Source organism: Candidatus Mesenet endosymbiont of Phosphuga atrata, from assembly GCF_964020175.1.
Lineage (GTDB): Bacteria > Pseudomonadota > Alphaproteobacteria > Rickettsiales > Anaplasmataceae > Mesenet.
This window is the reverse complement of record NZ_OZ026541.1, coordinates 576715-807400: the sequence shown is the minus strand read 5'-3', so window position 1 is coordinate 807400 and position 230686 is coordinate 576715. Positions and strand designations below refer to the sequence as shown.

Below are 230686 nucleotides of genomic sequence, written 5' to 3'. Positions count from 1 at the left end.
TGTTGATTATGTGAACTATCTTTTAAGCCAGATTGAGTAATTGACTTATTTTGACACTCTATATATTTTAGTGGTGGTGTTGTAGTAGTTTGTGAAAAAGACATTATATCTTCTTGTGAGACAAAGTTGCAAAGCTCCTGCCCATATTTATTTTGCAAATCTTGTTTAGCACGATGAATTACTAATAGTACTATTATGTCTCTTAGGTTATAGCGAGCTGCAAGTATCAGTGGAGTATCTCCTGTGGTACTGTGCTGTATGTTGATATTAACATCATTATGTTTTATCAATAGTTCTACTATGTTTATTTGATTAGACAATACTGCTAAATGTAGTGATGCGTACCCAAAAATGTCTTTTTTATTGATGGTATCTTCTGCAAGTAGTGCTTTTACTATATCTAAACCACACCTTACTTGAATTGCTATGTGGATAGGGAGAGCACCACGAATGCTAGTTGTAAGTTTTGCACCCCAGTTTATTAAAACCTTAATTATAGCTAATTGTTCTTCCTTTGGTATTTTCTTATACGGATTATCCTTTGACACCATCTTACTTAAAACTGTATCTCCAAGGTCACTTTTTATTTCAAGATCAGCTCCAAGCTCAGCTAGTTTTTCTACCATTAGTAAGTTATTATATAAGGCAGCTAAAAAAATAGGTGTTCGTCCAAAGTAATCCTGCACATTAACATCAAAGCCTAAACCTAATATTTCAATCATTCCTTCTATGTTGTTGTTACGTATTGCTTCAAAGACTTGTCTTTCTAATGCTACTAACATTTTTTTTGAACCAATCACTTCTCCCCCTACCTGATCTCTAAAATGTTAAGCAGTATTAATACACTAAATATAGTATGTTAATCAATACATAAATTACTACTGTAATAGAACTACAATGAAGTTAAACTATTTTCTTAGATTGCTTTAAGTATGAACAGTTTATTGTTTTTCTTGAGATTATTGCATTCTTATAGTCTGGTAAAATTTAGTTATGGCTATCAAGAATGAGATATGTAATCAGATTTTCTCCTTTTAGTATCTACTGTGTATGATCCAGATGGACTGAATGAACTCACACTTGACCCTGAATATTCAGAAAAGCTAGATCTAGCTGAACTTGTATCTAACGTTGTGGATTGAGACGTTTCAGAAATGCTGGACCTAGTAACCTCTATATTCTCAATAGCTTCAGATAAGCTTACACTCAATTCTTCCGATGTAAATAGTTCTTCAGGAGTACTAGGTCTAGGAGAGCTTGTAGAAACAGAAATTATAGAACATGGTCTAGGTGGTTCAGAAATGACAGATCTAGGTGTAGCTGTATCTAACATTCTACGATGAAGCTCTTTATATATTTCAGGTCCAGGAGAACTTGCAGACGATGTTCTATATAATCTAGAAATGACAGATCTATTTGTGGTTGCGTTTAATATTCTACGCTGATCCTCTTTAGGAGTTTCACGTTCAGATGAACGTAATTTAGAGACTGAGTTAACAAAAAGAGTAGGTTTAAAAGCAATTTTACCCCAATTACCTTCCTTATATAGTGCAAATAAATATTTATGGTAAGGGTTAATAGGATATAAACTTTGGGATAACATAATCTTAATACTTTGTATCAGTAATTGCATTGGCCCTTTAATTCTAAGTTCAAAAAACTCTGTACTTGGGATAGCACCACAAAATAATAACAGTACTACTATCTCTACACACTGTTTTTTAGCTGCTAATATCAATGGAGAATCTTCTCCATGACCTGCCTCTATGCTAGAGTTAACATCGATTTGTTCATGTTGTAACAAAAATTTTACTACGTCAACTCGTCCTGATAACAGTGCTAAGTATAATGGTGTACGTCTACAAATGTCTTTTTCATTAATATTATCACTTGTTAGCAGTGTTCCTATTATATTTAAACTACACCTTTCTTTGATTGCTATATGAATAGGCAGAGAACCACAGACATGGGTTGTAAGCTTTGCACCCGATGCTATTAGAAACTTAACTATAGATAATTGCTTTTCTTTTGATATATTTCGTACATCTTTTGGGTATCGTCTTGATAACACCTTACTTAGAACCGTATCTCCTAGCTTATCCCTTACCTCAAGGTCAGCTCCAAGTTCTGCTAACCTTTCAACCATTGGTAAATTATTACGTAAAGCAGCTAAAAAAATAGGTGTTTGTCCCAAGTAATCCTGTACATTAATATCAAGGCCTAGACCTAATATTTCAATCATTCCTTCTATGTTGTTGTTACGTATTGCTTCAAAGATTTGTCTTTCTAATACTGCTAATGCTTCTTTTGAACCAATCACTTCTCTCCCTACTTGATCTCTAAAATGTTAAGCAGTATTATTATACTAAATATAGTATATATATCAATATATAAAATTGAAATACTGATTGACACTACAGCTAAAATTTTAAAAATGGTGGAGTACTACATATGTTTTATTGAGTGTGTAAAATAGGCTATTTAAATTAAAGAGTTTCTTAAATACAAAACTTTAGCTGGGCTTATGGGATGCGTCTTACTTAACTTATGGCGTATTAAAAGACCTATGTGGCTAGCATCGATTTTTTGCATCTGTATGTCTTGATAAGTTATACAATTACTTAAATCTAAGTTATTTTTGTGGATAATTTCAGGCTCTGATATGGGAATGAGCTCACAGTTAAAAAGTTGTGTGTATACAAAATCACGATTGGCGTCAATTACGGCTCTGATATTTTTCTGGCCATGATAAGCACAAAATATTCCATACGCTTGAGCCTCCAGTGAGCTTACTCCATAAAGAGGCTTTCGTATAACAAGGTTAATACCTTGTGCTGCAGATAAGCCAGCCCTTACTCCAGTGAAACTTCCTGGTCCAATAGCTACAGCTATGCAGTCTATTTTGCTGTAGTTATAATTGTGCTTACTAAAAAGCAGTTCTATTAATTTAAATAAAGATTCAGAATGGGAATTATCACAATCACTACTTTCAGTGTATTTATTGTCATTATCATCAATTATTGCCACTGAAGATCTTGTGCTTGCCGTATCAATTGCCATTATGGTCATTTCTTTAATTTTTTATAAAATTTGGTAAATAACATAGCAAATGCACCGTTACCCATAACATTAGCTGAGGTAATGATTGGATCAAGTAACATATAAAGTGCAGTAATAAGCGATAACATCGCCGGAGAAAACTTTAGATATTGTTCTAAAACAGGAAGCATAACTATTATTCCTCCCCCTGGAACTGCAGCGATAGCAAATTTTGATAATAAAAAGAAAAATAGAAAAACAGCATGATCTATTATGTTTAAAGAATGCTCATTAAAGGATGAAGTTATCGCTAAAGTTAAAATAATAATAAAAAAACAATCACCAATAAGATGAATACTCACTGTTGCTGGAATAACAGAAAATGTAACATTACGCTCCTTTGTATTTTTTTCACTTCCCATTAAAGTCATAGGCATTGCCATGCTGCTTGACATAGTAGTGATTGCAGTAATAAATGCCGGCAGCATATTGTTTATGCTCATAAGCCAACCTTTTATTTTAAAAGAGCTTGCTGCTCCATATAATAAAAAGATATAAAAATAAGTGATAAAGATAGTGGTAATAAGAATAATAAAATAGCTATTAAACATAGTTGACAGTACCTGATCATGCAATAACTTAAGTACAAATCCTAATATGAAAATTGGTATTATTGGTGAGAGGAATTTTTTCAGGAAAAACAAAGCTCCTTTAAGTAACTTATCACCAATAATTTTACCTTTCTCAGGAGAAGTATAAGATGAGATAATACCGCATGCAAACCCTAAAAATAAAGCTTGAAAATTTGAAATCATTGTTGGTAATTTAAAATGCCACAAAGGAGAAAGATCATCTTTTACGTGTTCAATATTTGGTATAACACGAATATTATTGAACATCATGCAGCCAGCAAAATAGGCAAGAAGGCTAGATAGTAAGTTAGATAAACAAACTGCAAATAACAACAATATAATAAACTTAAAAGTATCAGTTTTTAAACTACTGGCACTACTGAAAGTCAGAGCAAAAACGATAAAGGGAACAACAAATATTAATATTGATTTTATGCTTAGGCTTATTGAGTATAGTAGTGCTTGAATTTGAATAGGAATAAGACTGCTAAAAATTGCTGGTAGGACAATAAGTAAAAGAATTAATAACTTTAGCATATGTGTTAGATTAAACATTACTGCACCCTGAGCGATTCGAACGCCCGACCTTTTGATCCGTAGTCAAATGCTCTATCCAGCTGAGCTAAGGGTGCTAAACTTAGTTTAACATGCTAATTAACTGATGCAATTTTTATTTGGAAAAAGTAAATAATTGACTGTATAAACTTAGAATAGTAAATTATATAAGAAATCGAAGGAATTTTTATGGCAAAAGGTGGAAAAGTCGCAAAAACCGCGAGCAAGAATAATCCTGCACAACGTAAAAAGGGTATTGTACAAAAGCTATATGATGGTAAGTCAGTAAGGCCTGTAAAATATATAGACAGGACTGTTGGTGCAGAGTATATGGCAGCTCAATATAACAATGGTAGTATAGTTGAAGATAAAAGTGGTAACCCACTGAAGTGGTCTAATATTTGAAGTGGCTAAAGTGGTAGAAGTTACTATAAATTCTATAAAAACTAAAGTAGATCCTGGAGTAACTATACTGCAAGCATGTGAACTTGTGGGAATTGAAATTCCTCGTTTTTGTTATCATAAACGCTTAAAAATAGCTGGCAACTGTCGTATGTGTTTAGTTGAGGTGGTAGGTGGTCCTCCAAAACCAGTAGCTTCTTGTGCTACACCAGTTGCAGAGGGTATGACCATTTATACAGATACACCTAAAGTTAAGAAAGCACGAGAAGGAGTACTGGAATTCTTACTCATTAATCATCCCCTAGATTGTCCTATATGTGACCAAGGTGGTGAGTGTGATCTTCAAGATATAACAATGGCATACGGTAGGGGGCTAAGCAGATTGGATGAAATGAAAAGATCTGTTCCTAAAAAAGACTTTGGACCACTGATTGAAACTGCAATGAATAGGTGTATTCATTGTACTAGATGTACTAGATTCTTATCGGATGTTGCCGGTACCTGTGAGCTTGGTGGCATTGGTAGGGGCGAAGATATGGAGATTAGCACCTATATCAAAAAGCACATTAGTTCCGAACTTTCTGGCAACATAATTGATCTCTGTCCAGTTGGTGCTTTAACTTCCAAACCTTACTCCTTTAAGGCACGTTCTTGGGAACTCTCTCACTGCAATACAATAGATATCTTAGATGCAACTTGCAGCGCCATTAGATTAGATTATCGAGGTTTTGAAATTATGCGTGTTCTTCCAAGAACGAATGATGAGATAAATGAAGATTGGATTTCAAATAAAACACGTTTTTCATACGACGGTTTAAGAGTGCAACGTCTTGATCATCCTTACCTTAGGAAAGAAGGTAAATTAAAACCTGTGGCATGGGATGAGGCTTTAACTGTAGCAGCAGAGAAATTAAAAGAAAATAGGATAGCTGCAATCAGTGGTGATTTGGCGGATTGTGAATCTATGTTGCTGTTAAAAGAATTAATGCAAAGTTTAGGTTCTAGTAATTTAGATTGCCGTCAAGATAAAGCTAAACTAATACCAAAAAACAGAGGAGCATACGTTTTTAACACTACCATAGCTGGGATAGAAAATGCAGATTTGTGTCTGCTCATCAATACAAATCCACGTATAGAAGCACCAATAATTAACGCACGTTTACGTAAAAATTATCTAAGTGGAAATTTTGTAGTAGCAAGTGTTGGTCCTGACATAGATTACTTATATGATGTTAAAAAGCTAGGTGATGATCCTAGTATTTTGGAGTCAATAGCAGCAGGCACACATGCATTTTGTTGTGCACTAAATAATGCAAAAAACCCTATGTTAATTATTGGTCAAGATGCATTGATTCGAGATGATGCTAGTTCAATCTTGGCTCTAGCAGGCAAGATTGCAGAAAAGTTTAACATGATACGTGAAGATTGGAACGGATTTAATGTGCTACATAAGGCAGCAGGTCGTATTGGTGGTATGGACGTTGGCTTTACTCCAAAAAGGGGAGGAAAGGATACTGAACAAATATTAAACGCTGCAAACAGTGGAAATATTGATGTTATATACCTGCTTGGTGCAGATGAGATTGATATGTCTTCTTTAGGAAATGCGTTTATTATCTACCAAGGACATCATGGTGATAATGGAGCACAGAAAGCAGATTTAATTTTGCCTGGTGCTACTTACGTTGAAAAATCTGCAACTTATATTAATACTGAAGGACGAGTGCAGAGAACTAGTGTTGCTGTTCCTCCACCAGGAGAGGCAAAAGAAGATTGGTTGATTATTCAAAATCTTTCTAAATATATAGGTCATGCTTTACCATATGATGATTTAAATGATGTGAGAAAAAAATTAGAGTCAATCGGCCCACAATTTCGTAATGTTAACAAAGTCATAAAAAATAAATGGATTTCCATTAACCATAATATTAATTTAAGCAAGGTTCCTTTTTCGCTCAAAGAGTTTAATTTCTATATGACGGACCCCATTAGTCGCTCATCACAAATAATGGCAGATTGTACTAAATCTTTTGATACTGCAGTCAATCAGAATTAATAATACTTTCAAACTTTTATATTAACTTAACAGCGATGTTTATTCTTATACTGTACTGATGTTGCTATCCTAAAAGTTTTATAGAACTTTCCAAATATTCAGGAACTGGTGCTGTAATTGTAACAATTTTATTATTTGGAAGCTTAAAAGAAATAGAATGAGCATGAAGATGCACTTTATTTGCAATACCGGCAATAAAGGCATATTTCCCACCATACTTACCATCACCAACAATGGGACACTTTATATAAGACATATGAACACGTAACTGATGCGTTCTACCTGTGAGTGGCTTGAGCTTTAAATATGCAACTTTAGATTGCCATTTTTTTATTACTGAAAACTGTGTAATAGCACTTTGTCCTAGATTTTCATCAACAACTACTTTCTCTTGCCCAAAGACATACTTTTTTACTAAGGGAAGGTCTATAAAACCACTATTTTGGGTCGGTATTCCAGAAGTTAATGCCAGATATATCTTTTCTACTCTTCGGTTTTTAAACTCTTGCATTAAATAACTTGCCGCTTCTGCATTACGTGCAAGTAACAAAACACCACTAGTATCTCTATCTAACCTGTGCACAAGTTTGAATTTTTCTCCTACTTTTATTTGATCTAACAAATCATCAATGCTAATTTGAACTTTAGTTCCACCCTGTACAGTTATTCCCTGAGGCTTATTGACAGATATAATATATTCATCTTCATATAAAACATTGCTTTGCAACATTTTAGTTATCTTTTCATTACGTTTTTTATCAGAGTTTAGGTAAGAAACGTAGTCTAAATTTTCTATAGTTAAAGACTGGCCAATTTTAGTTCTGTAGTTTGATTTAACTTTACAGCCATCAATCTTAATTAACTCTTTTCTTAATAACTTTTCTATAATGGATTGTTTAAGGTTAGGAATAATTCTACGAAGATATCTATCTATCCTTACATCATTACTATCTATTAGTACATTCATTTTAAAATTATGTAACAACAGTAGTGTGCTTCAGTTTATCCTCTAGAGAATCACATAAATTTGGATTGCCTGCAATAAGTAAGTTGTCATTCATGCTTACTTTACCTTTACTTTCTTGCAAAAAAAGTTTACCAATTGCAGTTTTATGTTCATTGATATTACCACAAATTAATGCATCAAAACGTTCTGCTGCTACATAAACAAAGCTTAAAAGTGCTGATCCCATAAGGCGCACATTGACTCCATTTAATAACAATTTATTTAGTAAGCTCCCCTTAATATTATAACAATCAGCAAATGCTCCCTTTAAACCCTGTTTGCTTTTAATTCGTATTGGAATAATGTGAGATTGTGGATCTTCCATAAATACACCATTTTCTTTCTCAACCCAGAAGGTTTCTTGAAGTACAGGAGCATCAATCACAGCAGCTATAGCTTTCTTTTTGTCTAGAAAAAGGATAGATAATGAAAAATAATTGATAGCATTAATAAAATTAGCTTGGCCATCCATTACAATAATAAATCCTGTGTAATCGTCTTTTATTGCAACATCTTTATTACCTACAAATAAGAAATCACAATTCTTCCTATAATTCATTAAACCGTCATATATTATCTCTTCTGAACGCAACTGTGCTCTTTGCAAAAAACTACTTATTCCACGTGAGGATCTTAATTTATTAATCTCATGAAAGTCACGAGCCAATGGTTTTGATGCTTTGCGTATTGACTCAATCATTACTTTTATAAGTGGTGATGTAATAGTCATTATTTTGCCCTTTCATAATAGCTATCATCAGGTGTGTGTATCACTATTTTATCTTTAACCTTGATAAAGGGTGGCACTAAAACTCGCAGGCCATTCTCTAAAATAGCAGGTTTATAAGAAGCACTAACAGTTTGCCCTTTTATCGTCTCTTCAGTTTCTTCAACTACTAATGTAACATAATTTGGCACATGAGCAGAAATTATACTTCCTTCATACATTACTACTTTAATATTCATATCACTTTGCAAATAAACTTTTTTATCGCCAAGAAGATCTTCATTAATAACTATCTGTTCATAGTTTTTAGGGTTCATCAAAGTAAGCGTATTACTACTAGAAAAAAGATAAGTGTACTCTTCCTCATCCAATATTGCCCTTTTTATATTGGCATCAGAACGAAAACGCTCATAATGCTTTGCACCTGTCTTAATATCCTTCATTTCAACTTGCATATAAGCCCCACCTTTCCCTGGTTGAGTATGCATTATGCTAGCTACCAAATATAATTTATTGTTATGTTCTAAAACTTGACCAGGTCTAATATCGTTTGCTTTTTCTGCCACAGAAATTACTATTCAAAATAGCATTCTAAACCTAAACAATTTTAATTGCAAATCAGGATTAATTAAAACCAGCCTTGTGCTTTTTTGCCAAGAGTATTAGAGCCTACATGCTGTATATTTAGATTGTCAAATTTGCTGCTTATTATATATTGCGCTGCTACTAATGTTCTCAATGAATATGGATGTACTAATGTGCTGTCATTGTGATCAATAACGTCAATAGAATTAACTAACATTAAACCACTTTCTCTTAACTTTTTCATTAAATCATCTTTATTATCTATTAAAAACGTTGCTAGATCACTATAAGATATATTTTGCAAGCTATACTAACTATAATTATGTGATAATGTACCAATCAGTGGTTTGTTGTTTTCTGTAAAAATTTCTTTTTCTACCTGATCAATTTTATAGATCATAATATCACTGTATTCTAGTATAATTCTTTCACTTCTTCTTTAAACATTTTCATATCGAGCTTTACTTTTTGCTTTTTGCCATTTTGTAGTACCTTTTCACTCTTACATCTAACCCATATGTTGATCTGTTTATTGTCATTATCTTTCTTCAAAAGATAATACAGAATTCTTCTTTCAATTTCTTAACTTCTTCTTTGCATTTTTTAAAGTGTTTTTTGTACTGATTTTCCCCTCCTATAAATAGGCAAGAAATAAAAATGAGCAATTTCCTTACGGAACACTTGGGTTATAAGTGTATAGTTCATGGAGAAAAAGTAGGAAGAAAAAGAAATTATATGAATGTAGTTGGTAGTGGTATAGTGATTTCTTTTCCTACTAAAATGGGAGATATTAGAATCCACTTGTATCCTGATACAGCAGATGATAATAAGATTAAGGTAGAACTTGATAAGAAAAATCAAAACAAAATTGATAAACTGCAAGACAAAAGTATCATTAATCAATAACAACCAGCTAGAGCTGATGGTAACGCTTATAAAGCAGATAAAGAGTTTTAAAACTCAGAGACGTTAAAGTTATTATGCTTATTATGAGCTTCTTGCTCTTCAATATATTTCTGTACATCTGTAGAATTTACATTACCAACAGTAACAGCAAATTGTTCAAACTCTTGGTTTGATATATTGTTGGATAGTGGGCGGCGTAGAATATGTAGATGATCAGATTACCACTGACAATATCTACGTAATTTATGTTTCTCTTCTCTACAGCTATTTCACCTGTAAATATCTGTATTTAGTACAATTTAAATCAAACGTACTGTGAGAGCTGTGTTTATAAATAAACTAAAGTAGATCTAATACTGAAATACTAAGGCTGAAGGCGAGCACCTAACTATAGTACTTTCAAAAATAAGTGATAAAGGTATAATGAAATTTTTAATATATAAAGAGATAGCTTAGATTTACGGGAGAAAGCGGTATCTATGGTTGAGAAAGGGAAGTCGAAAGCTGAGGTTGCGGAGCTGTTGGAATAGCAATACTATACAGATGGCTGAAAAAGCAATCTGCCGGATAAAACCAGCAAAAGCTAGTGGTTTCATACGAAAAATAGACCCCTAGAAGAATATGTAAAAAAGCATCCAGCTGGCAGAGATGAAATTGGTTCGGAATAAGCGCAATTTGGTACAACAGCTAAAAATCACATTAAAAAAAATTTATCAAGAGATGAAAAAGATTTATCGAAAAAATTGCCAAAATAGACCAATCGTATATATAGATGAAAGATTATATAGAGAATATGGACAAGAGGAGAGAAAATACATGCACTGGCAAAAGACGAGAACATAATAGGATGGAAGAAGATTTGTTGCACCTCTGACCTTTACTGGAGGGTGTGATAAAGAAGTATTTAATACATGGTTAGAACACTACCGGAGCTGCCTGTTAATACAACTGTAGTTATCGATAATGCAATAAAACCGCTAAAACAAGAGAATTAATTGAAAAGGCAATTTACTCTATCTTCCTCCATATTCTCCTGATTTGAACCCCATTGAGCATTTTTTTTAAAGTCTAGAATTAGAAAACTGATGCAAAAACATAAATTTAGCTATCTATCGCGCTTTCCAATAGTCCTGATTTAAAGTGAATTTACTATAAAATTTAGAGAAAATACATCCCTCTCCAACACCAACCAAAATCCAGATATTTACTTTACTCTCTCAATAGTCTTGCAATATATAAGATTTGGCATACCTTAGAATAGTTGACATGCGGGGGTAATTAATGAGTTTAGAAGATGAGCTGTGTGATGCAGTGGAAGCTGGAGATGAATCAAAGGTAGAGTCTTTGCTGTTTTTTGGAGTATACATTAATGCAATAAATAAAGAAGGCCTCTACATCTTGCTATTATACATGAAAATTATAATATTATAGAAAAGCTATTGAAGGCAGGTGCTCAAACTAATATTGAAAATCACAATAATGGATATACCCTTCTACATACAGCAGTTTTAATAAATAATATTTCCATAGTTGATACCTTATTGAGGTTATGTCCAAAGCTGGACATGGGAGATATTGATGGTAATTTCCCCATTCATTTGGCAGATGAAGCTGGTTGTATTGGTATAGTTAATCATTTGCTTGATAATAAGCATATTATTAATGCAAAAAATCAACGTGGATTTACATCCTTACATCTTGCAGCACAGAACGGGCATGAAAAAGTTGTTAAAATATTAATATGTGGTGGTGTTGATCTTGATATACAAGATGAAGAAGGAAATACTGCTTTAATTATGGCAACTGAAGCAAATCATATAGAAATAGTAAAATTATTATCACATAGGAGAGCTGATTATAAAATACCAAATAACGCTGGGATGGCTTTTGGTGCATTTGCAACTTCAGAGAAGATGATCAGCATAGTTAATCAGTTCAATAATATGCCAGATATATCTTTATTTGACATGCCTAAAACGCACAAGGTGCTTTCGAACATATCAAACGTAAGTTCATCTGAATCTAGCAATAAATCACATATACTTAAGTATAGGATTGATCAAACTTCACACATATCTTCGTATATAGATTCGTCTATGCTTTATGCTACTACTTCCTTAACACAAAAACGTAAAAGGCTATCAGGATCAGGTATAAGATCATCATCTGAGTCTAGTGGCGAAGCTTGTACATCTAAACGTAGTAAGGCTACTGATAGATCAATTTTAGTATACAGATGTAAATTAGATAACTCAACTAGCACTTCAATATCTAACTTCTGTAGATACACCAGATATAAATTCTCTTGGATCTGATATTTCTGAATCCTTGACATCTAGACTTCGAGATGCTTTATAAAAATAAACTCACATTACTCTACCCTTTTCCTTCTTTAAAAGGAAGTTGTTATTTTGTAAATCTCATAAGTTTTTGTTTATAAATGCAGCTATTTTATCATTTTTTATCTTGACCGTTCTAAGTTCTCACCATTATCAGAAAACGTACAATCTAATTTTCTTCTTTTTGCATTTTGCATCGTATCTGATTCAGATGAGCTTGTACTTGATATTCGAGCGAAAGATTCAAATTGAGTTATAAAGGGATAAGAAAGGCCAGAACCAGGTGAATTTACATTAGATGAACCTTTAGTTGCTAATGAACTATTATAAGATGAGTTGGAAGTAGTAGACCTAGATAAAACTGTATCTGGTCTGGGCAGTTCTAACGATTCATTACACATATTTGTTAATTGATTAAGGGGAGTTCTAGAAGGATCTGTATTCAACTCATTATTGAACTCTTCATGTTGTACCACTTGAAGCATAGGAGAATCGCAATTAGGCAAATATACTCTAAATTCGTTCTCACACCTTGAACGTTGATACCTTATAGATTTATAACGCTGACATCTTATAGACTTATCTGGAATTATATATGGTCGATTCTCTTTGTGTGTTCTAAATATTTTAGTACGATATGGGCCGGGTTTGGATGGATCTATATTTAATTTATTTTTAGACTCGATACCACTTTCTCCTAAAGCTTCCAAAGAAACTCTAAACTCATTGATGCCATGTATTATGTTACATACTTTACCTTTTGGTATTATACATGCTAAAAAGTCTTCCCCATCGGTATTTTTTAAGTATGGATTAACTCCATGACCCAGCAAAAGATATGCTATTTCTTGATTATCTATTTTAGCTGCTAAAATCAAAGGAGTATTTCTAACTCTATCAGACATATTAATGTTAGTGTACTCATATTCTATTAACATCTTAACTATGTTAATATGACTATATAGTACTGCTAGGTGAAGAGGAAAATATCCGTAATAATCTGCTGCGTTGACTGTATCTTCTGTGAGCAATTCTTTTATTATATCTGTATGACATCCTGTTACTATTGCTATATGAAGAGGAAGAGCTCCGTTACAACGGGTAGTTAATTTTGCACCTGATTTTAGCAAAGTTCTAATTATTTTTAAGACTTCATCTGCATGTTTATGTTCTCCTAATAGGATTCTGGATAGAGGCGTATGTCCTAGATCACTCTTATGTTCAAAGTCTGGGTTAAAGCTAGCTAATGTTTTGACCATAAGTAAATTTTTATATATAGCAGCAGCTACGTAGATAGGGGTTTGTCCAAGATTGTTTGTTATGTTGATATCAAATCCTGAATCCAATATACTTAATACTTTCAGCCTATTATTATAAAATATTGCGTTAAAAAGCTCCTCTTCTAAAGAAGGTTGCCATTCACATCCGATCATTTTGCCCCCACTAGTTCAATTCATATTAGATATGGTATATTATATTTACAATAGCAAATTTTTTAAAAAATTTTAATTAAATCTATTACTTATACCCATGGCATGGCTAATGAAAAATTTTTTAAATGGAGTGAAGTTTTCAATTGCTAATAGTCCAATATTCCTAAATACTTTAGTACAAAGGTTTCTATTTGAAAACAGTCTATTAAGACCATCAGTAATTGCGGCCATAGTGCAGTTATAAAAATACCTATCAGATGAGTATTTTTCTAAAACATACTTACTACCTACATCAATTCCTTGCTCTCTTGCTGTAGAGATATTCGCTACTATGCTTTCCACATCTTTTATACCTAAGTTTAAACCCTGACCTGCAATTGGATGTATAGAGTGTGCTGCATCTCCAATTAGCACTATCCTTTTTTTATATAAATCCTTTGAGAAGAGAAAAAATAAGGGATAAGAAACTCTATCATTCTTAAGTTTGATGTCACCTAAATAAGAGCCAAATCTCTTTTTAAGTTCAACAGTAAATTCATCATTTGATAGGTTCATGAGCATAGAGATAATGTCAGATTTTTCTGTCCAAACTATAGAAGATTTATACCCTCCTTTCATTGGTAGAATTGCAAAAGGGCCACCAGGAAAAAAGCACTCTACTGCTAGACATTGATGGTGTTTTTCATGTTCTACATTGCAAACTATACTGCTTTGCTCATATTGAAATTTTATTGCTGGTAGAAAAAATAATTCTCTTAATTTTGAATGCCTACCCTCTGCGCAAATCAGTAACTGAGATGTTAATTCTTGATCATTATCTAAGACAACTTCTGCGCACCCAAAATCACATGAGATAGATTTGTAAGAAGTAGGTGAGTATACATGAACTTCACTTGTTAAATTGTTACTGACAGCTCTTTGTAAAACAGACTTTTCCACTACGTAACCCATAGGTTCTTTGCTTACAATCTTATGATCGTAATGTACAGAAATTGGACTATTTTCATCAAGAATACAAATATCTAATATAGGCTCTGCTTCGCTTTCAATAAAATGCCAAATACCAAAATCCTCAAGCAGCCTCTTTGTATTATATGATATAGCAAATACCCTATTGTCACATTTGGGAGGATGGAAAATATCATTTTTTTCTAGTAGTGCAACAGAGAGGGATTTACGTTTAAGGCCAATAGCTGTAATTGAGCCTAGTAGACCACCTCCTGAAATGATAACATCATAATACATTTCACAATTGATTAAAAATCATTTTTATAATATTATATTATCTAAATTAAATTATGTTTAGTACTTTTTTTCAGCAAATCAGACAACTCTTTAAAAAGAGAAAAGTAGAAGAAAAAAAATATGAAGCTTGGCAGGAAGACTGTTTAGAGTATCAAAGCATTGCAATTAACTTTACTAAGATCATCAAGGTAATTAAAGATCAACATCATATAATCTCTTTAGAAGCTGATCCTGGTTTGGGCAAAACATTTTTCTTACAAAATTGGGCTTTAGACCTGAAGGAACAAAATGAGATTGCAGTATACTATGATGCATGGAATATTAATGCTTTAGAGCAACCTCTTGCTCCACTGCTTAGCTTTATGTTCGATAATTTATTTATATCAAAAAAAATAAAGAAAAGCATAGTACGTAAGTTTAAAAATATAAATGACCAATTATTTTCGCTAGATACACTCGGTAAGCTCATTAACAAGTCTCCACTAGGCATATTCTCTGTTTTTGTTGATGTAACTAAAGAAGCAGAGAAGAAAGAAAGATCAGAAATCTCTTTAAATGAGCTAACAGCTTATAATACAAGAAGAAAAAATATGGAAGATTTTAAAACTCAGTTCACTGAAATAGTAAATAAAATTCGTAATAGCCAAAACATCTATGTATTAGTTGATAACCTTGAATTATGTCGAACAAAATACATTATAGATTTTTTTGAATATATAAAATATAGTTTAAACATAGATGGGCTGGTATTTATTTTAGCTACCCATAAATCTCAAAGCAATGTTAAAAAGACAGTAAATACTTCTTTTGGTATGCAGGAGCGTTTTGTTGATTTATCTCTTTTTTTACCTAGAGTTCCAGTAGAAAAATTTATTAATAAACAGTTTCAAGATATAGTATTAAGTAGACCAATAGAAGAAATAAAGTCTAGCTTTACTGTTTTATGCAAAATATTTTTACTGTCACTAAAGGACGTAAAACGTTGTGTTTATGCAATAAATTTACTTTTCTTAGTTTACCCACAAAAAAAACTATTTTTACCAAATTTATTTTCATTTCTAATAATACTACAATTGGTAAATCATGAACTTTACGAGTCATTAGGCACAGATATATTATCTATTACAGACTTTTTTATTGCCCTTGATAAACCAGTAATTAATAACTATCAACAAGAGTGGCAAGATTTAAAAGCTGCTTTAGAAACTTCATTTTCTAATATAAATAACTTTAGTCCCTTAAAAGACACTCTAGCTCAATTAGATGGCAATGAATATGTTATCAACTATATGAAGAGGATGATTGCCTATGTTGTATAAAACCCATCAATATTACGGTGGTGCAAAATTTCTGGATCACCTTTTATCATAAACAGTAACAATATTATCAAGGGCTTGATCATGATCTTCTATTGGCAATTGCTTGCAAAACTGTAGGTCATACGCAACACCTATAAATTTGCAGCCAAGTGGGCGCAATTTCTCTATAGTTCTATCATACCAACCACCACCAAAGCCTAATCTGTTTTGATTTTGATCAAAAGCAATAAGTGGCGTAATAACTACATTTGGTATTACGTAATTTTCAATTTGATTAGCAACTTTCCATTCCTGAAATAACAAACAATCACTATTTCGATCTACAATTGGCACAACTATTTTATGACCTAAACTCTGTAGTTTCTGCATGAGTGGTATAACATTTATCTCATCATCTCTTGGAATATATCCAGCTACTATTTTATTTTCACTTATAATGATGTTTTCAATAAATGCTTCTGCTATTAAACTTGCCGCACGAATTGCAAAATCTTCGCTTACTTCTTTCCTTACCTTTCTATATTTTTTTCTTAGTTCCTTTTTTTTCGCTATAATATTAAGCTTATACATAAACCTAATTGGCTCTTTGTAAACAATAACTCACCCACTTTGCCGTAAGCTTTTCTTGCAAACTGTTTTGTTTTAACCTTTCACTTAAAAATTTAAAATCAACATAATCTAGGTTTTGATCCTGATTACTGCAGCTATAAACAAAACTCTCCTCACCAGTCATTGGGTCTACATGTCTTTGCAAACACTGGGCACATATCTCCTTCATCATGCACTGCATAGGTGAGTTCACAGATGCTATAACTTTTACCCCACGTTTTGAATATGGTCTTAAAAGAGTATTTTTAGCACTGGCTACTGCCTCCATCATTTTATCTGAACCAATGACTATAATCCTATCTATAGAATCTAAGTTGATTGTTATCTTACTAAGTTTACCTGTTTGGTAAGCAACAATTCCATCGATAATATTGCCATGGAATGACAGATCCCCCTTTCTTCCTTTTTTTATTATTCCTTCATCACATGTCCAAACTAAAGTAGTTGCTGAGGACTCTAGTGACTCTCGTTTAAAAACATCACTTAACTTTTTGTAACCAGCAAAATATAAAACCTGGCAGTTATTTTCCAAACATGCTTTTCCTATAGAAAAAAGTACAGCGTTACCAACGCCGCCACCGATAAGCATGATATTTTCGTTTTTAGGAATTTTTGTTGGCATGCCAGTTGGCCCCATCAGCACTACAGGTTCATTCTTTTTAAGATAGAAGCACAAATCTGTTGACCCACCAGTTTCTAAAATAATTGTAGAAATAAGGCCTTTTTCCTTATCCACCGAAGCACCAGTAGCTGCTATACCCTCCATTGCCAATTTTGTATCTTTAATCTTAGGGGAATTGGCTTCAAAATTTTGCAACCTATAAAACTGACCAGGTTTAAAATTTGCAGCAGCCATAGGTGCTTTAATTATTACTTCAACTACTTTAGGAGTAAGGCGCTTTACATCCACAACTACTGCAGTAAATGCACTTTTTATCTTATCAAAAAAAGCGTTAGCATGCTCTATTTTAACGTCATTATTTTCCTTCAGAAGTTGCGTAATTACAGGGTAGCCATTTTTAGCGCTGGCCATAGCCTTAACTACACTCCCACTATATGAGGGATGCAAATCACCAAAAAAACTAATCGCTTTGCCTGAGTCTCTGTACAAAAAGATATAATCTTGCTTTTTTGCTTTAGGTGAAAATGTATGCAATCCTACCTTGCCCTTTAAATCAAAATAAGAAAAATATTTACCACTCAATTTAAAGTGCTTTGTATCTTCATTAGCAACTGTTGTATTTGGCTCAGTACCTGCGGCAATTAATATAGTACGTGCATTTATATGCCTTGCTTTTCTATCTTTATCTAGTACTGCAACTGACTGTGTATGGTTGTACTCATCAGTTACAATTTCTGTTGGCTCCAAATTTTCAAGGAAATCAACCCCTTCTGCTAAAGCATTTTTGACCTCTTTGCTATTTAACCTGTAACTTGGAGAGTCAGTTAGGTTTTTTCTATAGACAATTTTAACGCCACCCCAGCTATGCATTAATTCTAGTACTTTAGCCTCTCTATTCTCATTTTTTGCCAATTCCTTTTCAGCACGTATTGCACGCGCATGTAAGATATACTCATTGGCAATTTCGTGCTCTTCTGTGCTCCAGCCTGCTTCAACATATTCTTTGCCATCTTCATCTACTAATATTTCATAACGAGAGAGGAATTTTTCAACTTGAACCTGGTAATATGCTAGACTTTCTGTTGCTGTGTCAATTGCTGTGAGCCCACCACCAATTACAACTATTGGCATGCGGATTTGCAGATTGGCTATGGAGTCAGATTTAAGCGCTCCAGTAAGCTGCAGTGACATTAAAAAATCTGATGCCATGCGTACTCCGCGTGCTAACATATTTTTTATATTAATCATTTTAGGCTTGCCAGAGCCAAGCGAAAGAGCTATATGATCAAATCCGAGTTTGAAGGCATCATCAACTGTTACTGTCCCACCAAAACGCACTCCCCCATAAATTGCAAAGTTTTTTCTTCTTTCTAAAAGTAATCTGATAATTTTAAGGTTGTTTTTATCCCAACGAGCAGTAATGCCATACTCTGCAACTCCACCAAAACCAGCAGGGGTGCGCTCGCTTAATTTCTCATATTTAAAATCTTTTATGGGTAATAATTTTTCCTCTAAAGGTTCAATTTTAAGTCCGTCTATGGCAACAACATTATGCCCGTCATTAAGCAGGTGATGAGCAAGCGTAAAGCCTGCAGGACCGAGACCTACAACTAAAATGTTTTTTCCTGTGTTTTCTTTAGGAAGTGGGCGCTCAAAATTAAGTGGGTTCCAACGAGTAAGAAGAGAATAAATTTCAAATCCATATGGTAAGCTCAACACATCTTCAAGGATCTTAGTTTCAATCATTGGGATATCAACAGGATCCTGCTTTTGATATATGCAAGATTTAGAGCAATCATTGCATATACGATAGCCAGTTGCTGCACATAGAGGATTATCAATAACAATGATAGCTAAGCTTGATATACTAAAACCTTGGCTTTTGACTAAATTCATCTCAGAAATTTTTTGCTCTAGTGGACAGCCATGAAGCTCAACATCTAAAGGAGATTTTTTGAAATCTTGATTCTCAGCAAGAAGTCCCTTAGAACAACTATCCTTATTTTGCTTATGGCAGTATATGCAGTAGTGAGCATTATCCAATGCCTTATTTAAAGTAGGCTTATTATGTGTTAAGTTAAATCCAGAACGTCTTTTTACCTCTTCTACACGCAATACCTCATTGTCATCAACCTGTTTACTTATAACTGGCACCAATTTGTCATAGTCAATTTTTTCGGGAGATGAAAATAAGACATTCTCCTCATTTTTATTATTATCCGCCATCCATGCAGCATACTGAGCTGCAAGTTCTACTTCTTCTTGATATTTTTCCTTATGCTCAAACCAAAATATAGCTTTTTGAGCAAAATCCTGCTCTTGCAGAGGAAATTTCAGGAATACACTTAGTTTCTTAGATACTAAATTAATCTCTATATCATCAGTTTTTACATATTTTTTTAATGCATAGCGTTGAATAAATAATCTTTTACATTTATACAGCATCACAAAGTCTTCATGCTTTTTTCTTAATGCCTCTGCCTCCTCTTCAATAAAAAATAGCTTAGAAATGAATTCTTCAACCACAGGAGAAAGCTCTATTACTAACTGACTGTCATAACTTTTGTTTTCTCTTGCTTTGCATAGTGCATGATATAAATCTTTATTATAACTTTTGATATAGTCTAAAAATGCACTATCTAGCTTTGTCAAATCATCTGTATTATATAAGTCAGAAAATGATATCGAGAAATTAAACATCTCTAAATCTTAATATTTAATATATTTTATAAAATATTAGTAAAAAGATAAAGAGATGTGCTACCTTAAAACTCAAATTTTGCTTCCTCAGTTAAACTATAAGTTTCGAGTATTGTCTACAGCAACGTTGGGAGTAATATTTGATACATCTGCTTCACCTAAGGAAGTAGAGCCTTGTTGTTGTGCCTTGCTAGATTGATATTGTTGAAAAATCTTTTCAATTTCTTCTTTATTAGTAAGGTCTATCTCTGTTTTATCGCCTTTACTCGTTAAATTTACATTAGCATCATTGTCTATGAGTTCTTTTACAATCTCTATGTAACCATATCTGGCAGCATACATCAATGCTGTACTACCATCTCCATCTTCTATATCTATGTTAGCTTTAGCCTCTACTAACATCTTTACAATCTCCGTATTACCATTAATGGTGTTCCGCCATCTCTATCTTTTATATCTATCTCAGCACCAGCTTTTATGAGTTCGATTGTAATCTCTGTATCGTTCTGATTAACAGAAATGATCAATGCTGTTTCGTCATACTTATTTTGCAAATTCATGTTAGCACCAGCTTTTATGAGCCCCCTTACAACATCTATGTGACATTCCATGACAGCAAGCATCAGAGCTGTTCTACCAATTTCGTCCTGAAAATTTATTTTAGGTCTTACAAAAAGGAACCACCTTACCCCTCTTATTAACCTACCAATAAACGGTATACGCATCAGTGCTTTAATAAACTTATCACCTTCTAATATTTTCTTAACCTTATCTGGGTTGCCTGCCTGAAGAGCATTAATTAATGCTTCTTTTGATAACATTTTCTTTGAATATAAAACAATTACCATTATAGTTTATTTTTTAACTAAAATTAACTTTTCAATATTGAAGAAGGACGTAAAAAACGCTAACTATATCGTTGCAGTAGAGCCTTAAGGCGTTTATGGGCAGTAAAACTTTATTATTCTATTATCTATTGTACGTGTAATGGCAATTTTTATAGAAATTTAGACAAAGCTTTCATAAGTTTGTTTTTCTATGTTATGGGCTTCATTACCATACACTTCATTAAACTCTGAGCTTGGGTCATTGAAATCTTTAAAACTATCACGTATATTATAATTTTCTATATAAAAAAAACTTTTAAGCATTAGCGAAGCAAGATACAAAACAAGAGAAGGTATAAATGCTATTGCAAGCGCTTCTCCTCTAGAATGCTTTCTGCTTAGCTTAGCATTACCTAGAAGGAGAAAAAGTGATGTAAATGTATATGCAGAACATATCAAAACAGTATAATTAATAATTTGCTTACCTCGTTTATCACAGTCAAAATCCTCTATTTTGTAACTTACACTTCTGCATATCCTTCGGGCTTCTTCAGGCGTTAATTCAGAAATGTGATGTTTTATTCTATTTTTTATTATAATAGATACTGCTACTTTATACGTTACTAAACAATCAGAGTATACTTTATATAAAAAGTCATTTTGAGCTTGAATGTTATGATTGCTCTGTAGATAATCTTCAATATTTGAGTTAAGTTGTAAATTTGTATATCTTCTACTAATCAAATCATTTATTAACTCCTCCTTTATTAAACCTAATATATCTTGATTATAAAAACAACTCAGAAGAAAGGGAAAGACCAATGTATTTTCATCACAAATCTGTTTAATAGTAGTATATATGGTATTACACAAATTATTGCTATTGATCCTTTTATGTTCACCATAATCACACCTTCTATGTTGATAATCTCTATACAATTTTTCAGAATGCACAAAAAGAGATTCCACGATTCTCATCTTATATGAACCATAATGATCTAGATTAACTTTGCCTAACTTTTCCAATATAATGCCATCCAATTCTTCATCCATATTTCCCTCGCTTACAACATCAGATGATATATTGATATGCTAAAAATAGCATATAGTAAAATAAATAATTAAAATACTAGCAGGTAAGATTTTTAGATTATGTCTCAATTATTCTATTTTTAGTTTTTTTGCACTTTCTCTTCAAAACAATCCCAAATAGTTTTTTCAAGAGATAAGCCATATAGTTCATTAACTTCAACGACTCCTGTAGGAGAAGTAACGTTAATTTCCAATAAATAATCACCTATTATATCTATTGCAGCAAATAGCAACCCCCTTTTTCTTAGTTCTAATCCAACAACAGTACATATATTGTGGTCTCTATCATTTAATGATACCTTCTCAACAGATGCACCAAGACGAATATTTGTTCTTATTTCTTCATTAGAATTTGGAACTCGCCTTATTGCTCCAATTGGCTCACCATCAAGCAACAGAACTCTTTTATCACTATTTATATCATTACAAAACAGCTGCACAATAATGGGACAATCATATTTTTCAACCATAATTTGCGATATAACCTCAATATTTATATCATTATGATTTATCCTTAGCACATCATTTCCACCATAGCTGTATAGAGGTTTTAAAATTACATCTTTATGCTCTAAATAGAAACTCTTTATAGCTGCTAAATCCTCTGTTATGAGAGTTGGTAAAGTAAATTGAGGAAAATGTGACACTAAAAGTTTTTCCGGGCAATTTCTTATCTCTGTAGGATTATTTATTATTAGTGCATTTACTTTCTCTAAAATATAAGTTGTAGTGATGTAGCGCATATCAAAAGGTGGGTTTTGTCTTACGAAAATAATATGCATTTTATTCAAAGGAATAACCTCATCTTCAGAAAAATTAAAATCAGAATCACAAGCAATGACTCTTTTAGCTGATGCAATTGGCTCATTGTTTTTTAAAGATAGATCATTTGGTGTATAAAAGAATATTTCATACCCTCTTTTTTGGGCTTCTTGCATGAGAGTAACAGTAGTATCATTGCGAAAATTTACATTTTTATCCATCTGAAAAGCAATACTTAGCGACATCTTATTTATCTATAAACCTTACGTAACTAACAACATCTTTAACTTCCTTGATTTCTCTAATAATCTTTATAACTTCATTTAACTCTTTGCTACTTTGAGCTATTCCCATCAAGTAAACTATACCGTCCGCTGTATTAACACTATAATTAACTGATTTTACATTTTTTCTTCTTAAAATTCTTGCCTTAACTTTCGCTGTGATTAAGCTATCTTTGGCTATATCAGTAATAGAACTGTTGTTATCTAACGTTTTTATCTTTATTTTATTGATAACTTCTTTTACCCCTCTTTGTTCCCACGCAACTCTTTCTGCTATAACTTGCTTTTCAACTGAATCCACACTTCCTATGAGTAAAACTCTACCCTCATCCACTTTTACTTTAATGGATGAAAAAAGATTATTATTTAAAAGTTCTTTATTTATTCTAATCATAATAGTAGTATCATCTATAGTAGCACCTAAAGACTTATCTTGCATGCTAACTACAGTTGCTGTTGTTATAGCGGTTCCAACTAGTACAGAAATACAACCACTTTGGGTTATTATTAAAACAGCTAGCAATAGACTTGTAATTACTTTCATTGCTTTTAACTAAATATTTTATAATATAATAATAAACTCAGAAGCTAAATTATTAAACTAAATAAAAGAACACTTGAAGTTATTGTAAGTTAAAATATAATTTGTTGCAAAATGCGGATATGGCGGAATTGGTAGACGCGCTAGGTTTAGGTCCTAGTAAGGAAACTTGTGGGGGTTCAAGTCCCTCTATCCGTACTTTATATTGTACATTTATAATCTTATAGTTACCCATACAAATACTATTATACATTATTGTTATCTAGTACTTCTCTCTTATAACCAGATCATAAAAGATATTATAATTTTTAATCAACCCTTAAACTTCCACCACCAAGAATATGAACATGAAAATGTGGTATTTCTTGCTCTCTACCTTCACCATGATTGGTAATTAACCTATATCCTGTTTTGTCTAATTTATAATCATGTGCTATCTTTCTTATTACTTTAAAAAAATGTAATATATTATCATCTGATGAAGAATAAATAAAATCATCAAAGGAGATATACTTACCTTTTGGTATTACTAATATATGAACAGGAGCTTTGGGATACTTATCTTCAAAAGCAAGGACATGTTCATCCTCATATACTTTCTTGCATGGTAACTCTCCCCGTAATATTTTAGCAAAGACATTATTATTATCATAAACTGCAGGACTCATCTCTTTACTAATTATCCTTGACTCCTTCCTCTACTTAATTCTTCACCCCTTCTACTTCCTGGGATACAAGATGACTTAATACTCGTTGTACTTAAAGACATATCCCCTAAATCTTCACCTGCAACTTCTATAATTTTATTCTTGATACTATTCATATCAGACCTCCCTATCTCAGAACGCGATACCAAATCACTCTGTAGTTCATTAGGCCCTTTTTTTGATTGCAAACTAACGATGTTAGTAGGGAATGCTTCTGGATTAGTTAAAGAAAATTGACTCATACTGCTACTCATTTGTTCCTCCTTTCTAATATCTGGCATTTGTTTTATAGGTTCCATATTTTTTGTATCATTTTTATCTTGGGATTGTGATGTAGAAAGAGGGTTTCCTGGTATCTGTTGCCCTACATCTTGTGCAGTGGCTTCTTCAATTATTTCTCCATCAATATTTTCTTCCTTATCTTGGGATATAGAATGAGATGGCGATGTAGAAGCAGATTTTAATTGTTGCTTTGCAAACGGCTCATCATTACTAATCTCTCGATCCTGAGTTTTTTCATATAACCTATCTGCAATAGTTTTTATCATCTTTGTATCACGTGGCATACCTAAAGCATTATAACAATGTTCTACCTGTTCTTTAATTTCTTCAAGCGTTTTATTAGCAATATCTATTCTAATTACCAATGTACCTCCCTCAACCTTAACTGTTCCATTATTCTCTTTAAGAAATTTGTACAATTCAATAAGCTTATTATAAGCTTCCTGCTCACCAGCAGAAAGCTTCTTGTTGTCACTACTTTTAGGTGTAAAATTTTTACTTTCCTTATCTTCTTCGCTACTTTCAAGCCATGCTTCAAACTGCTGCATACTCTTTTGAGGTAACTTATATTTTGGCACTTTTACCCTTATATCTTCATCATGACCCTTCTTTTTCATTATAGGATCAAATCTTATGCCATAGTCTTTACTTGTAGTTTTGTTTTCTTTAACATCAAAATATACATCAGGATTACCAAAAGGAATTTTAGGACGTATATTTTGTTTCCATGTTTGCTCCAAATTAACAACATATGGAAAACCTTTAATAGTAAGGCGAGTAGGATGATAGATTAGATATTTTAAAGCTCCATACACTGCCTTAGGTATAAACCACGAACCAGGCAAATACCCTGAGCTACTCCAAGGACGCTGTGATACATTATGATCTAATTTTTCAGCACCAGCTTTTATCTTGTTTACTATTCCGCTTATCATTTTAATCACCCCTATTTCTAGTTCTAGAACCAAAACTAATATATATTATAGTAAAATAAACTTAAATTACCATAAAAAATCAATTATACATAAAAATTAAATACTATCAAAGTAGTAAAAAAATTATAAATTTTTTTTATTAAGAATAAGTTAACTATATGACTCTAATCACAGAGAAGAAAGTAACTCCAGTAATGCAAAATTATCTTTCTCTTAAGAAAGATTATAATGATTATCTACTGTTTTACAGATTGGGAGACTTTTATGAACTGTTTTTTGATGATGCAATAAAAGCCGCAAAAGTTTTAAATATAGTACTAACTAAACGTGGTTACTATGATGGTAAAGAGATACCAATGTGTGGAGTGCCAGCTCATAGCAGTGAATCATATTTGCATAAATTAATAAGCTTAGGATTTAAAGTCGCAATTTGCGACCAATTAGAAACAGCAGAAGAAGCAAAAAAGCGAGGTCATAAATCTGTAATCAGGCGTGATGTAGTACGCATCGTTACTCCTGGCACTATAATTGAAGATACGCTTTTAGAAGATAAAAGCTCTAACTATTTAGCATGTATAGTGTATGATAAAAAAAAATACTCCATTGCTTGGGTTGACATCTCAACTGGCGAATTTTTTTACTCGTCTACAAACTCAGATAATTTAAGTAGTGATTTGCTCCGCATTTCACCAAAAGAGCTACTAATATCTGATAGAATGCTAGATTATAATGAAGAAATAAAATCAATCTTAAAAAACTATAAACTATCTTTAACTGAACATGCAGAAAGTTTTTTTGAATATAGTAAAGCAAATAAAACATTACTAGAATTTTATAACTTGCAGTCACTGGAAGCTTTAGGAAATTTTACAGAGTTAGAAATAGCAGCATGTGGATCGGTGCTGGAATATGTTAAAATCACACAAAAAGGAAAGTTACCAAGACTTGAGTGCCCAAAAGCATTTAAGCAACAAAGGTTCATGCTAATTGATATTTCCGCAAGAAAGAATCTTGAGCTCTTTACAACTCAATTTGGTGAAAAAGAAGGATCTTTGCTCAAAGCCATTGATCATACAGTTACTGCGTCTGGGGGACGACTGCTTAAACAAACTTTATCATCTCCGTTTATTTCACCTGAGGTCATTAATACAAAATTAAAAGTTGTAGAATTCTTCGTAAAAAATAGCACCACATGCAAGCAAATACGGGAAATATTAAAAAATATTCCCGATATAGAACGAATTTTATCGCGTTTGCTGCTAGGGCGTGGCTCACCAAAAGATATGTATTTACTTGGTCTTAGTTTTGATAAAATTCAAAAATTATTTAAGATTTTATCTTCCATAAATGAATATGAAATTAAGCTTATTTGTAAAAATTTAGGAAAGCATGATGATTTATTAGACATTCTAGATGAAGCGCTAATTGCAAATAATATTAGCAATATACGAGATGGTGGATTTATTAAACCAAAATATAATCCAGAGTTAGATAAGCTACTCTACATACAAAATAATACCAATCAGCTTCTTGATAAGTTGCGTGATTCTTACCGTAGTTTGACTAAAATTGGCACTTTAAAAATATCATATAATAATATTATAGGCTACTATGTTGAAGTTTCAGCAAATCATAAAATAGACCAAGACATATTTATTCATAGGCAAAGCTTAGCAAATTGTCTGCGTTATACCACAACAGAACTTAAGGAACTAGAGAGTAAAATAATTACGGCACGAGACAGCGCTATAAACTTAGAAGTTAAAATTTTTGGTCAATTGTGCGCAAGAATTGCTGAAGAATCTCAGCAGATAGCACTTACTGCACATGCCATAGCAGAGCTTGACCTAACAACAGCTTTTGCAGAACTTGCTATGCAAAATAACTACATTAAACCAATAATTGATGATAGTTATGCATTCGATATTGTAAAAGGCCGTCACCCAGTAATAGGGATAAATAACAAGTTTGTGGCCAATAACATTAATTTAGCTGGACAGCAACGTATTTATTTAGTTACTGGTCCAAATATGGCTGGAAAAAGTACTTTTTTAAGGCAAAATGCTTTAATTGCGATTTTAGCGCAGATGGGTTCTTTTGTGCCAGCAGAATACGCGCACATTGGAATTATTGATAAAATATTTAGCAGAGTAGGAGCATCCGATAACATCACAGTTGGCTATTCTACTTTTATGGTAGAGATGATTGAAACTGCTGCAATAATAAATCAAGCTACCGACCGGTCTTTAGTAATACTGGATGAGATCGGTAGAGGCACAGGAATCCACGATGGACTATCAATAGCACAGGCAGTAATAGAGCATCTGCATAATATTAATAAATGTCGTGCAATTTTTGCAACTCATTATCATGAATTATCGAAAGTAAGTGAATATTTAAATAACTTAAAGTGCTTCTACGTAAAAGTAAAAGAATGGGATGGAAAGATCATTTTCTTGCATGAAATATCAGAAGGAGTAGCAGATGAATCATATGGAATACACGTTGCAAAACTTGCTGGTTTTCCTGACTCTATCTTAAAAAGAGCTAATGAAATCATGAAAGAGCTAATTAGCTAAAAATATACACCGTTCACATAATTCGCTACATACTCAACTAAGCTACATGCCATAGCATCATTTGTAAAATCAACATTATCTGTTCCTGCTTTCATTTGATGTAAAGAACACTGATTATCCCCTTTTGTGATAGTAAATGAAAGAGGATCGTAAATTTGAGTTCCTAAATGATTATTAAAATAATGGAACTTGTTTTGGCTATCGTAGTGACCAAACTCATCTATGAGTGATCCTACCTTTTTTTCTCCATTGCCTATCTCATATACATCTACCCCATACTGCTGAGAATTAGGGTAATTGTTATCACTTGCTTTAAGGGTAAATGATGGATGAGAATGATTTTTGTTATAATACTTTGCAAAATCAATATTTTTTGTGCTCTTTATATCCACTGGGTTTATATGTTTATAATCATCTAAAATACCATAAAATCCATTACCACCCTTGTTACAAAAGGCTAACTTATACCCGTCTTCTTCGGTTTTTACTACCATTAAAAAGTGATACTGCGGTGGCAGATCAATACTAATTTCAGGTTTAAAGCGATCGTAAATATAGATTTTATTGTCGTAAAAATAATATCCAATTGGTGAAAAAATACTATCTTCACTCTTGCCATTCAGCTCTAGCCTTGCTTCATGTCTACCATTTGCTATTTCATTGCCTTTTATTAAACCCACTTCTATTTCTTTTGTAGAAGCAGGGTCTAATCCTTTTGTCAATTGATCAACTAATGCCTTAAGGTCATTATGACTTTTTGCTAGATTATTAAGTTGCTTACCTAAAGCTGCTAATGTAGGTTTCGGCATTTTATCTCCTATAATTAGTTTATTAATTCATTTATTACTTAAAAAATATTAACCTTTAAGGTTCCCCTATAAGATCATTAAAACCTTTATATATCGCTCCATATATTCCTGTGTCATTTTTCGAATCATCTTGATCATGCGTGCCTACAAGTCTTTCTAACGCTTGGATTTTAGCTTCCATTGTGCCAACCTTATTTTCTATATTTGCTATTTTATCGGTTGCAGTTTTTATATTAGTTATTTCATCGGTTGCATCTTTGATACTTACTATTTTATCGGTTGCAGTCTTAATATTAGCTATTTCATCGGTTGCAGTTTTGATAGTTGCTGTTTCAGCTTTAATACTACCTACTTTATCAACCTCAGTTTTGATGCTTTTTAAATTAATCTTACCATCAGCCATATCGCCTCCATTGTTATAAATATCTAAAAATTAATGGCCTTCTTGATATAGAAGGCCAAAATCTATGAGCCTATAAGCTCAGTGAAATGATTATCTATTTCTTTGAACAACCCTGTATTTTTATTTGAGCTACCTATTAATTCTTCAAGATGCGTTATTTTCTCTTGCAATTTATAGATCGTTCCATCGCCTTTGGTGAGCTCTTCCACTTTATTTGACAAGTCTTTATTGCTTTTAACCAGATTTTCTAATTTTCCAACGTCTTGAGAAAGGCCTGTTATTTTACCAGCTAATTCTTGATTCTTTTGAGAAAGCCCTTCAACACTATCGTTCAATATTTTTATATTCTTAGATACTGCCGTATCTGCTTGTGCTATACTCTTTGTTACAGTTTGACTTGCTGTGTCAACACTCTTTATTGTATCACCTAGGCCTTGAGCTAGTTTAACTACTTTTTCAAATTCTTTCATTGCCGCTGTAATTTGCTCTGCTACGCTTGCCATTTTTTACTCCATGAATTTTTTACGTTAATTAAAGCAATTCCTTAATTAAAATTTCAATTATATAATGTCATTATGGGTATATTCTAAAGAGTTGCTTTCTAAACTGAGCTCATCAAACTTACACAACAGCCCTAAATTCATTTTACCTGACGTATCAAGCTCATTATTTTGTCCAGTGAATTTTCCATTGAGAATTAACTGATTAAATTCACACGATAATCCCAAATCTACTTTGGATGTAGTATCAGGTTTACTGCATTGTCCTGTTGATTCCTCAATTTGAATCTTCTGAGCTTCTACAATTTTGTTCAATTTTTCAATTTGAACTTGATAATTTTTATTATCTGTCTTCAATTGTGAAATTTGTTCTGGTAAATTTAGTGTTTTTTCCATTTTTTACTCCTTAATTAATATTGATAAAATTTTTTTACTGAATAATCTTAATTATATAAGATTTATACAATCATGATGTGTCTCATCCATTGCAAGTTGAGTTTCGTCAAGTTCATTGCATAATGTTTTGCTTTGTTCAGTTAATTTGCTGATTTGGCTCTCTAAATTAGATTTTTCTTGAGTTAATTCCTGTTGCTGCGTTTCACATTGACTTTTTTCTTTTGTTAAACTAGAGACTTTGGTGGTTAACTCAGTATTATTTTTAGATAGATTTTCTTTCTCTTCATATAACGTCCAATAGCTTTCTACAGTACTCCCTAGTCTAGCTTGATCTTCAACTAAGCTTGATATATTTCTACCAAGTGCATTCAGAGTAGCAACATTTTCACACCATACGTTATCAGGAGGAGAATCATTGTCCCATTGTAATGTATGCAATACTTTACTAAAATTGTTAATAATATGATCAACCTCTTTCGTATCACTAACCCTTTCTATATCTTTGTTGTCTCGATATTCTAATAATTTGTTAACAATTCTACTACGCTCATTCTCTACATCAGAACCACATATTGATATATGTCTTGCTACTTCTACTGGTTTATAAGGCATATTACTCTCTTTACTAATTAATATTACCAATTCTACAATAAAAAGATAAAATATTTACTAATTTTGTAATTAAATTAGTATTTTACTATTTAAAATAATTGATTTTTACCCCTGTTGCCTGTATCTAAACTATTAAAGATCTTGATATATGAACATGCTGATAATTAAAATTATTTCTCTTATTGTACCGCTGCTTCTTTCAGTTGCTTATCTTGTGTATTTTGAACGCAAGGTGATTGCAGCGATGCAGCTGCGGCACGGACCGAATGTTGTTGGTCCCTTCGGGCTGCTGCAACCATTTGCTGATGCGATAAAACTGCTACTTAAAGAACCAATTGTACCTTTTAAAGCTAATAAACTAATTTTTAGAATCGCTCCTATGCTGACTTTTGTTTTAGCACTGGTTGCATGGGCTGTGATTCCTTTTGGTGCTGATGTTATCATGGAAAATGGCAGACAAATCATAATGCCACACGCCATTGCTAACATTAACGTTGGTGTTCTATACCTTTTAGCCATATCCTCCTTAAACGTATATGGCATAATTATGGCGGGTTGGTCAAGTAACTCTAATTACGCCTTTTTAGGGGCAATAAGATCAGCTTCGCAAATGATCTCATATGAAGTTTCAATTGGCCTTATTGTTGCCACTGTGGTGCTAACATCAGGAACACTAAAACTTGGAGAGATGGTTGTAATCCGCCACAATATGCCTTTTTGGATTGATCTTTTACTTCTGCCAATGGCTGTAATATTTTTTATTTCACTACTTGCAGAAACCAATCGCCATCCATTTGATCTACCAGAAGCAGAAGCAGAGCTTGTTTCTGGATACAACGTTGAATATTCATCTATGCCATTTGCTCTGTTCTTCCTTGGTGAATATGCAAATATGATTTTAGTCAGTGCGATAATGACTATCTTTTTCCTTGGAGGTTGGTACCCACCTTTAAACATTAGCCTACTTTATAAAATCCCAGGTTTAGTGTGGTTTATTTTAAAGATAGTCTTTCTCCTATTCTGTTTCATCTGGATTAGAGCTACCATACCGCGCTACCGTTATGATCAACTTATGCGTTTAGGTTGGAAAGTGTTTTTACCTATTTCTTTAGCTTGGGTCGTGCTAGTTGCTGCCATTCTACTTTATACAGGCCATATGCCAAATTTAGCTTAAAAATTAACTACTTTTATATTTATTTTAATATTATTCCTTTTTTGGAATAACAAATATTTTTATTTATCTGATAAAAAACTTATTTGCTATCTTATGCAGATTACTCTATATTTACTTGATATTGCTTAGTGCTATATGGAGTTTGTCTTTTATTGTGCTGCTTTTATATTAACTCTTTGTATGGGTGTGATGCTTTATTGCACAATATCAAAGAAAAATGATATCTACAGTAAGCTGCTTGCAGTGAATAATTTTTCAACACAAGCTATCTTATTTGTGGTGGTAATGTCAGTAATAGCCAATAGCTCATTCTTGCTCGATGTTGCTTTAGTGTATGCTAGTATTAGTTTTACATCTACTGTAGCGTTTATGAAATTCTTTTTAGATAAAAGTTTTGGTGATACATGATATATCTGCAATATTTAGGAACGTTCTTAGTAGTAGTGGGTATATTTTTTGTTGTTACTGCAACTGTTGGCATAGTTAGATTTCCTAGATTTTTTACCAAGGTACATGCAGCTGGTATGGTTGATTCATTAGGTTCAGCATTAATATTGATAGGAGTCCTAATACAAAATGAGCTATCAATGAATATGATAAAAATAGTATTAATAATTTTCCTCATATGGCTCACTTCTACAACTAGTAGCCATGTTCTTGCACGCACCTGTTATAATGATCAAAATAATAAACATGATTGAAGCTATAAGTTGTATATTACTTTCAATATTAATTGTTACCGCTTTAGCAGTTAGCTTTGTGCAAAACTTGGTCATAAATACATTGCTTATGTCAATATTTAGCATTGCCATGGCACTTATTTATTTACTGCTTAACGCACCAGATGTAGCGATAACTGAAAGTTGTGTTGGTGCAGGAATAAGTACAATTTTTACCTTAGCAGCGCTATCTTTTATCAAAAACCATAATGCCAAAAGTTCAGATAAAAAATTACTTTCATTATGCGCAGTGTTGCCTTTTTTTGTTTGTTTTATGTATGTAATGCTAAACATTCCAAGTTTTGGCAACACAGATGCACCTATACACAAACATGTAACTCCTTATTATATAGAGAGTACCAATAGTCTAATTGGCATTCCCAATATTGTTACTGCTATTTTGGCTAGTTTTCGTGGCTACGATACGCTTTGTGAAACTGTTGTTGTACTCATCGCAGCTATCGGTATTTCCCTCATATTAAAAAATGAAAAGCACAATGATTAAAAGTCCTATATTGCAGGCAATAGCAGCGCTTATTATTCCTTTTATAGTTTTATTTGGCCTATATGTGCAATTTCATGGTGATTTTAGCCCAGGTGGTGGGTTTCAAGCTGGAATAATTATTGCCTCAGGGGTTATATTCCATGCAATGCTCTTTGGCCCTGCTGCTACTTTAAAAGCAATACCCTACTCTTTTATAAGAATCTTAAGTGGCATGGGAGTATTAATCTATATGGGTACAGGAATTATTACAATGTTGCTAGGCGCAGAATTTTTATCATATAATGTGCTCTTTACTGATAATTTAACCGCACAAAAAATAGGCATATTTACAGTAGAACTTGGTGTAGGTCTGACAGTATGTTCGGCTATGCTTATTATATATTTTAGTTTTGCAGTAAGGAGTAGAAAATGACATTTGTAGGCATGTATCATTACGCTGCAGTTGCAATTTTAATGACGCTAGGGCTATATACTATTATTAGCAATAAAAATTTAGTTAAGAAATTGTTTGGTATCAGTATCTTTCAAACTTCCGCTTTATTGTTATATATATCTTTAGGTTATGTTAAAAACTCATACCCTCCAATACTTCAGCAAAATGTAACTAACTATAGTAACCCACTCCCTCATGTTTTGATGCTGACAGCAATTGTTGTTGGTATTGCAACTTTTGCGGTTGGTCTATCGATTGCAGTTAAGATAAAAGAATGTAAATGATTTTAAATTTACTCAAAAACTAGGATCGAATCTTTAAATTTATCTATCTTCCCTTATATCTAGACTTACCTTGCATCATCCCCTGCATACTAACAAAGATTTGCCAAAACCCACCCTTTCTTTCATGTTTTAGATTCATGAGCTTCATAAAATGTTCATTCATCACCAGTTTAGTCCACTTTCCTATTGGTTCTATTACTGAGACAATTTTTGTATCGTTTATAGCAGCTTCATTTAAGCTATCCTTACTATAACTTTTCAACAGCAATTGACGTTTTAATATCTCTTTTTCTTTCTTTTCTTTGTATAGCTTTAAATCTTCTTCACATAACTCCTGATCATTATCAGCTGTATATTTGTTGGCATAAGATTTTGAATGAATTTTTCTTGATACGTAAAATAGCAAAATAGCAGCTATAATAATTAAATATATTATTATCTGATATGTCATAAAGTACCTTTAAGATATCAAGCTTTCTTAAGCTAAGTCTGTTTAATTATAGCACAATTACGGAAATTTTCAACTTGAAGATTCAGATAGCTTATGTATCCGCTAGTTAGCAAGTTTAAAACTTGCAACTAATTTATCATAGCTCGGCATTTTATCTAATTTACCTATTGCTGCTACAGTTAGCTTCTCATGTTGAGATAATAAAAATTCTAAGTTCTCTTTTACTGCTTTGGTGCCAATGGAAAATATCTTATCTAATATCTCTTCTGCACTTAAGTAACGATTATGATAAGAATAACAATGCCCCAGCAGATCAGCTCTGGTATAGTTACTTTCCCTCGACATCATTATACCAGACTTAATTTTAGCATGAGCTCTAGTTATTTCTTCTTCTTTTAAGTCGTTTAATAGTTTTTTCAGCTCCTCAGCAATAGTGCTTAAAAGCTTCGGTAGATTATTGCTATCTGTTCCTGCATAGATGGAAAAAATACCAGTGTCACGATAAGTTGAATGATAAGAACCAACATCGTAAGCTAAGCCTTGCTTTTCCCTTACTTCTTGAAAGAGGCGCGAAGACATTCCGCTACCTAAAATAGAATCTAAAACTAGCATAGTGTAATATTTATCATCATAATAAGAAATACTAGGAAATCCAATGAGGATATTAACTTGCTCTAAATCCCTAGTCTCTAAATATTCACCACCTGTATAATTTGACTTTTGCAGCTCACAACGTTCTTTACCTTTAATTTTTGCAAGTATTGGCCCAGCTAGAGAGACAACTTCATCATGGCTTATGTTGCCTGAAACAGCAAAAATCATATTGTCGTTGTAATAATATTTTTGTGTATAGTTAAATAAATCCTCACGCGAGAAAGCCTTAACTGTTTCTGGAGAGCCCAGTATTGAGTGCCCAAAAGATTGCCTACTGTAAGCTGTCTCCATATATTTATCAGATATAATATCACTTGGAGAGTCATTGGTTCTGTAAATCTCTTGTAAAACCACACCTTTCTCACGTTCTATTTCATCCTCAGGAAAAGTCGAGTTCATTATTATGTCTGTTAAGATGTCAATTGCAATTTTTACATCGTTTTTTAACACTTTAGCGTAATAAACGGTATTTTCCCTACCTGTGTGAGCATTACAATTGCCACCTATATCATCAAAAGCCTTAGCTATTTCCAAAGCAGTTCTGGCCTTTGTTCCTTTAAATGCCATATGCTCAAGAAAATGTGATATCCCTTTATTTTTTTCACTCTCAAACCTGCTGCCTACATTTACCCAAAGGCTTAAGACTACAGACTCCACACTAGGCAAAAAGTCAGTTACAATACGAAGATTATTTTCTAATGTGGTAATTTTTGGCAGCATTTTAAATTATACTTAAATATCTAATATATATAGAGCCATAGTAGAATGAATACAATTTAAATTTTCCTCCAGAGCCAAATTTTGCAAATTTCTCAATCTATATTAATATAATTGATTTTAATTAAAAAATTAATATAATTTAATTATAAATTATAAGAGAGGAATAATAATGTTAAGCACTGATAAATTAACCAATTATAATAATATACAAGCCTCTGTTGAGAAGTTAACAGACAAGAAAATAAAAGCATACATAATAGAAGTTCTAAGTGACTTATCAGATGAGCAATTACAAACAGTTAACAGTCATTCAGATATATTAGATAAAATCTTAAGAGGTATTGAGTACTTTAATAAGAAGCAGCGTAGTAATAAAGATCTTGTTTATGGTAAATATGCAAAGATATCATAATTAACCTTTTTTCTAAAGGTAGATATGATAGATTAATAAACGTTAATTCTAATATATTAGAATTATTCATTAGCCATGGGAGTCATTGCACTAGTGGTTCTTTTAATTATGACAAATATTGTAGTAACTGGAATAATTTCCCGCGCTTAAATGATGATAAGTTTCACTGTTTAATAGCAAATAATGAGGATTTCTTTCAAGTTTTATTCAAAACTGGTTACTCGAGTGATTTTTTAGAGATATCATCTTGTGATGATTTAATGAGTAATGAAGATTTTAAGAGATACATTAACAATCAAGATTTAATTTTAGTATATTGCTTTACTAGTCTGAATTATTTTCAGAAGAATAATTTAACTCACTCATTAAAGGACCTCATGGTTAACCCTAATAGAAATAGTATGATAGATAAGCTATACTCTCTAGAGCAGCAAGGCGGATTATATTGTAACAAAAAAACCTTAGATTTGATTCTTCTTAACTTACCAATTATTAAGCAGTTAGTTTATAATGATGCTAGTGACAATGTTATTGAAACATTACAAGGTAATAATTATGAAAAAATAAAACTTTTACTTAAATCGGTGCAAGAGAATATCCAACAAAAAACCGGTATGGAAGTATCTTTCATAAAATATCCTAACCCAGAAGAGAAATATTATCCTCCAAGAGTAGATTCAGATACACTTAAAATTTCATGTATTACAACATTAATTAAAAATGAACATGAGCTTTCTGATGAAAAGATACAGTCCTTTCACAATGCAGTAAGAAATAGAAGTATAGAAGCACAAGAAGAAGGAAAATTAAATCAAACTCAAGTCACTCAAGCCATACCTAATGTACAATCTTTAACTTAAAGTTTTGCAATATTGCATATTTATTATCTAGAAGGTTACTCCTTCTAGATATTAATATTTGAATATAAATTCTCTAAATTTAAAAAATCTAAATATCAATATTTTCAGCATTTAAGGCGTTATTGTTAATGAAATCACGTCGTGGTTCAACTACATCTCCCATAAGAGTTGAAAAAATAGCATTTGCTGCTTCGCAATCTGAAATCTTTACCTGCAATAAGGTTCTAGTTTCAGGATTTAACGTGGTATCCCATAACTGATCTGCATTCATCTCACCTAAACCCTTAAACCTTTGTAGTGTTAATCCCTTTTGACCATATTCCATAATTGACTTTATAAGTGAACTAGGAGAAGTGATTTTAGTTGAAGAGTCTTGCGACTCTAACATTGAGACAGTGTCAAATACATCAGCAATACCTATGGAATGATTCATAAATTCCTGTATATCACTAGCTTCAAACATAGAATTATCTAATTTATATTTATCAACCAGTCCCTGATGCAGTCTTGAAATATTAACTGAACCATTAATTTTTACACTCCATTCGTATTCACTAAAGATATTATTTAAGTACTCTGATATCTTTTCAGATGAAGATAAACCACCTTTCCTATAGAGAAATAAAAGCGATTCCAGTACATCTTGTGGCACTACTCTCGAGTAATTCTTACTTATGTTAGAGATGTAAAAACATTTATCTAAAATAGAACGTAGGTCATTACCGGAATATGTGGTATTACTATTTAGCGTTAATTTTTTTACGGCAGAATCAATAAGGTAATCATTCATTAATCCATTATCTTTGATATACATTTCCTTACCACTCTTCGTTATTTTATAGAGCGGTGGTTGCGCAATATATAAATACCCTCTTTCAATTATCTCACGCATGTAACGAAAAAAGAAAGTTAAAAGCAGAGTTCTAATATGTGAACCATCAACGTCTGCATCCGTCATGATGATAACCTTGTGATACCTAACCTTATCAACATCAAAACCATCATTTCCGATGCCAGCTCCAATTGCTGTAATAAGAGAGCCTATTTCTGCTGATGAGAAAACACGATCTAAAGCTACGCGTTCAACATTTAATATTTTTCCTCTAAGTGCAAGCACAGCCTGCGTTCTACGATTTCTTCCTTGTTTAGCAGAACCACCAGCTGAATTTCCTTCCACTATGAACAATTCTGATAATTCAGGTGCTTTTTCTTGGCAATCAGCGAGTTTTCCTGGTAAGGTTGCAATCTCAAGACCGCTTTTGCTTCTCACTAAATCACGGGCTCTACGCGCTGCTTCTCTGCCTTTTGCCGATTTAATTACCCTCTCAATTACACTAACTGCCAGTTTTGGACCCATTTCAAAGATTGTACTAAGTTTATCGGATACTATATTTTCCACTACCGTACGTGCTTCAGAGCTAACGAGTTTATCTTTAGTTTGTGAAGAAAATTTAGGATCAGGCATCTTAAGAGATAAAACACAAGTCAGCCCCTCTCTTACATCTTCACCTGTTAAAGTAACTTTTGCTTTTTTTAAATGCCCCTCATTGGTTGCGTAATTATTGATGCACCGAGTTAATGCAGAGCGAAAGCCGGCTAAATGCGTTCCTCCATCCCTTTGCCTGATGTTATTTGTAAAACACAACATGTTTTCATAATATGAGTCATTCCACTCCATTGAAATTTCAAGTGCAATACCAGTTTCTGATGAAGTATCGGTAAAACTAATTACTTTCGTAACAGGAGTTTTGCTCCTATCCAAATACTGCACAAATCCTACAGTACCAGAATCTTCTGTTTTTCCGTCCTTTTTATTAAAATCTGATTTAAGTGATGGGTCTTTGCGCAAATCTTGTAGGGTAATACCGATATTTGCGTTTAAAAAGGCCAGCTCCCGTATACGATTTTCAAGCGTTGAAAAACTGAAATCTACATTACTGAATGTTTCAATTGATGGCATGAAAGTGACTTTAGTTCCTGTTTTATTTACACTTTCATTTACAACTTTAAGAGGAGCAATTGCGTCACCATTTTCAAAACGCATGTGGTATTCTTTTTTATTGCGCCAGATAACCAGTTCAAGCCAGGTAGATAATGCGTTTACTACAGATACACCAACACCGTGAAGCCCTCCAGATACCTTATAGCTATTGTTATCGAATTTACCTCCAGCATGCAGCTGCGTCATTATTACCTCTGCTGCTGATATATTTTCCTCTTCATGAATATCTGTTGGTATACCACGACCATTGTCAACTACAGTTACAGAACCATCGGTATTGATTGTAATTTCAATTTTATTGCAATAACCGGCAAGCGCCTCATCTATCGCGTTATCTATAACTTCATACACCATATGGTGTAGGCCAGAACCATCATCAGTATCTCCAATGTACATACCTGGTCTTTTTCTTACGGCATCAAGGCCTCTTAGGATTTTTATGGAATCAGCATTATAATTATCTTCTGTCATCATCTTATTTGATTAGTTTTTTAAGTATTGCACTAAATATAAAAATTATCAATCTACTTCTTAGTTAGAACTAGAAAGAACAGATTTATAGCATATGCATCTAAATCTTTATTTTCAATATTCACAAATTGCATTACGCTAAAAATCATTTTCATGAAGGAATTTATAAGTTGACAAATACAGTATTTTATATTAATATATTAACTTTAGTATTAAAATTTTAGAGGAATTTATGTCACTTGAGGAACGATTAATTGAGGCAGCAGATAGAGGTGATAGAGAGGAAGTACATTCTTTACTAGATCAAGGAGCGGATGTTAATGCTAAAGATCGTTATCATAATACACCTGCTGCTAGAAATGGATATCTAGACATAGTTAATATTCTTATTGCAAGAGGAGCACTTGTTAATGCTACAAACGATCATCGATATACACCTCTACTCTACACTACTCAAGCAGAAAATTGTGGTATCGAAATAATAAGGTCTTTAATCAATCATGGAGCAGAAGTTACCCCTGAGTATGGTTCTAATTATACGATCTTACATAGAGTTTGTGAAACATCTGTCAATCAGATTGACATAATAAAACTCCTTGTTAATCACAAAACTAATCTTAATGTTAAAACTGATACAGATTATACACCTCTACATTTTATTGCTATATATGGTCACACAGAAGCGGCAAGATTATTTTTACAATATGGAGCAGACCCTAATATTAAAAACAAACATGGCGATACACCTCTATACCGGGCTGCTTTTCATAATCATATAAAAACCTTCTTTCTACTCTTACTTTACGGAGCTGGTATCAATGAAAAAGAGAGAGAAGAAATAAACAACAAATCTGACCTTAAAAACTGCCTTGAAGCATTTAATAAAATCAAAGAATTACCGCACTTGGGCGGACTGATAGAAGCACATAAAAATAAAGATACAAAGGCTATTTCAAAATATATAAATAATGTAAAAAATCAAGAAGCATTGATTGAAGAATTTAAAGAAATAAAAGAACGTTGCACTAATGAGCAATTATCTTTTGTACCTGAGTACTTAAGCGATTTTGTAGAACATATGATACTAAATCATATAATAAATCATCAAGAAACCAATGCAATTAGAGCTATGGCTCACTTAGCAAAGAATCCAACAAAAAACAAAATCGATGTTCCTGAGGAAATGTTCGAAAATATAGCTTCATATTTAAACAATCAAAGCTTAAAAAATCTTCATTTAGCATATCATATGAGCACAGATGAAGACTATGGCAGAGCTATGAATTTGTTAAAGAGAATGAAAGCAACAGAATCAGTTTTAGATCAGCCAGGTGCTGTTGGATTAGAGAATTTATTTCTTGAACGTTAACATATATTAAAATTTGTGATTGAAATCTTTTCTTTCATTTAATAGAAAAATGCATTTTCCTGCAATTTTCTGCTTCCATGGTTGTGAATGTATATGATATAAAGAGAATGCCAATCTGGAGAGATTGAGGCTGTAGAGGTGGCCTTTAAAGTGGCAGATGTATAGGAAAAAAAGATCTGAATATATTGAATAGGATCTTTGGCGACCTACTGAATAGTTTTAGCTATTTTAAGATTTTTTCTTAAAACAAGATTGATACCCTTGTGGTCATATGCTTTAAAACATACGACTATAGCGCTTCCAATTATCAATTGGTAGTCCTTTCATGGTGGGAATCCGTGAAAAGGGCTAAAAACGCTCCTCTCTCTGATGTTGTACACGTGCTTTTTCTCCAGATTGGCACTAAATCAACACAATATATCCAAAATAAACAATAACTCAGTAAAAATTCTACTTAATATTTTAATTTTTCTTTTCAATTGAATGATTTACGTTTTTATATGATGTTTGAGCATATCATCTATTTGCAATAAATAGGGGCTATCTTGAGGTAGGTTTTTAACTGCTAGCTCAGAATATTTTTTAAATTTGCTTGTATCCTCTTCAAGAAATGCTTTCTTTGTTAAAGCAAAATATGACATACCAATATTACCACTACGTCCGTATGCTATAGCAAGTTGCTTCCAGATGAATGGGCTATTTTTTTCTTCAGCACTTGCTTGTTCTAAATAAAAAACTGCTTCTTGGGGATCCTTAAGTAATAAAGCTTGTGATAATTGCAGCTTTATTAGTGTACTTTGGTTTTTAACTAGGGATAACGCTTGCTTATAACTCGCCACAGACTCATCTATTTTGCCAATTTTATAAAGAATTTCACCTTTTAATTCGTGATAATAAGGATCCTGAGGGGAATCTTCAATCAATGATTTAAGTTGTTCTATAGACTTATTTATTTTAGATTGCCTGTAATAAATAATAGCACGGGCGTATTTAGATAAATCTGATTCGTCTGAATATTTATCCAGTAAAGTATTAATAGGGCTAGAAAACGCATCTAGCTTTGTTACCAGACGCTCAAACCTATACAGTTTATCAGCAGGTATGGGTTGTATGTTGTTTATCGCTTGATAATTTTGCACGTAAAATAAACGCTTACTGCTTAGCGGATGCGTAAGAGAGTATTGATCAATTTGTGGATGCTCAGATTTGTCCAAATATCTTAAAATATCCTGTATTCCAGAGTTACTATAGCCAGCACTATCTAGGTATTTTAAAGCATACTGATCTGCTATTTCTTCTTGAACACGATTACTATTTAAAAATGCTCTTTCTCCTAAGTGGCTACCACCATGTATTAGTGCTGTACCAACAGCTGGATCAACTGTTATGGCTGAAATTATCCCAAGTAGGTAACTTGCATACACTCCTATTTTAGCATTATTGATATCATTATCTCTTTGCAGCACGTGCCCTGCAGCTATGTGGCCAAGCTCATGTGCTATAACCCCAAGCATAGGATAGGGGCTCTTTGAATATTGTATTAGCCCAAGATTTACGAAAATGTTGTTATTATCAATAACATAAGCATTTAGTGCTTTGTCATCAACAATGAAAACCTTCACCAAATTAGGATCTACATTTGCAGCTTTAAATAGAGGTGCTGTCAATTCTCGTATTATAGATTCTGCTTCGCTATCTCTTATAAGCTGGATGGCATAGGAGTTTGTGTGACAGAAAAATAAAATTAATAAAAAACTATAGAATTTTGCATTCATTATGTCACTGCTGTTTGGCAGCATGGTAACATATGAAAGATTAAAAAACAAATAACTAAATATTTTCCACTCCTGCAACTTCTGGAATATGATAAGTTAGCATATTTTGTACTCCCTGCTTTAGAGTGAGTGATGCACTTGGGCAGCCAGAACATGCACCGTGTAGTTTAACAAAAACTATACCATCTTTAAATCCTCTAAATCTAATATCACCTCCATCTTGAGCGACTGCAGGTCTTACATAATTCTCAATTAACTCTTTTATTCTGCCTACTATTTCTTCATTGTGCTCATCATAAAATTCATCATCTTCATCCGCAGGTTTTATATCACCATTATCAAGTGCAGTGCCACCAGCTGTAAAGTGATCCATAATGGAGGTAAGTATTTCTACCTTTATTAAATCCCAACTGATCTCATCTGATTTTGTAACTGTAATAAAATCATAACCAAAAAAGACATTATTGACATATTCCACTTGCAAAAGGCTCTTTGCTAATTTTGAATTACTTGTATCATTCTCCTGAGAAAATTCAGCTGTTTCACCTTCTTTTAAGATAGGAAACCCTGGAAGAAACTTTAGTGTATTAGGATTGGGTGTATCTTCAATTTGAATAAACATATTATTAACCCGTTGCAACAACAATATTAACCATGTTAATATACTATTTTAAAACATAAGTCATGTCATACATATTTTTAATTCTATTATTGTTAATATTTATAATATTTGTTTTGCCAACAGTTATTTTGGTTTGTTTTTTCTTTTTTAAGAAAAATAGTATAATGAATATTAGTGAAACTGTTAATTCCATCTTATATAGATTTGTAAATGAGAGCACTGCCAAGACAGATAATGAAAATATAGGTAATATGTCAAAAGGTGAAGCATTAAAAATCTTAGGCTTAACTGAGGATGCAAAAAGCAGTGATGTAAATCAGGCTTATCACAATTTAATGAAATCGATACACCCAGATAAAGGAGGATCTGCTTACCTGGCACAAAAAATAAACGAAGCACGGGATGTGTTACTTAAGTAAACTTGTTGATTATTCAATACAGTTGCGATATGAACTGATATTATACACAAAAAATTTTATCTACTTATTTGTACCATTTTATTTGCACATTTTTTTGCATCTGATCTATCTAGTATTTTAAGCTCCTTTCTGTGAGCTTCCTCGTGAATACCTAAGGCTAAATATGCTTCCATTGATCCACACAAGGCTTCAGTAGTATAATTTGAGTCACTATAATTATTCTCTATCTCTTCAAAACGTTTGATTGCAGATATGTAATGACCACGTTTTAAATAAAACTTGCCAACAGAAAGTTCATAAGCTGCTACATGATCTATCACTGAATCCATTTTTTTCTCTAAGATACTACTGTACTGACTAGTTGGAAAAATTTGCATGTATTCTTTTAATAATTCTAAAGTTGTGTACGCCACTTTTTGCTCACGTTTAATGTTGTCAATCTGTGCGTAATAAGAGAGTATTCTTAAGTAATACACATAGGCAATATCCTGATCGTTTGGATACATGTATACGTATTCATCCAAAAGAGCTGCAGCTTTGCTATAATTACCACTATCATAATTTGCAGTGGCAGATTGTAGCTGAGCTTTTATTGCCCAATCCGAAAATGGGTATAGATCTTCAACTTCTTGAAAAACTTTAATTGCTTGTTTGTACTTTTTATTTTTGGCTAGATCTGTAGCTTCTTTATACAGTTGAGCCTCTGTTTTCTCATCTATCTTTTGGATATTATGCTTATGTGGGCAGCCAGCTAGCATAATAATAAAGCAGAATAATAATAGCTTATACATTGCTTAAAACATTAAGTATAAAAACCAATCACTCACTGAACAAGTAAAATTTCTTATTATTTAAAGTTAAGATATACTTTTTCTATATTAACTCAAGTTGTTAGAAACTCTGGTTACATAATTAGAAATTTTGTTGTCTCAAACTTAGAAGCTATTTCAAGAATATATAGTATTTTCTGAGGCAAAAGATGCTATGCTGCCATAGCAAATTTCTCTTAAATTACTTAAACTTGAAGTGTAAACTTTTCATCTCATTAAGACATACATTAGAACGATTACAGGCGTCACCATTTTGAATCGTACTCTTATTAACTTTTAAATTATGATCAGAACATTGAAAATGTGCTGTGACAGATGAGTCAGATCTATCTATTCCATTTAAGTTACAGGCTATTGGATAAAAGAAATCTTGAGATTTTGGATTAGTCCCCTCATAAAACATTGCACCATCATCTCCAGGATTAATACGCAAACCTACATCATCATTCTTTATATGATGATAATTGTTTTTGCCATCAAAAGCACTATATTCATAAGTACCATATTCATAAGCATTATCAAGCGTAATATCAAGATTAGACATAATTTTCTCCTTTTAGCATAATATATAAAGTACTTATTAACAAACTTCTAACTAAAGGTATTTTTATGATATTATCAATATAAAAAGTTTACATTAGTACCTTTTTTATATCCAGTTCTGCCATGATTTCTTCTTCTAGACTCTGCATCTTAGTTTCTTCGTCCTCTTGTTCATGATCATAACCTAAAAGATGAAGCAGCCCATGTAATACCAAATAAGCAGTATGTGATAGTATGGAAGTTTCATATTCAACTGATTCGGCAATTACTCTATCTACTGATATTGCTATATCCCCTAAAAAGCACCCTTGTGATAATTTTTCATAAGAAAAGGAAAGTACGTTTGTTGGTTTATCTTGGCTGCGATGCTCTAAATTAAGCTTATGCAATACACCATCATCTGCCATGAGTATTGAAATTATTGGCTGATAGTTAGCTATTTTTAGCCTTTCTAGGAAAACATTAATAATATTTTTTATAAATTTTTCAGGATCATCTATAACATCATACCATCTGTCACTGTGAATGCTTATTTCTGTCATTTTGTGCTCATTTGCAAGATAGTATCCCACTCTCTTTGCAGTATGCTAGATACCGACAAACGAGGTTGTTTTAATATAAGCATATTTTGTAGATCGGAATTTTGCTTTATCTGCCCTAAAGTAACTCTTTTCTCCAAAGGTTTAAAATATTCAACATCTACAACACCAAATCTTGCATTATCATTGCAATAATATTCATTGTGTATCTTCACTATGCCAACAATAGCTTTTTCTTTTTCCGTATGATAAAAGAAAGCTAAATCATCAACCTTCATGGATTTCATATATTTTTGTGCCTGATGATTGCGTATACCATCCCAACTTGTAATTTTATCCTTGATCATGTTTTTCCATGGATAAACACTCGGCTCTACCTTCAAAAGCCAAAATTGCATTTATTTATTATCTCTTCTCAAAAAAGCCGGTACATCAACAAAATTAAAGTTCCAATTTGGGTTTTCTCCTGCAAGTTCGGCTATTCTTTTATGATTCTTTATTACTTCTGATATTCCATTAAATGCATCTGTAGGCGTCTTTTTTGTTTCATCTTGCTTATTTAAATTATCATAGGATTTCAATGCTTTTTGTTCATCGCTAGTAGATTTGTAAAATGAATTATTAGTGATTTTACTATTAAATGAATTTTCATCTTCAAATGAAGTAGTGCTATCTATCCCAGTAGCAAGCACTGAAACCCTGATTTTATTCTCAATTTCATTGTTAAACGTCGCTCCAAATATAATATTGGCGTTACTATCCACTTCTTCACGCACTCTATTTGCTGCCGCATCAACCTCAAAAAGGGTCATATCCGCTCCGCCAGTTATATTAATCAATATGCCTTTTGCTCCTTTCATTGAGATATTATCTAGCAGTGGGTTAAGCATTGCAGCTTCTGCTGCACTTATTGCTCGATTTTCTCCCTCTGCTTCTCCTGTGCCCATCATGGCTTCACCCATCTCACTCATTATTGTTTTTATATCAGCAAAATCGAGATTAATAAGCCCCGGCATAACCATAAGATCTGTTATACCCCTAACCCCAATATGAAGAATATTATCAGCAAGTTTAAATGCATCGGAAAAAGTAGTTTTTTCATTTGCAATTTTAAATAAGTTTTGATTGGGAATAATAATCAAAGTATCAACATATTCTTGCAACTCCCTAAGTCCATCTTCTGCTATTTTTGCCCGGCGGCTACCTTCAAAAGCAAAAGGTTTTGTAACAACTCCTACAGTTAATATTTTATGTTCTTTGGCAAATTTAGCTATCACTGGCGCCGAACCAGTTCCTGTGCCTCCTCCCATGCCTGCAGTAATGAAAAGCATATTACTATCAGAGATATATTCTTTAATCTCACTAATTGATTCTTCTGCTGCACCTTTGCCAACTTCTGGTGATGCACCAGCACCTAAACCCTTGGTTAAATTAATCCCCAATTGAATTTTTTTCTCTGCTAAAGAATAATCTAGTGCTTGAGAGTCTGTATTTGCCGTAATAAATTCTACTCCCTGCAGATTAGATTGGATCATATTATTTACAGCATTGCCGCCTGCTCCACCTAAGCCAATTACAGTAATCTTTGGACGCAATAAAGACATATAAACAAACTCATATAATTTTGTAACATCATTGGGTTATTAAGTTACTATTTTATTAAGATACATGCAAGAAATTGTTTTTTCCTTGTTCAATTGTTGCGCACAATTTTAAGTTATATATTATTAAATATTTTAAATTGACTATTAATTAATAAATTACTTTAATTTATTTAAATTAATTAAGAGATAAAATGAATAGTTGTATTTTAAGTTCAGTTTTAAAGAGAAATAAAGGAAGACTAGTTTTGAATGGTATCATGATCACTAGTGTTGCATTCATTGGAATAGGCTTATTTAGTAAGTTAGGAAAAACAGGTTTTGCTTTGGGTATTATAGGATTTATTCCGCTTGCCGCTTTTTCTTTATTTGTTACGGCAGTCACAGTCTACAGTGCTAGCGATGATATAAAAAAGCATCATAAAATATCGGGGAAAACAATAGGGATTATCGCTGCAATTACAATTCCATTTATACTTAACACTGTGTTGACTGGCATAGGTTTATTTGGAAATGAACTAGATAGTAATGTAAAATCTGCTCTAGGTTTTGCGAGTTTTGTGATGCTATTACTTTTTGAGTTACCCATTATTCTTAACATAATAAATAATGTTAAACATCACGATAAATGTATGCCAGAAGCATTGGAATCCATGGAAAGAGTAGTTTCAATGATCACTCGCAAAAGCACAACTTAAAGATTCAACTAAGCTATAATTATAGTGCTTTTACAAATAACTATTGATAAATTTCAATCTATTGCTTACTTGTTGTATTGGAATGTTTTTTATGGTGTCTTTACCTTGCAGGTTTACTAGTTTCTGGTAGAAGGAAGCAGCGTTTTTAAAATCTGACAATTTATCAAATATAATAGCTAGATTATAAATATAAAAAACATTTTCTGGCTCAAGAGAAAGTGCAGAAATCATATAATCTTTAGCATTATTTAGCTCATCTGTCCTTAAATAGAGTAAACCTATATTAGCATAGAGTGGTGCAAAATTTATATCACCTGATAGATTTAACATTTCCTTCAAAGCAAAGTCAGGATCATAATCTGAAACTACTGTAAAATAGTTAAGTATCACAGTGGTATCTTGAGGGTATTCTTTTAGTAAAACCAGATACGTCTCATGTGCCTTTTTATAATCTTTTTGCGCATAATAAAGATTGCCAAGCCCAATTAATGCACTTTTATTTTTAGGAAACTTATCCAGTATCTGCCTGTAAAAAGATTCTGCAATTTCAATACTTCCCATATCAAAAGCAATTTTAGCTTTTTTGAGAAAGTGGCTTACATTAGTTAAATTTTCGCTAACTTTTATTTCAAATTTATCGCTTCTTTTTTCGAGAAAATCACTATCATTTACTACGCTTGAATGTCCACCTTTTATCGCTTTAGCGATTTGAGAAAATACTTCTTCATCTGCATAAATGCTAAAAGACTGTAGCAAGATAAGAATAAAAATTAGTGTTTTGATCATAAAAATTCAAAATTATGATTAAAATGCTAAAATACAGTTAAACATCAAAGCTCCTTTACTACTTAACTTCATGGGTAAACTATATTTTAATACTTACAGCTATTAAATAGGTTTATAAACTAAAAAACTGTGGGCTAAAATGAATATGGAATTTAATTCAAAAAATCAAGATTTATCAGCTTTTAAGCAAGAACCTGTTATAACTAATATAGCTGCATCACTTTGGGATATAGGAGATGGTGTGGTGTGTTTTGAATTTAATTCAAAAGATAATACAATTAACTATCAAACATTTAAATTACTATACGATGCAATCAACATAGTATCTAAGTATTTTAAATGCATGTTAATAGGGAACGATTCTGCAAATTTTTCATCAGGAATAAATCATAGCAGTTTGCGTGATAACTTTAAAATAAAAGAAGAAATTGAGTATAGTCAATCTGTACTGCAGATGCTTAAATTTGCAAACTTTCCTACTGTTGCTGCGGTTAGCGGCTTTACCTTGGGGGCAGGTTGTGAGATAGCTCTGCATTGCAGCTCTATTCAAGCATATATGGAAACACATGCGAGATTAACGGAAGAGGGTCATGTATTATCGGGACTTGGCTGCTATACAGAGATGATATTGCGCTATTTAGAATTAAAAGAGTTTAGTCAAGATATTGTTTCAACAAACACAACTGAATCTGCAAAGCAGATGTACAATTTACATATGCTAAAAAGTAGTGATCAAATTACCGAGGATAGGAAGAAACTGCTTGCCGACGCTAAAGAAAAAGTGCTAAAACTTCTGCATAACTATTGCCCTCCAAAGGAAGAACAAATAAAGTTATCAGAAGTTAAATTATATCTTCAAAATGTAGGCATTGTAAAAAAGTTAGAAGCTGGTTTTGGTAATCAAGATTTTATTAATAGAAAAGATATTTTAAATTTTGAGAAGGAAATCGCTCTGGAAGCTGAAAAAACATGATTTTTTAAATAAAAAATCTCTCAATCCTGTGGACTTTATTTTATGAAGCATTTATAAAATAAATATAAATCTTAAACAAGAAAGAAAAGCAATGAGTACGATAGATATTAGGGTAACTAATTTAGGTGGTGAATCAATTACAGAAGGTACAATAGGTGAAATATATAAAAAAGAAGGTGACCAAGTACAAAAAGATGATGTGGTACTTGTAATTGATACTGATAAAACAACACTTGAAATCACTTCTCCTGCTGTAGGATATATAAAAAAAATGCATGTAGGTAAAGGTGATGATGTTAGGAGAGATACGTTACTTACGGAGCTTTGTACTGAAATGGTAGATCAAAATATTAAACAAGAAGAAAAAGCTACTGATAACACTACAGCATCTAAAAAGGATGCACCATCAGCACAGAAAATGATGCGTGAGAATGAAATAAAGCCAAATGAAATTGAGGGAACTGGTATGGGCTCTCGCATTACTAAATCTGATGTTATTGATCATATAAATAGAAAGGAGATTCCTACTGCAATTAATATACAAGATGACGTGCCATCAAGAGATATCAACGTAACAAGGGAAAAGAGAGTTAAGATGAGCAAAATAAGGCAAGTGATAGCTGCTCGCCTTAAGGAGTCACAAAATACTGCTGCAATTTTAACTACTTTCAATGAAATAGACATGAAAAACGTTATGGATCTAAGAATCAAATATAAAGATCCATTTGAAAAAAAACATGGTGTTAAACTTGGGTTTATGTCTTTTTTTATTAAAGCAGTGACTTTAGCCTTAAAAGAAGTACCAGAAATTAATGCTGAGATCTCTAAGGATGAGATAATATATAAAAATTATTATGACATTGGTGTTGCAGTTGGCACTGATAAGGGGCTAGTTGTTCCTGTTATTAGGAATGCAGATCAAATGTCATTTGCAGAAATTGAAAATACATTAATTCAGCTCAGTAAAAACGCACGTGAGAACAAGCTTCAAGTTGCTGATCTGATAGGTGCTACATTTACTATTTCTAATGGTGGAATCTATGGTTCTTTACTTTCAACTCCCATTATAAATCCACCACAGTCTGGAATTTTAGGCATGCACACAATACAAAATAGACCTGTAGCAATTGGTAATTCTATTGAAATTAGACCTATGATGTATATTGCACTTTCATATGATCATAGAATAGTAGATGGAAAAGGCGCAGTAACCTTCTTAGCTATTGTAAAACAGTACATAGAAGACCCAAATAGATTAGCTTTAGGGGTGTAGTTATTTATATTTATCATTAATTTCTTGATACAAGAAGAAATATATGTCATACTAGTAGTAGGTTTACTTATCTAGTGGGGGGATGATGAGTAATGTAAATCTAAGGAAAGTTTTTAATAAAACAACTATATTACATAGTGCTCTTGCAATTTACGTTGCAACTACAATTACTGTAATCATAGCTGGTGCTATATGTTGTCAAAATAATATGGAAAAAGGTTCAATTTTAATAAATACGGGCTTTATTATGTCTACACTTCTCAGTCTAAATTATGTATTTTGGGGGTCAATACAAAAGATTATAAAGAAAGAATCTGAGTCACAAAAAATAGATGTAATGGGTGAAAAGTTGGATTCCATAATAAAAAGTATAGGTATTTCATAAAAATAGAAATAAAAAAGCAATTTCATAAAAAATAGCTTGTTGCAATAACCAGATAAAGTATTCCATTAAAGAGACAACTAATAAAATAGTATCAAAAAGAGATCTTAAATTTTAAAAGAAATTACTAAAAATAAACTACTTATAGTTTTTAATTTTGTATTATACTAAACTAAAAATAGCATATAACTTTTGGGGGATAATGTGCAGCAAACACAGCAATTAGAAAAATTAATGAAAATATTTGGCAAAGGAAATTTGCTAGAAGCCATATTTATTTTTCTCGGTGGATTTCAAAATATGATATCACATGACTACTCTGAGGTTGAACGTATAGATCACAGAAATTTTTTTCATCTTTATGAATTCATAGATAAAACTAAAACACAACCTTTAGATCGATACTTTAAACTGAAGTTAAGTTTACAAGGATTATGTTTAATATATGAAAAGGCCTATAAAATTTTAAATCATCACAATCACTTAGATGCGCAAGAGGTGATGGATCAAATCTATACTCTTGCTATTGTAGATCAAGAGCTTACAAAGATAGCAAGGATAATAGAGGAAGAAAAGGACGCATCAATTAGATTTCTCAATATGATAATCAATCCAAAAGGTGAACCACCTTTTAGTAGCATAGATGATTTTGAAGAAAAAGTTTTAAAGAATATAAGAAATCTGATCAACGAAATTGAACCAGTAAATTATCCAAATGGAATTGTTAATTCTAAAATTTTAAGATGTGTAGCTGAGGAAGAGAAAAAACAATATTATAAAACTGCTATTCCTCTCTACGAAGTATTAATAGAACTTTATTGTCAAATTAATAGCATTAATATAAATAAAAATATAATTTTAGCATTACTCATACAAACAAACGGAGAAATACAGTACTTACAAGAGTATCATTCAAATCATGCTTTAATAATAAATGATAGCCTCTATTTATATGAAGAGGTCAGAAGTCTTGCTGACTTTATACATACAATAAAAATTATAGGCGAGAATTATACATTTAATAATGAAGAAGTAGATAGAAAATTTATTAGCATGAAATATCTGTCTATTGAATATGGTTTGATTCAAGTTGGAGTTAGTAAAGACACCCTTACTTATTTAATAAATAGTAATGACGAAGATATAGCTGAAGAATTTGAAGCTAAAATTCTAGCAGATATAGAACATGAGTTTGAATCTACTAATGGAGGAAGATTTGAAGATGTACCAGATGCAAAACCTGAAACCTTTAAACAGAAAACATATAGCTTATTACCAATTGAGTTTGATAAAAGAAAGATTTCTCTTTATGCCGCAGGTACCGCTTTTACTATACTGCTATTTTCTTCAATATTGGGTAAATTCCTTCACAATAAGTATAATATCGCAGCACTTGCAATTTTGGGTGCTGCTACACTTGCTTTAAGCGCTTTTACTTTTTCCTATCTCAAGATCCAGCAGCAAAAACCACCTGGTGAGTTAGATCAAGCTAAAGTAAACGGTAATGAAAACAGAGAAATGAGTAATTATCTTTCTACTAACTAAAGATTTGCAATAATATATTGATCTATAATATTTGATAAATTTTAAGGTTTTATTACAATTTATAAAATGACTGCTTTTCCAAATATAAGATTAAGGCGTAAACGTTTAAGCAATTGGCTTTTAAACCTAACGCGAGAAAATGAATTGTCAATTAATGATCTAATTTTGCCGCTATTTGTGCACAACGGCACAGAGATCTATGAGCCTATTACTGGCTTACCCAATATAAAATGCTATCCAATTGCAAATTTGCTTTCGGTTATTGAAAAAGCTAAGAATTTAGGTATCAATGCTATTGCTATTTTTCCTGTTGTTGAAAATAATTTTAAGACTGAGAATGCCAGTGAAGCGTATAATCCAGACAACTTAATTTGCTCCGCTATTCGTCAGGTAAAATCGGAATTTGAAAGCAATATAGGAATTATTGCAGATGTTGCGCTTGATCCATATAGCATTCATGGTCATGACGGAGTTGTAATTGATGGTAAGATTGCAAATGATGAAACTATACCTATCTTATGCAAACAAGCATTAGTGTTAGCTGCTGCTGGATGTGATGTAGTTGCACCTTCTGATATGATGGATGGTAGAATTCAAGCGATAAGAACAGCATTAGACAATAGCAATTTTCAAGATGTACTGATACTATCCTATGCAGTAAAATATTGCTCAGGTTTCTATGCACCATTCCGGCAAGCAGTAGGCTCGTGTTCATTTTCAAGTTCAATTGATAAAAGTAGTTATCAGCTAGATTTTGGCAATACAAAAGAAGCAATGTGCGAAATTCAGATGGATATAGATGAAGCTGCAGATATTATCATGATAAAACCTGGGATGCCATATTTAGATGTGATTAGAGCTGCAGCCGATAAGTTTGATATCCCGATTTTTGCCTATCAAGTTAGTGGTGAATATGCAATGCTTAAAGCTGCGTCAGAAAAAGGTTGGCTTGAATATGATAAAGTAATATATGAATCATTACTTAGTTTTAAACGTGCTGGTGCTAAGTCTATTTTTACTTATGCTGCTCTTGAAATTGCTGAATTAAGTCGACTATATCGGCAGTGCAAATTTTTATAATCTCTACAATTAACGTCCAACATAAAGCATTTGAAATGATAAAATACTGCTGAATAATTTGTTATAACTGATGATAAAATCGAAGCTTTAGATTTTATCAAAGAATCTAAAACAAAAAAAATAAAAAGAGGTAAATTAATTATTACTTCTTCTGTAACTTTGATTAAGTAGCCTCTTTTAATTCAGATCTAGCAATAGCGTTAATTACTTGAGTATTTTGTGGAAATGTTCAACAAACTGTGTCAAATCTAATTTAACTTAACTGAATTTTCAATCTGTTAGGAAAAAAGCCGATTGATAGAAGTAAGTTTTTTTCATGGTTCAACAAAATATGCAAGAAAAATAATTTTAAGGAGTATGAAAAAGACGGAGATAAAATATTCGAAGAATTTACAGCAGGATAATGCTTTATTTAATAAAGTAGAAGAAGCAGCAAACGAAAAAGATACAAGTAAGCGAGACGAATTGCTTAAAGGAGTAGAAAAGTTACTGAAACCGGAAAATAAATATGGTTTTAAACCAAGCTTAAATTATTCTCCAAATGTTAGCGGTAAAGGTGCAACTGTTGACGCTGCAATCAAAGCTGGTGGAAAGTTATTGCAGCTCTTATATGATTACGCTGAAAAGAATATAAGTACAGATACTAAAATATTTAAACAACTCAAACAGGCTAAAGAACACTCTCAACCTAATAGAAATCTTTATGATGTTTCATTATCCAATCCATTAGGCCTGAATTCAAAGCTTTCAATGTGATAAAATTGGAAACTCAGTTGATGGTAATAAAGTACAAGGAAGAAACGAAACTTTTGAGCATCGGAAAAAGACCAAGAATTAGCTTCACAGCAAGCTTATCTAGGTAGTGTCGACAATAAAAAATGATAATGGTATAATATTTCTTTTAAAAAGTGAGAGAAGCAAGACATGAAAGATGGGGGAGTGGGATAGGATAAAAGACAGCTTGCCAGAAAAAGAAGTGGCAGAAGTGCAAAAGATAACAGAAAATTTATAGCTGCAGTAATGTGGATAGGTAGAACAGTGGAGAGCTTTGCCAGCAGAATATGGAAAATGGTCAATAAGAGATTCATGAGGTATCCGGTATATGGCAAATGATTTTCAATACTTTAGCAGTTAATGAAGATACAGAATGATAGATTCAACAATCATATCAACACGCAGCTGGTGCAAGAAAAAAAATGTAAAGTGCAAGGGCAAGAGTTGGGGCGTTCTAAATTTCAAGCAAATTACATGCTTCATTGAGATTTTTTGTTACTGCAGATCGGATTATGCAAAAGCTTTAGATCTGATAGAAGGTAAGAATATGGAATCGCTGATAAGATGCAAACTACATGATTGAGGCCGCAGAAGCTGTAAATGCAGAGCCAGTTATGCCACCGCGTTCCAACAACCGAGAGAATACGATAAAGAGCTGTACAAAGAGAGAAATCTAATCGATTCAATAAAATCAAGCATTTCCGCAGAGTTGTTATGACAAATTAGTCATCGCTTTCTTATCTTTTTTGCTGGCATTTATCTTTGGTTGCAATAATTGTCGAAACTACCTAGACATTTTTTACTTTTGGATAAGTATTTCCTAAATACTGAGAATACTAATCAAAAAGTGGAAAGTATATTTGAGGAAATTAACGATAAAGATGATAATTTAATGGAAGATAGAATAAAAAGTAAGATAGAGAAAATTGGAAATGATATTTCAGATCATATAGAGGGACTATATAAAATAACCAAGTAAAGCTCAATAAAAGAAATTGAGTTAAGAGAGATATATTTAAAACAAATTGATGAGCATCTTAAGAAGATTGAGGAAAAACTTTCAGATGTTCAATATATAGTAGAGAAGTAAAAATTGTAAATTTATTTTTTGATATCTATTTCGAGATGGTAGAATTTTGTTATGCATAGTTTTAAAAGAATAAGATTTTAAGTAATCTTCTATTTCTTTTGTAACCTAAGTGTGTATGTGTAATAATTGTAAAATTTATATCCAAAATATATATTATTGTGGGCTCTAAATCAGAAAATGTAAAAAATACTGTAAAGAAAGATCTAGTTTATGCATATCAGATTATATCTTATTTAGGTCTTGATGATCATACCTACACTCATTTATCCGCACGTGTTGAGGATCATTATTACATTTATCCTTTCGGCATGCGTTTTAGTGAAGTGCATGAGAATTACCTTATGAAGGTTTCATTTACTGGGAAAATTATTGAAGGTAAGGAGTATCAGTATAATAAAACTGGGTATGTCATTCATGGTTCTATTTATCAAAAACGACCTGACATTAAAGCAGTATTTCATCTTCATACTCCTGCTATTGTTGCAGTTGCTTCTATAAAAGTAGGGTTGTTCCCTATGAGTCAATGGGCATTGCATTTTTATAATCGTGTTTCGCATCACAAATATGATTCTTTAGCACTAAACTCTGAGCAAGGGGATAAAATAGTGAGCGATTTAAAAGATAATTTTGTTATGATGATGCAAAATCATGGGGCAATTATATGCGGTAGAACGATTTGGGAAGCGATGTTCTATACGTATCATCTAGAGCAAGCATGCAAAACCCAATGTTTAACCTTATCTATGAATCAGCCCGTAAATCTACCTAGAGAAGAAATTTGTTTTAAAGCTGCAAGTGATCTTTTATCTTTTGAGGAAGACATAGGTATGCGTGATTGGCAAGCATGGAAACGCTTAATTGATTCTAATTGTAAGCTAAATGAGAGAAAATAAGAGTTGTTTTTTTATTGTAAGATATTACACTATCCATTTTTATGATCCTGTAGCTCAGCCGGTAGAGCACTTGACTTTTAATCAAGGTGTCGCGCGTTCGATTCGCGCCAGGATCACTACGACATTGATGATAGTACTTATCCAATGTGCTATATAATATATAGTGGTATTTTTACAAAAAGTATATTGATTTAAGCATATTCAAATTGATAAGTTAATAATTTTATATTAGAATAATGTTTGTTAGCTGCAATGATAATTAATCTATTTTATTAATAAAATAGTAACTTTTTTATATAATCATTAATATTAACTGTATTTATAAATAATTATGTCTATTCAGCGTTTTAAAGAAATTATAGACTCCAATAATCTTGAAAAAGCAAAAAGCTTTCTAGATGATAAACAATCTCTGTTTACTGTTAGTAATGAGTCAGAAATACTGCAATATTGCTTAGAAGGAAAGAAAAATGTTGATATTTTTAAGCTAATATTTGGTAGATTAAAAAATGAAATAAAAGATAAAGCAATAAGTAAAAATGGTAATTCGATCTTATTCTTAGCACTTGATGCTGGTAAAGACTACTTTGAGGTTTTTAAAAATTATGAAAACATCAACTGGTCCGTACTTGACAAAAATGGCAATAACCTATTGCATCATGCACTTTCTTTAAAAGATGTTTCTGAGAAGTCATTAGATTTTCTATATGAAAAATTAGGTGGTGAGGAAGAAAGAACTGAAATAGCTTTTTCTGCTATTGAACATGATAAAAACAATCTTCTAAAATCGTTAGGAATAAAAGATAAAGGTGATTTTTTTGTTAAAAATTATAAAGAGCTTATTAAAAAATGTCCTAGAAGATTCGCTGATTTTGTTGCAAATGATCAAAGCATTTTGTCTGATTATATAAAATCACATGAGACTAAAGACAGTCGTTTTACAAGTGGTGAATTATTCAATCTATTCAGTAAAATGATGTATTTAGCAATAGATTATGCAGATGATAAACTTGCCGACCAATGCCTTAACCAATATAAACTAGTTAAAAACTATTTATCATTTGATAAATTAGGGGAAGCAAAGAGAATACCTGGTTTACTTGAAAGACAAAATAGCGCAGGCAACGCACCTTTGGATTATGCATATAAAAACAACCCAGAGATGTTTGCAAAACTAACTGCAAAATCAGCTCAATTAAAGATAGATGTTTTACTTAAAAGTGGTAGGATTCAAGAATCTCACCAGATTAATCAAAAAGAGAAGATCACTTCTAATATTGCAGGTTTGTTTACATCAGCTGGTAGTCGTGGGTGGTATGACACTGGTGGAATTTTAGCCTCTTTGGTTGATTTAACAATAGAAGAAGGCAATTGCTCTCCTAAAATCTTTGTACAATCTGGTACTCATGGTCAGCAAAGATCACTATCTCATGAATTGAAGGAAGTATCTCATTGTAGTGAAGATGTTATATACATCAGACGTAATCCCGTTGATAAAGAAGGAAATAGTAGCCCACACTGGGTTGTTCTCTACTTTTTTAAAAATGAGGAAGGAAGACGTAATCTATTAGTAGTTGATCCTTATGGAGCCAATGAGCCTTCTGCAGTTATTAAAGAGGCTACAGAAGGAGTTGTAGATAATATATATGTTTCTACTACTAAAATTCAACATGATGGCAATTCTTGTGGTCCTCTCTCTTCTGAAGTTGCCAGGGCTATATACTCTCAAAAGGAAAAGCTTCAAGGATTGTTAGGAAACAGTAGTAATAATATTAAGAAATTTGATATTGAGCAGATTTTACCTGATGGTCTAATAAATGATGCTAAAGAGACAGGAAAGATTGATTATTGTAAGGGATTTGAAAGTTTTAATTGTTCAAAGATAAGAAATACTCATGTACAAACTGCGCAAGCTATAGGTGAAGCAATAATTGATAAAATTCCTTCTCAAATTTTAATAAACAAGATTCTTGCAGGAAAAGAAAATTCCCGGGCTGAGCAAACGGCTAATCTAGGTAGTGATTCAATTGAGCAAATTTATGATTTGTGTCAAGGTGATGAAAAAAGTATAAAGGAGATTAGATCAATACTAAAAAATAGTAGTACGGAGAGTGATCAAGTAACTACTGTTAATTTAGAACAAATTAATAAGCTTGAACAAACATTAAGTGAAGAAAATTTTAGACCCATAAGAGAAAGGTTAGACGCTCAAATTCAGCAACCTCAATCGCCACAATTAAGTGATGAACAGAAGAAGAAAATAGGACAAATAAGGGAAAATTTCAAATCGGAATTAACAAATCCACAAAAATATGAGATTGATAACTCATTATTATATAAATTTTTGTGTTCTGCACCAGTAGGTGATATAGGGAAGTTTTTTTATTCAAATGATAGTGTAACAAAGAGTGAAGATCTAAGCAAAGTAGCATTTGCTGTAGCAAGGGATGGTGATGTCTCTAAGCTAGAATTTTTTGTTAATTATGATAATGATCTTATATATAAGACAGATATAAGTGGTAAGAGCTTACTGGAGGCTGCAGCTGAGAATTTTCAGTCTAAAGTTGTTCAATATATCATTCGTAAGCATAATGAAATTTATAGAAATCAAGATGGTAAAACAGCAGATGAAGTACAATCCGCGTTTTTAGGTTTTGTAGATAATATAAATAATAGGAAAGATCCATGGGCTAAAGATTTGGCGCAAGAGTTAGAAAAGATATTACGTAAGAAAGGTTTTAATGAATCAGATAGATTAAAGATAGATTCGATTTTTAGTCCTTATATCAACAATAAAGAGCAAGAAAAAGAAGCAAAAAACTTTAATACAGACAACTATGGTAATTTATCATTTTATGCTGATATTATTAAGTCTGGCAATGAGGAAAAGTTTAAAGCTGCTTTGGAGAAGATAGATCCTAAGTATAACCTACGTTCACTTTTAAATAGTAATGGTCATAACTTAATAACCTTAACTGCAGCTTTAGGTACACCAGATTATTGGAAAGAAATAGAAAAAGCTTACAGCAAAGTAGAAGGGCGAACTGCTATTTCGGCATCGTCAGATGATATAGCCTCTATTGGCAGTCCAATTCAGGCTGCAATTATTGCTGATAATTTACCAATGTATAATCATTTTCTTGATGCAAAAGATAGCTTTATAGTTAATAAGCAATATGGGACAGAGAAAAATAATGTATTGCATACAATTTTGCAGTCAAACAAAGCAGAATTGCTTAATGATATATTCTTTAAATTTAAAGATAATAAAAAATCGCTTGTTAAAGCTCTACAACAGGTTAATAAAGATAATAAGAATCCATTGGATTTGGCTTCAGAGAAAGGTCATTATGGCTTTTTTGAAAAAGCTCTCGATGTTATTGCAAATCATAACAAAGAAACTATAAGGAATTTGTTGATTGCAAATGATTGTAGACTGATCAAATCAGCAGCTTCATTTGGTAATAAAAGAGTTATTGAGAGAGTATTCAATTTACAAGATAAATATAATGAAAAGATTAAGAACAAAGAAGATCAGTTAAATTTATTAAATTACAATAATCGCTATGATAAAGAAAATAGGTTAGAGAAATCTGGGTTATTGAATCTTGCGTGTGGGCATAATAATGTACACACAGTGAATCATATACTTGAATTACTAAAAGAAAAGAACAAGGTATCAAGTAAAGTCTCAATGAATGCTTTAACAGCTTCAATTTCCAAAGATTCTGACAATAAAAAAATATTTGACTTTTTGCTTGGTCAAGGAATAGATTTCGAAACCTTTAGTGGAAGATTTACGACTCCTATACATAAAGCTGCAGAGTGTGGTAATACTTATGCTTTGAAGTACTTCATTAATAAATTTCCTAAAAATGATATACTAAACCTTCAAGATAAAGATGGCAAAACACCACTGCATTTAGCAATAAGTAATGGTAATAGGAAGGCAGTAGAATTTTTAGTAGAAAATGGAGCTGATTTTGATAAGCAAGATGACAAAGGCATCACTCCTTTTGAGCTTGCTTTACAAGATAATAGATTTTCTGACATCTGTATTGATCTTTTAAAATATAACCCAAAAGCAACTGTACCTCTTTATAGAGCAATTCTATCTGGTAATAATAGTCTAATAGAAAAACTAGTAGATCAAAATCATTGGATTCTTGAGCAATGCAGCCCTGATACCTTAGACTCTAATCTATTAGGTGATGAAACGGCACTTAAATTTGCGTTAAGAAGTGAAATTAACAGAGATTTAACAGCAAAAATAGCAGATAAATCGATTAAGAATTTTAGCAAATTAGATCAGAAATCGCAAGGAGAGCTTCTAAAGTATGGGTTTTTAAATGATATAGTTAAAAGTGGTATTTACAATTTGCATAAGGAAGGGTCAAGAGAAGCAGGTGAAATTAGTAAGTTTATAAAGTCACAAGTAGGAAAAGATAGATCCTTTCTTTCTATAGTGAGTCAAGGCACTACTTTGTTGCATGATATAATTGGCAGTAATAGTTTCGATCTATTTACAAATATAGAAAATGTTATAGAGCGTTATGCAATTATTAAAAAATCTGGTGAGCTAGAAGAAACTGCTCTTCATGCAGCAGTAAGAAGTGGTAATGCAAACATAGTTAATACCATACTAGAAAAAATAGGTGATATAAAATTTGCTGTTAATGAATATGATGCTAAAGGTTATACACCATTTCAAATAGCTGCTAAATTAGGTCATAAGGAAATATATGATTTACTTAAGGAAAGAGGTGGAAATTTAGAATCTAAAACCAAAGCTGGTGATAGTATAGCACATTTATTAATTTTAAGTGCTATGAAAGATTCCATTGATAGCAGTTATGAGTATCAAAAATTGCTAAAGGATTATCCTGAATTGACTAGATCTATTAATGATAAAGGCGATAGTTTACTTGCTACTGCAGCAAAATGTACAGATCGAGATGAGACTCCTAAAATTATAAATCAACTCTTGGAAAATGAGTTTAAACATAAAAAGAATCAACTTACAGAAGAAGATGCAGTAAAGCTTCTGTCTAATGCAATTTCATCTAATAACTTTGATTCTGTGCAAAAGACAGTCTTTGACAACATGAAAGGAAAAGTTGTTAATAAAATTGCCAGTACAATTGCTGGAGATGGTACTGGTAAAACAGCTAAAGTTCGTGAAATTGTTGCAAATACCATTGCTCCAAATTCACAGGAGCATATTAATAATATAAGTAAAACAAAGGTCTTATCACAATCTATAAAAGAGGTTTTATCAGACACTGAGGAAAAGAAGCAAAGCCTATTACAAAATGCGTTGAGTTTTCTGCATATAAAAGCACAGAAAGGTTCATCTGATAAGGTAGATGTAAATACATTGCTTAACTTTCTTGTGAAAGATCAAGGTTCTTATACAAGTTCCAAAGATGACCTTTTTCTCGTTGAAGAAGAAGTAAAAGTAAGTAATGCCAGGAAAGACATTTTTGTACAGCAAGAGGAATTAAATCGGAAGTTTGATACTTTTCCAAAGGAGAAGGAATATAAGTTTTGGATGAAAGAAGGGGATATCTTGTATCAAGAACATACAAAATTGTTAAATAATATATCAGAGTTAAAAGTAAAAAAAGTAATTTGTGACATTATTAATAAATTTGGAATAACAGATGAAACTAAAACCAAAGCTTATCAAAGTTATTTTAAGCAATATACAAAAGAAAGCGAAAAGAATGGTCATGGTCAAGAGATTTGGGAAGAAATAGAAAGGGCTTTTCAAGATAAAGGACTTTTTAATGTACAGCAATATGGTCAAAATTTGGCAAAATTACAACCAGATGAGCGGCAAATTTTTATAGATTTAAAAGCAAAAGAAATTGAACAATCATATCAGGAACTCTCTTCAAGTAAAAATGAGTGTTATGAGCAAATATGTGAATTAGATAATAAGATAGAAGATTATGGACATAATGCAAAAAATTTGCATCGATTAAAAATATCACAAGACGTATTCTATACAAACTGTAAGAATTTAAATGGCAAATCAATTGCTGATCGTGTTTTTACTAGCAATGAGTTGCCTCTTATAAGGGGAATCATTTTAGAGAACGAAAATTTATGGGATCCTAGATTTGTCGATAGTGAAGGAAACACCTTGCTGCATAAATTAGCACAAATGGTTGAAGAAGATAATACACTTATCGGTTACATTCAGCCTTTGATTGATCAAGGTTTTTCTCTAATTAAGAAAAATAAAGAAGGTAAATCAGTAAAAGATATTCTTGAAGATGTTAATGTTAATAATGAGATTAAACAAACAGTAGATAACTTAGCAAAAACTGAAGAGCAAATTAATGGATCTTTTAAAAGAGAATTAGATTCTCTATTAGACAGTGGTTCAGTTGATGATTTGGCAAAGATTATCCATAATAATGAAAAAGGTTATAAAAAATACTATGGAACACTCTTTAATCCGTTTCATAGTGTTGTTTCCTCATGCTTTAATGGTGATTTGTCAAATGATTATCTTTTTGATAAGAAGTCTAAGTGCTTTAAAGAACTGTTAAAAAGCAACGATTTAAGATCAGCATTAGATAAGACTGATGGAAAGAGGTGTAATTTTCTGCATAGAGCTATAGAGGAAGCTGCTGCTAATTATAGTGGAGGTGATACTAGCAAAATGCTAGAGCGTATTTTACTTGATGTTGCTCGTGGATTAAATGGCAGTAGAAATTTAAAGTTATGTAATGAGCTGTTTTTTAAGCAGAGAAATAGTAATGGTGATAATGTTGTAGAGGCTCTGTCAAAAGTTGAGGGTAGTTTAAACATATTTAAAAAGCTAGAAAAAGAATTTGGTAAAAATACTTTTACCGATGAATGTGATTTAAACTTAATTTTAGTGAACGCTGCTGGTAGTAAAAATGATGATTTATTTGAACATGTCATCGAAAAATATGCATTAAATAGATTTAGAGCTCCAAGTGAAGATGGACAACCTCCACTTCATGCTGCAGTGATGAATGGTGACCAAAAAGCAGTATTAGCTGTACTGAAATCTGGCGCTAATATTAATCAGATTAATAGCAGTGGTAGAACTGCTATGCATGAACTATTAATTTTCTTGAGTGATAACTCAGGTAGCCAAGAGCATATGGATTTAGCTCATTATTTGACATCACATGGTGCTTTCTTGGGTCATTATCAGGAAGAAAATAAAGAAAGAGGTGAGATAAGTGAAGTAATAGAATCTATGGAAGGAGAGATTAAGGAGAAGGTTTTATTTAGTATTGCACGTGGTAGGTCAGATTTCTACGACATGAAGCATAAGTTATTAAATGAAGCAGGCAATTTTATCAAGTTGAAGAATAAGGATAGTCCTTTAGAACTGGACTTAGATATAGGTGGTAGCGTTGTTTTTGCTAAAATAAATAATGGAACGTTTAAGAGCAGTCAATTTTTAAATAGTGATGTCTGTAAATCAAATCACTTAACTACCAGCTACTTTGATATAGATGGATGCAAAGGCTACGTTCAAAAATCTGCTGGTGGCAAGAGAAATTATATAATCTTTGAAGACGATATAAGCAAAGGGAACAGCGGAAAGATGCATCATCCAACAAAAATTAAAGTGTGGCTATCTAAAGAGAGGAGTATAATAGTACTTGTAAGTGCTGATGGAACTATAGAGCCTGCTGAAACTAGCCATAAAATAATGGGAGTAGAGGTTAAGGATAATCTTTCAGAATATAAAAATAAAAATCTAAGAGAAAGGTTTGAAAGAGATTATGAGCACCACTTTAGGACTAAAGAAGAAAAGGAAGAAAAATTTAAAAAATATCGTTCAGGTCGTATAAAGGAATTATTGAAAAAAGTAGATAGTCAAGATGAATATAAAAATGAGGTATATATAGGGGGTATTCCTTTAAAAGAAGCTTTAATGAGAGGGCGTTGGCATGATCACAGTGTGCAGAAAGAGAAGCAAACTCAAAGTGAAGAGCAAGAGAGAATCCAACAAAGCCCAGAAAATAATACACAAAATTATTCAAGAAGAAATAGCAAAGGTGATGAGATGGGAGAGACAATTGAAGATGCTCAAGTAGATCAATCAGATGTTAATCAATCCAAATCAAATAACGTAACAGCAGCTGATGCTGATAGTAATATGTCTCCTAAAAAGTCTTCAACTGAAGTAGCAGGTAGTGAGCAAGGAAAGTCTATACTATTGGGAACGAATGATGAGAAGAAAGGAAATTTCCTTGAAGGTGTAAGTCAAGATATAGAAAAAATGGCAAAAGGTTTTAAAAATATTGCAGATACTGTGGAAAAAAGTCGAATATCAAATAAGTTAAAAAGTGAATTGGGGCAAAGGTTTGCCTTGCCAAAAATAGGATTGAAAGAAGTTGATCAAAATAATATTAATCCCGAATCGCTAAAAAGGTTAATATTAGATGGTTTGTTGATTGGTGAAGATGAAACAAGGAAGAATTTTTATAAAGGTGTAAGTCAGGCTGTTAAAGAAATAGAAGAGGGTTTAGAAGGTATTGTGGAAGAGAGTATTCAAGCTTTAATATCAAGTAACCAAGAAGTTAAAAGTGCTCAACTTCAGCAGGTAGAAAAATTGAATGATGAAAGAAAAAAGAAATTTTACGAAGCTGTAGAAGGTGTAGCAGAGGCTTTAAAAGATACTATGGATGTTATGGAAAAAGGTCAAATATCAAACAGCCAGGAAGTTAAAAGTGCTCAACCTCAACAGGTAGAAACATTGACTAATGAAGAGAAGAAAAATTTCTATGATGGTGTAAAAGAGGTTATAAAAGAAATAGCAGAAGGTTTGAAGGGTGTTGCAGACAAGAGTAACCAGGCTTTAAAAAAGGAAATGAAGCTTGAATTAGATATTGATCATAATGACAATACAAATGTTAATACTCCTGACTCAGGATATGGATCAGTTGTTAGTTCACCAAACCAAGAAGAAAAAGGTACGAGGGATAGTCGCGAGTCAGAAAAACAAAAAAATAATCGTTTGTTAGATAAATCAGAGATATACAATAAAGTTAAACTTATAATGGTAGAGGAATATAAGCCTGAATTGAATGAAATTCAAATGGTAATAAAGAGTCTAGTTTCTGCAAAAAATAAGAAAAATCATATGGGTCCTAAAGCAAGAGAAAAGTTTGATAAATTAGATACTTATTATAAAAATGAACAAAATTTAAGAACTGAAAATAAATCACCGCTTCCTCCAATTCCAAACAACAAACAGGGACGTGTGAGATAATATTAAAAAAAGATATAAAGCATTTCTTATAATACCTTGGCATATGGTTTTTTGAATATTTCCTTTTCAGTTACATTTGAGATAATTTTCCAAATAGATAGTTACCGTCTGCAGCAATAATTTTAACTTCCGCAATGCTCTTAATTGCAACATCATGTTCAAATTTTACAAGAGCAAAGTTTTCTGCTCTACCTATATGTTTTTGTTCAGTTAAGATATTTTGTGAGGAGCCAATAAGTGACTTGTTGAATTTTTCAAGTCTGATTTTGCCTAAGTTCCTCAGATAATTTGCTCTTTCTTTGCGTACATGGATAGGTATCTGTGGCATTCTTTCAGCTGGTGTATTTTTTCTGTTTGAATAGGGAAAAACATGCAGGTAAACGGCATCAATTTCTTCTAAAAGACTTACAGTGTCTTCAAACATTCTTTCACTTTCTGTTGGAAAGCCAGCGATGATATCAGCTCCAAAAGCAACGTTACTTCTGCATTTTTTAATCTTCTGGCAAAACTTAATTGTTTGTTCTCTGCTATGTCTACGCTTCATCCTTTTAAGGATTAAATCATTCCCCGACTGTAAACTTAGGTGTAGATGTGGCATAAGACGTGGCTCTTGTGTTATAAGTTCCAGCAGTTCATCATCAACCTCTGCTATATCTATTGATGATAACCTAAGCCTTTTTAGTTCCGGCACCTCTTTTAATACTCTATTTATCATTAAACCTAAAGAAGGCTTGCCAAATAAATCTGTACCAAAATCTGTGATATCAACTCCTGTAAATACTATTTCTTGGTACCCTTTTTCAAGAAATATTCTTATTTGTTTTATGATATTGCCAATTGGTACAGAGCGATTATTACCCCTTGCGTGAGTTATTGAACAAAATGTGCAGCTGTGATTACAGCCATTTTGAATCTCTATAAAAGCTCTTGCTTTGTCTGCAAAACTATTGATAAGAGGAGGGCTGAGCTTACGTACATTATCTATGTCGCTAACTATAATCTTTTCACTACTTGGTAAGTAATTTTTATAATTTAATTTATCATCATTACCAAGTACTTGAGCAACTCCAGGGATTTTAATGTAAGATGTAGGGTCAAGCTGGACAGCACAACCAACCACTATAATCTCAGTTGTTGGGTTTTGCTTATGAATTTTACGTATCTTTTGTTTTACTTGACGCTCTGCTTCATTTGTCACAGCACAACTATGAACCACAGTGACATTATCCCTACTTGCCTTTTTTAGAGCATCCTTGATTAATTCACTTTCATAAAAGTTAAGACGGCAACCAAATGTTACTATTTCATTCATGTTAAATATATAAGTATATTAAATACTATACTTTATAAGTGCTGTATCTTCAAATAGCCTTAAAATATATAATTTATCATTAAAAGTTTTTGGATGATTCTTGTTAAGAAATTTGGTGGCACTTCTGTAGCCAATTTAAACTGTATTTTGCACGTTGCTAAGCTGATAAAAGATGATGTGGATAAAGGCAAAAGTGTGGTTGCAGTAGTTTCAGCAATGGCTGGTTTTACAAACGAAATGATCAGTAAAATAACTCAAATTCCAAACCTAAACTATAATCAAGAAGAGTTATCAGAACGTGACGTTGTACTCTCTGCTGGTGAGCAAATTTCTTGTGGTCTTTTAGCTCTTGCTCTTGAGTCTTTAGGCATAAAAGCAAAGTCATGGCTTGGTTGGCAAATACCTATTAATACTGATAGTGCTTACGGTAAAGCAAGAATCAAAGACATTCAGGTTGATAAACTAAAGGCATCCTTTAAGAATTACTCAGTTGCCATTGTTGCTGGGTTTCAGGGAATACATAATGACAGAATCACAACTTTAGGGAGAGGAGGGTCAGATACATCTGCAGTTGCTATAGCTGCAGCTTTAGGTGCAAAAATATGTGAAATTTACACTGACGTTGATGGGATATACACTGCTGATCCAAATGTCGTTTCAAAGGCAAGAAAACTTGATAGTATTTCCTATGAAGAAATGCTAGAGATGTCATCTTTAGGAGCTAAAGTTTTGCAAATACGCTGTGTTGAGCTGGCAATGAAATATAATATAAAAATAAATATATTATCTACTTTTACGCAAAGTAAGGGTACACTTTTGTTAAGTAAGGAGGAAATTGTGGAAAAAAACTTAATTACAGGAATTACGTGTGATACACATGAGGCAAGTGTAACTTTAAAAAAGGTCCCTTTTGGGCTTTTGCCTGTTTTTGAGCTTATAGCTAAAGCTAACATCAACGTTGATATGATATCACAAAATATGAATAACGAGAAAAACGATATTACCTTTACAATACAAAGAACAGATGTAAATCAAACTAAAAACTTGCTCAAGGAAAATAAAGATAAAATTTTATATGATAGTTTGTCTATAGATGAATCTGTAGCTAAGGTTTCTATAATTGGGGTAGGGATGCTTTCACATTCTGGAGTTGCTTATCAAATGTTTAAAACTCTAAATGAGAAGGGAATTAATATTCTAGCAATTACAACGTCAGAGATAAAAATTAGTGTTCTAATCCTGGAAGATTATGTAGAACTTGCCGTCAGGGCACTACACACTGCGTATGGTTTAGATTCTAGTGAATCGATTTCTTAAGCTCTATTCTTCTTGAGCTTATGCTCTTTATTAATTGTACTAACACTTAGGTATGATGAATACGTATAGATATTTCCTGAGTAATTTCTTTTGCTTTCTATTCTATCTCTCCAATAAAAATGAGGCATTTATATTGTATAACCACGTACAGCACTTTTTGTAATATTGCTCTAAATCCAATTTTCAAATTTAGAACAATAAAATTTTTAGCTTGTTGTTGTATTTTATGAAGGCATAATAATGTAACTATGAAGGGAATAGTTGAAGTATTTGTAAATCGTAACAGGGCAACTCTATTGCTACTGCTTATGATTTTTTTTATTGGTATTTATTCTTACGTGCAGATGCCACGTGAGACTAACCCAGACATCCAAATACCTGTTATTAATGTTTCTGTAAATTTGCAAGGTATCTCTCCTGAGGACAGTGAACGCATACTTGCAATTCCTATGGAAAATGAACTTAAGTCAATTCAAGGAATTGAGGAGATATCATCGGTTGCAACCGATGACCGTGCATATGTTACACTTAAATTTAAAGCCGGATTCGATAGCAAAAAAGCTTTAGAAGACGTAAGAGCAAAGATGGATGATATACGCTCAAAACTACCAAATGAAGCAGATCACTTAGCAGCACATGAAGTAAATTTAAGCTTATTTCCGGTTATAAATGTTGGTTTAATAGGAAATTTGCCGGAGAGGACGTTAAATGAAATAGCACGTAATTTAAAAAATGCCATAGAGACGATGCCCAACGTTTTGAGTGTTGAAGTTGCAGGCATGCGCAAAGAGATAGTTGAAGTTATAATTAAGCCCAGCGTATTTAACAGCTATAACCTACAGCTTGAAGAAATCTTGGGTGCAATAACGCGCAATAATAGATTAATAGGAGCTGGAGTACTAGAAGGTGATATTGGTAGATACTCAATAAAAATATCAGGCACATTTAAAGATGTAAAAGATATACTAAAAGTGCCATTAAGAGTGCAAAGAGATGCTGTAGTTAAGGTAGAAGATGTAGCGGAAGTATATTATAAATTTGAGGATAGAAAAGGGTTTGCTCGTATAAACGGCGAGCCAGCCATTGTATTTGAAGTCTCAAAGCGTACAGGTGCAAATGTTATAGAAACTATAAATCAAGTAAAGAATCTAGTTAGTAAAGCGGAACTTCCAAAAAATTTATCTGTAGTTTATATGCAAGATCAATCAGATAAAATTGCAGATACCATTAATGATTTAGAGAACAGCATAATATTTTCTGTGTTGCTTATACTTATTGTTATGATGCTGACTATGGGTACAAGGATATCTATGCTGGTTTCTTTAGCAATTCCAGGATCATTTTTACTTGGTATTATCATACTTCATTTTATGGGAATCACGCTCAATATAGTAGTGCTATTTAGCTTAATTATGGCTGTTGGCATGCTAGTTGATGATTCAATTGTAGTGAATGAATATGCAGATAGGAAAATGATTAGCGGACTGAGTCCCAGAGAGGCATTTAGGGTAGCTGCAACCGATATGTTCTGGCCTGTAACTTCCGCTACTTTAACAAAATTGGCTGTGTTTATACCACTTTTATTTTGGCCAGGGGTGACTGGCGAATTTATGAAATATATACCCGTCACTTTAGTTGCAACTTTAAGTAGTTCCTTAGTTATAGCTTTAATCTTCACTCCTACTTTAGGTGCAATATTTGGCAAGCCGTCCACAACTCTGCCAGAAGAAATTGAAAAAATGAATGCCATAGAAAGTGGCAGCCTAGAAAAAACTAGCACTTTTCTTAAAGCTTACGTAAGTGTTTTAAATAAAGTCTTAAATAACCCAAAGAGATTTATTTTCATTACCATAACTGCTTTAATATCAGTTAGTATAGTTTACTTTGAATTTGGTCCAGGTGTGGAATTCTTTCCAAGTATAGAACCAGACAATGCAGTAATAAATGTTAGAGCTAAAGGTAATCTATCAGTTAAAGAACGTGATCTTATACTTCAGGAAGTTGAAAGTCATATTTTAGATATGAAGGATGAAATTAAGATTTTTTATGCAAGATCTGGACTATTCACATCAGAAGAAAATTCAGATGATCTGATAGCTAAAATCCAATTAGAGTTTGCCAATTGGCACCTGCGCCGTAAGGCTTATGACATAATAAGTGATATTAGAAATCGTATGCGTGATATCAAAGGAGTCGTAATTGAAGTTCAAGAAGAAAAAATGGGACCACAAGGAGATAAACCAATACAAATTAATTTAAGCTCAAAATCTTGGATAAAAATGGAAGCAGCATTAAATAAAATTTTAACCCTGATGCATAATTCGTTAGGATTTATCAATATCCAAGATAGTCGTGCGTCACCTGAAATTGAATGGGATATAGATATCAACCGCAGCAAGGCTATGCTTTCTAGAACTGACATTACAGTTGTTGGTGAGTTTATAAAAATGGTAACTAGTGGTGTGATAATTGGAAAATATAGACCAAATAATCTTGATGAAGAAGTTGATATTATTGCTCGTTTTCCTAAGGAAAATCGTAACCTTAAAACTTTAGATAATTTATTTGTCAGCACAAAAGACGGTCCATCTCCTATCAGCACATTTACTAAGCGTAGCCCTAAAAATAAAATCAGTAGAATAAACAGAACAGATGGAATGCGCACACTTACAGTTTCTGCTGACGTTGCTTCTGGGTATTTAGCTAGTGAGCAAATAAAATTTATTAAATTGCAAGAAGATTGGGATAAAGAAGTTATAGTTGATTTTAAAGGTGAGAGTAAAGATCAAAATGAAGCTCAAGCTTTCTTACTGAAAGAATTTATACTCGCAATAATGCTTATGATCTTAGTGCTTGTTACAGAATTTAATAGTGTTTATAACACTTTTATTGTTATGACTGCAGTATTTTTATCTACGACTTGTGTTTTTTGCAGTTTACTGCTGCTAAAGCAAGTATTTGGTGTTGTCATGGGCGGAGTAGGGATTATCGCTCTTGCTGGGATCATTGTAAATAATAACATATTACTAATTGATTCTTTTGAGAGTAAACTAAAGCTTTATGGCGTAAAAGAAGCTATAATTAGAGCTTGTATCTCAAGAGTTAGGCCAATACTACTTACGGTGGCAACAACAGGTTTAGGTCTAATGCCTATGATTACAAAAATTAGTATCAATTTTTTTAAACGTGAAATTACGTACAATGCTCCTGCAAGCCAATGGTGGACCCATCTTTCAATTACCATAGCAAGTGGCCTGGTCCTTGCTACAGCACTTACTTTATTTTTTACGCCAGCATTGCTTTACTGTAAAAAATATGAAGGTAAAAGTGAATAGATGTTAATAAATAAGTAACATTATAATTAATATCTTTACTTATTATTTGAAATAAATTACTATATATTAAAGTGGTTTTTGCATAGGGGGGCAAACGCATAGTAAATTAGATAGATTAGAAAAATATAAGTGTTCAGATAACAAGAAAATAGATGAATCTGTAGTATAGTAAATTCACTATACAAAAGGACTATTATTAAAAATAATAGATTTGTGAGAATAAAAGATATGACATTCGTTAGACTTAAGAAAAAAAGTAATAGAATTTATAAACTCTGGATATTCGAAAGCTGAAGCTTGTAGGGTTTTTAAAATTGGAAGAAGCACTATTTTCGAGTGGTTAAAGAAGCTAAGAAACTTGAGCGTAAAAAAAGAGTAAACAAAGCAAAGATGAGCAAAAGCTCGTTCAACTATAGTCTTTCCTAAACTGAATGATAAACCTCAATAATAGCGTTACCAACAACAAGAAGAAATGTTGATGCATTTGAGGTAACTTTTGATGGTATGCGAGCAATGCTCAATGGGGTTCAAATCAGGAGAATATGGAGGAAGATAGAGTAAATTGCCTTTTCAATTAATTCTCTTGTTTTAGCGGTTTTATTGCATTATCCATAACTACAGTTGTATTAACAGGCAGCTCCGGTAGTGTTCTAACCATGTATTAAGTACTTCTTTATCACAACCTCCAGTAAAGGTCAGAGGTGCAACAAATCTTCTTCCATCCTATTATGTTTTCGTCTTTTGCCAGTGCATGTATTTTCTCTCCTCTTGTCCATATTCTCTATATAATCTTTCATCTCTTGATAAATTTTTTTTAATGTGATTTTTAGCTGTTGTACCAAATTGCGCTTATTCCGAAACCAATTTCATCTCTGCCAGCTGGATGCTTTTTTACATATTCTTCTAGGGATCTATTTTTCGTATGAAACCACTAGCTTTTGCTGGTTTTAACCAACAGCTTTCTTTTTTAGCCATCTGTATAGTATTGCTATTCCAACAGCTCCACAACCTCAGCCTTTGATTCCCCTTTTTTAACTAAAGATAATCTCTTAAATCTACACTGTATGCCATTTTCCCTCTTCTAAAATTGTTCATTATACCTTTATCATTTACTTTAGAAAATACTATAACTCCGCAAACTAATGGCATATGCTTCACAAAACTATGCAAATCATCTTTAGAAATATAGTTCTTTAGAAGATCTGCAGATAGATGTTGGTTGCGTTCTTACAATGAGACAATCAGGCAAATATTGCTATGGTAAAACACCGATGCAGACTTTTCTTGATATATTGCTTTCCAGAAAAATATTAATAACATTAATCAGGATTCTGATAGTATATTTAAATTCTTCTGTCAGTTAATTCGTCACTGTCAGATTAAGTGGCGTTTAGTACAAACTATCTCAATTTTTATTTAATCTTACATCTTTATTGTAATAACCTTTATTAATCACACATATTAGATCTTAATTAAATTAATTTCTTTAAGGTTTGCTGCAATATCTGCGATACTCTTATTTAAAGTTGGATGGATAAATCTTGAGCAAATATCACACGTTGGAAGTAGTACGAAATCGCGATGATGCATTTGTAAGTGAGGTATTAAGAGAATTTTAGACTCTATTTTACTGCTTCCCCAAAATAAAATGTCGATATCAATTATTCTTGGCGACCAGCGTGCTTTGTTCGATCGTCCCATAGCTATTTCAAGATTTTTTATCACATTGAAAAACTGATTTAACTCTAAATCAGAGTATCCAATGACTGCCATGTTGAAAAATGGAGATTCCCAAGACATAGGTGCATTTTTAGGTAATAATGCTTTGCTTTTATAGATGAAAGAAGTAATTCTACTATAGAGTGGTAGCAGATCTATTACCCTCTTCAAAATCCTAATTTCATTACCACAATTCGCACCTAGTGCAAGTACTATATTATTCAACAGTAATTCATATTTGTTTTATGTTACTTATGAACACGCTTTCAATAGTTTATTAACTCATTCTAAATCTGTTTTATTAAAAAGAAAAGATTTAAATTGTCAAATCCTATACACAAAAAGCATATACAGAAAAAGAGCTATGTTCATTGCAATTTGGTTAACACTCCTTTCTCTAAGGCAAAAATCGTATCTGCTTTTTGAGCAAGAATATGGTTATGAGTAACCATAAATACAGCAATATTTTTTACTTTTGCATAGTCATGCAAGAGTGAGAATACCTTAAGTGAGTTCTCTGGATCTAAGTTACCTGTAGGCTCGTCTGCAAGCACAAGCTGAGGAAAATTGATAAGACCTCTAGCTATTGCGAGCCTTTGCCTTTCTCCTCCTGAAAGCTCAGATATCATGTGTAACTCTCTATCCTGCAGGCCAAAATTTGCTAACATAGATTGTGCATTTTTTTTTGCCTCACCCTTATTTTTGCCCAATATCATTTGCAGAAGCATGACATTTTCAAGTGCTGAAAATTCATGTAGAAGGTGGTGAAATTGATAAACAAAGCCAAATGTTCTACGCAGATATGTTTTTTGCCTATTATTTATTTTTGTGCAATCAGTGCCATTAACCAAAACGCTTCCAGAAGTTGGTTCATCAAGTAGCCCTGCTATTTGTAAAACTGTTGTTTTACCAGAACCTGATTTACCAATTAGTGCAATAATTTCTCCACTTTTAACTTCTAGGTTAATATTGTCTATAATGACATGCTCACCAAAGCTTTTAGCGATAGATGATAACTTTAATATGCAAGACATCTTTGAGAAACTTTATATTATATTAAGGTCTTGCATCACTTTTTTCACCTTAATTTTAGTATCTTCACTAGCTTCTGTCAGTGGTAAGCGCAAATTCGGAAAGATATTAGGTTTAAGTAAGCTCAACCCATATTTTACAGGTATTGGATTTGCTTCACAAAATAACACTTGATTTAAAGAAAACAATTTTTTATTAAGCTCCACTGCTTCTGCAAATTGCTTGTTAAAAAATAAGTTTTGTAATTTTGCACATAACTTTGGTGCAATATTTGCAGTTACTGATATACATCCACACCCGCCGTGAATGTTAAACGCTAGTGCAGTTGAATCTTCCCCAGATAATAAAGAAATTTCTTTCTTCACTAATGTTTTTAGATTTAATGGACGATTTAAATCACCAGTTGCATCTTTTATACCTATAATTCTTTCAAGTTCCATTATTTTTCCTGCAGTTACATCCGAAATATCAACAGCACATCTTCCAGGAACATTATAAAGTATGATTGGGATATGAGTATTATCATGTATTGTCTTAAAATGGCTATACAAGCCATCCTGTGTTGGTTTATTATAATATGGTGCCACTACAAGCACAGCATCAGCTCCAACTGATTCTATGTATTTTACCTTCTTTATAACCTCGGCAGTATTGTTAGACCCAACACCAGCTATTATGGGTACTTGCTTATTTACAGTTTTTACGCACAGCTCTACTATTTCACAATATTCTTCAAATGTTAAGGTAGAGCTTTCTCCAGTAGTACCGCATGGCACTAACCCGTGGACTCCTCCGCTTATCTGCCACTCAACTAGTTCGCAAAATGCATTTTCATCAATAGAATTGTCTTTACTAAATGGAGTTACAAGAGCTGTAAATACGCCACGAAATTGCATATATAACCTTCTAATTTAAGTAAAATAAGTGCTAAACCTTATTTAGCATTGACTGTTTTATCTTTGCTATTGCTTTGCCTGGATTCAAGCTCTTAGGACAAGTTTTAGTACAGTTCATTATGGTGTGACAGCGATATAATTTAAAGGCATCATCCAGAAAATCAAGACGCTCATCTTTATTCTCATCACGACTGTCGACAATCCACCTATACATTTGTAATAATATTGCTGGACCTAGATATTTATCACTATTCCACCAATAGCTAGGGCATGCAGTAGAACAACATGCACATAATATACAATCATATAAACCATCTAATTTTTCTCTATCTTTTGGAGATTGCAAACGCTCTTTATCTTGATTTTTGGGCTCTTTAGCTTGCAGCCATGGTTTTATCTGCTTGTATTGCTCATAGAAGTGGCTCAAATCTGGAACTAGGTCTTTTATGACATGCATATGTGGCAATGGATATATCTTAACGTCACCTCTGATATCAGAGATAGCTTTAGTGCATGCAAGCGTGTTAGTACCATCAATATTCATTGCACATGATCCACATATTCCTTCACGACAAGAACGTCTAAAAGTTAAAGTTGAGTCAACCTCATCTTTAATTTTAATAAGGGCATCGAGGACCATTGGACCACAATCATCAATATCGATAAAAAAAGTATCTATTCTTGGATTTTCCTCATCATCAGGAGACCAACGATAAATTTTAAAGCGTTTTACTTTTTTTGCAGCATTTGGAACTGGATAAACTTTACCGTTTTTATTAACTTTCGAATTTTTTGGTAACGACAGTTGTACCATATGCCTTATTGTTCATTAAAATTTGATTTTACCTATAAAAGGTAAAAGATCAATTATAACAATTTTTGAGTTTTTAAGATATTAATAGAGTATAATTTTTATTTTAAAAATGGTTTTCTGAATTTCATAGTGCATAATTTGAAACTATGCACTATTGATGAATTGAAAGAAGCTAACGATCTGGTTCGTCTTTTGCTGGTGATAACTTATCAGAATCTTTTAATTCTTGTTTTAAGTTACGAATACCACGACCAAAGTCACTCATGACTTGCGGTAACCTCCCTGCACCAAATAATACTAAGATTATCATTAAAATTAAAAATAATTGCCATGGACCTAAACTCATATTTACCTCCAAAATTTTAAGCTTTAAATACAAGCACTTGATCTAGATCAAGTGCTATAGATATTATATCACCTTTATTCGGTAACAATGCAATAGGAAACCTCATGAAGCATAAATAACTTTTTATTTTAATATAAACCATCTTATTAAAAAACTTAACACTATCAACTATAGCTTGAATCCCACCATTATTCTGTAGTAAAATTGCCTCAGGCCTAATGCAGACAATAACTTTATCATTGTTATTTTGAGAATTAATTGGTATTTTCCCAAATGGCGATTCCACATAATTTTTTTTAGCGACTGCGTGGAAATGGTTCAATTCACCAAAAAACTTTGCTAATTCGTAATCTTTAGGATTGTAATATATATCATGCGGAGTGCCATGTTGGATTACGCTGCCATCACGGATAATATATATAGTATCTGCAATCTCTAATGCTTCTTCCGGATCGTGAGTAACAAGTAGTGCAGCTATATTCCTCTCTTTGAAAAGAGATAGCATGTATTTTCTTATTTTGCGTTTTAATATTACATCCATGTTAGAGAATGGTTCATCAAGCAAAACTACCTCAGGCTTTTGAGCAATCGTTCTTGCTATCGTAATTAACTGCTGCTGTCCACCAGATAGCATATGAGGATATAAGTCCTTATAGCTTGTCATGTTCACCAAGTCTAAGATTTCCAAAGCAATTTTGTATTTCTCTTCTTTATTACACTTCTTGATAGCAAAAGTTATATTTTCAATCACTGTCTTGTGGGGAAATAATGTAGGATGTTGAAAAATAAGCCCAATATTACGTTTTTCAATAGGAAGAAAAACATGATCATTTACTACTGCTTTATTATTTACAGCAATGAAGCCAGATTTTGGCCTCTCTATCCCAGCTATTAATTTTAGTATTGTAGACTTACCGCACCCTGATGGGCCAAGTAAACATGCAACTGAGCCTCTATTTATCTTGATATTAATATTGTTTAAAGCAAAACCATCCTTATTATAATAATAAGAAATATTCCTTAACTCTAACATCAATTATAACTCTAAATTAAAATTATAATTGTATAGTATTTTTTAGATGTAGAAATCTTTTTATAATATCAAAAAATGCTCAAAGATTTGCGCTCAATAGTATTTATAATTGGAATACTTTTGCTTCCCTTAAGTATTATCATGACCATTCCTGCAGTAACTAACCTACTGTTTGGTTATGAGTGGAAGGGATTTATTATTAGCTCTGCTATTACACTGTTTTTCAGCATAGTTTTTTCATTACTTGGTAAACTTAGTAAATTAAATAGTGTGAAAGATTTTGCTGTTACAAGTTGCGTTTGGTTTGTTTTACCATTATTTGCAGCAATTCCTTTTCTCTTTGAGACCTCTATAAGCTATGTTGATGCTGTGTTTGAAACTATATCAGGCATTACAACAACAGGTGCAACTATCTTAAGTCATTTGCATGAGAAATCCCCAGGAATATTGCTTTGGAGAGCAATACTGAGCGGGATTGGAGGGTTAGGAATCATTACAATAGGAATTATTATTTTTCCTTCTTTGAAATTTGCAGGTCTACGCAATTTACTTGCATCCGAATCTTCCGAAGTTGCAAAAAAGAAATTACCAAATATCGTGCATACAGTTGCACACATTACCATAGTGTATTGCATTTTCATCTTTCTATGTATTCTACTTTATTATTTTGCTGGCATGTCTATTTTTGATGCCATATGTCATGGAATATCGACTGTATCAACGGGTGGTTTTGCTAATTACGATGATTCTCTTGCTCACTACAACAGCATAAAAATTGAGATTATTGCTGTTACATTTATGCTTTTAGGGGCATGTCCATTTTTAACTTATTTAAAAATGACAAAAAGGTTATATTTTTATGATGAACAGATCCTTTATTTTATTGGAATTATTATCGTTTCAGTACTTATAACGTTTATCTGGATTCATTTCAGTAATATTTGCTTGGATAATAAAACAGATAGAGATTTTATCCTATTTCGATATAGTATATTTAGTATAGTGTCCTTAACAACATCAGCTGGGTTTACCATTTGCGATTATAGCAATTGGTGTTTTATTGTAGTGTTTGCATTCTTTTTAACACTCATTGGTGGTTGCAGCGGCTCAACAAGTGGTGGCGTCAAAATATTTCGTATAGTAGTGCTAATTAAGGCGGTAAAAGCTTATTTTCATGATGTAGTGAACCCAAATGAAACAAATGTTGTTAAACTTAACGGCAAAATTTTAGAGGATGAAGAAATCAAAAGCATTTTTATATATTTTTTTCTTTACATATCAATATTTACTATTGCAACAATAGCTATGTCCTTTATAAGTAAGGTTGATTTTATAACAAGCTTAAGTGCTATCTCAGCAGCCTTAACAAATTCAGGTCCTGGTTTTGGTGCTATTATTGGACCATCAGGAAATTATGCTACTTTTTCAAATTCAACTAAATTGTTGTTATCGCTTGTAATGCTAATTGGTAGGTTAGAAATACTACCTGTGTTTGCATTTTTATCTTCTGTTTTTTATAAATTAAGTAAGGATAAAACTTCTTGATTATATGAAATTCTTTTGATGAAAGTTTAAGGACTTTTATAGTTGGAATGTACAAAAGCTCTGTTTACTGTAATTTAAATTCATTTTACAGTAAGGATCATTAGTAATAGATTTCCATCCATCTTAGGAGGCAATTCTAATTTTACTATATCTTCAGTGTCTTTTATCAACTTATTAAAAATTTCCTTACCTTTTTGTATAGGTAGTTGCAATCTCATCTCTCTGCCAGAAAACCTCATGTTAACTTTAATTTTATTACCTTCTTCAAGATGCTTTAATATGTTTCTCAACTTTATATCATAATCATGAGGATCTATATTAGGTTTGAGTTTAAATTCCTTTATTTTTATAATTTTCTGCTTTTTCTTTGCCTCACTTATTTTCCTTCTAGCTTCATACTTATACTTACTATAATCCAATATCTTGCAAACAGGAGGATTAGCGTCAGGAGCAACTACAACTAAATCTAAACCTGCCTCTTTTGCAAGTCTTGTAGCATCTTGGGTTGGTACAATTCCAACCATATTGCCACTTTGATCAATCAAGCGCACTTCTTTAGCTGTAATATATTGATCACTTCTGTTTGTATTGGAATTTTTCCTTATTTGCAAACTACTAACTCCGATAATGATTGGATAGCTTCATCAACTGATGAAGAAATTTGATCTATTTTACCTAAATACCTTATTGACACTTCTTTCTTTAGCACCTCGTTTTTACCTATGATCCATAATATAGGTACCTTCTTTAAACTATGCAAGCGTATCTTATAATTAATTTTCTCATTAGTTAAATCAACTTCTACCCTAACTCCCTTTTGCTTTAATCTTTGTTCAATTTCCAGTGCGTATTCGTTACACTCATGAGTGATAGTTGCTATAGTTAATTGTACAGGCGCAAGCCACAGAGGCAATTTGCCAGCATAATGCTCAATCAAAATTCCTATAAAACGCTCAAGCGTACCAAGTATTGCCCTGTGTATCATTACTGGACGATGTTTTTGACCATCAGCCCCAATATAGGAAGCATCAAGCCTTTGTGGCAAAACAAAATCGACCTGCAATGTTCCACATTGCCAATCTCTACCAATTGTATCTTTCAAAACAAACTCCAATTTTGGTCCATAAAAGGCACCTTCACCAGGATTTAAAGTATAATCTAGCTGACTATCTTTAGCAGCACGCAACAATGCTTCTTCAGCTTTATCCCATATCTCATCACTTCCTGCTCGAATATTTGGGCGATCAGAGAATTTTATTGATATATCTTTAAAGCCAAAATCTTCATATACTTCTTTTAAAAGATTACAGAAATTTTTTGTCTCCTCAGTAATCTGCTCTTCAGTGCAAAAAATATGTGCATCGTCTTGCGTAAAACCGCGGACACGCATAAGGCCATGTAATGAACCGGATGATTCATTGCGATGACAGGTGCCGAATTCTGCAATACGCATTGGCAAGTCACGATAGCTCCTCGTCTTTTGATTAAAAATCTGTATATGAAGAGGACAATTCATTGGCTTTATTGCCATTTGTTTTTCTTGATCTTCATTAACTATAAACATATTTTCACGAAACTTGTCCCAATGACCTGATTTTTCCCATAGTTCTTTACTTGCTAAAATAGGTGTTTTAACTTCATTATAGCCGTTTTTTCTTAATTTTTTCCTTATATAAGATTCAATTACATGATATACAATCAGACCATTTTCGTGCCAAAAGACTTGGCCTTTGGCTTCATCCTGAATGTGAAACAGATCCATATCTTTAGCTATTTTTCTATGATCTCTTTTTTCTGCCTCTTCTAGGCGAGTTAAATATTCTTGCAATTCATTTTTATCTCGCCATGCAGTTCCATATATCCGCTGCAGCATTGGTTTATTTGAGTCACCTCGCCAGTATGCACCTGCTACTTTCATAAGCTTAAACGCTTTAACTCTTCCCGTTGATGGAGAATGCGGACCGCGGCATAAATCAACAAAGCTGCCCTGCCTATAAACAGTGAGCTTTTCACCTTCCGGGATACTAGATATTATTTCAACCTTGTAATTTTCACCATGACCCTGAAAGAAATTTATTGCATCTTCGCGCGTCCAAACTTCACGAATAAATTTATAATTAGACTTGATAATTTCCTGCATTTTCTCTTCTATAGCTACTAAATCTTCTGAAGAGAAAGATTTCCCTGGCTCTAGGGCAAAATCATAGTAAAAACCATCTTCTATTGTTGGACCGATAGTAATTTGCACTTCGGGAAAAAGCTCCTTCACTGCTTGCGCCATAATATGCGCAGCATCGTGCCTTAAAATATCAAGGCCTTCCTGATCTTGTGCAGTTATCACCTCTACTTTTGCATCACAGTCAATAGCACATGATAAATCACATAAATTGCCGTTTACTTTTAAAGCAATAGCTTTATTTTTAACCTCTGACTCTTTTAAAAGCTCAAAACCACTTACTTCATTTTCATATTGCTGGGTTTTATCTAAGAGAGTGATGTTGATCATTAAATATATTTAAAACTTAGATTTATCTTTCAAAATCACAGTAGCATGTCAAGCTAAACGTTATATTCAATTGCAAGTAGAGGACCTTTAATACTAGCTTCATCCAATTTTCCTTCTGCTCTTTCTTCTTTAACTAAGTTTACAACTTTTCTTTCGTATACTTCATCAGCTAGACACTTCAAACCAAAAGATAATATTAATAATGACACCCCTATAAGTAATTTTGTATCTACAGTTTTAAAATTATTTAATGCTGATTCTGTTATCAAGCTAGCAGCTGTTAGAATTATTGCCATAGTGGGAAGACATTTCATAAGCAATATTAATGGTTTATACCCCATCTTTTTAGAAAATTTATCTTCAAGCTTATTAACCAAATCTTCTTGATCTAGGCACTCCTCACTATTTTTTATTTTAGAAAGATCTTTTGCTGCAAAACAAGTGAGTGCAAAAAAAGAAATAGGAAAGGCGATGAAGCAAATCAAAGCTCCATAGAATGAAGCATTGCTTAAATTTAGTGAAATACTTTGACATTTGATAACTAGCTTACTTATTAAGTAACAGTAAGATACTAAACTAAGAAGAGAAATAAATAAGAAGCTCAATGCATATAGTAAATACATTTTACCTCTGCGAGAGAATTCATGTTTAGATTGTAAAATAGAGAGAAATTCTTCATATTCAGATGGTATAATGAGGCTTCCTTGCTCTTTCTGTAAAGGTAAGATATACTTACTTAACCTTTTCTTAGCATCATCTAATATCTGAAATTTTTTATCATTTTCATCCTTTACTTCTTTACTACTATTTTGAAATTTATCAGGATGACACTTAAGTGATAGTGTTCTATATTGCTTTCCTATCAACTGAGATAGCTGCTCAAAGTTTTTGCCTACAGCATCTTCTTTTTTAATGCCTAATGCTTCGAACAAATCGCTTTTATATTCAAACTCTCTTTTTGTTAAATACTTTCCCATATTCTTTTTATCACATTAAAATATTAACTATTATATGATCTATTTGTTATAAGTCAACGAGAACTGATTATGCTTCGGCCTAAATTTAAATAAGCATAAACTCTTATTTAAAATTAATAAGGAGGGAGTATGGAATTTACAGAAATGAGGTTTCCAGAAGATATATCTTATGGTTCAACAGGAGGACCGGAATTTTCAACTGATATTATCACAACTCACAATGGCCATGAACAGCGAAATATTAACTGGTCTGCAGCACGCGCTAAATATAACATAGCTTATGGAGTTAAGTCAGATCAGCAATTATCAGAACTTATTGCCTTTTTTCGTGCTCATCGTGGCAAAGCCGTTGGATTTCGTTTTAAAGATTGGTCAGACTATAAAACCATTGGGCAAAAAATTGGCATTGGTGATGGCAGCAGCACAACCTTTCAATTAGTAAAAAGGTATGAAAGCGGAGGTAGTGCATACGTGCGTGTTATTAAAAAACCTGCCCATGAGACTATAAAAATCTACTTTAACGGAACCATAAAAACAGATGGTTACTTAATAGATTATACTACAGGAAAGATAACATTTATTGCAGCACCAAGCAGCGGCACACTAATCACTGCCGATTTTGAATTTGACGTTCCTGTGCGTTTTGATACCGATTACCTTTCAGCTTCGATTGATAATTATGGCAGCAGCAGTTGGAACAATATTCAACTGATAGAGATAAAATCTATATAATTAAATATTAGTTTTATTACAGTAATAAAATTTTAAAATAAATTATTCCTTTTATTAAAGATATTAACCAATAATTAATACTTTATACAGTAATATGGTTAATATCTAAACTAATTATGGGGGAATAAATGAATGGATATAATAAACTAAAAGACGAAACTATAAAGTTAACTAACAATCAGGTTTCAGATCTTGTAGATAAACATTTTCAAAACATATATGATTTTCTAGAAGAACAAAAAACACCTGTTCCTGAAAGAGTTAAAGTTTTATTTGAATTGAAAGAGGTATCTGATGCACTTAAATACTTACTCAAATGTAAATTTAAGAGAGAGTCAAGTGTGGACACAAATAGTAATAGTGTCAATTCTAAAGAGCATGAGAGTATGAGAAAGCTTTACAATATTGTTAAATTATTCAGTGAAGAAGAGAGTAAATGTTTAAATGATATTTTAAAGCAATATGGAGAAAAAATAAAAGACCAAGATTCTAAAAGCATTGGTGTTTTTAAAGCAATAAAACTGTTCTTTCAAGAAATTATCGCAAAGTTTAAAGGCAAAAATTTCGAAGAGTTGGATGATAAGCGTATAGTAAAAGTAGATGATGCTAAATTTTGTGTTACAACTCAAACAGAGCCTAAACAAGAAGTTCTTGAGCAAAAGGTTAGTGGATCATCTACTTTAGAAACTATTGTTGAAGAAGACGAAGATCATAATGTAAAACTTGATGATGTAAGAGATGTTCAAAAAAGTATATATGAAAACGTAAATTTTTCTATTATCCCTCAATTTGCGCAAGAAGAAACATTATCTAAGCCACAAGTGGCACAAATCAGAGAAAAACCTGCTATTCCACCAAAATCGCAAAAGGTTATTGATGCTGGTAATAAGATAAGGAATAGCCAAAAAACAGAAATTCCAAATTATGTTTCACAGCTTACAGTAAACTTAAAGTCTGCTGGTGGAAAACCTAAGATAGCACCAAAGCCTATTGTAAAAGTTGATACTCAAGCAGGGAAGCAATATGGCGAGAAGATTAAAGAACTAAAAGGAAAGCATGAACGCTTTATCGAACTGGCTTCTAGATCACCAATAGAGCAAGTAGTTTCTAGCAAAGGTAGATAAGATCTAACGAGGTTGCTGTTTTAACAGCAACCTCTTCTTTAAACTATCAAACTTGTAGTGTGCACCCACCAATTAGGGTGATGGTGGTGCACGTTATTTGCTGCAGATTTTGCTTTTTTTTCACTATCAAATATGCCAAAACAGGTTGCTCCACTGCCAGACATACGCATGATTATGCAACCTGCTTGTTTTTGCAAAAATGATAAAATGTCTTCAATTTCAGGAATAATGGTAATTGCTACCTCTTGCAAGTCATTTTTCGTGCTGTGCATCAGCTCTATTAAGTCTACTGTATCTGCTTTAGGAAAATCAAGTGGTGCAGAAAAATTGCCATTATATTCTTGAAATACTCTAGTAGTGCTTAAAGGCTTGCCTGGATTTACTAGTACTATGCTTTTTGGTATAGTAAAATTTTTATAATAGTGTAAGTCATCACCCGTGCCTTTTGCAAAAGCAGTAGCACAATTTACACTTACTGGAACGTCAGCGCCAACGTTTGCAGCAACTTCGTTTAGTACCTGATTTTCAATGTTCCAATACTTACCTAAAATACGTATAACTGCGCCTGCATCTGATGAACCGCCACCTAAACCTGCAGCAACAGGTATATTTTTAATCACTCTAACTGAAATTTCTACGTGTCTAGCAGTGTGCTTAAGGAGTAAATTAATCGCTTTGGTAATTGTGTTATAACGACTATTAATTTCACAATCGTCATTCACAAAAGTGACCATAGATTTTTTATAATCTGTTCTGATTTCAAGGATATCATAAAGCTTAGCAAAGATAAAAAACGTCTCAAGCAAATGATAATTATCTTGTTTTTTCCCTACTATATGCAAAAATAAGTTGATTTTTGCTGGAGCTATAGCTTGGAAAGCTGCCATATAACTCTAATTATAACATAAATAATTTTATGTTAGCTCAGTTAGTTGGTTATTAAAATAGAAATTTAGCTTATTTAGTACTAATGTATGGATAAAACTGCCACTGATCCTAATCTTTCCGTTTGGATTAGTGCTTCTGCAGGTACAGGTAAAACAAAGATTCTTATAGATAGAGTATTAAAGCTCTTACTTACAGGAAAAAAAAATATTCTTTGTTTAACGTTCACAAGTGCTGCAGCAAACGAGATGGTAGATCGTATTAATGCTGTTCTTGGAGTATGGTCGACGTGTTCAAATGATCAGCTGATAAAATCTTTACTTAGCTTGTTTGGTAGCAAGCCACTTAATTCTCATCTGTTGAAAGCAAGACAGCTTTTTGGTCAGTTACCTACCCTATCTTTAACAATACAAACCATACATGCCTTTTGCTATAAATTAATCTCTAATTTTCCTGCTGAAGCAGGTATTGCTTTAGGTTATACACTTGATGATTGCAGTAGATTGCATACAAAAGTTATAAGTGAATTGCTTACTGATAATAGTGCTCAGGAGTATCTGAGTTTTATTGCTGCTGAAATTGATGAGGAAAAATTAAAAGATTTATTTTTATCTTTACTGCAAAACAGAATTTATGACGTCGAAAAAGTATTTTCAAAGCTTGGGTCACCAAAAAGATGTGATGAAATACCCCAAGCTACTGTAGAGAACATAAAAAAGCTAGCTGAGATTTTAAACCAAAGCAGCAAAAGAGATAAAAAATATAGCACAGTACTCATGAGCTGGTACAACCTGCCAGCTGATGATAAGCTAGATAAATTAAATAGCTTAATTAAAATATTGATTGATCCTAAGTTACTTACAAAAAAGAATGCTTCATCTATTATCACAAAAAATACGTTAGAAAATTTTCCCGAAGCAAAGGAAATAATATTAAAAGAACAAGATATAATACTGAAAATTTTTGAAGAGCTTGGTAGTTATCAAATAGCTACCAGAACTATTAATTTACTAAACCTCTTTAAAAGATTCACCACTTTATACTCACTTGAGAAGAAAAAAAATGCTCTTTTAGATTATGATGATGTAATAACTTTAGCACTGCATCTTATTACAGATGATAAAAGCAGAGATTGGATATTGTTTAATCTAGATAGCAAAATAGACCACATATTGGTTGATGAAGCGCAAGATAATAGCAGTACTCAGTGGCAAGTAATAATTAACTTATGTGCCGAATTTTTCGCTGGCATAGGCACAACAGATGAGAAACGAACAATTTTTATTATTGGTGATGTAAAGCAGTCTATCTATAGGTTTCAGGGTGCGAACCCTATATTATTTAACGCAATGCATGAATATTTAAAAGAACAAAGCCATAAAGAAGATTGGCTATCCTTAAAACTTAGCCAATCTTTCCGTTCAACTGGGCCAATACTGTCATTAGTAGATACTTTATTCAATAATTTTAGGCAGGAGATATCTTTTTTAGATGAGAGAATAGAACATATTCCTTTTAGAAAAAATGATCAAGGATATGTAGAGATATGGCTACTTTTACCAAAAACAAATAATGAAAAACAGGTTGCTCTGCAAACTAGTATGCAGAATCAGCAAAATCCAAATCGCATACTTGCTGCTACTTTAGTTTACAGAATAAATAAGTGGCTTAAGGAGGGAAGAATATTGCCAGCAAAAAACCGTCATGTAGAAGCAAAAGATATAATGATTTTAGTACGGCAGCGTAACATTTTGATAGATTATCTCATCGGTGAATTTAAGAAATTTAATATACCAGTGCTAGGACGAGACTGTTTTAAGATCATGGACTATATAGCTGTTCAAGATTTAGTTGCCTTGGCTGAGTTTTTATTATTACCTGAAAATGATATGGCGCTTGCTTGCGTTTTAAAATCACCACTACTTAATTTTACAGAGGAAGATTTGCTAAATATTGCTTATAATCGCAAAGATAAATCCTTATGGACTCAGCTTAAAGCATACAATCAACAAATATCTGTTTATTTGGAAAATTTAATTAACATATCGCATAATTACTCACCCCTTTTTCTCTATACTTATGTTCTTACTTTTGAAAATAGGAAAAAGTTTGTTGCAAGGCTTGGCACAGAGTGTTTAGAAGTCATTGATGAATTTATAAACCTTCTCACTCAGTTTGAACATAAGAGCTTACAGTCTTTTACTGAGTGGATGAAAGAAAATAATCCGGAGATAAAAAATGATATAAACAGTGAGCGTGAAGCTGTACGAATAATGACCATACATAAAGCGAAGGGACTGCAAGCCCCCATAGTTTTTCTTGTTGATACAACTTCTGTACCAAAAAGTGATGATGCTATAATCTTTGATGAAGAGGGAACACCGTTTTGGTGCGGTACAAATAGCAATTCATATTGCAATCAGATCAAAGAAGAAAAAAGCAGGGAAGACTATAATGAATATCTACGTCTTCTGTACGTTGCTATGACAAGAGCTGAAGATGAACTATATATCTTGGGGAAGGAACCTGTGCATAATAAGTCTTGGTACAACTTAATCAAGATGCAAGAAGGAATATACGAAAAAAAATATGCTAATTTGTATCCAATGTTTAAAGAAGAGGTGGAGGTACTATGCATCAATGGAAAGTATCCACAAATCTATAGAAAACGTGACTATCTTAATATTGAGCCTACTGAAGTACCAAAACATAAATCTGATTTTGAACATGCGAGAGAAGAGCGTGTTCAAGAAGGAATAGACCGCGGAAAAATAATGCACAAAGTTTTGCAACACTTACCAAGCGTGCCAAATGAAAGGCGCGAAGATTGGATAAGAAGTTACTTAAGCAGTATGAACCTCAGTGTTGATATTCAAAATGAGATAACAGATAAAATGATCTCTTTTAATGAAAAATTTAGTGATCTTTTAAATTTAGAATGCAAAACCGAAGTTGCAATAAATGGCATGATAGACGATGAAGTCGTGTCAGTAAGGCTGGATATGCTTTGTATTGCTAAGGATAAGGTCACAATTATTGATTACAAATCACACCGCAGCCCTTTTTTATCAAAAGAAATAAAACAGCAAATGTCTCGCTATAGAACCTTAGTACAAGATATTTTCTCAAGTAAAAAAATAGAATGTGTTATTATTTGGCTTGAGGATTTATCTATTATATTATTAGATAATTAATTATTATTATTTATAATTAAATATTATCTAGCAGTAAAAAATATAGGTAGCAAAAACCTTATTAATAGTTAATTAATTTGCATTTATAATAAAACTATTGTATACTAATTTAGTACCTTATTTAAAAGGGGATAGGAATTATGGCAGAAATAATAAATATTATACCTAACAATGTTAGAAGTAATCTAGTATCTACACTGCAATTTGAGGTGGAAAAGCTCGATTACAGTAAGCTTAAAGCTAGTGAAGACAATCAAAGTGCACAATCTGGTGAAACAATGTCAAAAGATATCCACAGGATGGTCTTTGTTATTAATGGCAAAGAAATTGATCAAGATTTAACTAATGTACTACGTTATGGAGGAACAGGTGATTCAGGTGGTAGAGATTATAAAATAGAAGAGTTTAGCTCAGATCAAAGGTCTTTTTATAATGTAGGGCTGAATAATAAGCACTTGTTACCGAAGAGCACGGATGAAAACGCAAATTATCGTCCATTTCTTATAGAAGCCTTTAAAAAACTATTTACACATGCTCAAGCAGAAGTTCCAGACGATTCTATTATACAAGAGTTAATTACTAATTGTAATCAAGCTGGATATTTTGCTTATTTAGCTGAGGGTAATCCATATGATTATAAAGCGGAATACTCTCTTATTACCTTTAATCCAAGTAAGGTAATAAGCATTAATTGTGATAGTCCAAATTGTGCAGAGATTAAAATTAATGCTGAAACGCCTGTAGGTTGCGCTGAGTATGGTAATGTACAACTCGATGAAAACGAAGAAAAATATATAATTGGGCATTTATCTAGTTCATTAGAATTTAAACTTGAGTCTCAAGTAGATGAAGTAAAATGTACAGATGGTAAATTATCTTTTACTTTTCCTCAGGAGTTAATGCAAGATAAAAATTTACTTGCTAAAATTATTGAATGGTTTAAGGAGCTATTTGGCCTAGAAATAAAAGGATCAGTGATTGAACATAGTTTTGATAAAGCAGAGATTGATAAACCACAAACTAAGATGGAAGAAGGGAAAGTAGAAGTTTATCAAACTCATCAAGTAGGATGATAAAGCTTTATTAGTTTTTTATCAAAATGATGGTTTTTATGGAGCCTAAAATTATTTTTGATATCTTCTTTCTTAGCAGATTGAAAATTCAGTTGAGTTTTTGACACAGTTTGTTAAACATTCCCTATCTCCGCGCAAAAAGCTTCTCAATGTCAGAGAGTTTCAATTCTATATAGGTGGGTCTACCGTGGTTACATTGACCAGAAAATGAGGTCTCTTCCATTTGCCGGAGCATAGCGTTCATTTGTGTAATTCATAGAGATTACTATAACTGATTTGTCAAATCAAATCTCATTTTATACGTAAGCCTAAATTTCTTTACATTTTTATTGTAATAATCTCTATGAATTACATAATTTCTTGAATTATTAATATAACATCACAAAAGACTAAAAGTGCTGTTTTATTTAGCAAAGTTACTTTAAATAGTGTATAATTATTGATGTTTTATTCTCATTCTATATATGGCTCTTTCTAAGTTTTTAGATCCAAAGAATGATGTCGCATTTCGGAGGATATTTGGTTCTGTAAATAATAAGGATATTCTTATTCACTTTCTTAATGATATTTTAGATCTTACTGATGTTGATCAAATCAAAGATGTTTCCTTTTTAAGTCCTATTCAAGATCCTGAAATTATCTCTCAAAAGCAAAGTATTGTTGATATCCTTTGTACCGATTCTAATGGGATTCAGATGATTCTTGAGATGCAAATTGCTAAAACAACAGGCTTCGAGAAACGTGCTCAATATTATGCTGCTAAAGCCTATTCAAGCCAAGCTCATAAAGGCGATCAATATCATAATCTTAAAGGGGTCATTTTCATTGCTATTGCTGATTTTATTTTATTTCCTGAGAAACTGGCTTATAAGTCTGATCATGTTACTCTTGATAAAATTACTTATCAGCATGATCTTAAAGACTTTAGTTTCACTTTCATAGAGCTACCTAAGTTTAATAAAACCAAAGAAGATCAGCTTGAGAATATAGTCGAGAAGTGGATCTATTTTTTTAAATATGCTGATGCAACAAGCGAAAAAGATTTAAAGAAAATAATAGGTAGTGATGTTATTATTGGCAGAGCTTATGACGTGGTCAATGAATACAATTGGACTCCAGAAGAACGTTTAGCTTACGATCAAGCAACAAAATGTACTGATGATTATCTCTCTAGTCTTGAAGAGAAATTTGATGTAGGCAAAAAAGAAGGCATCCAAATCGGTTCTCTCCAAGGGAAAATTGAAGTTGCAAAAACAATGCTGGCTAATAATGTTGATGTCAATACTATTGTCAAGTTTACTGGCTTATCTTTAGATGAGATCAAAAAATTACAAGAATGATAGTTGCTTTATAGGTGTATGTTACCTAAGTAGGTCTGAGATAATTCTCGTTATGTCAGTTGGCTCTACCTTTAGTTGTATTAAATAAAACTTGAACTGACACTTAGAACAAAAAAATAACAAAAAATAAGAGAAATGAATACAATACAAACAAAAATACTAAAATTAGGATTTTAGCAAAACAACTAGGAAATGTGTCACAAGCGTGCAAAGTGATGGGATACTCAAATTTTATCGCTTCAAGGAGTTATACGAAAATGGAGATGAGATAAGTAAGAAAGTTTGCAAACAGAGTCTCGGAAGATATAGAAAGAGCCGTGGTTAATATCGCAACAGAATTTCCAGCATATAAAAAATGAGCTGAGAAAAAAATAATATCTGAAGGTGGATAGTTGAGACTTTTAAGAAAAGACTTAAAGCACTAGAAGCAAAAAGATGGAATAATTCTAACAGCTTTAGAAAAAGTGAAAGAACAAAGATAGTGAAATTGATACTCAGGTTATCTGGGTTCTCAGGATACTTATTACGTGGGTAATATAATGGGCGAATTTACCAGCTAGACTTTTATTGATACTTATTCTCGTTTGCTAAGTCGATAAGACAGCAATTACCTCTTGCTAAATGATAGCATTCTTTGATATTGCGCATTTTGACTGATAGAGGTACAGAATATTGCGTGAAATTATCAGCTTTATTTAGGCATATCGATCATTCTAGAACCAAAACCCACTCTCCACAGACCAATGCTTCACAAAACTATGCAAATCATCTTTAGAAATATAGTTCTTTGGAAGATCTGCAGATTGATGTTGGTTGCGTTCTTACAATGAGACAATCAGGCAAATATTGCTACGGCCAATGCAAACTTTTCTTGATATATTGCTTTTTAGAAAAACATTAGTAACATTAATCAGGATGGTGTATTTACAAATCAAAAAATTTAAAAAGAAACTTGAAAAAAGAATTAAACTATAATGATCAAAAATTAAATTCAGAATTGGATATTGAAGAAAAACTAAAGATTAATACTGAACAAAGTGAGCAGATAATTCCACAATTTTATCCTAATTTGCTGGAAGAAGCTCTTCAAGATAAGGATATAAAATTAGAATTTACAAATTTAATAATTGAAAATCCTTATGAATATTCTACTGTAAGCAGATTATAATTATTCAACCACTATGGATTAGAAATCCAAAGAATGAGAAAAAGCATAGAATGCTAATTTACCAATTCTCGTTTAGAGTGATTTTATCATCTGATCAGTTACATTTCCCTTACAAAATAGCCAACTGCCCATAAATGCTTTCCCCAATATTTCTTCCTCAATTCCGGAAAATTTTGTTTTCTTCCCTTAATCATTTGCACTTTATACTCAAATATAGAAACATATATATGGACATGATTTGATGTAATTTTTCCTCTGATTTCTACATACCTCTTGTACTACATCTTTGGTTCTCTACCAACACTGATATTTCATACCATATGATATATATACCGAATGGCTGCTTTTCCTGTAATATCTCCTCAAACTTACCATCAGCTATTATATACTTGAAAGCAATCCCAAATCTGGGATAATAAAGTTGCAATATGAAGTTGATAAAATTCCTAGGTAGTGTCGACAATAAAAAATGATAATGGTATAATATTTCTTTTAAAAAGTGAGAGAAGCAAGACATGAAAGATGGGGAATGGGATAGGATAAAAGACAGCTTGCTAGGAAAAGAAGTGGCAGAAGTGCAAAAGATAACAGAAAATTTATAGCTGCAGTAATGTGGATAGGTAGAACAGTGGAGAGCTTTGCCAGCAGAATATGGAAAATGGTCAATAAGAGATTCATGAGGTATCCGGTATATGGCAAATGATTTTCAATACTTTAGCAGTTAATGAAGATACAGAATGATAGATTCAACAATCATATCAACACGCAGCTGGTGCAAGAAAAAAATGTAAAGTGCAAGGGCAAGAGTTGGGGCGTTCTAAATTTCAAGCAAATTACATGCTTCATTGAGATTTTTTGTTACTGCAGATCGGATTATGCAAAAGCTTTAGATCTGATAGAAGGTAAGAATATGGAATCGCTGATAAGATGCAAACTACATGATTGAGGCCGCAGAAGCTGTAAATGCAGAGCCAGTTATGCCACCGCGTTCCAACAACCGAGAGAATACGATAAAGAGCTGTACAAAGAGAGAAATCTAATCGATTCAATAAAATCAAGCATTTCCGCAGAGTTGTTATGACAAATTAGCTGTACCAGACACCACTTAATCTGACAAATGAGAATTAACTGACAGAAGAATTTAAATATACTATCAGAATCCTGATTTAATGTTTTTCTAAAAAGCAATATATCAAGAAAAGTTTGCATTGGCGTTTTATCATAGCAATATTTGTCTGATTGTCTCATTGTAAGAACGCAACCAACATCAATTTGTAGATCTTCTAAAGAACTATATTTCTAAAGATGATTTGCATAGTTTTGTGAAGCATTGGTCTGTGGAGAGTGGGTTTTGGTTCTAGAATGATCGATATGCCTAAATAAAGCTGATAATTTCACGCAATATTCTGTACCTCTATCAGTCAAAATACGCAATATCAAAGAATGGCTATCATTTAACAAGAGGTAATTGCTGTCTTATCGACTTAGCAAACGAGAATAAGTATCGATTGCTGGTAGATTCGTCCTATACCTTTGATATTACCTACATAATAGGTATCTTGAGCACCCAGATAACCTGAGTATCAATTTCACTATCTTTGTTCTTTCACTTTTTCTAAAGCTGTTAGAATTATTCCATCTTTTTGCTTCTAGTGCTTTAAGTCTTTTCTTAAAAGTCTCAACTATCCACCTTCAGATATTATTTTTTTCTCAGCTCATTTTTTATATGCTGGAAATTCTGTTGCTATACAGATCTTTCTATGTCTTCCGAAACTCTGTTTGCAAACTTTCTTACTTATCTTATCTCCATTTTCGTATAACTCCTTGAAGCGATAAAATTTGAGTATCCCATCACTTTGCACGCTTGTGACACATTTCCTAGTTGTTTTGCTAAAATCCTAGTTTTAGTATTTTTGTTTGTATTGTATTCATTTCTCTTATTTTTTGTTCTAAGTGTCAGTTCAAGTTTTATTTAATACAGTTTAACATAATTGCTGGTCTCGTAAACCTCAGGCATGAGTTTTAATTGATTCTTGCTACTGGCCTAACTTGCCGCTGAAATTAGTTGCATACCGTTTCGCAGCTGGTCTAGTGAATTTGCTAAGGCGCTTCCACCCTGACTTTAATAAATTCATTGGTTTGTTATCAAAAACAGGGCCCTATTCAGGTCTTTTCCTGCTTTTTTATGAGTTGTTTAGATTATTGTAAGAAATGCTATAGTACCAGAACTAACGGCTCTCTCGCCCACAAATATCTTCCCCAAAATTGCTTGTTGGAAAATCTTACATCTCGAGCTTGTTCCTTTCAGAAACTGCACAATTTTACTAACTCTCTGCTGAGATTTGTATGAAACAAACATATGTACGTGATCAATTTACCAGATGAATCTCGTTTCCATTTGCCTTAGCAATTCTCTTACTCTAATCGCAATTTGCCCTATCAATTTCGGTACTTTGGAATCCAGACTATTCATATCATATTTAGAATATACCTATATAGTCTATGTGCGACTATCATATCCTTTCCTTCGCCTCAAGGGGAGGGATTTTTACAATCCCTAACGGGGGATATTAAGTGTAGTATTAAAAAGCTATAAATTATCAACAATTATTGTACCAATACCATGTTCAGTAAATAATTCTAAAAGCAAAACATGAGGTATTCTGCCATCTAGTATGTGGGCCATCTCACACCCCCCTTTTACCGTTTTAATGCAAGATAAAAGTTTAGGTATCATTCCTTCTTTTGCAGCTCCTAGTTTAATTAAGTTATTTGCTTCTGTTGTTGACATTTCACTAATTATATTACCATCACTATCTGCAACTCCCCTGACATTAGTAAGCATAACTAATTTTGATGCGGAAATAGCAGTGGCAATTGCACTTGCAACACTATCTGCATTTACATTATATGTAATGCCATCTTCGCCTCCACATATTGGCGCAATTACTGGTATGAAATCTGACTCTTCTATAAAAAATAGAATGTCAGGATTAACATTACTTGGTTCACCAACAAAACCCATATCTATGATTTTTTCAATGTTATTTAATTCACTTTCTTTATGAGTAATAGGTATTTTTTTTGCTTCAATTAGATTACAGTCTTTTCCACTAAGACCAATGGCAGAACCGCCAGCTGAATTAATCAGTTGAGTAATCTTTTTGTTTACATGTCCGCATAATACCATCTCTACAATTTCAATAGTAAATTTATCTGTTACTCTAAGACCATTGATAAATTTACTATCAATCTTCAGTGTCTTTAGTACCTCACTAATTTTTTTGCCACCACCGTGAACAATCACAGGATTAATACCAATCTGTTTAAGCAAAACAACATCATGTGCAAAAGTAGCAGACAATTTTTCATCTGTCATTGCTGCACCACCATATTTTATTACAAAAGTCTCTCCAGCGAAACGTTGCATGTATGGCAGAGCTTCCGATAAGATGCTTGCTTTTTTTAGCCAGTCATCATTTCCGTCAAATTGCTTTAGAGTTATATCTTCTGCATATTTATTTTCTTGAAAGTTCTGCAATTTCATTACGTAACTCCTTTATTCCAGATTTTTGATAAACGCTAAAAGCAATTGTCGGATAAGTGAGTAGCCCTTTACTACTCATCCATTTTTTAATATTTTCCAGCGAGAGTGTAAGACTATCTAAGTTAATTTCGTCAATTTTTGTTAATATCAATTGGAATGATATCTGATTTTGTATTAACCAAAAAACAAAATCTTCATCTATTTCCTTTAAGCCTCTTCTTGCATCTATTAATAAAAAAACCCTTTGTAGATTACTCCTGTTGATTAGATAATACTCTATTAGTTTTAAATATTGAGCGATGTCTTGCTTGCTAGCAGCAGAGTAACCATACCCTGGCAGATCAACAATTCTTATCTTACCATTGTTCATTGTATAAAAATTTATTTGCCTCGTACATCCTGGTTTGGATGATACTCTCGCTGCCTTATTGTGAATCAGCTTATTTATCAAGCTGGATTTACCTACGTTTGATCTTCCAGCAAATGCAACTTCAGGCACAGTAGTACTTAGATCCGAGTTATTTAAAAACGATTTAATATCTGATATACCAAAAACAAAACTGTTTTTTCTGATCACTTTTAATGAAAAAAAATAAAATAGTCTTTTAAATAATATCAGAATTATTGTAAATTTACATAATTAAAGTTATTAATAAAAGCTATGGATCTAGAAAGTAATTTAAAGGAGCTAAAGAAAAAGTTTAGCTCTCTTAATCAGAAGTTAGCAGACCCAAGTGGTTTAAGTTCTTCAGAATTTATAGCTTCTTCAAAAGAACACTCAGATCTATTGCCCATTATTACAATAGTGAATGAGTATGACTCTTTACTAGAAGAAGTAGCTGATTTAGAAGCGTTAATAAAGGAGAGTAAAGATGATCCTGAAGTTAAGGAGATTGCAAAAAAAGAATTATTCTCAAAGCAGAAAATCATACCAGAAATAAAAAATAAATTAAAGCTTGTGTTATTACCAAAAGATATTGATGATACCAGAAATGCAATACTTGAGGTTAGAGCTGGTACTGGAGGGGAAGAAGCAGCACTTTTTGCTGCCAATTTATATCGTATGTATCAACGATACGCAGAAAAAAAAGGATGGAAGTTTGAACCTATGAATATTTCACACACTGGCTTGGGTGGATATAAAGAAGCAAGCGCTTCTATTGCTGGTACAGAGGTTTTTGCGCAGTTAAAATTTGAATCAGGAGTTCACAGAGTACAAAGAGTACCAGAAACTGAGTCTTCAGGAAGGCTTCATACATCAGCTGCAACAGTTGCAGTTCTACCTGAAGCAGAAGAGATTGATTTTAAGATAGAAGAAAAAGATTTAAGAATAGATGTGTATCGTGCTAGTGGCCCTGGAGGACAATCAGTCAATACGACAGACAGTGCTGTACGCATCACGCACCTGCCTACAGGTACGGTAGTTATCCAGCAAGATGAGAAGTCGCAACATAAAAACAAAGCCAAGGCACTTAAGGTACTTAGAACTCGATTATATGAGCTTGAAAGACAGAAGCGAGAAAGTGAAGAATCTAAGATGCGAAAAAGTCTTATAGGCTCTGGAGATCGTTCTGAGCGTATTAGAACTTATAATTTTCCTCAATTAAGAATAACAGATCATAGAATAAATATGACGTTATATAAACTAGAGCACATCTTAAAAGAAGGTGACTTAGATGAGTTTATTTCAGCTTTAGTTGCAGCGTATGAATCTGAAAGACTAAAAGAAGACTAGAACTCCCTCTTTATGTAGTTAGGTGCTCTCCTTAAGGTTTAGCATTTTAGTGTTTTTAGTAATTTTATAGATTACAAACACAGCTCTCACAGTACGTTTGATTTGAAGTAGTATTTTGTACTAAATACAGATATTTTAGTAAATTCACTTTAAATCAGGACTATTGGAAAGCGCGATAGATAGCTAAATTTATGTTTTGTGCATCAGTTTTCTAATTCTAGACTTTAAAAAAAATGCTCAATTGGATTAAGATCTGGTAAATATGGAGGAAGATAGAGTAAATTGCCTTTTCAATTAATTCTCTTGTTTTAGCGGTTTTATTGCATTATCGATAACTACAGTTGTATTAACAGGCAGCTCCGGTAGTGTTCTAACCATGTATTAAATACTTCTTTATCATAACCTCCAGTAAAGGTCAGAGGTGCAACAAATCTTCTTCCATCCTATTATGTTCTCGTCTTTTGCCAGTGCATGTATTTTCTCTCCTCTTGTCCATATTCTCTATATAATCTTTCATCTATATATACGATTGGTCTATTTCGGCAATTTTTTCGATAAATCTTTTTCATCTCTTGATAAATTTTTTTTAATGTGATTTTTAGCTGTTGTACCAAATTGCGCTTATTCCGAAACCAATTTCATCTCTGCCAGCTGGATGCTTTTTTACATATTCTTCTAGGGGTCTATTTTTCGGATAAAATTACCATTTTTTGCTGGTTTTAACCAACAGCTTTCTTTTTCAGCCATCTGTATAGTATTACTATTCCAACAGCTCCACAACCTCAGCTTTCGACTTCCCTTTCTCAACCATAGATACCGCTTTCTCCCGTAAATCCACGCTGTACGCCATTTCCTTCATTCCCCAAAATGCTCATTATACCTTTATCACTTATTTTTGAAAGTACTATAAAAGCCTAATACCTCTTTTTTTGATCTATGCCGAATTTGCTTACTTTAACCTTGAAAAACATTCCATCCATATTGAATAAATGGTTTGCAAATACGCCACTTATTGGTAGCAATTTATCTGTAATGCTGGATATTGTTGCAGCTGATATCTTATAATTTCTTCAATATGCGATTTTGTAACTCATACCGCTGTGCTAATTTTCAAGTTCAGGATGTAAATTAGTCTGCCTCTTTTTGTGGTTCAAAACTTCCATCTCTATCTCGAAAGCTCAAATGAGTCTGTATCTGTGTATACAGTCTTTGAGCTTTTCTACGATTTCATTCTCATTTATTTTCTTTCTAAACTTGCCTCTAGTAACTTTTTGATTAGCAGTTCCTCCTTTTCCAGTTAGTTTCTCGGATGGGCGATAATATGTTAACTCTTTATAGTCTACTATTCCACTGGTTTTATTCGGTGTTTTTTCGTTCATTCCTCCTTTTTTATATTATTTATATTCGGTTTGACATGGTTTGTTGAACGCTCTCTACCTCTGCTTCTTTTATATTGTTTGGAGTATGTGCTGTTGGTGCAAGTTTAACAATACCTTATTTAGCAGCATGTATCACACTTGCTATAGCTGCATCGACTTTTCTTGTAGCAGGGCTTTGCTATTCATATAAGGTAAATACAGCACTTAGCGATGTTGAAACTGATCAACAAAATAAGCAATTACTTGAAAGTAGTATTTAAGGTTTTATCTATGAGCAAACCTAAAAGTGTGATGTAAACTCTAAATTCAAGAAAAGGTAGTGCAATGAAGAGAATAGCATTTTCAGCAATTTAAAGGAATTGATAATTTTTGTAAATTTAATAACTTAAACTATACTGCTAATTAATTTACATATACTGGATCAGGAATTGCTGTCTCACTGCTTCTAAAACATTCAAGGGTAAGGGCATTCTTAAAAGCAGTACATGTACTTATATTTGGATCATTATCTTTTTCTTTACTAACTTTTTCACAAACTTTCGCTATTACAAAACACATAACTGCAAGAGTTGCTACACCAACAAAAATACCAGCAGCAATGATAGGATTAAATTCTACTATACCAGCCGATAAAGCTACTGCTGCATAAATTCCTACCGCTATAAATGGAGAAGCTATCATGGTGGCATACATGGCTTTTTTCATTGGGCTGGTTTTATTACTTGCAATGATATTGTTAGTTGTACCAGTCTCTTGTTGGCTATCAATACCTGCCTGATTTATATCCTGTATAGTGCTGTTACCTTCTAATATGTCATCATCAATAGCAGGGCTACTTACATCAAATACTTGTATTTCAGAAGATGATATTGGTGTGGAACTAATATTTCCTACCATAAGTTGACTACATGCCTCATTGCCAATCATTTCATTTTGCAAGAATTTTGCTTCAACAAGGTAAGCATCCATTAAACTACCTACTTCTTGTTTATAGGATATTATAGTATTACCCGATTTATCAATAATATCTGCTTGTTTGTTCATATAGGAAGTTACAAGATCTATGGCATATTGAGATTTAAATTGCAAATCTTGCGGTTTATCATACTTACTAAAAGAAATGGCTTCTTGTTTGTTACTATGTGCATTTGCAAGCAAAGCTACTATCTCCTTTCTTTCGTAAAGAGAGTAATCACGTTTAATTTCTAACTCTTTTGCTAACTGTAGAGGTGTTTTTCCGCTTTTATCTTGAGCACTGAGATCTGCACCTTTGCTAATAAGAAATTCAACTGCACGTAAATTACTATCATTAACAGCGTAATGCAATGGTGTAAGACCAAGATTATCCTTGACATTAACATCAAAGCCATAGCTAAGAAGAGCTTTTACCAATTCCAAAGAATTAAATCGAATGGCAAAATGTAATAGTGCTAAATTAGTATTTGGTTCAACACTAATTTTCTTATTCTCCTCAAATTCCTTAATCAAGTTCAGTACTGTTTTTATAAGCTCTTCATTTTTAGCTAGCACTATTCCTTCAAGTATAACCCATATCTTGTCATATTCAGGATTTAATGTTTCCTTTAAATATCGAAGAACAAGATCCATTACATAATTGGAAAAAGTTTTTTGATTATGCTTCTTCTTATAAAGAGGACTCCTTATTTTCTTTTTAGTACTAACAGTTTTATGATTGTGGTTAGGAGAATGATTTTCAATATTTTTCTTATTTTTCCTACTTTTTGATGTATTACTTTCTTGCTGTTTTCGTACTATTTTCCTACTAGATTGTTGTTCTACTGGTTGCTGTGAGTTTAGCACTATAGCCTGTAATATTTTTTTACCAGAACCTTGCATCTACTTCCCCCTATTGTAACTGCTCAAATCTTTATTAATATGATTAATTTAATATATTAATTTATTATTATTTGACAAGATAAATCATTTAATTTCTAAAAATCACTAACATTTTGTACTCTTAGCAACATATAGCTAAACAAATTCAGAGAAAATATTGTCCTCTTTAGCATTAACAACATTTTATTTATTTACTCTTACTTCATTCTCTCAAAACCATATAGAAGTACCCATATTTTAGAGAAAAAAGGTAAGAAATGCTACATTATGGAAAACAAAACATAGGATTATTTGAAGTATAATTGAATACCAAAGTATACATGTATATCAAGTAAAATAGGCTACCGTGGCAGGTTTTAGATTATGCTAAAATTAGAATAGAGAAAAGTTCGCAGTGTATGTAATGGTGGACCACTCCTCTCTCTCAAAACTTTCTCTCTGTTTCTTCCTTTAATATCGTGAAAAAAACTATAGTAGTATATATCAACAGTAGTATAAAGTGATAAAAGTTCTCACCTGTTGGAGAATCGGAGAGAACAGTCAATATTCTATTTTTGGTCAACGCTGACTTTGGTAAAAAAATACAAATTAAGCTTCTTTAAAAAAAATATATAAAAGTACGCATGTAAATTTATTAATTTTGCCAATTAGGAATTATCAATATAAGATATTTGTATGTTAAAGATACAATATCAAAGAGATTAATTTATTCCATCGAAAGCACGGTATAGAGAATCTATCTTAAAATTTTAAGAAATTTCTATACCAAAAATAGAACAAAATTATTGCGATTTAAAGTATCATGTAGTATTTTGTACTAAATACAGATATAGAATACTTACAGGTGAAATAGCTGTGCGTACCAGAGAAGAGAAACATGTGTTACAAATTACGTAGATATTGTAAGTGGTAATATTACACCTGATCATCTACATATGCTAATTTCTATGCCGCCCACTATCCAAGTTAGTACAATATATCAAAGGCAAGCAAACTATTCCAAGAATTCGAACAATTAAAAAAAAGATATTGGATCTATTTGCTGTCACTGTTGGTAATGTAAATTCTACAGATGTGCAGAAATATATTGAAGAGCAAGAAGTTCATAATAAGCATAATAGCTTTAACATCTCTGAGTTTTAAAACTCTTAATCTGCTTTATAAGCGTTTACTCATACCACCTGCTTTAGCTGGTTGTAGTTGATAAAAGAACAAAAGGAGCAGCTGGTATAGAAGGTCAACTCTGTGAAATAAACTTATCAATGTTGCTCTTATTAAAAGGGGTAACAGATGAACAGATAGGAGGTTTTCATTTAGCATCTAATATGGAGAAGGCAGATAAATTTGATGATATAGTCTTTAAGTATGAATACAGGGAAGGAATAACAGAAAAGTCAAAGATAGTTTTTCTCCAGGCTAAACATAAAATTGATCAAAAGGGTATTAATATAAACAGCTTACTTTCAGACTCAGAGTCAGGAGATTTTAGTTTAAAGAAGTACTTCATCTCTTACCGTAAAATTAAGCAACAATTTTCAGAAACAAAAGGTCCAGTATTTAGCAGTAAGTTTGAAGACTCTGAGTTTATTATTTATACTAATGCTCCTTTCGTTAGCACTGATAGTAGTATCAAAGAAGGGAATATAGATCAAAATGACTTTTTCAGAATATCAGATTCGCAAAGCAAGTATTATCAACTTGAATGTAATAGTAATGAAAAAGAAAAAAAAGAAAAAATAGTAAATCTTTTAAAAAATTCATCAGACAGTAGAAGGTTAGCAAAAGAGCTAGTTCAGTCTATTTCTTCTGGAAAGGGAATAGATATGCAAAAGGATACCTTTCAAAGCTATCATATAGCACTTCAAGGAAAAGTGATTGAAAAAATAGATGATAAATTAGAAGGAAAGTTAAGCGATAATTTCTTGAATGATGATGTAAGTTTATCTTCGGAAGATAAGGAATTTAGAAGAGTCTTTTTAGAAGAAGCAGGAAAAGTTTTTAAGAAACAAGGGAATGAACTAAAGCAGGAGTTACAGAATAAAGTTATAAAATTATCTAACAAGTTTGGTGTTAATAGTGGCAGTGAAAATTTAGAATTACCAAATGATGATCCTGTTACTGAAGATGAAATTAAAGATTTTTTAAATAAGTTTAAGCTCTTTGCAAGCCAACCAAGTGAAAAGGATCTAGAGAAAATCATCAAAGATAAAGTAAAAGAGGCATATAAAGTAGAGCAACAATCTTCCTATCATTAGTGTTATTGCTACCAGCATTACTCTGTTCATTTTTGTTAGTACTGCTACTGCAACCTTTACTGAGGTTATTACAGCCACGTGCAGGAGAACCAAGAATACTTGGTATGTTGAAAGGCAGCATTAGGGTGGTTTTGAGTACTGTAATACTAACACCTCTTATTGTTTTAATAATTCCAGTGTTACCATTTTTAGCATGTTTTGCTCTGCTAAATCTTACTTTCATCAGAGATATACGGCACGAAATAGTTCTAGCAATACAGGCAAGAATGCAACGGTTTAATTTAGTTCCACAAACCACTCATGATTCTGGCGTTAATGAAGATATTAAATCTAGTGTTGAAAATCTGATAAGAGAATATGGTCCTCCCTCTAACAACGTAAATTCAGAAATTGAGGCTTACATAAATAATTCGAGTGAGTTTACACCAGATAAAAAACAAATTATCCTTAAGTGTTTAAAATATATAAATCAGGATTCAGTTAAGTCCAGTAATACTGATTTAACGTTAAAACAAGTTCTAAATTTAGTTTGGCAGGCTTGTTTAGATGATCAAAATGTTAAGGATAGAAAAAATACATTAGTTAGAAATTTAATAGAAATCCAAACAACATATGGTAAAAATCGTGCTGCTTGTTTTACTGGTACTTTTAATAAAATTGTTGAAACATTAGATGGCATACATCCACTAGTTAGAATTGGATATTATCCCAAAGAAGTAATTTCAGCTATGGCACCAAAAATGATAGCTTCAATTACTAAAGAACTATTCGATAAGGATGCACATAAAGAGGCTATTTTACAAGGAATAGGAAGTGAGGCTATAGGTCAATTTATTGAAAGCGTAAAACAAAATTATAGAGAAGAATTAAGCAATCCTGCGTATAAAGCTTTTATAAAGAGTGATATCGATGCAGTACTAGATTCAGCAGAAGATTTAATTACTGAAGAACTTAACAGCATAAAATCTCAAAATTCAACTGCAGTATCAAAAGAAATTACTGCAATTGCTGTTCGATTATTTGAAAAACAAAAAAAGGAAGATAGAAAAGTAATTTTGAACTATTACGGCAATGAAAATTGGCAAAATAATAAAATTGTAAGTACATTTGTTAAAAAATATGCTGAGGAGATAAGAGAAGCTTTTGCAGAACATTCTGAAATTAAAGATTTTAAAGAGTACAACATGGATAAAGTATATACAATATTACAAAATTCTCTTAAGGAAGTGCATAATTCAAATTTAGAAGAAGCAAAAGTAGAATCTGATTCTATTCAGAAAAAGTAGGGAAAATTATTTTTACAAATGTTGTAAAAATTTCTATGTATTCAAATCTTAGAGGAGTAAATCACATACAAAAGTTTTATAGAAGCTATGTAGTTACACATTCTGGCTGCATTTTAATAAAAGTATTTTCAATTTGAGGTTCTGTTAAATAGTAAGATATTGCAAATCCCACTACTGATCCTAATGCGATCCCTACAGCCATCCACCATAAGTTAAGTAAAAGGCTTGTTGCTACTAAATATGACAATATTCCTCCTACAACACCTCCAGCTATAGATGAAAAAACAATCTTTGATTTTCTATTTTCAATAGGCTGAGGGTTAAATAAAGAGAATTCTGTATTAGCGCGTGAGTAATGTGATCCCTCATGGTATATTGTAACCTCCTTTTTTATCCCCCAAAGTTCTTTATTTGATTTATATCCCCCTAATAATTCTTCTTTCGGCTCAAATATTTGAGAATTTCTTTTATTATTATCATAAACTATAATCTTAGTATTAGCTAAAGATGCTAAAATAGGAATTTCTTCGAAAAAAACAAAATAACCTCTAGTCCCTATTGCATTTAAATAAGCTTTATAAAGTGTAGCATCATTGAAAAATGAGTTTTTGATAGCATTAAAGTTATGCGCTTTCTCATCAAGATCGGGTTCTAATTCAAGCACACAAGAATGAAAATCTTCTTGAATGTCATTACGCAATTGATTCTCATTATTCAATAAGTCTTGAATGCTAGGTATATTTTTTATATTACCTGGAGATCTAATATTACGGTTTTTAATAGCTGTTTTTATTATCTTATATATTTGATTTCGAAAGTGCTGATCTTTAAAAAATTTTTTAATAATTCTATCTTTTAGTTTTATAACTTTTTTATTGGCTTTACTAATAGCTTTGTTTGTTTTGTTAGCTAAGTTCTTAATTGCCTCTGATCTATTTGTTAAATCTTTTGGATTATTTAAGAAAAAATTAAAAACCTTTTCTAATTGATCTTTAAGAGATTTTGGCATCTTTGGATCATCTAAAGATTGAAATTGGCTTAAAAATTTGTGCCATTCCTCTCTCATTGCTGCTGCTTCTTTTGCTTCGTATACATTAGAAGTCTTATCACCAAATGCAGCATGAAAAAAACAATTACCATCACCTTTTGTAGGGAAAAATTTTACTTGCATATTGTCTCTATTTTGTATATCTACATCACTATCTTCTTTAAATAAATTTTGTATACCATCCAATCCTTCATAATCAGAAAATTTTGGTTCATTTCTATATAAATTCCTTATATCATCTAGTCCTATATAATTACTGAAATGGTAGTTACTTCTATACAAATTTCTTATGCTGCTTAAAACTATATCCTCATCAAATGAGAATAATATCTTATATATCTCTTCTGCTGATATTCTTCCCTTTGAAGATTGTTTCTTAGCACTTTCTTTAATTTTGTTATTATTTTTTATTGCGTTTATAAAAAAACTTTTGTAATTTTCGTAAAGAAACTTCACCACTTGATCTTGTTCTGAATCTACTGCAGCAAGTAAAGCTATATCAACTGCTCTTCTTTGAAGTTTCTCCTCCTTAACTAGATTTAACACACATTTAACAAGGGCTAAATTCCCAAGCTCAGCTGCTGATTCAATCAACCTTAACGTGTACTTTATGTTTATATTACTAACTAATTTTAGTACTACTTCTTCATTCTCAATTTTAGAACAAGATATGGCTTTTAAAAAAGTTATGTTTTCATTTTCTACAGGTTCCATGAGTTTTTCTAGTTCAGGTTTGTCTACAAGCTCTGTTAGAATTATTTCAGCACTTTCCTTACTAGAAAAGAGCATCATTAATATCAGAGAACGAAAGTGTTCTTTATCAAGTAAGGCACTAACTTTACTTTTTATTGCTGGATAATCAGATTTGCTGGCTATGAGCATTAATTTTGCCTCTTCAGCAGAAATCTTTGCATTTATATCCATCATGTTAATAAGTGCTATTTTCATCTGCCAATAGGGTAAGTTTACAGCAGCTTCATAAAGCTCGACAATGTCTTTTTCCTCGTAATCTAAAAATACAAAGCTCTCCTGATCTGACTCCTCATCTATAGTAGTGCTACCTATCTTTTGAGATTCATCTTTTAGAGCATCTTCCAAATTCAAAAGGCTATCTGAGCCAAGTGAAGGAAAATTACTTTCAGAAGAGCAATAATAATTGAATAAAGGAGCAGAGTTATCGCTGTTATCTTGTAACTTTACAGTTACATTAGCTTGTATGCCATAACGATAAAATTTTTCAGCTTGTAAATATAACCTTTGATACCAAGTGTTATTTACTGAATCAATAGTAATTAAATCTCCGGGCGCACTAATATCCCAAGTCATGTAATTCCCCCTAAAAAATTATTATAACATGCTATAAAATTAACATCAACGCTTGATTCAGCTTGCACTTCCAACTACGAGACAAAGCAAGTCATTTAGGCTCTCTAAAACCCTGTAAACAATCTAGCAGGATTTTGTAATCCATAGCGATATATATATTGAGTGGCACCCTTGCCTCTGATATGAGTATTTTGAAATCAAACCCACTCAATCAAATCAGAAAGAAGCTAGGTGACGGGGAATTATCAAGTTCGACTTTGAAGGCAACTTTCTCTCCTTAGATAACTGATTGAACATAACTTTATCTTTGCATAAGAAACATACTTAATTTATCATTAATGCTTATATTTTGGCAGGGGGAAATTATAGCTAACCATTTTACTCTTACTCAGCAAGAATTTAATAATGGTATTGATTTATTCCGTATATTAGAAGTAGCAAGTGATAAAGTAGTTGATAAGGATTATCAAGAGCTTAGTCAATTTCTTAAAAAACAGCATAAAAAATTAATACTAGTGGCCCATCCTGATAAAGGTGGAAGTACAGATAGATTTAATCAAATCCATAAATCTTATCAAGAACTTAAAAAATATATTGAACCCTTAGAGTTAGGCAATCCTTGCGTTAAAATTGATATTAATGCTGAAAGTAATGGTCACTTAACTGCAGAAGAATTTCATTATAGAAGAAAGTTATTTGAAAAATTTAATATTACTCAAGAAGAAGTAGTAGGAAAAAGCTTTGAACAATTGTATCTTACGCTAAAAAAGAAGGATATTTCATCTCATAATCAGTATGAATACTTTGAAAAGTTAATAGAAAATGTTAGATCACATGAACAAAATTGGACGTTTAAAAAAGATGATAAATATTATAGAGAATATGCTACAGATTTTTCATTAATAGGTAGAGTAAAAGATTCAAGGCCAGGAGTGTCTTATAGTCGTAGTTTCGCTTTTGCATATTTAGAGAAGCTTTTGTTAACACCTAGCATGTCTTTACTGAAATACATCTTTCCATTACTAAGAAAACAAAGTTTGATTAGAGAAGATAAGGCTGTACTAATACCAAAGTTTTTAGAGCGTAAAAATCACCTACTTTCTAATGCCTCAAAAGCAAAAATATGTATTTTATTTCTTCTTGTCTTAGCTGAGATGATATATTGTATTAAACCTCCTGCTTGGCTAACTACTAGCAGTAGTACTATACAATATTTACTTTTATCATTATTCCTCTCAGCTTATGTGGGTGGATCGATATTAGCTTTGATAGATAAGCATTATGTAAATGAAAAATATGCAGATCATTACATTTCTACTGATAGCTATATCATGAGAAAGAATTGTATTATGTTATGCTATAAGTTTTTTGTTTTTTATCCTATGCCAGTTTTTTTTGCTTATTTACTAGCAAGAAGTTTTTTTGTCTCTAATGGTTTTGACGTTGGTATAGTGATATTTGGTGTTCTATCATTATCGACTTTACTTATTACTGAAGTGTTAATACCTATATTCTCTAAAAGCTGTGAGATATATGCTGAAAAACAGATAACAAACTTGCTTGAAGAGGATCCAAAACATAGAGTAAAAAGAGAAACCGACTTATTAAAATGCTATGATCCACGTAAATTATTAGTTCTAATTATGATGCCTCTTGTTAAAAAGTGTTTTGAAGATCTAGTTGAAAAATTAGCTGAAAGAAATATCGATGAAGTTAATACTAAATCTGAAAAAAAGGTAAGTAGTAAATCTATCAATAAAAATGCTAATAGTCATGTAGAGGCTCAACATCAAGAGGAGATAACAACTCAATTGGAAAAAATAGTAATATCTTCAAATATGAATATTGAGGTAAGTGGCCCACAAGTTGGAGGATAATATAAATTATTTTTTCGTTACTTTTTCTACATCCTATTCTTTTTCTTACAAGCTGAGTTATTGAACAATAAATTATGTTTTAATAAAATAATTAAATTAATATACTAAGTGATTAGAGGGGGATGTGGGAATAAACTGTACCAATACTAAATCACTGAAAATGCAAGGCTGAAGTTATCACAGAAATTTAAGCAAGTCTCAAAAGCTCCATTTCCTGCAAATTTTATTATAAGGCCAAGTTTTCAATGTTTAGATAATTACCATAGATTAGCATGTTGATGTAAATTAAGAGTGTCTAGGAAAATAAAATGCCCACTAAAAACATAAATTTTCAAGATTCTGAAGAATACCTTGCAATTGAAAGAATGAAAAAAGGGAAGTCCAGCTTTAAAATAGTACATGATGATGTTAGTGGAACTTATTTTGATGTTAATTATTGGAACGTTACCTTAAAGGATATAAAAGAATTTTTTGAATTAAATAAGATAAATGATGCTAACTCTTTGTTGACTAATGGTTCAGGTTTAACACTATTTATGTTAATATGTATGCATGTGAGTCGTGCTTGAAACAAAGAACTCAATGATATACTACAATGTTTATCAAATAGTAAAAACTTCAATATTGATAAAGTAGAAAATTCTTTTTGCCTTAATGTGGTGTTGCGCAAATGGTGAGACTAATATTTGTCTTAAACTAATTGAGGAATTTAATGCAAACCCGTTTATTGAAGATAAATGTAAAAAGAATATACTTCATTTATGTATAGTACTTTCCAAAGTAAATGATAAAGGTATAATGAACAATTTTAGAAGAGGGAAAATGGCATACAGTGTAGATTTAAGAGATTATCTTTAGTTAAAAAAGGGGAATCAAAGGCTGAGGTTGTGGAGCTGTTGGAATAGCAATACTATACAGATGGCTAAAAAAGAAAGCTGTTGGTTAAAACCAGCAAAAAATGGTAATTTCATCGAAAAATAGACCCCTAGAAGAATATGTAAAAAAGCATCCAGCTGGCAGAGATGAAATTGGTTCGGAATAAGCGCAATTTGGTACAACAGCTAAAAATCACATTAAAAAAAATTTATCAAGAGATGAAAAAGATTTATCGAAAAAATTGCCAAAATAGACCAATCGTATATATAGATGAAAGATTATATAGAGAATATGGACAAGAGGAGAGAAAATACATGCACTGGCAAAAGACGAGAACATAATAGGATGGAAGAAGATTTGTTGCACCTCTGACCTTTACTGAAGGTTGTGATAAAGAAGTATTTAATACATGGTTAGAACACTACCGGAGCTGCCTGTTAATACAACTGTAGTTATCGATAATGCAATAAAATCGCTAAAACAAGAGAATTAATTGAAAAGGCAATTTACTCTATCTTCCTCCATATTCTCCTGATTTGAACCCCATTGAACATTGCTCGCATACCATCAAAAGTTACCTCTAATGCATCAACATTTCTTCTTCTTGTTGGTAACTCTATTATTGAGGTTTATCATTCAGTTTAGGAAAGATTATATTTCAACTTAGTTTTTTGTTAGATGATTTCAAATACAATCTATTATTAAATACTGCTTTTATTAACTTTCACCCCTATTATCGTCCTGCTGCTTTTTTATCTGTTCTATTTTATCCTAGCCTCAATCTCTTTTCTCTTATTTTGACCTTCCTTTAACTCATCGAGCTTTTCTTTTGTAGTGATACCTTTCTTTTGCCCACTGCTACTTTTTTCATTAATTATCGTTTGATCATTATTTTGTAATAATTTTTGAGCTCCTTCTTCATTGTTTTCCAATTTGTCATCTACACTCAATTGCTCTGAATTAATACAATCCTCTGCAGTTGATGATTGATCATTCGCTTGTGATATATCTTCTGAAATTTCAAAATTTTCTTTCTGTGGGCTGTCGTAGTCTTGAATGACAGATTTAACTTCTCCTTCGTCTAAACATCTTGATTCTTCCAGATTTTCCCTATAGGCACTAGTTTGGGGTTGATCATCGTCTCTTGATACTCCTGTCTCTTCTTGAGATGACAAATCTACATCACTATTTTCTTCTTGTGGAGTTTCACGATCTTGAGTGACAGATTGAATCTCTTCTTTATCCAAATAGCTTTCCTCTGGTCCTTCTAAATTTTCATCTTCATTAGTTTGAAATTGGCTATTATCTCTTGGCACTTCTGTTTCTTTTTGAGGCGATAGATTCTCATTATCTTGCTCAGTTTCTAATCCTTTCTGATAATCTCCATCTGAAAGTGTAGTTTCGTTGATAGCTATATCAGAAGTAGTACCACGACTTATTTCTTCTGAGGTATAATCAGGATAATCACTATCTCCTGTACGTAGCTCCAGCCTTGAATTGTTTAGTTCATCTAGTAATTGACGCATATCCACATGGGGTTCATTATCTATACCTTCTTCCAACTTTAAATCTCTATCTTCATCTAAATGTACTGCATGTTGATTAAAGTCTTGAAGTTGTTCTACATCATGACCAATATCTTCATCACTTGTAATTGGACGCTCAACATCGTTATCAATATCCCTGTCAACATTTTCATCATCAAGACCTGAGATATTAGCAAGCCTACCCCTTGGAAAAGGTGACTCCTCATTTTCTGGATCCTTTGGTGGTAAATAAGGAGATAATTTGTCTTTTTCAGGACCAAGTATTTCCTCACGGAGTTTTTGCATAAAGTGATTATGCTGTAACTTTACATCTTTCCACAACTCGGTTTCTTTTTCGCCAGATATTTTATCTACAGTATACTTGCCAAGATGTTTAAGAGCATCAAATCCAGAATAACTCAGATGTGAACCAACTACAGCTCGATAGTAAGTAAGCTTTTTAATCTGCTTATTAAATTTCTTTTGAAATTTAAATTCAGCAGAATCTGGCATAGTTATTGCATCTGTCACCTCAGATGTGAATTTTACTGCTGTGCCCAAAATTGGTGTTCTCTTGACTGTGTTTGCAACCGCATCACCTATTTTTTCAATACCACCACCAATCTTGTCTTGCCAAAAACTATGTTTCAACTCAGAGAAAAATTGCCCTATCTTACCACCAACACCGCCACTGTAAGGATGGAAGAATCCATCCCATATCCCAGAAAGCATAGTTGACATAGGAGAACCACCGCCAAGTGATGAACCTACATTGGTTACAAATGAACGCATTAGGGATATTAAAAACGCTAATAAAAGCAGTATAAGCAGTTCTTCCCATATTATTAAATAACCCTTTCTTATTTTCTTAATTATTGAGTAATCATATTGTTGCTCTAACTCTTCTTTAGGAGTAGGGTCAGTCTTATCTGAGCCAATGAGTAATATTAATGCGTTTTTAACACCATTTTGAAGTTGTTCGTAATTGTCTGGAATATTATTATTTTGTGAATATTCAATCTGAGAAAATTGTGAACTGTTACCTAAACCAAGTCTTTTGATTTCGCTTTTTATATCCTCAACAAGTCTTGCTATTGCATCACCATTTACTGTAGGAAGTGCCATAAGCGAGTTTAGCAGATTTGCAAGTTCAGTGAATTTTGAGTTCTCTTTTACTGAAACACCATCTGGATTCTTACTACCAGTTGTATCTGGATCGAAATAAGGATAATCTATGTAACGAAAATCCTTCTCTGTATATTCAGGTGGTACAGGAATTACTGCTCCGCCGCCAGTAAATGTAAACCTAGATACACTATCGTATGAACAGTTTAAACTGTCACAAGCGTTAGATTTACCAAAGATATTAATAACTTTTGGTACGTACTTTTGCCCTGGGGTCCAGTCATAAAAACTTTTCTCAAGAATAGGAGGTAGTTTTACTTCCATCCACTTATTATAGCAGACAGTAAACCCAAGCAACCTATAATAGGTGTTCATTATAAGAGCACCAAATAGTGAAAGCAAAGTAAAGATCATAATCGATTGTAGAGAAAAGCTTATACATTGTGTTAGCCAACCATCAAACAGCGATTTCAGTTTTGAAAATAAGATACCAACAAAAAATATCGGCATGAGTGCTATGAGTAACGATATTCCAATTAGCCCGGCAAGATATATAGCGAACGCATATATACATAAGAAAACATATATGAGAACGATAACGATAATAAAAAGAACACCAAATATTCCAGCAAATTCGCTTATGATAAGCGCTCTCATCTTGATATTCCACACTATAGAAGAAAATATCTTATCTCGTATCATGTAATCTAAAAAAGCAAATGGTGAATCTTGATTGTAACTGCGCATTCCAGAGTGACCGTTTATCATGCCAATTATTGCATCAGTACCATTGATAAATAGTGACAGGAAATTATCATAAAAAAATTGCCAGCTATTAGGTGAGATTAACATTAAAACCAGTGATATCTTAAGAACCCTAACTAAAAAATCAGGCATTGGTTGCTGTATCATACCTAAGATATAAAGTAATGCTGAAATCATCAAAAATAAGACCAAGAGTGAGTGCACAAGACTTTTATACGAGTCATTCTCTACTATACGTTTGAATATTGCTTCACCACCTTGAGTAATTAAAGTCTCTTTGACTTTTTTACGAATGGTTTCAAATATCATTAGCCCACGTTCTTGTCTTACTCCACTTATAAATTCAAAAGCATACCCTCCAGCATTATCCCAATAGTAGCGATCTAATATCTTAATATATACTTTCCACCCCGGTTGTAACTCTACATTTTGGCACGAAGCATCTTTAATAGGGTGTTCAATAGAAGAAAAAGCACCTGATCCACCTTCATCAGCTGATTTATATCCTAAATGCACTACCGGAGACCTAGGAGAACGCATAATGTCTACATTATCATTTGGATCTGGATCGCCATCACGTTTTAATAACAAATATGCACCATAACCATTTCTGAACCAACATGGTGCACCATAAGCACCTTTTTTAACATCATCTTTAAGACCTTCATCGATATATTGGCATTTGTTGCCAGGACATCCAGGTATAATTGAATCTTTTATGGAATAAGGTCCACAAATTCTATCTAAAGGAATGATAGATTGATAAATAGATTTATCTTTACCATTTTCAGTATCTGATAACGTTATAATTCCTGCAGCTGAAGTATATTGTTTGTTTGATTTTGCCCAAGAAGTCCACATGCCATTAGTTCTGACCTTTATAGGCTCACCATTGGTAACTAAACCCGTATCAACCCATCTAACAACTTGATTGGGAGAAAATACAGCAGTATTTTCTCCATCTTTAGCTTTAAATGCTTCACTATCTTTAGGATAATAAGCAGACGTAGTTACTGCTTCAAGACCAAAATTATCAGCAGAAATACACCTTGGAAAGGGTGAAATTGGTTCACAACCAACTTCTAGTAACAAAACTAAAATGAGCAATATTTTTAATAGAAAAGAGAAACAACTATTATTCATAAACTTAACTGTGCAGTTTAAGTATTCTTTCATCTTGTTACTCACTAGATTCTCTATCACTTGATACTTCATCTGACTCGTTACCACTTTGTGTTTCTTTATTGTCCCTACCTGAGTTTTTTGATAACGGATCTTCGTTTGCCATGCGATTACTTCTATTTCTCTTTATATCGGCTTCTGTTGCTCGATTTTTAGGTTCAAGATTTTCTGTTGGTTCAGAACTTTCATTGAGGTTTTCACTCTGATACCTTGGGCTTACATTAGCATCAGAGCCTTCAAATCTAACTGGTCTTTGACTGATAGTAGGTCGATTTCTTACTGAATTTATAATTTGCTTAGTATCTCTATCCAGACCGACCAAAGAAAGTAATGCCTGCGATGCATTGTCTACAGCAGCACCTCTATGGCCTATCATGTTTGACAAAGTACCAGAGATTGACAATGCAATCGATTCAGCCACTCTTGCAAAACCCCTCATTGCATTTGCTATAATTAAATATAGCAAAACGGCTGTAATAGAAAATGGTAACCCAAAAAAATCTAAACTATTACCTCTTTCATTCTCCCTCATTCTTTCTGTAAAACTTAGATCATTAGAGAAACCACCAGGAAGTAGCACTTCAAATAAACAAATGCTCCCCTCTTCATCCTTATAAATTTTAAACTCTCCTATACATCTAGGACATGCAGTGAAGTTAGTGATTGTATATAAAATTGATAGCAATGCTTGATTTAAAAATGCTAAAGCTGCAAATAAGATTATTGGTTGTATTGAGAAATTCAGTAGTAGCTTAATCCATCCATCAAATAGTTGCTTGGTTTTTTGAAAGAGAATGAAGGTGAAAAATACTGGAGATAATGATAACAAAAAAGATGTGGATATTATCATCATAAAATACATAAGCATCGCTTCTAAAATGCATGCAAAAAAACTAAAACTACCCCACATAATCATAAGGAATACAAGCCATCCAATAGGGCCTGCAAAGAACAATGATAAAAATCTAAGCCAAGTATCACCTGCAAGAAGTACCCCCACAGTTGGATCTAAAAATCTGAAAGAATCATCTGCTTCAAGATAACCAGAAAAAGCAGTTATTAACTGATTTACTCCTTGTGTAAATAGAGCAAAAAAATGAGTACTAAAAAACTCCCAGCTATTTGGGCTAAAAATCATAATTACAAAAGCTATTTTTAGTATTCGTATAGATAAGTCAAATTTGCTCAGCTGAATTAAGCCAAGAACATAACCGATAGCAGAGAATGCAATATACAATACAAATAAAGCCCTAACTCCATCCCAAAAAGGTTTTGATGTAGAGTAATTATTGTATATTTGTCTAATCGTACCACCTTGAGATGAATTGATTGCACTACTTATATCTCTATTACCAGTTGATGCAGGTGCACCATATAATACATTTAATATTGCATCTCTAATACTAATAAAAAAATTAGAAAAAATAGGATTCCACTTAGTGCGAAAAACATTAATGACATACTTATTTGCGCTTACAAATTCTTGACTCACATCTATAAATTGCTCATCTTGCACACCTCTTGTATCAATACCAAAATATATCTTGCCTGTTTTAGGATTATTATCTGTATTAATTTCGTAGACTCCGCTGCAATTATCACTTTCACATATAGGAAAAGTACCACTTTCCCCAGGGAGCATAGTAGGAGAAGTGTCGCTTATATACATATATAATTTTTTACCATCAGCAAGTGGACATGTTCTTTGTACTTTTACATAGTATCCACCAATGTTGTTGTCGTATTCATTTTTACTTGTATCTGCTATCCCCAACATTAGAGGGCTATTTTTTTCCACATTACCCACAACATAATTATGATTAAGTTGTAAGGATAGTTTTTTAAAATCACTTAAGCTTCGATTATAGTTTATACATTGTCCAGTGCCTTCAGGAAGGCACTGCCTAGCATTAATATTCCACTCTTCACTCTTTGACTGATCAATTCTTGCAATCAAAAGTTCAGCCCAGCTAGTGGTAAAATTATATTCATTTAAATCAAGATCTTCTGTGTTAAGACTACATTTACCATTACCTTTAAATTTATGCCTTATGGAAGAAATACAATTTTTATCGCTACTTATACCACTATCGCTTGCCCACGGGCCTTGATTATAACATATGTTACTGCAGAAGCAGTTTAAATCATACGCAGAGAATTTTTCTGCTACTGAATCAAGCTTTTGAATTCTGCCATATTTTTTACATATATTATTATTTAAATCTGGTTTTACATTTCGCAAATCCAGCAATGCCCCTTTTTCCCAAATTGAATATCCTTTTCCTCTATTTGGATTTTTAAAATTATCAGTACTAAGATGCACTTTATTGTCATACGGGGTAAAGCCATCACCAACTAAAACATCAAACTCTCTGCCTTGCAATGACTCAAACTTCATAGATCCTATACTATTACCTTTTTCGTCACGAGCTTCGTAAATTCTACCATCATCCCCTTTCATATAGTAATTGCCACCTGACCTACAAACATCAACGGAACTTACAGGTTCCTTACCATCCTTGTCTCTGTAATAAACATTTGGTCCATCAATAATGACTCCTGGAGGCAGTTTTTTACAGTCATTGATAGTGATTTTTCTTGGTATTAAGCTAAAATTTAATATATCACCTGGATTAACACTTAGACCAGTGTCAACATAACGTCCTTTACTGCTAAACCATCCTCCATGGCTTTTACATATTTTTTTGGGATCAGCGCCATCATTGCTGTCACTATATTCTGGTATTGCTCCATCACTACAAAAAACTGCAGGTACAATTACGTTTTTGGGATTGCTAGAATCTTTAGGACATAAATTAATTGCACCACTGACAGTCATCTTTAGAGTTTGGTCTGCTGATATACTTTCACCAGAATCAACCCAATAATAGCTAGCAGCTGAACCTCTTTTAACCTTTGGAGGTACTTCAATTTCAATACTACTGCTACTTACTCCAGACCATGGTTCTATGCAGTTAATACCACAGCTAGTTATAATACAGCAGAATAACAATAATAATTTTTTTATCATAATTACTGCCCATCTTGAGATTGATCTGTAGGATCAGGGAAAGAAGATGGTGGGTCATGTATAGGGCTGTCAATAGGATTAGTATTGCTTCCTATAGGACCTCTGCCTGCACTTCTTGAAGATGTATAAGATTTTTGATTGTGCTTTATCTGCAAACGACGCATTCTACTTTCACTATCCATACCAATAATGCCAAGTGCACTCTCTTTAGCGCTGTGAGCAACACCAGATAGATCAGCCACCATCATGCCAAATATACTAGAGGCTATGGTACCTGCAACTTGAACGAAGCTTTTCATGGCATGTGCTAATATTACAAACATCATTATATTAATAATTGGTATTGGTATCCCCATAAAGCTTATTAGACCACTATCTGCATCACGCAAATGATCGTAAACGGTAGATACAGGAGAAAAGCCTAGTGGCAGGAAAAATTCAAGTAAACAAAACTTAATCTCTGTAATTTTAAGATCAATAGAGGGCTGAAATACACAGGCAGTGCATATATCAAAGTTAAATAGTCCATATAACACACCAGTCATAGCTTGATTAAGCATCGCAATAGATGCAAAGACCAAAACTGGTTGCATTGCTACTTGAGCTAGTAATTTTATCCATGAATCAAAAATGGCCTTTGTGCGTTGGAATAATATGCAAATGATAAACAGTGGAGCTATTGAAAGGAGTAGTGCAATCATAATGATGGATATAAAGTAAAGCATGACAGCTTCAAAAAGGCATCCAATCAACATTATCAAACCCCAAAAGATCAGAAAAATTGCGATCCAACCAACAGGACCAGTAAATAATAAAGAAAGTATTTGCAGCCAAGTTTGTGGTAGAGTAAATCTGTATAAACTTAAATCAAGAAATTTAAAATCAGTGCTACTAGATTGTTGTCCTGTCATTATATTAGTTAACTCTATTGGTGCCTTAGTAAATAAAGGAAACAGATAAGTATTAAAAAATGTCCAACTATTGGACCCAATCAATATAGTAATAATACTGATTTTAACAATAAGCGATACCAGCTCTGCTTGAGAAGCTCTAAACGTTCCGAGTAAATAAAAAAGAGAATAAAGAGTGACGTAAAGTAATAAAGTTACTTTTGTAAGTGATATAAAACTACTATTTTTGATAATCCCTTGATATACCGTGCCTACAGCACCACTACTTAAGTTGTTATTAGGATTGTTGACATCAAAATTTGGTCCGTAAAATGCTTTAAAAATGTACTTTTTGGTTTCATTTACAAGCCAGGAAATAGTTTCTGGAACATCTTTATCTACAAATGTAAGTGTTTCAAAATAACCGATATTGTTTTCGTATCCATCGCCATTATCACGGATACCATAATATACATTACCGGTACCTTCTATTTCAAAGTGGTCTTCATTCCTATTATTAAGGTCAATTAGCTTGCCAACTTTTCCAGGCATACCATCTGGAGGCTCATTTCCTACATAATAATACAAGCTTCGACTTGTGTAGTAACTACAATCCTTTTCTACTGAAATATGATATCCTCCAGATTGCTCTTTGCTATTGATGTTGCCAAGGTACAAAGATAATGTATCAGTTGTATAACCATCCGATATTTCATATCCATAACCGGAGCGAGTACCACTATTTATATTGCCATATGTCTTGAAATATACCTGACTACTTGAGTTACCTGAGCGATAATATCTAGCAACTTGTAATGACGGTATATATGTTAATTCTTTCTTTTTAACCCACGTTACATTTCCATCTTGATCAATTTCTGCATTTTCTGTTTCTATTCCCTCAGGATGTTCTATAGAAACTTCAGTTTGTGCACAATTTGACCAATTAATCTTGCCATTTGCATCTTTTATTCCACAAATATTACCACACATTGAATTGAGCAAATATGTATTGTTATTAAATATGGTAGATTTTATGCCTTCAATACATTCTGAATCTTTTTCGCCACACTTACTTCTAACAAATCCATCTAAATTACAAGGCAATTTAAACTCAGTTAATTCATTTAAAAGCTCAATCGATGAATCTGATACTGATTTTTCATTGCTATCTACCTTATTTAAAAGAGCATAGATTTTACCATCTAACCATTTCTTACTATCTTCTTTATTAGGGTAATATCTATTAATTATAGATCCATTGCCATTACTAATTTTCGCTGAATATTGAGTTCCAATGTTATTCTTTTTGCATGCACTTGGATCTTGTACATAAACATTATCCTTTTTGTTATCACAAATATCTTCACTGAAAGATCCGATAATACTAGGCTCTAGCCTAAAAATTAGTTTTTCATGAACAGCAGCTAGATATCTTAATTGTAAAATATTTTTTCCCGGTTCCACCATTGTATTTTGAACTGCACCATAACACAGATTTATACCATTAGGGGTAATTCGTACCTTTTGCTTACCATTTTCTTTTAATTTAAGATCTGATTTTATCCAATAGTTAGCAATTTTATTTTTATCAAAATCTTTATCACCAAAACTACTTGGTTTTGTCGGAATTATATCTCTAACTTCATCTTTTAAAAGACCAGGAGCTGTAAGGCATGCAGTACCACCACAACTTGAAAGTAAAAAGATAATAGAAATGATGGCTAAGGTTTTGAACATTTTGAAAGCTACCCTTTAGATACTTCATCACCAGCTCTACCTCTACTCCCTCCACCACCTTTTGCTGCACCTGCTATTTTCTTAGCAGCATCTTTTATGCCACTGTGTGCACTTAAAGCAGCACTTAAGCCTTTTTTCATCATTGTTGTTGGTGAAGTTACCCCATGAGCTAAATTTGCTCTTGGGTTACCAGCAAGTTCTGCTGCTAAGCTGCCAATAGTACCTAAGAAATGGTAAAATAAGAATCCCATAAGTCCCATCATTCCAAGTTTTGTCCACAATAGCTCAGTAACACCTTTATCAAGCTCAAAACCTGTCACCTCCATTCCAAGTATTATTTTATGATTCCTAAATCCTATAGAATTCACAATGCAAGCAAGGTTGCCCTTATGCTCTGTAAGGTCACAAGCATCTTCCGGATCTAAAGTGAAGGTTATTTTTCCATTATCACCTGTGACACGTTTGAACCTCAAATCACCAAAATACAAGTTATCGAATACTGAAAACATAAGTGAAAGAAAAGCAAACAGTATGACAGGATATAAAGAGTAAGTCATAATCTCTTTAAGCCAACCGTCGAAAAACCCCTTAGTTGCTTGGAATAAACACATAGGAATAAATAGAGGTGATATAAGAATAATGATAGTTAAAGCGATTAAAGATAGTATGAATAAATAAACCATCCATATTGCAACCAGAATTATCATTATCACCATAAAAAGAGCAACAATGCATATAATAACTTGTGCACCAAAGAAGATAGCAAAAATAATAAGCGCTGCTAGCATAAAACTTGTCAGTATTGCCACGCCAGTTGTTGCATTAAGCTGGCTTCCTAAATAAAACATTATGCGACAATCCAGCCTATCCCATAGTGCCAAATATCCAAGATTTTTTCCATTAATAAGATATTCATCTTGCCTATAATTACATATAGTTTCATTGCCTCCTGCTCGCAACACTACATCTGATAAACCTTGCGATAGCTTTATAAGTTGATCGTAATAGTGCGACATAACCCCACCCATAGTAAAATATAGCACTAATGCAAATTTTATTATCAGTAAGTATAGTTCAGCAGTGTGTTGCACTCCGCCAAGCATTGTTTTAATGGCAAATAACATCAAAGCTAGTACTAGCGCTGCTTTGATTGCTGTTTTTAGCCTCTTTTGCGCAATATCTAAAAATCCATCCTTGCTTTTTGTCCCATCAGCATATGTTCCTGTAAGAAGATTGTTCAATGACTCCTTGAGGCATTCAACAACTACTGAAGTTAAAGGGAAAGGAGATTTTGCATGTGCCCCTGTTATGCTATAACAAGCCGGTGAGATGTACCAATTAAAGCACTTACTATTATCATAACTTACAACTTTTCCATCTTTTATCTCAGGCTTTGATTCTTTACACATAGGAGCGGGTGGACCGCTTGGACGCATGTGACAACCAACTTCTGATTGCGGAAACCATGGAAGATCGCCCATACCCCAAGCGTCTACACAAATTTGGTCTCTACGTTCTATTGCCTTAAACGTCACTCCATGCAGTATAGCTTTTTGACCGGCTCTTAAGGGGCCACTACATTCTACTGATCCACCAAGCCATATTTTTGCATTTTTTAAATCGTCATTGCCATAATCAAGCTCCCTCGGCAAAAGCTTATCTTTTCCGTAAACTCCTACAAGAGGAGCTCTATAGCATACTTCTATATAATTACTGCTCGATATCCTATTCTTCGGCCAATAATACTCACCAACGGTTTCAAATTCTTTCTTTGGGCATCTTGGCTCTAACCTTCTACCTTTTTCTATATCTCCATCTCCTATACATCTAAAATAATCATCTTCATTTTGATATATCTTATTGGCACAGGCTGGATAAGCTTTATCAGGATTTCTGCAGTGTTTATATTGCCCAGGTTGACCTCCACTTTCATCGTTGATATCAGAACGTAGTACAGGATGTCTAACAAAGCTATAATTACAGCCAAAAAACATGGCATTACTCATGACAAGAGCTGTAATGGCTCCAACACCTGAACCAAACATTACTATGCCAGCTTTAATACCTATAACACTGGCCTTAAGAGCAACACCAGTTATTATTAAAATAACTCCAGCAGATATACCTGAGATAATTTGTGTTGAAAGTTTCGCTGCTTGGCAATTAGGATTGCTGGCTTTTGTATCTCTAAAAATTGCTGTTGCACCCTCTTCATTTGCTTCTGCAGCAATAGCGGGACTAGCGAGTAAAAAATCAACATTTAATAATAAAATAGCCAGTATAAGTAATACTACTTTAGCGTTTTTAAGCATTTTTTACCCGTTCATAAAATATAGGTAGCCATATTTGTGGATCATGACCAACTTCTTTTATAATATTATATAATAATAACACTGTTTCTGCACGTCCAGACAGTACATTTACTATATCATCAAGCCCTTTTAAATCTATTCTTGCAACAACAGAATTAATTCCTTGTTTTATTAAAAAGAATCTAGTGCCTGGATCCGTATGTTTAATTAACATATATTCTCTTTCGGTAAGCATAAAGACATCTCTGTATACACTTGTTGCCTTAAGATTGGGTAAAAAGATCTGCGTTGCAGTTTGTTGTACTAAAGTGTCACTAATAGAGCTTTTACTTGCATCTTCAACACTTTGAGTGGCAAAAATTACAAAAGTATTAAGCTTTCTCAGCACTTTAAGCCAGTCTTTTATTTTTGGAGCAAAAATTGGATTATCTATAAGCGCCCATGCCTCGTCAAGAACGATCATAGAAGGTGTACCATCAAGAGATATGCTTATTCTATGAAAGAGATAAAGCAATACCGGTCCAAGAGCAGCTGAGTCTTTTAGTAGATTTGCCATTTCAAAGCCAAATACTCTGGATTTAGAAAAATCCAGCAGATCCTCACTGTTATCAAATATGGATGCATGAGAGCCATTGCCATACCACATAGACATACGTCCTGCTAAAGTATCCGGTCCACCTAATCCTAAAAATGGTATAATGTTACTTAATATTCTTTTTTCTTTCGCAAGTTTAAAATTGCCTTCTATTGCATCATTAATACGCTCTATATCTTCAGAAGAAAATTTATCATCATATGTTGAAACTAAAACCTTAATCCATTCCATCAAGAAAGTTCTATTATCGGGAGTATCATCTAGTTGCAACGGATTAAACCCTGTGGGCGTTCTTGGTTCTATTACAGTATAAATTCCATTTAGTGCTCTAATAAAAATCTCAGCACCACGATCTTTGTCAAAAAAAAACATTCTTGGTGTGAATTTCATCGCTTGTGCACAGAGAAAATTCATCAAAACAGTTTTTCCGCTTCCTGTTGGACCAATAATCATAGTATGACCAACATCCCTTACATGGAAATTAAAAAAAAATGGAGTACCTGAAGTTGTATCAAATACAGTCACAGCTTCACCCCAATGATTATTGGACTTATTGCCAATTGGATAGTTATGTAATGAAGCAAAACCTGCTAAATTAAGTGTACTGATTGTGCTTTTGCGTACTACATAATCAAAATTACCAGGCAATTGTGCCCAAAAAGCTGGCTCAAGATTTATTCTCTCTCTAACTGGATAAATACCACAATTTGAAAGTTCGGCTTCAATTAACGCTAAAGCATTATCTAAAGTTTTTGGTGTTTTTTCTATACACAAAATAGTTAAATGGTGGTTGCCAAATGCAATTCTACCACTCATCGCATCATCAAGAGCTTGTGAAATTTCAACAACCTGTGAAATCGCCTTATCTGCAGATTGCATCATACGATTTTGTTGAATTTGCATTTTTGTAATTGCCATCTGACGATTTGTGAACTCAAATGATTGTGTAATTATAAATTCATATGGAAGTTGCAAGAAGCTATCTAACATGCCAGCAAAAGTATGCTGACCATATTCTTTAACACTAATTATACCAGCATACTTATTTCTATCATGGGAGACTATTTGTATCATCTTATGACCGAAATATAATCTATTCAATGGTAAGTATTTTGCAATTTCAGTTGTAATTGGAAAAAGTGCATTAGTTACAAAACCACAATTTACAATTTTTGATAAAAATTCTGTAATTTCACAAAATAAACTACCAGAAGTCTCACGTACCTTAAGTACACGAGGTCCGTAATTGCGTAAGCTTACAACTACACGATTTGTCATCTCTTCTAGATCTTCGTATGTAGCCCTCATGTCATTTTCACGCGCATGTTTTGAGGTTACATTGTCAAATTTTTGTAATAAGTAGCTGAGAAATTCTACTCCCTTTCTGTCAAATTTACGAACAATTGTAATATACAGCTCATTAATAAACGATTGTCTTGTTGAGTGTTTTTCTCTCCATTTTAGATTCACATAGTCAGAAAAGTAATTGGAAAGTCTTTTACCAGCAAAACCATCAGAAAAGGCATCTTTTCTTCGTCTTATTATATGAAAATACAGCCCAAATGTAGGTGATGAAATACTACGCAATACTTGATTTCTAATAGAGTTCTGTATAGATAAATCTTCATCATCTGCAGTCTCAAAAGCAAAGCCATCAAGCTTTACAACTTTTAACATATAACCTTCTTTTGTCATTAAAGTTGTGCTATTCCAATGATGAGAATAGGGTATAAAATTAGCAGAATGAATTTCCCTTCTTATTATACTGCTGTTGCTTGATTCTAACGTTCTTAGTTTAAACATTTTTACGTTATATCATATGAATTTGTCCCATGATAAAAGCGATTTAAGCACTTGGAGCATTTTTGCATTTTTATCATAAATAATTCAACGAATAGTGGCTCTTTTGTTGAAGCGATATATCCTGCTCCATGAATTATTGGACCTAAAATAAAAAGAACCCTAAGATCCTCTAAAAACACAAAGAGCATCATAATAGTTAAAAGATTGAATACAGAAAAAATATAGCTAACACCAAATAGCATTGCTGGTCTTGTTAATCCTTTAAACAATTGATCTGTTTTTACATTGCCAGTATTAGCCATCTTTGTTCCTAGGTTTTAGAACTATTAGTATAGCGTTGCAAGCGTTAGAAAACCATTAATAAGATTATTGTACACTAAAATTTACATTTATTGTGAAAGAGTTTATACCCACAAGCTATTTTTTCGTTAATATCCTATGTTTTGTAAAAGATTTACAATATTAATTGTATAGGAATAAAAAGATAGGTTAATTCAAAAATTAGATAATTGTACTGTAAGTAATATAGTTTTTAACTAAAATATCATATACTCTTTTCTTTTAAAATTACGAAAATCTAGTCTTGCTCTAACAGAAGTATTGACTATTACATAGTGTGCAATAAAATTAATTAATTATTAAATAAAAGAAATTTAATGTACCATAGGGTATCCGTACTGTTATTATTATTTATTTTAATGTTTGGCTCTAGTGGTTGTCTCATAAAAAGTACGTTCCCTATGCTACACAATAGTCAAAAGGTTTGGAAAGTTTATTTTTCGTGTGATAAATCAGAAATTACAGATGAAAGTAAGTTACAATTGTTAGACACTATAGAGTTTTTACAAATTAACCCTGATAAGGTAATTAAAATAATAGGATATACTGATCAATGTTGTGTATCTAATGGCCGCAACAAAAAAAAGTATAACCTCACTCTAGGAAAAAGACGTGCAGATGCAATAAAAGAATATATAATAAGTTGTAATCAATCTTTAAAGTATAGAATATATACTGAATCTAAAGGAGAATCGGAACCTGAGATTATTGGCAATGATGAAAGAGCTTGGTCTAAAAATCGTAGAGTCGTTGTTGTAGCAAGTTAAATTATTTATTAAATTTATTTAAGGCAGTATAAAGGTTTTTCTTGTATATTGACCTTAGGTGTCTTATTATCAAGATGGTTGTGTAATGTCTTATTTATTTTTATATGGGGGCATAGCTTAGCTGGTAGAGCGTCTGTTTTGCACGCAGAAGGTCAGCGGTTCGACTCCGCTTGCCTCCACCATAGCAACCTGTACGAACTGTTCTCTATTCTAATATTAGCATGATCTTAAACCTGCTACAGTAGCCTATTTTGCTCGGTATACATGTATACTTTGGTATTCAATTATACTTCAAATAATCCTATGTTTTGTTTTCCATAATGTAGCATTTCTTACCTTTTTTCTCTAAAATATGGGTACTTCTATATGGTTTTGAGAGAATGAAGTAAGAGTAAATAAATAAAATGCTGTTAATGCTAAAGAGGACAATATTTTTTATAAACTTATTTGTTTAGCCACGTTGTAAATAAAGAAAATCTTATGATCTCTTTTAAGAATTGAACAATTTACTTTATAAAATTAAGATTTAATAATATACTTAATTAATATATTGAGGGGGATAATGAGTGAAGATTCAATAGAAGGTCAAAAATCTATTTGGGATGAATTGCAGCACTGTTCTGCAGAATCTGAAGCTAAAAAAGTAGAAACCCTAAATATTAATGATACTGAAACTGTACATCATACTGACAGCTTAGACAGCTTTGAATTAATAGATTACCCTGACCCAGACGAAATAGAAATTGCAGGGTTTAACAAAAAAAAGTTATTGAAGATGTGCACTTTCTCCAAAATAACCTATGGTAATAATGATATAAAATTATCTGAAGCAGTGTATAAGACTAAAGCTGAATTTATCAAAGAAGGATACAATATTATTCCATTCTACCACACTAATGGAACGTTAGCTGGCTTTGTTTTTACAAAAGATAGAGAAATAACCATAGCTTATCGTGGTACTCAAGGTTTTGATGATATTATGACTGATATTAATGCATGGCTTACTATCCTAGAGTTTTTATCTGAAGGTGGAAGGGTGCATTATGGTTTTTATAATTCATTTAAAGATTCAAGAAAGTGTCTTGCTGATATTATAAAAACTTATTCTGATGAACAAAAATTGGAAATTAAAGATTTTAAATTTTATCTTACAGGTCATAGTATGGGGGGAGCTATCGCTAAAATAGCTGCTCTTTTTCTAAGTAAAGTAATAGGTGCTCAAGATCTTCATGTTGCAACCTTTGCTGATCCAAGAGTCTTTGATCTTACTGCTAGTGAAATTTACAATAAAGCTCTTCCAAATAGGACTGTCAGAGTAACTCAACATAGATGCGATCCAGTTCCAGCAGTAGCACCTGGTTTTTTAGGCTATGTTCATGTAGGCACACAATTAAGAATATCAGTAATGCCAGAATATACTGTTCATAAAATAGATGGCTATTATCAAGCTATTAATATGATGCAAGAAAGCGATTTCCAACCTGATATAGTGCATCTATCTTTTACTATCTTTCTAGATCATTCATCCTAATTAACAATGTAGTCTTAGGTAATAGTCAATACTACGCTGCTAACTTTATAAGATATCTTTTATATCAGGAAAATCCATATGTATGCTTTAACGCAATAGAAGATACTAACCATATAAGTGTGATTCCAATTTCAACAATAATTTTTAACCCTTTAGATCATAATACACAATTGAGAATGCCAATGATGCTGGAAATATGCAAACCAGATCAAGCTATTGGCATAGGTAATAATGTACCTATCTTCTATTCCTCTGTTAGGGTATTAACTTCAGTCAATAATGTGGTTTTAGTAGGATTGTTTTATGGTACTGGTTTTAATGTTGATAGCCATTTTGGCAGGAAAGTTGGATTTATAACTCAAGATAGTGGATTCAGTAATAGAAATAAGAGAATAAAAGCTATACAAAACCTGAATTTAGTAAAAATTAATGATCAGCAAAAAAATGATAACCTACTTGATTATGTTAGTTTTGATAAAAAAGAGGATACACAACAACCTGAGATACAATCCTCAATAACAGAGGACTTTGATTCTACAGAAGATTTAAATTTTAAACAATATGCAAAATTACCAATGTTAAACACAAGCAGCTCCATTGTTGCTAATGATTATCAAACACAAGTGATAGTAGATAAAGTAGCAAGTAACAACAGAGAGCTTAGTTTAACGAAGAAGGCTGTATATGCCACTATGATAGCTTCTCCATTTATAGCAGTAGGGATTTACGCTGCAGTAGCTTTATCAGTTGGTGTAACAGAGTTTAACCCTATCATTGCTGCTGGGATATTTATTGGAGTAGCAGCTCTTGCAGTTATGTGTTTTGTAATAGCGAAAGTTTGTGAAAAAGGTAAAGACCCAAATACAAATTTATCTACTGCTTTGAAGAATGCCCTTACCCTTGAATGCTTTAGAAGCAGTGAGACAGGACTTCCTGATTCAATGTATGTAAATTAATTAGCAGTATAGTTTAAGTTATTAAATTTAATAATATCTTGAAATAATTATTAACTAATTAATAATAACCAATCAGCATTACCCATAATATTTCTCCCTCTAACAACAAAACTGCTCTACTATAGCGAGATGTGTTATGAAGAATGCAACATTTTAACAAAATGCTAATCTGTCTTATTTTTGTTAAATTGTATTAAACCTACCACTGCTGCTATGAGATTGCACTTCTGCTGCATTCATATTAGAACCTGGTATTTCTTCAACTTGCATCTGCAGCTTTTCCAGTTCTTACCTCAGCTTTATGATTGAAATTTATCTTTCATACTAGCCTAAGCTGTACAATAAAAACTTTAATTTTTAAATTGAAAAACTTCAGCTATGCTTCTTATCTGGCATATTTGTAACTTCGATATCACTGTCACTTAAAGAGGAAGATGGAAAATCACAATCCGGTTTAAGAGCTTGGCTTTGATTCACCATCACTGCTATCATTTCCTCAACTTTGCTCAACCTACGTACTAGCAATTGATACTGCTCTGTTTTTTTGATATTTTCCGCTTTTAATTCCTGTATTTCCTTGCTTTGTGATTGTATTTGTCCTACTAGCACTCCATTCTCACTTTCTAGTTGCTTATTTTTATTTAAGGTTTCATCTAACACATCTTGTGTCACAGTTAATTTATTCTTTAATTCATTATTGTGATCATCTAAAGTATTGTTTCTACAGTTAGCTATAGTAGCCTTTAACTCACTTGCTGAGCTTTTTACAGATAAATGCAACTTCTCTAAAGTACTGCTACGCTCAATTCGAGCTTTTTGATCCTTATATTCCACATCCAAATTTATTTTTGCTAGTCTACTAATAATCTCACTACTACTCTTATCTTCCTTTTTACCTTCATCAATGGTAGTAGATATCTCTTCAAAAACTATTTTATAAGATTTTATCTGTGTTTCAAAAACCTCAAGTGTGTAACGGTCAAACAGTTGTATAATAAGCCTTTTAATTTTTAACATTTTCTTGATATTATCAAGACGCACATTTAAACTTTCATCTATTGCTTTCAGCTCATCTACTATTGTTTGCAACTCATCATCGGCTTTTTTCTTTTTATCTACCTGTTGCACACCTGTCATCTTTTCCCCTCATTTATATTAAAGTTAACATGTTATTAACCAGTTAGTGTTGTGTCAATATATTATCCTCACCACAAATAGATGCCCCTTCTAAAGTAGGATTTGGCTTTTGGCTTTCTTCTCCTGTACTACTATGCAATTGTTCTGCTTCTTTAAATTGTTTTAATACTTGTTCAATATTGTCTAACCTTTGTTCTAATTGCTGTGCTTGTTCTTTTTGATTTTTATTATTTTTCTCTAATTGTTCTAATTGTTCTGATTGCTTCTCCAATTGTTCTTCTATTTTTTTATGATCTTCAGCAATTCTCTCTTGCTGCTTTTGAACTTCTTGTGCTTTTTCAAGTATTTCTTCCACTTTTTTCGCCAATCTTTCATAATCAGCAAGTGCATCATTTAGGGTTCTTTTTGGTGTAAATTCACAAGTTAAACGCGCAAGATACTGTGAGATTAGCTTATAGACTAGACCTTCTGCTTCTTTTTTATTTATTTCTCCAGCTTGAAACTTTCTCTGCAACAAATTAAACAAATCTTCCTTATTTAAATTATAACAACGGTAACTCATAAGATAGTAACAAAGCTCATGTAATTCCGCGCGTGGAAGTTCTTGCATCTTTTCTAGTACCATCTCTTCACTTGTTTTATCATTTGATAATTCTTCTGACGCTTCACTAGCTACTTCTGTTTGATTTACATAACTTCCTATTCTTGACGATATAAATTTCCTCGACTTCTTATATAAACCTTTACTTTTTTTCTTCTCTGCCTTCTTTGCCAGCTCACAAGATATAAATAAAATGTTTAAATACTCTATTACTGGAAGAACAAAATATTCATCTACCTTCTCATAATTCTCTCTCTCTGCTAAGGAATACGGCTTTGGATTTATTAGATAGGAAAATATATATCCACTTCTTTCCTTAAAAAATTCTTGTGCTGAAGATAATATATTACATTGGAGTTCACATCTCTCTAGCAACTTACTTACGGAAGATTTTATGTATTTAAGATCCTCATCATCTTGGCAATCTTTATGTAGCTTAGCTAACTCTTCAGTAAAACCTCTATATCTTTCTATATATTCATCTGCTGCTTTTAAAACTTTGCGCTCTATATCCCATTCTAAAGATTGAAAATCTTTCTTTTCATCTAACAGATGCTTCTCCATAGTGGACTTGCTTGCTACTAAGAACTTATCTAACAAACTTGTCAGATGCGCATGACTTACCTTTGATATCCACCATAATTTATCTAATATTTTATCATTAAGCTGCTCCAACTTGTCCTTATTAGATAATAGGCCAATTTCTACATTAGCATAAAAACTATATTGAAAATCCCTGTTGAGAACTGAAGTGTGGTTAGAGATTGCATGCTCATAAAGATTCTTCATTATTCGCCGTGTAGTATTTACTCCTTGTTGCATTTCTGTGGCTCTTTTTTTATCTTCATCAGCTACTTTATCTGGATGATAAGCTAAGGATAACTTCTTAAACTTTTGATTTACTTCTTCGTTGAAATACTTTTCATAATCTTCTTTTTGCGTTTGATGTGATCTCATTGCATACAACCCATGATCCAAACGTTCCAGTAGTTTAGGCAAGCCAAAAAGTTCTAATGCTTCTTTTAAACTCAGCTGCATAATTGAGTCTTCTATTTTGCCAAAGGAGAAGGTAATTCCTTCTTCAGGTACAACATCAACATCATCACTAATCTGAGTCTCTTGATTTAAAAAATGAATATGCGATAGATCATTAATGTTTTTAGTTCTACCAACTTTATGTTTTTTTACCATCTCATCCCCCTGATAAGATAACTTATGCCATTTTTCTAAATAGAAATGCAATGATATGGAAGTAAAAATATTAAGTACAAACCTATACCACAACCTGTAATACGGATAATTTTTTACTCTTTCCTTTTGGTTCTGGCTTAAACTTATATCTTTAATTTTCCTACTCCACGGCCACCAATGGTAGGCTGGCATTTCACCATAAGCATAGACCAAGCCATAAAGCTGATCTTTTACTTCTTCGTTTTCCTCATTTTCAAGTAAGTATTTAGCATTAAAACCTAAAGCACCACATAAATGATTAAACAAGCTACCACCAAATCCCCACCAAAATATCCTGTACCTCTTTTGCTCTTGCAGAAAATTTATCACTTCCCCTACCATTTTAATCTATATTTTTTTAATTATACATTAATCAGTATAAATTGATCTTGTAAATAAAATAAAGTTCTGTAGATATTTTTAAATAGTTCTAAAGAAACTCACCTACTAAAGAGATATTTGTAAAATTGGGTGCATTGACCTTTCAAGCTACTAAAAACGTTACTAACTGAAATTTGTTCCAAAAGAGTAGGTGGGGTAGCTGGAGTAGCTGATTTATAAGACCAATGTTTAATGAATTCTTTGTCTTGGATAGCTTGTATAACACTTTTGCCACCTAAGAAGCAGTTTTTGCCGAAGCTTGATTTGTCCTTTAATTTGTCAAATTTCTCTTGATTCTCTTCATCTAGTTCTACTTTAACTTTACTACTGTCGTCTTTATCAGAGTACAAAAGAATACTGATCTTCTCAGTTTTATCTTCTATTTTTGCAGTAAAAGACATCTTAATTACACCTTGCGGAACATCTGTATAATTTCTTTTCTTTTCTAACTTCTCAACTCTAATTACACTGCTGCCAATCTGTAGTATGCCAACTTTTAAGTTTAATTTATATTCTGAGTTTAAATCATCTATAATTTTATTGTTTGTAACCTTTGTTAGTTCAACGACGCTATTCTTTTCATACTTTATGTAAAAATAACCATTATCTATTGCTACTTCAAAATCATCTCTGCTCTTATTCTTATTTATAACACTTTTGTATGCTATACTTCTAAGTTTGCTATCAATCTCCTCACACTTTTCATAAAGACCATCATCAATGCTACGAGTTACATGAGCTAACCTGTCATAGTAGAAATAACTGCGTTTTGCTTTCCCGCCCTTTGTCAGCAAATCTCCTATAATACTGCTAACAATTTCTGCACTACTACCTTTAAATAATTCGTACTCATCATCATAATCTTCATCATAATTAGAAACGTCATAGGGCTTAAACTGCCCATATGCTGTAGTGTTACAGGTTACACGTACAATACCATCAAGAACGTATATTATTTTTTCAAATATAAGATTTGTTACAGTGTGACCATCATAAGATGCATTTAACCTTATCCCTCTCTTCAAATATTCATCGACTAAACACTTAATACGTTTTAAAGCGTTCTCAGTACAATTTATACTAGAGTTATGTATATTCTCTTTACGCTCTTGATCATTTTGTGCCTCTACTTCTTTCATCTTTTGATAAAATTCATGGATCAAATTCTCTTCATTTTCAGTTAATGGTACTTCCAACTTCATCAAAAATGAATCTTCTGGAAGAATATCATCTGAACTATAGCTTAAATCTTCCTCTGAACTCCAATCATTAGAGTCAGAATAAGTTTCTTGCAATACAGATTCAATACATGACCTAGCAGTTTTTTTTGCTTCTATATCATATTCATCTTCTTCATTTTTTAGAGCAAATTGATCATCCTTTTGACCCAAGTTTCGTATTTCTTGTAAAAATCGAATATCATCAAGAGCTTTTGGGCTATATTCACTGCCAGTAACACTAGAATTAATAGATTGCTTATCTTCTTCTTGATATTCCTTCACGTTATGAGGAAAGTGTGGCAAGCCATCATCTGTCCCTATACCACTTTCAGGAGTGAGTTGATTATGTTTTTCTGAATGTTCTGGGATTGAAAGATATCTCTCACTTTCACGAAGCTGCTTTTTTGCTACGTCTTCTTCATCATCTAATTCAATCGGTGATACCTTTATATCAATTGGTGTAAGTGGCATATTTTTTGTTTAAACGCACTATACAAATAGTAGCATAACTCTTATAAAATTAATATTATTTTAAAAGGAATAGCTGACACTTTCTTCTAAAGCACAGACAACTGGGGCATGATCTGATGGATTTTCTTTTGCACGTATTTTGTTATTGATTTCTCTAACTTATCTGTTGCTTCTGGAGATAATAAAATGTCTCTTATTCTGTTGCCATTCCCACCAACTAAATTCCTTACTTTCTGGGTTTGTTATTCTAAAAGCATCACTGAATGAAGTATAGCAAACCCGTTCATCTATATGAAAACCTATCTTATCTTCAGTGGCATATGCACATCTATCTTATTTGTACCTCCTATATGGTTATTTCCTCTTTTTCAAACAAGTCATCTGATATAAGCAATCAAGAAATTATACTTAAATGCTTCAGTTTGGCCATTTGGTACATATACCCCTTAGATTAAAACCATTACATTCAATCAAACATTCTAAATAACTTCATTATCAATAATACTTGTGTTTAAACTATCTTCAACTATTTGATAATATTGCCACACCGTTTCTTGCCTTTTCTCCATGAACTATACATCTATAACCTAATTGCTCTATTTGTTCACTGCTCATTTGTACATTTGTAACATTATAATATCAATTTCATCTTCAGTAACAAAGCTGCAGAGTTGATCAATCCGTTTGCGTATAGGTTCCAAGTGGCAATTTTAAGCATAAATTTAGTACAGTTATATCGCTATCTATCTTTTTCTTTAAAACTAAAATATCTTTTAGGATTATGTGATCCAAAAACTCGATCTGCATACAATGGCACGCTAAATTTTGTAATATCTATATCATCCTCTGAAATTGCCGCTTAAGTGGTTATGACTTACTATAATCGATGTTGCTCTTAAACTCTTTTTATAATATTTCTAATGTAGAGTGATCTACTGTTCCACATCTTTGTAACTCATCAGCAATTATGCGATATTTTTTATTCAAACACGAAAATTCATCTTGTCATACATTCCCACACTAACCGTTAAGTAATCTATTAGTTTACTCCAATTACTAACAATGGGCAATGCATCTATCTCTTCCTGTGTTTTAAAATTTCTTTCGCACATAATATAGAATGCGTCATTTACACCTTCTATGCTCTTTAAGTCATAAATTAAAGATCTTAGTAATACTACCTAGCTTATCCATTAACCTGTATACAATTTCTCTAACATTTGGTTGTGCCCTATACAATATAATCTCCATGATTTCACTAGTTGACATACCTTCACTGCTTGCTATAAAAAACTTTGAGTGTAGATATTGCTGTCTTTTATCCTGTTTGGATAGTACTTGCATCATTGTTCATCTATGCTCTGTAAAAGATATTAAGTAATTAATATGTTGACATCTATTAAGAATAAATAAATTAATTTATGCTAATATCATATAATTTTAACAATAATCTATAATGCACACTTTCTTGGGTAAGAAGATTAAAAAGTATCTAAAATATCGGTGTTTAAATAGTGAGGATAATTTGCCATATATGATATCCCTCAAGGAATGCTCATAGATTATGACCTAGAACAGGTATTGCTCGATCATTTCCAATTGTCTTACATATACTCAATGACCAGATTTGAACTTCTTTTTTACTACATAAGACGTAAAATTGACAATAAACTGATCAGTGTTTAAATTACGAAAATTTTAAAAATATCATATGCTTTATCCAATGATGTAGAAGAAAATTTATGCATGCAGCTCATTCATTTTAATCAAAACTGGGGCATTTCAACAGAGAAATTCGAAATTTTCAAAATTATAATTGTGTGCATTCTACTTAGCTAATCCAAAATTAACACTCTTATTTTCTTTAGTTGAAGAGGAGAATCTCAGTAATGATGATATGATCCACAACTTCTATGCCGATACTATGGCAGGCTACAGAAATCTGTTTTCTATGTCATTTTGTGAGACTGCCGCTCGGGTGATTGTGCGATATAATTATAGAAGTCGCTCCTACTAGTAATGCCCTTTTTATAACTTCTCTTGTATACAGTGGTCTAGTATCTTGGATATATTCATCAATTAAACGATGTCTTTTATTTAAATTCGAAAGTTTTCTTTACTTATCTGACCTATTTAAGGTATTCAATTAACTTTTCTATGTTATTGGTAGTTTTTGTAGGTCTTCTCTTAATGTTCTCTCTAAAGTTTCCTTTATGCAAAAAATTATTGCTATTGCTAAACTATTCACCCCATTTTTAGTTCATGAAAATCTGCATTTTCCTACGTTATTGAACAAAATTTTTCTGCAACTTCTTGTTTTACGATAAGTGGAGTATAAAATTAACTCAAGTATTTCGTAATCAAACAATGACCTACCCCTGCTAGATAATATACGTGCTTCAACTTCTTCTTTTTCCATTTTTGTTTCCATTACCATTATTATTCATACAAAGTTGACCTCTCAAGTAGCATATAAATTTTAGATTTGATATCTTCAGTGGTATCCATCTATTTATACTTAAGTCAACTTATATTTATCTTATTTTTTGATGTTTTTTATTTATAAGATATTCATTAAAGTACAGAAGATGTTAATACTTAGATTTACAGAATAAACTGCAATCACTACTGTTCGTAAAAAATCTTCTCTTGTTCATGCCATAATATTGGTATATTTCTTATACTGGAAAAGTTAGGCAGTAAGTCTGCTGAGCCATTTAAAATATCTTCTTTGATTTTAGGTGAAAGAAAGTTCAATTTCATTGCGGATATTTTGATCCTGTTGTGAATATTTATAGTTCCACATTTACCATAAGTTAATTGTCTTTGCCACATTTACTAACGCCTTAAGTAAGGTGTAATTTATATTTTTTTCTTCTTTAAATTCGGGGAGTAATATTACTGCTTGATCTGTTTAAATTTTAATGGCATAAATAAGGATATTTCCTCGTTTTCTATGTTACTATCTGGTCCTTCCTCAGTATTCCCAGCAAAGTTCTGTAGGATTAATGCAGCTTCATCTTCATTTACTCTTATAGCTTTTTCCGAATAATCTTCTCTTGGAAATAAATTGTCCCAACTATCTTTTGTAATTGAGAGATTTTTTTATCATCTAAAATTTGCATTCTCTTATTGGATTTTTAAGTAATAAGCGAATTTGTATTACTCTCTATCTCTCCTGCAGCTATACTACTTAATAAGCACCTCTTATATGACTGTTGCAAACATAATAACAATACCTCTTACTTTTCTTCTTGGTATATTCATTACTGATTTACAACTACCACAAAACCTTTAATTTATATTCTTCTTTAGGCTTTATCCCTTCACGTTTAATAAAAACCTCTTGTACCTTATCCCCTTATTAATTATTGCCTGATGTTGTCCGGTTGCCTCTATGAGTAATATAGCCAATATAAGTAGTATTAGTGAGGATGCCTCCTACTGTAGCAATTTTAAATGGTTTTTCTGCTTTAGTTTTATATCCTTGGTTATTTAATTCTCTAGCAACGGCAGCTGCTGATTTTAAACCTATAAATCGATTGAAGATATATCTTACTACCTCTGTCTCCTCTTGATTGATAATAAGCTTACGGTCTTCTACATTGTAACCAATTGGTGCTTTTCCTCCCATCCATATACCTTTCTGTTTTATCTCTAATTCTTTCTCCCTCTTTCATATTGAGCAAAACTTAAGACTATATTCCATTGAATTTACGGTATTGAAAGACTGTGTTACTGAAACAAATGTTACTTTATGCTTATCAAACAAATCCACTATTTTAGCAAAATCAAGTAGAGACCGAGAGAGACGATCTATTTTATAAACCACAATACAATCAATCTTAGCATTCTCGATATCCTTAAATAGTTCTTGCAGAGCTGGTCTCTCTAAAGTGCCACCACTATAACCACCATCATCATACTTTTTATCTACTAAAATCCACCCCTCATGCTGCTGACTTTGAATATAACTTTCCCCAGCTAAACGTTGAGCATCGAGACTATTGAATGCTTGCTCTAATCCTTCCTCACATGATTTTCTGGTATAATTTTATCTCTTTAATAACTTCTTTAAGCATTTTTCCTTGTAGGTGACTTTTTACGCATGCCAAAAAATAAAGGACCATTGTAGCTATTGCCAGTCCTGCTATTTTAGACAATGATTTATACTGCTGTCCCTTATAAACATATCCTATATCAGTTACTATTACTTCATCCTCGATACTGACGAATAACCTGATATGGGCTATCTTACTATTTACTTTCTTCCATTTGATCAGCTAAGTTTTTTCTCGGCTTTATCTGATATATCTTGTAATCTATAATTGGTATTAAATATCTTTTTGAATATGGTGAGTATTAAAAAGTCTCCTCCACATCTCTCTCAGTTCTATTAATGTTTTACTTTCTAGAGACATCACTTCTTTAATTACAGATGTATCCATTTTTTCCCCTTAAAAATTAGCTTCTTCAGCGACAGAGAGTTTTCTAATGTTTACTGCTATACTTCACAGTAGTCCTTAAGCTAAATTAGAAGTCAAGTTGCTTATAGTAGTACTAAAATAGTATATATTGTAATATTCATATATATATTTAATATCTACAGATCTAACATCGGACCATTTAAATGTTTATGTTGGTGCCAACCAAGGTAAAATACTGCATTTCTAATTCACGAATTTTGCTTTGAGTCTAAATCACTCTTAAGATAAACATTGCTAAGTTATATCTCCTATGATCATGATTGCTTCATAGTGATACTGAATCTTTCTAAAATTGGCTTATATTTTAAATTTCATTGAAATTTCCCAAAGAAAGTCTACCTCTTCATCAGAGGAAAACAAGCATTTACGTCTTCTAATATCTGACAACACTTTTAGCAAATTTGATCTGTGGCAATAAGGTTTGTGGTAATAAGCTTGAAAGTTGTGCCACTGGTGTTGGCGCTTGCAGACACTATGATAATTCTTAGTTCTGTTTCTCCAAACATCTAAACGATATAAATCATTGCTTGCTCATAATGATCACGTAAACAGTCATCTTAATAAGTGGACTTTTAGATTCAAAGTAATTAACTCTACCGAATGACAGCACTGGACCATCTTTTATAACCTTTATCCCAGAGAAAGAAGATCTCCCCATAAGCTTGCATCCAATATAAACCTTTGAGCATTGTAGTGATCATTGTACATCCTCATCAGCCGTGATCTTACTGGTAATGCCAGCTTAGTTAAAGCTATCACTGTATCAATAAAGAAATTATTTGCAATTCAAAGAACTTTCTTCAATGGTGATGGTATCAATATTTTAATGCCATTTTAAGTGAAGCTGGTGTTCCTCTTAAACGTTGGAACTCTATTCCTTCCTTAATTGCTTTTCTTTTATCAGCTACCCAGTAAAGAATCTCTTCTAGGCCGTACTCATCAACCAGCCATGGTAGTATTTCTTTCTTAAAATTAAACTTAAATCCTCTAATGCAACTCACGTCTAAAGGATAATTAATTGCTTCTACTATCGCTTTTTCTGTCGCCGATGAATTAGGGGGTAATAGAGCAGCTTTCATTTGAATTTGTTAGAATAGATTTTATATTGTTATTTCTATTTGATGAGTAAAAAAGAGATAATACATACCATCCTGCCTGCTCACAGACGTATATGTTTTAGGGATTTCTCAATCTTAAAATTACCTAATTTCATTGCCCTTATATCTTCTTTTGGCTCTATAAATTCTCCACACCTTCTGTAAAAAATGATCTGGTTACATTCCAACCCAACCTTTTAGTAGATTCAAACTTTTGTATATTTTATGTTTTCAATAGTATCTATCAATTTTGGCAGAGATATCAACTGGAATGATATTACAACTGTTACTGTATCAGTTAAAATTCTTATTTGGTTACTTGTTCTCTGACAATACTTAACAGTTCGTCAGAGGGTATCCCTTCCGTAGATAATATAGCAATCTCGACACTACCAGGAATAGGTTAAAGCATCTTTAACTCTAATATCAGCTGATAGGGCGTGATAGCGATTTTACTTCCTGCAGCTCCCCAGCCTTAGCTTTAACTCTTTTTCTTAAATGCTCATCATTCTCTGCACCTTTACGCTCAACTCCATAAAACTCAGCTAAATGCTCAACTGTGGCAAAAGCTAGTAAATTAGCACTTCGTTAATTCTCTGTCTTAGCAAAAGCTCTCTCCAATTTCTAAAATCTTTATCGCTTTCAACTAATGCAGAAAAGTTAGTTTACTAATTCCGCATTCATCCGTGATAAGATCTCTTCAAAATTTAGTGGTTCAATTACATTTGGTGTTTTTTCCATTCAATCTTCGCTGCTAATTAAATTTTTTGAAATAGCTATTTTTAACTAAAGGCTGTGCCCACAGTGAGGATAATTTGTTACACTTACACTTTCCATTATAGTAAAAGGCAAGTTAGGTTGCTCGCCATTCTTTGCTTTTACAAAACTCTTGGCACCAGCAATAATCTTGGTTAAACGTGGTTCTTTTTCTAACTCTTGACAGTGTTTTGCAAAGATCTCACAACTTTTGTCATCCATATGTACTATTATTGCACCAAAGTTTAAAGCATTATTGACCTTGTCATCAGCTTTTATGGAAGATAGATTCATCTCAAGAACTTCCTCTCCAAAGTTAAAAGTCATTTTTACCCTACCTTTCATGAAGAGGTTTTTTTCCATCACTTAAGGTTAAATGTACTATTGCTTAGTTCTGTTACAGGTGGTGGGATTGAACAATTTTTAGACATGGAAATAGAAGAGTTCATTCTTTGGGTTAAAGTAGCAACGGAGTTTAGATGTCAACATTATCGATAAAAATAGGTGCAGTACTGGATGGTAGCTTTAGTAGTACTATTACAGGGAGCACAGCTAATAATTTACAACTGCTTAAAAACTCAATAACAGAAGTGGGAATGAATTTAGGTTCAGTTATGCTCCCTACTTTAAATATGATCACTGGAGCTTTAAAAGCCGTATCTACCAACATAGCTCAATTTGCAGAGAGATATCCCAAAATAACTACAGCAATTATGGGTATTATTACCGCATTGATTAGTTTTAAAATAGCAGCAATAGGATTAGGTTATGCCCTCACTTTTATTAAAGGTGGAGCTTTGGCACTAGCAGCTATTATGCATGGACCACTTACTTTAGCATTTACTGCGTTATCTTCATCGGTATTTCCAGCAGTAGTAATGGGACTTAGAGCCATAACGCTTGCAGTAATAAGCAATCCTATAGGATTATTAGTGCAGGACTTGTAACTGGTGCAGCTCTGGTTATTGCTAATTGGGAAAAGGTAAAAAGTTTCTTTGCTAGTTTTTGGGAGTACATTAAGTCAATTATCAAACCCATTGGTGAGGCTTTTGCTTGGATAGGCAATACTGTTGTTTCTCCACTGAAAAGTGTTGTTGGAAAAAAGCTTTCTGAAAATAGCCCACTCAAAGAGTTTGAAAAAAGGAGAAGTTCATTAAGTGAAAATGATATTTCTAAAAATGGTACTTTAAAAAGTATAAATTCTCCTTTAAACAACAGCGCATCAAAAGAGTTTTCTAAAAATAATACTCTTAAGAATTTTAAGATAAATAGCGTTATCGAAGAGAAAAAGTTTGCTGAGAATAACTCTAAAAACGATACTGACAAGATATTTAAAGAAAGAGTAAATTTGAAAATAAGGAAGAGAAAACCTTCAATAAAGCTCAACATATTACTAATAATTATAATATCAGTATTAAAGCAGAGCCTAATCAAGATACTCGTAGTCTTGCCGATGAAGTGATAAGAAGAATAAGAGAACAAGCACGCGCTGCGCTTTTTGATACAGTAGAGGAGATTTATTAATGTTGTCACTTGGACCATATAAATTCTCTCCAACAAGCTTAAGATGCTATAAAGAGCAAAGATGGCATACGGTTGAGTGTATTGGTCAAATATCATTACAAAATATTGGTTCAGGAATAGAACATATTGATTTGGAAGGGGTGATCTGTCCGCAGCTGCATTTTAATGATTTAGTTGACATGAGAGAGTCACAGGTAAAGCAAATACCCCATATCTTAGCCCAAGCTTCAGGATTTATCTTTGGGCATTTTGTTATTACTCATATAGAAGAAAAGCAGAGATTCTTTCTCCCTTCTGGTTTGCCAAGAAAGATTGAATTTAACTTAAGTTTAAAACGTTATGTATTACTATACTCAGGAGAATGAGATTTTAGATTATATCTGTTTTAAACATTATGGCTTTACTTCTGGAGCTGTGGAAAAAGTGTTAGAGCTGGACTTGCAGAATATGGTAGTTTTTTGCCCACAGGACTTAAGATTTAAGCTTGAGAAGATGCCACAAAAGTCCATTGTAAGAATTTTAGATTAAAATGATACCTGATTTTAACATAATCACAGAAGAAAGCTTTGTTATAGAGAGTTTGAAAAATAGGTTAGTATCACTGCGTATTACTGATGAACTTGGCACTACCAGTGATGAAGCTGAGATATGTTTTAATTATGAATTTAGAGTTTGCAGGTAATTTAAAGTTGGATATAAGGAGACAGCCCAATGGGAGTTTATGTAGCAAATGAAGTGATAATACAAAGTCCACCACAAACAGTAAGGATTAAAGCTCATGCTGCTAATTTAAAGAGATCTTTAAAAGAACAAATGTCAAAGCAGTGGCACCAGATTACCTTAGGTGATTTAGTAACACAAATAGCACGAAAGCATGGTTATGGAGCTAAAGTTGCTACAAAGTTTAAAGATATCTTAGTGCAGCATGCCTATCAAACCAATGAAAGTGATATGAGTTTTTTAACTAAAGTAGCTAGAGAATATGGTGCAATAGTCAAACCTATAGGTGGATATATAATTTTTGTCTCTCAAGGAGAATCAAAGTCAGTATCAGGGAAGGCTTTAGAAGCAGTAGCTATCACTCCTCAAGATGTAATTAACTGGCAAGCATGTTTTACTGTACGCAATCGTTATAACTCTGTGATAGCAAAATGGTATGATTACAAGAAGGGAGAAACTATCTCAGAAACAGCTGGAATTGGTAGTCCAAGTTATGTGATACAGGAAGTTTACCCAAGCTCAGAATTAGCATTAAGTGCAGCTCAAGCAAAATTAAAACAACTAAAGCGTAGTACAGCAACTTTAGATATAACCATGCCAGGTGATCCTCAAGTTTTTACTGAAGCTAGACTTAATCTTGCAGAGTTTGGCAAAGAAATAGATGGTGAGTGGGTGATAAATAAGGTAGAACATACTTTAAGTAGTAGAGGTTACCTTACTACATTAGTGGCATCTAATAAATGAAAGGTTAAGAAAAATTAAGTAAATTATCTATTTAATGTAGAAAAAATATTGAACATGAACAAGCTAAATAAAAACGTAAAAAACAGTTTAAACCTTGTATGGCTTATAGTGACAGTAATGTGTGTTCTTATTACCTATTATTGCATGAAAGTAAAAGCTACTAGTAAAAAAATTGACACCACTATTTTTTTATGTTTTACTATTAATAAGTTAATTATTTTTATACAATGAAAAAGGTATTTTATACTACTATCACTCTGGCAACTTTAATTTTATCAGCGTCAATAGCATCTGCTATAATTATTAATATTGGTTTATTAAGTCCAGCAGTAATATCAAGTCTTTATCTTGCATCTATTGTTGGTTATGTTGCGCTTTCCGCTGTAGTTATTGTATTCTCAGGTGGTATGTTACTAGCTTTACCAAGGTCCAAGAAATTTCTTGATCAAAATGAAATAGGATCAATTGACTTAGAGGCACAAAAAAAATTTAGTGATGTTGCAATTTCAGACGAGGTGATGGAGAAGTTGAAGATAGTTTGTGAGAGTATATCAGAGGAAATGCAAAACAAATTAAACACACTGAAATATGAGCAACCAAAAGGCTACCTTTTTTACGGTCCTCCTGGCACTGGTAAAACTCTTCTTGCTCGTGTAATTGCAGGTGAAACTAATAGGAAATTTATAAATGTTTCGGCCTCTGAATTTGTTTCAAAGTATGCCGGTCACGGAGTAGATATTGTAAAAAAACTTTTTGCAAAAGCAAGAAAAAATGCTCCTTGTATAGTTTTTATAGATGAAATAGACGCTATCGGTGCAGAGCGTACTTTTGGTAGTACTACATCTCAAGATAGAGTTCAGACTTTGAATCAATTATTGACTGAGATGGATGGTTTCAAAGAAAATAAAGATATAGTCGTAATTGCTGCAACCAACTGTATAAAAGTTTTAGATTCTGCACTGATTAGAGAAGGCCGCTTTTCTGAGAAAATTTTTATTCCTTTACCAGACTCTGGCTTACGAAAGCAGATATTAGATATTAATATAAATGGTGTACCATCTATAGATGGTTTAGACCTTACAGAAATTGCAAATAAAACTGATAGTTTTTCAGGTGCTAAGTTGTCTCATTTAGCAAATGAAGCAAAGCTTATTGCTGCAAATCGTGCTAAAAAAACAGAAGAACTAAAACTCACCACAGAGGATTTTAATATAGCACTTGAGCAGCTTAAGGTTAAGCCTCATCTTAGTGAAGCACAGTCTGATAATGTATCTAGACTCAAATATGTTATCTATGATGAAGAGATTGATTTCTCCTGAAGTAGCAGGTAGCTAATGGTATTTCCAAACGATGATATAACTATTTTTTCTATTGGTACAGGTATATTAGAAAGAACCATAAAGTACAATAGATCAAGAAGATTTGGTAATGGGTTAAACCTTTACTAGATGTTATGTTCAACAGTGGTCTTGATGCTGTGGATTATCAGCTAAATGAAGTAATGAGTGATAAATATATAAGAATATAATCTCAATTAAAAGTTGTATCAGCTGAAATACTACTGCCAAAAATATTGAGGACTTAAAGCAAGAAGCCCAGATGATGATTAGTAAAGGATAATAGAAGAATTTTGTCAGATAGTAGCATAAATATTATAGATTTTTACTAAATCCAGCACCAGAAGTTTTTTAAATTTCTCGTATAAAGAGTATTTTTTTTAAATATTTCTCTTGCTAAATATTAATACTATCCTAACCCTGAAGAGTACACGCTCTAGTATATAACGCTCTATAGAGGTCAGTATGGGGATTGATAAGGATTTAAATGCCATAGCTAAAAAGGTTAATAAAATTTTAAGATACTTCTTTACTTTGTTATTAATTTGATTTAAAACTACTGCATTTAGCTGCTAAATGGAATTGGGAAAACGTATTGGAATTTCTTGTAAGAAAAGGCGCTAACGTTAATGCTAAAGATAGAAAAGGTTTTACACTTTACTGCTAGAAATGGTCATTTGAATATTCTTTTGCGCAGTGGTGCAAATGTTAATGCTAGAAACATTAGTAATAGTACTCCGCTTCATCTTTCCATTAAACACAGCTTTGAAGAGATTGTTGAAATTCTGATAAAAAATAAAGCAGTATGAAGATGTGAGTGGTCTCTGCATCTAGCTGCTAAAATGATGAAATTATAAAAATGCTCATAAAAAGTGGTGGACATGTTGATACGATAGACAGAAATTGTAACACTCCTCTACATATTGCAGTTTCACATAATTGTGAAAGAGTTGCAGAAATACTGATACGAAGTAGTGCGAGTGTTAACATACAAGGTAAATATGATTTTGCATCTTGCCGTAATTAACAGTAATAAGAGTATTGTTGAGTTGTTATTAAAAAAACAAGCAATTAAAGGCTCATTATAACCATGACAGCTCTAGATATGCAACCAGAAATAAAGAAATTATACAATTGTTGCTGAGTTATGGTGCTACTTTTGAACATAATTTAATTGAATCCACAGAGGAATAGTAAAAACAAAGGAAACTACTGACTTTCAGTATTCCGGAAAATCCGGACAACTTGGTTTTTATTCTTACCGTCTTTCAAACAATTTCTCAATATCAGAAAGTTTCATTTCTATGTAGGTTGGTCTTCCATGGTTACATTGACCAGAAAAAGGAGTTGCTTCCATTTGTCTGAGTATGGCATTCATTTCCTCAAGTTTTAATTTTCTACCAGCTCTAATTGAACCATGACATGCTATAGTTGCACATATCTTCTTCATTTTATCTTCTATAGGTAGAGTATCTTCAATTAGTATCAGATTATCGACTAAATCTAGTATCATTTCTTTTACATTAATTACACCAAAAATTGCAGGTGTTTCTCTGACAGTTACCAGTGTATCTGAGGCAATCTCAAGATTAAAACCCATTTCACAAAGCTTATCTTTATACTTTGCTATAAGTTCAGTTCCAGCCTGGTTGTTTATTACTACAGTTTCAGAAATAAGTAATTTTTGTCTTTTGATTTCTGATTTCTTCATTATTTCTTTTAAATACTCATAAACTAATCTTTCATGAGCTGCATGTTGATCAACGATAATTAGCTTATCTTTTGTTTGTGAGATTATATAGGTGTTATAAACCTGACAACGTGCAAGCCCTAGAGGATATTCTTCTACTATGTTTATCTGTTCAGTTAAAACTTCTGTTTGGTCATGAACTGTAGGGCTTAGCTCTTTTTGTAAATTTATTGATGATTTCTGTGTCTCTAAATCAGGAGATAGAAATTTATTCATTAATGAACTTTCTAAAGGAGATTTGGGATAGAATTCTTGATTCCTTCTATTATCCTTACTTATCTTACTGTTTTCATTACTCTTATCATCAGCAATAAATCTCTCAAATGGGCTCAGAGGAATATCTTTTTTATCACTTTTCTTATCATTTAATCTCATTGATAAAGCTTTAATTAATCCCCTAGTGATTACTTCATATATAAGCTTTTTATCTCTAAACCTTACCTCTAGCTTATTTGGATGAACATTTACATCTACTTGATCATATGGTATTTCTAAATGCAGTACTACAACTGGATATCTGCCACTGGGAATAAAGTCATTATATGCATATCTTATTGCCCCTATGAGCATATTGTCTTTAATTGGTCTATTATTAACGAAAGTATAGATCATAGTAGAGTTACCACGATTTACTGTTGGTTTGCAGATATGCCCTGTAACCTTGGCATCTTCATCTTTCTCATTAATCTCCAGAGCATTTTCTTGAAACTCTTTTTCAATTTCACAAAGTCTAGTAAGCAATGAAGTTTGTTTAGTATATTTGAAAAGCCTTTTATCGCTTGAATAAAGAATAAAGCTAATACCAGGATTGATCATTGCTAAGTTATTGACAATATCAACAATTGCTTGAGTTTCTGCTCTTTCAGTTTTGAGAAATTTCAGTCTGTTTGGAGTAGCGAAAAATAAGTCTCTTACTTCAATTTCTGTACCACTTGGTATTGCAGAAGGAGTAAGATCCATCACCTTTTCCCCACCTTCATAAGCTATAGACCAAGCAGAATCAACTCCTTTTGCCCTAGACGATAATTTTATTCTACTGACTGCTGCAATTGAGGGCAGTGCTTCTCCACGAAACCCTAAATGTTTTATTTCTATCAAATCATCATCATTTTTGAGTTTAGAAGTTGCATGACACATAAAAGCTAGCTCAATCTCTTCTTTTTCTATACCGCTACCATCATCTGTAACAGTAATAAGATTACGACCACCACTTTCTATCTTGATCTCTATTTCAGTACTACCGGCATCTATAGCGTTTTCTACTAATTCTTTTACCACACTGGCTGGACGTTCTACAACCTCACCAGCTGCTATCCGACTTACTGTTTTAGCGTCTAGTAATATTATTGCCATTATACTTCCGTATTTATTCCTGCAGGTTTGGACTGCTTTTTTCTTTTGTACCAGTTTTCTGTATATTTTTTAGCTACTTCCGCATCGTCAATTGCAAGCAAGTTCTCAGTATTCCTTTTTTGTGCTGCAGCTGTAAAGTTAAATGAGCCTGTTATGACTTTATGATTATCTATTACCATCACCTTGTTGTGCGCAATTGCAGGTTTACTATCAATCCATACAGGTATCTTGTTACTTAACAGCTCTCTTACAACTACCATACTGTACTTGTGTTTTACTTGACTTTTATCAAGAATAACTTGAATTTCAATACCACGCCTTTTAGCTTCTATAACCCCATTCACAATAGGTTCTGAGGTGAATTGATATGCTTGTAGCAGTATAGAATTTTTAGCATTATTTAACATATTAACAATTTCTTCCGTACAGTTTTGACCAGGAGTAAAACATATTTTTACACTTGGGCAAGTAGATGCATAACTATGCAATGAGACCAGTATAGTTAGTATAAATATAAAATATTTCATTTTCCCCCACCCTTTTCATGAAATTATATCATAAAAAGCTATAAGGGCTGTTTAATTTTATTTAGCAAAGTTACTTTAAATAGTGTATAATTATTAATGTTTTATTCTTTTTCTTTATATGGCTCTATCTAAATTTCTCGATGCACGCAATGATATCGCCTTTAAAAGGATATTCGGCACTGAGAAGAATAAGGATATTCTCATTTATTTCTTAAATGATATACTAGATTTGCATGATATCAATAAAATTACAGATGTTTCATTCTTGAGTCCTATTCAAGATCCTATTATTGCCTCTCAAAAGCAAAGCATTGTTGATGTTCTCTACATTGATTCTACAGGAGTCCAGACAATTGTTGAGATGCAAGTCGCTAAAACTACTGGTTTTGAAAAACGTGCTCAGTATTATGCTGCCAAAGCTTATTCTAATCAGGCCAATGTAGGGAATCAGTATCATGATCTCAAAGGTGTTGTTTTTATTGCTATCACTAATTTTATCTTATTTCCTAATAAGCTTGCTTATAAATCTGATCACGTTACTTTCGATAAAATTACCTTTGAACACGACCTTAAAGACTTTAGCTTCACCTTCATAGAATTGCCTAAATTTCATAAAACAAAAGAAGATCAGCTGGATAATATCGTTGAAAAATGGATATACTTTTTTAAATATGCCAATGAAACTGACGAGGAAGATTTGCAAAAAATAATAGGTAGTGATGTAATTATTGGTAAGGCTTACAATGAGTTAAACCAATTTAATTGGACTAAAGAAGAGCGTCTTGCTTATGATCAAGCTAAGAAACGTACTGATGATTACCTTTCTTCTCTCTCTGAAAAGCTTAATGAGGGCATCAAAATTGGCGAAGAAAGAGGCATCCAAATCGGTTCTCTCCAAGGGAAAATTGAAGTTGCAAGAAACCTACTTAAAGCTGGTATACCTATAGATATCATAGCTAAAATAACTGGCCTACCTGAAAATGAGATCAAAAAATTACAAGAATGATAGTTGCTTTATAGGTGTATGTTACCTAAGTAGGTCTGAGATAATTCTCGTTATGTCAGTTGGCTCTACCTTTAGTTGTATTAAATAAGATTTGAACTGACACTTAGAACAAAAAAATAACAAAAAATAAGAGAAATGAATACAATGCAAAAAAAATACTAAAACTAGGATTTTAGCAAGACAACTAGGAAATGTGTCACAAGCGTATGGGATATTCAAATTTTATCGCTTCAAGGAGTTATACGAAAATGGAGATGAGATAAGTAAGAAAGTTTGCAAACAGAGTTTCGGAAGACATAGAAAGATCTGTATAGCAACAGAATTTCCAGCATATAAAAAATGAGCTGAGAAAAAAATAATATCTGAAGGTGGATAGTTGAGACTTTTAAGAAAAGACTTAAAGCACTAGAAGCAAAAAGATGGAATAATTCTAACAGCTTTAGAAAAAGTGAAAGAACAAAGATAGTGAAATTGATACTCAGGTTATCTGGGTTCTCAGGATACATATTACGTGGGTAATATAATGGGCGAATTTACCAGCTAGACTTTTATTGATACTTATTCTCGTTTGCTAAGTCGATAAGACAGCAATTACCTCTTGCTAAATGATAGCATTCTTTGATATTGCGCATTTTGACTGATAGAGGTACAGAATATTGCGTGAAATTATCAGCTTTATTTAGGCATATCGATCATTCTAGAACCAAAACCCACTCTCCACAGACCAATGCTTCACAAAACTATGCAAATCATCTTTAGAAATATAGTTCTTTAGAAGATCTGCAAATTGATGTTGGTTGCGTTCTTACAATGAGACAATCAGACAAATATTGCTATGATAAAACGCCAATGCAAACTTTTCTTGATATATTGCTTTTTAGAAAAATATTAAATCAGGATTCTGATAGTATATTTAAATTCTTCTGTCAGTTAATTCGTCACTGTCAGATTAAGTGGTGTCTGGTACAGTTTATCGCAATTCTCAGAGAAAATATAACATGAGGTTTAATATTATTTCTGGAACTTGAAGCATGGTTTTTTTGCTTTGGCCTAACTCATACCTCGTTACTATAGTACTTTCCAAAGTAAATGATAAAGGTATAATGAACAATTTTAGAAGAGGGAAAATGGCATACAGTGTAGATTTAAGAGATTATCTTTAGTTGAAAAAGAAAGGCTGAGGTTGCGGAGCTTTTAGAGATAGGAATAGCGACGATGGCTAAAAAAGAAAGCAGATGGTTAAAACCAGCAAAAAATGGTAATTTTATCCGAAAAATAGATCCCTAGAAGAATATGTAAAAAAGCATCCAGCTGGCAGAGATGAAATTGGTTTCGGAATAAGCGCAATTTGGTACAACAGCTAAAAATCACATTAAAAAAAATTTATCAAGAGATGAAAAAGATTTATCGAAAAAATTGCCAAAATAGACCAATCGTATATATAGATGAAGCTGGAATTGATAATAGATTATATAGAGAGTATGGGCGGGCGCCAAGAGGTGAGAAGATACATGCACTGGTAAAAGACGAGAACATAATAGGATGGAGGAAGATTTCAATGACTGTTTACTGGAGGTTGTGACAAAGAGGTGCTTAATCTGTGGTTAGAACAAATATTATTACCACAATTACAGTGCGATAGTTATCGATAATGCAATAAAACCGCTAAAACAAAATAGAAAACTCTATCTTCCTCCATATTCTCCTGATTTAAACCCCATTGAACATTGCTCGCATACCATCAAAAGTTACCTCTAATGCATCAACATTTCTTCTTCTTGTTGGTAACTCTATTATTGAGGTTTATCATTCAGTTTAGGAAAGACTATAGTAATCAACACAATCAGACACCGATGAGTATTGCTATCGATAAGAATAATACTGATATTGTTGATTTATTAATAAATATTACGAGAAAAATACAATATCAATTGTAAAAAAAATAGATCATTGTAGTTATAATGATAGAAGTATTACAATAGATCGAGTTGAGGGATATCTTAAGCATCTTTATCCTAAATTGCCATTTCAAAGTTTCCGTGATTTGCCATTTTGCAGTGATATAGCGATCACACAAGATGTGCCTAGTGTTAGTAATACTAATTATATTAGAGGAAATACATCATCTATGATAGGGTCAAGCCTCTTGGCTTACCTTTTTGTATCAAAATTTATGTGCTATTTTAATCAGAAAGAGATTATTCCTGATAAAAAAAACTGAACTTTTTGATTCAATATATATAGGTGATATAAAAAAGACCACTCTATTGTTAAAATTAGGGATTAGTCCAGATATAAAAAGTGATTCTGGTCAAGCACCTATCCATGTTGCTGTTTTATTCAGTAACTTACCTATAGTAAAGAAGTTACTTCGATTTAAAGCTGATATCAACATGTTGAATTGCAATGGAAGTACAGCCCTAGATCTTGCAATTTGTCAGCAAGATCAAGATACAATTGAATTCTTGTTAGACCGAGGTGCAAAGGTTGATATTGGGAGTACACCTACTCTTTACTTAGCTACTTTGAATGGGAAAAAAGAGGTAGTAAAGTTGTTATATAACAGGGGAGCTAATATTGGTTTAAAAAGTGATAAAGGATGTACAGCTTTATTTCCTGCAGTTTCTAGTGATTATATAGAAATAGCTAACTTTTTACTTGAGTTAGGAGCAAATGTTAATGATAGTGATATATATGGAACCTATCTTGTTCATTTAGCTGTATCTCATGCAAAAAATATTGATATGGTAACACTGTTATGTGATTATGGTGCTAATGTTGATGTACAAGATAATATGGGAAGAACAGCTTTGTTTATAGCAATAACATGCTATGCTCAAGGGGAAAAAGATATGAAAGATATAATTGGCTTCTTATTAACAAAAAAAGCACGTAGTGATATTTCTGATAGAAATGGTGATTACCCTATTCACTTAGCTATAAAACAGATGGGGCACCCAGTTATAGTTGAGATGCTCCTTATTACTGACCAAAATAATGTAAATTATAGGGATCTTACTGAGCTTACTCCTCTTAATTTAGCAACAAAATGTGGCAATTTAGATGCAGTTCTTGTATTAGTTAAGTACAGTAGTATTAGGGATATAGGCTATGCTATTGCTACAGAAAATGAGGAGGTTTATCCAGCTATAGAAAGATTTTTATTGCAGTGCATGAAAGATCGCAATATCAAAGATGGTATTAAACCGATATCCGTTGGTTCAGTAATTTTAAGGGAGGTTGAATGCAGTAAACTGCCAGAGCATAAAACGCGTGGGCTTTTTATGCTTAAACGTAAAAGATCTAATGATAGTTCCAGTACAAAATCTTCTTCTTTTTATTCAATATCCACTCAATCTTCTTTAGTATCATTTAAATCTTGTTTATCTACAAATGATAGTTTATGTAGTAGATTTGATAACTTATTAGACTTTGATCAATTTGAGTGTGATTCAGTTTTACCTGCTGTAAAAAGAGTAAAAATCAGTAGGTGAAACCAATCAAAGGGGGAACTAATGGGTTTGCAAGAAGATTTTTTTTCTGCTGTATCTTGTGCCGATATACGGCAAGTTGCACGAGCATCATTATCTTCATCTTTAAACGTTAATGTACAAACAGTGAGGGGCGGACTGCCATTTTGTTAGCTCCTTTGCATTGCAATGCGTGTATAGCAAAGATGTTGATGGTATTTGGGGCTAATCCAAACATAGAGATAGAATATTAGAAGTTATATTACAAGTCTATCTACGAAATTATCTTGTCCATTTTCCTCTAATTTATCAGCAAGTTCTAAATATTTTTCTGTTATTAAATCATCCGGCTTATAATCATTATAGCTAAAGCTATGACCACCCCTCGCTCTACTCATTATTATCATCTGCCTTTTGAAATGTTACATCAACACATCTTGATATACAGCCATATAAACCTGAATATTTTTCAATACAACTCATCTTACTAAAATTTTCTAAACCACTCCTCAAAGACTCTTCAGTAATTGGATTATAGATCATACAAATTCCTTATTTAATTAATAATAATTATTTATTTTATAAGCATAACTTACTGTACTGATTCAGCATCATATTGAGACAATAAATCATAATCAATACCTGTATATGCTTTATTCATCAAAGTGTTATAAAATAGACATGTTAAGTAATTGTTTTATCTACTCGAGTAACAAAAAGCCCACCATACCTAAAATATATTCTAATTTCTCTTTGTTTTTTCTTAAACCTCACTTGAAAGATATAGATTTCTTAAAATCCTTTTCTAATAGGTTTTAAATTTAATTTAAGATCACTGAATATTTATAGATTAAGTGCTATTTATTTTATTTGAAAATAATAATTGCATTGAATTTTAAACGATATAAATATCATTACTTCTATTGAGTGCAGGACGATACTTAAATTTGTAACTTAAAACTATACAAACTCATTGAGAGTTTTGAATATTACATTAAGTGAATAATCATCTGACATATTGTGTTGCGCTGATTTAATTAGGTGTATTTCTACATCACTTGATGTTATTTTCTCTCCTAAACTTATAGAATAATGATATGGTACATCTTTATCGTTCAAGCCATGTAACAATCGCACAGGACAATTAATGTCTATATTATCTTTATTTAGTAGTAAATTCTTCCTACCATCTTCAATTAAATCTCTTGTGATTTTATAGCTGCAATCACTAAACTTCTCTTGAGGTTTTGTTTCTTCAATTGAAGGAAAATCTATTATTCCCAAAGAAGATAGATCATTTTTCTGCTTATCTGATAATTTTTTAAATATTAAATCTTCTGTAAAATCAGGAGCAGCAGCTATTCCAATGAGTGCTGATACTCTTTGAGGCATGCTTAACGCTGTCATAAGCATAAGCCACCCTCCCATACTTGAACCAATGATTATTTGCTTACCATAAGTTAGATTTTCCATGACTTCCAGACAGTTCTCATGCCAGTCACTTATTATATAATCAATAAAATTACCACTAGAACTTCCGTGCCCTAGATAATCAAATAGTGTTAACTCTATGTTGGATTTTTGGCAAAAGTCATATAAAGCATTTGCCTTCGTACCATTCATATCAGAGGCAAAGCCACCATAGAAAATTACAGATGCTCTTGTTCCTTTAACTTTTTTGTATGCTATGCGGTTGCCGTTTTTATCAATATGGTACTTTATCATTAACTTAATTCAAACCTTGATCCATACTATAATCTTGAGTGGTGATATTATTTATAGAATTGCCATTTAATTTTTTAGGTGATTCTAAATCCGCAATCGATTCTTTATAGTAACTATAAAGAGTTACTGCAACAAGACAAACAATAGCTAACATGGAAAACGACAACCCCACTGACAGAAAAATAGTATCATTTTTTGTTGATTTTATTAGTGGAATAATCGTTAAAGACACACCTGTTAGAGCAAAAGGAATAGTAAAAAATACTGTATATTTCATACCTCTGTCGTGACTTCTTTGTGTGTTTAATGTTTGAGTTTCCTTATCTGATATTTCTTGTGTTGTTGAGCTTATTGTGCTATCTTGTAAACTCCCTATGGGATCCTCCAAAAATGAATCTTCATCTTGTGATATATCGTTCTGTAACTCATATTGCAGAGGCTTTAGTATACACTTAAATTGGTCTATAGAATTTGATTGTCTGATAAGACATAATCGCATATTTGCTAATTCCTCTATTTCTAGAATATTGGATTCATACTGCATTGCCGCTTGATCTTCTAAAGCCTTTAACCGATTTCTTTCGTTTTCTTCTTCCTGTTTTAATTCTGCTAGATACTCCCCTTTCTCTATATTGTGTTCTTTTTGATTTTCTAATTGTTGTTGCATCAGATCAGTCTTTGTTTTCAACTTTTTTAATGTATCTTTTACATTTAATATTTCTTCATCTAGCTTTTTTGAATACTTATCTTCTGCTGCTATTTCTTTTTCTTGTTTTTTTGACTTACCGTATATCTTTTCTATTTCACTTACTAGTCTATCTCTTTCATCTTCTTTTCCCCCTATTTCCTTTCTCAGTCTACTCAACTCTTCATAATTGAGCAAAGTTAATTATTTTAAGCTTTGTACTTTTTTGTTTACAAATTCTACTTGTATCTTTAAATCTTCTAATACTTGGTAACATTGATTATCTTGTTCCGCTTGATTGTCCATTATTACTTTTAAGTTTTCTGCACATTTTACTTTATCTTCTAATTGCTTTCTTAAACTTTCTAGTACTTGATAATGTTGATTTTCTTGTTCTATTTGAACATTTATTATTGTTTCCGGATTTTCTGCATTTTTTATTTCACATTCCAATTGTGTTTTGAAACCTTCTAATGCTAAGCCATAAGGGTCTTCTCGCTTTATCAAACCATTTTCTGTTATTTGAGACAGAGACATTTTGCTTTTAAGATCACATAATTTATTATATAATAGCTTTAAAATTTGTATGTTATCTTGGTTACTATCTAAGTCACACTTAATATTAGTTAATTCTTTATCCCACTCAGATATACCATACGATATATCTTTTGCTAATTCTTTCATTTCTTGACTACAGTTCTGCAGATAATGATCAATATCTCGCAGTTCAGAAAACCAAAGGCTGAAGGCATAATTTAATTCTGCAAACAGGCTTGCACATAACTCTTTGTAATTCATATTACCCCCCAATTACTAACAGCTTGTATTTTTTAGAATATTACTAATTAATTTACTATAGTATGATATTATCAAAAACATATACAGTAAAGTGCTTATTGACTGATATTTCTTAATTTGTTACAGTAAAAATTAAAACTTTTCATATGGATAACTTTGAGTTAAACAAAATTGCAGGTGCAATTTTATTTTCAGCACTTGTTATTATGATAATTAGTAATATTGTTGATGTACTGTATAATCCCGCTGAGCACACAGTTATAGAAAGCCAAAAAATAGAAGTTGCAAGTAGCATTACTGGTCAACAGGATATAATTTTGGATATTGCAGCTTTAATGGAAAGTGCCAGTGCAGAAAAAGGAAAGGTAGCGGCAAAAAAATGCATAGCATGTCATACTTTTGAGCAAGGTGGACCAAATAGGGTTGGACCTAATCTATGGAATATAGTTGGAAATAAAAAAGCTCACTTGGGTGGGTCTTTCAATTATTCTAAACCAATGCTAGAAAAAGAAGGGAGTTGGGGATATGAGGAATTATTTGAATTTTTAAGAAGTCCTAGATCTTATATTAAGGGAACAAGCATGGCTTTTGCTGGTATTTCCAAACCACAAGAAATAGCAGATGTTATTTCTTACTTACGTTCTATGGGCAATAATCCTGTACCATTACCTAAAAAAGTTGAGTGATAGTTCAATTAGCTATCTGTAATGATAGCTTTGTTTATAACGAGAAAAATAACAATCTTCAATGATTAAAAATATGAAAAGAAATAAGAGGTCTTGGTATCAATTCCTTAGATAAATCATTAACTCTTAGGCAATAGATTTAAGTGATTTTTATTGTTTTTAACATTAGGTCCCCTACGAGAAGGTATACTAGTAACGAGGTATGAGTTAGGCCAAAGCAAAAAAACCCATGCTTCAAGTTCCAGAAATAATATTAAACCTCATATTTTCTAAAAATTACATGTGACATAATTTTAAATATCTTTGAGTCTTATTTTCCACCTAAACGACGCAAGCTATGATCCTTTTGCTCCGGGGTTTTTTACGGTATTTTTTATACGGAATCACAACTGCAATTTTTGCCAACCCTAGAATCAGCATATTTTATATTGGCAGAACTATTTTCGTATCTTAAAGTCATGAATCCTGCCACGATGAGATTTTGAAACTGATAAAATTTGTCCGTTTTCTTCATTTCGGTTTTTATGTTTTCTTTTTTCCAATTCCTTCTCTTTTTGCTATCTTTTGGCTGCTGTGTCTGTCACATCTACCAAAATATTTTTTCTGGTTTTGTGATCTTGATTTTTTTCGCTAACCCATTTTTTTTAGCAAATATTTGAATTGTGTAAATTAAACAAATAGCCCAAAAATGGATGCATTATATACGTTCGGTAGTATATTAACACACATAAAATTTTGTCTTCTAGCGTTTTAATGTGATTCCGTCGCCTGTTTTTTAACTTTTTCCCACTAACTATTTCGACTATTTTTTCGCATTCTGCTATCAGCAAATTGACGGAATATATATTTGCCACTTTTTCATAACTTCTGCCAAAACTGCTATTTTATATCTTTCTCTCTCTTTTTATACCTGTTTCCTCATTTTCGCAGGGGGTCTTGAGATCTCTTACAGGTTCTTAGAAGAGCAAAATTTAGAAATATTCAAAAATTTCAAATTCTAGTTTTTATGACAGCGATAGTTCAAAAGAAAATTATCTTTTTGTATCCCTATTTGCTGTTGCTCAAAAGTAAACCATTTTTGCCTAATCTTAATTATTTATACTATTTTTAATAGTCCGTTTTGATTTTTTGCATAAAAAGAATATATTAAGGTAATTTAATATTTATATTATGAGTTTTATCAATGCCATAATTTCTGCATTTATTGGTGGTATTATTTTAAATTGTATGCCATGTGTTTTCCCTGTTCTTTCACTAAAATTTCTTTCAATTTTAAAAAAAGCTAAAGGTCTTAGTAATCTTACAATAAAAATTGAAGGTCTTGCCTACACCGTTGGTGTGTTGCTTTGTATGTTTATATTAGCAGTGTTGCTATTAATACTACGTAGCATGGGCGGTGCTGTAGGTTGGGGATATCAAATGCAGTCTCCCATATTCATATTAGTGCTACTATACCTTATGTTTTTAATAGGATTATCCTTTTCTGGATTCTATGACATTTCTTTTATTTTACCTAACTTTGGCAACAAATACATAAATCAATCAAATTGCATTGGTAGTTTTTGTACTGGAGTATTTGCAATTTTAGTTGCAACTCCATGTTCTGCACCATTTATGGCATCTGCTGTAGGTTTTGCTTTAACTCAACCAACTTTACACTTTTTACTTATTTTTCAAGCACTAGGATTTGGCGTGGCTTTTCCTTATCTTCTTATATCATTCTTTCCAACTATTCTTAAATTTTTGCCAAAGCCAGGGCAATGGATGGAGACTGTTAAACAATTTTTAGCTTTTCCAATGTACCTCTCAAGTATCTGGCTATTTTGGGTATTGATTAAGGAATCAAATGCTAACACCATACTACCAGCACTAACAGGACTTTTACTCTTAGTTTTTAGTATTTGGGTACTCACTAAATTAAGCTCAAGAATTTATACAGTTGTGCTTCTAATTTTCCTAAATTTGCTTCCATTTGCTGTAGTGAAAAATATGGTGTATGTGCAAGACACTAATGTTGCTGATTTCTCCATCGATAAACTGATCAGTCTAGTTCAAAATGAACGCAATGTTTTAGTTGCAGTTGGTGCTGATTGGTGTGTGACGTGTAAGATTAATGAGCATTTACTAACATCAAAGGATATGCAAACTCTTTTAAGAAGCAAAAATGTTATGTATATGAAAGCAGATTGGACAAAAAAAGATGAAAAAATTACCGAGTATCTACTAAAATTCAAAAGAGGTGGTGTGCCTTTATACGTGTTATATTTTCATAATAAGGAAGGAAAAATTCTACCACAAATTCTTAGTAAAGAAGTATTGGTATCTGAATTACAATGATTTTTGCCTTTGAAAAACTCAAAGAATCTAAAATTATGTCCTATAATTTATAGGTAGCTAGAGACATAATCTATTGACTAAATAGCTAAAATGTTTAAAATAAATTAAAACTTCTATATGGAATAATTAAAATGAGTAGAGTATGTAGTCTAACTGGTAGAACGAAAGGTTTTGGTAATAAAGTATCTCATTCAAATCGTAAGACTAAGCGTACTTTTTTGTTGAACTTGCACAACGTTTCTTTAAGAAGTGAGATTTTAAACAAAAAATTCAAAGAACGTATAGCAACAAAGACTTTAAGAACTATAGATTATAAAGGTGGATTAGATCAATATTTATTAAGTGTTGCTAAAGAGGATTTAAGCTTAAAAGCTCAAAAGATAAAAAATAAGCTAAAGAAGCTAATTTCAGCAGAGCAAAAGATAGAGATCCAGTTTAAAGGTTTAGTTTTAAAAATAAGGAAGATAGAAATACAACTAAAAGGGTTGGTACCAGAAAAGCACAAGACCGAAATTCGACTTAAAAATTTGATTGCAAAAATGCCTAAAATAGAAGTACAGCTTGAAAAAGTTGGGCTGAAGATGCAGGAAGTAGAAACAAATTCTGAAGAATCAGATGCAAAAAAGATGAAAGTAGAGCTTGAGGAGTTAAAATTAAGAGCGCAGAAAATAAAAATACAACTTGAAAACTTTTATAAATAAATATGCAAAGTAAGCCTGAATGGCTAAGAGTTAAAGCTCCATCTGGTGATGTTTTTAATGAAACTTTAAATATAGTTAAATTATATAATTTACATACAGTATGTGAAGAAGCAGCATGTCCTAATATTGGAGAATGTTGGAATAAACGTCATGCAACAGTGATGATTTTAGGATCAGTGTGTACGCGTGCTTGTGCATTTTGTAATGTTGCAACAGGAATTCCTGATAAACTTGATCCTCATGAGCCAGAAAATTTGGCAATTGCCGTAAAAAAACTAGGTTTAAAGCATGTTGTAATTACTTCTGTTGATAGGGATGATCTTCCAGATGGTGGAGCTGAGCAATTTATCAGATGTATAGAGGAAATAAGAAAAATTAATTCCAGTACAACAGTGGAAATTTTAACACCAGATTTTTTAAATAAAGAAGGGGTAATTGAAAAAATAGCAAAAGTGGGCCCAGATGTTTATAATCATAACGTTGAAACAGTACCTAGATTATATGCTAAAATTAGACCGCGTGCTCGCTATTTTCATTCTTTATTTTTACTTAAAAAAGTTAAGCAAAATAATAGCGATATTTTTACTAAATCTGGGCTTATGGTTGGTCTTGGAGAGGCGAAAGAGGAAATACTGCAGGTTATGGATGACTTGCGAGCAGCTGATGTCGATTTTATCACAATTGGCCAATATCTCAGGCCTACACCTAAGCATGCCAAAGTTGATCGCTATGTTACTCCAGAAGAATTTGAATATTATAAGTATGCAGCTTATTCCAAGGGGTTTCAAATGGTATCATCAAGCCCATTAACTAGATCTTCATATCATGCCGAAGAAGATTTTAACAGACTCAAAGCTGCTAAAAAATTCGCTTTATAGCATAAACTGTATTAAATAAAACTTGAACTGACACTTAGAACAAAAATACTAAAATTAGGATTTTAGCAAGACAACTAGGAAATGTGTCACAAGCGTATGGGATATTCAAATTTTATCGCTTCAAGGAGTTATACGAAAATGGAGATGAGATAAGTAAGAAAGTTTGCAAACAGAGTTTCGGAAGACATAGAAAGATCTGTATAGCAACAGAATTTCCAGCATATAAAAAATGAGCTGAGAAAAAAATAATATCTGAAGGTGGATAGTTGAGACTTTTAAGAAAAGACTTAAAGCACTAGAAGCAAAAAGATGGAATAATTCTAACAGCTTTAGAAAAAGTGAAAGAACAAAGATAGTGAAATTGATACTCAGGTTATCTGGGTTCTCAGGATACATATTACGTGGGTAATATAATGGGCGAATTTACCAGCTAGACTTTTATTGATACTTATTCTCGTTTGCTAAGTCGATAAGACAGCAATTACCTCTTGCTAAATGATAGCATTCTTTGATATTGCGCATTTTGACTGATAGAGGTACAGAATATTGCGTGAAATTATCAGCTTTATTTAGGCATATCGATCATTCTAGAACCAAAACCCACTCTCCACAGACCAATGCTTCACAAAACTATGCAAATCATCTTTAGAAATATAGTTCTTTAGAAGATCTGCAAATTGATGTTGGTTGCGTTCTTACAATGAGACAATCAGACAAATATTGCTATGATAAAACGCCAATGCAAACTTTTCTTGATATATTGCTTTTTAGAAAAATATTAAATCAGGATTCTGATAGTATATTTAAATTCTTCTGTCAGTTAATTCGTCACTGTCAGATTAAGTGGTGTCTGGTACAGTTTATCGCAATTCTCAGAGAAAATATAACATGAGGTTTAATATTATTTCTGGAACTTGAAGCATGTTTTTTTTTGCTTTGGCCTAACTCATACCTCGTTACTATAGTACTTTCAAAAATAAGTGATAAAGGTATAATGAAATTTTTAGTATATAAAGAGATAGCTTAGATTTACGGGAGAAAGCGGTATCTATGGTTGAGAAAGGGAAGTCGAAAGCTGAGGTTGTGGAGCTGTTGGAATAGCAATACTATACAGATGGCTGAAAAAGCAATCTGCCGGATAAAACCAGCAAAAGCTAGTGGTTTCATACGAAAAATAGACCCCTAGAAGAATATGTAAAAAGCATCCAGTTGGCAGAGATGAAATTGGTTTCGGAATAAGCGCAATTTGGTACAATAACTAAAAATCACATTAAAAAAAATTTATCAAGAGATGAAAGATTATATAGAGAATATGGACAAGAGGAGAGAAAATACATGCACTGGCAAAAGACGAGAACATAATAGGATGGAAGAAGATTTGTTGCACCTCTGACCTTTACTGGAGGTTGTGACAAAGAGGTGCTTAATCTGTGGTTAGAACAAATATTATTACCACAATTACAGTGCGATAGTTATCGATAATGCAATAAAACCGCTAAAACAAGAGAATTAATTGAAAAGGCAATTTACTCTATCTTCCTCCATATTCACCAGATCTTAATCCAATTGAAAATTGCTGGCACACAATTAAAAGCTGGCTAAGACCTAGAATGTATCAACAAGAAAACTTATTACTTCTTGTTGGTAACTCTATTATTGAGGTTTATCGTTTATTTTAGGAAAGACTATAGTTACGCTAGTGAATTCAATTCTATTGTAGATTTCTCTGACGGGTGCTGCATAAGCTTTTTGTAATGTATTAAGTACAGTATCTCTATTAGATAAATCTGATATGTATTGTGCTGTAGATTTTTCCAGCATGTATTGCTTAAGGTTTTGTAGTGCATCATATATAAAAAAATAATAAGAATTATTAATATTTTTAAGTTTTTCATCTAATTTTTGAATATCTTTATATTGTAAAGTGGCTTTTGAAGCTTCATTTGCTTGTATCAATTGTGCACAATTGGGGTATTTACTTTTTATTCTGTTAAATTTTTTCATACGTTTATTAAAAATAGAGTTATCATCTATTTCATCAATTAAGTTAGCACCAAAAACTAAAAGTAAAAAGGTGATATTACCAAGAAGTTTGGGTTGTTTTTGTGTATTATCCTCAATATGTAATTTTAAAGGTGTCATACCATTACAATCTTTAATATTAACATTTGCTCCATTTTTTAATAACTCTTTTGTTGCTATTAATTTACGTTTTGATGCGGCGATATGTAAAGGCGTTCTACCATCTCTATTCAAAGCGTCAATTTTTGCACCATATTCTAATAACATTTTTATTATCATGACACTGCTATTATGCTGAATAGCAATATGCAAAGGACTACTTCCGTTCAAATTTTCAGCATTAACATTTGCACCTTGTTCTAATAGATTTTTAATTTCGTTTATATCTCTTTTATAAAGAGCTTTAAAAAGACTATGATCAAGTTCAGCTTGTGATTTATTTTGATTAGTTAACATAAAAGTATCTTTAAATTTATTATTAAATAAATATATTAATAAATTAATTTAAAAAATCAAGAATTTTTCATTTTGGATTAAACTGATTGCGCTCTAGGTTTTAAAGTTAAATTTTCTCAAACCTGAAGCTTACTTGCAAAAAAAGTTAAAAAAGTGCAAAAAACACATTTTTCTGCTTCCATGGTTGTGAATGTATATGATATAAAGAGAATGCCAATCTGGAGAGATTGAGGCTGTAGAGGCGGCCTTTAAAGTGGCAGATGTATAGGAAAAAAAGATCTGAATATATTGAATAGGATCTTTGGCGACCTACTGAATAGTTTTAGCTATTTTAGGCTCTTTTGCCTAGAGTAAGGGTTGATATCCTTATAGTTATATGCCTTAAAACATATAGCCATAGCGCTTCCAATTATCAACTGGTAGTCCTCTCATGGTGGGAATCCGTGAAAAGGGCTAAAAACGCTCCTCTCTCTGATGTTGTACACCTCTCCAGATTGGCACTAAATCAACAATAGGTCGATTAAAAAATCAATACAATATATCTAAAATAAACAATAACTCAGAGAATTATGTATACTTATGAATAACATTTTTAAGCATTTTGAATTTTTTCTTTTTTACTATGAAATGAATTAGTTACTCTACAAAAAACAAAATTTACTTTGCAGAATTTTGCGTTTAAATAATCTTATTTATAGAATTAAATGCAGAGAGTTTCAGTTTTTGGTTCAACAGGCTGTATTGGACAAAAGACCGTGCAGCTTTTGCTAAAAAATCCAAACAAATATAAAGTAGAAGTTTTAACTGCAGATTCAAATTTTGAATTACTCGCAAGGCAGGCACGTTTAGTAAATGCAAAAAATGTTGTTATTGCTGATAAGAGATTTTTTAGAGATTTGAAGGAATCTTTATCTGACACAAAGATTAATGTTGAAGCAGGTAGTGAAGGACTTGCAGCTGCAGCTTCTATCCCTATAGATCGAGCTGTTGTTGCCATAGTTGGCATTGCTGGACTTATGCCAACAATGAAAATCATAGAATCTAAAACAAAGATTATAGCTCTAGCAAATAAAGAAAGCATCATATGTGGTGGGGGGTTTATGCTAAGAAAGGCAAAGGAGCATAAGGTAAAAATTGTTCCCATAGACTCAGAACATAATGCCATCTTTCAGATCTTTCATAGCAGTTATAACCTTGATAAAATTGTGCTCACAGCTTCCGGTGGTCCGTTTTTACATTTAACTTACGAGCAAATGCAAAATGTAACATTGCGTGATGCAATGAGTCACCCTATTTGGAAAATGGGGAAAAAAAATTCAATTGACAGTGCAACTATGATGAATAAAGCTTTAGAATTAATTGAAGCTCAGAATTTATTTGCAGTTGGTCTAAGTAAATTGGATGTTGTTATACACCCAGAATCAATAGTACATGGCGTAGTATCCTATAAAGATGGATCTAATTTAGCAGTACTCGCATGTCCCGATATGGATATCCCTATATCTTATGCGTTGTCTTGGCCTAGAAGGTCAAGTATAACAAATAAACAGCTGGATTTAACTAAGCAAAAATTAACATTTTTTGAACCTGATTATAATCAGTTTCCTGCTTTAAAATTAGCTATGGAAGTATTGCGTTCTAACACACCACATGCAAATAGCATAATACTAAATGCTGCAAATGAAATTGCTACAGGTGCATTTGTAGAGTCAAGAATAGGTTTTTTAGATATTGCAAAAATAGTGCAAGAAACGCTTGCAGCAGTAAAAATCACAGCTAATTTTTTTGATTCTCTCGATAATATTATTGATCTTGATTCTAATAGTCGAATTTTAGCAGAAAGATTAATTAATTCTAATTATGTTTCTAGCAGATGCACAGTAGCACTATAGATTCATATTGTGTTGATTACGTCCGTCAAAATGATAGAGATCGTTTTGTTTGTGCATTGTTCTCCAAAGGAGATATAAGATACTACTTCTTAGTCTTATCTGCGTTTAACATAGAGATCAGCAATATATTGTATAATAGTACCGAAATTATGACTGCTCTTGTACGCATTAAATGGTGGCGTGAAAAGATTGAGATGATCTACAGTAACAAGCTTACAGATGCTGATAAGATTACAAAAGAATTAGAAGTAGTGATAAAGTCTACTAATATTCCAGAAGCTTTATTCCATCAATATCTTGATGGTTATGAGGAAGCAGTTTGTAAGGATGAATATTTAAATATTGAGGAGCTTGAGGATAATGCAGCAAAAACTACAGTAAATCTGATGAAGATGATTCTTACTACTGCAGATATTAAGGATTGTGATAGTGATTTAGACCAAATAATCTATCACTCCGGTATTGCTTGGAGTTTAATGAATAATTTGCGTAATGAAAGATATTTAAACAGCAAAGGTAGAACCCTTTTGCCTAGAGAGCTTTTACAAAGTGCAGGGATAGAAAATGCACTACCTTTCAAAAACAATTTAGCTCTTAAGGGAGTGGTGGAACATGTGGTAAAGGTAACACAAAGTCACATAGATAAGGTTAAAATGCTAATAAAGAGTATCCTAAAAGAAATTATTAGCATAGCTTTAATGCCCATCCTTGCAGAATTTTATCTAAAACGCATTTGTAGAAGAAAATTTGATATTATAAATAAAGAGGTTGGAACAATTTCACCAATAATGCAGATAAAGCTTTTACTATATAAGACAAAAATATGCTGTTTATAGGGATTGCAAAAGAACCTAAAAGATTAGATTCTTAATTTCAATTATTTTAAAATATAGTAAAATGTTAACTTTCAGTAAGTCTGATGATAAATGAATTTGAAATAGAACCGCTACTGGCAAATAAAATACCAAAACAAACAAAAGTTGTAGTGGCAATGTCTGGAGGAGTCGATAGTAGCACAGCTGCGGTACTACTTCATAATTTGGGCTATCAAGTTATTGGTATTACCCTTGAACTCTATAGTAGTAACAATGGTGCTCGCAAGGGTGCTTGTTGTGCCGGACAAGATATTTATGATGCAAAGCGTGTTGCTGAAACTTCTGGTTTCCCTCATTATGTATTAAACTACAAAGAGATATTTCAAAAAGAAGTTATAGATGATTTTATTGAAAATTATACTCATGGAGAAACACCAATTCCATGTGTAAAATGTAATCAGACTGTCAAGTTTCGTGATTTGCTTAAGGTGGCACAAAATTTAGAAGCTGATGCATTAGTTACAGGACACTATATTAGAAGAATAGAAAAGGACGGAGAAGTTCAACTATATTCTGGTTTAGATAAGAGTAAAGATCAAAGTTATTTTTTATTTGCAACAACAATTAAGCAACTAAAATTTTTGCGTTTCCCTCTTGGTGCTTTTCATAAAAATAAAGTTAGAGAGCTTGCAGAATATTTTAATTTAAAAATTGCTCAAAAGCCTGATAGCCAAGATATATGTTTTGTTGCTGATAAATATGCCAGCACTATTGCTAAACTGAAGCCTGAGTCTTTAGTAAAAGGTAAAATTGTGCACGTGAATGGTCAAGTCTTAGGTTATCATAACGGTATAATAAATTTTACAGTTGGGCAAAGAAGAGGGCTTGGTATATCTTCACATGAGCCACTTTATGTAGTTAAAATAGATGCCAAAAACCAAGAAGTAATTGTTGGACCAGCAGATAAACTGATGAAGAATAAACTCTTTGTAAGAGAATTAAATTGGCTAGCAAAAGACCCAATTCCAAGTGAGGGACTAGAAGTAACTGTAAAACTTAGATCATTACATAGTGGTAGTATAGCAAGGATATACCCTACTAATGAAAGCGGTAGTACTGAGGTTATTTTAAAAAATGATTATTTTGGTATTAGTCCAGGGCAAGCTTGTGTTGCCTATTTAGGGGAAAGAGTTCTAGGAGGTGGCTATATATCATACTAAATCCATTTTTCTTCTTATTGATTTTTGTATGTTTCCTGCTGATCATCATCTAATTTGAAATTTAGCTTTGGTACATAACGTAAGCTAACATCTTTTAACAAGAGCTTATATATAAAATAAGATGATTGCTTTATTTCTGCTAAAACAGAATGCTTATCTCCTTTACTCCAAAAAGACAAAGCTATAAACACGTCTGCTACTTTTAGATCATTACTTAAATTAATTTTCGAAACTGAAACACCATGGCTACATACTTTGCCTTCCATGAAGATCTTTGCAATTGCTCTACATAAAACTGACTGTATTTGTAATTTTCTATGCATATTGCTTTGCCTGTTTTTCTACCAGTTCAAATGCCTCTATAGTGTCATTAGGTTGTACTTCAGTACAACCGCTTAAAGATATACCACATTCAAAGCCAGATTTAACTTCCTTTACATCATCTTTAAATCTACGTAAGATTTTAACCTCACATTCACATATTAGTTTGTCATTACGCTTTAATCTAACTAATGCACCCTTCTTTATTACACCACTTGTCACATGACAACCCACAATACTTATTGTTTTATCTATACTAAATACTTCCCTAACAGAGGCCAATCCAACATTATGCTCTTGTATTACAGGTTTTAGTTTACTGTTTAGAAAATCTTTTATGTCATTAATTAATTCATATATTATATCATAAAAACGGATATCTATCTTTTTCTGTTTTATAAGGTCTCTTACTCTTGAATCTGCCTTCACATTGAAGGCTAAGATAATAGCTTGTGAGGCTTCAGCAAGTAGAATATCTGACTCAGTTATTACTCCAATCCCGCTATGTAAAACATTCACTTTAACTTCTTCATTACTTAATTTAACAATTGCATTACGTATTGCTTCAATTGACCCTGTAACATCGCATTTCAAAATAATAGGTATTTTTGTTACATCATTTTCTTGACTAAATATATCTATTGAGTCAGTGCTTACTTTATTATTACTTAAATTATTTCTATACTCAACAACCTCACGTGCTTGCTTCTCAGATTCTACAACTACAAACTGATCTCCAGAACTTGGTATAATATCTAGTCCAGCAACTTCAATTGGAGCTGAAGGCAAAGCTACCTTCTCATTTTTTCCATTATGATCAAACATACTACGAATCTTACCATATCCATTCCCTATAACTATTATATCTCCTATTTTTAATGTTCCCCGTTGCACTACCAAAGTTGCAAGTATCCCACGACTTTTATCAACTTTTGACTCAATAACTATTCCCGAAGCATGACAATCAGTAACTGCTCTCAAATTAATTAATTCTCCAATCAGCACTATTGCCTCTTCTAATTTTTCCAGATTTATTTTTTGTTTTGCTGATACTGGCACAATTATAACATCGCCACCTAATGTCTCAGGAATAAGATCGTACTGTAATAAATTATTGGCAATTTTTGTTACACTACCTTCTACATTACTCACTTTATCAATTTTATTAACTGCAGCTATAATGGGTACATTCGCAGCTTTAGCATGGCTAATTGCTTCAACTGTTTGAGTCATTATCCCATCATCTGCTGCTACAACTAGTACTACTATATCAGTTACATTCGTACCACATGCGCGCATTGCAGTAAATGCTTCATGTCCAGGTGTATCTATGAAAGTTATTTTATGACCACCTTGAGTTATCGTTTGATACGCACCAATTTTTTGAGTGATTCCCCCTGATTCTTTTTCAGCAACATTTGATTTACGAAATAAATCAAGCAGAGAAGTTTTACCATGATCTACATGTCCCATAAATGTAACAATAGGAGGGCGTGGTAATTTAGGTAACTTTTCATCGATTTGCAGTATCTTTTCTTCCACTTGAGAACCACCTACCATTTTAAAAGTATGATTGAAACTCACTGCTATTTCACATGCTATATCTGGATCTAAAAAATCATCTAATTTAATAATTTTACCAATTTTAGATAGAACATTTAATACATCCTTACTTCTCTCTGCCATACGCTTAGCAAGTTCTCTCACTGTAATTTCATCTGGAATAAGAATTTCGCGTGATATATTTGAGCGTTTTATTGATTTAGGGCGCCTATTTTTTTTAGCTCTTATGCCAAAAGTTCGTCTTGGTTCATCATTCTGATCTTGTACCAAGGCTTTTTCAAGAGCAAATTTTTCATGTTTAAAGTATGTATTAGAGGATTGATTTTTATTTATATTCGGTTTAGCTTTTTTAAACTTTTGATTATCATGATCAGTTTCTTTTATATTCTTCTTGCTATCATCAACGTATTTAACACCTTCCAAATTTTGATTTTCTTCTATTGCATCTTTTTCAATATGCTCATCTTCTTGTTTATAATGGCTTTTCACCTCTTGTTTTGTTAACGCAGCATTATAAAAAGCATTTATCCTAGAAACTTGCTCTTGCCTTGTTAAAGAACCATCAGTATCCTCACCTCGTAAAACAGAATCCAATGAATTATTTTTTCTCTTTCTTTTAACTTCTACTGCAGTACTACCCTTAACTGAATATAAATTGTCAGCAGAAGAGCTAGACTTAAGCCTATCACTACACTTGTCCTTGCTTAAATTAAAACTAGCAAGAGTCAATTTTTTATTACTGATGTTCTCAGGCTCATTCATATATCCACTCAATTAATTATCAAGCAATCCAACTTTTTTACGTGCCTGCATTATTATTTCATTTACCTCTTCGCCTAAGGAAAAACGAGAAACTATGCTACAAAATTCATCATCAGACAAACCCGCAAGATCATCTATAGTCTTAATATCATTATTATATAGTACTATTATATCATTCACTTGGAGGTGGGGAAGTTCTTTAATAAATTGATCCATCCCTAATTCTTTTAACTTAGCTTCATTATCATGTTCTTTATTTTTTAAATATTGCACTGCTCTATCACGCAGCGCGATCGCAATCTCTTCATTAAACCCTTCAATTGATGCAAGGTCAGAGGTAGATGCTTGAGCAACGTCTTCTACACTAGAAAAACCTTCTGTAATAAGTAATTGCCCTATAATTTCCTCCACATCTAGAGCGTCAACAAACAAAGTCAAACCTTTCTTTAATTCTTGTGCTCTTTTTTCTGAATTCTCTTTATCACTTAACACATTTACTTTCCACCCAACAAGTTCTGAAGCTAATCTAATATTCTGACCACGCTTACCAATTGCCATACTTAACTGATCTTCAGGAATAACCAGTTCTATGCAGGATTCATCTTCATCAATAATAACCCTCAATACTTTTGCTGGGGCTATTGCTTCAACAATAAATTCAGCTAAACTTGTAGAATGTTTGACCACATCTATTTTTTCATCATTAAGCTGAGATTTTATATTCTTAACTCTATGGCCTTTAATACCAATACACGTTCCCACAGGATCAATATTTTTATCAAAACAAGAAACCGCAACCTTAGTACGGGAACCAGCATCTCTAGCTATTGCTTTAATAACTACTATCCCATCATAGACTTCAGGTATTTCTTCTTTAAATAATTGTTCTACAAAACCTTTATGTGTTCTAGAAAGGAAAATTTGTGTACCATAATCTACATTTCTTACATCTTCAACATAGGCATTTATATTATCACCTTGACGAAACACCTCACCCTTAATTAGGTTGAATGTTTTGAGATAAGCCTCATTACCATTTATATCCACAATTAAACCATGATATTCAATTTCTTTCACTCTACCACGAACTATAGTGCCAACCCTATTTTTAAACTCTTCATACTGCTTTCTACGTTCTTCTTCTTGTACTATTTGCTTTATTCTTTTTTGAGCAATTTTTGCTGAGGTATAGCTGATATCTATTGGTGGTAGTTGCTCTTGTATAACTTCACCAACTTCAGCATCTTCTTTAATTAGCCTTGCCCCTGATAAACTAATAAAATCACCATCAAAAGGGCCATTATCTACAACGGTGATTTCTCTAAAGATAGATATTACACCAGTTTTTCTATCTATAGAAGTTACAATTTTATAATTACCATATTTCTTACGCGCTGCAAGTTCAATGGAAGCTTCAACTGCTTTAATTATAGTTTCTATATGCAAACCCACTTGTTCTGCGGTTTCCTTCGCTGCTCTTAATAATTCTGTGCTGTTGAGACTATAAGGGGTAGACATAGTAAAAATAAGTTTAATTAATGTTAACTGAGAATAAGTGTTTAGTATAACTTTTGAATTTGTTTTTAGTCAAGTTTTTTTCTTACTGCGTGCTTATTTAACAAGAATAATACAGATTATAAAATTAAGAACATGTTGATATATGTTTTATGATTTATAACATTACTCTAATTCTATGAGAGAGTCACCAGATTTTATACTTTCTCCCTCCTTTATCGCAATTGTTTTTATTGTTCCTTTTGTCTCTGCATGTATTATATTCTCCATTTTCATTGCCTCTATTATACACAGCGGTTGGCCTATTTCTATTTTTTCACCTTGATCTACACACAGCTTGACAATCATTCCTGATATTGGGGCTTCAATACACAACATATTCTTATCTTCTTTAGATTCTAGCATAAATTTATTAAGATTTGCTATACTAGGACAATAAACAAAGCATTGCGCTTTCATACCTGCATGACTGAGCAGGTACATATTTTTATTGACACTAACTTTTACATTCAGAGCATGGTCATTAATGGTAACTTGTAGCAGCTTATAGCTTACATCCCATCTATTCTTAATCAAATATTCATTATGATTATGTACCACTAAAAGAGTAACGCCATCATACTTTACCCTTATGTTATATTTGTTTTTATCCACAAATACTGAAAATGAATCGTCTATCTCTTTACAAGGAACCCAATTACGACATTCACTGCTTAAATGAATATACAACGAAACAAATATAAATATCTGGATAGATTCTTCAGTTAAAATATCACTATGAAAACCATTCGAATAAAATTCTGAAATAAACCCAGTATGCAATTTTGCTGCTATAAAAGCTGGCTGATGAAAGATTGATTCAAGAAATTCAATGTTGTTTGCAATACCGCCAACATAAGACTCAGATAATGCTTGCTGCATACAACTTATTGCTGCTATTCTATCTTTTCCATATGTAATGATCTTTGCTATCATTGGGTCATAGAACATACTCACTTCTGCACCAGCAAAAACTCCATCATCTATTCTTACGTTACTACTTTCTTTCGGCATGTTATAATACTTTACACGTCCACTAGCAGGAAAAAAGTTCTTTGCTGGATCCTCAGCATAAATTCTACTCTCTATTGCCCACCCATTTAATCTTATATCTTCCTGGCTAAATCCTAACTTTTGCCCACAAGATATTTTTATCATTTCTTCAACTATGTCGATACCTGTAACTAACTCTGTAATGGGATGCTCAACTTGCAGTCTAGTGTTCATTTCCAAAAAATAAAATTGCTTATCTTTATCCATGATAAACTCTACAGTACCTGCAGAAAAGTAATTGACTTGTTTTGCTAAAGATACGCATTGCTCATACATCTTTTGTCTTATTTCTTCAGTAATAAATGGACTTGGGCTTTCTTCTATTACCTTCTGATTATGTCTTTGTATAGAGCATTCTCTTTCTCCTAAGCATACGACATTGCCGTATTTATCACCTAGAATTTGTACTTCGATATGCCGTGGCAACTCTACATATTTTTCTATAAAAAGGCTACCATCCTTAAAATTTTTCATTGCTTCGTTAGTTGCAGAGTCAAACGCTTGAGCGACTTCTTTTATTGATCTTACAATCCTCATGCCTTTTCCCCCACCTCCTGCTGCAGCTTTAATCATAATTGGAAAACCAATTTGCTGAGCTATCCCTTCAGCGTGAGCTATATTTAAAACCACACCAGCGTAGCCAGGAACTACACTTACTCCTGATTTTACAGCAACTTCTTTGGCTGTTATTTTATTTGCCATAGCTTTTATTGCCTCAGTGCTTGGTCCAACAAAATCAATGCCAAATTTTTCAAGAGCAAGAGGAAAATGTTGATTCTCAGATAAAAAACCGTAACCTGGATGAACTGCTTGTGCTTTAGTATCAACTGCAGCTTGACATATTTTATCAATATCTAGATAACTTGCGCATGCAGGTGATTGTCCTATATGTACTGCTTCATCTGCAAGCCTCACATGTAGCGAATTCACATCAGCATCAGAGTAAATACAAACACATGATATACCCATCTTATGAGCAGTCTTGATGATTCTGCAGGCGATCTCACCCCTATTAGCTATTAATATTTTACTATATTTTTTAAGCATTTATATAATTTAAAGACATTTAGTAAATTTATGCTTTAAAGGTTTACATTTGTATATATTTGCTAGCAAGTAATTTTTTGTTTTAAAATTTAATCAAACTGTTTTTTGTTAATTTCAAAAGAGATTTTAGCTAGAATGGAAGAGTCTTGATTTGATAAAAAATTAGGTAATTTATATAACGATATTGACAATTCTACCTGGAACCACATATATTTTACTAATACTGTTGGCATCAATCTTTTGTGCCACTGCATCTGCTGCCAATTTTTTTAGCTCTTCAATATCTAAATTGCTTTCTACATCAATTGTGGTACGTAATTTACCATTAATTTGCACAGCTATTGTTACCATTTCTTGAGCTAATAATGAATTATCAGCTAAAGGCCAACTTTGATCGCAAAGCATTCCTTCTCCACCTATCTCCTGCCATAATTTTTCAGCTAAATGTGGTATAAATGGTTCTATCACTCTAATTAAAATGCATATACCTTCATCTATGACATGTTTACCTGAATCTAGCTCTATATTGGCTATCAAATTTGTCATTTCACGAAATTTAGCAACAGCACAATTTAACTGACAATTCTCTAAATCAGAAGTTAAGCCATTTAGTAGCTGATGCAGCTCCTTTCTATACTTTAGCTGAACAGCAGTGTTATTACACTTGATATCAATTGGTTTTAATTGCATAACCATGCGCCATAATTTATTTATATAACGGAAGTTACCTTCTATCCCCTCATCAGACCACTTCATGTCTTTTTCTAGTGGAGTATCAGATAAGACAAACAGACGGGCAGTGTCAGCACCGTATTTGTCTATTATGTAGCTTGGATCAACAATATTTTTTTTTGATTTGCTCATCTTTTCAAGTTTGCCAATCTCTATTTTTTCACCCTTTTTAGTTAGTTCTTTTGCTTCCTGTGGAAACAGCCAATTACCTTTTTCATCTTTATAGGTAACATGACATACCATTCCTTGTGTGATCAGAGTTGAAAATGGCTCCTTGATATCTAGGTAGCCACACTTGCTCAGTGCACGACAAAAAAATCGTGAATATAGCAAGTGTAAAATTGCATGCTCAATGCCGCCAATATAGTAATCAACTGGCAGAAAGCGATCACATGCATCTTTATCAATCCCTTTATCTTTGCTGCAAAACGCAGCGAAATACCAAGATGACTCAAAAAAAGTATCGAATGTATCTGTTTCCCGTTCTGCCTTATCACCACATTTAGGACAATTTGTATATTTCCAAGTTGGATGGCTCTTTAGAGGATTGCCGCTTGTAAAATCAACATCAGTTGGTAAAGTAACTGGCAATTCTTTCTCAGGCACTGGCACAGTACCACAAACTTTACAATAGATAATTGGTATAGGGCAGCCCCAGTAACGCTGTCTTGATATTCCCCAATCATGCAAACGGTAATTAATTTCTTTTCTGCACATTCCCTTCCCTTCAAGTTTTGTAATGATTTTTTGCTTTGCCTCTTCTACTGATAAACCATTTAAAAAATCAGAATTAAACATAATTCCGTCTTCTAGGTACGGCTTATCTTTTATCTCAATTGCTTCTGCATCATTTGGGCGTATAACAGCAGTAACTTTTAGGTTATATTTATGAGCAAAATCTAAGTCACGCTGATCATGTGCAGGGCAGCCAAAAATTGCCCCTGTGCCATATTCCATTAAAACGAAATTAGCAACGTAAATAGGTAATTCCTCATCTAAAAATGGATGTTTTACATCAATTCCAGTATATACTCCTATTTTCTCTGTTTTTTCTGAAGGCTCATCACAATCTTGAATATATTTGAGCACCTCGGTATTCATAATATCTTGCAGTATTGGATGCTGTGGGGCAACCGCACAAAATGAAGCACCAAATAGAGTATGAGGACAAGTTGTAAATACCTCTAGCTTCTTGTCTGAGCCCACAATATCAAAGCTAATTATAAAACCTTCTGAGCGCCCTATCCATTGCTTTTGCATTAATTTTACTTTTTCAGGCCAGCCTTTTAAAGCTTCGATATATTCAAGTAAATCATCAGCAAAATCGGTAATTTTTAAAAACCACTGAGAAAGTTTTCGTTTTTCAACTATTGCACCGGACCTCCATCCCTTTCCATTTACCACTTGCTCGTTGGCTAAAACTGTCTGATCTATAGGATCCCAATTAACCCATGCCTCCTTGCGGTAAGCTAAACCAGCTCTAAGAAAGCTCAAAAAAAACTTCTGTTCATGCTTATAATATTCATGATCACAGGTGGAAAGCTCATGTTCCCAATTATAAGAAAGCCCTATCGACTTTAGCTGCTTCTTCATATTACTTATGTTATTTTGCGTCCATACTGCAGGGTCTATCTTGTTGTCTCGTGCAGCATTCTCAGCTGGGAGGCCAAATGCATCCCAACCAATTGGATGAAAAACGTTAAAGCCACATGCCCTTTTATAACGACTAATGACATCACCTATAGCATAATTGCGTAGGTGCCCCATGTGTATATTACCTGAAGGATAAGGAAACATTTCAAGCACATAGCATTTTTTTTTATTGCTATCCATTCTAATTGAGAAATCCCACTTTTCTTGAAAAAACTTCTCAACGCTTTTGAAGTCATATTCCATAACCAATAAAACCCGTGTAAGAGCAGAGGGTCATTATATATCTTCAACACTTTTTATCAAATTAAATATTGAAATTAACTAATTTATAGATTAAAATAATTAAGGGGGATAAAATGTGCAAGCTAAAACCATCATCGATACCAATGCACCAATACTTATGCAATGGATCGTCTCCAGCCCTGATCGTTTAAACAAGGAAGCAGAACCAGGAAGGCATCCATTACCAAATACTGAAACTTTTTCCCATCACCAGCGCCTTGTGAGTATGGCTAAAGTAGAGCCAGATCGCCTCATATGCCTATATTATTTAGGTGATACTTTAAATGAAGAGCAGAATCAACAAATGCAAGACCTAGAAAAGTTAGCACCAAATATCAGGGCTATAGATTTTAACAAGCTAGACTGGAGTGAATATGATTTTGAATTTGATACCAACCGATTAACTTCTGATCTAGATTCAGGTAAGAAAATGAGAATGACTGAGTACTTAAAGTTACCAAATATAGATGAACGTATGGGGTTTCGCTTAGATATGATGCGGATATTAATGTTGCTTAAAGCTGGAGATGGACTTATAGAATCAAAAAAGGTTAAACCAGAAGAAATATCAAACAGTAAATCAGTAATTTATTTTGACTTTGATGCTAAAATAGAAGGTAAGATTGGTGAATTGAATGCTCCTTTAGGAATATTAGCCTCAAGAACAAAAGGTGTAGTGCTTTCTAGTAAATATAAATATGAAAATGGTGCTATTGCTGTTAATAGCATTAGTCATCTTGTAATCATTAAAACTTATGACCAGATTAAAGCCAATCTCACTGAAACAAAACCGGTATTATACAAAAAATTACGAAGTATTATAGTACCATACTTAAATAATAAAAATGAATTTGATAAAGAGAGTCAAAAAAAGCTTCTGAATAGTATTAGAAATTTACAAAAAGAAACAGATCAATATTCTAGTGTAGTACATTTTGATAATCCTAAGAAACGTAATAAAAAACTTATTGATAGCCTTATAAATAAATTTAAGGATGCAAAAAACACTCAGGAATTTTTAGATGTAGCAAAAAAAGCTATGAGTTGGCCAGATAGTTTCTTTTTAAACGCAGGTCAGGAACAGGTGGTTTATTTTTTCTTTAGAGACAACTTAGAAAAGTTTGCCCTACAGAATATTGATGAAATTTCAATAGGGATCATGCGAGAGCAACAAAAGAAATTATACGATCAAGAAACTGAATTAGATAAAATTTTAGAAGAAAAAATATGCTTAAACACTGCTATAGAAAAAAATGGCTCTCAGTTCAGTATACAAGAAGGTAATAGGAGTTGGAAGTGTTATAAGCATAATATGTACAAAGCACCTGAGCTAGAGATAGAAAACAGTATATCTGCTAAATTGGAAGATGTAAAACTTGAGCAAAATAAGTGTCTTCGTATGCGTTGATTAGATAATTTTCATACAGTGCTTAAAGGTTATAATAAACAAAGCAGCGCTAAGTGAAGGAATAAAGGGAAATGTTTCCTTTTTATATGCAATTCTCCATATTGTAGCAGTAGTGATACCAAATATGCCAGATAGCATTAAAAAAGTTGGTATTGAACTTGGTTCAATAAATAAACCACTAGTGAAGAAGAATTTTACATCTCCCCATCCTAGTGCTTCTTTATTTAAAGCAGCGGTAAGTGAAAATTTTAAGGTTATAGAAGTAAAAAATAATATGAGGGCTGACAATAGATGTTGAAAAATGGAGTAATAACTACTGTACATTAGGCCAATAAATAACAATATTATTTGTATTGAATTGGGAATAATGTAAAACTCTATGTCAATTAAGGCTGCAATTAGCAAACAAATGACAAGTGCTATAAGCAGCAGGAATTTGTAAGATAAGGAGAATTTATAGTAAAGTAAAATAAATATCAGTCCTACAGTAAACTCAATGATTGGATAGGTAATAGGTATTTTTGTTTTGCAATATCTGCAGACCCCATGTAAGAATAAATATGATATTATGGGAAATAAATCAAAGGGTTTTAATTTCTGTTTACATGCAGAGCAAAACGAACGTGTTAGTATAATATTCATATTGCGTGGAAGACGATATACAACGCAGCATATAAAACTGCCAAAACTAATTCCAAGTAAAAAAAATACTATATATTCTACGCAGGCTACCATCTTCTCTTGTTCAATTTACATAAGTTATGTTACACATATTCTAAAAAATGATTTAATCTTATTTTTCAAAGTTATAGTGCTATGGATTATACAGAGCTAATAAAATCAAGGCTTTTACTTTCTAATATCATTGGCAAAAAGGTTAAATTAATAAAAAAAGGGGCAAATTTTGTTGGCCTATGCCCATTCCATCATGAAAAAACACCTTCTTTTACGGTAAATGATGGTAAGGGTTTTTACTATTGCTTTGGTTGTGGCGCAAGTGGTGATGTATTTGAATTTGTTTGTAAAACAGAAGGTTTAAATTTTAAAGAAGCGGTAGAGTCATTAGCACAGATGACAGGAGTACAGCTGCCAGAAAAAAGATATAATCAAGATAGCAGTAAAAACAACGATATGACCAAAGTTTTTGATCTAGCTGCAGACTGGTTTACACATAAACTCCATAGCAATGAATTAGCACTTGATTATTTAAGGCAGCGCAAAATCTCTCTCGATATGATTAAAAAATTCAAAATAGGCTATGCACCAAACAATGGTTTAAAAGAATATTTAAGTGCTCAAGGAATAAAAGATGAAGTCATAGGGCTTATAAATAAAAACGGTGACTATTTTAGGAGCAGAATAATGTTTCCTATCTGGAATATGACAGGAAAAATTATCGCTTTTGGTGGAAGAATATTGGATGATAAGATGCAGCCTAAATATCTTAATTCCCCTGAAAGTATATTATTTAAAAAAAGAGAGAGTATCTATTCTATAAATTTTGCTTTAAGTGAAATACGAAAAAAACAACAAGTATTTATTGTTGAAGGGTATACAGATGTCATTGCATTATTTCAAGCTGGCATTACAAATGTAGTTGCACCACTTGGTACTGCCATTTCCACTTGGCACATAGAAAGTTTATGGAATATAGCACAGGAAATATTTATATGCATGGATGGGGATAATGCTGGGCACACTGCTGCTTTAAGAATTGCAAGTCTTGCTTTATCTGTTTTAGAACCTGAAAAACTTTTGAAATTTGTAATCCTCCCATCTGGTTGTGATCCATACGATATATGCAACAGCTATAACTATAATTCAGAAGAGATTCTTTCCTTACTTGAAGATAAAGCAAAACTACATTCTGAGTTTTTATGGGCTTATGAGATAAGCTCTAGTACTTTCATCACAAGCTCATCTGCACCAGAAAAATATGCTATGCTTGAGAATAGATTAATGCATTACATAAATGACATAAAAAATAGCAGCGTAAAAAAGTACTATAAAAACTTTTTCTATAACAAGATTCGTTTTTTGCAAACTAAGCAAGGAGTAAAAAGTACAAAAAATTTTAAAATGACAAAAGAAGAATGTCTATACGATAAAGTACCAAGCTTAGTTGAACAAGAGCAAAATCAAACAGCAATACTACGCATAGCAATTGAATTTCCTGAAGTTCTCGATGATCCAATTCTCTTCGAACAGTTCGCTGACTTTAATATAACGAATAAAGATGTTTATAAACTACAACAACATATTATTGATATCAAAAGTAAAATTAACTGTAAATTGTCTAAAGAAGCTTTACTTGAAGAGCTAGAAAAGTCAAAAGTAGCTGATATCGTTCAATATATAACAGAAAAAACAAAGTTACTCCGTAGTCAATTGAGTAATTATGAATCTGCTAAAACTATTTGGTACAATATTATGTTGTTCAGAGAATTAAACACATTAAAGGAAGAGGCATTACAAGCCAGACTTAGTGGTAACTTTGGCTATCAAGATAGCCTTATAAGGCAAATAGAATCAATAGAGGCAAAGCAACGAGAAATGCAAATGGATATAATTAAAAGATATAATCAACCTACAATGCCTCTATAAATCTTTAACAAATTTTAGTAGTTTAAATCTCTCTTTATTGAATAGTTATAACGCGAAACAGAACAAAATAAAATTCTGCTCAAGAAGAAAGATGAGATAATTCATCCCTCTATTCACCATAAAAGAAGAATAAGTAGTTTTCTATTTATTGGATAAGCGAGAACGTTCAACAAACAATGTCAAACCGAATATAAATAATATAAAAAAGGAGGAATGAACGAAAAAACATCGAATAAAAACAGTGGATTAGTAGACTATAAAGAGTTAGAAAACAACATATTATCGTCCATCCGAGAAACTAACTGGAAAAGGAGGAACTGCTAATCAAAAAGTTACTAGAGGCTAGTTTAGAAGGTGAAATACCTATCAAATGAAGATGAAGAAAATAATCATAGGAATGGCAAAAGTTCAAAGACTATATATACAGATGCAGACTCATTTGAGCTTTCGAGATAGGGATGGAAGTTTTGAGCCACAAAAAAAAGACAGACATCCTGAACTTGAAGCAAAAATTCTTAGTATGTTTGCCAGCGGTATGAGTTACAAAGATCGCATATTGAAGAAATTTATGACCACAAGATATCGGCAGCAGAAATATCAATGACAAATTACTACCAACGAATGGCGTAACTGCAATCTGTATATCCAATAGTATTCATATGTTTTTTAAAGTCAAAGAGGATGCGTAAGTAAATGTATGTATAACATACTAGGTATAGATCAAAATGGCAGAAAAGAAGTATTGGGCTTTTATCTGGCTGATAGTGAGTTCTGGCTTAGTGTATTAAATGATCTCAAAGTGTGGAATCGTTGCCTGTGTAGATGGACTAAAAAGCTTTCCATAAACAACGTATTTCCCAACGCAGAAGTGCAATTGTGTATAATGCATCAGATAAACTAAAATATGTATCCAGCAAAATGAATGATTTGAAGAAAAGCTTCAAATAGAGAAATCGCTAAAAATTTGAGCTGGAAGAAAAATGGGAATGTAGTGGCAAAATAATTGGGAAACTGGCTATTTTAAGTACTCAGATCCTGTTAGGAGGCTACTACCAATCCAATTGAAATAGGCAAATCAGGAAATTCACTAAAACCAAGGGCTCTTTTACCAGTACAAATGCTTTGTACAAGCAGGTATATTGTGCTATAAAAAAGGTAGAGCAAAATTGGACTATACCAAATTGGGCTTTAACTATCTCTCAACTTGATATTTTCTTTCCTAATAGATTGAAAATTCAGTTGAATTAAAATATGGTTTGACACAGTTTGTTGAACACTCCCAATTTCTTCGATATGCGATTTTATAACTCTTGCAAACATACTAAGAATTTTTGCTTCAAGTTCAGTGTCTTTTTTTTTGTGGCTCAAGTCTCTATCTTCAAATGAGTCTGAATCTGTATTTTGAACTTTTCTACGATTTCATTCTCATTTTTTCTAAACTTGCCTCTATTGATCAGACTTTGCCATTCTCGGATGGGCGATAATATATTAACTCTTTATTAATCCACTGTTTTTATTCGATGTTTTTTCGTTCATTCCTCCTTTTTTATATTATTTATATTCGGTTTGACACAGTTTGTTGAACACTCCCTGTCCATACTTTGTGACTGACTTCATCATATAATATGAATCAGCTTATTGCAAAATTCTTTTACCTTTTATATTACCTCCATAAACTGTATGGAGGTAATATAAAGATCCATTACATATATGTACCGATGTCATATGTTGCAGGCTCTATAGCAAAATTTGCTTTTGCCAGTTCTGATATACACGGGTGATGCTCTCTTGATAAGGCCATACTTGTTTCATCAAGCTTTTTGCAGAGTGCTTCTTTTTCTCTATTACACTCTTCAGTTTGACAATATGGATTGTCTTTGTCTTGTTCCGCTATCATTATTTTATCTAAAATATTATAGTTTATGTTTATGCTTTCAATGTCAGTTTGTGGACGATCCCAACGATAACCCTCTACGTTTTGGTAGTACAATTGGTAATAGCCATCTATTTTATTCATAATTGCGTTAACCTTATCATCATAGAATGAAGATGAAAGATTATCATTCACTACTGTAAGCTGATTATCGGAAAAACAGCACTTGTGTCAACAAATACTCCTATTTCATTGTCTTTGGTGTCATATAATACTACTCTATATAAATTGAAGCTATCCCCTTTAATATAAATTTGCGGTTCTTTTACATTTAGATATTGTTCAAAGTCAATATTTATAAAATCTTTTATGCTACTGACCTCTAAATCATGAACTTTACTTCCATCTTTACGATATATAGCTAATTCTAATTCACCCTGGGCATTCTTTTCCACTTTTAAAAGTAAGTCTTTTCCTAGAGTAACATTTTCTCCATTTGCATTATCATGATAAGCAAGACTACCTTCTTTATTGAAATAATACTTATATGAAGAATAAGTACCAATCACTTCATCGTTTATTGATTTTAAGATTACTGTGTAGCACCTATTACCATATTGACCACAATCTAATTCTCTCCCTCTATCTAATTTTAGCATAGCTTTCATAGGACACTTATCAGACATATCACCCTCATTAATTAATTATTATACTGATTATATAATATAATTGTTAAGATATTAATAACTACACTAAATACTAAAAGCCTTGGGCTTATAAAACTGGACCCATAGGTCTATCAGTAGTTTTGTTAGCGTAATTGCTGAGAACATAGAGGATAATATCCCAACTGATAGGGTAACAGCAAAACCTTTGATTGGCCCATCACCAACCATAAACATTATTCCTGCAGCAATAAGTGTTGTGATGTTAGAATCTAGTATTGCTTTAATTGCATTTTTAAACCCTTCTTCAATAGATCTAATTATCTTTTTTCCTAATTTAATTTCTTCTCTAATACGTTCAAATATTAAAATATTTGCATCAACTGCCATGCCAACAGTTAAGGCAATACCAGCAATTCCAGGCAAAGTAAGAGTGGCTTTAAGCAAAGTTAAAATCAGTAAAATAAAAACTACGTTAAAAAACAGTGCTATGGAAGCTAAAATGCCAAGCAGTCCGTAAGATATTATTATAAACAGTGATACAGAGGCAACAGAAATTAGTGCTGCTATCTCACCTCTTTTAATTGACTCTAAGCCAAGGCTTGGTCCTATACTTTTTTCCTCAATGATACTTAATGGAACTGGCAGCGCTCCTGACTTGAGCAGTACTGCAAGTTCGTTGGCTTGATCTAGCGTAAAGTTACCACTTACTGATGCCTGCCCACCAGTTATTGATTCCCTGATTACTGGAGTAGTAAGCACTGTATTATCTAAAACAATTGCAAATGGTTTCCCGACGTTTTCTTTGGTAATTTTGGCAAATTGCTTGCTAGCTACGTTATCAAATTTTAAGTTTACAACTGGCTTACCGATAGAATCAAAGCCTACAGTTGCGTTTGCCAATGAATTACCACTAATTTCAATTTTGCGTAATATTGGATATAAATTACCATACTCATCATTTAGTAGAAAAGTAGTAACCATATTTATATCTTCTATTTTTTTTACATTGTTATCTAGCAGATGAAAAGTAAGTTTTGCAGTTTTCCCCAGCATTGATCTTATCTGTTCTGTATCATTTGTACCTGGTACTTGTACTAAAATTTTGTCCTGCCCTTGTCTTTGTACACTTATTTCTTTAGTGCCCATTTTATCCAAACGCCGCTGTACATTAGCTATTGATTCAAGCATTATATCATGATACAGAGCGTTTTTAGAATTTTGATTATATGAAAGAGAAAGTATAGTATCTTTGTGTGATAATTCTACGTTACTACTAATCTTTTTTATCTCCTGTACCACGTTATGATAATCACTTTTTTCTTTTAAAACTAGTGTTAGAACTTGATTGTCATAATCAAGCTTATCATATTTTATTTTTTTTTTAGTTAATACCTCTTTTATTTCGCTAGCAATACTATCTAATTTCTCTTTAACGTAAAAATCAAAGTCTGCCTGCAGTAGCAGATAAGCTCCTCCTTTAAGGTCAAGGCCCAAATTCATTTTATTTTTTAAAACAAGTAGCTTACTGTCTATAAAGTTCGGTAATACTAAATATAACGAAACAATAGATATAAAAAATATAAAAGCAGCTTTAATCTTTAAAGCGGATGACATACTATAGTTTTATAAAAGTTTTTATAGCTATATACACAACTTCACAAAAAAGCAAAATTATAAATAATGTTATAAAAAATACAGCTTTACAAAATTTCTTCTTCAAATTAGTTGTTTAACTTGAACGCTTAGGTTTGCTCTTTAAAATAGATATATTTTCCTAATAGAAGGTATTCAAGGTGAGAGGTTTATATATTAAAACCTATGGCTGTCAGATGAATGTTTACGATTCAATGCTTATGCAAAATATAATTAAACCACTTGGGTTTACTGTTGTTGAGGATATGCAAAATGCCAACCTTATTGTACTTAACACTTGTCATATACGGGAAAAAGCAGTAGAAAAATTATATTCAGAGCTTGGGCAAATTCATAAATTAAAAAAACAAAAGAGAGATATCACAATAGTTGTTGCTGGTTGCGTGGCACAAGCAGAAGGTGAAGAGGTCTTCAGTAGAGCACCATTTGTTGATGTTGTTGTAGGTCCTCAAAGCATACATACGCTACCAGAACTGATAGTGAAAGCAGAACGTGATAAAGGTAGAGCGATTAATATTGATTTTCCTGAGGTATCTAAATTTGATAAACTACCTCACTATAAACAGAATCAAAGTATATCTGCACTTCTTTCAATCCAAGAAGGGTGTGATAAATTCTGTACTTTCTGCGTTGTTCCTTATACTCGTGGCGCGGAATATTCACGTCCAGTAAATGAAGTATTTCGTGAAGCATTAAGCTTAGTTGAGAGCGGAGTTAAGGAAATTACATTACTTGGACAGAACGTTAACGCTTATCATGGTGAGTGTGATGAAAGGTCATGGACTCTGGGTGAACTTATTAGTTATTTAGCTAAGATAAAGGGATTAGAACGCATTCGCTACACAACTTCTCACCCTAAAGATATGCATCAAACTTTGTATGAATCTCACGCAACAGAGCCTAAACTTATGCCATTTTTGCATTTACCTGTGCAGTCTGGTTCTGATAAAGTACTACATTCTATGAATAGGAAGCATACTGCATCTGACTACTTAGATATTATTGATAACCTCCGCAAGCTAAAACCTAACATAGCATTTTCTTCTGACTTTATTGTTGGGTTTCCTGGTGAAACAGAAAAAGACTTTGAGGAGACTATAAAAATGGTTGAAAAGGTAGGGTTTACACAGAGCTACAGTTTTAAATATAGCCCAAGGCCAGGTACTCCTGGTGCAGAGCGCAAAGATCAAGTATCAGAAGAAATAAAAACTGATCGTTTAGCACGGCTACAAAAGCTAATCAGTGAAAAACAACTGGAATATAATAAAAAAATGGTAGGTCGTACTTTATCAGTGCTATTTGATGGTAAGAAAGGTAAATACAAAAATCAAATCATTGGCAAAACTCCATATATGCAATCTGTTTGTATTTATGATCCAGAGGGTGAATACTGTGGTAAGATAATAGACATTAATATACTTGCAGCTAATCAGAATAGCTTAACTGGAGAAACATTAATTAAAGAAAAGGTTAGAAAAAATATTTAAATTGGTATACTCAACTTAGGGCTTTGAGAAATCAAAATCTTTAGTTATTGAGGGGATACCAACATGCATAGCGCTAGCATTATAAACAACATGAATGACAATCAAGATATTGTCATGAGATTAGCACAACTGGATTATTTAAATGATAGAGCAGTACAATTTGTCTTTGGAGATAAAAAACGTCTCAGCAAGTTAAAAAATGGGTTAGATATACTAAGCATATTGATAGAGTCAGGCAAGTTTTTCAATGATTATGTAATAGAGCTGATATTTGATAAAAACCTAGATAGTATCAAGAATAATTTACATATCTTTGAAGAATGTTTAAAGATAAAAAATAGAGATAATCGTGCGCATCAAGATAGCATCAACATTGAGCTCATTAAAACAGTGTTTAATGATAGAAATGTTCTTTTGAAGATAAAAGAGAATAAAAATATTTTTAAAAAAATATTAGAGCATAACAAACTTAATGAAGATTCAATTCGAGCAGTTTTTTACGATCAAGAGTGCTTAGATCTTATAATAAATAACATTGATATTTTTGACATGTTACTTAAGTTGAGTCACGAACATCAATTTCCATGTTTAGTTAAGAATGTTTTTAACAATATGCAGAGCTTTGATAAGTTTAGAAAGCACATAGATGTTCTAGAAGAAATATTAGAGATAACGTTTAGTACTGATAAAGCAATGTATTCATATGAAGGTTGGATTCAGGATATTTTTGATAATGATGAGATATTTGCAAGGATAATGGAAGCACCAGATGTTTGTTGCAGATTACTAGAAAAACTGCCTGCATCATACTTAGTTATGGAAGTTTTAGGTGATCAAAAATTTTACACAAACATTATAGAGAATAAATGGCTTTTAGATGAATTATTAATCTTAAATGATGGTGCTGGTGTACTGAAAAGAATTTTTAAAGACTATAGTGATGATGCTGAAGGCCATATTAGCAGAAGATTAAAATCAGTTGATCGTGATATATTGTATTCAATACTTAAGGCACCGAATATTAATACCTATGATAAGTCAAATATAATCAGAACAATACTTGATAATCAGGGTATACTAAGTAAGATCCAGAACAACCAGCAAGTTTTTAATATTATATTAAAATCAAAAAATTGTGGTCAGTATTTTGTAGAATTCATATTCTCTGACGAAGGAAGACTTTGTGCTTTTGCAAAAGAGTTAAATACAGCAAAACTAGAAGATTTAAGTGTTATCCCTACTGAGTTGGTAAGTGTTGCTTTAAGTAACGTGTTGATGATGCAACAAACTGTTTAGGTTTAGAAATTTTTTATAATCAATATGTAAGCTGCATTGTAAAGTAACATAGGTAATTCTATGAATATAAATTTTGCCCTTAAATTAAAATTGATAACTTTAGTGTTTCTTGTTGCTATAGGCAGTAGCTGCCTTGCAGGGGAGAGTATAAAAAGCAAGCGAAAAGTAATTGAGTTTAATCAGAATACTTTAATATCAGAAATAAATAAAGATAAACATAAGTTTAAGCGTATTTACGAATATTTAGTAGACAGAGATAATGCTGGATTATGTGTACTACTTTCTAGCTATGTTGCATATTATAGATTATTAAATGAAGAAAATGTTGCTCAGATTTCTAACAATGAAGTGATACTTAGTAATTTACAAACAATACTAAGAATAGTGGAAAGTGATAAGAAAAAACTTAAGTTTACTATTTACCCTATAGAAGAACAAGTTAAAATAGCTGACAAAATTTCTCTTCTTATTGGTGAATATATTCAAGCTATGAGCAATAAGGAATCTCGACTGGCAGCAGATACATTTAACAAATTTGATGAAGTAGTGGTAACTTGGTGGAACGAAATGTATGAAAAAAATCAGATACCCTATTCAATAGGGGTGATGGTAAATTGCGCTATATTGTCACCTCATAGCATATTTGATCCACTTCTTATACCATGGATTCTTAGTAAAGATAGTTCTGGCCTACTTACCGTCAATGAGGAATTCTTTAGGCATACCATGAAAGAAGTGAAAATAGGAACTTACATAGATTTTGCCGTTGTCAATATTGGAGAAACGTTTTGGCAAAGGAGTATAATGTTAATTGCAAAAAATGGAGATGATAACTTTGCTTTCTTTGATCCAGGTAGAGGAATTGCACTGAATTTAACACTAAGTGAATTACTTTGGTTAGTAAACGATACTTTAAAGTTTTTAAAAGAAAATATGTTTAATAAGGCAGGTGCTATGGGTGTGCTATTTAATGACAATACAAAAGCTGCAGAGAGGATAGCACGCAAGTTTGCTATTAGTTCAATAGCATCGCACTTTTTAGGGTTACGATTTTACCTTTCTTAAGTATTCACAAAACTAAAGCAATCATGTAGGTAAGTATAAATTGTATTTAGAATGTATTAAAAAATATCTGTCTATTACACTGATTATTGTCAGTGTAATACTTTTAATATCATATCATAAGTTGTTGCTAAATAATGATAATGTATTATTTACTTGTGTTGCAAAAAGATGTGAAAAAGCATCACCTTTAAATCAAGATGGTGTTATTGTCCTTCATGGAATTTTCCGTACTAGTAGTAGTATGAGAAGTTTATCTAGATTCCTTGAAGGATCAGGTTTTAAAGTTTTAAATCTCAACTATCCTTCTACTAAGTATCCAATTGAAAAATTAGCTGATATGATTCATAAAGATATTAGCCAATTTGCCTCATCAGTTACAGGAAAAGTACATTTTGTTGGATACTCGATGGGTGGATTATTAATCAGAGCGTATTTTAACAAATATAAACCAGATAAGCTTGGACGTGTGGTAATGATTGGTACTCCAAATCATGGAAGTGAAGTTGCAGATTTTTTAAAGAATTTCATGCTTTACAAAAAACTTTATGGTCCTGCAGGACAGCAACTCATTACGAATCAGGATGGTTTTAAGGAAATTTTTGCTAATACAGATTTTGAGCTTGGCATTATTGCTGGTAATAAATCCATTGATCCAATCTCATCAAAGCTTATTAATAAGCCAAGTGATGGTAAGGTTTCTGTTGACAGTACAAAGCTTGAGGGAGCAAAAGATCATATTGTGCTGCCATACAGTCATACTTTTTTCCATCAAATAAGCAAATGTTTAGACAAGTTCTAAGCTTTCTTAAATTTGGCAAGTTTGTACAGAACTATAACTCAGATAAAGCTAAGCAAGATTAAATAGAGTATATACAAGTAAGGTTTTATTATATATAGTAATCATTATAATCGTGTTCTATGGATAATAAGAGTTTTTATATAACAACACCAATATACTACGTTAATGATGTGCCACATATTGGTCATGCGTACACTGGTATTATCTGTGATGTTATGTCGAGATTTTTAAAGTTTTATGGCCAAGATGTGAAGTTCGTTACTGGAACGGATGAGCATGGGCAGAAAGTTGAAAAAGCAGCAGAAAAAATGATGATCTCTCCACAAGAGCTTGCAGATAAGACAAGTGAGTCTTTTAGGCAACTGGGCCAGGTAATGAATTTCCAAAATGATGACTTTATACGGACAACAGAAAAGAGACACAAAAATGCAGTTACAGCTTTATGGAACTTGTTGTATGAGAAGGGTGAAATATATCTTGGTTCGTACTCAGGGTGGTATTCAGTTCGCGATGAAGCATTTTACCAAGAGAAAGATTTAGTGGATGGAATAGCACTAACCGGTAGTCCGGTTGAGTGGGTAGAGGAGCCTAGTTATTTCTTCAAACTTTCAAAATGGCAAGAAAAGTTATTAGAGTTATATGAAGGCCATCCAAATTTTGTTTTTCCAAGTCATAGACGTAATGAAGTTATATCTTTTGTAAAATCTGATTTGATTGATCTTTCAATTTCACGTACCAGTTTTTCTTGGGGAATAAAGGTACCAAACAATAGTAGCCATGTAATCTATGTATGGATTGATGCTCTAACTTACTACCTTACGCTGCTTGGCTTTCCAGATATTCAAAATCATGAATACAAAAAATTTTGGAAAAATGGTTTTAGTACTCATGTTATTGGCAAAGATATATTGCGCTTCCATGCTGTATACTGGCCAGCAATTTTGCTTGCTGCAGAATTGCCTCTACCTAAACAAATAGCAGTTCATGGTTGGTGGTTAAATGAAGGGCAGAAAATGTCCAAATCTATAGGCAACACCATTAACCCAATTAGTTTAACTGCAGAATTTAGTGCTGACCAAATAAGGTATTTTCTACTAAAGGAAGTTTCCTTTGGCAAGGATGGTAATTTTTGTAAAGCAGCAATGATAAAATGCATAAATTCAGATTTAGCTAACAATATTGGCAATTTAATTCAAAGAACAGTCTCATTTATACATAAAGAATACAGAGGATTTGTTCCAGAAGCTGATCATAACTTGTTTGTAGGAAGTGAAGAGTTGCCAAATTATGAAGAAATATTAAAACAAATAAGAGATCACTTGTTTAAATATGAGTTTAATAGCATCTTGTCTATAATACTTAATATTGCATCAAAGGCAAATAGCTATATAGATCAAAGTGCTCCTTGGAAGCTGAAAAAAACTAATCTTCAGCTTACAAATGTGGTCATTTATAAGCTTTTAGAACATATAAGAATCATTGGTATTCTTTTGCAACCTGTAATTCCAAGTTCTGCAAACGCTATTTTAGATCAGTTGCAAATTCCAAATGAAAAACGAGATGTAAAACATTTTATTAGTAAAATCCAGAGTGGTATTTTATTGCCTATAGCTAAACCAATCTTTCCTAAGTTTGAAAATTAAACTTTAAGGAAAATATACCGGGAGTGTTCAACAAACTGTGTCAAAGCAAAATTAGCTGTACCAGACACCACTTAATCTGACAAATGAGAATTAACTGACAGAAGAATTTAAATATACTATCAGAATCCTGATTTAATGTTTTTCTAAAAAGCAATATATCAAGAAAAGTTTGCATTGGCGTTTTATCATAGCAATATTTGTCTGATTGTCTCATTGTAAGAACGCAACCAACATCAATTTGTAGATCTTCTAAAGAACTATATTTCTAAAGATGATTTGCATAGTTTTGTGAAGCATTGGTCTGTGGAGAGTGGGTTTTGGTTCTAGAATGATCGATATGCCTAAATAAAGCTGATAATTTCACGCAATATTCTGTACCTCTATCAGTCAAAATACGCAATATCAAAGAATGGCTATCATTTAACAAGAGGTAATTGCTGTCTTATCGACTTAGCAACGAGAATAAGTATCGATAAAGGTCTGCTGGTAGATTCGTCCTATACCTTTGATATTACCTACATAATAGGTATCTTGAGCACCCAGATAACCTGAGTATCAATTTCACTATCTTTGTTCTTTCACTTTTTCTAAAGCTGTTAGAATTATTCCATCTTTTTGCTTCTAGTGCTTTAAGTCTTTTCTTAAAAATCTCAACTATCCACCTTCAGATATTATTTTTTTCTCAGCTCATTTTTTATATGCTGGAAATTCTGTTGCTATACAGATCTTTCTATGTCTTCCGAAACTCTGTTTGCAAACTTTCTTACTTATCTCATCTCCATTTTCGTATAACTCCTTGAAGCGATAAAATTTGAATATCCCATACGCTTGTGACACATTTCCTAGTTGTCTTGCTAAAATCCTAGTTTTAGTATTTTTTTTTGCATTGTACTCATTTCTCTTATTTTTTGTTCTAAGTGTCAGTTCAAATCTTATTTAATACAACTAATACGAAGTCTTAGCTTCATCCTCTGTTCTTGCTTATCGCTTCCATCGGCATTACTATCTTTACTTTCAATAAAATTATACCTATATTCCTTTAGTGTTTATTGATAACAAAATTCTTTTCTATCAATTAGCATCCTATGCATAATTACTGACAACTTCCGCGCTACAGCAACAATTGCTTTCTTCATACCTTTCTTTTTTGCTAATCCCCAGCTTTTTAACTTAAATTTTCTCTTACATCTTGTCAGCAAGGATTGCGCAGCCTCATATAGCATACTTCTGCACTCCATTGTTTGATATACTTCCATGTCGATCAATCTCCCCAGAAGCATACTGTCTTGGGCTCAATCCCATATATGCTCCAACTGTATAAGATGTTTCAAACCTATGTGTATTGCAGCTTTGTATGTCATTGCTACTATAATACCAACCCCTGGGCTAATAATTTTTATCTTTTTTGCACTTTTCTGAAAGTAATTTATCAAATTGATTCTTCTATTGTTTCTAAGCTATGTACTAATGCTTCAATTGAGTTTTTGCTAACTTCATCTAGATCATTTCTTCTATTTTTAAAGAAAAGCTTTCAAATTTTAATCCTCGACCAACCGTATATCTTCAATTTATTGTTCCAATAATCTGCTGTTTGCTACATGTTAACTGTCTTCTGCTTCCAAGTTGATTTGGTAAGATTTATCTGATTTTACTAATACTTCTCTGTACAACCCAACCCTCATCATTTGAGCTATACCCCTTGCATCTACACAAATCACTGGTAATCCAAAATCCCTTAACTCTTTACACATTGATATTGACAACTTTCTATCCCTATGGATTCTTATTTTTTGCCTTGACTTAGCAAGTTCTCTGCTATTGCTTTACTTTTTCTTGCAACAACTTCTTCCTTAACAACTTTTCCTTTCTCATCAACGATACTTATAAAAGTTTCTTTGAGTGAGACATCTAACCCAATATAATATTTTATGAGACTACTCCTACTTTAAAAGTTTAAATTATTTTTGCAGAACTAATTCTATCGAATTTCTTACTTCTCTCTAAAATATTCTATCTCCTTTTTTCAATAGCTATTACAGTATGTCTATTGATATGGAAGGTTTATATTTTTAGCTTGAACTTGCAAATTCAATACAAGAATTCAAGTACAAGTTGACATAACAGATCTTCCATATACGATTTAATGTTTAACTATTATACTTCTATTCTATATGCCAGATATTAAGTCCATGACTTTAAATTTTGGTCCTCAACATCCAGCAGCGCATGGTGTTCTGCGCTTGGTGCTTGAGATGGATGGTGAGGTTATAGAAAGAGCTGATCCTCACATTGGGCTGCTGCACCGTGGTACAGAAAAGCTAATAGAATATAAAACTTATTTGCAAGCATTGCCGTATTTTGATCGTTTAGACTACGTGTCACCAATGTCACAAGAGCATGCTTACTCTTTATGTGTTGAAAAGCTACTTAACTGTGAAGTTCCTCTGCGGGCTCAATATTTGCGGGTTCTTTTTTGTGAACTGACTAGAATATTAAATCATCTCCTGAGTATTTCTTCGCAAGCATTAGATGTGGGAGCTATGACACCACTTCTTTGGCTATTTGAAGAAAGAGAAAAAATACTGAATTTTTACGAAAGAGCATCAGGAGCTAGGTTTCATGCGGCTTATATACGTCCAGGTGGGGTTGCTGCTGATATTCCTGATGACTTAATTGATGATATTATGAAATTTATAGAAGAATTTCCAAAATATATAGATGATGTTGATGATGTTTTAACTGAAAATAGAATCTGGAAACAACGTACAGTTGATATAGGAGTAGTTTCGATAGGACAGGCATTGGATTTAGGGTTTAGCGGTCCGGTGTTGCGTGCCTCTGGCTTGCCCTGGGATTTACGCAAAAGTCAACCGTATGAAATATATGATAAGCTCGACTTTGACGTGCCAGTTGGACAAAATGGTGACTGCTATGACAGATATTTGGTTAGATTAGAGGAGATAAGACAATCCGTTAAATTAGTTAAACAATGTATAGAAAAATTACCTAAAGGCCCTGTAAAATCTGATGAGCGCAAGATTTCTCCACCACCACGAGCTGAGATGAAAAAGTCGATGGAAGCTACGATTCATCATTTTAAGTTATACTCAGAGGGGTATCATGTACCACAAGGAGAGACATATGCTGCTGTTGAGGCGCCAAAAGGTGAATTTGGCGTATATATAGTTTCTGATGGAACAAATAAGCCATATAGATGTAGAATTAGAGCACCTGGCTTTGCACACCTGCAAGCACTGGATTTCATGGCACGAGGACATATGCTAGCTGATGTTGTTGCAATTATAGGCTCTTTAGATATAGTTTTTGGTGAAGTAGATAGATGACAGAAAATAGAGCATTGAGAAAAGAGCAGCCCGATTTTAAATTTAACTCTCAAAATTTAAAAAAAGCAGAGGATACAATTAAGATGTATCCTGATGGTAAGCAAGCAAGTGCTGTGATGTCTTTATTATATCTTGCGCAAGATCAGTGTGGTGGCTGGATACCAGAGTCAGCAATGACGTATATAGCTGATTTCCTAAAGATTCCCCATATTCAAGTATATGAAGTAGCAAATTTTTATACTATGTATAATTTATCTCCAGTTGGTAAATACCTCATACAAGTGTGTAGAACTACTCCATGCTGGCTTTGTGGTAGTGAAGAAATTTTAAATACATGCAAGAGAGTTTTGGAAATTGACGTTGGTGAAACAACTGAAGATAATTTATTTACACTTAAAGAAGTAGAGTGTTTAGGTGCTTGTACTGCTGCGCCTGTAGTTCAAATAAACAACGACTATTATGAAAATCTTACTCCTGATAAAATGGAAGAGATAATAGAAAAGTTGAGCAATAACTAGTGACGATGTTTTAACCATCTGCTATGATGTAATTAATTAAGTAATTAAGATTTATGGAAAAAAAGTATAAAATTGCTGTAATTGGTGCAACTGGAAATGTTGGACGCGTTATTCTTGAAGTACTGTCTGAAAGTAAAATTACAATAAGTGAAATTGTTGCTTTAGCATCAAAGGAATCAGTAGGAAAAAAGTTAAGCTTTGGAGATGAGGTAATAGAGGCTTTATATCTTGAGGGTTATGATTTTAAAGGCACTGATATTGCGATATTTTCTGCAGGAGCAAGAATTTCAGAAAAATATGCACCTACTGCTGCAGAGGCTGGGTGTGTAGTCATAGACAACACGTCTTTTTTTAGAATGAATCCAGATGTTCCCTTAATTATACCAGAAATCAACTCAGAAGAAATTGCATTGTATAAAAAGCGCAACATTATCGCCAATCCGAACTGTTCAACAATACAAATGCTACTAGTACTTAATCCCCTGCATAAAGTAGCACGAATAAAAAGAGTTGTTGTTTCAACATATCAAGCAACTTCAGGTGCAGGTAAAGCAGCAATGGATGAGTTATATAACCAGACAAAAAAGATGTTTATCAATGAAACTGCTGAATCTCAAGAATTTACCAAGCAGATAGCATTTAACTGCATCCCTCATATAGATATCTTTATGGAAGATGGATCAACAAAGGAGGAGTGGAAAATGGCAACAGAGACAAAAAAAATACTTGGCGATGAAATAGAGGTAAGTGCAACCTGCGTCAGAGTACCAGTTTTTACCGGTCATGCTGAATCAGTAAATATTGAGTTTAATCAGTCAATATCAGAGGAGCAGGTGTATGAGGTATTAGATAATGCAGAAGGAGTATTGATTTACGATAGACGTGAAGATAAAGGGTATATGACCCAATGTGAAGTACCAGGAGAGAATGCTGTGTATGTATCTCGTATTCGCATGGATAAAACTGTTAAGTATGGACTAAATATGTGGATAGTTGCCGATAATTTAAGAAAGGGTGCAGCTTTAAATGCAGTGCAAATAGCTGAGATTTTAACAAAGGAATATTTGCTAGACTGATAGTTGGGAGTTTTACTGAAACGAAATTATAGCTAACATTGACTAAATAGTATAATATTTATTGATTAATCTACTAAGTTAATTTGAAGTTTAATGAAAGATATTACTATTCATTCGCAAAAAGACTTTGAATATATGCGAAAAGCTGGCCGGCTAGCTGCAGAAGTACTTGATTTTATTACTGGGTATGTAAAACCAGATGTTACAACCAATGAGTTAAATGATTTATGTCATAATTTCATTGTAAAATCTGGAGCAGTGCCTGCTCCTTTAGGTTATAAAGGCTATCCAAAATCGATTTGTACTTCAAAAAATTTTGTTGTTTGCCATGGCATTCCAGATGATATTCCTCTTAAAGATGGAGATATTTTAAATATTGACGTTACCGTAATATTAGATGGGTGGCACGGAGATACAAGCCGTATGTTTTGGATTGGTGAGCCATCAATTAAAGCAAAACGCCTTTGTGATGCAACTTATGGAGCTCTAATGGCAGCAATAGAACAAGTGAAGCCTGGTATTAATCTTAATGAAATTGGCTTGGCTATAGAGAAACATATAAATAAGTATGGTTACTCTATTGTGCGCAATTATTGTGGTCATGGTTTAGGAAAAGTTTTTCATGCTCCTCCTAGTGTATTGCATTATTATGATGAAGATGAACGCATGGTATTGTCTGAAGGAATGTTCTTTACTATTGAACCTATGATTAATGCTGGAAAGCATGATACTATATTAAGTAAACACGATGGATGGACGGTGACAACGCGAGATCTTTCGCTTTCCGCTCAATTTGAACATTCAATTGGTGTTACAAATAATGGAGTAGAAATCTTCACATTATCACCTAAAGGCTTGCATTACCCTCCTTATTCATTTGTAACTTTTTGCTAAAACCATTCTAATTTATTAAGTACAGCAATAGAGTAATTCTTGCTTTGGATAAAAGAAAGATCCTCTAATTTAGATTAGGTAAAATATTAATATTTGAGACTAGATATTTAGTCCCATCAAGTAATGATAAGGATTTGAATGAAACATGTTAATTTGTATTCAGACAATATCTTTTCCATGGTGTTAAAATTTGAGGGTCTTGAGTTTTTGAGCATAGCTTTCAAGAAGTCATAAATTCAGTTGGTTAACTGTTTCATAATGGTAAGTCTTAACTGTGGCTTGTTTAATAGTTCTATTCATTCTGCCCATTTATCCAATAAACTTAGTCAAACAATGTTGAATTTCTTATATCGAAGTCATGAATTTTGTCTTTAGAAGCTTTTTTAAGCAAAGAATGGGAGAATTGAATACAGTTATGAATCTTATAAGGCACAGCAAATTTCAAGAAAATAGCAGCCTGTGCGAGAATCCCAGATATTTACAATATTCCTACATAAATATAAACTTTTTCCTCTTTTTTCACAAATATCAACATAAAAGTATCGTATTTTTTGAAGTTTTGGCTTAATATTCTTTTTAGGTAAAGATTGTGTCTTTTTAAGCAACGATACTGCGAGATAAGGTAGTTGTTTAAAAAACAATCATCTGAAGATTTTTGACGGTAATTCCTCTCTCTCAGATAATTAGGGCCCATAGTTCTATAGAAGTTTCCATTTTAAGACCGTTTTAGGATTCAGGTTATATTGTTTACTTAACTGCGTGATTGTAAGCGCTGTAATTCTGTTCGCACAGCGTACGTTGTCTTGTGTGTAATATCTGTCCCACAATATCTCTTTTTTTATTAAGGTATAATATACTTGATTGGATTAAATATCTAGTGCTGTTCACAGCAGAGGCCAATAGCGAAGATTATACCACTTAATCAGTAGAAAATCAGGATTTAGTTTTGCAAATATACTTTGATTAATATATTAATAAATTCTTTAACTTTAATTGCTTCAACATTTCTAGCAATAGCAGCTGCAGGAATAGCTTGTATAGCAATTAGTCATAGTAAGGATAAGGAGAAGAAAAGCTTAGAAGAAAAAAAGGATAAAGAAATTAAAAATTTAAAAAACAATCCTATAAATAAGACTATAGCTAAAATAAAGGGTATGAAAAAAATAGAATTAACGCTAAACAAGGAAGGTTTATCAGTAACTGGTGACTTGGATAAGTTGACATTTGATGGGAATGGTGAAAATGAAGTAATGACAGAAAGTAGTGAGATTCTGACATTGACAAAAGAAGAAGAAGAGGATAACGAAGTTTCTTATAGGATTACTTGTTATAAAGAAAAGTGTAGTGATAAAGACAGTATTGAAGATAAATTATTTAATGAGAACAATGAAATATCAAAAGATATAATCGTTTTTGATCCAGATAAGGTTAGTGAATTATACAATACTGTAACTCAAGCTGCTTTTTCTTCGGTAATAAATTTTAAATAAAAGTTTTTATGAATTTTTTAACTGCTAATAAATCAAACAGTTTTATGTAACTGCTTTAAATATGTAACCTTAAGTTTTAAAAAAACTTAAGGTTACTTAAATTAATTATATTAAATCATCACTATTACAAAAATTTGGATTATCGATTATATCGGCGATTATATTACACAATTGTGCTTCTTCTGGAATATTAGTATATGATTTTCCACATTTAAAACCTTCGGTCCATTCAATCGTAGTCGTTATTTCTTTAGCAATATTTTTAATATCATTATTATCAAGATCTAATTTATTTACCTTATCTATAATGTCTTTCATATTAGCTTTAATTATATTGCGGATGCAGTCATCAGCATCTATAGATTGTATTATATGTTCTGTGTTTGGCTTATAAGGCATATAAGACTCCGTTTAATAAATATATTCTCACTATAGCATGGAGTATTTAATTTTATGCTAATTCTGCTTTTTTATGCTATATAAATGCATTCAAGCCAAATAAATGCCATGGCCTATCGCTACGTATCCTTTTTATTTTGATCTTTTTGCTAGATAGCCAGATTGAATGCGTACCATAAATTTCAAGATCGTCATACCTTATAATTGCGGTATTACAAACAGGATAAATAAATTTGTTCAGCTGTATTATTAAGTCAACTTTATCGCAGTTTTGCACAATTGATTCTTGTTTATAGGCAATAAGTACTGACTTATTCGCATTTTGATATATGCAGCCAAAGTCATCACATGATAATCTTTTATCTTCTCTATTATAATTTTTATAATGTAAAGCCTTTAGTTGGCCATTTTGCTTTGCCCAGGTTACACTGATAAAATTTCTATTTTTCTTAGTTAATGAATATAGTAAACCGTCATTCTCTTGAGTAGCAGCATTGTTACTGTTTACTAAAATATCTGGAGTTTGATAAAAGATACCAATAAATATTCCTATAACTATAATAACTAAGCCCCAAAAACGCCAGTTTCTCTGCCACAAACATAACCATAACAGTCCAATGGTTATAATTATTGCTGCCTCAGGATAAATGCTATGCATATATACAGTTGAGTATTTAATATTTGCAACTTTCTCTGAAAGCCTTAAAACTATATCTATTGAATATTCAATAGCCCCTGAAATAAGCCATTCAAACTTAAATGGAATCAGTGTTACATAGATTATTCCCATCGGGATTGTAAGTAATGTAATAATTGGTATGGCAACTAAATTAGTAACAACACCACCAATTGAGATGTAATTAAAATTGTATATTGTATATGTCATAGTAGCTAAACTTGCCACAGTTGAGCTTAAGAGAATTGAAATAAAATACTTAATTGTTTTACCAGTTGGAAGTTTTTCTGTACTAATTTGATAGCTTGCAATAAGTGCAAGTACAGCAGAGAATGACATTTGAAAACTTGGTTTTAAAATTGATTCTGGTTGAAATAGTAGAATTCCAAACGCAGCAAACGCTATTGAAGTAAGACTATTATACTTTCTTTCTAGAAGAACAGCTATAACTACTAAAGTTACCATAATAAAAGCACGTTGAGCAGAAATCTGCATGCCAGTAATCAGGAGATAAAAGATTGTTGGCACTATGCATATTGTTGCTGAAATTTTTTTTATGTTATATTTTAGGGTAATAGTTTCAGATAAAGCAAATGCATTTCTAAAAAGAAGAAAAAATAAATTGGAAACAAACGCTAAGTGCAATCCTGATATTACAAATAAGTGAGCAATACCGGCATTTCTAATGACATTCATTACGTTTTTATCTATTCCATCTTTTTTACCAATAAGTAAAGCAGCAGTAATATTTGCATGCAACTTGTTCATATTTTTTTGCAGGTTACTATAAATATATTGCCTAAACGACTCTATATATTCATGAAATTTCTTACTATTTGCTTTTTGGTATAATGTGACTGTGCTTGTAGAAAAACCAACAGCACTAATTTTTTGAAAATACGATATTCTGGCAAAATCGTATGAGTATTCTGAAGGAGCGATATTAGGAGGAAAAAGAGCGGCTGATAGCATTACTTGATCTCCTATATCAACATTTTCTTCTACCTTTGTTCGCACTGTAATCTTAATATTATCTATCTTGCTGATATTTTGCACTTCACTAAGCAGCAATTGTTCATAAGAACCCTTTTTATTTATTTCTTTAACTTTTGCTATGATGTTTTTTACGTATATTTTTTGATTAATCGTATGGGTAGAAGTTAATCTTGTTTTAATTACTACACTGATAAACCCTAAGAACAATAATAATGTAAGAAGAAGAAGTATTAAATATTTTCTGTAGTAAAAAACAATTACAGCAAATAAAGAGAATACTAGAAAGAAAACTAATATAGTAACAACCAGATTTGGCTCAAAGCTAAGAGAAAAATAAACTAAAATACCAGCTCCTTGAAGGACTGGAGCCCATAATATTAAGTTATGTGATTCTTTTTTGAGATTATACGCTATATAATTAATCAATATATTAGCTGATAAGAATATTCTTTTTAGAAAAATTAGCATTTAATTTTTATCTAAAATAATTAATTTCTTAAATTATAAAATTTAATATTTTTATTGCATTAAAAATTAAAACGCTATAAGTTGTAATTATACTATTTTAATAGTTAGTGACGCGGGGTAGAGCAGCCCGGTAGCTCGTCAGGCTCATAACCTGAAGGTCGTAGGTTCAAATCCTACCCCCGCAACCATAATTTAGTACAATAATACTTTACCTTCTCAACGTTTCAGCCCTCTACTTTCTAGAGAGTTTGGTCATTAACTTCTCGAGTGCTATTTGGCTTAGTAGAAGCTTCTTCCACTGAGCTGTTTGGCTGATATTTTTTTACTAATGAATCCATATCTATTAAGTAGTTATTTTTCTTCATTATATTATCTAAAAATTCACATATGTCTGTGAAATTACGTCTATCAGATAAAACACCCCAAGGCATTACAGCTCCCTCTTTAGGGTAAAGATCATCTTTTTTAACCAGAGTATTAATTTCACTTGTCAAATCATTTTCTACTTTCTCTATATTTTCAATATCAGGTACATCTGAATATCTGATATCAGGAATTTTTACTCCATACTTAGATAACTTTGTCTGCATTTCTTTATAAAATTTATCTCGAAATGTTTCTTTGGCATTATTTTTCTTAATATTTTTATAAATTGGTTCAAATTGTACCATTACCTGAGAATCAGACATGAATCCTTGCTCGTAAGTTTTAGTATTACTAATTAATTCTTCTTGGAAACCCATTGGCAGTTTTGTATATGAAATACCTATATTACCTTCATGTAGTAGTTTCTTGCACATTAGAGCAGCAACATATCCTTTTATGCAAAATCTTAGTTTTTCTCGATGATTCATGTGTTGCTTTTCATATTTCTCATTTTTTTTAAATAAGTCACCCCTCATATTAATATTACTCGTATCTTTAATATCAATTAGTACATGAGCTGTAATCTTTACCACTATGTCTTCGAAATATTGGTCTAATATATCTTTAAAATTAGAGTAGGCTTGCTTATCCCTTTCCTGCTGCTGTTCTTTATTTTTTTGTTCCCTATTTTCCTTATATTTTTTCTTGCACCTTTTTTTCTCCGGCTCTTTTTGTTTTGGTCTTGCGCCAGTTGCTTTTGTAGGAGATTGTTCTGTGTTTGTTGAACTACTACTCGCTTTTTGTTGTTCTTGCTTTAAATCTTTTAATTTTTGTTGTTCAAGCTTCTCCTGTTCTTGCTTTTGTTTTTCCTCAATTTCTGCATTTACCTTTCTATTCCAATCTATAAGTTTTATTGCTGCTTTAAGATTATCAGTCAACCACCGTTGCCTTACTGATTCCTCAAAATCTGCCTGAGTAAATTGATTCTTAGGCATATATTTCCCCCATTTAATTATTACTATATTAGTATATCTAATAATAAAAATCAATAAAAATCTGTCTTTATTAAGATATATGCATTTGAATTACTGAAAGCCATTAGTAAAACTTTTTAAAAGAAATCTGATTTATAGTGTATATTAAATAAAATGAAGAGTTTTAAATGCTTTTATACTGCATATTTTTACTGTTAATTTTGGCCTTTATCGTAATATTTAGTAAAAACTTTAATGTAAAATATATTGTAACATGGCTAATAATTATCACATCTATTGCCACTGTTTATGGTCTACGTGATGAAATATTAAATAGTAAATTAGTTACTGTATTTTTCCCATACAAAGGATATGTTGCAAAGGATGGCAGTCTTGAGTTTAAACAGTCATCAAACGGACATTTCTACATTCAAGCAGAAATTAATCAAAAAAATATTACTTTTCTGTTAGATACAGGAGCCACAGATACTGTGTTATCACTGAAAGATGCAGAGAAAATTGGCGTTAATTTAAAAGAGATTAGAGATTTCAAAAGATATCAAACAGCAAATGGTACAGTACTAGCTGGATCAGTTGAAATTCCTAAGATAAAAATAGGAAGTTTTGTGGTAAAAAATATGAGAGTTAGTATAAATACATATCCTATGTCTACCTCTTTGTTGGGAATGAATTTACTCAAACATTTTGATTTCACTATAAAAAACGATAGGTTGATAATATACCATGATTGAAAGACTAAATAACTTAATGAAGAAAGCACAGGCAGATGCGTTCTTGCTTCACAACAAAGATGAATACCTAAGCGACTACCCACATGAAAATAAACAGAGACTTAAATGGCTCTGTGGTTTTACTGGCACAAATGGTACTGTAATTGTAACAAAAGAAGGCAAATCTCCTTTTTTTACAGATGGGCGTTATATTCTGCAGGCAAGTTATGAAATCGACTTAAATATATATGAAATATTCGATATTAGCAAAAAAACTCCTTGGCAGTGGGCTAAAGAAAACTTACAGCAAAATAGCATCTTAGCTTACCAAATATCGCTATTTACTTTAAATCAAATTAGAAAGTATGAGGGAGTTTGTGTGCTTAAGCCATTAGATGATAACCCTATAGATGAACTATGGAATCGTCCTTTTGCAACAAAACAAAAAGTTATTAATTATCCATTACAATATTCTGGCAAAAGCAGCAAGCAGAAATGTTTGGACGTAGCAAAAACAATAAACAAGCAAGATGCAGTGTTGCTGACAAGCTCTGAATCAATATCGTGGCTGCTTAATATTAGAAATGACAACTTTTTATATAACCCTGTAGTACTTAGCTATGCAATTCTTTATGGGAATGGTCATGTGGATCTTTTTATGGAAGATTTGTCTTTTGAGTTTAGGTTAGATGAGCATGTACATGTCTTAGGCTTCAGTTGCCTTGGTAACGTTTTAAATAAAATTGACCTAATAATAATTGATCCTGAAACAGTACCAATGAGAATTATGAAATTGCTTGATGGTAAGAATATCATGGAAGCAAAAGACTTGTGTGCTCTGCCTAAAGCTATCAAAAACGAAGCAGAAATACAAGGTGCAATTAACGCTCATATTAGGGATGGAGCTGCAGTTACAAATTTCTTGAACTGGCTTGAAAAAAACATAGATAAAGGTATTACAGAACTAAATGCAGAAGAAAAACTTTTAGAGTTTAGACAAAAACAAAATTTATTTAAATCTTTAAGCTTTCCTACAATTTCAGCATTTGCTGAAAATGGAGCTATAATTCACTATAGAGCAAATGAAAAAACAAACAAACGTATAAAGAGAAATGGATTATACCTCATAGATTCAGGAGGGCAATACTTAGATGGCACAACTGATATAACAAGAACAATTGCAATAGGTACACCCTCAAATGAGCAGATAGATAACTACACTAGAGTACTTAAAGCTCATATAGCAATAGTACGAGCTATCTTTCCTCCCAGCACAACTGGTGGAGAGTTGGATATATTAGCACGCATGCACCTGTGGCAGGCAGATTTAGATTACAGCCACAGCACTGGTCATGGAGTTGGTAGCTACCTTGCAGTACATGAAGGGCCGCATGCCATTGCAAAAGGTAATAATATTCCCCTTCAGCCTGGAATGATACTTTCTAATGAACCAGGATATTACAAGCCAGGAGAATATGGCATACGCATTGAAAATTTGATGTATGTAGAGGAAAAAACAGAAGGATTCTTAGGTTTTAAACAATTAACATGCGTGTCATATGATAAAAGATTAATAAATTATAACTTATTAACCCAAGATGAAATCAACTGGATCAACGAGTATCATTCATTTGTTGATAAAGTTATATAATAACCTCTTTATTTATTTTACTTTTAATTTGCTTTAAGAACACAAATATGTTAGAAAATTAGTTATTTAAAAGTTAACAGTGAAAACTTTAGGTCTTATATTATTTTTATTATCACTTACTTTAGTAGCAGCTAGTAATAAGGCAGAAGATATAAGAAATGATGTTTCTACAGAACAAATAAAAAGTCAAGCTTCTCAATTAACAAGATCGCCTATCATAACAAAATCATCGCAAGGAATTGTAGCTCCAGTTGTATTAAAAGATGATATAGCTGTGCTAGATGCACAAGGTAATTTATATCTATTAGATAATGAAAATCTAAGTGATTTAAAGTGGAAGTTGAATCTTCCAACAAAAAAGTATATTAGGGCAAGTCTTTTATATCAATATGATTATATTTTTTGCACGATAGAGAATGTAGTCTATAAAATAGACCCCGAAAAAGGTAAAATAATATGGCAAAAGGAACTAAAAGCTCCTGTTAGGGGTGAAGTAGCAATATTAAATGATGTGCTGATAGCTTTAACTATAGATAATTACTTATATGCAATAAGTGTAAAAGATAGCAGCTTAGCATGGAGTTACCAAGGTAGTCAGGTAGAGTTTACAAAATTAAATTCTACTTCTCCTGTAGTTAATAATGATATCATTGTTGTACCATTTTCAAGTGGCGATATAGCAGCGTTTAATGAATATGGGGAAAAGCTTTGGGAGCATAAATTACCTACTTCAGATTTTCTAGATCATCCTTTTACAGATGTTATTAGCACACCAAGAATTCAAGGGGGAAAAGTAATAGTTACAAATGGATCTGGCATATTTGCTCTTAAATTAAATTCTGGAGATGAGATTTGGTTGCAAACATTGAATGTTAAAGCTGTATCGGAAGCTAATGAAAATAGTTTGTTTATAATCACAGATGATAGTAAGGTCATAGCACTAGATCTACTAAATGGTCAGTCAATTTGGACCTTGGAATTAACAAAAATAGATAATAGCACTTACCTTAATGAACCTGTGTTTGTTCAAAATAAGTTATTTATTACAACAAATCAAGGTATGCTTATGAAGATTGATCCAAGTGCTGGAACAATTGAAAAAGTCAATAGTATACCAAAAGGAACCTATCACAGTTTGGTTTCTTCTGACTCTTCTTTCTATATTACAACAAATGGTGGTGGTTTATTTAAAATAAGGAATTTATATGAGTGATGTTTGTTATGATATCATAATTATTGGGGGAGGGCCAGCTGGGTATAAATGTGCAATTACAGCTGCACGACTTGGGCTTAAGGTTGGTTGTGTTGACAGCAACCCAGTTTTAGGTGGAACATGTTTAAATCGTGGCTGTATTCCATCAAAAGCACTACTACATTACTCACATGAATATTATAACATAGTCAACAATGTCAGTAAATTTGGCATAAAAGTAGATAATCCAAGTTTTGACTTAAACAAAATGATGGATTTTAAAAATGCTAAAGTTAATGAGTTAGGCCAAGGAATAGATTCTTTATTTAATAGTTATAAAGTTACTAAAATTACAGGAATTGGTCGTATTTCTTCTTTTGAAAAAGGCAATTTATCAGTTTCTGTTGAAGGAAAAAACATAAAAGCAAGGCATATAATCATTGCGTCAGGGTCAGATGTTGCTACTTTACCAGGAATAGAGGTAGATGAGCAAGATGTTGTATCTTCAACAGGTGCATTATCATTTCCCACTGTTCCAGGTAGGCTTGCAGTAATTGGTGCAGGAGCTATAGGGCTTGAGATGTCTTCTGTGTGGAGTAGATTAGGTTCAAAGGTTACTGTAGTTGAGTTTTTCGATAAAATTGCTGGTTCAACGGATAATGAAGTAAGCAGGAATCTGCTGTCAGTTTTAAAGAAGCAAGGTATTGATTTTAAATTAAGTAGCAAAGTTAAGGAAATTAAAAAAGAAGCTGGGGCATTACAAATAGTAATTGAATCCGCATCTGATAATACATTAAGTACTATTGAAGTAGATAAGGTATTAGTGGCTGTAGGTCGCAGGCCAGTTACTCAAAATCTTGGAATTGAAAATATTATAGAGCAAGATAGTCGTGGGTTTATTAAGGTAAATGAAAAATATGAAACAAATGTTTCTGGGGTATATGCAATTGGCGATGTAATCGGCAGGGCAATGCTGGCACACAAAGCAGAAGAAGAAGGAATTGCAGTTGCAGAGATAATAGCAGGCCAGCTTCCAAGCGTAGAGTATGACATTATTCCTTCAGTGATATATACTCACCCTGCGGTATCTTCTATCGGTAAAATAGAAGAAGAGCTAAAAAAAGAAAATGTTCAATACAAAGCTGGGAAATCTACTTTTGCTGCAAACGGCAGATCAAGAGTAGAGGGAGATACTGAAGGATTTGTTAAAATATTAGCATCAAAAGATAAGGATGAAATATTAGGCGTACATATCATTGGTGCATATGCAGATGTTCTTATTAATGAAGCAGCAGTAGCTATGGCATATGGTGCCGCTACAGAAGATATTTACCGAATATGTCATTCTCACCCTGATGTTAATGAAACATTTAGAGATGCAGCAATTAATGCATTTTTTAAAAATATTTAAGAAATACAATAAATTATCTAATCCTTTATATCTTCCTCTTTTTGATGAGTGTTTTATTAAATAGCATTTTTATTTTATTATCCCAAATTTGGGATTGCTTTCAAGTATATAATAGCTGATGGTAAGTTTGAGGAGATATTAGAGGAAAAGCAGCCATTTGGTATATATATCATATGGTATGAAATATCAGTGTTGGTAGAGAACCAAAGATGTAGTACAAGAGGTATGTAGAAATCAGAGGAAAAATTACATCAAATCATGTCCATATATATGTTTCTATATTTGAGTATAAAGTGCAAATGATTAAGGGAAGAAAACAAAATTTTCCGGAATTGAAGAATGGATTTATGGGCAGCTGGCTATTTTGTAAGGGAAATGTAACTGATCAGATGATAAAATCACTCTAAACGAGAATTGGTAAATTAGCATTCTATGCTTTTTCTCATTCTTTGGATTTCTAATCCATAGTGGTTGAATAAATAAAATAATAAATCAAAGAATATTCTAACTAATCCAGTAGTTGAGATTTTAAATAGATCTATAATATATTTTACTCTTTTGATTAATGATAAAAATTAACATCTAAAATAAACCAGAAGTTGTTCTTACTATAAGTAAAATTATGAGAAATTTATAAAATATAATATTGCAATTCAATCATAAATTGTGTAAAGACAACTCAATTGATGTAATCATGGGGGATTTTATGATAATTGATTTTTACAATACTTCTAATGCAGGTCGTAGTTCAACTTCAAAGGCTGAAACAACTGATATGGTGGAAAGTGTCTTTGATGGTGCTATGCAATCTCAAACAAGCAGCAGCTCTTCTAACGGAGAAGCTATACCTTCTGTTAAGCAGAGTTCTCCTATTGCAGAAGGGCAAGGAATAGAATTAAAAGATGGCTTATCAACAGGTGAGGAAATAAGTAATAGGCAAAAAAGAAGTTTAAATCTGATGTCTATCCTGGCTATTCTAAGAGAAGTTATGGTTCTAGCTATTCATGAAGAAATAACTGAAAGATTAAAAGGTACTGATGTTGCAATAGATGATTTTTTTACAACGCCATATGAGAAAATGGATGGCCTTAAACGTATGCTTGGTACGGTAAGGCCTATGGATTTAATGGAAATACCATATAATACAATATCTCAAAGAATGGAAGGTATTTTTACAAGAAAAGAATTTATAGATCAATTAGTGAATGGTCATAGGTTACCTCAAAGTTTTATTAGCGAGTTTACTAAGCAAGAAATCGATGGTTTTGTTCATCTAGTTCAGAATCATTATTCAGAAGTTATGAAGACAATGGCGACATATAGTTATGGTGTTGATAAGAAATTCCCATTGCCTCTTTTACCATTACTACAGAAATTAAATTTTAATGAAGCTGGACGTGTAGCAATAATAGAAAATTATGAATCAATGTTAAATTATAATAAATATGACTTATCAAATATATTTAAATTGTATTATGAGTGTCAACACAAACAGCAATTACCTTATTTTTTTAAGGAAGCTTTAGGTATTTCATTTGATACTCTGTTTTTAAGAGCTAAGTTTTTTGTTGCTTGTGCAGTAAATGAGTGGGATGAAGCTAAAACTTATTTCAATGAGCTTATTAATAACCAGAATTTAAGATCTCAAGGAAGAGTCTCTAAAGAAAATTTAGCCTACGGATCTATGGAGCTAGTATTTAAGTATAATACTGATAAGAGTGATGAATTTTTTAACTCTCTATTTGGTGAGATAAAAAGATTGGGCTTGATGCCATCTTTATTTGAATCGACAAGTCGTATTGCTGGAATTGTTCCTGCTATTAAGCATAGTCATCATGTAGCTATAGGGATGCTTTTAAGTGAACTAAAATCATTAGAGGTGGAGCAAGGTTTAAATTATCTAGAAGTTTTACAGTGTCCAGGAGACCATAAGTCTTTAAGCATATTTGAAAATGCTCTTAAAAAAAAGGATGTTAATATTGTGAAATTATTTTTAAATAAAGTAGAAGCAAATAGATTAAGAGGAGTATTGGAGAATAATAATCATGTAATATTTAAAGCTGCAGCTCGTCTCTCTAGTAAAGAAGTAATTAATTACTTGTTTGATGTAACCTACAGGTTAGGAAACGAAATAGGAAAAGAAGTGCAAATTACTGTGTTGCAAGACACTGACATATTATTATCTGCTATTGAACATAACAATAAAGAAGCAGTAGACACCTTGTTTGAGAGAGCAAGAGCGTTTGAACATATTCGGCCAATGATAATAAGGACGTTTTTTCCCTCATTTATGGATGCTGTTAATCGTGGTTATCATGAAATTGTGGCAACGTTTTTGGAAGAAGCAAAAGGAAGGAATGAAGGACTTGCACCACTACGGCATCATTTACTGTCTAATAATGATTATGAAGCGTTTAGGTCTGCTGTGCAAGGATGTCATGTTGAAGTTGTTAAAATATTAGTAGATTCAAGCAAAGAATATAGACTATTACCTTCTATGTTAGAAGCTGATGGATATGGTGCTTTCGAAATTTTTAATCACTATGTAAATAACAGAAATTATTATAAAAAAAATTATATAAAAATGATGAAATTTTTATGGGGTGAAGTTGGGCAGTTGAAAGAAGGAAAAACATTACAGCTTAGTATGTTAAAGGCTAAGGATTACTCTATGTTCCATATTGCTGGTGGTGTTGGTATAGAGGCAGTGAAATTTTTATGGAATAAGGCAGAAGAATTTGAGAAAGATGTACAGCGTGAAATGTTACAAAGCTCAGGTTATAGGGCACTTAGAATGGCTTTCGCTAATGGAGATCTAAAAGATTTAAAGTTTATATGGGATAAAGCAGAAGAATTTGGAGCAGAACGTGAGAGGATCAAGCTTGAAATGTTAAGAAACTTTGCTAATGGTAATCTTTTATTATGCAAAGATTATGAGAGTTTGAAGTTTATACTGGATAAAGCAGAAGAATTTAGAGTAGAAAGTATGGAGATGCAGCTTGCAGTGTCAGAAAAATTAGCTAGTTTACCACACCAAGATGAGTATTCGAAGTCTATGCTGGGTAAAGCAGAAAGACTTGCAGCAGACCGTAGGGGGATGCAACTTGAAATATTAGAAAAATATGCTGTTACTATGATACGCAAAGATCCTAAAAATTTTAAGTTTATATGGGATAAAGCAGGAGAATTGGGAGGAGAATTTGGAAGTGAGGCGCAACTTAAACTACTAAGAGATAATGCATCATTAATTCAAGCTCTTGATCCTAGTGCGATGGAATACTTATGGAACACAATCAAAGAGTTTGAAGAAAATATACAACGTGAAATGTTAGAACGTGGTCACTACGTAATATTTCTAAAGTCACTAGAATGTAATGTCGAATTAGTAAAAAGCATTTTAGATAGAGCACAAGAGTTAGGCATAGAACAGGGTGATATGCTGAAATATAACGAGTTTGATCTTGCCCAATTGGGTGAAGCGTATTTTCCATTTTGTACTGCAATTGAAAATGGTAATTTTGAAGTGACAAATTTGTTAATAGATAGGGCACATGAACATGGTGTGCTGCAAGGAGCATTAGAATCATCTTATGAAGTATTTGGATATAAAAGAAAATCAATGTTTTTTGAGATAATAATGCAGCAGCGCTTTTCTCCTGAAGAACAAATGTCACTTCTTGAGAGAGTCGTACCACATCTTAGTGTAGAAAAGGCAGTTGATTTATATGATGCATTAGGACAAAGCATTTCCGTAATAGACATAGAGCATTGCTTAAGGGTTGCAATTATTACTGAGAATGAAAAAGTATTTAAGTGGATGAAGGATTTTGTTACCAAGGCTGGACTTCAAAAAAGAATAGGGTTATATGATCAAGATTTAAAAGAGGCATTAGCACAAACAAGAGGGTGTACTATAAGCAAAAAGAAACGTGAGGCAGGCCTTAAGTGTATAGACTCACAAGAAGAGGAGGAAATAACAGAAGAAGAGAAAAATAAACGTATTAAAGAAGTGTTTAATATTAATGATGCAATAAGCAGGACAAATAATATTGAATTTTATGGTGAGCTTCTTGAATTTTCTCAACGAGCATCTGAAGATTTGAGTATTGACTTAGATGTTGAACAAAGATTCATAGAAAAAGTTAAAGGTATAAATTTAGATTCACTAGATCCAGAAATAAAAGACATTATAGGTGAGTTAAAAGAACAAATAGAAAATAAGGAAGAAACAAAAAATATTTTTAAAAGACCAGGAGCAGTAGAAAAGATAAAAAGAGTAGCAGAAGGCGCAGGTCTTACTAACACAGTATTCCTAGATAAGAAAGGTAGATTTCAAGATTTTATTAATACTGTTAATAGTAATCCAAAAGTTATGAATCATCTTGGAAGAGTTGGTAGAGTATCTGGCTGGGCTATGCAAGGTATGATGTATAAAAATCTTATGGGTGATCTACTGAGTGGTAATAAAGAAGGTGTAGCGATTAATTTGGGTTTTATAGCTGGTAATCCACTTTTAAGCAAAATGGCAGAAGCTGCATCTGCTAGAGGATTAGGGTTAGTTTCGGAAGGAAAGGTATTACTGGGTCAAGGCTTAAGAATGGCATCACCTTTTCTTGCACGTGTTCCTTCAGCATTTGTTATTTATGACCTAGTAAATCAAGTCAAAGCACTTAAAGCTGGTAATCAAGATGCACTAGTTGGTGTTATAGGGGATAGTATTTATATTGGAGTTGATGTTGCAGAGATTGGTATAGAAGTTGCTGAAATTGCTGGATTATTAGAAGGTGTATCATCAGTTACTGGCCCTATTGGAGCAGCAATTGGAGCTGTAATATTTATTGGTACTGATATTTATATGGCAGTTAAAACAGTTGAGGCAGAAGATAAAATTATTCACTTAACTGGAGGAGAAAAGTTTACTGAAGGTCTACGTGCATTTTTACATATGAAAATGGAAGAATCCCTAGAAAAATTAATGAAAGAAAAGCAAGCTAATAATGAATTAGTTAAAAATGCAATTAAGTTTTTAAAAGATCATACAGATATTGAAAAGTATGTTTTTCCTACTGGAAAACTTGTTGATACTAATTGTCGTATAATTTCTCATACATGTTATTATAGCAGTCGTCGGGAAGTAACTAATTTAGGATATTCAGGAAGTTGTTATGATATACCTTGTCCTCCTAGGGAAAATTATGGGCTATATCATTGTCAAGATAATACTAAGTGCGATAAAAAAATTGAATTGGATCAAGATAATACAGTATATTTGGATAAGAAGAAAACTAACATAAGGCTTAGCAGAACGAGACCAGATAAACCAGAAGGAGGAGAATTGTTTTGCTTACCGTCTGCTCCATTGCAACTTGGTGGTAATGAGAATACATATCATTGTTTTAATGCTATTGGTCTATCTTATTCAGTTGGAAGAACAGGAAATCATACTCTAATTGCTTTAGGTCAAGGTAGAGATGTAGCAGTTGGTTTTAAGGATAGTCCTCACATTCTTTTAGTTGAAAATGGTGACAAAGATTTTGGAGGTGGGGATAAAGATGATATATTTATATTACAAGGAGATAATATCTCAGGAAAATTAGATGGCAGTGGTGGAAACAATACTATAGATTTAGTAAATTTTTCACAAAATGCACATCAGCTAGTTATTGACTTAGTAGAAGGTCTGAGAGGATATGGAAAAATAGAAATATCACCAAGTAATACTTTAGAAATAAAGAATATGAATATAATAAAAGCTAGAAAAGGTAAAAAGGATATTATAAAATGTAACTATAATACACGATATGTTGATGGTGGAGGTGGAGAAAATAAAGATAATCCTGATGTTATTGATGTATTTGAGCCTGACGATAATATGCAGCTTGTAGTAAGGCCATACACTACAATTAATAATTCTGCTTATTCGAAGAATTTTACCTATACGATTTTTCCTGATATGGAAGGGAGTGCACAAGTTAATTTACTTGCTAATTATCATCACAAAACACATAACGATTTTATTTTTAATTCCACTATTGCTGACTTAAAAAATATTAATATTCAAAACATTGAAGACATTAATCTTAACATTGCTGGTAGTGGAGATATTTATAGAGATGTTTACACAGTTAAAAACATTACATTTAGTTCTCTACTACCATCATCTAATAAGGTATTCAATCTTACTATCTCAGATATTCCAGCTAATTCTAATTATATATTCAATGATAGCACCCAAATGAAGGTAGGTAAACATGGCAATCTATATGCACTGCAAAATACTGATAAGCCCATTGAAGAGATTGTAAGAGACTATCCAGCTATAGCTAATAGATTAAATATGACTATTACTGTCCAATCTAATAATGAAACAGTTATTGTTGGGCATGGTAAACATGAAGTGTTATATAACAACCCTCTTCTAAAGAGTTATTTAATAGGTAATGGTGGTGAAGATATATATGTAATTACTTTAGATGAGCAAAAATTTTGGGATAGTTCTTTTTCTGAAATAGGCATATATAATGTTGATGGTGATAGTACTTATTCCACTATAGATTTACGTAATGTAGTAAAGATACTTAAGAATGTCTTAGAAACTCAAGTTGATTTGCCAGAAGTTTTGCAAGATGGGCATGACTTATTGATTAAGTTACGTATAAAGGTCGAACAAAATACTTTGGAGAAAATTTTAAAAGGAAATAATTTAAAAGATATTTTAAAGTTTATTTTTAAAAATGGTTCTCTAGAGCAACATACTATGAGAGATATTTTAAAGCGTTATTCCCTACAAAGATTAGGTAATCAAGGGGGTAGAAATGATTTAAAGAATACCTTAAGAGAAGCTCTAGAAAAAGGCAACTTGGATGAAAATTTAGAATCTATTTTTCAACATATTTCTGGTGAAAGTATTCTAAGGGGTATTTTACAAGATGGTTTGGTAATAAGAGTGAAAGATGGTCTATTTTTTTATCAAAAGCTGCATATTTTTGTGAATAATGTACCCATGAAATTTAATTCTATTGATTATCGAGATTACCGGGACAGTAATGATAAGGTTGACCATAGGATAACTTGGATGCTAAAACCATCACCCTTGACTTTTGATAAAAAGGTAAAAACTATTGCTATAACAACAAATGACATTGAGAAAGAAAGTGAAATTATAATACAAAAGCAAGCAGGAAATTATACCTTTATGCGTTTAAGGAATGATCTAGTTGTAATGAATGACCATAGCTTAGGGGAAAGCAACCTCTGTACTGTGATATTAAGCAACTTTTATCAAGAACCTAAAATGCAAACATTGTCTATTAAATTCAATGATGTAAAAATATCACTGCAAGATGAAAAAGATAAGATTGAAAATGCAATGGCTTTCTGTCATCAAGGTTTAAAAATAAATAATATTCTCAGTATTAACGATATAAATTCTTACGATTGCTTCACTTTTGATTCAAACAAAGTACTCTTTTTAAAGTCAGAAAATGACTTAATGTTACTCTCGGATAGAGGTACATTGCTGATATCAGATTATTACTCTAGTACTCATAATAATTTAGGTTTATCAATAAAGTTAAATGATCAAACTATAAAACCAGAGGAATTCAAAAGTAAAGCTGATAATCCAAGTGCTTTCAAATATTACAAACCAAACAACGAACAAGGCTTACAAATTTATCACAATCAACCTGAGAATAAACATCAGATTGGTTTGGTAGATCTAAAAGATAAGTCTACATTAGACTGTGATATGCGGGTTATTGGTGATAGCCTAATTGTATCATCTGGGGGTAACACTATTGTAAAAGTAGAAAATTGGTCTTATAGCTCAGAGGCAAAAGAGATGATTTTTGCTTTTAGTGATGCACTAATTTCCAATGCAAAAGATATAGTTGAAGAATTTCAGCAAGAGAAGAATAGAGTGGGTAGTAAAAAAGCACCTGTTACACACCGTATAAGACACAAACGTCATAAGCACCATAGAAATCACAATTCTCAAGAGCGCCTCCGTCGTTCTGTTGGAATAGAAGATGCAGTAAGTAAAGAAGAAAGTTTAGAAGTAGAAAGAGAGGGGGTGCCAATATCAGCAAGCAGCAGTGGAGCAAGGCAGGGGTCATGGCTAAACTCAGGTGCTGCATTGGTGAAGAGATTCATTGTAGGATCAGTGTATGGTGTTGTAGATAGAGTTAAAAGTGTTGTTAGTAGTGTCTCTACTGAAGATAGAGTTAATCTGCCAAGTATGGAGGGAAATATACAGTTTGGCTATGATACTGGCTATAGCATAAAAGATAAAACTTGTCAGCACGAAGGAATAGGATCCAATAGGCAACAAGGTTTAACTGTTGGTTTTAGTGATTTTCTAAGCCATGAAAATACTTTACTGTTGCATTGTACTGCTGATGCAATGGATAAACATCCAATTAAGCGTTATCAAGAATTAAAGAACAAAGGAGTAGAAGTTGTCCCAAGCACCGATGATGTAGCTATTGAACCTGGAGTCAGTCATGCTTTTAAAGAATTTAAACGTGAGATAAAAAATGAAATTAAAAAGGCAAAACCAGAAATAATTGCAAGTTTAATAAGAGGTAAAAAGTATAGAGGTAATGTTGGCTTGGATGATGTTTTACACAAGTGTAAGGAACGCTTTAGTGAACTTCTACCGAAATTAATAACAGGCAAGTATGAATCATATGAAATCGATAAAACTTTACCATTCAATGTCACTGTATCAAACCCAGATGAGCAATTTGAGAAAGCGCAAATGTGGGTACGCAAAACTGAGTTATTAAAGAAACAAAAAAATACATTAAGACCCGCAACTGGACTCAATGATATTTCCATTACCATGAGCTCAACTCAAGTTATGGAAATATAATATAAACTGATCAATGGCTTAACCTATAAAGTATTGCTACATACAATTTGACTGGGTTAAGCTATGGTTCTTTTAAGATGATAAGCTTTATGCTACTATAGTACTTTCAAAAACAAATGATAAAGGTATAATGAGCATTTTGGGGAATGAAGGAAATGGCGTACAGCGTGGATTTACGGAAAAAGCAGTATCTTTGGTTAAAAAAGGAAAATCAAAAGCTGAGATTGCGGAGCTTTTTGAGGTGGGGATAGCGACATTATATAGGTGGCTAAAAAAGAAAGCTGCTGGTGAAAGTCTGAAACCAACGAAACCCAGTGGTTTCATACGAAAAATAGACCCACAAATGCTTGCAGAGTATGTAAAAAAGCACCCAGATCATACGCTAGCAGAGATGAAACAGAACCTTGGTTTCGGAATAAGTGCAATTTGGTATAACAGCTAAAAATCACATTAAAAAAAAGTCACAATTTATCGAGAGCGAAGTTATGAGGATAGACAAAAATTTATTAAAAAGATCGCCAAAATAGACCATTCGAGCATTGTGTATGTAGATGAAGCTGGAGTTGACAATAGGTTATATCGGGAATATGGAAGAGCTTTGCGAGGAGAGAAAATTTATGCGGATATTTTAGGTAAAAAACGCCAAAGAATTAGTATGATAGGAGGTTGGATTGAGAAAAGATTTATCGCACCAATGACTTTTACAGGTGGATGTGATAAGGAAGTGTTTAATATGTGGTTAGGGCAAATATTACTGCCACAATTGCAGCGTGGCACCACAATAATTATGGACAATGCTACTTTCCATAAAACTGCCAAAACAAAGGAATTAATAGAAAGCGCATATTGCCATCTGCTCTATCTTCCTACATATTCTCCAGATTTGAATCCCATTGAGCACTGTTGGCATACAATAAAAAGTTGGCTAAGACCTAGAATGTATCAACAAGAAAACTTATTACTTTTTTTTGGTAAAGCCATTACTGAAGCTTATCATTTAGTTTAGAATATACTATATATTTAAATTCTTCTGTCAGTTAATTCGTCACTGTCAGATTAAGTGGTGTCTGGTACAGCTAATTATTGCTTCCTCTCTCTCAGATAATTAGGGCCCATAGTTCTATAGAAGTTTCCATTTTAAGACCGTTTTAGGATTCAGGTTATATTGTTTACTTAACTGCGTGATTGTAAGCGACGATCGCTGTAATTCTGTTCACACAGCGTACGTTGTCTTGGCGCGTTTGTGTAATACCTGTCCCACAATATCTCCTTTTCTACTAAGGAATAACTTACACCATTACTTGATAGGACTAAACACCTAGTTTCGAAAGAAGTCTATTGCCAGAACGATTTTATGCTTTAAAATCTGGGAAAAAGAGTCAACTGAATAATGGTATGATCTTCGAAAGAACACTTGGTTTAAACAATTTTTAACACCAATTTTGCAGAAACTATAATTCTTGACATTTCCATAAATCTAAAAAAATCAATGAATTTGCTAAGCATCCTGACTTTTCATTGGTTTGTTATCAAAAACAGGGCCCTGTTCAAGTCTTTTCCTGCTTTCTTATGAATCGTTCAAATTATTGTGGGAAATGCTATAATACAATACCCCTGGCTCTTAGTAGAAACAGCTTCGGGGTTTAGCTTTAGTTAATAACGCAACTGATCTTTTACAAATATTTTTTAATTTGCTTTAAAAATGCATCTTCTTCTTTTTTGCTTTAGTAAACTTTTGCCTTTTTTGATACATTTTTTTATCTACCAGATCAAATTTCCCAGGGCATTTTAGTTATTTGTATAGCATTCCAAGCAATCTCTTTTTCTCTTTTCTCAAATTCACATAATTTCTTTCCTTATATACCCAAGTGACTATTTATTTAGGAAAGTACTGTAATCACAATTGACAGATTGTAGTTGATGATATGTTTTTTGTTTTTTTATAAAAACCTTGTTTTGAGTACGTAAATCAATTGCTTTCCAGTTGCTTTTCATTATGTTTAACTCATCATGTAATTTTTTTAAACAATTCCATGCATCGTTTGGGCTGTCTTGCGGTAATCTTACTTCAAGTCCATTGTTAAAAACAATATTCCAACCTTGCATATAATTAAAAGAACTTATTTGTCGACTAAGCTCAGTGTTACTGTTTATCACTGCTTTTACAAAATCTAATTCTGATAAAGCATTATTACCAAAAATAAGAACTAGCCCATCAACATAATAATCATTGATAATTACATAACCTGTAGAATCAATAACCGAAAATTGATTGCCATGATGCCAAATAGCAAATGGTTTATGTTCTTCTATACTAATCACTATAGTGTTTGGTAATATTCTTTGAACATCAACATCTTTTATCCACCTACTAAACAATTCAATGTTACGTTTGATCTTTGATAAAGATATAAATAAGATAGGTTTACTCTTATCTATGAATTCTGAAACCTCTTTTTTACTGACAAAGTGATTTCCTTGTAAAGATATAATATCGATACTCAAACCCCAATTAACCAATATATCAGATAATTTATTATTACATTTAGCAGTTGAAGAGTTTACATAGGTAATTATCCTGTCTAGATAATTAGAAAAAAATAATGAAAGTGAAAATAGGATAATAATTACAGCAGTATATTTGTGTAAAACACGTAATTTGCTCTTTTGTGTATAAGCATCCGTCCTTACAGCTTCTTTGTTCATAAACTACTCTAAACATATACCTCTAAAATAAAACTTACAACATTGCCTAATGCGTGAACAACTTTAAGCCTATGATTCCTATTATTATTAGAGAAATACATAAAATATGTGCTAAATTACTAGGCTCATTGAACAATACAACCCCAAGTATTGCTGTGCCTACAGAACCAATACCGGTCCAAACTGCATAACACGTTCCTAAAGGAATAGAACGCATAGCAAGTGCAAGAAGATATAAACTGACAGGAGTAGTAAGCATTACTGCAACTGTAGGCCAAAGACGTGTGAATCCATCACTATATCTTATCCCTAAAGTCCAAATTATTTCGATAATTCCAGCAATTAATAAGTATAACCAATTCATACAGTCTTATTTTTACTTGTCTCTTTACTATGTGGGCGAGTGACCAGGATTGAACTGGCGACATTTAGTACCACAAACTAACGCTCTACCAACTGAGCTACACCCGCCATCTCTTAAGTTAATAACTTAATAACACATTCAATAAATCCGGTCAACGACTTCTTTTTACAACCACTCAAAGATTTTGTGATATTAATAAAGAGGTTAAAAATCTACTTTAAGATCCTTATCTTTAATTTGCAGTATAGCTATAAGTCCTATCAAGGCACAGAAAATCATGTAGAAACTAGGACCGATTTTTATTTGTTTCATAAGCCATGTGCATATAAATGGACCTAATCCTCCGAAGAATCCAGCTGCTATATTGCGTGATAGACTCATACCACTATATCTCACCTTTGTTGGAAATAACTCACACATAGTAGCGCTTACTGGTCCTAAAGATGCTGCTATTGGTATCATAAAAATAAAATATGCCACTGTAACAATCAAATTATTACTACTGCTTAGCATAAACAGTGTTGGCAAACTGATAATGGTAAATGTTATAAACGCTGGAATCATTACTTTTTTCCTACCTACTACGTCAGATAGCATTGCAAACAATAGTGTTAATATTGCTAAAAAAACCTGACTTATAATTTCAATTGTATAGAAGAAATTGTTATTTAATTTAGCAGCTTCTTCTATAAAGATTTTAAAAAATATTAAAAACATATAGAGCGATGCATTTTCGACGATATCGATTCCTACAGCTATAAGAACGGGTTTTTTATAGCATTTAATAAGTTCTATAAAGGGAGATTTGGATAATTTATCATGCTTTTTATTGATCTCATATGCAGGACTTTCACTCAGTATATATCTAAGGTAGATGCTAACTAAACCTATAAACAAGCCAAAAGCAAAAGGTAATCTCCAACCCCAAGAATCGAAATTAGATATTTTTTGACATATAAGTATAGCTATTAAACTCATAGCTGATCCAATTATTGCACTTAATACTTCAATGCTACCAAAAAATCCACGCTTTTTATCAGATGCATGCTCTATTAAGAATGTTGCATTACCTGCTTCACCTCCAAGGGATATCCCTTGAAGTAAGCGTAATACTGTCACCAGTATTGGAGCTAGTATTCCTACCCTTTGATAACTTGGTATTATAGCAATTGTTATGGAGGATATTGACATTAGTATTATCGAAAAAAGCAAAGCAATCCTTCTTCCATATTTATCCCCAATATAACCAAACATTATTGCGCCTAAAGGCCTCATTAAGAATCCAGCAGCAAATACGCCAAGAGCTGCAAGCAGGCTAACATAGTAATCATTATTAGGAAAAAAAGTGTGGCTAATGATGCTAATCAAACTACCAAAAAGCATATAATCATACCACAGCAGAGTATTGCAAATTATACTGAGAAATATTACTTTTTTAACTTGTAACTTTTCCATAATCTAACTTTAATATATAAATTCTCTAACAGTTTCATAAGTCAAAAATTAGTATGACTGTAATAGGATGTTGTTGAGTATTAAACTTTGACTAGTATAAAACAAAACATCAGCATATAATAACTTTATTTTTTAGCAATTTAAATTGTCAGCTAGTCCTTTAGATCAGTTTAAAATACTCAGTGTAGTGAAATTACCTAATGTATTTGGATATAATATAGATTTTACAAACTCATCTCTATATATGCTGATTTCAGTTATTCTCGCAGCTTCTTTTTTCTTATTTGGTATAAGAAAAGCTGCTATAGTACCTGGCTATTGGCAAACAGCAGTGGAATTTGTCTATGAATTTATTGCTTCACTTCTTGAAGGTAGCAGTGGAAGAGAAGGATTAAGACATATACCACTAGTTTTTACTATATTTGTTTTTATTGCAACATGTAATATAGCTGGTATGTTACCTTTGCCTATGAGCTTTACCGTAACAAGTCATATTATAGTTACTTTCGCTCTTGCAATGATAGTTTTTTTTAATGTAACAATCACTGGATTTAAGCAGCAAGGATTAGGTTTTTTACGCATATTCCTACCAAAGGGTACTCCCTTGTGGTTAGCTCCAATGATGATTCTTATTGAGTTATCTGCTTACTTTACTCGTCCCGTAAGTCTGGCAATTCGTTTAGCAGCAAATATGGTAGCAGGTCATATAGTAATGAAAGTAATAGCTAACCTGACTACACAAATGAATATTTTGCTTATACCTTTACCACTTATCTTTATTATGATGTTGATTTGTTTTGAAACATTTATAGCTATTTTACAGGCATACATCTTTGTAGCACTTGTAAGTGTCTATTTATCAGATGCAGTGAATAAACACTAATTGACTTTAAACACAATGCTTTTATAATTTTATTAAGTTAATTTAAGGTATTTTATTATGCTTTGTTCAGAATCTTTGAAATATATAGCAATTGGTTTAGTTGCGTTTGTTATGGGAGGAGCTGCACTTGGTGTTGCTAGTATATTTTCCAATATGTTAAATGGTATAGCAAGAAATCCTGAAGCTGAAGAGCAATTAAAAAAATATGTTTATCCAGCTGCAGGCCTAGTTGAAGCATTAGGGTTATTTGCATTCGTAATTATATTATTGTTGATATTTGCAGTTAAATAATGCCACAATTGGATTTCTCCACTTATTTATCACAATTATTTTGGTTTACTATCTTCTTCTTTTTACTGTATCTGATATTAAGTCATCTTGTTCTGCCAAAAATTGAAACTGTAATAAAGAGAAGATATGAAGCAATGGACAAAGCAATAGGTAATGCATCTTCTTTTTGTGCTATTGCTGAAGATAAGATAAAGAATCGAAAGCAAATCCTACAAAAGGCACAATTAGAGGCATCAAAAATTATAAGTAATGCAGTCAAAAAAGCTGAACTCTTAGAGTATAACATGAAAAATTTATTAAATGCTGAAGCTATTGAGATGCTAGATTTAGTTGATAAGGAAATAGAAAATTATAAGATAAAAATGCATAATCAACTTGTGGAGATAGCAATTTCTTTGGCTGCAGTCTATTACGAAAAATTGGTTAATTCTCATATTGAAGATTATGACAAATTAAAAATTGTTACTAATTCGTTATTCAAAAAAGGTTTATTATAATGTCTGCATCATCAATTATTCTTCTTGCATTTATTATGGTTTGCGCATTTGGATGCAAACCTGGTTATAAATTTGTTAGTAATTTTTTGAGCAAAAAACGTAGCTGTGTTCATACAGAAATAGAGAATTCTTTAAACATCGAAAAGGAATCATTATCTTTTTTGAATTCGATACTGCTAAAAAATGAGAATATTCAAGAAGAAATAAAAAAAACTATAGAGAATGCTAATTATGAAGCAGACTTAATAATAAAAAATAAAGAAAAACAAATAGAAGAGATGCTTGATAACTATCAAGATCTTATTATCTCTAAAATAGATAATAAAATTTCAGAAGCAGTGCAAAAGTTAATGTCTGATTCAGTAGTAATTGCAGCAAAGACAGCAGAAAAATTGATTCAAGAATATGTAAGGAATGAAAACAATAACAGCGAGGTTATTTCTTCTTTATCACGCGATTTAAGTAAAAAATTGCATTAATGTGCAGAGAAATTGATATATCAAAAATAAAGTTAGATTACGATATTTGGGGTATCAATGATAAACTTTACTATTATAAATTTGGTTTACTACCTTGGCAAAGGCTAAATAATATTACTTTTATCATAGTAAGTGATATTGATCACTTGGTTATAAGATGGTTAAAAGGAAAATATAGCAATAATTTCATTTTATTTAAATCAGATTATAATAAAATTATTAGCTCTCTTAACGCTTTTTTTGGTTATATAGAATTTTCAACGAACTATTTATACTATAAAAACGATAAATTTTCAGCTAAAGATATAAAGTTTGGTACTATAACCTATGTAATATTTACTCTCCTCATCTCTATCTTAGCTTTAACAAAAGGTTTTGCTGCAGTTTCATTACTAATCATATTATTTATTTCCGCTTCTAGTACATTATTTCGGTACATAATAATTCTGCTTGGTTTTTGCAATAAAAAAGCAAGCTCAAAGTATAAGGATGGTAACGAATTGCCAGTATATACAATACTTTTACCTATTTTAAATGAAAATAAAGTTATTAAGCAGCTAATTGATAATATAAATAACATTGACTATCCAAAATCTAAACTAGATATAAAACTTATAATAGAGGAAGATGATAAAGAAACTATATGGAACTTAAAGGAATTTAATTTACCAGAAAATTTTGAAACTATTATAGTGCCAAATTCGTTTCCTAAAACAAAATCTAAGGCATGTAATTACGCCCTATGCTTTTCCAAAGGAGAATACGTTGTTATCTACGATGCTGATGACATACCAGATCCTCTGCAGCTAAAGAAAGCTTTAGCTGAATTTAAGCAAGGAGATAGTAAATTGGCATGTGTGCAAGCAAAACTTGGTTATTACAATTATGATTGTAATCTTTTAACAAAATTTTTTTCTTTAGAATATATTAGTTGGTTTCATTATCTGTTACGTGGTATGCAAAAAATTAATATACCAATACCCCTGGGCGGTAGTAGTAATCATTTTAGGATGGAAGCTTTAAAAAAAGTATATTTATGGGACGCATATAATGTTACTGAAGATGCTGACCTTGGTTTAAGACTTGCTGCAATGGGATACTATACTAAAGTTATCGATTCAGAAACTTTAGAAGAGTCACCAATCAATATATTTGCTTGGATTAAACAGCGTGCTCGTTGGATAAAGGGCTATGTTAAAACTTATATTGTCCATATGAAAAATTTGAAACAGTTATATAAAGCAACTGGGCTAAAAGGAATTTTGTTATTAAATCTCTTCGTTGGAAGTACAGCTTTTACTTTTTTCACCACTCCATTTTTATTTACATCTCTTATACTTGTACAATACTTAAATCAGGTGTTTTTATATTATCTTACTTTTATGTATATCATAAACACTGTAACTCTTTTTGCTATAATAAAAGAGAAAAAAATGAAAGCAAATTTTTATTTATTAGCTGTCATTTTTCCAATATATTGGCTGCTACATTCAGTTGCTAGTGCTATTGCTTTATGGGAGTTAATAAAATCCCCTCAGCGTTGGAATAAAACCAAACATGGGTTTCATTTATGAAAAAAGAGCCAGTAGCTATTTGGCTTTTTTTTTGCTGCATAATGATCATTGTAATGATATTTATTGGTGGGGTTACAAGACTTACAAGAGCTGGCCTATCAATCACTGAGTGGAAACCAATAACAGGAATATTGCCACCACTTAATAAAAATCAATGGCTTTTGGAAAAAGAAAAATATCAGAAAACTCCTGAATATAAAATTTTTAATTATGATATTGATATGGGGGATTTCAAAAAAATCTATTTAATAGAATATATACATAGGTTATTTGCTAGAATTACTGGTCTTATTTTTTGCATACCATTTATCTACTTTTTAATAAAAAAAAAGTTGCCCAAAACGCTAGTTATAAAATTATCCATAATCTTTATATTAGGGCTTATACAGGGTTGTGCTGGGTGGTACATGGTAAAAAGTGGATTAGTAAATCAGCCGCATGTTAGCCACTACAGATTGGCCATACACTTGGCCTTGACTCTTATGATTTTTTCTATGCTGTGGTTAGAATTTGTAGAATACGTAACAGATCAAAAAAATAAAGTAGAAGTTAGCATCAACAATGTAGTGCTTTTGATATTAATCTTAAGTTTAACCTTTATACAAATAATATACGGTGCTTTTGTCGCTGGGCTTAATGCAGGACTTATTTATAATACTTTTCCACTGATGGACGATCAAATCATACCACAGGATCTATTTTTTATGGAGCCAAAATGGCTCAATATTTTTCAAAATAGTGTAGCAGTACAATTTATACATAGAAATTTAGCATTTATAATAATAATTATAGCTATATCTATAGTAGTAAAAAATAAAAAAATGAAGTCTTTACTTATACTACTACTGTGCCTTATCATACAGGCAACTTTGGGAGTAATAACTCTATTGCTAAAAGTACCGATAGTTTTTGCCTCAGCACATCAGGTATTTGCTTTTATATCGTTCGCAATGAACTTATATGTTCTAAAATGCGTAAAGCAACAAAATAAATGTTAATAGGAATAGGAAAAAATGAAATACAATCTATTGGTTAAAAGCTGTGTTGGGAAAAGCAAAACTTTTTTACAGGAGAATACATGCATTCAATACATAATATTATTGCTAATCATCTATTTTTTCATAAAAAGCCGGTATAAAACCACGTCGGCAAAGTTGTCGCTATCTCTTTAGAAAGTATTAGATTTGCTAGAATAATATTCATTAGATCCAATATTTTCTACATGAGCTTGACTTAATGCTTTAATACCTTGAGAAAATTCTTCTACATCATCTGCCTTACCAATAAAGACCACTCTAATCTCTTTTATTTTTTCTACCAATGCTGTACTTTCTTTTTTGAGACCATGTTTTTTTACCAATTTTCTAGCCTCATTGTAGTTTATTTTTTCGCCATTTAATATTTGATGTAAAGAAATCTGCTTTTGAGAATTTGAAGCAAGAAGATTGCCAGCAAGACCAAATTTTAATGCAACTGAATTATGCGCCGCTCTAAAATCGCTAGCATTAAGGCTATACTCTGTTCCTCCATAATTAATTTTGCCTTTTTTCTCACAAGAAGTAATTAATTGATTCAACTCACAACTAGGTAAGAAGTCACCAAGATTAATAAAGTTACCATCAATGGTTCCAATATTTACGTGACTTAAGTATATCATTCTTGTAACTTCAGATGCAATTAAACCACATGAATAGCCGTCTTGTTGAATTTTAGTAATAGAAACATGCAGACTGCGTTTTGTCTCCTTTAAAAAAGATTCTAAGATTTTTTGAATATCTTTTGAATTTCTCCCTTGGCTTAAGGAATCAACAAATAATAATTTATTCTGCTTGTTCTCTCTAAAGAAGTAAAAGATTATCCAATGTCGCTCGTCATTACCTGGTGTTTCTGTAGGATGAAGTCTGATATAAAGAATGTTTCTCTTATTATACAACTTAGATATTTCTTCGAATTCTTCGGATAAAGAAAGCGGCTTAGGGTTAAAGTTAGCCCCTTGTACGAGAATCACAGGTCTTTCCTTATGGCGACAAGAATCTAAAAGCAAATCAAATAGTGAAATCAGAATTCCTTCAGAAGTATACCAACCTGGATTGTTTGGGCTTGTAAAGAAATCTTTAAACTCTTCAATGTTTTCAGGATCGATGCCATCAATAATTTCTTGTACACCATTTCCTACTTTACTTGAGGTTGTAGAATTCTCTTGTTTACAAGTAGTACTGCTGTCAGATTTGTCGATATTAATACTTTGCTTCGTTTTACTCAAATCTATTTCGTTCCCTTGCTTATATGTAGTATTGCTATTAGATTTTTTGATATTGCCTACAGTAGAAGCTTTAGGTTTTAAAAAACCAAAGAAGGTTAAAATTTTTGATATAACGTTTTTAAGCCACTGCCAGATGCGTTTTAAATAATGCATATAACAACCCCCTAAGTTATATATCATGACTAAAAAGCTTACTTTTCTTGAGCTAAATTAGATTTTAAAATTAATCTTATTTTGTCATTAAAATATTAATAAGCAAGCAATATCAAAAATCACTCTGCTTGCTGTTACGCATAAAGATTATTTTTTGTTTCCTACCTATTTAATTCTCACTTAAACTTTCAATAGTTTTAGCTAAAGGTATTTTCAAATGCCTTTTTACAGAATTTTCATACTACAAATTTCACACTTATGTCTACAATAATATTATCTGCAATTGGCAGCAGTATTGGTAGTTCCTTTATGGGAATGATAGGCCAATTTATCGGTGCAGAACTTGGCGCTGCACTTGGCTCAAGAATAGACAGTGCACTGTTTGGTCTTGATAATACAAAACACGGATCCAGGATTAAAGATTTAAACATTCAAACCTCAACTTATGGAAAGATGATTCCAATTATCTACGGCACTGCACGTGTTGCAGGGAATATAATATGGGCACAACCAATTAAGGAAGTACGTTCTGAAGATGCAAAAATTGCCAGTATACTTGGGTTTGGCAAAGCAGACAGCTACGTAAGCTATAGTTATTTTGCAACTCTTGCAATTGGTATATGCGAAGGAGAAATAGAGGATGTAACCAAAATCTGGGCTAACGATAAACTTTTAACTGCAGATGAGATAAGATTTAAGCTTTATAAGGGCACAGAAGATCAAGAGCCTGATCCATTTATTGAATCTATAGAAGGTAGTAGCCCAGCTTATAGAGGCTTAGCTTATATTGTCATTGAAGATTTTCCTTTAGCAGATTATAGCAATCGCGTACCAAATTTTACGTTTGAAGTTACGTCACTGCCAAAAATTAACAACTCTTCAGTTGTAGCACGAATAAAAAACGTAAACCTCATACCAGGTTCTGGAGAATTTGTCTACGATACTAAAATACAGATGAAAATAGCTCAGGAGAATGTAGGTGATAAAAACATTACTTATGGGCCAACTCAAAGGGTGAATCATCATAACTATAGTAGCGAAACAGATTTTATGCTCTCCTTAAAGCAGCTAAAAATGAATCTACCAAATATTGAATGGGTATCAGTAGTTGTAAATTGGTTTGCCAATAATTTAGATATAAAGGATTGCAAAATATATCCTGCAGTTGAGTTTCAATATGATTCAGTAACAATTCTAGATGATTGGCAAGTTGGAGAGATAACAAGAAGTAAAGCTAAGATCATCTCAAAAGATAGTCAAGGTAACCCAAGATATGGTGGTACTGTAAGTGATGTAGCGTTGCTTAGATGCATACAAGAACTGCACAGCAGAGGTTATAAGGTTATGCTTTACCCAATGCTACTTATAGATATTCCCACTAAGCCTTGGCGGGGATATTTAACTGGTCTATCTGAGGATGTAAATAGCTTTTTTGTAGAGTATAATAAATTTATATTGCATTACTCAACACTTTTTCAAGGTAAAATAGACGGGTTTATTATTGGTTCTGAATTTATTGGCCTAACCAAGATAAAAGATAATAGTGGCGATTACCCTGCTATTACAGAATTTGTAAAACTTGCAGAGCAAGTAAAGCAAAAGTTGGGAAATAATGCAATAGTTACGTATGCTGCAGATTGGACTGAGTATCATTCATCAGATGGATGGTATCATATGGATGGGCTGTGGTCTTCAGACAGCATAGACGTTATTGGTATTGATGCCTACTTCCCACTCACTGATGGACGTCAACCAACTTTTGGTTATACAAAACATGATATAGAAAAGGGGTGGATAAGTGGTGAAGGTTATGACTATTTCTATTTAGATCCAAAAAATAGAACTGGCAAAACGAATTATACTGATGGCCGCTTTGCTTGGAAAAATATTGAAGAATGGTGGAGCAAACATCATATAAATCCAGATGGTAAAACAACCAAATGGCAGCCAAAAATGAAAAAGATATGGTTCACTGAATATGGTTTCCCTAGTGTTGATGGCTGCAGCAATCAGCCAAATGCGTTCATAGATCAAAGCAGTATTGATAGCAAATACCCATATTATTCACAAGGAAATGTGGATTTTCATACACAAAGAACTGCAATAGATGGCACTTTAGCAAAATGGTATAACTCAGAGATGGTAGAAAAAATGTTCTTGTGGGCATGGGATGCAAGACCATATCCTTATTTTCCCGATTTGTGTAAAGTTTGGGCCGATTGTGGCAATTGGCAAACCGGGCATTGGATACAGGGTAAAATTTCATTATTAGAAATAGATACCGTTATAGCAGATATATTACAAAGATCAGGAATAGATCAGAAGAATTTCGATGTAAGTATGCTGAGAGGATTTTTACATGGATATGTTATAAACTACAGGCAACCTCTGCGTTCAATAATTCAAATTTTACAAAATGCATACTTTTTCGACATCATTCAGCAAGACCGTAAGCTACTCTTTCTTCATAGAGGCAGAGAAGCTGACATATTTGTTACTACAGATGATATCGTGCCAGATACGCGCTATAGTGGGCAAAATTTGATTAGTATTGAACGAATAATAGAACTTAAAAGTAAAGTTAATGTTATATATATTAGTAGAATACTTGATTATCAAGTTAATGTAAAATATGCACAACTTTCAAATAGTAGTAGTTTCGGTAATACTACTACTATGGAAATCCCATTAGTCCTCGAAGAAAATCAGGCACAGAATATAGCTGAAGTTATGCTTTGTAATTTCTGGCAGGAAAGGAATATATACAATTTTACTTTACCGATAAAATACTTATGGCTTTCGCCAAGTGATATTATCAAGGTCAAAAACGACAAAGAAGAGCATGTTTTAAGAATAACTAAAATAAAAACGGGTAGCCTATCTCTGCAGATTGAAGGAATGAGCTACAATAGCTCGATATATCAATTTTCCTTTCCTGCAGTAAAAGGAGAAATAGCTAATGCAAATTTGCCTAAGCATTTAAGCAGTACATACTTGGAAATATTGTATCTGCCATATGACAAAGATCACATAAAACTAGTAGTTGGCAGAGTAGAAGATAATTGGCGTGGTGCAATCATATTTATGTCAGAAAATAATGGGCAAAATTATAAAGCTATTGCAAACGCTAATCAACCTTCGATCTACGGCTTTGTCATAAATTATTTGGATGAAGGACAGATTGGAGCTCTCGATGAAAAAAATGAGATAGAGATAGTATTAAATTATTCAACCGTTTTAGATCAAGCTAATTTGGCATTTGTGGGTGATGAGATTATTGAGTTTCATAATGTTGAACTTATCAGTAAAAACAGGTATAGACTGAGCAAATTGCTTAGAGGAAAATTTGGGACAGAAAAATATATGAAAAGCCACCAAAAAGGCGAAGGGTTCGTTTTACTCAATGAATCAATCATCAATATGGATATAAAATCATCAATGATGGGAAAATCACTTTTTTTTAAGGCAGTAACTTACGGTAGGTCAGTCGATGATGCTAAAGCGTTAGAATTTAAGTTACCAGATAAAATTTGACATGCATACGCTTATAGTTAACATGCATAATATGCTTGTTTAAGTATAATTATGAATAATAGAGGGGATAATTATGCTAACTACTTTATCTAATAGGATATCTAAACTTTCCACTAATGATGTAACTCAATCGCAGTTTGATCATAAATTAAAGTATAAAATAAACTTGGATACAGATGTGCTGAAAGGTAACACTGAGAGAGCTGAGCGAACATCAAGAATGTGCTATAGAGAAGTATAGATCTCTTTCGGAACTGGCATAGAAGTAAGAGATGCTAATGAAACAGTAAGAACCTGTCTTGAAAGTAATTAAGTAGCCAATTTACGTAACATCAAATGTGTGATTAATAAAGGTTATTACAATAAAGATGTAAGATTAAATAAAAATTGAGATAGTTTATAGACCTTATTACAATCATAAAAAATAAACACACCAATGAATGGATTCTAAGGTTAAGTTACGTCTGAATTGGATAGAGTTATATAAAAAATTGGGCCATGCAGGAAAGAATATTATGGTATTGCGCGATTTACCTTACGTAAATGGTACAAACGTTATAAAGAGTTAGGTAAAAAGGGGTTAGTAGATCTCAGTAGTAGGCATAAAACTTCACCCTTACAAAAGGTCAAGGAGTCAGATAAGCAGCTCATTCTTCATCTGAGACAAACTAGAAAATTAGGGGTATTCAAACTGAACTAAAACGTTTACATGTACTAGACACCACTTAATCTGACAATGACGAATTAACTGACAGAAGAATTTAAATATACTATCAGAATCCTGATTTAATGTTTTTCGGGAGTATTCAACAAACTGTGTCAAAAACTCAACTGAATTTTTAATCTATTAGGAAAGAAAATATCAAGTTGAGAGATGGTTAAAGCCCAATTTGGTATAGTCCAATTTTGCTCTATCTTTTTTATAGCACAGTATAATTGCTTGTACAAGGCATTTGTACTGGTAAATTGGTTTTTTCCTGATTTGCCTGTGCAGTCCCTCTATGGGATTGGTAGTGTAAACTATCCGCCTAACAGGATCTGAGTACTTAAAATAGCCAGTTTCCCAATTATTTTGCCACTACATTCCCATTTTTCTTCCAGCTCAAATTTTCAGCTATTTCTCTATTTGAAGCTTTTCTTCAAATCATTCATTTTGCTGGATACATATTTTAGTTTATCTGATGCATTATACACAATTGCACTTCTGCGTTGGTTCTTTATGGAAAGCTTTTGAGCCCATCTATGCTGGCAATTATTCTACACTTTGAGATCATTCAATACTCCTAACCAAAACCCTCGCTTTCAGCCAAATAAAAACCTCTTTTTTTGATCTATGACGAATTTGCTTACTTTGAAAAACCATACAAATTATTGGGTAAATATGACCGACTGCGCCACTCATTGGTAATTGTAATATTGCTGCTGCTGATATCTTATAATTTCTTCGATATGCGATTTTATAACTCTTGCAAACATACTAAGAATTTTTGCTTCAAGTTCAGGATGTAAATTAGTCTGTCTTTTTTTTGTGGCTCAAATCTCCATCTCGAGGCGTTATAAGCTCAAACGAGTCTGAATCTGTATATAGTCTTTGAACTTTTGCCATTCCTACGATTATTTTCTTCATCTTCATTTGATAGGTATTTCACCTTCTAAACTAGCCTCTAGTAACTTTTTGATTAGCAGTTCCTCCTTTTCCAATTATAGTATATTCTAAACTAAATGATAAGCTTCAGTAATGGCTTTACCAAAAAAAAGTAATAAGTTTTCTTGTTGATACATTCTAGGT

195 protein-coding genes, 6 tRNA genes and 13 pseudogenes (2 of these 214 running past the window's edge) are annotated in these 230686 nt (G+C 32.4%); 106 read left to right on the top strand and 108 right to left on the bottom strand.

All coding sequences use genetic code 11. From position 1 onward, the window contains the following. The 5 genes from AACL09_RS03915 to AACL09_RS03895 all read right to left on the bottom strand — a co-directional run. On the bottom strand, positions 1-800 hold the 5' portion of the coding sequence (locus tag AACL09_RS03915) for an ankyrin repeat domain-containing protein (protein ID WP_339047110.1). The gene continues 553 nt to the left of window position 1, outside the view; 800 of the gene's 1353 nt are visible here — the first part of the coding sequence; it begins with the start codon at positions 798-800; its stop codon lies off the left edge, out of view. A 200-nt stretch (positions 801-1000) separates the two neighbouring features. After that, positions 1001-2320, bottom strand: coding sequence for an ankyrin repeat domain-containing protein (locus tag AACL09_RS03910; protein WP_339047108.1), 1320 nt, complete (start codon positions 2318-2320; stop codon positions 1001-1003). 161 nt (positions 2321-2481) lie between these two features. Then, on the bottom strand, positions 2482-3069 hold the full coding sequence (tsaB, locus tag AACL09_RS03905; protein WP_339047106.1) for a tRNA (adenosine(37)-N6)-threonylcarbamoyltransferase complex dimerization subunit type 1 TsaB: 588 nt from the start codon (positions 3067-3069) through the stop codon (positions 2482-2484). After that, a complete protein-coding gene (locus tag AACL09_RS03900) occupies positions 3066-4208 on the bottom strand; it encodes a cation:dicarboxylate symporter family transporter (protein ID WP_339047105.1) in 1143 nt (380 codons plus the stop codon). The genes tsaB and AACL09_RS03900 overlap by 4 nt, the downstream gene beginning before the upstream one ends. Positions 4209-4229: 21 nt before the next feature. Then, positions 4230-4303, bottom strand: a tRNA-Arg gene (locus tag AACL09_RS03895). 112 nt (positions 4304-4415) lie between these two features. On the opposite strand from AACL09_RS03895, the gene AACL09_RS03890 reads away from it, so the two are divergent. Both AACL09_RS03890 and nuoG read left to right on the top strand, forming a co-directional pair. Beyond that, the gene (locus AACL09_RS03890; protein WP_339047103.1) at positions 4416-4631 is read left to right on the top strand and encodes a hypothetical protein; all 216 of its coding nucleotides are present in this window, start codon (positions 4416-4418) and stop codon (positions 4629-4631) included. A gap of 10 nt (positions 4632-4641) precedes the next feature. Next, positions 4642-6684: an NADH-quinone oxidoreductase subunit NuoG gene (gene nuoG / locus AACL09_RS03885; protein ID WP_339049011.1), complete on the top strand. Its 2043-nt coding sequence runs from the start codon at positions 4642-4644 to the stop codon at positions 6682-6684. 64 nt (positions 6685-6748) lie between these two features. Here nuoG and AACL09_RS03880 read toward each other — a convergent pair whose 3' ends face one another. The 5 genes from AACL09_RS03880 to AACL09_RS03860 all read right to left on the bottom strand — a co-directional run bounded on the left by AACL09_RS03880 (position 6749) and on the right by AACL09_RS03860 (position 9554). Continuing rightward, on the bottom strand, positions 6749-7651 hold the full coding sequence (locus AACL09_RS03880) for an RluA family pseudouridine synthase (protein ID WP_339047101.1): 903 nt from the start codon (positions 7649-7651) through the stop codon (positions 6749-6751). Between the two features lie 7 nt (positions 7652-7658). Further along, the gene (locus AACL09_RS03875) at positions 7659-8420 is read right to left on the bottom strand and encodes an inositol monophosphatase family protein (RefSeq protein WP_339047099.1); all 762 of its coding nucleotides are present in this window, start codon (positions 8418-8420) and stop codon (positions 7659-7661) included. Next, complete coding sequence (efp, locus tag AACL09_RS03870; protein WP_339047097.1) at positions 8420-8983, bottom strand: elongation factor P; 564 nt, start codon at positions 8981-8983, stop codon at positions 8420-8422. Before efp ends, AACL09_RS03875 begins: the two co-directional genes overlap by 1 nt. 62 nt (positions 8984-9045) lie before the next feature. Then, on the bottom strand, positions 9046-9306 hold the full coding sequence (locus tag AACL09_RS03865; RefSeq protein ID WP_339047095.1) for a hypothetical protein: 261 nt from the start codon (positions 9304-9306) through the stop codon (positions 9046-9048). 110 nt (positions 9307-9416) lie between these two features. Beyond that, positions 9417-9554, bottom strand: coding sequence for a hypothetical protein (locus AACL09_RS03860; protein ID WP_339047093.1), 138 nt, complete (start codon positions 9552-9554; stop codon positions 9417-9419). A 105-nt stretch (positions 9555-9659) separates the two neighbouring features. On the opposite strand from AACL09_RS03860, the gene AACL09_RS03855 reads away from it, so the two are divergent. The 3 genes from AACL09_RS03855 (at position 9660) to AACL09_RS03845 (ending at position 12223) form a co-directional block, all read left to right on the top strand. Beyond that, entirely contained in the window at positions 9660-9908 is a 249-nt protein-coding gene (locus AACL09_RS03855; protein WP_339047091.1) for a hypothetical protein, read from the top strand. A gap of 1281 nt (positions 9909-11189) precedes the next feature. Next, positions 11190-11339, top strand: a complete 150-nt coding sequence (locus AACL09_RS03850) for a hypothetical protein (protein WP_339047089.1) — start codon at positions 11190-11192, stop codon at positions 11337-11339. Continuing rightward, on the top strand, positions 11312-12223 hold the full coding sequence (locus tag AACL09_RS03845) for an ankyrin repeat domain-containing protein (RefSeq protein ID WP_410519832.1): 912 nt from the start codon (positions 11312-11314) through the stop codon (positions 12221-12223). The genes AACL09_RS03850 and AACL09_RS03845 overlap by 28 nt, the downstream gene beginning before the upstream one ends. Before the next feature lie 146 nt (positions 12224-12369). Here the strand turns inward: AACL09_RS03845 and AACL09_RS03840 are convergent, their stop codons facing one another. Together AACL09_RS03840 and ubiH are read right to left on the bottom strand one after the other, a co-directional pair. After that, positions 12370-13680: an ankyrin repeat domain-containing protein gene (locus AACL09_RS03840; protein WP_339047085.1), complete on the bottom strand. Its 1311-nt coding sequence runs from the start codon at positions 13678-13680 to the stop codon at positions 12370-12372. A gap of 72 nt (positions 13681-13752) precedes the next feature. Next, the gene (gene ubiH, locus AACL09_RS03835; RefSeq protein WP_339047083.1) at positions 13753-14925 is read right to left on the bottom strand and encodes a 2-octaprenyl-6-methoxyphenyl hydroxylase; all 1173 of its coding nucleotides are present in this window, start codon (positions 14923-14925) and stop codon (positions 13753-13755) included. A gap of 53 nt (positions 14926-14978) precedes the next feature. Between ubiH and AACL09_RS03830 the strand changes: the two genes are divergently transcribed. Beyond that, complete coding sequence (locus AACL09_RS03830) at positions 14979-16244, top strand: P-loop NTPase fold protein (protein ID WP_339047081.1); 1266 nt, start codon at positions 14979-14981, stop codon at positions 16242-16244. 36 nt (positions 16245-16280) lie between these two features. Here the strand turns inward: AACL09_RS03830 and AACL09_RS03825 are convergent, their stop codons facing one another. The 7 genes from AACL09_RS03825 to AACL09_RS03795 all read right to left on the bottom strand — a co-directional run bounded on the left by AACL09_RS03825 (position 16281) and on the right by AACL09_RS03795 (position 23684). Then, entirely contained in the window at positions 16281-16814 is a 534-nt protein-coding gene (locus tag AACL09_RS03825; RefSeq protein WP_339047079.1) for a 5-formyltetrahydrofolate cyclo-ligase, read from the bottom strand. Positions 16815-16818: 4 nt separating this feature from the next. Further along, positions 16819-20175 (bottom strand): FAD-dependent oxidoreductase, encoded by a 3357-nt coding sequence (locus tag AACL09_RS03820; protein ID WP_339047077.1) that lies wholly within the window; start codon positions 20173-20175, stop codon positions 16819-16821. 96 nt (positions 20176-20271) lie between these two features. Next, positions 20272-20577 carry an ankyrin repeat domain-containing protein gene (locus AACL09_RS03815; protein ID WP_339047075.1) on the bottom strand — a complete coding sequence of 102 codons (306 nt, stop codon included), beginning with the start codon at positions 20575-20577 and terminating at the stop codon, positions 20272-20274. A 2-nt stretch (positions 20578-20579) separates the two neighbouring features. Then, positions 20580-20996, bottom strand: a complete 417-nt coding sequence (locus AACL09_RS03810) for an ankyrin repeat domain-containing protein (RefSeq protein ID WP_339047073.1) — start codon at positions 20994-20996, stop codon at positions 20580-20582. 186 nt (positions 20997-21182) lie between these two features. Then, entirely contained in the window at positions 21183-22055 is an 873-nt protein-coding gene (locus tag AACL09_RS03805) for a hypothetical protein (protein WP_339047071.1), read from the bottom strand. Between the two features lie 119 nt (positions 22056-22174). Beyond that, positions 22175-23101: a glutathione synthase gene (gene gshB, locus AACL09_RS03800; protein ID WP_339047069.1), complete on the bottom strand. Its 927-nt coding sequence runs from the start codon at positions 23099-23101 to the stop codon at positions 22175-22177. 1 nt (position 23102) lies between these two features. Beyond that, complete coding sequence (locus AACL09_RS03795; protein WP_339047067.1) at positions 23103-23684, bottom strand: BON domain-containing protein; 582 nt, start codon at positions 23682-23684, stop codon at positions 23103-23105. 113 nt (positions 23685-23797) lie between these two features. On the opposite strand from AACL09_RS03795, the gene AACL09_RS03790 reads away from it, so the two are divergent. Then, positions 23798-23879 (top strand) — tRNA-Leu (locus AACL09_RS03790). 110 nt (positions 23880-23989) lie between these two features. On the opposite strand, the gene AACL09_RS03785 is transcribed toward AACL09_RS03790, so the two are convergent. Together AACL09_RS03785 and AACL09_RS03780 are read right to left on the bottom strand one after the other, a co-directional pair. After that, positions 23990-24349, bottom strand: coding sequence for an HIT domain-containing protein (locus AACL09_RS03785; protein ID WP_339047065.1), 360 nt, complete (start codon positions 24347-24349; stop codon positions 23990-23992). Between the two features lie 11 nt (positions 24350-24360). Further along, positions 24361-25605, bottom strand: a complete 1245-nt coding sequence (locus tag AACL09_RS03780; protein WP_339047064.1) for a hypothetical protein — start codon at positions 25603-25605, stop codon at positions 24361-24363. Positions 25606-25763: 158 nt separating this feature from the next. On the opposite strand from AACL09_RS03780, the gene mutS reads away from it, so the two are divergent. Further along, positions 25764-28184 carry a DNA mismatch repair protein MutS gene (gene mutS / locus AACL09_RS03775; RefSeq protein ID WP_339047062.1) on the top strand — a complete coding sequence of 807 codons (2421 nt, stop codon included), beginning with the start codon at positions 25764-25766 and terminating at the stop codon, positions 28182-28184. Here mutS and AACL09_RS03770 read toward each other — a convergent pair. The 5 genes from AACL09_RS03770 to AACL09_RS03750 all read right to left on the bottom strand — a co-directional run bounded on the left by AACL09_RS03770 (position 28181) and on the right by AACL09_RS03750 (position 30904). After that, the gene (locus AACL09_RS03770) at positions 28181-28993 is read right to left on the bottom strand and encodes a hypothetical protein (protein ID WP_339047060.1); all 813 of its coding nucleotides are present in this window, start codon (positions 28991-28993) and stop codon (positions 28181-28183) included. The genes mutS and AACL09_RS03770 overlap by 4 nt on opposite strands. A gap of 55 nt (positions 28994-29048) precedes the next feature. Further along, a complete protein-coding gene (locus tag AACL09_RS03765) occupies positions 29049-29396 on the bottom strand; it encodes a hypothetical protein (RefSeq protein ID WP_339047058.1) in 348 nt (115 codons plus the stop codon). Positions 29397-29458: 62 nt separating this feature from the next. Beyond that, positions 29459-29899: a hypothetical protein gene (locus AACL09_RS03760; RefSeq protein ID WP_339047056.1), complete on the bottom strand. Its 441-nt coding sequence runs from the start codon at positions 29897-29899 to the stop codon at positions 29459-29461. A 57-nt stretch (positions 29900-29956) separates the two neighbouring features. Continuing rightward, positions 29957-30292 carry a hypothetical protein gene (locus AACL09_RS03755; RefSeq protein ID WP_339047054.1) on the bottom strand — a complete coding sequence of 112 codons (336 nt, stop codon included), beginning with the start codon at positions 30290-30292 and terminating at the stop codon, positions 29957-29959. A 51-nt stretch (positions 30293-30343) separates the two neighbouring features. Then, complete coding sequence (locus tag AACL09_RS03750; protein WP_339047052.1) at positions 30344-30904, bottom strand: hypothetical protein; 561 nt, start codon at positions 30902-30904, stop codon at positions 30344-30346. 148 nt (positions 30905-31052) lie between these two features. On the opposite strand from AACL09_RS03750, the gene nuoH reads away from it, so the two are divergent. The 6 genes from nuoH to AACL09_RS03720 all read left to right on the top strand — a co-directional run bounded on the left by nuoH (position 31053) and on the right by AACL09_RS03720 (position 34019). Then, complete coding sequence (nuoH, locus tag AACL09_RS03745) at positions 31053-32078, top strand: NADH-quinone oxidoreductase subunit NuoH (RefSeq protein ID WP_339047050.1); 1026 nt, start codon at positions 31053-31055, stop codon at positions 32076-32078. 189 nt (positions 32079-32267) lie between these two features. Then, complete coding sequence (locus AACL09_RS03740) at positions 32268-32486, top strand: monovalent cation/H+ antiporter complex subunit F (protein ID WP_339047048.1); 219 nt, start codon at positions 32268-32270, stop codon at positions 32484-32486. Next, on the top strand, positions 32483-32779 hold the full coding sequence (gene mnhG, locus AACL09_RS03735; RefSeq protein ID WP_339047046.1) for a monovalent cation/H(+) antiporter subunit G: 297 nt from the start codon (positions 32483-32485) through the stop codon (positions 32777-32779). Before AACL09_RS03740 ends, mnhG begins: the two co-directional genes overlap by 4 nt. Further along, on the top strand, positions 32754-33302 hold the full coding sequence (locus AACL09_RS03730; protein WP_339047044.1) for a DUF4040 domain-containing protein: 549 nt from the start codon (positions 32754-32756) through the stop codon (positions 33300-33302). The genes mnhG and AACL09_RS03730 overlap by 26 nt, the downstream gene beginning before the upstream one ends. Continuing rightward, the gene (locus AACL09_RS03725; RefSeq protein ID WP_339047042.1) at positions 33295-33714 is read left to right on the top strand and encodes a Na(+)/H(+) antiporter subunit B; all 420 of its coding nucleotides are present in this window, start codon (positions 33295-33297) and stop codon (positions 33712-33714) included. Before AACL09_RS03730 ends, AACL09_RS03725 begins: the two co-directional genes overlap by 8 nt. Then, positions 33711-34019 (top strand): cation:proton antiporter subunit C, encoded by a 309-nt coding sequence (locus tag AACL09_RS03720; RefSeq protein ID WP_339047040.1) that lies wholly within the window; start codon positions 33711-33713, stop codon positions 34017-34019. Before AACL09_RS03725 ends, AACL09_RS03720 begins: the two co-directional genes overlap by 4 nt. A gap of 43 nt (positions 34020-34062) precedes the next feature. On the opposite strand, the gene AACL09_RS03715 is transcribed toward AACL09_RS03720, so the two are convergent. Together AACL09_RS03715 and AACL09_RS03710 are read right to left on the bottom strand one after the other, a co-directional pair. Continuing rightward, entirely contained in the window at positions 34063-34470 is a 408-nt protein-coding gene (locus AACL09_RS03715; RefSeq protein ID WP_339047038.1) for a hypothetical protein, read from the bottom strand. 102 nt (positions 34471-34572) lie between these two features. Next, positions 34573-35844 (bottom strand): pitrilysin family protein, encoded by a 1272-nt coding sequence (locus AACL09_RS03710; protein ID WP_339047036.1) that lies wholly within the window; start codon positions 35842-35844, stop codon positions 34573-34575. Between the two features lie 169 nt (positions 35845-36013). On the opposite strand from AACL09_RS03710, the gene AACL09_RS03705 reads away from it, so the two are divergent. Together AACL09_RS03705 and AACL09_RS03700 are read left to right on the top strand one after the other, a co-directional pair. Then, complete coding sequence (locus AACL09_RS03705; protein WP_339047034.1) at positions 36014-36256, top strand: hypothetical protein; 243 nt, start codon at positions 36014-36016, stop codon at positions 36254-36256. A 401-nt stretch (positions 36257-36657) separates the two neighbouring features. After that, the gene (locus tag AACL09_RS03700) at positions 36658-37116 is read left to right on the top strand and encodes a hypothetical protein (RefSeq protein WP_339047032.1); all 459 of its coding nucleotides are present in this window, start codon (positions 36658-36660) and stop codon (positions 37114-37116) included. Positions 37117-37204: 88 nt separating this feature from the next. On the opposite strand, the gene gyrB is transcribed toward AACL09_RS03700, so the two are convergent. After that, a complete protein-coding gene (gene gyrB / locus AACL09_RS03695) occupies positions 37205-39589 on the bottom strand; it encodes a DNA topoisomerase (ATP-hydrolyzing) subunit B (RefSeq protein ID WP_339047030.1) in 2385 nt (794 codons plus the stop codon). Between the two features lie 232 nt (positions 39590-39821). Between gyrB and AACL09_RS03690 the strand changes: the two genes are divergently transcribed. Next, entirely contained in the window at positions 39822-40958 is a 1137-nt protein-coding gene (locus AACL09_RS03690; RefSeq protein WP_339047028.1) for an ankyrin repeat domain-containing protein, read from the top strand. Positions 40959-41446: 488 nt separating this feature from the next. Here AACL09_RS03690 and AACL09_RS03685 read toward each other — a convergent pair whose 3' ends face one another. Both AACL09_RS03685 and AACL09_RS03680 read right to left on the bottom strand, forming a co-directional pair. Then, positions 41447-42784, bottom strand: coding sequence for a M48 family metalloprotease (locus AACL09_RS03685; protein ID WP_339047026.1), 1338 nt, complete (start codon positions 42782-42784; stop codon positions 41447-41449). Between the two features lie 4 nt (positions 42785-42788). Continuing rightward, on the bottom strand, positions 42789-43355 hold the full coding sequence (locus AACL09_RS03680; protein ID WP_339047024.1) for a NifU family protein: 567 nt from the start codon (positions 43353-43355) through the stop codon (positions 42789-42791). 164 nt (positions 43356-43519) lie between these two features. Here AACL09_RS03680 and AACL09_RS03675 point away from each other — a divergent pair, with 164 nt between their 5' ends. Further along, entirely contained in the window at positions 43520-43774 is a 255-nt protein-coding gene (locus AACL09_RS03675) for a DnaJ domain-containing protein (protein ID WP_339047022.1), read from the top strand. A gap of 56 nt (positions 43775-43830) precedes the next feature. On the opposite strand, the gene AACL09_RS03670 is transcribed toward AACL09_RS03675, so the two are convergent. From AACL09_RS03670 to ftsZ, 5 genes are all read right to left on the bottom strand, one after another. Further along, positions 43831-44565: an outer membrane protein assembly factor BamD gene (locus AACL09_RS03670; RefSeq protein WP_339047020.1), complete on the bottom strand. Its 735-nt coding sequence runs from the start codon at positions 44563-44565 to the stop codon at positions 43831-43833. A gap of 220 nt (positions 44566-44785) precedes the next feature. Further along, entirely contained in the window at positions 44786-45148 is a 363-nt protein-coding gene (locus AACL09_RS03665) for a hypothetical protein (RefSeq protein WP_339047018.1), read from the bottom strand. An 88-nt stretch (positions 45149-45236) separates the two neighbouring features. After that, positions 45237-45689: an rRNA maturation RNase YbeY gene (gene ybeY / locus AACL09_RS03660; protein ID WP_339047016.1), complete on the bottom strand. Its 453-nt coding sequence runs from the start codon at positions 45687-45689 to the stop codon at positions 45237-45239. Further along, entirely contained in the window at positions 45686-46084 is a 399-nt protein-coding gene (locus AACL09_RS03655; protein ID WP_339047014.1) for an EVE domain-containing protein, read from the bottom strand. The genes ybeY and AACL09_RS03655 overlap by 4 nt, the downstream gene beginning before the upstream one ends. Further along, entirely contained in the window at positions 46085-47290 is a 1206-nt protein-coding gene (gene ftsZ, locus AACL09_RS03650; protein ID WP_339047012.1) for a cell division protein FtsZ, read from the bottom strand. Between the two features lie 191 nt (positions 47291-47481). On the opposite strand from ftsZ, the gene AACL09_RS03645 reads away from it, so the two are divergent. Beyond that, positions 47482-47985: a hypothetical protein gene (locus AACL09_RS03645; protein ID WP_339047010.1), complete on the top strand. Its 504-nt coding sequence runs from the start codon at positions 47482-47484 to the stop codon at positions 47983-47985. Between the two features lie 30 nt (positions 47986-48015). Here the strand turns inward: AACL09_RS03645 and AACL09_RS03640 are convergent, their stop codons facing one another. Then, positions 48016-48771 carry a tetratricopeptide repeat protein gene (locus AACL09_RS03640; protein WP_339047008.1) on the bottom strand — a complete coding sequence of 252 codons (756 nt, stop codon included), beginning with the start codon at positions 48769-48771 and terminating at the stop codon, positions 48016-48018. 139 nt (positions 48772-48910) lie between these two features. Here AACL09_RS03640 and AACL09_RS03635 point away from each other — a divergent pair, with 139 nt between their 5' ends. The 10 genes from AACL09_RS03635 (at position 48911) to AACL09_RS03590 (ending at position 66052) form a co-directional block, all read left to right on the top strand. Then, positions 48911-49744 (top strand): enoyl-CoA hydratase/isomerase family protein, encoded by an 834-nt coding sequence (locus AACL09_RS03635; protein ID WP_339047006.1) that lies wholly within the window; start codon positions 48911-48913, stop codon positions 49742-49744. Positions 49745-49835: 91 nt separating this feature from the next. Then, a complete protein-coding gene (odhB, locus tag AACL09_RS03630) occupies positions 49836-51017 on the top strand; it encodes a 2-oxoglutarate dehydrogenase complex dihydrolipoyllysine-residue succinyltransferase (protein WP_339047004.1) in 1182 nt (393 codons plus the stop codon). Between the two features lie 85 nt (positions 51018-51102). Then, positions 51103-51402, top strand: coding sequence for a hypothetical protein (locus tag AACL09_RS03625; RefSeq protein ID WP_339047002.1), 300 nt, complete (start codon positions 51103-51105; stop codon positions 51400-51402). Between the two features lie 201 nt (positions 51403-51603). Beyond that, positions 51604-52944 (top strand): hypothetical protein, encoded by a 1341-nt coding sequence (locus tag AACL09_RS03620; protein WP_339047000.1) that lies wholly within the window; start codon positions 51604-51606, stop codon positions 52942-52944. A gap of 66 nt (positions 52945-53010) precedes the next feature. Next, a complete protein-coding gene (hemB, locus tag AACL09_RS03615) occupies positions 53011-54024 on the top strand; it encodes a porphobilinogen synthase (RefSeq protein WP_339046998.1) in 1014 nt (337 codons plus the stop codon). 294 nt (positions 54025-54318) lie between these two features. Next, positions 54319-54780: a hypothetical protein gene (locus tag AACL09_RS03610; protein ID WP_339046996.1), complete on the top strand. Its 462-nt coding sequence runs from the start codon at positions 54319-54321 to the stop codon at positions 54778-54780. Between the two features lie 865 nt (positions 54781-55645). Next, positions 55646-55777, top strand: a complete 132-nt coding sequence (locus tag AACL09_RS03605; RefSeq protein WP_339046994.1) for a hypothetical protein — start codon at positions 55646-55648, stop codon at positions 55775-55777. 269 nt (positions 55778-56046) lie between these two features. After that, on the top strand, positions 56047-56781 hold the full coding sequence (locus tag AACL09_RS03600; RefSeq protein WP_339046992.1) for a class II aldolase/adducin family protein: 735 nt from the start codon (positions 56047-56049) through the stop codon (positions 56779-56781). Between the two features lie 43 nt (positions 56782-56824). After that, a tRNA-Lys gene (locus tag AACL09_RS03595) sits at positions 56825-56897 on the top strand. 215 nt (positions 56898-57112) lie between these two features. Continuing rightward, on the top strand, positions 57113-66052 hold the full coding sequence (locus AACL09_RS03590; RefSeq protein WP_339046990.1) for an ankyrin repeat domain-containing protein: 8940 nt from the start codon (positions 57113-57115) through the stop codon (positions 66050-66052). A gap of 70 nt (positions 66053-66122) precedes the next feature. Here the strand turns inward: AACL09_RS03590 and mtaB are convergent, their stop codons facing one another. Continuing rightward, on the bottom strand, positions 66123-67364 hold the full coding sequence (gene mtaB, locus AACL09_RS03585) for a tRNA (N(6)-L-threonylcarbamoyladenosine(37)-C(2))-methylthiotransferase MtaB (protein ID WP_339046989.1): 1242 nt from the start codon (positions 67362-67364) through the stop codon (positions 66123-66125). A 93-nt stretch (positions 67365-67457) separates the two neighbouring features. Here mtaB and AACL09_RS03580 point away from each other — a divergent pair, with 93 nt between their 5' ends. From AACL09_RS03580 to AACL09_RS06430, 3 genes are all read left to right on the top strand, one after another. Then, positions 67458-68681, top strand: coding sequence for an aspartate kinase (locus tag AACL09_RS03580; protein ID WP_339046987.1), 1224 nt, complete (start codon positions 67458-67460; stop codon positions 68679-68681). 248 nt (positions 68682-68929) lie between these two features. Beyond that, positions 68930-72016 carry an efflux RND transporter permease subunit gene (locus AACL09_RS03575; protein WP_339046986.1) on the top strand — a complete coding sequence of 1029 codons (3087 nt, stop codon included), beginning with the start codon at positions 68930-68932 and terminating at the stop codon, positions 72014-72016. 259 nt (positions 72017-72275) lie between these two features. Beyond that, positions 72276-72395, top strand: coding sequence for an IS630 transposase-related protein (locus AACL09_RS06430; protein WP_410519831.1), 120 nt, complete (start codon positions 72276-72278; stop codon positions 72393-72395). 74 nt (positions 72396-72469) lie between these two features. Here AACL09_RS06430 and AACL09_RS06425 read toward each other — a convergent pair whose 3' ends face one another. After that, a complete protein-coding gene (locus AACL09_RS06425) occupies positions 72470-72547 on the bottom strand; it encodes a hypothetical protein (RefSeq protein ID WP_410519830.1) in 78 nt (25 codons plus the stop codon). Between the two features lie 653 nt (positions 72548-73200). Here AACL09_RS06425 and AACL09_RS03570 point away from each other — a divergent pair. Further along, a pseudogene (locus AACL09_RS03570) lies at positions 73201-73436 on the top strand (hypothetical protein); the annotation flags it as partial. Between the two features lie 41 nt (positions 73437-73477). Here AACL09_RS03570 and folK read toward each other — a convergent pair. From folK to AACL09_RS03540, 6 genes are all read right to left on the bottom strand, one after another. Continuing rightward, positions 73478-73960, bottom strand: coding sequence for a 2-amino-4-hydroxy-6-hydroxymethyldihydropteridine diphosphokinase (folK, locus tag AACL09_RS03565; protein WP_339046984.1), 483 nt, complete (start codon positions 73958-73960; stop codon positions 73478-73480). A gap of 143 nt (positions 73961-74103) precedes the next feature. Further along, the gene (locus AACL09_RS03560; protein WP_339046982.1) at positions 74104-74769 is read right to left on the bottom strand and encodes an ABC transporter ATP-binding protein; all 666 of its coding nucleotides are present in this window, start codon (positions 74767-74769) and stop codon (positions 74104-74106) included. Between the two features lie 12 nt (positions 74770-74781). Then, positions 74782-75663, bottom strand: coding sequence for a 4-hydroxy-tetrahydrodipicolinate synthase (gene dapA / locus AACL09_RS03555; protein ID WP_339046979.1), 882 nt, complete (start codon positions 75661-75663; stop codon positions 74782-74784). 31 nt (positions 75664-75694) lie between these two features. Next, a complete protein-coding gene (locus tag AACL09_RS03550) occupies positions 75695-76477 on the bottom strand; it encodes a succinate dehydrogenase iron-sulfur subunit (RefSeq protein WP_339046977.1) in 783 nt (260 codons plus the stop codon). 172 nt (positions 76478-76649) lie between these two features. Next, positions 76650-76823 (bottom strand): twin-arginine translocase TatA/TatE family subunit, encoded by a 174-nt coding sequence (locus tag AACL09_RS03545; RefSeq protein ID WP_339046975.1) that lies wholly within the window; start codon positions 76821-76823, stop codon positions 76650-76652. Positions 76824-76839: 16 nt separating this feature from the next. After that, the gene (locus tag AACL09_RS03540; RefSeq protein ID WP_339046973.1) at positions 76840-77856 is read right to left on the bottom strand and encodes an ABC transporter ATP-binding protein; all 1017 of its coding nucleotides are present in this window, start codon (positions 77854-77856) and stop codon (positions 76840-76842) included. Between the two features lie 75 nt (positions 77857-77931). Here AACL09_RS03540 and AACL09_RS03535 point away from each other — a divergent pair, with 75 nt between their 5' ends. Beyond that, positions 77932-79401, top strand: coding sequence for a TrkH family potassium uptake protein (locus AACL09_RS03535; RefSeq protein WP_339046971.1), 1470 nt, complete (start codon positions 77932-77934; stop codon positions 79399-79401). An 80-nt stretch (positions 79402-79481) separates the two neighbouring features. On the opposite strand, the gene infC is transcribed toward AACL09_RS03535, so the two are convergent. From infC to AACL09_RS03520, 3 genes are read right to left on the bottom strand one after another with little or no spacing between them, the layout of a single operon-like run. Next, the gene (infC, locus tag AACL09_RS03530) at positions 79482-80012 is read right to left on the bottom strand and encodes a translation initiation factor IF-3 (protein WP_339046969.1); all 531 of its coding nucleotides are present in this window, start codon (positions 80010-80012) and stop codon (positions 79482-79484) included. Further along, positions 80003-81907, bottom strand: a complete 1905-nt coding sequence (gene thrS / locus AACL09_RS03525) for a threonine--tRNA ligase (RefSeq protein WP_339046967.1) — start codon at positions 81905-81907, stop codon at positions 80003-80005. Before thrS ends, infC begins: the two co-directional genes overlap by 10 nt. 53 nt (positions 81908-81960) lie before the next feature. Next, positions 81961-82884 (bottom strand): J domain-containing protein, encoded by a 924-nt coding sequence (locus tag AACL09_RS03520; RefSeq protein ID WP_339046965.1) that lies wholly within the window; start codon positions 82882-82884, stop codon positions 81961-81963. Between the two features lie 129 nt (positions 82885-83013). Between AACL09_RS03520 and AACL09_RS03515 the strand changes: the two genes are divergently transcribed. Both AACL09_RS03515 and AACL09_RS03510 read left to right on the top strand, forming a co-directional pair. Further along, positions 83014-83616 carry a DUF2460 domain-containing protein gene (locus AACL09_RS03515; RefSeq protein ID WP_339046963.1) on the top strand — a complete coding sequence of 201 codons (603 nt, stop codon included), beginning with the start codon at positions 83014-83016 and terminating at the stop codon, positions 83614-83616. 128 nt (positions 83617-83744) lie between these two features. Continuing rightward, positions 83745-84740, top strand: a complete 996-nt coding sequence (locus AACL09_RS03510) for a hypothetical protein (protein WP_339046961.1) — start codon at positions 83745-83747, stop codon at positions 84738-84740. A 38-nt stretch (positions 84741-84778) separates the two neighbouring features. Here AACL09_RS03510 and AACL09_RS03505 read toward each other — a convergent pair whose 3' ends face one another. Beyond that, positions 84779-85627 carry a 4-(cytidine 5'-diphospho)-2-C-methyl-D-erythritol kinase gene (locus tag AACL09_RS03505; RefSeq protein WP_339046959.1) on the bottom strand — a complete coding sequence of 283 codons (849 nt, stop codon included), beginning with the start codon at positions 85625-85627 and terminating at the stop codon, positions 84779-84781. An 87-nt stretch (positions 85628-85714) separates the two neighbouring features. On the opposite strand from AACL09_RS03505, the gene AACL09_RS03500 reads away from it, so the two are divergent. From AACL09_RS03500 to AACL09_RS03480, 5 genes and pseudogenes are all read left to right on the top strand, one after another. Then, a complete protein-coding gene (locus AACL09_RS03500; RefSeq protein WP_339046957.1) occupies positions 85715-88819 on the top strand; it encodes a UvrD-helicase domain-containing protein in 3105 nt (1034 codons plus the stop codon). A gap of 140 nt (positions 88820-88959) precedes the next feature. After that, positions 88960-89892, top strand: a complete 933-nt coding sequence (locus tag AACL09_RS03495; RefSeq protein ID WP_339046955.1) for a hypothetical protein — start codon at positions 88960-88962, stop codon at positions 89890-89892. Between the two features lie 464 nt (positions 89893-90356). Next, positions 90357-91232: an Rpn family recombination-promoting nuclease/putative transposase gene (locus AACL09_RS03490; protein ID WP_339046953.1), complete on the top strand. Its 876-nt coding sequence runs from the start codon at positions 90357-90359 to the stop codon at positions 91230-91232. Positions 91233-91396: 164 nt separating this feature from the next. After that, positions 91397-91582: pseudogene (locus AACL09_RS06420) on the top strand (helix-turn-helix domain-containing protein); the annotation flags it as partial. A gap of 602 nt (positions 91583-92184) precedes the next feature. Continuing rightward, positions 92185-92400, top strand: a complete 216-nt coding sequence (locus AACL09_RS03480) for a hypothetical protein (protein ID WP_339046951.1) — start codon at positions 92185-92187, stop codon at positions 92398-92400. A gap of 72 nt (positions 92401-92472) precedes the next feature. Here the strand turns inward: AACL09_RS03480 and AACL09_RS03475 are convergent. From AACL09_RS03475 to yihA, 5 genes and pseudogenes are all read right to left on the bottom strand, one after another. Next, positions 92473-92775: pseudogene (locus AACL09_RS03475) on the bottom strand (transposase). A 1418-nt stretch (positions 92776-94193) separates the two neighbouring features. Beyond that, a pseudogene (locus AACL09_RS03465) lies at positions 94194-94297 on the bottom strand (helix-turn-helix domain-containing protein); the annotation flags it as partial. A 297-nt stretch (positions 94298-94594) separates the two neighbouring features. Then, the gene (locus tag AACL09_RS03460; protein ID WP_339046949.1) at positions 94595-94759 is read right to left on the bottom strand and encodes a hypothetical protein; all 165 of its coding nucleotides are present in this window, start codon (positions 94757-94759) and stop codon (positions 94595-94597) included. Between the two features lie 231 nt (positions 94760-94990). Next, positions 94991-95947 carry an acetylglutamate kinase gene (gene argB / locus AACL09_RS03455; protein WP_339046947.1) on the bottom strand — a complete coding sequence of 319 codons (957 nt, stop codon included), beginning with the start codon at positions 95945-95947 and terminating at the stop codon, positions 94991-94993. Next, positions 95919-96524, bottom strand: a complete 606-nt coding sequence (yihA, locus tag AACL09_RS03450; protein WP_410519792.1) for a GTP-binding protein — start codon at positions 96522-96524, stop codon at positions 95919-95921. The genes argB and yihA overlap by 29 nt, the downstream gene beginning before the upstream one ends. An 84-nt stretch (positions 96525-96608) precedes the next feature. Between yihA and prfA the strand changes: the two genes are divergently transcribed. Further along, entirely contained in the window at positions 96609-97682 is a 1074-nt protein-coding gene (prfA, locus tag AACL09_RS03445; RefSeq protein ID WP_339046945.1) for a peptide chain release factor 1, read from the top strand. Between the two features lie 1178 nt (positions 97683-98860). Here the strand turns inward: prfA and AACL09_RS03440 are convergent. Further along, on the bottom strand, positions 98861-99061 hold the full coding sequence (locus AACL09_RS03440) for a hypothetical protein (RefSeq protein ID WP_339046943.1): 201 nt from the start codon (positions 99059-99061) through the stop codon (positions 98861-98863). 74 nt (positions 99062-99135) lie between these two features. On the opposite strand from AACL09_RS03440, the gene AACL09_RS03435 reads away from it, so the two are divergent. Further along, positions 99136-99321, top strand: a complete 186-nt coding sequence (locus AACL09_RS03435) for a hypothetical protein (protein WP_339046941.1) — start codon at positions 99136-99138, stop codon at positions 99319-99321. Between the two features lie 142 nt (positions 99322-99463). Here the strand turns inward: AACL09_RS03435 and AACL09_RS03430 are convergent, their stop codons facing one another. Continuing rightward, on the bottom strand, positions 99464-100918 hold the full coding sequence (locus AACL09_RS03430; protein ID WP_339046939.1) for an ankyrin repeat domain-containing protein: 1455 nt from the start codon (positions 100916-100918) through the stop codon (positions 99464-99466). Between the two features lie 756 nt (positions 100919-101674). Between AACL09_RS03430 and tnpA the strand changes: the two are divergent. The 3 genes and pseudogenes from tnpA to AACL09_RS03420 all read left to right on the top strand — a co-directional run bounded on the left by tnpA (position 101675) and on the right by AACL09_RS03420 (position 104459). Beyond that, a pseudogene (gene tnpA, locus AACL09_RS06415) lies at positions 101675-101937 on the top strand (IS200/IS605 family transposase). Positions 101938-102180: 243 nt separating this feature from the next. After that, positions 102181-103173 (top strand): hypothetical protein, encoded by a 993-nt coding sequence (locus AACL09_RS03425; RefSeq protein ID WP_339046937.1) that lies wholly within the window; start codon positions 102181-102183, stop codon positions 103171-103173. 32 nt (positions 103174-103205) lie between these two features. Beyond that, positions 103206-104459, top strand: coding sequence for a hypothetical protein (locus tag AACL09_RS03420; RefSeq protein WP_339046935.1), 1254 nt, complete (start codon positions 103206-103208; stop codon positions 104457-104459). 85 nt (positions 104460-104544) lie between these two features. Here AACL09_RS03420 and AACL09_RS03415 read toward each other — a convergent pair whose 3' ends face one another. Next, a complete protein-coding gene (locus AACL09_RS03415; RefSeq protein WP_339046933.1) occupies positions 104545-106833 on the bottom strand; it encodes a hypothetical protein in 2289 nt (762 codons plus the stop codon). Positions 106834-107171: 338 nt separating this feature from the next. Between AACL09_RS03415 and AACL09_RS03410 the strand changes: the two genes are divergently transcribed. The 4 genes from AACL09_RS03410 to AACL09_RS06410 all read left to right on the top strand — a co-directional run bounded on the left by AACL09_RS03410 (position 107172) and on the right by AACL09_RS06410 (position 110170). After that, positions 107172-108710 (top strand): J domain-containing protein, encoded by a 1539-nt coding sequence (locus AACL09_RS03410; protein WP_339046931.1) that lies wholly within the window; start codon positions 107172-107174, stop codon positions 108708-108710. Between the two features lie 308 nt (positions 108711-109018). Continuing rightward, a complete protein-coding gene (locus tag AACL09_RS03405) occupies positions 109019-109279 on the top strand; it encodes a hypothetical protein (RefSeq protein ID WP_339046929.1) in 261 nt (86 codons plus the stop codon). Positions 109280-109364: 85 nt separating this feature from the next. Then, on the top strand, positions 109365-109568 hold the full coding sequence (locus AACL09_RS03400) for a hypothetical protein (RefSeq protein WP_339046927.1): 204 nt from the start codon (positions 109365-109367) through the stop codon (positions 109566-109568). Between the two features lie 554 nt (positions 109569-110122). Beyond that, on the top strand, positions 110123-110170 hold the full coding sequence (locus AACL09_RS06410; protein ID WP_339048971.1) for a hypothetical protein: 48 nt from the start codon (positions 110123-110125) through the stop codon (positions 110168-110170). Between the two features lie 177 nt (positions 110171-110347). On the opposite strand, the gene AACL09_RS03395 is transcribed toward AACL09_RS06410, so the two are convergent. Genes AACL09_RS03395 through AACL09_RS03370 form a run of 6 tightly spaced genes read right to left on the bottom strand, consistent with a single transcriptional unit; the run spans position 110348 to position 124857 of the window. Further along, positions 110348-114232: a type IV secretion system protein gene (locus tag AACL09_RS03395; protein ID WP_339046925.1), complete on the bottom strand. Its 3885-nt coding sequence runs from the start codon at positions 114230-114232 to the stop codon at positions 110348-110350. Beyond that, the gene (locus AACL09_RS03390; protein ID WP_339046924.1) at positions 114183-117215 is read right to left on the bottom strand and encodes a type IV secretion system protein; all 3033 of its coding nucleotides are present in this window, start codon (positions 117213-117215) and stop codon (positions 114183-114185) included. Before AACL09_RS03390 ends, AACL09_RS03395 begins: the two co-directional genes overlap by 50 nt. A gap of 2 nt (positions 117216-117217) precedes the next feature. Then, positions 117218-119845, bottom strand: coding sequence for a type IV secretion system protein (locus AACL09_RS03385; RefSeq protein ID WP_339046922.1), 2628 nt, complete (start codon positions 119843-119845; stop codon positions 117218-117220). Between the two features lie 8 nt (positions 119846-119853). Continuing rightward, the gene (locus AACL09_RS03380) at positions 119854-122157 is read right to left on the bottom strand and encodes a type IV secretion system protein (RefSeq protein ID WP_339046920.1); all 2304 of its coding nucleotides are present in this window, start codon (positions 122155-122157) and stop codon (positions 119854-119856) included. Continuing rightward, positions 122150-124555, bottom strand: coding sequence for a VirB4 family type IV secretion/conjugal transfer ATPase (locus tag AACL09_RS03375; RefSeq protein ID WP_339046918.1), 2406 nt, complete (start codon positions 124553-124555; stop codon positions 122150-122152). Before AACL09_RS03375 ends, AACL09_RS03380 begins: the two co-directional genes overlap by 8 nt. 2 nt (positions 124556-124557) lie before the next feature. Further along, positions 124558-124857, bottom strand: a complete 300-nt coding sequence (locus AACL09_RS03370) for a type IV secretion system protein VirB3 (RefSeq protein ID WP_339046916.1) — start codon at positions 124855-124857, stop codon at positions 124558-124560. A 396-nt stretch (positions 124858-125253) separates the two neighbouring features. Here AACL09_RS03370 and AACL09_RS03365 point away from each other — a divergent pair, with 396 nt between their 5' ends. The 4 genes from AACL09_RS03365 (at position 125254) to AACL09_RS03350 (ending at position 128148) form a co-directional block, all read left to right on the top strand. Then, a complete protein-coding gene (locus AACL09_RS03365) occupies positions 125254-125661 on the top strand; it encodes an OmpA family protein (RefSeq protein ID WP_339046914.1) in 408 nt (135 codons plus the stop codon). A 106-nt stretch (positions 125662-125767) separates the two neighbouring features. Next, a tRNA-Ala gene (locus AACL09_RS03360) sits at positions 125768-125843 on the top strand. A gap of 380 nt (positions 125844-126223) precedes the next feature. Beyond that, positions 126224-127192 (top strand): lipase family protein, encoded by a 969-nt coding sequence (locus AACL09_RS03355; RefSeq protein WP_339046912.1) that lies wholly within the window; start codon positions 126224-126226, stop codon positions 127190-127192. A 182-nt stretch (positions 127193-127374) separates the two neighbouring features. Next, positions 127375-128148 carry a hypothetical protein gene (locus tag AACL09_RS03350; protein ID WP_339046910.1) on the top strand — a complete coding sequence of 258 codons (774 nt, stop codon included), beginning with the start codon at positions 127375-127377 and terminating at the stop codon, positions 128146-128148. 372 nt (positions 128149-128520) lie between these two features. Here the strand turns inward: AACL09_RS03350 and AACL09_RS03345 are convergent, their stop codons facing one another. The 13 genes and pseudogenes from AACL09_RS03345 to AACL09_RS03295 form a co-directional block, all read right to left on the bottom strand. Further along, complete coding sequence (locus AACL09_RS03345; protein WP_339046908.1) at positions 128521-129285, bottom strand: hypothetical protein; 765 nt, start codon at positions 129283-129285, stop codon at positions 128521-128523. A gap of 43 nt (positions 129286-129328) precedes the next feature. Beyond that, positions 129329-131458 (bottom strand): hypothetical protein, encoded by a 2130-nt coding sequence (locus AACL09_RS03340; protein WP_339046906.1) that lies wholly within the window; start codon positions 131456-131458, stop codon positions 129329-129331. Positions 131459-131556: 98 nt separating this feature from the next. Beyond that, positions 131557-133188 (bottom strand): hypothetical protein, encoded by a 1632-nt coding sequence (locus tag AACL09_RS03335; protein ID WP_339046905.1) that lies wholly within the window; start codon positions 133186-133188, stop codon positions 131557-131559. Between the two features lie 983 nt (positions 133189-134171). After that, positions 134172-134300, bottom strand: coding sequence for a hypothetical protein (locus tag AACL09_RS03330; protein ID WP_339046903.1), 129 nt, complete (start codon positions 134298-134300; stop codon positions 134172-134174). 40 nt (positions 134301-134340) lie between these two features. Next, complete coding sequence (locus tag AACL09_RS03325; RefSeq protein ID WP_339046901.1) at positions 134341-134535, bottom strand: hypothetical protein; 195 nt, start codon at positions 134533-134535, stop codon at positions 134341-134343. A gap of 607 nt (positions 134536-135142) precedes the next feature. Next, complete coding sequence (locus AACL09_RS06405) at positions 135143-135220, bottom strand: JAB domain-containing protein (RefSeq protein ID WP_410519829.1); 78 nt, start codon at positions 135218-135220, stop codon at positions 135143-135145. A 228-nt stretch (positions 135221-135448) separates the two neighbouring features. Then, positions 135449-135625 (bottom strand): hypothetical protein, encoded by a 177-nt coding sequence (locus tag AACL09_RS03320; protein WP_339046899.1) that lies wholly within the window; start codon positions 135623-135625, stop codon positions 135449-135451. 927 nt (positions 135626-136552) lie between these two features. Next, positions 136553-136822 carry a recombinase family protein gene (locus AACL09_RS03315; protein WP_339046897.1) on the bottom strand — a complete coding sequence of 90 codons (270 nt, stop codon included), beginning with the start codon at positions 136820-136822 and terminating at the stop codon, positions 136553-136555. A 42-nt stretch (positions 136823-136864) separates the two neighbouring features. Continuing rightward, positions 136865-137179 (bottom strand): annotated as a pseudogene (locus AACL09_RS06400) (recombinase family protein); the annotation flags it as partial. 1016 nt (positions 137180-138195) lie between these two features. Then, complete coding sequence (locus tag AACL09_RS03310) at positions 138196-138333, bottom strand: hypothetical protein (protein WP_339046895.1); 138 nt, start codon at positions 138331-138333, stop codon at positions 138196-138198. A gap of 157 nt (positions 138334-138490) precedes the next feature. Further along, positions 138491-138754, bottom strand: a complete 264-nt coding sequence (locus AACL09_RS03305; RefSeq protein WP_339046892.1) for a phage tail protein — start codon at positions 138752-138754, stop codon at positions 138491-138493. 80 nt (positions 138755-138834) lie between these two features. After that, positions 138835-139513: pseudogene (locus tag AACL09_RS03300) on the bottom strand (baseplate assembly protein J). A gap of 45 nt (positions 139514-139558) precedes the next feature. Next, on the bottom strand, positions 139559-139891 hold the full coding sequence (locus AACL09_RS03295; protein WP_339046890.1) for a hypothetical protein: 333 nt from the start codon (positions 139889-139891) through the stop codon (positions 139559-139561). 116 nt (positions 139892-140007) lie between these two features. Here AACL09_RS03295 and AACL09_RS03290 point away from each other — a divergent pair, with 116 nt between their 5' ends. After that, complete coding sequence (locus AACL09_RS03290) at positions 140008-140475, top strand: phage tail tape measure protein (RefSeq protein ID WP_339046888.1); 468 nt, start codon at positions 140008-140010, stop codon at positions 140473-140475. On the opposite strand, the gene AACL09_RS03285 is transcribed toward AACL09_RS03290, so the two are convergent. After that, entirely contained in the window at positions 140447-140917 is a 471-nt protein-coding gene (locus AACL09_RS03285) for a hypothetical protein (RefSeq protein ID WP_339046886.1), read from the bottom strand. The genes AACL09_RS03290 and AACL09_RS03285 overlap by 29 nt on opposite strands. 134 nt (positions 140918-141051) lie before the next feature. On the opposite strand from AACL09_RS03285, the gene AACL09_RS03280 reads away from it, so the two are divergent. The 8 genes and pseudogenes from AACL09_RS03280 to AACL09_RS03250 all read left to right on the top strand — a co-directional run bounded on the left by AACL09_RS03280 (position 141052) and on the right by AACL09_RS03250 (position 144880). Next, complete coding sequence (locus tag AACL09_RS03280) at positions 141052-141417, top strand: phage tail protein (RefSeq protein WP_339046884.1); 366 nt, start codon at positions 141052-141054, stop codon at positions 141415-141417. Then, positions 141392-141580 (top strand): annotated as a pseudogene (locus AACL09_RS03275) (tail protein X). The gene AACL09_RS03280 and the pseudogene AACL09_RS03275 overlap by 26 nt, the downstream one beginning before the upstream one ends. A gap of 1 nt (position 141581) precedes the next feature. Next, complete coding sequence (locus AACL09_RS03270; protein ID WP_339046880.1) at positions 141582-141734, top strand: hypothetical protein; 153 nt, start codon at positions 141582-141584, stop codon at positions 141732-141734. A 29-nt stretch (positions 141735-141763) separates the two neighbouring features. Next, positions 141764-142516, top strand: coding sequence for a phage late control D family protein (locus AACL09_RS03265; protein ID WP_339046878.1), 753 nt, complete (start codon positions 141764-141766; stop codon positions 142514-142516). A gap of 227 nt (positions 142517-142743) precedes the next feature. Then, positions 142744-143835 carry an ATP-binding protein gene (locus AACL09_RS03260; RefSeq protein WP_339046876.1) on the top strand — a complete coding sequence of 364 codons (1092 nt, stop codon included), beginning with the start codon at positions 142744-142746 and terminating at the stop codon, positions 143833-143835. Between the two features lie 613 nt (positions 143836-144448). After that, on the top strand, positions 144449-144520 hold the full coding sequence (locus AACL09_RS06395; RefSeq protein WP_410519828.1) for a hypothetical protein: 72 nt from the start codon (positions 144449-144451) through the stop codon (positions 144518-144520). Then, positions 144492-144662, top strand: a complete 171-nt coding sequence (locus tag AACL09_RS03255; protein ID WP_410519827.1) for an ankyrin repeat domain-containing protein — start codon at positions 144492-144494, stop codon at positions 144660-144662. The genes AACL09_RS06395 and AACL09_RS03255 overlap by 29 nt, the downstream gene beginning before the upstream one ends. 50 nt (positions 144663-144712) lie before the next feature. Next, positions 144713-144880 (top strand): ankyrin repeat domain-containing protein, encoded by a 168-nt coding sequence (locus AACL09_RS03250; protein WP_339046873.1) that lies wholly within the window; start codon positions 144713-144715, stop codon positions 144878-144880. Positions 144881-145111: 231 nt separating this feature from the next. On the opposite strand, the gene mutL is transcribed toward AACL09_RS03250, so the two are convergent. Further along, positions 145112-146956: a DNA mismatch repair endonuclease MutL gene (gene mutL, locus AACL09_RS03245; protein WP_339046871.1), complete on the bottom strand. Its 1845-nt coding sequence runs from the start codon at positions 146954-146956 to the stop codon at positions 145112-145114. Next, positions 146956-147483, bottom strand: coding sequence for a phospholipase D family protein (locus AACL09_RS03240; RefSeq protein WP_339046869.1), 528 nt, complete (start codon positions 147481-147483; stop codon positions 146956-146958). The genes mutL and AACL09_RS03240 overlap by 1 nt, the downstream gene beginning before the upstream one ends. Positions 147484-147601: 118 nt before the next feature. Here AACL09_RS03240 and AACL09_RS03235 point away from each other — a divergent pair, with 118 nt between their 5' ends. The 5 genes and pseudogenes from AACL09_RS03235 (at position 147602) to AACL09_RS03220 (ending at position 152133) form a co-directional block, all read left to right on the top strand. Further along, positions 147602-148489 (top strand): Rpn family recombination-promoting nuclease/putative transposase, encoded by an 888-nt coding sequence (locus AACL09_RS03235; protein WP_339046866.1) that lies wholly within the window; start codon positions 147602-147604, stop codon positions 148487-148489. Between the two features lie 193 nt (positions 148490-148682). Beyond that, a pseudogene (locus tag AACL09_RS03230) lies at positions 148683-149428 on the top strand (IS481 family transposase); the annotation flags it as partial. Between the two features lie 699 nt (positions 149429-150127). Next, a complete protein-coding gene (locus AACL09_RS06390; RefSeq protein WP_410519821.1) occupies positions 150128-150247 on the top strand; it encodes a transposase in 120 nt (39 codons plus the stop codon). A 401-nt stretch (positions 150248-150648) separates the two neighbouring features. Then, entirely contained in the window at positions 150649-151983 is a 1335-nt protein-coding gene (locus AACL09_RS03225) for an ankyrin repeat domain-containing protein (protein WP_339046864.1), read from the top strand. A gap of 21 nt (positions 151984-152004) precedes the next feature. Beyond that, the gene (locus AACL09_RS03220) at positions 152005-152133 is read left to right on the top strand and encodes a hypothetical protein (RefSeq protein ID WP_339046862.1); all 129 of its coding nucleotides are present in this window, start codon (positions 152005-152007) and stop codon (positions 152131-152133) included. Between the two features lie 83 nt (positions 152134-152216). Here AACL09_RS03220 and AACL09_RS03215 read toward each other — a convergent pair whose 3' ends face one another. The 5 genes from AACL09_RS03215 to AACL09_RS03195 form a co-directional block, all read right to left on the bottom strand. Continuing rightward, positions 152217-152357, bottom strand: a complete 141-nt coding sequence (locus tag AACL09_RS03215; RefSeq protein WP_339048926.1) for a hypothetical protein — start codon at positions 152355-152357, stop codon at positions 152217-152219. Continuing rightward, positions 152350-152502, bottom strand: coding sequence for a hypothetical protein (locus AACL09_RS03210; protein WP_339048924.1), 153 nt, complete (start codon positions 152500-152502; stop codon positions 152350-152352). The genes AACL09_RS03215 and AACL09_RS03210 overlap by 8 nt, the downstream gene beginning before the upstream one ends. A gap of 417 nt (positions 152503-152919) precedes the next feature. Further along, positions 152920-153684 (bottom strand): alpha/beta hydrolase, encoded by a 765-nt coding sequence (locus AACL09_RS03205; protein ID WP_339048922.1) that lies wholly within the window; start codon positions 153682-153684, stop codon positions 152920-152922. 4 nt (positions 153685-153688) lie between these two features. Continuing rightward, entirely contained in the window at positions 153689-154567 is an 879-nt protein-coding gene (locus AACL09_RS03200) for a hypothetical protein (RefSeq protein WP_339048920.1), read from the bottom strand. Between the two features lie 6 nt (positions 154568-154573). Continuing rightward, positions 154574-155167 carry a hypothetical protein gene (locus AACL09_RS03195; RefSeq protein ID WP_339048918.1) on the bottom strand — a complete coding sequence of 198 codons (594 nt, stop codon included), beginning with the start codon at positions 155165-155167 and terminating at the stop codon, positions 154574-154576. A gap of 146 nt (positions 155168-155313) precedes the next feature. Here AACL09_RS03195 and AACL09_RS03190 point away from each other — a divergent pair, with 146 nt between their 5' ends. Next, positions 155314-155853, top strand: a complete 540-nt coding sequence (locus tag AACL09_RS03190; RefSeq protein WP_339048916.1) for a cytochrome c family protein — start codon at positions 155314-155316, stop codon at positions 155851-155853. Between the two features lie 647 nt (positions 155854-156500). Here AACL09_RS03190 and AACL09_RS06385 read toward each other — a convergent pair. Then, positions 156501-156635, bottom strand: a pseudogene (locus AACL09_RS06385) (transposase family protein); the annotation flags it as partial. A 388-nt stretch (positions 156636-157023) separates the two neighbouring features. On the opposite strand from AACL09_RS06385, the gene AACL09_RS03185 reads away from it, so the two are divergent. From AACL09_RS03185 to AACL09_RS06380, 4 genes and pseudogenes are all read left to right on the top strand, one after another. Next, a complete protein-coding gene (locus tag AACL09_RS03185) occupies positions 157024-158190 on the top strand; it encodes a protein-disulfide reductase DsbD family protein (protein ID WP_339048914.1) in 1167 nt (388 codons plus the stop codon). A gap of 131 nt (positions 158191-158321) precedes the next feature. Then, positions 158322-158621 (top strand): annotated as a pseudogene (gene rpmB / locus AACL09_RS03180) (50S ribosomal protein L28); the annotation flags it as partial. Positions 158622-158893: 272 nt separating this feature from the next. After that, entirely contained in the window at positions 158894-159769 is an 876-nt protein-coding gene (gene lipA / locus AACL09_RS03175; protein WP_339048912.1) for a lipoyl synthase, read from the top strand. A gap of 1565 nt (positions 159770-161334) precedes the next feature. Next, a complete protein-coding gene (locus AACL09_RS06380) occupies positions 161335-161448 on the top strand; it encodes a hypothetical protein (RefSeq protein ID WP_410519826.1) in 114 nt (37 codons plus the stop codon). Here the strand turns inward: AACL09_RS06380 and AACL09_RS03165 are convergent. Next, positions 161423-162247, bottom strand: coding sequence for an ankyrin repeat domain-containing protein (locus AACL09_RS03165; protein ID WP_339048910.1), 825 nt, complete (start codon positions 162245-162247; stop codon positions 161423-161425). The genes AACL09_RS06380 and AACL09_RS03165 overlap by 26 nt on opposite strands. 704 nt (positions 162248-162951) lie before the next feature. Between AACL09_RS03165 and dxr the strand changes: the two genes are divergently transcribed. The 3 genes from dxr (at position 162952) to mnmA (ending at position 166174) form a co-directional block, all read left to right on the top strand. After that, complete coding sequence (gene dxr, locus AACL09_RS03160; RefSeq protein ID WP_339048908.1) at positions 162952-164139, top strand: 1-deoxy-D-xylulose-5-phosphate reductoisomerase; 1188 nt, start codon at positions 162952-162954, stop codon at positions 164137-164139. Continuing rightward, on the top strand, positions 164121-164975 hold the full coding sequence (locus tag AACL09_RS03155) for a squalene/phytoene synthase family protein (RefSeq protein ID WP_339048905.1): 855 nt from the start codon (positions 164121-164123) through the stop codon (positions 164973-164975). The genes dxr and AACL09_RS03155 overlap by 19 nt, the downstream gene beginning before the upstream one ends. A gap of 83 nt (positions 164976-165058) precedes the next feature. Beyond that, positions 165059-166174, top strand: coding sequence for a tRNA 2-thiouridine(34) synthase MnmA (gene mnmA, locus AACL09_RS03150; protein WP_339048903.1), 1116 nt, complete (start codon positions 165059-165061; stop codon positions 166172-166174). Between the two features lie 14 nt (positions 166175-166188). Here mnmA and AACL09_RS03145 read toward each other — a convergent pair whose 3' ends face one another. The 5 genes from AACL09_RS03145 to leuS all read right to left on the bottom strand — a co-directional run bounded on the left by AACL09_RS03145 (position 166189) and on the right by leuS (position 175102). Continuing rightward, the gene (locus tag AACL09_RS03145; protein WP_339048901.1) at positions 166189-166497 is read right to left on the bottom strand and encodes a ribosome-binding factor A; all 309 of its coding nucleotides are present in this window, start codon (positions 166495-166497) and stop codon (positions 166189-166191) included. Then, positions 166490-168820, bottom strand: coding sequence for a translation initiation factor IF-2 (infB, locus tag AACL09_RS03140; protein ID WP_339048899.1), 2331 nt, complete (start codon positions 168818-168820; stop codon positions 166490-166492). The genes AACL09_RS03145 and infB overlap by 8 nt, the downstream gene beginning before the upstream one ends. Positions 168821-168832: 12 nt before the next feature. Further along, entirely contained in the window at positions 168833-170338 is a 1506-nt protein-coding gene (gene nusA, locus AACL09_RS03135) for a transcription termination factor NusA (RefSeq protein WP_339048897.1), read from the bottom strand. A 162-nt stretch (positions 170339-170500) separates the two neighbouring features. Further along, positions 170501-172474 carry an acetyl-CoA carboxylase biotin carboxylase subunit gene (locus AACL09_RS03130; RefSeq protein ID WP_339048895.1) on the bottom strand — a complete coding sequence of 658 codons (1974 nt, stop codon included), beginning with the start codon at positions 172472-172474 and terminating at the stop codon, positions 170501-170503. Positions 172475-172645: 171 nt separating this feature from the next. Further along, complete coding sequence (gene leuS, locus AACL09_RS03125) at positions 172646-175102, bottom strand: leucine--tRNA ligase (protein WP_339048893.1); 2457 nt, start codon at positions 175100-175102, stop codon at positions 172646-172648. A 115-nt stretch (positions 175103-175217) separates the two neighbouring features. Between leuS and AACL09_RS03120 the strand changes: the two genes are divergently transcribed. Then, a complete protein-coding gene (locus tag AACL09_RS03120; protein WP_339048891.1) occupies positions 175218-176549 on the top strand; it encodes a hypothetical protein in 1332 nt (443 codons plus the stop codon). Here AACL09_RS03120 and AACL09_RS06375 read toward each other — a convergent pair whose 3' ends face one another. Beyond that, entirely contained in the window at positions 176550-177191 is a 642-nt protein-coding gene (locus AACL09_RS06375) for a prepilin peptidase (RefSeq protein WP_410519815.1), read from the bottom strand. A 174-nt stretch (positions 177192-177365) separates the two neighbouring features. On the opposite strand from AACL09_RS06375, the gene dnaG reads away from it, so the two are divergent. The 3 genes from dnaG to AACL09_RS06365 all read left to right on the top strand — a co-directional run bounded on the left by dnaG (position 177366) and on the right by AACL09_RS06365 (position 180054). Beyond that, the gene (gene dnaG, locus AACL09_RS03110) at positions 177366-179153 is read left to right on the top strand and encodes a DNA primase (RefSeq protein WP_339048887.1); all 1788 of its coding nucleotides are present in this window, start codon (positions 177366-177368) and stop codon (positions 179151-179153) included. A 370-nt stretch (positions 179154-179523) separates the two neighbouring features. Beyond that, positions 179524-179757, top strand: coding sequence for a hypothetical protein (locus AACL09_RS06370; RefSeq protein WP_410519796.1), 234 nt, complete (start codon positions 179524-179526; stop codon positions 179755-179757). A gap of 93 nt (positions 179758-179850) precedes the next feature. Further along, positions 179851-180054 carry a transposase gene (locus AACL09_RS06365; RefSeq protein ID WP_410519794.1) on the top strand — a complete coding sequence of 68 codons (204 nt, stop codon included), beginning with the start codon at positions 179851-179853 and terminating at the stop codon, positions 180052-180054. A gap of 801 nt (positions 180055-180855) precedes the next feature. Here the strand turns inward: AACL09_RS06365 and AACL09_RS03100 are convergent. The 3 genes from AACL09_RS03100 to secD form a co-directional block, all read right to left on the bottom strand. Further along, positions 180856-181221, bottom strand: a complete 366-nt coding sequence (locus AACL09_RS03100; protein ID WP_339048885.1) for a hypothetical protein — start codon at positions 181219-181221, stop codon at positions 180856-180858. Further along, positions 181221-181712: a hypothetical protein gene (locus AACL09_RS03095; protein WP_339048883.1), complete on the bottom strand. Its 492-nt coding sequence runs from the start codon at positions 181710-181712 to the stop codon at positions 181221-181223. Before AACL09_RS03095 ends, AACL09_RS03100 begins: the two co-directional genes overlap by 1 nt. A 66-nt stretch (positions 181713-181778) precedes the next feature. Continuing rightward, a complete protein-coding gene (gene secD, locus AACL09_RS03090; RefSeq protein ID WP_339048881.1) occupies positions 181779-183308 on the bottom strand; it encodes a protein translocase subunit SecD in 1530 nt (509 codons plus the stop codon). Between the two features lie 179 nt (positions 183309-183487). On the opposite strand from secD, the gene miaB reads away from it, so the two are divergent. The 5 genes from miaB (at position 183488) to metG (ending at position 189637) form a co-directional block, all read left to right on the top strand. Continuing rightward, positions 183488-184834 (top strand): tRNA (N6-isopentenyl adenosine(37)-C2)-methylthiotransferase MiaB, encoded by a 1347-nt coding sequence (miaB, locus tag AACL09_RS03085; RefSeq protein ID WP_339048878.1) that lies wholly within the window; start codon positions 183488-183490, stop codon positions 184832-184834. A 63-nt stretch (positions 184835-184897) separates the two neighbouring features. Continuing rightward, a complete protein-coding gene (locus AACL09_RS03080) occupies positions 184898-186130 on the top strand; it encodes a hypothetical protein (RefSeq protein WP_339048876.1) in 1233 nt (410 codons plus the stop codon). Between the two features lie 60 nt (positions 186131-186190). Next, positions 186191-187195 carry a hypothetical protein gene (locus AACL09_RS03075; protein WP_339048874.1) on the top strand — a complete coding sequence of 335 codons (1005 nt, stop codon included), beginning with the start codon at positions 186191-186193 and terminating at the stop codon, positions 187193-187195. Positions 187196-187235: 40 nt separating this feature from the next. Then, entirely contained in the window at positions 187236-187994 is a 759-nt protein-coding gene (locus tag AACL09_RS03070; RefSeq protein WP_339048872.1) for an alpha/beta fold hydrolase, read from the top strand. A 119-nt stretch (positions 187995-188113) separates the two neighbouring features. Beyond that, on the top strand, positions 188114-189637 hold the full coding sequence (gene metG / locus AACL09_RS03065) for a methionine--tRNA ligase (protein ID WP_339048870.1): 1524 nt from the start codon (positions 188114-188116) through the stop codon (positions 189635-189637). 40 nt (positions 189638-189677) lie between these two features. On the opposite strand, the pseudogene AACL09_RS06360 reads toward metG, so the two are convergent. From AACL09_RS06360 to AACL09_RS03050, 3 genes and pseudogenes are all read right to left on the bottom strand, one after another. Further along, positions 189678-190474: pseudogene (locus AACL09_RS06360) on the bottom strand (hypothetical protein). Between the two features lie 209 nt (positions 190475-190683). Next, entirely contained in the window at positions 190684-190893 is a 210-nt protein-coding gene (locus AACL09_RS03055; protein ID WP_339047287.1) for a hypothetical protein, read from the bottom strand. A 345-nt stretch (positions 190894-191238) separates the two neighbouring features. Beyond that, positions 191239-191388 (bottom strand): hypothetical protein, encoded by a 150-nt coding sequence (locus AACL09_RS03050; RefSeq protein ID WP_339047285.1) that lies wholly within the window; start codon positions 191386-191388, stop codon positions 191239-191241. Between the two features lie 420 nt (positions 191389-191808). Between AACL09_RS03050 and AACL09_RS03045 the strand changes: the two genes are divergently transcribed. The 5 genes from AACL09_RS03045 (at position 191809) to AACL09_RS03025 (ending at position 196959) form a co-directional block, all read left to right on the top strand. After that, positions 191809-192981, top strand: coding sequence for an NADH-quinone oxidoreductase subunit D (locus AACL09_RS03045; RefSeq protein WP_339048868.1), 1173 nt, complete (start codon positions 191809-191811; stop codon positions 192979-192981). Further along, a complete protein-coding gene (nuoE, locus tag AACL09_RS03040; RefSeq protein WP_410519814.1) occupies positions 192978-193499 on the top strand; it encodes an NADH-quinone oxidoreductase subunit NuoE in 522 nt (173 codons plus the stop codon). The genes AACL09_RS03045 and nuoE overlap by 4 nt, the downstream gene beginning before the upstream one ends. A 53-nt stretch (positions 193500-193552) precedes the next feature. After that, positions 193553-194575, top strand: a complete 1023-nt coding sequence (locus tag AACL09_RS03035; RefSeq protein ID WP_339048866.1) for an aspartate-semialdehyde dehydrogenase — start codon at positions 193553-193555, stop codon at positions 194573-194575. Between the two features lie 93 nt (positions 194576-194668). Then, the gene (gene map / locus AACL09_RS03030) at positions 194669-195469 is read left to right on the top strand and encodes a type I methionyl aminopeptidase (protein ID WP_339048864.1); all 801 of its coding nucleotides are present in this window, start codon (positions 194669-194671) and stop codon (positions 195467-195469) included. Positions 195470-196428: 959 nt separating this feature from the next. Then, positions 196429-196959, top strand: coding sequence for a hypothetical protein (locus tag AACL09_RS03025; protein WP_339048862.1), 531 nt, complete (start codon positions 196429-196431; stop codon positions 196957-196959). Between the two features lie 105 nt (positions 196960-197064). Here the strand turns inward: AACL09_RS03025 and AACL09_RS03020 are convergent, their stop codons facing one another. Both AACL09_RS03020 and AACL09_RS03015 read right to left on the bottom strand, forming a co-directional pair. Further along, positions 197065-197358, bottom strand: coding sequence for a hypothetical protein (locus AACL09_RS03020; protein ID WP_339048860.1), 294 nt, complete (start codon positions 197356-197358; stop codon positions 197065-197067). A 76-nt stretch (positions 197359-197434) separates the two neighbouring features. After that, positions 197435-199498 carry a ComEC/Rec2 family competence protein gene (locus AACL09_RS03015; RefSeq protein WP_339048858.1) on the bottom strand — a complete coding sequence of 688 codons (2064 nt, stop codon included), beginning with the start codon at positions 199496-199498 and terminating at the stop codon, positions 197435-197437. Positions 199499-199609: 111 nt separating this feature from the next. On the opposite strand from AACL09_RS03015, the gene AACL09_RS03010 reads away from it, so the two are divergent. Next, a tRNA-Met gene (locus AACL09_RS03010) sits at positions 199610-199686 on the top strand. Positions 199687-199737: 51 nt separating this feature from the next. On the opposite strand, the gene AACL09_RS03005 is transcribed toward AACL09_RS03010, so the two are convergent. Then, positions 199738-200859: a hypothetical protein gene (locus AACL09_RS03005; RefSeq protein ID WP_339048856.1), complete on the bottom strand. Its 1122-nt coding sequence runs from the start codon at positions 200857-200859 to the stop codon at positions 199738-199740. Between the two features lie 200 nt (positions 200860-201059). Between AACL09_RS03005 and AACL09_RS03000 the strand changes: the two genes are divergently transcribed. From AACL09_RS03000 to AACL09_RS02970, 7 genes are all read left to right on the top strand, one after another. Continuing rightward, positions 201060-201590, top strand: coding sequence for a TIGR02281 family clan AA aspartic protease (locus AACL09_RS03000; protein WP_339048854.1), 531 nt, complete (start codon positions 201060-201062; stop codon positions 201588-201590). Continuing rightward, positions 201583-203220: an aminopeptidase P family protein gene (locus AACL09_RS02995; RefSeq protein WP_339048852.1), complete on the top strand. Its 1638-nt coding sequence runs from the start codon at positions 201583-201585 to the stop codon at positions 203218-203220. The genes AACL09_RS03000 and AACL09_RS02995 overlap by 8 nt, the downstream gene beginning before the upstream one ends. Positions 203221-203299: 79 nt before the next feature. Next, complete coding sequence (locus tag AACL09_RS02990; RefSeq protein ID WP_339048850.1) at positions 203300-204433, top strand: PQQ-binding-like beta-propeller repeat protein; 1134 nt, start codon at positions 203300-203302, stop codon at positions 204431-204433. Next, positions 204426-205823 carry a dihydrolipoyl dehydrogenase gene (gene lpdA, locus AACL09_RS02985; RefSeq protein WP_339048848.1) on the top strand — a complete coding sequence of 466 codons (1398 nt, stop codon included), beginning with the start codon at positions 204426-204428 and terminating at the stop codon, positions 205821-205823. Before AACL09_RS02990 ends, lpdA begins: the two co-directional genes overlap by 8 nt. 706 nt (positions 205824-206529) lie before the next feature. Next, entirely contained in the window at positions 206530-214698 is an 8169-nt protein-coding gene (locus AACL09_RS02980; RefSeq protein ID WP_339048846.1) for a hypothetical protein, read from the top strand. Positions 214699-214828: 130 nt separating this feature from the next. Next, positions 214829-215140, top strand: coding sequence for an IS630 transposase-related protein (locus AACL09_RS02975; protein WP_339048434.1), 312 nt, complete (start codon positions 214829-214831; stop codon positions 215138-215140). A 24-nt stretch (positions 215141-215164) separates the two neighbouring features. Next, positions 215165-215704, top strand: a complete 540-nt coding sequence (locus AACL09_RS02970) for an IS630 family transposase (RefSeq protein ID WP_339048963.1) — start codon at positions 215165-215167, stop codon at positions 215702-215704. An 866-nt stretch (positions 215705-216570) separates the two neighbouring features. Here AACL09_RS02970 and AACL09_RS02965 read toward each other — a convergent pair. The 4 genes from AACL09_RS02965 to AACL09_RS02950 all read right to left on the bottom strand — a co-directional run bounded on the left by AACL09_RS02965 (position 216571) and on the right by AACL09_RS02950 (position 219223). Next, a complete protein-coding gene (locus tag AACL09_RS02965) occupies positions 216571-217404 on the bottom strand; it encodes a cell division protein FtsQ/DivIB (protein ID WP_339048844.1) in 834 nt (277 codons plus the stop codon). Between the two features lie 46 nt (positions 217405-217450). After that, positions 217451-217768: a multidrug efflux SMR transporter gene (locus AACL09_RS02960; RefSeq protein ID WP_339048842.1), complete on the bottom strand. Its 318-nt coding sequence runs from the start codon at positions 217766-217768 to the stop codon at positions 217451-217453. Between the two features lie 34 nt (positions 217769-217802). Further along, positions 217803-217875 (bottom strand) — tRNA-His (locus AACL09_RS02955). Between the two features lie 97 nt (positions 217876-217972). Then, positions 217973-219223, bottom strand: a complete 1251-nt coding sequence (locus AACL09_RS02950) for an MFS transporter (RefSeq protein ID WP_339048840.1) — start codon at positions 219221-219223, stop codon at positions 217973-217975. Between the two features lie 145 nt (positions 219224-219368). On the opposite strand from AACL09_RS02950, the gene AACL09_RS02945 reads away from it, so the two are divergent. From AACL09_RS02945 to AACL09_RS02920, 6 genes are read left to right on the top strand one after another with little or no spacing between them, the layout of a single operon-like run. Next, a complete protein-coding gene (locus AACL09_RS02945; RefSeq protein ID WP_339048838.1) occupies positions 219369-220106 on the top strand; it encodes a F0F1 ATP synthase subunit A in 738 nt (245 codons plus the stop codon). Between the two features lie 57 nt (positions 220107-220163). Then, on the top strand, positions 220164-220397 hold the full coding sequence (locus AACL09_RS02940) for a F0F1 ATP synthase subunit C (RefSeq protein WP_339048836.1): 234 nt from the start codon (positions 220164-220166) through the stop codon (positions 220395-220397). Then, positions 220397-220894 (top strand): hypothetical protein, encoded by a 498-nt coding sequence (locus tag AACL09_RS02935; RefSeq protein WP_339048834.1) that lies wholly within the window; start codon positions 220397-220399, stop codon positions 220892-220894. Before AACL09_RS02940 ends, AACL09_RS02935 begins: the two co-directional genes overlap by 1 nt. Then, on the top strand, positions 220894-221373 hold the full coding sequence (locus AACL09_RS02930) for a hypothetical protein (RefSeq protein WP_339048832.1): 480 nt from the start codon (positions 220894-220896) through the stop codon (positions 221371-221373). The genes AACL09_RS02935 and AACL09_RS02930 overlap by 1 nt, the downstream gene beginning before the upstream one ends. Further along, entirely contained in the window at positions 221373-222947 is a 1575-nt protein-coding gene (locus AACL09_RS02925) for a glycosyltransferase family 2 protein (protein WP_339048830.1), read from the top strand. The genes AACL09_RS02930 and AACL09_RS02925 overlap by 1 nt, the downstream gene beginning before the upstream one ends. Next, positions 222944-223945, top strand: coding sequence for a COX15/CtaA family protein (locus AACL09_RS02920; RefSeq protein ID WP_339048828.1), 1002 nt, complete (start codon positions 222944-222946; stop codon positions 223943-223945). The genes AACL09_RS02925 and AACL09_RS02920 overlap by 4 nt, the downstream gene beginning before the upstream one ends. 170 nt (positions 223946-224115) lie before the next feature. Here the strand turns inward: AACL09_RS02920 and AACL09_RS02915 are convergent, their stop codons facing one another. Continuing rightward, positions 224116-225363: a hypothetical protein gene (locus AACL09_RS02915; protein ID WP_339048826.1), complete on the bottom strand. Its 1248-nt coding sequence runs from the start codon at positions 225361-225363 to the stop codon at positions 224116-224118. Between the two features lie 258 nt (positions 225364-225621). Here AACL09_RS02915 and AACL09_RS02910 point away from each other — a divergent pair, with 258 nt between their 5' ends. Both AACL09_RS02910 and AACL09_RS02905 read left to right on the top strand, forming a co-directional pair. Beyond that, positions 225622-228897, top strand: a complete 3276-nt coding sequence (locus tag AACL09_RS02910; protein ID WP_339048824.1) for a glycoside hydrolase TIM-barrel-like domain-containing protein — start codon at positions 225622-225624, stop codon at positions 228895-228897. Between the two features lie 73 nt (positions 228898-228970). Continuing rightward, on the top strand, positions 228971-229138 hold the full coding sequence (locus AACL09_RS02905) for a hypothetical protein (protein WP_339048822.1): 168 nt from the start codon (positions 228971-228973) through the stop codon (positions 229136-229138). 578 nt (positions 229139-229716) lie between these two features. On the opposite strand, the pseudogene AACL09_RS02895 reads toward AACL09_RS02905, so the two are convergent. Beyond that, a pseudogene (locus tag AACL09_RS02895) lies at positions 229717-230467 on the bottom strand (IS256 family transposase); the annotation flags it as partial. Positions 230468-230610: 143 nt separating this feature from the next. Further along, positions 230611-230686, bottom strand: partial view of an IS630 family transposase gene (locus AACL09_RS02885; protein ID WP_339049005.1) — the 3' end only. It continues 407 nt past the right edge of the window; the window shows 76 of its 483 coding nt (coding positions 408-483); the start codon falls outside the window, past its right edge; the stop codon is at positions 230611-230613.

Excerpts from the sequence above, each read along its gene's own strand:
- tsaB (WP_339047106.1), bottom strand. The coding sequence starts at position 3,069 with ATGACCATAATGGCAATTGATACGGCAAGCACAAGATCTTCAGTGGCA.
- AACL09_RS03900 (WP_339047105.1), bottom strand. The coding sequence starts at position 4,208 with ATGCTAAAGTTATTAATTCTTTTACTTATTGTCCTACCAGCAATTTTT.
- AACL09_RS03890 (WP_339047103.1), top strand. The coding sequence starts at position 4,416 with ATGGCAAAAGGTGGAAAAGTCGCAAAAACCGCGAGCAAGAATAATCCT.
- AACL09_RS03880 (WP_339047101.1), bottom strand. The coding sequence starts at position 7,651 with ATGAATGTACTAATAGATAGTAATGATGTAAGGATAGATAGATATCTT.
- AACL09_RS03875 (WP_339047099.1), bottom strand. The coding sequence starts at position 8,420 with ATGACTATTACATCACCACTTATAAAAGTAATGATTGAGTCAATACGC.
- AACL09_RS03855 (WP_339047091.1), top strand. The coding sequence starts at position 9,660 with ATGAGCAATTTCCTTACGGAACACTTGGGTTATAAGTGTATAGTTCAT.
- AACL09_RS03850 (WP_339047089.1), top strand. The coding sequence starts at position 11,190 with ATGAGTTTAGAAGATGAGCTGTGTGATGCAGTGGAAGCTGGAGATGAA.
- AACL09_RS03840 (WP_339047085.1), bottom strand. The coding sequence starts at position 13,680 with ATGATCGGATGTGAATGGCAACCTTCTTTAGAAGAGGAGCTTTTTAAC.
- ubiH (WP_339047083.1), bottom strand. The coding sequence starts at position 14,925 with ATGTATTATGATGTTATCATTTCAGGAGGTGGTCTACTAGGCTCAATT.
- AACL09_RS03830 (WP_339047081.1), top strand. The coding sequence starts at position 14,979 with ATGTTTAGTACTTTTTTTCAGCAAATCAGACAACTCTTTAAAAAGAGA.
- AACL09_RS03825 (WP_339047079.1), bottom strand. The coding sequence starts at position 16,814 with ATGTATAAGCTTAATATTATAGCGAAAAAAAAGGAACTAAGAAAAAAA.
- AACL09_RS03820 (WP_339047077.1), bottom strand. The coding sequence starts at position 20,175 with ATGTTTAATTTCTCGATATCATTTTCTGACTTATATAATACAGATGAT.
- AACL09_RS03815 (WP_339047075.1), bottom strand. The coding sequence starts at position 20,577 with ATGTTAGTAGAGGCTAAAGCTAACATAGATATAGAAGATGGAGATGGT.
- AACL09_RS03810 (WP_339047073.1), bottom strand. The coding sequence starts at position 20,996 with ATGTTATCAAAAGAAGCATTAATTAATGCTCTTCAGGCAGGCAACCCA.
- AACL09_RS03805 (WP_339047071.1), bottom strand. The coding sequence starts at position 22,055 with ATGGATGAAGAATTGGATGGCATTATATTGGAAAAGTTAGGCAAAGTT.
- gshB (WP_339047069.1), bottom strand. The coding sequence starts at position 23,101 with ATGTCGCTAAGTATTGCTTTTCAGATGGATAAAAATGTAAATTTTCGC.
- AACL09_RS03795 (WP_339047067.1), bottom strand. The coding sequence starts at position 23,684 with ATGAAAGTAATTACAAGTCTATTGCTAGCTGTTTTAATAATAACCCAA.
- AACL09_RS03785 (WP_339047065.1), bottom strand. The coding sequence starts at position 24,349 with ATGAGTCCTGCAGTTTATGATAATAATAATGTCTTTGCTAAAATATTA.
- AACL09_RS03780 (WP_339047064.1), bottom strand. The coding sequence starts at position 25,605 with ATGATAAGCGGAATAGTAAACAAGATAAAAGCTGGTGCTGAAAAATTA.
- mutS (WP_339047062.1), top strand. The coding sequence starts at position 25,764 with ATGACTCTAATCACAGAGAAGAAAGTAACTCCAGTAATGCAAAATTAT.
- AACL09_RS03770 (WP_339047060.1), bottom strand. The coding sequence starts at position 28,993 with ATGCCGAAACCTACATTAGCAGCTTTAGGTAAGCAACTTAATAATCTA.
- AACL09_RS03765 (WP_339047058.1), bottom strand. The coding sequence starts at position 29,396 with ATGGCTGATGGTAAGATTAATTTAAAAAGCATCAAAACTGAGGTTGAT.
- AACL09_RS03760 (WP_339047056.1), bottom strand. The coding sequence starts at position 29,899 with ATGGCAAGCGTAGCAGAGCAAATTACAGCGGCAATGAAAGAATTTGAA.
- AACL09_RS03755 (WP_339047054.1), bottom strand. The coding sequence starts at position 30,292 with ATGGAAAAAACACTAAATTTACCAGAACAAATTTCACAATTGAAGACA.
- AACL09_RS03750 (WP_339047052.1), bottom strand. The coding sequence starts at position 30,904 with ATGCCTTATAAACCAGTAGAAGTAGCAAGACATATATCAATATGTGGT.
- nuoH (WP_339047050.1), top strand. The coding sequence starts at position 31,053 with ATGAACATGCTGATAATTAAAATTATTTCTCTTATTGTACCGCTGCTT.
- AACL09_RS03740 (WP_339047048.1), top strand. The coding sequence starts at position 32,268 with ATGCTTTATTGCACAATATCAAAGAAAAATGATATCTACAGTAAGCTG.
- mnhG (WP_339047046.1), top strand. The coding sequence starts at position 32,483 with ATGATATATCTGCAATATTTAGGAACGTTCTTAGTAGTAGTGGGTATA.
- AACL09_RS03730 (WP_339047044.1), top strand. The coding sequence starts at position 32,754 with ATGATCAAAATAATAAACATGATTGAAGCTATAAGTTGTATATTACTT.
- AACL09_RS03725 (WP_339047042.1), top strand. The coding sequence starts at position 33,295 with ATGATTAAAAGTCCTATATTGCAGGCAATAGCAGCGCTTATTATTCCT.
- AACL09_RS03720 (WP_339047040.1), top strand. The coding sequence starts at position 33,711 with ATGACATTTGTAGGCATGTATCATTACGCTGCAGTTGCAATTTTAATG.
- AACL09_RS03715 (WP_339047038.1), bottom strand. The coding sequence starts at position 34,470 with ATGACATATCAGATAATAATATATTTAATTATTATAGCTGCTATTTTG.
- AACL09_RS03710 (WP_339047036.1), bottom strand. The coding sequence starts at position 35,844 with ATGCTGCCAAAAATTACCACATTAGAAAATAATCTTCGTATTGTAACT.
- AACL09_RS03705 (WP_339047034.1), top strand. The coding sequence starts at position 36,014 with ATGTTAAGCACTGATAAATTAACCAATTATAATAATATACAAGCCTCT.
- AACL09_RS03700 (WP_339047032.1), top strand. The coding sequence starts at position 36,658 with ATGATAGATAAGCTATACTCTCTAGAGCAGCAAGGCGGATTATATTGT.
- gyrB (WP_339047030.1), bottom strand. The coding sequence starts at position 39,589 with ATGACAGAAGATAATTATAATGCTGATTCCATAAAAATCCTAAGAGGC.
- AACL09_RS03690 (WP_339047028.1), top strand. The coding sequence starts at position 39,822 with ATGTCACTTGAGGAACGATTAATTGAGGCAGCAGATAGAGGTGATAGA.
- AACL09_RS03680 (WP_339047024.1), bottom strand. The coding sequence starts at position 43,355 with ATGTTTATTCAAATTGAAGATACACCCAATCCTAATACACTAAAGTTT.
- AACL09_RS03675 (WP_339047022.1), top strand. The coding sequence starts at position 43,520 with ATGAATATTAGTGAAACTGTTAATTCCATCTTATATAGATTTGTAAAT.
- AACL09_RS03670 (WP_339047020.1), bottom strand. The coding sequence starts at position 44,565 with ATGTATAAGCTATTATTATTCTGCTTTATTATTATGCTAGCTGGCTGC.
- AACL09_RS03665 (WP_339047018.1), bottom strand. The coding sequence starts at position 45,148 with ATGTCTAATCTTGATATTACGCTTGATAATGCTTATGAATATGGTACT.
- ybeY (WP_339047016.1), bottom strand. The coding sequence starts at position 45,689 with ATGACAGAAATAAGCATTCACAGTGACAGATGGTATGATGTTATAGAT.
- AACL09_RS03655 (WP_339047014.1), bottom strand. The coding sequence starts at position 46,084 with ATGCAATTTTGGCTTTTGAAGGTAGAGCCGAGTGTTTATCCATGGAAA.
- ftsZ (WP_339047012.1), bottom strand. The coding sequence starts at position 47,290 with ATGTCTTTATTGCGTCCAAAGATTACTGTAATTGGCTTAGGTGGAGCA.
- AACL09_RS03645 (WP_339047010.1), top strand. The coding sequence starts at position 47,482 with ATGAATAGTTGTATTTTAAGTTCAGTTTTAAAGAGAAATAAAGGAAGA.
- AACL09_RS03640 (WP_339047008.1), bottom strand. The coding sequence starts at position 48,771 with ATGATCAAAACACTAATTTTTATTCTTATCTTGCTACAGTCTTTTAGC.
- AACL09_RS03635 (WP_339047006.1), top strand. The coding sequence starts at position 48,911 with ATGAATATGGAATTTAATTCAAAAAATCAAGATTTATCAGCTTTTAAG.
- odhB (WP_339047004.1), top strand. The coding sequence starts at position 49,836 with ATGAGTACGATAGATATTAGGGTAACTAATTTAGGTGGTGAATCAATT.
- AACL09_RS03625 (WP_339047002.1), top strand. The coding sequence starts at position 51,103 with ATGAGTAATGTAAATCTAAGGAAAGTTTTTAATAAAACAACTATATTA.
- hemB (WP_339046998.1), top strand. The coding sequence starts at position 53,011 with ATGACTGCTTTTCCAAATATAAGATTAAGGCGTAAACGTTTAAGCAAT.
- AACL09_RS03590 (WP_339046990.1), top strand. The coding sequence starts at position 57,113 with ATGTCTATTCAGCGTTTTAAAGAAATTATAGACTCCAATAATCTTGAA.
- mtaB (WP_339046989.1), bottom strand. The coding sequence starts at position 67,364 with ATGAATGAAATAGTAACATTTGGTTGCCGTCTTAACTTTTATGAAAGT.
- AACL09_RS03580 (WP_339046987.1), top strand. The coding sequence starts at position 67,458 with ATGATTCTTGTTAAGAAATTTGGTGGCACTTCTGTAGCCAATTTAAAC.
- AACL09_RS03575 (WP_339046986.1), top strand. The coding sequence starts at position 68,930 with ATGAAGGGAATAGTTGAAGTATTTGTAAATCGTAACAGGGCAACTCTA.
- AACL09_RS03560 (WP_339046982.1), bottom strand. The coding sequence starts at position 74,769 with ATGTCTTGCATATTAAAGTTATCATCTATCGCTAAAAGCTTTGGTGAG.
- dapA (WP_339046979.1), bottom strand. The coding sequence starts at position 75,663 with ATGCAATTTCGTGGCGTATTTACAGCTCTTGTAACTCCATTTAGTAAA.
- AACL09_RS03550 (WP_339046977.1), bottom strand. The coding sequence starts at position 76,477 with ATGGTACAACTGTCGTTACCAAAAAATTCGAAAGTTAATAAAAACGGT.
- AACL09_RS03545 (WP_339046975.1), bottom strand. The coding sequence starts at position 76,823 with ATGAGTTTAGGTCCATGGCAATTATTTTTAATTTTAATGATAATCTTA.
- AACL09_RS03540 (WP_339046973.1), bottom strand. The coding sequence starts at position 77,856 with ATGTTAGAGTTAAGGAATATTTCTTATTATTATAATAAGGATGGTTTT.
- AACL09_RS03535 (WP_339046971.1), top strand. The coding sequence starts at position 77,932 with ATGCTCAAAGATTTGCGCTCAATAGTATTTATAATTGGAATACTTTTG.
- thrS (WP_339046967.1), bottom strand. The coding sequence starts at position 81,907 with ATGATCAACATCACTCTCTTAGATAAAACCCAGCAATATGAAAATGAA.
- AACL09_RS03520 (WP_339046965.1), bottom strand. The coding sequence starts at position 82,884 with ATGGGAAAGTATTTAACAAAAAGAGAGTTTGAATATAAAAGCGATTTG.
- AACL09_RS03515 (WP_339046963.1), top strand. The coding sequence starts at position 83,014 with ATGGAATTTACAGAAATGAGGTTTCCAGAAGATATATCTTATGGTTCA.
- AACL09_RS03510 (WP_339046961.1), top strand. The coding sequence starts at position 83,745 with ATGAATGGATATAATAAACTAAAAGACGAAACTATAAAGTTAACTAAC.
- AACL09_RS03505 (WP_339046959.1), bottom strand. The coding sequence starts at position 85,627 with ATGGCAGCTTTCCAAGCTATAGCTCCAGCAAAAATCAACTTATTTTTG.
- AACL09_RS03500 (WP_339046957.1), top strand. The coding sequence starts at position 85,715 with ATGGATAAAACTGCCACTGATCCTAATCTTTCCGTTTGGATTAGTGCT.
- AACL09_RS03495 (WP_339046955.1), top strand. The coding sequence starts at position 88,960 with ATGGCAGAAATAATAAATATTATACCTAACAATGTTAGAAGTAATCTA.
- AACL09_RS03490 (WP_339046953.1), top strand. The coding sequence starts at position 90,357 with ATGGCTCTTTCTAAGTTTTTAGATCCAAAGAATGATGTCGCATTTCGG.
- AACL09_RS03460 (WP_339046949.1), bottom strand. The coding sequence starts at position 94,759 with ATGTTTGTTTCATACAAATCTCAGCAGAGAGTTAGTAAAATTGTGCAG.
- argB (WP_339046947.1), bottom strand. The coding sequence starts at position 95,947 with ATGAAATTGCAGAACTTTCAAGAAAATAAATATGCAGAAGATATAACT.
- prfA (WP_339046945.1), top strand. The coding sequence starts at position 96,609 with ATGGATCTAGAAAGTAATTTAAAGGAGCTAAAGAAAAAGTTTAGCTCT.
- AACL09_RS03440 (WP_339046943.1), bottom strand. The coding sequence starts at position 99,061 with ATGAACGAAAAAACACCGAATAAAACCAGTGGAATAGTAGACTATAAA.
- AACL09_RS03430 (WP_339046939.1), bottom strand. The coding sequence starts at position 100,918 with ATGCAAGGTTCTGGTAAAAAAATATTACAGGCTATAGTGCTAAACTCA.
- AACL09_RS03425 (WP_339046937.1), top strand. The coding sequence starts at position 102,181 with ATGTTGCTCTTATTAAAAGGGGTAACAGATGAACAGATAGGAGGTTTT.
- AACL09_RS03415 (WP_339046933.1), bottom strand. The coding sequence starts at position 106,833 with ATGACTTGGGATATTAGTGCGCCCGGAGATTTAATTACTATTGATTCA.
- AACL09_RS03410 (WP_339046931.1), top strand. The coding sequence starts at position 107,172 with ATGCTTATATTTTGGCAGGGGGAAATTATAGCTAACCATTTTACTCTT.
- AACL09_RS03405 (WP_339046929.1), top strand. The coding sequence starts at position 109,019 with ATGCCCACTAAAAACATAAATTTTCAAGATTCTGAAGAATACCTTGCA.
- AACL09_RS03400 (WP_339046927.1), top strand. The coding sequence starts at position 109,365 with ATGTGGTGTTGCGCAAATGGTGAGACTAATATTTGTCTTAAACTAATT.
- AACL09_RS03390 (WP_339046924.1), bottom strand. The coding sequence starts at position 117,215 with ATGATAAAAAAATTATTATTGTTATTCTGCTGTATTATAACTAGCTGT.
- AACL09_RS03385 (WP_339046922.1), bottom strand. The coding sequence starts at position 119,845 with ATGTTCAAAACCTTAGCCATCATTTCTATTATCTTTTTACTTTCAAGT.
- AACL09_RS03380 (WP_339046920.1), bottom strand. The coding sequence starts at position 122,157 with ATGCTTAAAAACGCTAAAGTAGTATTACTTATACTGGCTATTTTATTA.
- AACL09_RS03375 (WP_339046918.1), bottom strand. The coding sequence starts at position 124,555 with ATGTTTAAACTAAGAACGTTAGAATCAAGCAACAGCAGTATAATAAGA.
- AACL09_RS03370 (WP_339046916.1), bottom strand. The coding sequence starts at position 124,857 with ATGGCTAATACTGGCAATGTAAAAACAGATCAATTGTTTAAAGGATTA.
- AACL09_RS03365 (WP_339046914.1), top strand. The coding sequence starts at position 125,254 with ATGTTTGGCTCTAGTGGTTGTCTCATAAAAAGTACGTTCCCTATGCTA.
- AACL09_RS03355 (WP_339046912.1), top strand. The coding sequence starts at position 126,224 with ATGAGTGAAGATTCAATAGAAGGTCAAAAATCTATTTGGGATGAATTG.
- AACL09_RS03350 (WP_339046910.1), top strand. The coding sequence starts at position 127,375 with ATGATGCTGGAAATATGCAAACCAGATCAAGCTATTGGCATAGGTAAT.
- AACL09_RS03345 (WP_339046908.1), bottom strand. The coding sequence starts at position 129,285 with ATGACAGGTGTGCAACAGGTAGATAAAAAGAAAAAAGCCGATGATGAG.
- AACL09_RS03340 (WP_339046906.1), bottom strand. The coding sequence starts at position 131,458 with ATGGTAGGGGAAGTGATAAATTTTCTGCAAGAGCAAAAGAGGTACAGG.
- AACL09_RS03335 (WP_339046905.1), bottom strand. The coding sequence starts at position 133,188 with ATGCCACTTACACCAATTGATATAAAGGTATCACCGATTGAATTAGAT.
- AACL09_RS03330 (WP_339046903.1), bottom strand. The coding sequence starts at position 134,300 with ATGTGCGAAAGAAATTTTAAAACACAGGAAGAGATAGATGCATTGCCC.
- AACL09_RS03325 (WP_339046901.1), bottom strand. The coding sequence starts at position 134,535 with ATGATGCAAGTACTATCCAAACAGGATAAAAGACAGCAATATCTACAC.
- AACL09_RS03320 (WP_339046899.1), bottom strand. The coding sequence starts at position 135,625 with ATGGTAATGGAAACAAAAATGGAAAAAGAAGAAGTTGAAGCACGTATA.
- AACL09_RS03315 (WP_339046897.1), bottom strand. The coding sequence starts at position 136,822 with ATGGGAGGAAAAGCACCAATTGGTTACAATGTAGAAGACCGTAAGCTT.
- AACL09_RS03310 (WP_339046895.1), bottom strand. The coding sequence starts at position 138,333 with ATGGGGAGATCTTCTTTCTCTGGGATAAAGGTTATAAAAGATGGTCCA.
- AACL09_RS03305 (WP_339046892.1), bottom strand. The coding sequence starts at position 138,754 with ATGAAAGCTGCTCTATTACCCCCTAATTCATCGGCGACAGAAAAAGCG.
- AACL09_RS03295 (WP_339046890.1), bottom strand. The coding sequence starts at position 139,891 with ATGGAAAAAAACCTCTTCATGAAAGGTAGGGTAAAAATGACTTTTAAC.
- AACL09_RS03290 (WP_339046888.1), top strand. The coding sequence starts at position 140,008 with ATGTCAACATTATCGATAAAAATAGGTGCAGTACTGGATGGTAGCTTT.
- AACL09_RS03285 (WP_339046886.1), bottom strand. The coding sequence starts at position 140,917 with ATGTTGAGCTTTATTGAAGGTTTTCTCTTCCTTATTTTCAAATTTACT.
- AACL09_RS03280 (WP_339046884.1), top strand. The coding sequence starts at position 141,052 with ATGTTGTCACTTGGACCATATAAATTCTCTCCAACAAGCTTAAGATGC.
- AACL09_RS03270 (WP_339046880.1), top strand. The coding sequence starts at position 141,582 with ATGATACCTGATTTTAACATAATCACAGAAGAAAGCTTTGTTATAGAG.
- AACL09_RS03265 (WP_339046878.1), top strand. The coding sequence starts at position 141,764 with ATGGGAGTTTATGTAGCAAATGAAGTGATAATACAAAGTCCACCACAA.
- AACL09_RS03260 (WP_339046876.1), top strand. The coding sequence starts at position 142,744 with ATGAAAAAGGTATTTTATACTACTATCACTCTGGCAACTTTAATTTTA.
- AACL09_RS03250 (WP_339046873.1), top strand. The coding sequence starts at position 144,713 with ATGCTCATAAAAAGTGGTGGACATGTTGATACGATAGACAGAAATTGT.
- mutL (WP_339046871.1), bottom strand. The coding sequence starts at position 146,956 with ATGGCAATAATATTACTAGACGCTAAAACAGTAAGTCGGATAGCAGCT.
- AACL09_RS03240 (WP_339046869.1), bottom strand. The coding sequence starts at position 147,483 with ATGAAATATTTTATATTTATACTAACTATACTGGTCTCATTGCATAGT.
- AACL09_RS03235 (WP_339046866.1), top strand. The coding sequence starts at position 147,602 with ATGGCTCTATCTAAATTTCTCGATGCACGCAATGATATCGCCTTTAAA.
- AACL09_RS03220 (WP_339046862.1), top strand. The coding sequence starts at position 152,005 with ATGGGTTTGCAAGAAGATTTTTTTTCTGCTGTATCTTGTGCCGATATA.
- AACL09_RS03215 (WP_339048926.1), bottom strand. The coding sequence starts at position 152,357 with ATGAGTAGAGCGAGGGGTGGTCATAGCTTTAGCTATAATGATTATAAG.
- AACL09_RS03210 (WP_339048924.1), bottom strand. The coding sequence starts at position 152,502 with ATGATCTATAATCCAATTACTGAAGAGTCTTTGAGGAGTGGTTTAGAA.
- AACL09_RS03205 (WP_339048922.1), bottom strand. The coding sequence starts at position 153,684 with ATGATAAAGTACCATATTGATAAAAACGGCAACCGCATAGCATACAAA.
- AACL09_RS03195 (WP_339048918.1), bottom strand. The coding sequence starts at position 155,167 with ATGAATTACAAAGAGTTATGTGCAAGCCTGTTTGCAGAATTAAATTAT.
- AACL09_RS03190 (WP_339048916.1), top strand. The coding sequence starts at position 155,314 with ATGGATAACTTTGAGTTAAACAAAATTGCAGGTGCAATTTTATTTTCA.
- AACL09_RS03185 (WP_339048914.1), top strand. The coding sequence starts at position 157,024 with ATGAGTTTTATCAATGCCATAATTTCTGCATTTATTGGTGGTATTATT.
- lipA (WP_339048912.1), top strand. The coding sequence starts at position 158,894 with ATGCAAAGTAAGCCTGAATGGCTAAGAGTTAAAGCTCCATCTGGTGAT.
- AACL09_RS03165 (WP_339048910.1), bottom strand. The coding sequence starts at position 162,247 with ATGTTAACTAATCAAAATAAATCACAAGCTGAACTTGATCATAGTCTT.
- dxr (WP_339048908.1), top strand. The coding sequence starts at position 162,952 with ATGCAGAGAGTTTCAGTTTTTGGTTCAACAGGCTGTATTGGACAAAAG.
- AACL09_RS03155 (WP_339048905.1), top strand. The coding sequence starts at position 164,121 with ATGCACAGTAGCACTATAGATTCATATTGTGTTGATTACGTCCGTCAA.
- mnmA (WP_339048903.1), top strand. The coding sequence starts at position 165,059 with ATGATAAATGAATTTGAAATAGAACCGCTACTGGCAAATAAAATACCA.
- AACL09_RS03145 (WP_339048901.1), bottom strand. The coding sequence starts at position 166,497 with ATGCATAGAAAATTACAAATACAGTCAGTTTTATGTAGAGCAATTGCA.
- infB (WP_339048899.1), bottom strand. The coding sequence starts at position 168,820 with ATGAATGAGCCTGAGAACATCAGTAATAAAAAATTGACTCTTGCTAGT.
- nusA (WP_339048897.1), bottom strand. The coding sequence starts at position 170,338 with ATGTCTACCCCTTATAGTCTCAACAGCACAGAATTATTAAGAGCAGCG.
- AACL09_RS03130 (WP_339048895.1), bottom strand. The coding sequence starts at position 172,474 with ATGCTTAAAAAATATAGTAAAATATTAATAGCTAATAGGGGTGAGATC.
- leuS (WP_339048893.1), bottom strand. The coding sequence starts at position 175,102 with ATGGAATATGACTTCAAAAGCGTTGAGAAGTTTTTTCAAGAAAAGTGG.
- AACL09_RS06375 (WP_410519815.1), bottom strand. The coding sequence starts at position 177,191 with ATGAATATTATACTAACACGTTCGTTTTGCTCTGCATGTAAACAGAAA.
- dnaG (WP_339048887.1), top strand. The coding sequence starts at position 177,366 with ATGGATTATACAGAGCTAATAAAATCAAGGCTTTTACTTTCTAATATC.
- AACL09_RS06370 (WP_410519796.1), top strand. The coding sequence starts at position 179,524 with ATGAAGATGAAGAAAATAATCATAGGAATGGCAAAAGTTCAAAGACTA.
- AACL09_RS06365 (WP_410519794.1), top strand. The coding sequence starts at position 179,851 with ATGTATAACATACTAGGTATAGATCAAAATGGCAGAAAAGAAGTATTG.
- AACL09_RS03095 (WP_339048883.1), bottom strand. The coding sequence starts at position 181,712 with ATGTCTGATAAGTGTCCTATGAAAGCTATGCTAAAATTAGATAGAGGG.
- secD (WP_339048881.1), bottom strand. The coding sequence starts at position 183,308 with ATGTCATCCGCTTTAAAGATTAAAGCTGCTTTTATATTTTTTATATCT.
- AACL09_RS03080 (WP_339048876.1), top strand. The coding sequence starts at position 184,898 with ATGCATAGCGCTAGCATTATAAACAACATGAATGACAATCAAGATATT.
- AACL09_RS03075 (WP_339048874.1), top strand. The coding sequence starts at position 186,191 with ATGAATATAAATTTTGCCCTTAAATTAAAATTGATAACTTTAGTGTTT.
- metG (WP_339048870.1), top strand. The coding sequence starts at position 188,114 with ATGGATAATAAGAGTTTTTATATAACAACACCAATATACTACGTTAAT.
- AACL09_RS03055 (WP_339047287.1), bottom strand. The coding sequence starts at position 190,893 with ATGGAAGTATATCAAACAATGGAGTGCAGAAGTATGCTATATGAGGCT.
- AACL09_RS03050 (WP_339047285.1), bottom strand. The coding sequence starts at position 191,388 with ATGTGTAAAGAGTTAAGGGATTTTGGATTACCAGTGATTTGTGTAGAT.
- AACL09_RS03045 (WP_339048868.1), top strand. The coding sequence starts at position 191,809 with ATGCCAGATATTAAGTCCATGACTTTAAATTTTGGTCCTCAACATCCA.
- nuoE (WP_410519814.1), top strand. The coding sequence starts at position 192,978 with ATGACAGAAAATAGAGCATTGAGAAAAGAGCAGCCCGATTTTAAATTT.
- AACL09_RS03035 (WP_339048866.1), top strand. The coding sequence starts at position 193,553 with ATGGAAAAAAAGTATAAAATTGCTGTAATTGGTGCAACTGGAAATGTT.
- map (WP_339048864.1), top strand. The coding sequence starts at position 194,669 with ATGAAAGATATTACTATTCATTCGCAAAAAGACTTTGAATATATGCGA.
- AACL09_RS03020 (WP_339048860.1), bottom strand. The coding sequence starts at position 197,358 with ATGCCTTATAAGCCAAACACAGAACATATAATACAATCTATAGATGCT.
- AACL09_RS03015 (WP_339048858.1), bottom strand. The coding sequence starts at position 199,498 with ATGCTAATTTTTCTAAAAAGAATATTCTTATCAGCTAATATATTGATT.
- AACL09_RS03005 (WP_339048856.1), bottom strand. The coding sequence starts at position 200,859 with ATGCCTAAGAATCAATTTACTCAGGCAGATTTTGAGGAATCAGTAAGG.
- AACL09_RS02995 (WP_339048852.1), top strand. The coding sequence starts at position 201,583 with ATGATTGAAAGACTAAATAACTTAATGAAGAAAGCACAGGCAGATGCG.
- lpdA (WP_339048848.1), top strand. The coding sequence starts at position 204,426 with ATGAGTGATGTTTGTTATGATATCATAATTATTGGGGGAGGGCCAGCT.
- AACL09_RS02980 (WP_339048846.1), top strand. The coding sequence starts at position 206,530 with ATGATAATTGATTTTTACAATACTTCTAATGCAGGTCGTAGTTCAACT.
- AACL09_RS02975 (WP_339048434.1), top strand. The coding sequence starts at position 214,829 with ATGAGCATTTTGGGGAATGAAGGAAATGGCGTACAGCGTGGATTTACG.
- AACL09_RS02965 (WP_339048844.1), bottom strand. The coding sequence starts at position 217,404 with ATGAACAAAGAAGCTGTAAGGACGGATGCTTATACACAAAAGAGCAAA.
- AACL09_RS02960 (WP_339048842.1), bottom strand. The coding sequence starts at position 217,768 with ATGAATTGGTTATACTTATTAATTGCTGGAATTATCGAAATAATTTGG.
- AACL09_RS02950 (WP_339048840.1), bottom strand. The coding sequence starts at position 219,223 with ATGGAAAAGTTACAAGTTAAAAAAGTAATATTTCTCAGTATAATTTGC.
- AACL09_RS02940 (WP_339048836.1), top strand. The coding sequence starts at position 220,164 with ATGCTTTGTTCAGAATCTTTGAAATATATAGCAATTGGTTTAGTTGCG.
- AACL09_RS02935 (WP_339048834.1), top strand. The coding sequence starts at position 220,397 with ATGCCACAATTGGATTTCTCCACTTATTTATCACAATTATTTTGGTTT.
- AACL09_RS02930 (WP_339048832.1), top strand. The coding sequence starts at position 220,894 with ATGTCTGCATCATCAATTATTCTTCTTGCATTTATTATGGTTTGCGCA.
- AACL09_RS02925 (WP_339048830.1), top strand. The coding sequence starts at position 221,373 with ATGTGCAGAGAAATTGATATATCAAAAATAAAGTTAGATTACGATATT.
- AACL09_RS02920 (WP_339048828.1), top strand. The coding sequence starts at position 222,944 with ATGAAAAAAGAGCCAGTAGCTATTTGGCTTTTTTTTTGCTGCATAATG.
- AACL09_RS02915 (WP_339048826.1), bottom strand. The coding sequence starts at position 225,363 with ATGCATTATTTAAAACGCATCTGGCAGTGGCTTAAAAACGTTATATCA.
- AACL09_RS02910 (WP_339048824.1), top strand. The coding sequence starts at position 225,622 with ATGTCTACAATAATATTATCTGCAATTGGCAGCAGTATTGGTAGTTCC.
- AACL09_RS02905 (WP_339048822.1), top strand. The coding sequence starts at position 228,971 with ATGCTAACTACTTTATCTAATAGGATATCTAAACTTTCCACTAATGAT.